This window comes from Azonexus sp. R2A61 (genome assembly GCF_021401135.1).
In the GTDB taxonomy this organism is placed as follows: domain Bacteria; phylum Pseudomonadota; class Gammaproteobacteria; order Burkholderiales; family Rhodocyclaceae; genus Azonexus.
The window spans coordinates 841,072-1,012,716 of sequence record NZ_JACBFO010000001.1; the positions used below are offsets into that span (position 1 = coordinate 841,072).

175 protein-coding genes, 3 tRNA genes and 1 pseudogene (1 of these 179 only partly in view) are annotated in these 171,645 nt (G+C 61.0%); 105 read left to right on the plus strand and 74 right to left on the minus strand.

Annotated features, from left to right (window positions below; genetic code table 11):
* The 3 genes in view from L0962_RS04150 to L0962_RS04160 are tightly spaced (at most 43 nt apart) and all read right to left on the minus strand, a layout consistent with a single transcriptional unit that may run on beyond the window.
* Window positions 1-130, minus strand: partial view of a DUF1887 family protein gene (locus L0962_RS04150; protein WP_234084521.1) — the 5' portion only. The gene continues 845 nt to the left of window position 1, outside the view; 130 of the gene's 975 nt are visible here — the first part of the coding sequence; it begins with the start codon at window positions 128-130; the stop codon falls past the left edge of the window.
* A gap of 43 nt (window positions 131-173) precedes the next feature.
* Complete coding sequence (locus tag L0962_RS04155; RefSeq protein ID WP_234084522.1) at window positions 174-614, minus strand: ankyrin repeat domain-containing protein; 441 nt, start codon at window positions 612-614, stop codon at window positions 174-176.
* Window positions 611-2,356, minus strand: coding sequence for a nitroreductase family protein (locus tag L0962_RS04160; protein WP_234084524.1), 1,746 nt, complete (start codon window positions 2,354-2,356; stop codon window positions 611-613). Before L0962_RS04160 ends, L0962_RS04155 begins: the two co-directional genes overlap by 4 nt.
* A gap of 130 nt (window positions 2,357-2,486) precedes the next feature.
* Here L0962_RS04160 and L0962_RS04165 point away from each other — a divergent pair, with 130 nt between their 5' ends.
* Window positions 2,487-3,233: a dinitrogenase iron-molybdenum cofactor biosynthesis protein gene (locus L0962_RS04165; protein ID WP_234084526.1), complete on the plus strand. Its 747-nt coding sequence runs from the start codon at window positions 2,487-2,489 to the stop codon at window positions 3,231-3,233.
* An 82-nt stretch (window positions 3,234-3,315) separates the two neighbouring features.
* Here L0962_RS04165 and L0962_RS04170 read toward each other — a convergent pair whose 3' ends face one another.
* Window positions 3,316-3,585: a hypothetical protein gene (locus L0962_RS04170; RefSeq protein ID WP_234084528.1), complete on the minus strand. Its 270-nt coding sequence runs from the start codon at window positions 3,583-3,585 to the stop codon at window positions 3,316-3,318.
* Window positions 3,586-3,703: 118 nt separating this feature from the next.
* Here L0962_RS04170 and L0962_RS04175 point away from each other — a divergent pair, with 118 nt between their 5' ends.
* Window positions 3,704-4,255, plus strand: a complete 552-nt coding sequence (locus L0962_RS04175) for a flavodoxin (protein WP_234084530.1) — start codon at window positions 3,704-3,706, stop codon at window positions 4,253-4,255.
* Here L0962_RS04175 and L0962_RS04180 read toward each other — a convergent pair.
* Both L0962_RS04180 and L0962_RS04185 read right to left on the minus strand, forming a co-directional pair.
* Window positions 4,236-4,721: a DUF2127 domain-containing protein gene (locus L0962_RS04180; RefSeq protein ID WP_234084532.1), complete on the minus strand. Its 486-nt coding sequence runs from the start codon at window positions 4,719-4,721 to the stop codon at window positions 4,236-4,238. The two genes, L0962_RS04175 and L0962_RS04180, sit on opposite strands and share 20 nt — an antisense overlap.
* 38 nt (window positions 4,722-4,759) lie before the next feature.
* Window positions 4,760-5,356 carry a hypothetical protein gene (locus L0962_RS04185; protein WP_234084534.1) on the minus strand — a complete coding sequence of 199 codons (597 nt, stop codon included), beginning with the start codon at window positions 5,354-5,356 and terminating at the stop codon, window positions 4,760-4,762.
* 264 nt (window positions 5,357-5,620) lie between these two features.
* On the opposite strand from L0962_RS04185, the gene hrpA reads away from it, so the two are divergent.
* The gene (gene hrpA, locus L0962_RS04190; protein WP_234084536.1) at window positions 5,621-9,700 is read left to right on the plus strand and encodes an ATP-dependent RNA helicase HrpA; all 4,080 of its coding nucleotides are present in this window, start codon (window positions 5,621-5,623) and stop codon (window positions 9,698-9,700) included.
* Window positions 9,701-9,707: 7 nt separating this feature from the next.
* On the opposite strand, the gene L0962_RS04195 is transcribed toward hrpA, so the two are convergent.
* A complete protein-coding gene (locus L0962_RS04195) occupies window positions 9,708-10,556 on the minus strand; it encodes a hypothetical protein (protein WP_234084538.1) in 849 nt (282 codons plus the stop codon).
* Window positions 10,557-10,658: 102 nt separating this feature from the next.
* Between L0962_RS04195 and L0962_RS04200 the strand changes: the two genes are divergently transcribed.
* Both L0962_RS04200 and L0962_RS04205 read left to right on the plus strand, forming a co-directional pair.
* Entirely contained in the window at window positions 10,659-11,393 is a 735-nt protein-coding gene (locus L0962_RS04200) for an EI24 domain-containing protein (RefSeq protein ID WP_234084539.1), read from the plus strand.
* A complete protein-coding gene (locus L0962_RS04205; protein ID WP_234084541.1) occupies window positions 11,390-12,154 on the plus strand; it encodes a molybdopterin-binding protein in 765 nt (254 codons plus the stop codon). Before L0962_RS04200 ends, L0962_RS04205 begins: the two co-directional genes overlap by 4 nt.
* Before the next feature lie 70 nt (window positions 12,155-12,224).
* Here L0962_RS04205 and L0962_RS04210 read toward each other — a convergent pair whose 3' ends face one another.
* The 5 genes from L0962_RS04210 to L0962_RS04230 all read right to left on the minus strand — a co-directional run bounded on the left by L0962_RS04210 (window position 12,225) and on the right by L0962_RS04230 (window position 15,883).
* A complete protein-coding gene (locus L0962_RS04210; protein ID WP_234084543.1) occupies window positions 12,225-12,800 on the minus strand; it encodes a phasin family protein in 576 nt (191 codons plus the stop codon).
* 78 nt (window positions 12,801-12,878) lie between these two features.
* Window positions 12,879-13,442, minus strand: coding sequence for a phasin family protein (locus tag L0962_RS04215; protein ID WP_234084545.1), 564 nt, complete (start codon window positions 13,440-13,442; stop codon window positions 12,879-12,881).
* A 221-nt stretch (window positions 13,443-13,663) separates the two neighbouring features.
* Entirely contained in the window at window positions 13,664-14,266 is a 603-nt protein-coding gene (gene lptA / locus L0962_RS04220) for a lipopolysaccharide transport periplasmic protein LptA (RefSeq protein WP_234084547.1), read from the minus strand.
* Window positions 14,263-14,847 (minus strand): LPS export ABC transporter periplasmic protein LptC, encoded by a 585-nt coding sequence (gene lptC, locus L0962_RS04225; protein ID WP_234084550.1) that lies wholly within the window; start codon window positions 14,845-14,847, stop codon window positions 14,263-14,265. The genes lptA and lptC overlap by 4 nt, the downstream gene beginning before the upstream one ends.
* 37 nt (window positions 14,848-14,884) lie before the next feature.
* The gene (locus tag L0962_RS04230) at window positions 14,885-15,883 is read right to left on the minus strand and encodes an SIS domain-containing protein (RefSeq protein WP_234084552.1); all 999 of its coding nucleotides are present in this window, start codon (window positions 15,881-15,883) and stop codon (window positions 14,885-14,887) included.
* Window positions 15,884-15,935: 52 nt separating this feature from the next.
* On the opposite strand from L0962_RS04230, the gene L0962_RS04235 reads away from it, so the two are divergent.
* A complete protein-coding gene (locus tag L0962_RS04235) occupies window positions 15,936-17,885 on the plus strand; it encodes a monovalent cation:proton antiporter family protein (protein WP_234084553.1) in 1,950 nt (649 codons plus the stop codon).
* Here L0962_RS04235 and L0962_RS04240 read toward each other — a convergent pair whose 3' ends face one another.
* From L0962_RS04240 to L0962_RS04265, 6 genes are all read right to left on the minus strand, one after another.
* Window positions 17,886-18,518, minus strand: coding sequence for a prepilin-type N-terminal cleavage/methylation domain-containing protein (locus tag L0962_RS04240; protein WP_234084556.1), 633 nt, complete (start codon window positions 18,516-18,518; stop codon window positions 17,886-17,888). It lies immediately after the preceding gene.
* A gap of 29 nt (window positions 18,519-18,547) precedes the next feature.
* Window positions 18,548-19,216 (minus strand): type II secretion system protein, encoded by a 669-nt coding sequence (locus L0962_RS04245; RefSeq protein ID WP_234084558.1) that lies wholly within the window; start codon window positions 19,214-19,216, stop codon window positions 18,548-18,550.
* 1 nt (window position 19,217) lies between these two features.
* The gene (locus L0962_RS04250) at window positions 19,218-21,137 is read right to left on the minus strand and encodes a hypothetical protein (protein ID WP_234084560.1); all 1,920 of its coding nucleotides are present in this window, start codon (window positions 21,135-21,137) and stop codon (window positions 19,218-19,220) included.
* Window positions 21,134-22,201, minus strand: a complete 1,068-nt coding sequence (locus L0962_RS04255; protein ID WP_234084562.1) for a hypothetical protein — start codon at window positions 22,199-22,201, stop codon at window positions 21,134-21,136. The genes L0962_RS04250 and L0962_RS04255 overlap by 4 nt, the downstream gene beginning before the upstream one ends.
* Window positions 22,202-22,272: 71 nt before the next feature.
* On the minus strand, window positions 22,273-23,463 hold the full coding sequence (locus tag L0962_RS04260) for a type II secretion system F family protein (RefSeq protein WP_234084564.1): 1,191 nt from the start codon (window positions 23,461-23,463) through the stop codon (window positions 22,273-22,275).
* Between the two features lie 7 nt (window positions 23,464-23,470).
* Window positions 23,471-24,955, minus strand: coding sequence for a GspE/PulE family protein (locus L0962_RS04265; protein ID WP_367398010.1), 1,485 nt, complete (start codon window positions 24,953-24,955; stop codon window positions 23,471-23,473).
* A gap of 3 nt (window positions 24,956-24,958) precedes the next feature.
* Between L0962_RS04265 and L0962_RS18275 the strand changes: the two genes are divergently transcribed.
* The gene (locus L0962_RS18275; RefSeq protein ID WP_367398011.1) at window positions 24,959-25,099 is read left to right on the plus strand and encodes a hypothetical protein; all 141 of its coding nucleotides are present in this window, start codon (window positions 24,959-24,961) and stop codon (window positions 25,097-25,099) included.
* Window positions 25,100-25,107: 8 nt separating this feature from the next.
* Here L0962_RS18275 and L0962_RS04270 read toward each other — a convergent pair whose 3' ends face one another.
* Window positions 25,108-26,595 (minus strand): hypothetical protein, encoded by a 1,488-nt coding sequence (locus tag L0962_RS04270; RefSeq protein WP_234084568.1) that lies wholly within the window; start codon window positions 26,593-26,595, stop codon window positions 25,108-25,110.
* Between the two features lie 213 nt (window positions 26,596-26,808).
* Between L0962_RS04270 and L0962_RS04275 the strand changes: the two genes are divergently transcribed.
* The 14 genes and pseudogenes from L0962_RS04275 to L0962_RS04340 all read left to right on the plus strand — a co-directional run bounded on the left by L0962_RS04275 (window position 26,809) and on the right by L0962_RS04340 (window position 36,630).
* Window positions 26,809-27,618: an ABC transporter ATP-binding protein gene (locus L0962_RS04275; RefSeq protein ID WP_234084570.1), complete on the plus strand. Its 810-nt coding sequence runs from the start codon at window positions 26,809-26,811 to the stop codon at window positions 27,616-27,618.
* Window positions 27,611-28,405 carry a lipid asymmetry maintenance ABC transporter permease subunit MlaE gene (gene mlaE, locus L0962_RS04280; protein WP_234085085.1) on the plus strand — a complete coding sequence of 265 codons (795 nt, stop codon included), beginning with the start codon at window positions 27,611-27,613 and terminating at the stop codon, window positions 28,403-28,405. The genes L0962_RS04275 and mlaE overlap by 8 nt, the downstream gene beginning before the upstream one ends.
* On the plus strand, window positions 28,402-28,872 hold the full coding sequence (gene mlaD / locus L0962_RS04285) for an outer membrane lipid asymmetry maintenance protein MlaD (protein ID WP_234084572.1): 471 nt from the start codon (window positions 28,402-28,404) through the stop codon (window positions 28,870-28,872). Before mlaE ends, mlaD begins: the two co-directional genes overlap by 4 nt.
* Window positions 28,869-29,585 (plus strand): VacJ family lipoprotein, encoded by a 717-nt coding sequence (locus L0962_RS04290; RefSeq protein WP_234084574.1) that lies wholly within the window; start codon window positions 28,869-28,871, stop codon window positions 29,583-29,585. The genes mlaD and L0962_RS04290 overlap by 4 nt, the downstream gene beginning before the upstream one ends.
* Before the next feature lie 6 nt (window positions 29,586-29,591).
* A complete protein-coding gene (locus L0962_RS04295) occupies window positions 29,592-30,215 on the plus strand; it encodes a phospholipid-binding protein MlaC (RefSeq protein WP_234084576.1) in 624 nt (207 codons plus the stop codon).
* Window positions 30,212-30,493: a lipid asymmetry maintenance protein MlaB gene (locus L0962_RS04300; RefSeq protein ID WP_234084578.1), complete on the plus strand. Its 282-nt coding sequence runs from the start codon at window positions 30,212-30,214 to the stop codon at window positions 30,491-30,493. The genes L0962_RS04295 and L0962_RS04300 overlap by 4 nt, the downstream gene beginning before the upstream one ends.
* 23 nt (window positions 30,494-30,516) lie before the next feature.
* A pseudogene (locus L0962_RS04305) lies at window positions 30,517-31,179 on the plus strand (ABC transporter ATP-binding protein); the annotation flags it as partial.
* A gap of 56 nt (window positions 31,180-31,235) precedes the next feature.
* Entirely contained in the window at window positions 31,236-31,988 is a 753-nt protein-coding gene (locus tag L0962_RS04310) for an ABC transporter permease (protein WP_234084580.1), read from the plus strand.
* Between the two features lie 4 nt (window positions 31,989-31,992).
* Window positions 31,993-32,235 carry a BolA family protein gene (locus L0962_RS04315; RefSeq protein WP_234084582.1) on the plus strand — a complete coding sequence of 81 codons (243 nt, stop codon included), beginning with the start codon at window positions 31,993-31,995 and terminating at the stop codon, window positions 32,233-32,235.
* Window positions 32,228-33,481: a UDP-N-acetylglucosamine 1-carboxyvinyltransferase gene (murA, locus tag L0962_RS04320; protein WP_234084584.1), complete on the plus strand. Its 1,254-nt coding sequence runs from the start codon at window positions 32,228-32,230 to the stop codon at window positions 33,479-33,481. The genes L0962_RS04315 and murA overlap by 8 nt, the downstream gene beginning before the upstream one ends.
* A gap of 100 nt (window positions 33,482-33,581) precedes the next feature.
* Complete coding sequence (gene hisG, locus L0962_RS04325) at window positions 33,582-34,226, plus strand: ATP phosphoribosyltransferase (RefSeq protein WP_234084586.1); 645 nt, start codon at window positions 33,582-33,584, stop codon at window positions 34,224-34,226.
* On the plus strand, window positions 34,227-35,531 hold the full coding sequence (gene hisD / locus L0962_RS04330) for a histidinol dehydrogenase (RefSeq protein WP_234084588.1): 1,305 nt from the start codon (window positions 34,227-34,229) through the stop codon (window positions 35,529-35,531).
* 26 nt (window positions 35,532-35,557) lie between these two features.
* Window positions 35,558-36,115 (plus strand): chromate transporter, encoded by a 558-nt coding sequence (locus L0962_RS04335; protein WP_367398012.1) that lies wholly within the window; start codon window positions 35,558-35,560, stop codon window positions 36,113-36,115.
* Window positions 36,112-36,630, plus strand: a complete 519-nt coding sequence (locus L0962_RS04340; protein WP_234084592.1) for a chromate transporter — start codon at window positions 36,112-36,114, stop codon at window positions 36,628-36,630. The genes L0962_RS04335 and L0962_RS04340 overlap by 4 nt, the downstream gene beginning before the upstream one ends.
* Before the next feature lie 6 nt (window positions 36,631-36,636).
* Here L0962_RS04340 and L0962_RS04345 read toward each other — a convergent pair whose 3' ends face one another.
* From L0962_RS04345 to hisC, 3 genes are read right to left on the minus strand one after another with little or no spacing between them, the layout of a single operon-like run.
* Window positions 36,637-37,185, minus strand: a complete 549-nt coding sequence (locus L0962_RS04345; RefSeq protein WP_234084594.1) for a hypothetical protein — start codon at window positions 37,183-37,185, stop codon at window positions 36,637-36,639.
* Window positions 37,182-37,397, minus strand: coding sequence for a hypothetical protein (locus L0962_RS04350; RefSeq protein ID WP_234084596.1), 216 nt, complete (start codon window positions 37,395-37,397; stop codon window positions 37,182-37,184). The genes L0962_RS04345 and L0962_RS04350 overlap by 4 nt, the downstream gene beginning before the upstream one ends.
* A complete protein-coding gene (hisC, locus tag L0962_RS04355; RefSeq protein WP_234084598.1) occupies window positions 37,394-38,479 on the minus strand; it encodes a histidinol-phosphate transaminase in 1,086 nt (361 codons plus the stop codon). The genes L0962_RS04350 and hisC overlap by 4 nt, the downstream gene beginning before the upstream one ends.
* 89 nt (window positions 38,480-38,568) lie before the next feature.
* On the opposite strand from hisC, the gene hisB reads away from it, so the two are divergent.
* Genes hisB through tatC form a run of 10 tightly spaced genes read left to right on the plus strand, consistent with a single transcriptional unit; the run spans window position 38,569 to window position 43,940 of the window.
* Entirely contained in the window at window positions 38,569-39,156 is a 588-nt protein-coding gene (gene hisB / locus L0962_RS04360) for an imidazoleglycerol-phosphate dehydratase HisB (protein ID WP_234084600.1), read from the plus strand.
* Window positions 39,156-39,797, plus strand: a complete 642-nt coding sequence (gene hisH, locus L0962_RS04365; RefSeq protein WP_234084602.1) for an imidazole glycerol phosphate synthase subunit HisH — start codon at window positions 39,156-39,158, stop codon at window positions 39,795-39,797. The genes hisB and hisH overlap by 1 nt, the downstream gene beginning before the upstream one ends.
* Window positions 39,798-39,825: 28 nt before the next feature.
* Entirely contained in the window at window positions 39,826-40,566 is a 741-nt protein-coding gene (hisA, locus tag L0962_RS04370) for a 1-(5-phosphoribosyl)-5-[(5-phosphoribosylamino)methylideneamino]imidazole-4-carboxamide isomerase (RefSeq protein WP_234084604.1), read from the plus strand.
* Window positions 40,563-41,324 carry an imidazole glycerol phosphate synthase subunit HisF gene (gene hisF, locus L0962_RS04375; protein WP_367398016.1) on the plus strand — a complete coding sequence of 254 codons (762 nt, stop codon included), beginning with the start codon at window positions 40,563-40,565 and terminating at the stop codon, window positions 41,322-41,324. The genes hisA and hisF overlap by 4 nt, the downstream gene beginning before the upstream one ends.
* Before the next feature lie 26 nt (window positions 41,325-41,350).
* Window positions 41,351-41,749, plus strand: coding sequence for a phosphoribosyl-AMP cyclohydrolase (hisI, locus tag L0962_RS04380; protein WP_234084616.1), 399 nt, complete (start codon window positions 41,351-41,353; stop codon window positions 41,747-41,749).
* Window positions 41,746-42,075, plus strand: a complete 330-nt coding sequence (locus tag L0962_RS04385; RefSeq protein WP_234084618.1) for a phosphoribosyl-ATP diphosphatase — start codon at window positions 41,746-41,748, stop codon at window positions 42,073-42,075. The genes hisI and L0962_RS04385 overlap by 4 nt, the downstream gene beginning before the upstream one ends.
* A complete protein-coding gene (locus tag L0962_RS04390; RefSeq protein ID WP_234084620.1) occupies window positions 42,072-42,422 on the plus strand; it encodes a histidine triad nucleotide-binding protein in 351 nt (116 codons plus the stop codon). The genes L0962_RS04385 and L0962_RS04390 overlap by 4 nt, the downstream gene beginning before the upstream one ends.
* Window positions 42,423-42,432: 10 nt before the next feature.
* On the plus strand, window positions 42,433-42,663 hold the full coding sequence (tatA, locus tag L0962_RS04395) for a Sec-independent protein translocase subunit TatA (RefSeq protein WP_234084622.1): 231 nt from the start codon (window positions 42,433-42,435) through the stop codon (window positions 42,661-42,663).
* Window positions 42,664-42,702: 39 nt separating this feature from the next.
* Entirely contained in the window at window positions 42,703-43,122 is a 420-nt protein-coding gene (gene tatB, locus L0962_RS04400; RefSeq protein WP_234084623.1) for a Sec-independent protein translocase protein TatB, read from the plus strand.
* A complete protein-coding gene (tatC, locus tag L0962_RS04405) occupies window positions 43,119-43,940 on the plus strand; it encodes a twin-arginine translocase subunit TatC (RefSeq protein ID WP_234084626.1) in 822 nt (273 codons plus the stop codon). Before tatB ends, tatC begins: the two co-directional genes overlap by 4 nt.
* Here the strand turns inward: tatC and L0962_RS04410 are convergent.
* Together L0962_RS04410 and L0962_RS04415 are read right to left on the minus strand one after the other, a co-directional pair.
* A complete protein-coding gene (locus L0962_RS04410) occupies window positions 43,930-44,751 on the minus strand; it encodes a class II glutamine amidotransferase (RefSeq protein ID WP_234084628.1) in 822 nt (273 codons plus the stop codon). The genes tatC and L0962_RS04410 overlap by 11 nt on opposite strands.
* 10 nt (window positions 44,752-44,761) lie before the next feature.
* Window positions 44,762-45,919 carry a Do family serine endopeptidase gene (locus L0962_RS04415; RefSeq protein ID WP_234084630.1) on the minus strand — a complete coding sequence of 386 codons (1,158 nt, stop codon included), beginning with the start codon at window positions 45,917-45,919 and terminating at the stop codon, window positions 44,762-44,764.
* Window positions 45,920-45,937: 18 nt separating this feature from the next.
* Here L0962_RS04415 and L0962_RS04420 point away from each other — a divergent pair, with 18 nt between their 5' ends.
* Complete coding sequence (locus tag L0962_RS04420; RefSeq protein ID WP_234084640.1) at window positions 45,938-46,684, plus strand: Nif3-like dinuclear metal center hexameric protein; 747 nt, start codon at window positions 45,938-45,940, stop codon at window positions 46,682-46,684.
* 4 nt (window positions 46,685-46,688) lie between these two features.
* Here the strand turns inward: L0962_RS04420 and L0962_RS04425 are convergent, their stop codons facing one another.
* Complete coding sequence (locus L0962_RS04425) at window positions 46,689-47,630, minus strand: hypothetical protein (RefSeq protein ID WP_234084642.1); 942 nt, start codon at window positions 47,628-47,630, stop codon at window positions 46,689-46,691.
* A 78-nt stretch (window positions 47,631-47,708) separates the two neighbouring features.
* On the opposite strand from L0962_RS04425, the gene L0962_RS04430 reads away from it, so the two are divergent.
* The 16 genes from L0962_RS04430 to L0962_RS04505 all read left to right on the plus strand — a co-directional run bounded on the left by L0962_RS04430 (window position 47,709) and on the right by L0962_RS04505 (window position 66,900).
* Window positions 47,709-48,410 carry a fumarylacetoacetate hydrolase family protein gene (locus L0962_RS04430; protein WP_234085087.1) on the plus strand — a complete coding sequence of 234 codons (702 nt, stop codon included), beginning with the start codon at window positions 47,709-47,711 and terminating at the stop codon, window positions 48,408-48,410.
* Between the two features lie 10 nt (window positions 48,411-48,420).
* A complete protein-coding gene (locus tag L0962_RS04435) occupies window positions 48,421-49,758 on the plus strand; it encodes an MATE family efflux transporter (RefSeq protein ID WP_234084644.1) in 1,338 nt (445 codons plus the stop codon).
* 136 nt (window positions 49,759-49,894) lie between these two features.
* Window positions 49,895-51,055, plus strand: coding sequence for an ADP-forming succinate--CoA ligase subunit beta (gene sucC, locus L0962_RS04440; RefSeq protein WP_234084646.1), 1,161 nt, complete (start codon window positions 49,895-49,897; stop codon window positions 51,053-51,055).
* A gap of 11 nt (window positions 51,056-51,066) precedes the next feature.
* Complete coding sequence (sucD, locus tag L0962_RS04445) at window positions 51,067-51,960, plus strand: succinate--CoA ligase subunit alpha (RefSeq protein WP_028994454.1); 894 nt, start codon at window positions 51,067-51,069, stop codon at window positions 51,958-51,960.
* 75 nt (window positions 51,961-52,035) lie between these two features.
* Window positions 52,036-52,992, plus strand: a complete 957-nt coding sequence (locus L0962_RS04450) for an ornithine cyclodeaminase family protein (RefSeq protein ID WP_234084648.1) — start codon at window positions 52,036-52,038, stop codon at window positions 52,990-52,992.
* 132 nt (window positions 52,993-53,124) lie between these two features.
* Complete coding sequence (locus L0962_RS04455) at window positions 53,125-53,940, plus strand: Stp1/IreP family PP2C-type Ser/Thr phosphatase (RefSeq protein ID WP_234084650.1); 816 nt, start codon at window positions 53,125-53,127, stop codon at window positions 53,938-53,940.
* Between the two features lie 16 nt (window positions 53,941-53,956).
* A complete protein-coding gene (locus L0962_RS04460; RefSeq protein WP_234084652.1) occupies window positions 53,957-54,646 on the plus strand; it encodes an FHA domain-containing protein in 690 nt (229 codons plus the stop codon).
* A gap of 16 nt (window positions 54,647-54,662) precedes the next feature.
* Entirely contained in the window at window positions 54,663-56,867 is a 2,205-nt protein-coding gene (locus L0962_RS04465; RefSeq protein WP_234084654.1) for a CHASE2 domain-containing protein, read from the plus strand.
* Window positions 56,864-57,631: a 3',5'-cyclic-nucleotide phosphodiesterase gene (locus L0962_RS04470; RefSeq protein ID WP_234084656.1), complete on the plus strand. Its 768-nt coding sequence runs from the start codon at window positions 56,864-56,866 to the stop codon at window positions 57,629-57,631. The genes L0962_RS04465 and L0962_RS04470 overlap by 4 nt, the downstream gene beginning before the upstream one ends.
* Window position 57,632: 1 nt before the next feature.
* Window positions 57,633-58,676 (plus strand): cyclic nucleotide-binding domain-containing protein, encoded by a 1,044-nt coding sequence (locus tag L0962_RS04475; protein ID WP_234084658.1) that lies wholly within the window; start codon window positions 57,633-57,635, stop codon window positions 58,674-58,676.
* Entirely contained in the window at window positions 58,673-60,997 is a 2,325-nt protein-coding gene (locus L0962_RS04480) for a GspE/PulE family protein (RefSeq protein ID WP_234084660.1), read from the plus strand. Before L0962_RS04475 ends, L0962_RS04480 begins: the two co-directional genes overlap by 4 nt.
* A 13-nt stretch (window positions 60,998-61,010) precedes the next feature.
* On the plus strand, window positions 61,011-62,597 hold the full coding sequence (locus L0962_RS04485; RefSeq protein WP_234084663.1) for an HD family phosphohydrolase: 1,587 nt from the start codon (window positions 61,011-61,013) through the stop codon (window positions 62,595-62,597).
* 161 nt (window positions 62,598-62,758) lie between these two features.
* On the plus strand, window positions 62,759-63,103 hold the full coding sequence (locus L0962_RS18215; RefSeq protein WP_301332241.1) for a prepilin-type N-terminal cleavage/methylation domain-containing protein: 345 nt from the start codon (window positions 62,759-62,761) through the stop codon (window positions 63,101-63,103).
* A gap of 73 nt (window positions 63,104-63,176) precedes the next feature.
* Window positions 63,177-64,352, plus strand: a complete 1,176-nt coding sequence (locus tag L0962_RS04495) for a glycosyltransferase family 2 protein (protein ID WP_234084665.1) — start codon at window positions 63,177-63,179, stop codon at window positions 64,350-64,352.
* A gap of 4 nt (window positions 64,353-64,356) precedes the next feature.
* Window positions 64,357-66,264 carry a hypothetical protein gene (locus tag L0962_RS04500; RefSeq protein ID WP_234084667.1) on the plus strand — a complete coding sequence of 636 codons (1,908 nt, stop codon included), beginning with the start codon at window positions 64,357-64,359 and terminating at the stop codon, window positions 66,262-66,264.
* Between the two features lie 24 nt (window positions 66,265-66,288).
* Window positions 66,289-66,900, plus strand: coding sequence for a bifunctional 2-polyprenyl-6-hydroxyphenol methylase/3-demethylubiquinol 3-O-methyltransferase UbiG (locus tag L0962_RS04505; protein WP_234084669.1), 612 nt, complete (start codon window positions 66,289-66,291; stop codon window positions 66,898-66,900).
* On the opposite strand, the gene L0962_RS04510 is transcribed toward L0962_RS04505, so the two are convergent.
* A complete protein-coding gene (locus L0962_RS04510; RefSeq protein WP_234084671.1) occupies window positions 66,849-67,256 on the minus strand; it encodes a GtrA family protein in 408 nt (135 codons plus the stop codon). The genes L0962_RS04505 and L0962_RS04510 overlap by 52 nt on opposite strands.
* 21 nt (window positions 67,257-67,277) lie before the next feature.
* Here L0962_RS04510 and L0962_RS04515 point away from each other — a divergent pair, with 21 nt between their 5' ends.
* Window positions 67,278-67,982 carry a bifunctional 2-polyprenyl-6-hydroxyphenol methylase/3-demethylubiquinol 3-O-methyltransferase UbiG gene (locus tag L0962_RS04515; protein ID WP_255680047.1) on the plus strand — a complete coding sequence of 235 codons (705 nt, stop codon included), beginning with the start codon at window positions 67,278-67,280 and terminating at the stop codon, window positions 67,980-67,982.
* Window positions 67,983-67,991: 9 nt separating this feature from the next.
* Complete coding sequence (locus tag L0962_RS04520) at window positions 67,992-69,152, plus strand: glycosyltransferase family 4 protein (protein WP_234084675.1); 1,161 nt, start codon at window positions 67,992-67,994, stop codon at window positions 69,150-69,152.
* On the opposite strand, the gene L0962_RS04525 is transcribed toward L0962_RS04520, so the two are convergent.
* From L0962_RS04525 to murJ, 5 genes are read right to left on the minus strand one after another with little or no spacing between them, the layout of a single operon-like run.
* Window positions 69,126-70,607: a CYTH and CHAD domain-containing protein gene (locus L0962_RS04525; protein ID WP_234084677.1), complete on the minus strand. Its 1,482-nt coding sequence runs from the start codon at window positions 70,605-70,607 to the stop codon at window positions 69,126-69,128. The genes L0962_RS04520 and L0962_RS04525 overlap by 27 nt on opposite strands.
* Before the next feature lies 1 nt (window position 70,608).
* Window positions 70,609-72,522 (minus strand): EAL domain-containing protein, encoded by a 1,914-nt coding sequence (locus L0962_RS04530; RefSeq protein WP_234084679.1) that lies wholly within the window; start codon window positions 72,520-72,522, stop codon window positions 70,609-70,611.
* Window positions 72,523-72,533: 11 nt separating this feature from the next.
* Complete coding sequence (locus L0962_RS04535) at window positions 72,534-73,184, minus strand: transglutaminase-like cysteine peptidase (protein WP_234084681.1); 651 nt, start codon at window positions 73,182-73,184, stop codon at window positions 72,534-72,536.
* 23 nt (window positions 73,185-73,207) lie between these two features.
* Entirely contained in the window at window positions 73,208-73,837 is a 630-nt protein-coding gene (locus L0962_RS04540) for a YbhB/YbcL family Raf kinase inhibitor-like protein (RefSeq protein WP_234084683.1), read from the minus strand.
* A gap of 13 nt (window positions 73,838-73,850) precedes the next feature.
* Window positions 73,851-75,401, minus strand: a complete 1,551-nt coding sequence (gene murJ / locus L0962_RS04545) for a murein biosynthesis integral membrane protein MurJ (RefSeq protein ID WP_234084684.1) — start codon at window positions 75,399-75,401, stop codon at window positions 73,851-73,853.
* Between the two features lie 74 nt (window positions 75,402-75,475).
* On the opposite strand from murJ, the gene L0962_RS04550 reads away from it, so the two are divergent.
* Window positions 75,476-75,551: transfer RNA gene (locus L0962_RS04550), tRNA-Thr, on the plus strand.
* Between the two features lie 54 nt (window positions 75,552-75,605).
* Here the strand turns inward: L0962_RS04550 and L0962_RS04555 are convergent.
* Window positions 75,606-76,565 (minus strand): diguanylate cyclase, encoded by a 960-nt coding sequence (locus L0962_RS04555; protein ID WP_234084686.1) that lies wholly within the window; start codon window positions 76,563-76,565, stop codon window positions 75,606-75,608.
* Window positions 76,566-76,713: 148 nt separating this feature from the next.
* On the opposite strand from L0962_RS04555, the gene L0962_RS04560 reads away from it, so the two are divergent.
* The 11 genes from L0962_RS04560 (at window position 76,714) to L0962_RS04610 (ending at window position 86,475) form a co-directional block, all read left to right on the plus strand.
* Window positions 76,714-77,481, plus strand: a complete 768-nt coding sequence (locus tag L0962_RS04560) for a 3-hydroxyacyl-CoA dehydrogenase (RefSeq protein ID WP_234084688.1) — start codon at window positions 76,714-76,716, stop codon at window positions 77,479-77,481.
* Between the two features lie 56 nt (window positions 77,482-77,537).
* Window positions 77,538-79,976, plus strand: a complete 2,439-nt coding sequence (locus L0962_RS04565; protein WP_234084690.1) for a heavy metal translocating P-type ATPase — start codon at window positions 77,538-77,540, stop codon at window positions 79,974-79,976.
* Window positions 79,976-80,170: a cbb3-type cytochrome oxidase assembly protein CcoS gene (gene ccoS, locus L0962_RS04570; protein ID WP_234084693.1), complete on the plus strand. Its 195-nt coding sequence runs from the start codon at window positions 79,976-79,978 to the stop codon at window positions 80,168-80,170. Before L0962_RS04565 ends, ccoS begins: the two co-directional genes overlap by 1 nt.
* 294 nt (window positions 80,171-80,464) lie before the next feature.
* Window positions 80,465-81,892: a cytochrome-c oxidase, cbb3-type subunit I gene (gene ccoN / locus L0962_RS04575; RefSeq protein WP_234084695.1), complete on the plus strand. Its 1,428-nt coding sequence runs from the start codon at window positions 80,465-80,467 to the stop codon at window positions 81,890-81,892.
* Between the two features lie 22 nt (window positions 81,893-81,914).
* Entirely contained in the window at window positions 81,915-82,547 is a 633-nt protein-coding gene (gene ccoO, locus L0962_RS04580) for a cytochrome-c oxidase, cbb3-type subunit II (RefSeq protein WP_367398017.1), read from the plus strand.
* A gap of 5 nt (window positions 82,548-82,552) precedes the next feature.
* Entirely contained in the window at window positions 82,553-82,729 is a 177-nt protein-coding gene (locus L0962_RS04585) for a cbb3-type cytochrome c oxidase subunit 3 (protein WP_234084698.1), read from the plus strand.
* A gap of 15 nt (window positions 82,730-82,744) precedes the next feature.
* Window positions 82,745-83,641, plus strand: a complete 897-nt coding sequence (gene ccoP, locus L0962_RS04590; protein WP_234084700.1) for a cytochrome-c oxidase, cbb3-type subunit III — start codon at window positions 82,745-82,747, stop codon at window positions 83,639-83,641.
* Between the two features lie 134 nt (window positions 83,642-83,775).
* Window positions 83,776-85,200 carry a cytochrome c oxidase accessory protein CcoG gene (gene ccoG / locus L0962_RS04595; RefSeq protein WP_234084702.1) on the plus strand — a complete coding sequence of 475 codons (1,425 nt, stop codon included), beginning with the start codon at window positions 83,776-83,778 and terminating at the stop codon, window positions 85,198-85,200.
* Between the two features lie 17 nt (window positions 85,201-85,217).
* Entirely contained in the window at window positions 85,218-85,724 is a 507-nt protein-coding gene (locus L0962_RS04600; protein ID WP_234084704.1) for a FixH family protein, read from the plus strand.
* A 23-nt stretch (window positions 85,725-85,747) separates the two neighbouring features.
* A complete protein-coding gene (locus tag L0962_RS04605) occupies window positions 85,748-85,888 on the plus strand; it encodes a DUF3149 domain-containing protein (RefSeq protein ID WP_234084706.1) in 141 nt (46 codons plus the stop codon).
* 65 nt (window positions 85,889-85,953) lie between these two features.
* Window positions 85,954-86,475, plus strand: a complete 522-nt coding sequence (locus L0962_RS04610) for a hypothetical protein (protein ID WP_234084708.1) — start codon at window positions 85,954-85,956, stop codon at window positions 86,473-86,475.
* On the opposite strand, the gene L0962_RS04615 is transcribed toward L0962_RS04610, so the two are convergent.
* On the minus strand, window positions 86,469-87,011 hold the full coding sequence (locus tag L0962_RS04615; protein ID WP_234085089.1) for a zinc ribbon domain-containing protein: 543 nt from the start codon (window positions 87,009-87,011) through the stop codon (window positions 86,469-86,471). The genes L0962_RS04610 and L0962_RS04615 overlap by 7 nt on opposite strands.
* Window positions 87,012-87,182: 171 nt before the next feature.
* Between L0962_RS04615 and motA the strand changes: the two genes are divergently transcribed.
* From motA to motD, 24 genes are all read left to right on the plus strand, one after another.
* Complete coding sequence (motA, locus tag L0962_RS04620) at window positions 87,183-88,040, plus strand: flagellar motor stator protein MotA (RefSeq protein ID WP_234084710.1); 858 nt, start codon at window positions 87,183-87,185, stop codon at window positions 88,038-88,040.
* Window positions 88,041-88,071: 31 nt separating this feature from the next.
* Entirely contained in the window at window positions 88,072-89,001 is a 930-nt protein-coding gene (motB, locus tag L0962_RS04625) for a flagellar motor protein MotB (protein ID WP_234084712.1), read from the plus strand.
* A gap of 181 nt (window positions 89,002-89,182) precedes the next feature.
* On the plus strand, window positions 89,183-89,548 hold the full coding sequence (locus L0962_RS04630) for a response regulator (protein WP_234084713.1): 366 nt from the start codon (window positions 89,183-89,185) through the stop codon (window positions 89,546-89,548).
* A 79-nt stretch (window positions 89,549-89,627) separates the two neighbouring features.
* Entirely contained in the window at window positions 89,628-92,003 is a 2,376-nt protein-coding gene (locus L0962_RS04635; protein WP_234084715.1) for a chemotaxis protein CheW, read from the plus strand.
* A gap of 21 nt (window positions 92,004-92,024) precedes the next feature.
* Window positions 92,025-92,522, plus strand: a complete 498-nt coding sequence (locus tag L0962_RS04640; RefSeq protein ID WP_234084717.1) for a chemotaxis protein CheW — start codon at window positions 92,025-92,027, stop codon at window positions 92,520-92,522.
* 15 nt (window positions 92,523-92,537) lie between these two features.
* Window positions 92,538-95,231 carry a methyl-accepting chemotaxis protein gene (locus L0962_RS18220; RefSeq protein ID WP_301332243.1) on the plus strand — a complete coding sequence of 898 codons (2,694 nt, stop codon included), beginning with the start codon at window positions 92,538-92,540 and terminating at the stop codon, window positions 95,229-95,231.
* An 18-nt stretch (window positions 95,232-95,249) separates the two neighbouring features.
* On the plus strand, window positions 95,250-98,429 hold the full coding sequence (locus tag L0962_RS18225; RefSeq protein ID WP_301332244.1) for a Cache 3/Cache 2 fusion domain-containing protein: 3,180 nt from the start codon (window positions 95,250-95,252) through the stop codon (window positions 98,427-98,429).
* Window positions 98,430-98,458: 29 nt separating this feature from the next.
* Window positions 98,459-101,233 carry a methyl-accepting chemotaxis protein gene (locus L0962_RS18230; protein ID WP_301332245.1) on the plus strand — a complete coding sequence of 925 codons (2,775 nt, stop codon included), beginning with the start codon at window positions 98,459-98,461 and terminating at the stop codon, window positions 101,231-101,233.
* Entirely contained in the window at window positions 101,233-102,144 is a 912-nt protein-coding gene (locus tag L0962_RS04680; protein WP_234084719.1) for a CheR family methyltransferase, read from the plus strand. Before L0962_RS18230 ends, L0962_RS04680 begins: the two co-directional genes overlap by 1 nt.
* Window positions 102,145-102,155: 11 nt before the next feature.
* Window positions 102,156-102,758 carry a chemoreceptor glutamine deamidase CheD gene (gene cheD, locus L0962_RS04685; RefSeq protein WP_234084721.1) on the plus strand — a complete coding sequence of 201 codons (603 nt, stop codon included), beginning with the start codon at window positions 102,156-102,158 and terminating at the stop codon, window positions 102,756-102,758.
* Window positions 102,759-102,797: 39 nt separating this feature from the next.
* A complete protein-coding gene (locus tag L0962_RS04690) occupies window positions 102,798-103,868 on the plus strand; it encodes a chemotaxis response regulator protein-glutamate methylesterase (protein WP_234084723.1) in 1,071 nt (356 codons plus the stop codon).
* A gap of 67 nt (window positions 103,869-103,935) precedes the next feature.
* On the plus strand, window positions 103,936-104,241 hold the full coding sequence (locus tag L0962_RS04695) for an STAS domain-containing protein (protein WP_234084725.1): 306 nt from the start codon (window positions 103,936-103,938) through the stop codon (window positions 104,239-104,241).
* A gap of 112 nt (window positions 104,242-104,353) precedes the next feature.
* Window positions 104,354-105,325 carry a chemotaxis protein gene (locus tag L0962_RS04700; protein WP_234084729.1) on the plus strand — a complete coding sequence of 324 codons (972 nt, stop codon included), beginning with the start codon at window positions 104,354-104,356 and terminating at the stop codon, window positions 105,323-105,325.
* 16 nt (window positions 105,326-105,341) lie between these two features.
* The gene (locus tag L0962_RS04705; protein WP_234084730.1) at window positions 105,342-106,280 is read left to right on the plus strand and encodes a chemotaxis protein; all 939 of its coding nucleotides are present in this window, start codon (window positions 105,342-105,344) and stop codon (window positions 106,278-106,280) included.
* A gap of 21 nt (window positions 106,281-106,301) precedes the next feature.
* Window positions 106,302-106,697 carry a chemotaxis response regulator CheY gene (cheY, locus tag L0962_RS04710; RefSeq protein WP_234084734.1) on the plus strand — a complete coding sequence of 132 codons (396 nt, stop codon included), beginning with the start codon at window positions 106,302-106,304 and terminating at the stop codon, window positions 106,695-106,697.
* Between the two features lie 10 nt (window positions 106,698-106,707).
* A complete protein-coding gene (cheZ, locus tag L0962_RS04715; protein WP_234084736.1) occupies window positions 106,708-107,544 on the plus strand; it encodes a protein phosphatase CheZ in 837 nt (278 codons plus the stop codon).
* Between the two features lie 11 nt (window positions 107,545-107,555).
* Window positions 107,556-109,451: a chemotaxis protein CheA gene (locus L0962_RS04720; RefSeq protein WP_234084738.1), complete on the plus strand. Its 1,896-nt coding sequence runs from the start codon at window positions 107,556-107,558 to the stop codon at window positions 109,449-109,451.
* A gap of 187 nt (window positions 109,452-109,638) precedes the next feature.
* Window positions 109,639-110,772, plus strand: a complete 1,134-nt coding sequence (gene flhB / locus L0962_RS04725) for a flagellar biosynthesis protein FlhB (protein WP_234084740.1) — start codon at window positions 109,639-109,641, stop codon at window positions 110,770-110,772.
* The gene (gene flhA, locus L0962_RS04730; protein ID WP_234084743.1) at window positions 110,772-112,856 is read left to right on the plus strand and encodes a flagellar biosynthesis protein FlhA; all 2,085 of its coding nucleotides are present in this window, start codon (window positions 110,772-110,774) and stop codon (window positions 112,854-112,856) included. Before flhB ends, flhA begins: the two co-directional genes overlap by 1 nt.
* Window positions 112,853-114,331, plus strand: a complete 1,479-nt coding sequence (gene flhF, locus L0962_RS04735; protein WP_234084745.1) for a flagellar biosynthesis protein FlhF — start codon at window positions 112,853-112,855, stop codon at window positions 114,329-114,331. Before flhA ends, flhF begins: the two co-directional genes overlap by 4 nt.
* Window positions 114,324-115,211, plus strand: coding sequence for a MinD/ParA family protein (locus tag L0962_RS04740; RefSeq protein ID WP_234084747.1), 888 nt, complete (start codon window positions 114,324-114,326; stop codon window positions 115,209-115,211). The genes flhF and L0962_RS04740 overlap by 8 nt, the downstream gene beginning before the upstream one ends.
* On the plus strand, window positions 115,211-115,963 hold the full coding sequence (locus L0962_RS04745; RefSeq protein ID WP_234084749.1) for an RNA polymerase sigma factor FliA: 753 nt from the start codon (window positions 115,211-115,213) through the stop codon (window positions 115,961-115,963). The genes L0962_RS04740 and L0962_RS04745 overlap by 1 nt, the downstream gene beginning before the upstream one ends.
* Window positions 115,956-116,696 (plus strand): flagellar motor protein, encoded by a 741-nt coding sequence (locus tag L0962_RS04750; protein WP_234084751.1) that lies wholly within the window; start codon window positions 115,956-115,958, stop codon window positions 116,694-116,696. The genes L0962_RS04745 and L0962_RS04750 overlap by 8 nt, the downstream gene beginning before the upstream one ends.
* Window positions 116,696-117,502, plus strand: coding sequence for a flagellar motor protein MotD (motD, locus tag L0962_RS04755; RefSeq protein ID WP_255680138.1), 807 nt, complete (start codon window positions 116,696-116,698; stop codon window positions 117,500-117,502). The genes L0962_RS04750 and motD overlap by 1 nt, the downstream gene beginning before the upstream one ends.
* A 15-nt stretch (window positions 117,503-117,517) precedes the next feature.
* Here motD and L0962_RS04760 read toward each other — a convergent pair whose 3' ends face one another.
* The 3 genes from L0962_RS04760 to flgA form a co-directional block, all read right to left on the minus strand.
* Window positions 117,518-117,982: a flagella synthesis protein FlgN gene (locus L0962_RS04760; RefSeq protein ID WP_234084755.1), complete on the minus strand. Its 465-nt coding sequence runs from the start codon at window positions 117,980-117,982 to the stop codon at window positions 117,518-117,520.
* Window positions 117,982-118,266, minus strand: a complete 285-nt coding sequence (gene flgM / locus L0962_RS04765; RefSeq protein ID WP_234084759.1) for a flagellar biosynthesis anti-sigma factor FlgM — start codon at window positions 118,264-118,266, stop codon at window positions 117,982-117,984. The genes L0962_RS04760 and flgM overlap by 1 nt, the downstream gene beginning before the upstream one ends.
* Before the next feature lie 63 nt (window positions 118,267-118,329).
* Window positions 118,330-119,052 (minus strand): flagellar basal body P-ring formation chaperone FlgA, encoded by a 723-nt coding sequence (gene flgA / locus L0962_RS04770; RefSeq protein ID WP_234084761.1) that lies wholly within the window; start codon window positions 119,050-119,052, stop codon window positions 118,330-118,332.
* 35 nt (window positions 119,053-119,087) lie between these two features.
* Here flgA and flgB point away from each other — a divergent pair, with 35 nt between their 5' ends.
* The 12 genes from flgB (at window position 119,088) to L0962_RS04830 (ending at window position 129,866) form a co-directional block, all read left to right on the plus strand.
* Window positions 119,088-119,498 carry a flagellar basal body rod protein FlgB gene (gene flgB / locus L0962_RS04775; RefSeq protein WP_234084763.1) on the plus strand — a complete coding sequence of 137 codons (411 nt, stop codon included), beginning with the start codon at window positions 119,088-119,090 and terminating at the stop codon, window positions 119,496-119,498.
* Between the two features lie 12 nt (window positions 119,499-119,510).
* Window positions 119,511-119,924 (plus strand): flagellar basal body rod protein FlgC, encoded by a 414-nt coding sequence (gene flgC / locus L0962_RS04780; RefSeq protein ID WP_234084765.1) that lies wholly within the window; start codon window positions 119,511-119,513, stop codon window positions 119,922-119,924.
* A 25-nt stretch (window positions 119,925-119,949) separates the two neighbouring features.
* The gene (locus L0962_RS04785) at window positions 119,950-120,633 is read left to right on the plus strand and encodes a flagellar hook assembly protein FlgD (RefSeq protein WP_234084767.1); all 684 of its coding nucleotides are present in this window, start codon (window positions 119,950-119,952) and stop codon (window positions 120,631-120,633) included.
* A gap of 12 nt (window positions 120,634-120,645) precedes the next feature.
* Complete coding sequence (flgE, locus tag L0962_RS04790; protein WP_234084769.1) at window positions 120,646-121,992, plus strand: flagellar hook protein FlgE; 1,347 nt, start codon at window positions 120,646-120,648, stop codon at window positions 121,990-121,992.
* 19 nt (window positions 121,993-122,011) lie between these two features.
* Window positions 122,012-122,755: a flagellar basal-body rod protein FlgF gene (gene flgF, locus L0962_RS04795; RefSeq protein ID WP_234084771.1), complete on the plus strand. Its 744-nt coding sequence runs from the start codon at window positions 122,012-122,014 to the stop codon at window positions 122,753-122,755.
* Window positions 122,756-122,770: 15 nt separating this feature from the next.
* Entirely contained in the window at window positions 122,771-123,553 is a 783-nt protein-coding gene (flgG, locus tag L0962_RS04800; RefSeq protein WP_234084773.1) for a flagellar basal-body rod protein FlgG, read from the plus strand.
* Between the two features lie 9 nt (window positions 123,554-123,562).
* Complete coding sequence (locus L0962_RS04805; RefSeq protein ID WP_234084775.1) at window positions 123,563-124,219, plus strand: flagellar basal body L-ring protein FlgH; 657 nt, start codon at window positions 123,563-123,565, stop codon at window positions 124,217-124,219.
* 62 nt (window positions 124,220-124,281) lie between these two features.
* Window positions 124,282-125,337: a flagellar basal body P-ring protein FlgI gene (locus L0962_RS04810; protein ID WP_234085093.1), complete on the plus strand. Its 1,056-nt coding sequence runs from the start codon at window positions 124,282-124,284 to the stop codon at window positions 125,335-125,337.
* Between the two features lie 9 nt (window positions 125,338-125,346).
* Window positions 125,347-126,336, plus strand: coding sequence for a flagellar assembly peptidoglycan hydrolase FlgJ (flgJ, locus tag L0962_RS04815; RefSeq protein ID WP_234084779.1), 990 nt, complete (start codon window positions 125,347-125,349; stop codon window positions 126,334-126,336).
* A 49-nt stretch (window positions 126,337-126,385) separates the two neighbouring features.
* Window positions 126,386-128,386: a flagellar hook-associated protein FlgK gene (flgK, locus tag L0962_RS04820; RefSeq protein WP_234084781.1), complete on the plus strand. Its 2,001-nt coding sequence runs from the start codon at window positions 126,386-126,388 to the stop codon at window positions 128,384-128,386.
* Between the two features lie 11 nt (window positions 128,387-128,397).
* Window positions 128,398-129,354, plus strand: coding sequence for a flagellar hook-associated protein FlgL (gene flgL / locus L0962_RS04825; protein ID WP_234084783.1), 957 nt, complete (start codon window positions 128,398-128,400; stop codon window positions 129,352-129,354).
* Complete coding sequence (locus L0962_RS04830; RefSeq protein WP_234084787.1) at window positions 129,351-129,866, plus strand: hypothetical protein; 516 nt, start codon at window positions 129,351-129,353, stop codon at window positions 129,864-129,866. The genes flgL and L0962_RS04830 overlap by 4 nt, the downstream gene beginning before the upstream one ends.
* Window positions 129,867-129,890: 24 nt before the next feature.
* Here the strand turns inward: L0962_RS04830 and fliR are convergent, their stop codons facing one another.
* The 13 genes from fliR to fliF form a co-directional block, all read right to left on the minus strand.
* Window positions 129,891-130,673: a flagellar biosynthetic protein FliR gene (gene fliR, locus L0962_RS04835; protein WP_234084789.1), complete on the minus strand. Its 783-nt coding sequence runs from the start codon at window positions 130,671-130,673 to the stop codon at window positions 129,891-129,893.
* 1 nt (window position 130,674) lies between these two features.
* Window positions 130,675-130,944 (minus strand): flagellar biosynthesis protein FliQ, encoded by a 270-nt coding sequence (fliQ, locus tag L0962_RS04840; RefSeq protein ID WP_234084791.1) that lies wholly within the window; start codon window positions 130,942-130,944, stop codon window positions 130,675-130,677.
* The gene (gene fliP, locus L0962_RS04845) at window positions 130,941-131,690 is read right to left on the minus strand and encodes a flagellar type III secretion system pore protein FliP (protein WP_234084796.1); all 750 of its coding nucleotides are present in this window, start codon (window positions 131,688-131,690) and stop codon (window positions 130,941-130,943) included. The genes fliQ and fliP overlap by 4 nt, the downstream gene beginning before the upstream one ends.
* A complete protein-coding gene (fliO, locus tag L0962_RS04850; RefSeq protein WP_234084798.1) occupies window positions 131,680-132,111 on the minus strand; it encodes a flagellar biosynthetic protein FliO in 432 nt (143 codons plus the stop codon). The genes fliP and fliO overlap by 11 nt, the downstream gene beginning before the upstream one ends.
* A 65-nt stretch (window positions 132,112-132,176) precedes the next feature.
* A complete protein-coding gene (gene fliN, locus L0962_RS04855) occupies window positions 132,177-132,620 on the minus strand; it encodes a flagellar motor switch protein FliN (RefSeq protein ID WP_367398013.1) in 444 nt (147 codons plus the stop codon).
* Window positions 132,613-133,629, minus strand: coding sequence for a flagellar motor switch protein FliM (gene fliM, locus L0962_RS04860; protein WP_234084803.1), 1,017 nt, complete (start codon window positions 133,627-133,629; stop codon window positions 132,613-132,615). Before fliM ends, fliN begins: the two co-directional genes overlap by 8 nt.
* 10 nt (window positions 133,630-133,639) lie before the next feature.
* Window positions 133,640-134,215, minus strand: coding sequence for a flagellar basal body-associated FliL family protein (locus L0962_RS04865; RefSeq protein ID WP_234084804.1), 576 nt, complete (start codon window positions 134,213-134,215; stop codon window positions 133,640-133,642).
* Window positions 134,216-134,237: 22 nt separating this feature from the next.
* The gene (locus L0962_RS04870) at window positions 134,238-135,236 is read right to left on the minus strand and encodes a flagellar hook-length control protein FliK (RefSeq protein ID WP_234084808.1); all 999 of its coding nucleotides are present in this window, start codon (window positions 135,234-135,236) and stop codon (window positions 134,238-134,240) included.
* 54 nt (window positions 135,237-135,290) lie between these two features.
* Window positions 135,291-135,743, minus strand: a complete 453-nt coding sequence (fliJ, locus tag L0962_RS04875) for a flagellar export protein FliJ (protein WP_234084815.1) — start codon at window positions 135,741-135,743, stop codon at window positions 135,291-135,293.
* An 8-nt stretch (window positions 135,744-135,751) separates the two neighbouring features.
* A complete protein-coding gene (gene fliI, locus L0962_RS04880) occupies window positions 135,752-137,170 on the minus strand; it encodes a flagellar protein export ATPase FliI (protein WP_234084820.1) in 1,419 nt (472 codons plus the stop codon).
* On the minus strand, window positions 137,155-137,877 hold the full coding sequence (locus tag L0962_RS04885) for a flagellar assembly protein FliH (protein WP_234084821.1): 723 nt from the start codon (window positions 137,875-137,877) through the stop codon (window positions 137,155-137,157). Before L0962_RS04885 ends, fliI begins: the two co-directional genes overlap by 16 nt.
* Before the next feature lie 3 nt (window positions 137,878-137,880).
* On the minus strand, window positions 137,881-138,879 hold the full coding sequence (fliG, locus tag L0962_RS04890) for a flagellar motor switch protein FliG (RefSeq protein ID WP_234084824.1): 999 nt from the start codon (window positions 138,877-138,879) through the stop codon (window positions 137,881-137,883).
* Window positions 138,869-140,629 (minus strand): flagellar basal-body MS-ring/collar protein FliF, encoded by a 1,761-nt coding sequence (fliF, locus tag L0962_RS04895; protein WP_234084826.1) that lies wholly within the window; start codon window positions 140,627-140,629, stop codon window positions 138,869-138,871. Before fliF ends, fliG begins: the two co-directional genes overlap by 11 nt.
* Window positions 140,630-140,738: 109 nt before the next feature.
* On the opposite strand from fliF, the gene L0962_RS04900 reads away from it, so the two are divergent.
* Genes L0962_RS04900 through fliE form a run of 3 tightly spaced genes read left to right on the plus strand, consistent with a single transcriptional unit; the run spans window position 140,739 to window position 143,628 of the window.
* Window positions 140,739-141,929 (plus strand): PAS domain-containing sensor histidine kinase, encoded by a 1,191-nt coding sequence (locus L0962_RS04900; RefSeq protein WP_234084835.1) that lies wholly within the window; start codon window positions 140,739-140,741, stop codon window positions 141,927-141,929.
* Window positions 141,922-143,256 carry a sigma-54 dependent transcriptional regulator gene (locus L0962_RS04905; RefSeq protein WP_234084838.1) on the plus strand — a complete coding sequence of 445 codons (1,335 nt, stop codon included), beginning with the start codon at window positions 141,922-141,924 and terminating at the stop codon, window positions 143,254-143,256. The genes L0962_RS04900 and L0962_RS04905 overlap by 8 nt, the downstream gene beginning before the upstream one ends.
* A 48-nt stretch (window positions 143,257-143,304) precedes the next feature.
* A complete protein-coding gene (gene fliE, locus L0962_RS04910; RefSeq protein ID WP_234084847.1) occupies window positions 143,305-143,628 on the plus strand; it encodes a flagellar hook-basal body complex protein FliE in 324 nt (107 codons plus the stop codon).
* 12 nt (window positions 143,629-143,640) lie between these two features.
* Here the strand turns inward: fliE and L0962_RS04915 are convergent, their stop codons facing one another.
* The 9 genes from L0962_RS04915 to L0962_RS04955 form a co-directional block, all read right to left on the minus strand.
* Complete coding sequence (locus L0962_RS04915) at window positions 143,641-144,435, minus strand: flagellar brake protein (protein WP_234084849.1); 795 nt, start codon at window positions 144,433-144,435, stop codon at window positions 143,641-143,643.
* Between the two features lie 13 nt (window positions 144,436-144,448).
* Window positions 144,449-144,745 carry an EscU/YscU/HrcU family type III secretion system export apparatus switch protein gene (locus L0962_RS04920; RefSeq protein ID WP_234084856.1) on the minus strand — a complete coding sequence of 99 codons (297 nt, stop codon included), beginning with the start codon at window positions 144,743-144,745 and terminating at the stop codon, window positions 144,449-144,451.
* Window positions 144,723-145,826, minus strand: coding sequence for a flagellar hook-length control protein FliK (locus tag L0962_RS04925; RefSeq protein WP_234084858.1), 1,104 nt, complete (start codon window positions 145,824-145,826; stop codon window positions 144,723-144,725). The genes L0962_RS04920 and L0962_RS04925 overlap by 23 nt, the downstream gene beginning before the upstream one ends.
* Window positions 145,823-146,122 carry a hypothetical protein gene (locus L0962_RS04930; protein ID WP_234084860.1) on the minus strand — a complete coding sequence of 100 codons (300 nt, stop codon included), beginning with the start codon at window positions 146,120-146,122 and terminating at the stop codon, window positions 145,823-145,825. The genes L0962_RS04925 and L0962_RS04930 overlap by 4 nt, the downstream gene beginning before the upstream one ends.
* Window positions 146,123-146,530, minus strand: coding sequence for a flagellar export chaperone FliS (fliS, locus tag L0962_RS04935; protein ID WP_234084862.1), 408 nt, complete (start codon window positions 146,528-146,530; stop codon window positions 146,123-146,125).
* 32 nt (window positions 146,531-146,562) lie between these two features.
* A complete protein-coding gene (gene fliD / locus L0962_RS04940) occupies window positions 146,563-147,894 on the minus strand; it encodes a flagellar filament capping protein FliD (RefSeq protein WP_234084882.1) in 1,332 nt (443 codons plus the stop codon).
* Window positions 147,895-147,917: 23 nt separating this feature from the next.
* Window positions 147,918-148,304: a flagellar protein FlaG gene (locus tag L0962_RS04945; RefSeq protein WP_234084884.1), complete on the minus strand. Its 387-nt coding sequence runs from the start codon at window positions 148,302-148,304 to the stop codon at window positions 147,918-147,920.
* Window positions 148,305-148,396: 92 nt separating this feature from the next.
* Complete coding sequence (locus L0962_RS04950) at window positions 148,397-149,191, minus strand: flagellin (protein ID WP_234084886.1); 795 nt, start codon at window positions 149,189-149,191, stop codon at window positions 148,397-148,399.
* Between the two features lie 113 nt (window positions 149,192-149,304).
* A complete protein-coding gene (locus L0962_RS04955; RefSeq protein WP_234084888.1) occupies window positions 149,305-152,001 on the minus strand; it encodes a glycosyltransferase in 2,697 nt (898 codons plus the stop codon).
* A 474-nt stretch (window positions 152,002-152,475) separates the two neighbouring features.
* Here L0962_RS04955 and L0962_RS04960 point away from each other — a divergent pair, with 474 nt between their 5' ends.
* Window positions 152,476-152,748, plus strand: coding sequence for a hypothetical protein (locus tag L0962_RS04960; protein ID WP_234084891.1), 273 nt, complete (start codon window positions 152,476-152,478; stop codon window positions 152,746-152,748).
* A 224-nt stretch (window positions 152,749-152,972) separates the two neighbouring features.
* Here L0962_RS04960 and L0962_RS04965 read toward each other — a convergent pair whose 3' ends face one another.
* From L0962_RS04965 to L0962_RS05030, 14 genes are all read right to left on the minus strand, one after another.
* Complete coding sequence (locus tag L0962_RS04965; protein WP_234084893.1) at window positions 152,973-154,394, minus strand: glycosyltransferase; 1,422 nt, start codon at window positions 154,392-154,394, stop codon at window positions 152,973-152,975.
* Window positions 154,395-154,517: 123 nt separating this feature from the next.
* Window positions 154,518-155,627, minus strand: coding sequence for an N-acetylneuraminate synthase family protein (locus L0962_RS04970; RefSeq protein ID WP_234084902.1), 1,110 nt, complete (start codon window positions 155,625-155,627; stop codon window positions 154,518-154,520).
* Window positions 155,628-155,704: 77 nt separating this feature from the next.
* Window positions 155,705-157,501, minus strand: a complete 1,797-nt coding sequence (locus L0962_RS04975; protein WP_234084904.1) for a thiamine pyrophosphate-binding protein — start codon at window positions 157,499-157,501, stop codon at window positions 155,705-155,707.
* A gap of 133 nt (window positions 157,502-157,634) precedes the next feature.
* On the minus strand, window positions 157,635-158,507 hold the full coding sequence (locus tag L0962_RS04980; protein WP_234084906.1) for a class I SAM-dependent methyltransferase: 873 nt from the start codon (window positions 158,505-158,507) through the stop codon (window positions 157,635-157,637).
* A 39-nt stretch (window positions 158,508-158,546) separates the two neighbouring features.
* A complete protein-coding gene (cysC, locus tag L0962_RS04985) occupies window positions 158,547-159,149 on the minus strand; it encodes an adenylyl-sulfate kinase (RefSeq protein ID WP_234084908.1) in 603 nt (200 codons plus the stop codon).
* On the minus strand, window positions 159,146-160,132 hold the full coding sequence (locus tag L0962_RS04990; RefSeq protein ID WP_234084910.1) for a hypothetical protein: 987 nt from the start codon (window positions 160,130-160,132) through the stop codon (window positions 159,146-159,148). The genes cysC and L0962_RS04990 overlap by 4 nt, the downstream gene beginning before the upstream one ends.
* Window positions 160,133-160,224: 92 nt before the next feature.
* On the minus strand, window positions 160,225-161,274 hold the full coding sequence (locus L0962_RS04995; RefSeq protein WP_234084912.1) for an FkbM family methyltransferase: 1,050 nt from the start codon (window positions 161,272-161,274) through the stop codon (window positions 160,225-160,227).
* Window positions 161,255-162,028 carry a TylF/MycF/NovP-related O-methyltransferase gene (locus L0962_RS05000; RefSeq protein ID WP_234084921.1) on the minus strand — a complete coding sequence of 258 codons (774 nt, stop codon included), beginning with the start codon at window positions 162,026-162,028 and terminating at the stop codon, window positions 161,255-161,257. Before L0962_RS05000 ends, L0962_RS04995 begins: the two co-directional genes overlap by 20 nt.
* Window positions 162,025-163,092: an NAD(P)-dependent oxidoreductase gene (locus L0962_RS05005; RefSeq protein WP_234084927.1), complete on the minus strand. Its 1,068-nt coding sequence runs from the start codon at window positions 163,090-163,092 to the stop codon at window positions 162,025-162,027. The genes L0962_RS05000 and L0962_RS05005 overlap by 4 nt, the downstream gene beginning before the upstream one ends.
* A gap of 16 nt (window positions 163,093-163,108) precedes the next feature.
* Window positions 163,109-164,692 (minus strand): lipopolysaccharide biosynthesis protein RfbH, encoded by a 1,584-nt coding sequence (gene rfbH, locus L0962_RS05010; protein WP_234084929.1) that lies wholly within the window; start codon window positions 164,690-164,692, stop codon window positions 163,109-163,111.
* A gap of 60 nt (window positions 164,693-164,752) precedes the next feature.
* Entirely contained in the window at window positions 164,753-166,093 is a 1,341-nt protein-coding gene (locus L0962_RS05015) for a UDP-glucose/GDP-mannose dehydrogenase family protein (protein WP_234084931.1), read from the minus strand.
* Window positions 166,090-167,178, minus strand: coding sequence for an NAD-dependent epimerase/dehydratase family protein (locus L0962_RS05020; protein ID WP_234084940.1), 1,089 nt, complete (start codon window positions 167,176-167,178; stop codon window positions 166,090-166,092). Before L0962_RS05020 ends, L0962_RS05015 begins: the two co-directional genes overlap by 4 nt.
* Before the next feature lie 4 nt (window positions 167,179-167,182).
* The gene (gene rfbF / locus L0962_RS05025) at window positions 167,183-167,956 is read right to left on the minus strand and encodes a glucose-1-phosphate cytidylyltransferase (RefSeq protein WP_234084950.1); all 774 of its coding nucleotides are present in this window, start codon (window positions 167,954-167,956) and stop codon (window positions 167,183-167,185) included.
* Window positions 167,953-169,695, minus strand: a complete 1,743-nt coding sequence (locus L0962_RS05030; protein ID WP_234084962.1) for a diguanylate cyclase — start codon at window positions 169,693-169,695, stop codon at window positions 167,953-167,955. The genes rfbF and L0962_RS05030 overlap by 4 nt, the downstream gene beginning before the upstream one ends.
* Window positions 169,696-169,737: 42 nt before the next feature.
* Between L0962_RS05030 and L0962_RS05035 the strand changes: the two genes are divergently transcribed.
* Window positions 169,738-169,811, plus strand: a tRNA-Thr gene (locus L0962_RS05035).
* On the opposite strand, the gene L0962_RS05040 is transcribed toward L0962_RS05035, so the two are convergent.
* Window positions 169,778-170,611, minus strand: a complete 834-nt coding sequence (locus L0962_RS05040; protein ID WP_234084965.1) for an IclR family transcriptional regulator — start codon at window positions 170,609-170,611, stop codon at window positions 169,778-169,780. The two genes, L0962_RS05035 and L0962_RS05040, sit on opposite strands and share 34 nt — an antisense overlap.
* Before the next feature lie 94 nt (window positions 170,612-170,705).
* On the opposite strand from L0962_RS05040, the gene L0962_RS05045 reads away from it, so the two are divergent.
* Together L0962_RS05045 and L0962_RS05050 are read left to right on the plus strand one after the other, a co-directional pair.
* Window positions 170,706-171,326, plus strand: coding sequence for a ParA family protein (locus L0962_RS05045; RefSeq protein ID WP_234084967.1), 621 nt, complete (start codon window positions 170,706-170,708; stop codon window positions 171,324-171,326).
* Between the two features lie 64 nt (window positions 171,327-171,390).
* Window positions 171,391-171,467: transfer RNA gene (locus L0962_RS05050), tRNA-Met, on the plus strand.
* Here L0962_RS05050 and L0962_RS05055 read toward each other — a convergent pair.
* A partial coding sequence (locus L0962_RS05055) for a hypothetical protein (RefSeq protein WP_234084969.1) occupies window positions 171,446-171,645 on the minus strand: 200 nt, incomplete at its 5' end. The genes L0962_RS05050 and L0962_RS05055 overlap by 22 nt on opposite strands.

A 171,645-nucleotide genomic window follows, 5' to 3' on the forward strand; every position in this document is an offset into this window, starting at 1 on the left:
TTTCGACGAAAAACAGCGTCGGGTAGGCGACGGCGGCGGTTTCACACTTGGGGCAGGGCTGCGATTTGCCGGCCTGGGTGTCGGCGATTTCGGCAAGGTACCCGCATTTGTTGCAGCGAAGGATGGCCATGAGGGATTTCCGGCTGGAATATCCCGTCAGTATACCTGCGCTTTCAGGCGGCTTTCTTCAGCAGCTTCAGACATTCGATCGAGGCCGCCAGGTCGAGGGCGCTGAAATCGTCGAAGTTCCTCAGCGCCGGATTGGCGCCATTTTCCAGCAGCAGTTTGACCAGATCCGGCTTGCTGTTCGACGACACGTACATCAGGCAGCTGGCGCCATTGCCGTTCTGCAGGTCGAGGTCGATGCCGGCGTCGATCAGGCGCTGGATGATCGCGTGGTCGCCGTGGTAGCAGGCCAGCCACAGGGCGTTGCAGCCGTCGGCATTGGTCACCGCGATGTCGACGCCGAGGGCCAGCAGTTCGTCGACGATGTCCTTGCGGCCTTCCTTGCAGGCACGCATCAGCGGCGTGAAGCGGCGGTCGGCCTGCGGTTCGGAAATTTTGTCCTGCGGGAAGCCGTGTTCGGCGAGAAAGGCGGCGAGCGTCGGGGTCATGGTTTTTCCTGTGGGCGTTGCGGATAGGGGGGCGAGGTTTCGAGGCGGGCGTCGATCACGGGCGTGCCGACAGTGAAGTGATAGACGCTTTGCCAGCGGGTGCCGGCGAGGCCGAAGGCGGTGTGTACCGGATCGTCGAAGAAGCAGCCGATGCCGGTGCCACGTACGCCGGCGGCCTCGGCTTCGAGGTAGAGCGCCTGGCCGACGCGGCCGGCTTCGCGCAGCAATTCGCGGTAGCCGGGGCCGTCGACCGTGGCGGTGTCGAATTCGCCGAGCATGCCGAGCGAGAAGGCGCTGGTCGAGGCGATGTCCTGATGGCAGGACAGCGAGCGGGCCAGCCGCTGTAGTTCCTGCAGGCCAAGTTCCTGCAGCAGCGTCAGGCCGAGATGGGCAGGGCTGCGGTCGACCGGCGCGGCGGCCGGAAAACGGGCCAGCAGCGTGGCCCGCAGTTCGTCCGCGGCGGCCGGCGTGCGCGGCAGCAGATAGAGGCCGGGCGGCAGGCCGTCGACGCGCAGCACGAAGAGCAGCAGGTGGATGTGCGGCACAGTGCTCTGCCCGGTGAAGGGCGCGATGTCGCGCGGCAGGGTGGCGTCGAGCAGGCGCACAAAGTCGGCGAAGGGCAGCGTGCATTTGGGGTCGAAGCGCTGGCCGCTGCGCCGCTGGCGGATCAGTTGCGCGGTGCCGGTGGCGACGGAAGTTGCGGTCAACGGCGGGAAAGCGGGGAAAAATCCGGTCGGCGCGGCGGGCGGCATGTCCGGCCGGGCGGCAATGCGGTCCGCCGCGGCCTTGTTCGTGCCCGGTGCCGGGTGGGGAATTTCGTCCGTTGCTGCGGTCGACCGCGCCAAGGCGGCTTTTTCGTGGTCGTCCAGGCTCGTCCGGCTGGCTGCCGCCGCCTGGTCGATGATGGGCCAGCGGTAGCCGGGCGACGGGTCGATGCGGTTCGGGCTGCCTTGCCAGCCGGCGGCGTCGAAGCGGGCGCGCAGGGCGGCGGGACCGGGCATTTCGCCCAGGCCGGGGGCGTCGACCGCCAGCAGGATTTCCGGCTCCTCGACTTCAGTGAAGGCGTAGCGGCCGCTCGGGAATTCCGGGCGGTCGAGGCCGAGCAGGCCGCTCAGCGTGACGCTGTCGACGGCCAGCGGGCGGATGCGCCAGCCGAGCAGCGCGGCGGCGTAGGCCAGCGTGCCGAGCGCGTGGCCGACGTCGAGCTGGCAGTAACGGAAGGCGCGTTCGCCGTACTTCCAGGCTTCGCGCCACATCACGGAACTCAGCGCGATGGCCAGCCACGGGGCTTCGCCGTTCGGGCCGCTCAGTGCGCGGCCTTCCAGCGCGTGGTTTTCCGCTTCGTAGTGATGCACGCCGTCCGGCACGCCGGGCAGGCCGCCGCACAGCGCCCAGGCTTCGACCGGATGCAGGTTGCCGGACGACGGATTGCAGCGCAGCGCCCAGCGGCTCGGCCCCCAGCTTTTCCAGGCCGAGATGGCGAAGGACAGTTCGAACAGCGCGCCCAGGCTGGCGAGCGACGGGGCGACCGGGTTTTTCGCCGCGTCGGCCAGTTGACCGTAAGGCCGCTCGTAGCGGTCGGCGGCCAGCGGCAGTTCGAGCCGGGGCGCGCCGGCGTAGTGGCGGAAGGCGGCCGGCTGGGCGTCCCAGTCGAGCTGGCCGGGGCCTTCGGCGAAGGCTTCGAAGCGGTGCTTGGTGCGCGCGTGATACAGGCGCAGGGGATTTTGTGGGGTATCCGACACGATGCGGTCTTTTCGAGGGTTTGGCCAAGGTTGAGCAAGGGATATGCCCGTTTGAAATCAGGGGCTTGCCAGCGTTGGCATTCTCTCTGCAAGGAAGTTCCACCCCAATCCTGAACAGAGGAGCCAGACGATGGAAAAATCCACGCCTCCGATCACCCGCGAAGCGGCGCTGCGCATTGCGCTGGCCGCCCGCGCGATGCCCAATGCGACGCTGCCGCGCCTGCTCGAACTGATCCAGCGCCGGCTCGGCGACGAGCTCGACGAGGAAAAGCTGCGTCAGGTCACCGTGACCATGCTGAAAACCGGTTTTGCCAGCGCCGACGGCGAGGAGGACGGCGAAGACATCGGGATCGGCCTGGAATCGATGAAACTGGCCGTGCGCATCCTGTGGGGCGAGACCCAGGGCGACGACGACCTGCCGCGCATCGAACCCTACAGCGACGGCGACATGCCCGGTTCGGTGCGCATCGCCGTGGCGTCCGACAAGGGCGACTCGCTGTCCGGCCATTTCGGCTCCTGCCTGCGTTTTCTGGTGTATCAGGTGTCGCCGGGCGAGATCCGGCTGATCGATATCCGCGACACGATGGATGCCGAATTCGCCGACGACAAGAACCTCTGGCGCGCCCAGCTGATCGGCGATTGTCACGTCTGCTACGTGGTGTCGATCGGCGGGCCGGCGGCGGCCAAGGTGATCCGGGCCGATGTCTATCCGATCAAGATTCCCGAGGGCGGGCCGGCCATCGAGATCATCCGGCCTTTCCAGAAGGCGATGGTCGAGTCGCCGCCGCCCTGGCTGCTGAAGATCCTCGGCGTCGCCGCCGAAAAGCGCCTGAAGAACTACAGCGCGAGCGGCGAAGCGGCGCTCGCCGACGAATGAGGCACAGCCGCAAGCGCAGGCTCCGCGCGGCCGCCGCTGCAGGGATTGCGCCGTTTTTGGCGCAATCCTGCGGTCGACCGCATCAACCGGCGGTTTTTTCCATCTGCCGCGGCGTCAGGCCGACCAGCGTCACCTGCGTGCCTTCGTCGCCGTTCCACCAGACGGCGACCCAGGCGGTGCCGTCCTCGTCGATCCGTTCGACCTCGCAGCGCGAGCCGACCATGTCCATGAACATGTCGAGCAGGTCTTCGTCGATGTCGCGGTCGGGCGTGATTTCCAGGACGCGGACCAGGTCGCCGATGGCGACGGTGTCGCCCAGGCGGTCGGTCGTGGTGGTGACGGTGGCTGGCATGCGGGACTCCGTGGATTGGCTTGAACGTGCCGGTCGTGTCGCAAAGTCGACGTCGGCCGGCGTTTTTTCCGGTGGTGTGCAACCCGCGTGCCACCTTGTCTGACTCCTGGGAGCGACGATGAACAAGATTGGATTCTTTTTCGGCACCGAAACCGGCACGACGCGGCTGGTCGCCAAGAAGATGCAGAAAAAACTGGGCGACGAGATCTGCGACAAGCCGATCAACGTCAACCGCATCACGCCGGCCGACATGCTGGCCTACGACGCGCTGATCCTCGGTACGCCGAGCTACGGCATCGGCGAGATTCCCGGCAACGGCATTTCCGGCTGCTTCGAGCCGAACTGGGGCGAATTCCTGGCACAGATGCCGGAAAACCCGGATTTCTCCGGCAAGCGCATCGCCTTCTTCGGGCTCGGCGCGCAGGAGCGCTACGCCGACCGCTTCTGCAGTTCGCTTTATCCGCTGGTGATGTTGTTCAAATCGTGGGGTGCCGAGGTCGTCGGCGATTGGCCGACCGACGGCTATACCTACGCGCAGTCGGCGGCGGTCGTCGACGGGCGTTTCCTCGGGCTGATCATCGACCAGCGTACGCAGGGCATGTTCACCGACGAACGCATCGACACCTGGCTGGCGCAGGTGGTGCCGCTGCTCAAGGAGAAGCTCGGCTGATCCGGCGGCGCTGGCGCAAGGCCAGCAACATCAGGACGACGATCGCCAGGTTGACCAGCAGGGCGCCCAGGCTGAGCCAGGAAAAGCCGCGCATCAGATTGGCCAGCTCGAAAGGCAGATAGATCGCACCGCTGGCCGCGGCGAGGATTTCCGCCCAGCGCCGGTCGTGCCACAGCCCCCAGGCTTCGACGAAGCGCAGCGTCGAATAGGCGGCGGCGCCGGCGGCCAGCCAGCGCAGGCGCAGGTCCTGGAAATGGTCGACGGCATCGAGGAAGATGCCCGGGTATTTCGCCGCCGGGTTCAGGTGCGCATGTTCGATCAGCGCCGCGGCCAGCGCGTGCAGGTCGCGATGCACCAGCAGGAGCAGGCCGGAGGCGGCAAGCAGCACGAGGATGCCCTTTGCCGCTTCGAAGGTGGCGACGCTGCGGATGCTGCGTCGGGTGGCATTGGCGGTGGCAAGGGGCATGGCGGCGGGCGGGATTCTGCGGTTGCGCCCGCCCGGGATCAGGGGGCGACGCTCATCAACTGCACGGAAGCGGGAGGACCGGATATTGCCACGACCTTGCCGTCGGGGCCGAACTGGATGTCGACCGTCTTTTTGGCCTTGGGGGTCCAGTAGCGCCAGACCGGGCCGGCAAGGTTCGGCGTTTCGTCGAGGCCGGGGTAGCCGACCGCCCACAACACCTGCTGGCGCGTCATGCCGCGGACGACCTTGGCGGCGTGGATCGCGTCGCGGATTTCCGGCGGCAGCGCGGCGATCTTCGGACGCGGGTCCTCGGGGACGACGACGCGATGCACCCAGGCGAATACCTGGCCGCTGTTGTCCGACTGGGTATCCCAGAGGCCGATGCTGCGTTGGGCGAATTCGCCGTAGACGTAGTAAGTCCGCTTGGTCGATGTCAGGGTGATCGGTTCGCCGGCCGGGATCAGCTTGCCGTCCTGAACGTTGTCGCTGAAGATCCAGCCGCCGTTATCGCGCAGGTTGCAGCAGGTGTAACCGGTGATCGGCTGGGGCAGGCGGGTGGCGCCGCAAGCGGCAAGCAGCAGTGCTGCGGCGGCGCCGGCGGCGATATGGCCGAGGCGGCCGGACAATGTCGTCATGTCGATTTTCTCCCTGATCCGGTGGATGTTTTCGTCGGGCTTCCCTTCGGGCAAGGGTTGCCGCGGACGTGAGTCCGCCAGCATATTGGCGGCGGTCGGTCGATGTCAATTGAATGGCGGCGGCCGGCGATGTGTTTTGCACTTGGTGAAGCCCGGCGCGCCGCGTAAACTGCACGGCCCGGCCGCGCTTGCGCGACAGCCGATTGATCCACGCTTCGACCCCCTGCCACGCCGGCGCTTTGCGCGCCGCCGTCTGCCGACCGGATGAATTCCAACGACCGCACCCCGTCTTCCCGCCGTTCGCCCGAGCGGCCAACGCTGACCGCCGATGCCCGCCGCCTGCGCGCGCTGCAGCGCGACCTGCCACGGTCGACCGGCGAAAAACGGCAAAAACTGCAAGCCGACCTGGAAAAGCTGCTCGCCGCGTCGCAAGCCGCCGTCGCCGAACGGCGCGGCAAGCTGCCGAAACCGGAATTTCAGCCCGACCTGCCGGTCAACGAGCGGCGCGAGGAAATTGCCGAGTTGATCGCCAGGCATCAGGTGGTCATCGTCTGCGGCGAGACCGGTTCGGGCAAGACGACGCAGTTGCCGAAGATCTGCCTCGATCTCGGCATCGGTGCCCGCGGCCTGATCGGCCACACGCAGCCACGGCGGCTGGCCGCGCGTTCGGTGGCGACGCGCCTGGCGCAGGAGCTGAAGACCCAGGTCGGTGCCGGTGTCGGCGTAAAAATCCGCTTCCACGACAAGTCGACCGCAGACAGTTGGGTCAAGCTGATGACCGACGGCATCCTGCTCGCCGAGTCGCAGTCCGACCCCTACCTGAACGCCTACGAGGCGATCATCATCGACGAGGCGCACGAGCGCAGCCTGAACATCGACTTCCTGCTCGGCTACCTGAAGCAGTTGCTGCCGCGCCGGTCGGACCTGAAGCTGATCATCACCTCGGCGACCATCGACGCCGAGCGCTTCTCGCAGCATTTCAACGGTGCGCCGGTGATCGAGGTGTCCGGCCGCCTCTATCCGGTCGAAGTGCGCCATCGCCCGGTCGAGGACATCGACAAGAAGGACGACGAGCGCGATCTCTACGACGCCATCGTCGATGCCGCCGACGAGCTGTCGCGCCTCGGTTCCGGCGACATCCTCGTCTTCCTGCCCGGCGAGCGCGAAATCCGCGAGGCGGCGGAAGCTTTGCGCAAGCATGCGCTGGCTAGGCCTGGCTTATCCACCGCGCACGCGCCGGAAATCCTGCCGCTGTTCTCGCGTCTGTCGGCCGGCGAGCAGGACCGCATCTTCAAGCCTTCGGGCGGTCAGCGGCGCATCGTGCTGGCGACCAACGTCGCCGAAACCTCGCTCACCGTGCCAGGCATCCGCTACGTCATCGACACCGGTCTGGCGCGGGTCAAGCGCTACTCCTACCGCAACAAGGTCGAGCAGTTGCAGGTCGAGAAGATTTCGCAGGCGGCGGCCCGCCAGCGCGCCGGCCGTTGCGGCCGGGTGGCGGCTGGCGTGTGCATCCGCCTCTACGACGAGGCCGATTTCAACGCGCGGCCGCCGTTCACCGACCCGGAAATCCTGCGTTCCTCGCTGGCCGGCGTCATCCTGCGCATGAAGTCGCTGCGCCTGACCGACGTCGAGAGCTTCCCCTTCATCGAACCGCCGCCGGCCAAGGCGATCAGCGATGGCTACGCGCTGTTGCAGGAACTCGGCGCGCTCGACGACGACAACAAACTGACCAAGGTCGGCGAGGCGCTGGCCAAGCTGCCGCTCGATCCGCGCATCGGCCGCATGCTGGTCGCCGCGCGCGATCTGGGTTGCCTGAGCGAAGTCTTGATCATCGCTGCTGGCCTGTCGTCGCAAGACCCGCGCGAACGGCCGCAGGAACGCCAGCAGGCGGCGGACGAGAAGCACAAGCTGTTTGCCGACGAGAAATCGGAATTCCTCAGCTGGGTCAAGTTGTGGGCCTGGTTCCAGAACGCCGTCGAACACAAGAAATCGAACAAGTCGCTGGTCGATACCTGCCACAGCCACTTCCTGTCGTATCTGCGCCTGCGCGAATGGCGCGAGGTGCATGGCCAGTTGCACGCGATGGTGGCTGAGCTGGGCTGGATTCGCGGCGACGAGACCCATCCCCACCCCAACCCTCCCCTTGAAGGGGAGGGGGTAAAGGCGAAAGGTCGCCAAGCCGGTCGGCTGGGCGAGGGTGGAAACTCCTCCCCCTTCAAGGGGGAGGCCGGGAGGGGGATGGGGGAACTTCCCCCGGCGACCTACGACGCCATCCACATGGCCCTGCTCTCGGGCCTGCTCGGCAACATCGGCTGCAAGTCGGACGAGTCCGGTTATTACCTCGGCGCACGCGGCATCCGCTTCCTGATCCACCCGTCGTCGCCGCTGCAGAAGAAGGCCGGCAAGTGGATCATGGCCGCCGAGATCACCGAGACGACGCGCCTCTTTGGCCGCTGCGTGGCGCGCATCGAATCGGACTGGATCGAGAAAGTGGGCGCTCACCTGATCAAGCGCCAGTACTTCGATCCGCACTGGGAAAAGAAGGCGATGCAGGTCGCCGGCTGGGAGCGCACGACGCTCTACGGGATCGTCATCAATCCCAAGCGGCGCATCCATTACGGCCCGCTGGCGCCGGCCGAGGCGCGCGACATCTTCATCCGCCAGGGGCTGGTCGCCGAGGAGATCGACGAGAGCTTCGCCAAGCGCTGGCCCTTCTTCCAGCACAACCAGAAGCAGATCCGCGAGATCGAGAAGATCGAGCACAAGCAGCGCCGGCAGGATGTGCTGGTCGATGACGAACTGATCTTCGCCTTCTACGATCACCTGATCCCGGAAGACATCCACAACGGCGCCACTTTCGACCACTGGCGCAAGAGCGCGGAGCAGGACAACCCCAAGCTGCTGTTCCTGGCCAAGGACGACCTGATGCGCCACTCGGCGGCCGGTGTCACCACCGAGGCCTTCCCGCACAAGCTCAAGGCCGGTGGCGTGGAGTACGCGCTCACTTATCACTTCGAGCCGGGCTCTCCACGCGACGGCGTCACGCTGACGCTGCCGCTGGCGCAGCTCAACCAGATTCCGGCGTCGCGCATGGAATGGCTGGTGCCGGGCCTGGTCAAGGAAAAGCTGGTGCAGTTGATCAAGACGCTGCCGCAGAAGATCCGCGCCAAGCTGGTGCCGGTGCCGGAATTTGTCGAAGAATTCCTGTCGACCGTGGAAGGCAACGACCGCAAGCTCAACCAGGGTATCATCAACCCGCTGATCGAATTCATCCTCGAAGCGCGCGGGCTGAACGCGCGCGGCTGGGCGGTGACGCCCGATGCCTTCCGCCCGGACGCGTTGCCGCCGCATTTCTCGATGAACTACAAGCTGATCGACGAGCACGGCCGGCAACTCGACATGAACCGCAGCCTGGTCGCGCTGCGCGGCGAGTGGGGCAAGGAAGCCAAGGAGGAATTCGCCGAGCTGCATGAAACGCCGTCTGAATACACCCAACTCACCGACTGGACCTTCGGCGAACTGCCGGAACTGATGGAAGTCCCGGTCGGGAAACAAACCGTGATCGGCTATCCGGCGCTGATCGACGACGGCGAGACGGTCAGCCTGAAGGTCTTCGATTCCGCCGAGGAAGCCGCCGACGCGCACCGCAAGGGCCTGTCACGCCTGTTCATGCTGCAGTTCAAGGAGCAGGTGAAGTACTTCGACAAGAACGTCCCCGGCCTGACCCAGATGGCGATGCAGTTCATGGCGCTGGGCAGCAGCGACGACCTGAAACGGCAACTCGTCGAGCTGACTTTCGAACGCGCCTGCCTGACCGAACCGCTGCCGACCACGCCGGACGCTTTCAAGGCGCGTTGCGGTGAGGCGAAAGCGCGGCTCGGGCTGATCATGCAGGAAGTTTGCCGGCTGGTCGGTACGGTGCTGACCGAGTGGCAGGCGGTGACCAAGAAGCTGCCGGCGTTCAAGGCACATACGGCGGCGGTGAGCGATATCGAAGCGCAGTTGAAGCGACTGATCGGCAAGACCTTCGTCGTCGATACGCCGTTCGAGCGTTTGCAGCATTACCCGCGTTATCTGAAGGCGATCGGCGTCCGGCTCGACAAGCTGAAAGCCAGTCCGGCGCGCGACGCCCAATCGATGGCCGAGTATGCGCCGCTGTGGACCAACTACGAGCGGCGGGCGATCCAGCTGGCGAAGATGGGTACGGTCGACCCGCAAATCGAGCAATTTCGCTGGCTGCTCGAAGAACTGCGCGTCGGGCTGTACGCGCAGGAGTTGCGCACGCCGGTGCCGGTATCGGTCAAGCGCTTGCAGAAACAGTGGGAAGGGATCGGCCGCTGAGCTGAACTCAGGCCTGAACGTCGATCCCGGTCGATACGGCGATGCTGCCGGTCGTGCCGGTGAGCGATGAGGATAGCGCGGAAGCGCCGAGCGACGAGCCCAGCGAGGAGTAGAGCTGGCTGCCGTTCAACGCATCGTCCAGTTCGTGCATGGATTTTTCTGCCCGCCGTAGTTCGCCCTGTTCCTGACGGTCGCCATCGCGCAGTTTGGCCTTGAGGAGTTCGATCAGGGCCTTCAATCGCTTTGCGGCTTCCTGCAGCGACGCCCGCAGGCGCTTGTCGGTATCGCTGGATGTCGTCTGGCGCTTGTCGCTTTCGCTCTCGCCGGCGGTTGCGGTCTGTTCCAGGCTCTCTTCCCCTGACCCGACCGGGGCTTCGGCCGTCTCTGCGTCGGCATGCTCGGCGGCGTCCCCGGTATTTGCCACGGCAGCAGCGTTCGCGTCGTTGCCCGCCGATTGTCCGGCGCCGCTCGGCTGGGTGGCATTTGTCTGTCCGGCACTCACCGATGGGGACGGCGTTGCGCCGCCGGAGGCGCCGTCGAGCAGCTTGGCCATGCTGGCCAGTTCCTTGGCGATGCCGGCGATCTGGCGCAGGAGCGCCTTGGCTTGTTCCGGTGTCGCGGCGATCAGCATGGCACGCAGTTGCTCCATGCGTCGCTTGAGCAGTTCGACTTTGGCCAGTGCCTGTTGCTTGGCGGATTCCTTGGCGCTGGGCAGGGATCGCAGTTGGCGAAGGCCTTCCTGCATGTCGTGCAGGCGTTTCGCGAGCGGACTTTCCTCTTCGCTGTCCTGGCGCTTGGCGCTGGTTTGCTGCAACTTGCTCAACGGCAGGGACCAGAGACGGGATTCGAGTTTCATGGGGAAAGAAATGAGGCGGGAATACATGGATATCGACCGCCAGGGCGAAAACTTGAAGCGCTTGTCCGATAATCGGGACTTTGCATCGCAATGGAGTGCGCCATGAACCTGTTGGTCCTGTCCCTGTGGCGAACGTTGGCGAACCTGCGTGACGGGAAAATCTGGCTTTACGTACTGACGCCGGCCCTGTGTTCGCTGGCACTGTCGCTCGGTCTGGCGGTGTGGTTGCTGGGCTGGCTGGTCGAGCGGCTGATGGAATATCCGCCGATGACGCTGCTGGTCGGCTGGGGACTGATCTGGCTGGCCAATTTCCTGGCTTATCTGGGTGGCTGGATGGCGATCTTCGCGCTGGCCTATCTGGCGGCATCCCTGGTGGCGGCGATTGCCATCATGCCGTTGATGCTCAATCGGCTGGCCGCCACCGAGTATCGCGATGTCGCAGCGATGGGGCGGGACAGCTTCGTGGCTGCTACGGTCAACAGCCTGCTGGCGGCATTTTTGTTTGCCCAGGCATGGTTGCTGACCATCCCGCTGTGGTTGATTCCCGGGATGTCGTTATTGCTTCCGTTGTTGTTGATGGCCTGGCTCAATCGCCGCACTTTTGCCTATGACGCACTGTCCATGCACGCCAGCGACGGTGAATGGCGGGCTTTCCGGCAAAGCCAGGGAACGCCCTTGTTCATGCTCGGCCTGTGCATGGCCCTGCTTGCCCACCTGCCTTTCATCGGCCTGCTGGTGCCGGCCCTGGCGGCGCTATCATTCGTCCATTACGGACTGGAGAGCCTGCGCCGCTCCCGCGGCGGGGCGATCGTCAGTATCGAGGGAGAGCACGTATGAGTCGAAACTTCGGCGCCGTCATCATCGGCGATGAGATTCTGTCGGGGAAACGCCAGGACAAGCATTTTTCCCGCATCGCCGAATTGCTCGGTGCGCGCGGCTTGCGCCTGTCCTGGGTCGAGTATCTGGGCGACGACCGCGAGCGTCTGGCGGCGACGTTCCGGCGGACGATGGCTGCCGGCGATGTGGTGTTTTCCTGTGGCGGTATCGGCAATACGCCGGATGACCATACCCGGCAGGCCGTGGCGGCTGCGCTCGGTGTCGCGCTTGAACTTCATCCTGAAGGCCTTGTGGCGCTGCAGCAGCGTTTCACTGCCGAGGAAATCACCGACAAGCGCAAGCTGCTGGTGACCTTTCCGCGTGGCGTGCAGATCGTGCCGAATCCGTTCAACCGGATTCCCGGTTTCATGGCCAACGACCACTATTTCGTTCCGGGGTTTCCGCAGATGGCCCATCCGATGATCGAATGGGCGCTCGATACCTTTTACCGGGACGAATTCCAGCCGCTCGACGAGACGGTCGAGAAAGCCTTTTTACTGACTGGCCCGAACGCGTACGAAAGTGCCTTGCTCGATCTGATGGAGCGGATCGTTGCCGATTATCCGGCGCTACGCCTGTTTTCGCTGCCGTCGCTGAACGGTCAGGAACGCAGGCATCTGGAACTTGGCGTCGAGGGCTTACCGTTGCTGGTCGACCGGGCAATGGACGAAATCCGGCAGGAAATCGAACGGCGCGACATCACCTGGCGCTGGCGCGAGTGAACGAGGTGCTGCGGTCGACGTAAAAAAGCCCGCGATTCCGTCGCGGGCTTTTCATTGCCGGAAGGCTGGCTTACTTGGCAGCGGCCTTCTTGGCGGCAGCGGCCGTCGCGCTCTTGGCCGGAGCCTTGGTCGCGGTCGACTTGGTGGCAACCTGCAGATTGGCTTCGGCGATGTCGGTCAGTTGCTTGGAGACCGAGTTCAGTTGCTCGAAAGCCTGGTTGGAGGCGTTGAGCACCGACTTCAGTGCGGCAGCGAAAACGTCGCCGCCCACGGGAGCCCCGGCGGTCGCCTTTTCAACGATGCCGGCAGTGTTCTTGGCGAAGGTGCCGTATTGCGCTTCGATGACGCTGCTGACTTCCTTCTGGAGTTCGCTGGTCAGTTCGAAAACGTTGCGCGAGTACTCCATCAGCTTTTCCAGGTTCGGCTGGGCCAGATCGCCGTTCAGCTTGGCGACGGAGCCGGCGTCCTTGGCCGACAGGATCTGCTGGGTGTTGCTCAGCGAATTGCTCAGGAAATCGCGGGTTGCGGCGATGTTCAGCGCAGTCAGGCGCTCGATGCCGTTGAAGGCGGCGCGCACGATGGCCAGTGCAACATCGGCGTTGGCTTGCTGGGCGGCGGAAATCTGTTCGAGATTCGGATTGCTCATCGGTTTCTCCTCTGCTTTGGCGTGTCGGGACGGATGAAACAAAACACCCGCCGTGCAGGCGGGTGTCTGGGAGAAGAATTACTTCTTCTTGGCAGCGGCGGCGGTTGCGCCGACAGCCTTGACCGTGGCGTTGGTCGCGGCAGCGACGTTGGCTTCGGTGATTTCGGCAACTTGCTTGGCAGCCTTGTTCAGGTTGTCGAAAGCGGAGTTGGCGGCGGCGATGGCGCTCTTGACGGCGGCAACGGCAACATCGGAACCGGCCGGGGCGGACTTGGCAGCCTTGTCGAGGAGTTCGGAAACCTGCTTCTGGAAGCCGCTGAACTGGGCTTCGATGGTCTTCGACAGCTCTTCCTGAGCCTGGGCGGAGATTTCGTAAACGCTGCGCGAATAGGCGACAGCCTTTTCAACATTCGGTTGGGCCAGCGAAGCCTGGATCGACAGGGCTTCCTGAACGTCCTTGGCACCGAGCAGGGCCTTGGCGCCGGAGACCGAGTCTTCCAGCACGGAGCGGGCGGTGTTCAGGTTCAGGGCAGCGATGCGCTCGGCGGAGGCCAGGGCAGCATTGGCAACGGACAGCAGCGAATCGACGGTCGCCTTGTTGGCGGAGGCGAGTTGTTCGGGGGTGGTGAAATTGACAGCCATGAATATCTCCTCGGTTTGGACAGTGTTACGGATCGGTCGATGCCTACACCCTGCGCGTTAGCCCATCGGCATTGTTGCGCTGCACCATGTTGCTCATTATAGGAAGTGTTGTTGCATTGTCAACAATTATTTTGTGCGGTGCACAAAATAATTTCTTCCAGTAAATCAGCTGCTTGGTTCGGCTGTTTTTTCTGCTGTCCAGTCAGGCCGCGCTTTTTGCACTATTCCTGTGCAGCTGGAGCATTCAGGCTGCCGGCGCCTTTCAGGTCGAGCCGTTCGCCCTTGCCGGCCGGTCTTGTCGGTTCGCTGCCCTTGGTGCGGGGTTGGATGACTGCGCGGACGCGTGGTGTCGGATCGTTCGGCGTGCGTGCCTCGCCGGCTGACACCAGATATTTTTCGCTGATCGCGTCGTACCAGATGTAGTCGCCCTTGACCTCGTCCTCACCGGATTTGACCCAGGCCTTGTGGAACAGTTCGGCAATTTCGCTGTTGCTGTCGTATTCGATCCGTTCGGCACGTCCTTCGACGTAGTCTTCACGCCCTTCGCGTTTCTGGCGCATGTAGGCCAGGCCGTTCTTGCCGGCAAATGCGACGCCCCGCTGGAAGCCGTATTTGTCTTCGGTGATCACGATGCGATCGGCCTTGATCAGGATGGTGCCCTTGGTGATCACGACGTCGCCTTCGAGTATTTGCTGTTTGCGGACATCGTCGATGGAAATCTTGTTTGCTTCGAGCAGCATCGGCTTGTCGCGGTCGGCGCGTTCAGCGTGGGCTGCCGGGACGAGGACGGCGGTAAGAGCGAGAAGGAGGGCGCTTTTTTTCATGGCGTGGCTCGGCTTGGACGGGCGTAAAAGGCACGTACTTTCGACTGCAGTTCGAACGTGGAGGCTTTCTGGTCGAGGCGGGCGCCCACCCCGGTAGCCCAGGATGCCCCCATCGTCATTTCGACCGGGCTGTCGGTGAAAGCGTAGCCCAGTTCAGGCTGGACGGTGAGGTAGGGCATGCGGGCGACCATTTCCGGTCGGTCGGTAGTGGCAGCTCGTGTGATGACCACGTTGTCCCAGAGGAATGCGGTTTCGCCCTGGCTGCTGACCCGGCTGTGGTCGGCTTGGAGGGTCACCTGGGGGGCGTCGGGACGGTAGGCGATCAGATGCGGCGATTCGAGTTCGCTGCTGTCGTCATCCGGGAAATGCACCATGCTGGGGGCGGAAAGGCGGTATTTGAGAAAGCCGGTTTCATCGAAACGCAGGATTTCGATATTCCTGCCGCGTGCATCGGGCTCGTGCCTGACCACCCGTTCAACTGTCGAACTCGCACCTTCGACGGTGGCTTGCAGCCAGAAGGTCAGCGCGGCCAACGCACCGAGCAGAGCAAGCGGATAGATCTGGCCGGCACTGATTTTCATCGGCCGCTCCGGGCGGTGGCGTGGAGATGCCGATGCATCAGATCACCTTGGCGGAGAACAGGTCGTGCATGTTCAGCGCACCGGCCAGACGGCCTTCCGCATCGGTGACCAGCAGGGCATTGATGCGCAGCCGTTCCATCATTTCCACGGCTTCGACGGCGAGGCGCTCGGGTTCGATGGTGCGTGGGGCGGGGTGCATCACTGCCGCAATGCGCTGTCGGAGCAGGTCGGTGCCTTGTTCCAGGCAGCGCCGCAGATCGCCGTCCGTGAAAATGCCGGTTGGCCGTTGTTCGGCATCGATGATGGCGACCAGGCCGAGCCCCCCTTGCGACATGGCGACCAGGGCGTCGCCGACCAGGGTATCGGAACTGACCGCCGGCACACGTTCTCCGTCGCGCATGACGTCACGGACGTGGGTGAGCAGGCGACGGCCGAGCGAACCACCGGGATGCGAACGGGCAAAATCTTCGGCGCCGAAGCCGCGGGCATCCAGCAGCGCAACCGCCAGGGCATCGCCGAGCGCCAGGGCTGCGGTCGTGCTGGCGGTCGGGGCGAGATTGAGCGGGCACGCTTCCTGGGCAACTCCCGCATCCAGATGCACGTTGGCTTCGCGGGCCAGGCTTGAGCCGGGAACGCCGGTCATGGCAATGATGCGCGCGCCCTGACGCTTCAGTGGCGGCAGGATGCGCAGGATTTCCTCGGATTCTCCCGAATTGGAGAGTGCCAGCAGCACATCGTCGCGGGTGATCATGCCGAGATCGCCGTGACTGGCTTCGGCCGGGTGAACAAAATAGGCCGGTGTGCCCGTGCTGGCCATGGTGGCAGCGATCTTCCGTGCGACGTGTCCCGATTTGCCCATGCCGCTGACGATCAGCCGGCCATTGCTGCTCAGGATGAGTTCAACGGCTGCACAGAAGTCGCCATTGAGCCTGTCCTTCAGCGCAGCCACCGCCGACGCTTCGATGGCGAGCGTCTGTCTGCCCAGCGCCAGTGCGCGTTCCGACGAAAAAGAGTGGGGCTTCGAGCTTGGGGTCATGGCGAGGCTACGGTTATGATGGGAAGAGTATACCCGACAATCAAAACCTGCCTTGAGCGCGCTCCCCCTCGTCCTTTTGCTCCTCGGTGCCTCCGTGCTTGCCGTGGTTGTCTTTCGTCGCTTCAATCTGCCGCCGGTGCTCGGTTATCTGGCGGTTGGCAGCATCATCGGGCCGCATGCGCTGAACCTGATGTCCGATCTCCACAATGTGGAGTATCTGGCGGAGTTCGGTGTCGTGTTCCTGATGTTCTCGATCGGACTCGAGTTTTCCCTGCCCAAGCTTTATGCGATGAAGCGCATCGTTTTCGGTCTGGGATTGCTGCAAGTGGTGGTGACGCTGTTGGTCACGCTTGGCTTGAGCCTGTCGCTCGGGATCACCTGGCAGATCGGGATCGCGCTGGGTGCCGTTTTCGCGATGTCGTCGACCGCGGTGCTGAGCAAATTGCTGGCCGAGCGCATGGCACTGGATACGGTGCATGGCCGCGAAGTGATCGGCGTGCTGTTGTTCCAGGATCTGGCGGTGGTACCGCTGCTGGTCCTGCTGCCTTCGCTAACGCAACCGCCGGAAAAGCTGGCGGCCCTGATGGGGGTCGCTTTGCTCAAGGCGGTGGTTGTGCTGGCGGTCATCCTGGTTTTTGGTCAGCGCCTGATGCGCAAGTGGTTCTATCTGGTCGCCCGCGCCAAGTCTTCCGAAGTGTTCGTGCTCAACGTACTGCTGATCACGCTGGGGCTGGCAACGGTCACCGAACTGGCCGGTCTTTCGCTGGCCCTGGGGGCTTTCGTCGCCGGCATGCTGATATCGGAGACCGAATACCGTCTGCAAGTGGAGGAGGACATCAAGCCATTCCGCGACGTGTTGATGGGGCTTTTCTTCGTGACCATCGGCATCAAGCTCGACATGCATATCCTGATCGGCCTGTGGTGGCAGGTACTCCTGTTGCTCGCCGCGCTGCTGCTGATCAAGGCCTTGATCGTCGGTTTTCTGTCGTGGCGGCTGGGGGGCACGGCCGGCAATGCCATCCGCTCGGCCCTGTGGTTGTGTGCCGGCGGGGAATTCGGCTTCGTGTTGCTCGACGTGATCAACATGCCGCGTTCGGTGACCCAGGTGGCGCTGACGGCACTGGTGTTGTCGATGCTGCTGGCGCCTTTCATCGTGCAGTACAGCGAGCGTCTGGTGATGCGTTTTGTGGCCAGCGAGTGGTTGATGCGGTCGATGCAGCTGACCCAGATTGCGGCCCAGTCGATGGCTTCCGAGAAGCATGCGATCCTGTGCGGTTTCGGTCGCAACGGTCAATATCTCGCCCGCTTCCTGGCGCAGGAAGGGGTGCAGAGCATTGCACTGGACCTCGATCCGGATCGGGTACGCGAAGCGGCGGCCGGGGGCGAGAGCGTGGTTTTTGGCGATGCCGGGCGCAAGGAGGCGTTGATGGCGGCGGGGCTGATGCGCGCCAGTGTGGTGATTGTGACGATGAGCGATACGCCGCTGGCCGAGAAAGTCCTGCACCACGTCCAGTCGATCCGTCCCGACTTGCCCGTGGTCGTTCGTACGGTCGACGAGAAGGACATGGCAAAACTGGCCAAGGCCGGGGCGGCCGAGGTTGTGCCGGAAATGCTCGAAGCCAGCCTGATGCTGGCTTCGCATGCGCTGGCGCTGGTTGGCATACCGATGAACCGCGTGTTGAAGCGGATCCGTCAGGTACGTACCCAGCGCTATCGATTGCTGCGCGGTTTTTATCGCGGCCTGTCGGATCGCGACGAGGATGAGGATCGGCAGCCACGGTTGCATTCGATCTGGCTGACGCCGGGGGCGGCGGGGATCGGTCGCAAGCTTTCCGAGCTGAATCTCGATCAGCTCGGCTGCGAAGTCAGCGCAATCCGGCGGCGCGGCATCCGGGCCCTGGAGCCGGCACCGGAAACGGCGCTGGCCGAGGGTGATGTCGTCGTCCTGCTCGGCGAGCCGGCCGCGGTGGCGGCTGCCGAGGATCGCTTGCTCAAACGTTGATCAGACCGGTTTGCACAGGGTGAACAAGGCCTTGCCGTCGTCGGTGTAGGCGGTGATGGCCGTGTCCAGATCCGGCGTGTTGGCGGCACTTTGAGAGAAACCGCGAATCGTGCCGGCATCCGGCTTGCCGTCGTCCAGCTGGGCGTCGATGGCGTTGGCGACGGCCGCCGGCAACTCCGTGGCGCAGACAGACATCCCCGGAATCAGGGTGCCGGCGGCATTCTTCAGGTCGCTCTGCACGCCGAGAATGCCGCCGGCGGCATTCAACGGAAGGGTGGTGGCATTGGCGTCGCCGCTGACGAAGCCGGCGCGTCGCAAGTGGCGCCACAGGATGTTCGATTCGTCCGTGGTCGTTGTCGAATTGAAGTCGCCGCCGACTGCGCCGTTACCGTTACCTTTTGCGATGCCGGCCCAGCGGCCGTCTGCCTTGTCATCGTCGCCCGGTAGCGCCTTGTAACGGTCGCGGTAACCGAGCACGGCAACGGAAATGCTGTCCAGTTCCTTGGCGATACTGCGAATTTTTCCCTGATTGATCATCTCCTGGCCTTTCAGGACGCCGCCGAGCAGCAGGCCGATGATGATCAGGACGATGGCGATTTCGATCAGGGTGAAGCCGCGATGCTTGCGTTGCATGATGCACTCCTTGTCGCTGGTGGGTGAAATCAGGGCAGGCGTCCGGCTTCGATCAGCCGGAGCTTGAGAACGCTGGGGATCGGCCAGCTTAGGCGGTCGTCGTAGCTGTCGTCGGGCAGGCGGTCGACGAAGTTCAGGTCGGCGTCGGCATTCTCGGCTTCGTCGGGGTCGCCGGCCGGACTGCGTTGTCCGGAGGCGCGGTAACCGCCGAGACCGTTCGGGCCGTGGCTAACGATCACACAAGGCAGACTGTCGGCCAGCTTGTTGCCGGCGCTGGCGCTCGGGCGGACCACGGCATTGCCGGTGCTGTCCAGGGTGAAGCCGGCGAGCGCGCCGGCTGCCGGCAAGGCCGTGAAAGCAGCCCGGGCGTAGTAGGTGAAACGTTGTCCCCAGGGATCCAGTTCGCGCAGGTTCAGCGTGCGCCAGGGCATGACGCCGTGCTCCAGGCGGCAGTCCTCGAAACCGGCTTCGGCGATGTCGGTCGCCAGTTGCGGTGGCGCCGGGCAGGGCAGGCGGCCCTGGGTGGCGGCGAAGCCGTAGAGGCTGTCGACGATTTCCTGTAGGCGTTCGGCGATCCGCTGGTCGTCGCTGATTCGTTGTCTGGCCTGCAGCGAGCCGAGCAGGCTGCTGGTCAGAAAGCCGACGATGACCAGCACGATGGCCATTTCGATCAGCGAAAATCCGTTGTCCGGGCGCACGTCAGTAAGCCAGCCGGTCGTTGATGCCGGTGCCGCTGCCGGCAAGTGTGAAGCGCGGGAGCGGCCGTTGGGCATCGCCGTTGCGCGAAGCGTCGGCGTTGATTTCTTCCAGATAATCGGCAACTGCGGTCGACGGGCGCTGCTGTCCGTTTTTTGGCGGTCCGGCGACGATGACCAGCCGCTCGAGACGGTCGCGTCCGCCGGCTTCGATCGGTGGGCCGCCGCCGGCGATCTGGTAAAAGACCTGCGCGTGCCAGGCATTACTTTGCCACCAGCCGGAAAGCGCCGGATCGAGGAAATCGCAGCGTGCCGATGCCCAGGCCAGCGGCCAGGCGGCGGCTGGCTGAGCGATCGCCGTTTCGCTCAGGGCAAGCAGGCCGGCGGAGAACTGGGCACTTTGCTCGCGGACGGCCTGCAGCGCGGCCGAGAGTTCCGAGCTGCTCGTCGGTGTCGGTTTCGATTGCCAGGCGGCGAGTTTGTCGAGTGCCTGGTTTTTGCCCAGAATCAGCGTGCTCAGGGTGTTCGCCAGCTGACTGTTCAGCGCGGCTTCGCTGGCTGCGGTCGACGCCTGGCTGACGACGATTTTTGCCAGTTCAAGGGTGTCGACCGCAACGGCGCCGATGGCGTTGGCGTAGGGAACGATGGCTTGCTGCAGAGGCCGTGGTTCGGCCAGATCCTGCGCTGCGAAGCGTTGGCTGGCGGCATTCAGCGAGCTGGCGAGCGTCCTGGTCCGGTTCCGCGTGCTGCCTGGCGTTTCGTGTCTGCCCTGACGGACGGCTTGCCAGACCAGGGCGTCGAAACCGAGCCGGTCGATGGCATCGTCGAGCGCCTCGAGGCGCTCCTGCAATACGGCGGAATCCTGGCTGATTGCACTCCCTTCGCTACGGGCGATCCGGTCGTTGGCCACCGCCTTGGCGACGGTGTCCACCAGGCGCTGGCCGGCATTGTCCAGATCGCCCCCGATACGGGACATTTCCCGGGCTGCGCGTTGCAGTCCGTCGGCGAAGTTTCGGCCATAGGCAGCGATTTCGGCCTGCTGCTCAAGCGCTGTCCGCATTGACGGTGCATCTGTCCGTAACTGCAGGTCGGTGGCGAGCAACTTGCCGGCGATCTGCTGCATTTCCTGACGGATGTTGTCCCGGGGCTGGGTCTGCGGCAGGTGTCCAAAGCGTCGTTCGTGTTGCCCCTGCCGAGCCGGATTGCCCGGAGCCGCCGGCCATGGCACTTGGCCGGCGATCACCTGGTGACTGTCGAGACAACGCAGGACTTCGTTGGCGGTACGCTGCCCGGCTGCAGCCATCACCTCGTCGAGACGGATCGGCAGGACGAGGTCGTTACCGGCGCCTTGCAGGAAGCTCAGGCCGCCGTTGTCGATCAACCGGTGTTCGACATAGTCGCCAGGGTTTAGCGATGGCCTTTGTTGCCCCGACAGCGGGCTGCCCGGGGCGACCAGCAGGGCAGCGACGTCGCCGAATCCCTCCAGGTGCAGGCCGCTGCGGGTTTCGCCGTTGATCGGTGCCGCGCTGTCGTCATCGCGCAATCCCGGTGCGATGACATACCAGAGCATTTCTCCGGCCGTGTCGCGGGGCGGTGGCATGTTGAGCGTCACCCAGGGGAGCCAGCCAATGACGCTCGGACACTGGTTGCGGGTCAGCATGTCGGCCTTGCCGTCGCCGGGGCGATTGGCCAGGCCGCTGCTGTCGGTGGCGAGATCGGGGCAGGGCAGGCTGCCTGGCCGGTTGTCGTCGGTGGCGGCTCGGGCAATAAGGGCCGCCTTGGCAGCCTTCAGGATGTGCATTTGCCGGTTGTCGTTGCGGATTTTCGCTGGCTCGTGCAGGACGAGCCCCAGGCCGCCGGAAAACAACGCTGCGCTGACCAGCAATAGGGCCGCGCCTTGCTGACGGTGGCGGTTCGGGATCATTGCGAAAGCTCCCGAGGGGCGATCTGCAAGCTGCCGGGCGGGAGCAGGGGGGCGTGCAAGGAATCGCCTACGCGCAACTCGTCGGAAACCTGCCGGCTTTCGACATCGTCGATCCACAGCACGCGACGCTTGTCCGGGAAACGGATTTCACCTTGGAAGCGCGGAGAGGCTTGAGGGCCCGGTTCTTTGTCTTCAACGACCGCAGGCGGCACAGGGAGGCGCGCTAGCTTGGCTTCTCCGGCAGGCGGAGGGGAAAGGGGCTGAGGAGCGACGTGGGGAGTTTCGGGGGGCGCGAAGCGATGAACGAGTAGGCCGCCCGATAGGAGCGCGCCGAGCGAAAGCAGGGTTATCCAGTGCTGCCGGGGAGGCCTGGCGGACTCTTCCGGCGAGGCAAAGTGCGGTACGGGCCATTTGCGATCGGATAAGGACAGCAGCGGGCCGGTGCAGTCCGCAAGCGCAAGCACTTTTTCGATCTCCGGGGCCCCGTCGCAGTGGTTCGTCTGATCGCCATCGATCAGCCAGTATCCTTTGCCCGGCAGTCTCAGCATGTCTGCGTATTGTCCCGCGAGGTACAGCGCTTCGCTGAGCCCCGCGGGCTCCGGTTGATTGACGATTTGGCGATGCAGAACCAGTCCGTGATCGACCAGCGTCAGTTGCAAGCTTTGCCGGTGGCGGCTGAAAATCAGGCCGGTGGCTTTTTTCGGGAGCAGGAGAGGAAGTAGCTGACAGTCGATGTGCAGGCTATGCAACTTGCCCGACGCGTCGAGGATGGTGCTTAGCCATGCGGAAGACTCGGCGTCCATGCTTAATGCGGCAAGAAGTGCCCTGTGCCTGTATTCGGCTGGAAGAAATATCAAATGGCGGCAGTCCGGAAAACGCTTGCGGCAATGCGCCTGTGCCAGCTGTCGTTTCAGTCGTGGCGACAGTTCCGGGGGAAGTTGTTCCAGGGCCAGTGCAAGCGTAGCGTCGTGAGTGACCAGACGAGGATGGCGAAGCCCGTTTTGTCTGGCGAACTCGCGAAAACCGGTATGTCCTTCGGGGGTGGCGGGGAATTCGACCAGCATCCGTGCCTTGCCGGCATTCCATGCCCAGGCCTGGAGTGTCGAGCTTTCCAGCAGGAGCCGTATCGAGTGCTTCACCGGACGGCCCCTCCCACGATTTCGTACACCGGTTGCAGTGTCGCTGTCATGATCCAGCCCAGTAGAAGGCCGATGCACAGGGTCAGGGCAGGTTCGATGGCGGCTTGCAGACGGGCCGTTGTCCGTTCGCTTTCCTCGCTGCAGCGGCGAGCATATAGAATCAATGTGTTATCGAGTTCGCCGGTGCTTTCGCCGATGCTGACGGCGCGGATCAGCGAAGCTGGATAGAGCCGGTCGGCAGCCATGGCGTTGCTTAAATTCAGACCCGACAAGACGGCGTTTTCCAGCGACTGGATGTTCGCGCGCAATGCGGCGTTTGGGATGGAGTTGCCAATCTGCCGCAAGGCATCGTTGAGCGGGATGCCGGCTGCGTACATCAGCGACAGCAGCTCGGCGAACAATGTGGTCTGCTGTTTGAACAGCAGCTTTCCGATGCCGGGCAGATTCAGGGCGGCGCGCGAAACGGTCAGTCTCAGCACAGGAGAGTGTTTCAGGGCGATACCTGCCATCATCGGTATGACGACCAGGCCGGCCAGTACTCCCGGCCAGCTGGCCTCCAGAAAGTCGGCGATCGAGAAGAGTGCACGACTGTGCCAGGGTAATCGAATGCCGAGACTATTCAGGAACAGGCGGATCTGCGGGACTACGGCAAACATCAGGAAACCGCTGGCGGCGAGGACCATGCCGGCCGCCAATGTGGGTTTGAGCAGCAGGGTTCGCAACTTGGCCATTTCCCGATCTGTTCGCCTTAGCGTGTCGGCCAGTCGAAGCAGTATTTCGTCGAGTCGTCCGCTGTATTCCCCGGCGGCGATGATGCCGATGGCGTCTCCGGAAAAGGCGCGAGGAAATTCACCGAGCGCGCCTGAAAGCGATTGGCCTCCGGCAATCCTGTGCCCCAGCTCGGCGGCGAATCTGCCCAGGCTAGGGATGTCGGCTTCTTGGGACAGATCGTGGAGCGCTTGTTGAAGCGGAATGCCGCTTTTCAGCAGATGTCCGGTCTGTTGGCAGAAATCGGCTCGTTCCGCCCGCGACAGTCGGATCGGACGGGGTGGCAGTGCCGGTCTGGCAGACAATATTTCCGCCCCCTGGTCGCGCAACTCCTGAGCCAGCAGAGAACGGCTTGCTGCCGACCTGATGCCGCGAATCAGTTGCTGTTCGTTGTCCAGGGCGATGAAGCGGTAGTGCATCTCCGGTTTACTCCGCCAGGCCAATCACTCGCCCGATCTCTGCGAAAGTGCTCAAACCCTGGCGGATCATCGCGAGGGCTGCCAGATGCATTGGCAGATAGGCTTCGCCCAGGGCTTGCACACGCACCTGCGGCAGCGTTGCACCGGTTCCGATCAGGTCGTCGAGTGCCGGGGTGATCCGTAGCACTTCCGACAGAGCCAGGCGACCACGATAGCCCTTGCCTCCGCATTCGTGACAGCCTTTTGCCTCATAGGTCTGTTCCTGATGCAGCAGGGCTCGCTCCCTGGCGTTGCATTCGCGAAGCTGACGACAGTTCGGGCAAAGTCGTCGTATCAGGCGTTGGGCGACGATCCCGGACAGGCAGCCTTGCAGCCGAAGTCCGTCGAGACCCAGTTCGTTGAGCCGATTCAGCGCGCTCAAGGCATCTCCTGCGTGCAGGGTGGCCAGTACCCGGTGGCCGGTGAGTGCTGCCCGGATTCCCATTTGGGCGGTCTCCGGATCGCGGATTTCGCCGATCAGCATGATGTCTGGATCCTGGCGAAGCATTGAACGGATGCCACCTGCGAAATCCATTTTCAGGCTGTCCGACAGCGATGTCTGGCGAATGCCTGGCAAAGGATATTCGACCGGATCTTCGAGCGTCATGATGTTCACGGCGTCGCTGTCGAGACGTTTGATCACTGAATACAACGTTGTGGTCTTGCCGCTGCCGGTCGGGCCACAAACAAGCAGCAATCCGTCCGGACGTTCGAGAATCTGCAGCAGTGAGGCCAGCGCGGGGCTCGGCATGCCAAGTTTTTCGAGCGGGACGATCCCTTTGTGCCGGTCCAGGATGCGCAGCACGATGTTTTCGCCGTTGACAGTGGGTTGGCTGGCGACGCGCAGGTCGATCTCCCGGCCGTTGACACGTATGCCGATCCGCCCATCCTGAGGTGCTCTCGACTCGGCGATGTTCATCCCGGCGAGCACCTTGATCCTCCCGCACAGTTGTGGCCAGCAGGATTTCGGCAGAACGCGAATGGTCTGCATCAGTCCGTCGATACGATAACGAAGGCGCAGGCTGTTCGCTTCCGGTTCGAGGTGCAGGTCGGACGCCTGACGGCGGACGGCATCATTGAGCAGGGCATCGGCGAGGCGAATTGCCGGACCTTCGCGCAGACGCCCGGATGAATTCGTCGGCAGGTCGAGTTCGGCGACGATTTCATCGATCGACAGTTGGTGCCCGTAGATTTTTTCCTGACCACGGGCGACTTCGCCCGGGCTGGCCAGTAGCAGGTCGATCTGATAGCCGCCGAGCAATTGCCTGATTTCGTCGATGTGCGGCAGGGCCTGGGTTTCCGAAATCGCCAGTTCCAGTCTTTTGGCGACCGGGTCATGGCGGACCGGCAGGCAGGCCAGGCGGCGGGCAAGTGCTTCGGGAATCGCCGGATTCGCGGTGTCAACCGGGATCTCCCGGGGTAAACGGCGCATGCCGTGCTGTTCGGCCAGCACGTCGTGAATCGTCTCGTCGGAGAGAAAGGAAAAATCGTGAAGTATCCGGCCGAGCGGGCGGTGTTTCTTGTTCTGCTCATGCAGGGCAATGCGCAATTGATCCTCATTGATCAGCTTGCGCTCAATCAGTTGCTTGCCGAGTAGTCCGGGTCTCATGGCGCCCCCTCGCTTTGCCGGTTGCCTTGCTGGTGACCCGGGATGCGCCGGGCATGGGCTGGCGGATGAAGAAAGCTCTCGCCCGGCAAGGTGTCGGCGAGGTGCGCGTAATCGCTGCGGATATCCGGGTCGATAACGGCAACGGGCCGCAGGAAAATGACGAGTTCGGTCTTGCGGCTCTGGTTGTTCCGGTTGGTGAACAATTCGCCTGCCACGGGGATGTCGCCCAGCGCGGGCAAACGGTTTGTCCGGAAATCGACGCGCTCTTCCATCAGTCCGCCAAGCACGGCGATCTGCCCGTTGGCGACGCGCATGACCGATTCGATTTCCCGGGTGCGGATCACGGGAACCAGGTTTTCTATGCCGTTCTTGCGCAAGTCGGGGTTCGGGTCGGCGATTTCCCTGCCGATGCTGGTGATCGTCGGTCGCACGTTGAGTACCACACTGTAATCGGCAGCGATCTGGGGGGTGACGCCCATGACCAGGCCGACCGCCACCGTCTGCGGCGTCGTCGAATAGGTGACGGTGGTGCCAACATTGGCCGTCGTCGTCGTGTCTGCCTTGACCGAGAAATAGACGTAGTTCTCGACGACTTTCAGTAGCGCTGTCTGGTTGTTCAGCACGGAAAGCCGCGGGCTGGAAAGCACGCGGGCGGTTCCGTAGCTGTCGAGCAGGCTGATCAGGGCGCTGGGATTGGCATTCCGGTTGTAGCGCAGGTTGACCGCACCTTTCAGGGAGTTTCCCGAATACTCGATCAGCCCGCTACGCATCAACCCGCTCCAGTCGATGCCTTGTTCGTGGCCTTCGCTGAGCGAAACTTCGACGATTGTCGCTTCGATCAGCACTTGTCTTCTGACGGCGCTTTCCGCCTGCCCGATCAGTTGTTGCAGTTGGTGGTGCTGGGCCTGCGTGGCAAATGCGGAGACCAGGCCGGCTTCCGGATTGACGATCAGATACGGGGCTTGTCCGTCGCCATCGGTTTTTGGGGTTTGCTCCTTGCCGAGCGCCTTGCTAAGTGCCTTTTCGATGTTTTCCCAGAAATGGTGCTGGCTGTTGTTTTCGATACGGGTGGTGGACTGGTTGGGAATGCTGCCTTGCATGGCGGCGGCGCCGATCTGCATGCTGTTCGAGATGGAGCCTTGCACCTTGCGCGACTGGTTCAGATAGTTGATCGGGTAGTGCTTGAGGTAAGGGGTGTCGGGGGTGACACGAAGGCTGTCCTCGTGCAATTCGATGCGCATGGGAATCTGCCTGCTCAGTCTGGCAAGAATGGCGTCAAGTGGCTGGTCGACCGCATTGAGCGTCACCCTGCCGTCGAGTTCGGGCGCAATGTCGAGATTCAGGCGTGCGTCCCGTGCCAGTGCAAACAGCAGATCGCGCACGTTGACCTGGTTGACCGTGACGCTGAGACGAAGCGTCGGTAGGGCCGGTGTCTTGACCAGCGGTGCGGTTTCCTCGGCGATGGGCGTTGCGGTTTCGTTCATTTGCGTTTGCGCTGTCAAATGATGTGCAGGGATGGGTGGCGGCGGATGGCCGGCACAGGCGGTCAGGAGAAGGAGGGAAAACGACAGGTGTTGTTTCATGACAATGGGTTAACAATAACCCCAATTAATCTATTTGTCATTAATTGAGGTTCTTCGCCCCAGCGGTGCTTCTGGTAAACTGCGCCGACTCTTTCATCCGTGGGGAACAGGCTTTTGGCCGAGGACATCCTGGTCGACATCGAAGACCTCTGCTTCGACTATGACGGGCGACCCGTGCTGCAAGGAATCAACATGAGGATTCCGCGTGGCAAGGTGGTGGCCATCATGGGGGGGTCGGGGTGCGGCAAGACCACCTTGTTGCGCTGCATCGGTGGCCAGTTGCGTCCCACCGGCGGGAGCGTTCGCCTGGAGAATCACCAGGTCTGCCGGATGTCCGAGCGCGAGTTGTACGGTTTGCGCCGGCGGATGGGGATGCTTTTCCAGTTCGGCGCGCTGTTTACCGACATGTCGGTTTTCGACAACGTGGCTTTCCCCCTGCGCGAGCACACCGACCTCGGCGAGGCCATGATCCGCGATCTGGTGTTGATGAAGCTGGAGGCCGTCGGTCTGCGCGGTGCCAGCGGATTGATGCCGGGTGAGCTGTCGGGGGGTATGGCCCGGCGGGTTGCCCTGGCTCGCGCGGTGGCACTCGATCCGATGCTGATCATGTACGACGAGCCGTTCACCGGGCTGGACCCGATTGCGCTGGGGGTCATCGGGCGTTTGATCCGGACCCTGAACGACGCACTGGGGGGGACTTCGATCATGGTCACGCACGATGTTCAGGAATCGCTACAGATCGTCGATTACATTTATTTCCTGAACGGCGGCAAAGTGGTTGCCGAAGGTTCTCCGGATGAAATTCGCCGTTCCACCGATCCTTTCGTTCACCAGTTCGTCCATGCGGAAGCGGACGGTCCAGTTCATTTCGATTATCCGGCAGTTTCCGTCATGGACGATTTTCTTGGGGAACGCCGTGCGTAATCCGCTTGATGTCATCCGTCTGCTTGGGCATGCCGTCGTCGAGCGTATCTGGCGTCTGGGGTTTGCCGCGCGTTTCTTCTTTGCCATCCTGCGCCATTCCGGTACCGCGTTCCGGCGCCTGCCGTTGACCATCCGCGAAATCTACTTCAGCGGCGTGCTGTCGCTGCTCATCATTCTGGTTTCGGGGACCTTCGTTGGTCTGGTTCTCGGCTTGCAGGGATATGAAACGCTGCAACGCTATGGTTCGACCGAGGCGCTGGGCATTCTCGTCGCGTTGTCGCTGGTTCGCGAACTGGGGCCGGTCGTGGCCGGTCTGCTGTTCGCCTCCCGGGCCGGCTCTTCGATTACTGCCGAAATCGGTTTGATGAAGGCGACCGAACAGTTGAAGGCGATGGACATGATGGCGGTCAACCCGTTGGCACGCGTCGTGGCGCCGCGTTTCTGGGGGGGGGTCATCTCAATGCCGTTGCTGGCCGCGATGTTCTCGGCGATGGGGGTGTTTGGCGGTTGGCTGATTGGCGTTGTCTTCATCGGGGTCGACGATGGTGCATTCTGGTCGCAGATGCAGTCCAGCGTCGATTTTCGCTATGACATTGTGAATGGCATCATCAAAAGTGTCGTCTTCGGTTTCGCGGTCTCCTTGATTGCGGTGTTCGAAGGCTATGATTCGGTGCCGACGGCCGAGGGCGTCTCCCGGGCGATTACCCGAACCGTGGTCTCATCGGCAATGACCATCCTTGCGCTCGATTTTCTCCTGACTTCGTTCATGTTCCGGGGTACTTCATGAATCGTACCGTTCTCGACCTGTGGGTCGGCTTCTTCGTCGCTCTTGGCATTGCCGCCGTGTTGTTTTTGGCACTCAAGGTCGGCAATCTGTCTTCGGCGCAGTTGTCCGAAACTTACGTGCTGCAAGCCAAGTTTGATAACATCGGCGGACTGAAAGTGCGTGGCCCGGTGAAAAGTGCGGGAGTTCTGGTCGGACGTATTGCTGACATCCGTTTTGATCCGCAGAGTTACGAGGCTGTCGTGACGATGAACATCGACGGTCGCTACCGCTTTCCGAGGGATACTTTCGCGTCGATCTATACCGCTGGCTTGCTCGGGGAGCAGTACGTCGGACTCGATGTGGGTGGGGATGAAAAAATGCTGCAGCCGGGCGAGACGATCAACAAAACGCAATCGGCGGTGGTGCTGGAAAAACTGATCAGCCAGTTCCTTTTCAACAAGGCGGCTGAAGGACAGGACAGTAAATGACAGGCATGTTCGGAAAATTGGCTTGCCGGCTGCTGGGCGGGGCCGCTCTGATGGCGATGGCGGGGGGCGTGATGGCCGAGGGCAATCCGCGCGACCCTTACGAAGGTTTCAATCGCTCGATGTTCGCGGTCAACGAAGCGCTGGACAAATATGCCACTCGACCCGTCGCGCAGGCCTACGATGCCACGGTGCCTTTGCCGATGAAGGCCGGTGTCGGCAATTTTTTCGGTAATGTTGGTGATCTTTGGGTCGGCGCCAACAGCTTGATGCAAGGCAAGGTTGGTGATGCCGGCAGCGATTTCGGTCGGTTGCTGATCAATTCGACGGTCGGCATCTTCGGTCTGTTCGATGTTGCCAGCGAACTGGGCCTTGAGCGTCATGACGAGGACTTCGGCCAGACCATGGCGGTCTGGGGGGTTGGCGATGGCCCGTTCGTATTCCTGCCGGTGATCGGTCCGCGCACGACGCGGGATACCGCGGGCTGGGCCGTTGATTTCTTTGCGGCTGATCCGGTTGCCTATTTCCGTCCGGTCGGCGTACGCAACAGTGCGGTTGTGCTGCGTTTCGTCGATATCCGGGCCAGCTTGCTGCCGGCCGATAAAATCGTCGAAGAAGCCGCGCTGGATAAATACGCCTATCTGCGTGATGCCTACCTGCAGCGTCGCCGCAACCAGATTTACGACGGCATGCCGCCGCGTCGTGACGATTTCTGATTTCCCATGAAAAAGCTTTTTGCATTGTTGTTTGCCGGTTGCCTTGCCTTGTCTGCCATTGCACAGGAGGCGCCGGATGCTATGGTCAAGCGGGTCAGCGAAGAGGTGCTGGAGACCATCCGCAAGGACAAGGAAATTCAGGGTGGCAACACCCAGAAGGTCATCGCGTTGGCCAACAGCAAGGTATTGCCGTATTTCGATTTCTCACGGATGACCGCGCTGGCGGTCGGCAAGGACTGGCGGCGGGCAGACGCCGATCAGAAGAAGCGCCTGGCCGACGAGTTTCGTAACCTGCTGGTGCGTACCTACGCCAACGCGCTGAGCAGCTACAGCAACCAGAAGATTGTCTTCAAGCCGTTCCGCATGAATCCCGGCGACAGCGAGGTGTTGGTCCGAACCGAAGTGATTCAGCCCGGGGCGAAGCCGGTTCAGATTGATTACAACCTGGAATTGCAGGATGGCGCCTGGAAGGTGTTCGATGTGGTGGTGGCGGGCATCAGCCTGGTGACCAACTACCGGGAGCAGTTCGCGCAGGAAGTCCGTGCAGGTGGGATCGATGGCCTGATTGCCAGCATCGCGGCCAAGAACAAGTCGCTGGATGCAGGGCAGGGCAAATCGTCGGCAAAATGATCGAGACCGTTGATGGTGGCCTGCGCGTGACGGTGCCGATGGTGACCGGCAACGCTCGTCGTCTGCAGGAAGCGGGAGCGGCGGTCATCGTCGGCCAGCCCCTGTTGGTCGATTTGTCGGCAGTGCCGACGGCCGATTCCTCGGCGATCGCCGTGATGCTTGCCTGGCTCCGTACGGCACGCTCCTTGCGGTCGACACTCCGTTTCACCGGAATTCCGGCTGCGGTACTCTCGCTGGCAAAGCTTTACGGTGTGTACGATCTGTTGCCGCAAGCCTGATTGGTCGCCCCGACTCCTCGCTCATGCTGCCAGCCGTTTCCTTTTTTCGTGTTGCCAAGAACTTTGGTGCCCTGAGGGCGCTTGACGAGGTCTCGCTGGATATCGCGCAAGGTGAGTTTTTCGGCCTGCTCGGTCCGAACGGTGCCGGCAAGACGACGCTGATTTCTTCGCTGGCCGGTCTGTGCCGGCCGGATAGTGGACATATCCGGGTACTCGATCACGATGTTGTAAGCGATTTCCGCGCCGCCCGTCGGGCGCTCGGGGTGGTGCCGCAGGAACTGGTGTTCGATCCTTTTTTCAGCGTTCGCGAAACGCTGCGCATTCAGTCCGGTTACTTCGGCATTCGCCGCAATGATGACTGGATTGATGAAATTCTCGCCAACCTCGATCTGACGGGCAAGGCCGATGACAACATGCGGCGGCTTTCGGGGGGGATGAAGCGGCGGGTGCTGGTTGCCCAGGCATTGGTACACAAGCCGCCGGTGATTGTGCTCGATGAGCCGACGGCCGGCGTGGATGTCGAGCTGCGACAGGGCTTGTGGCAATTCATCCGGCGCCTGAATCGTGAGGGGCATACGATCATTCTGACCACGCATTATCTCGAAGAGGCGGAAGCGATGTGCCAGCGCATCGCGCTGATGAAGCAGGGGCGTGTCGTGGCGCTCGATACCACCGCCAATCTGATGGCCGCCCATCCGGGGGCGAGCATCGAAGAAGTGTTCATCCGGACGGTTAACGCGGGATGATCGGTTTCTGGACGCTGTTCTACAAGGAGGTGCTGCGTTTCTGGAAGGTTGCCTTCCAGACGGTTGCCGCGCCGGTGTTGACCGCCTTGCTCTACCTCCTGATTTTCGGTCATGTGCTGGACGATCGCGTGCTGGTGCATGGCGTGCGCTACACCAGCTTCCTGATTCCAGGATTGATCATGATGCAGGTGATGCAGAACGCCTTCGCCAATTCGTCATCCAGCCTGATCCAGGCCAAGATCACCGGTTCCATCGTCTTCGTGCTGCTGCCGCCGATACCCTATGGTGCTTTTTTTGCAGCCTACGTACTGGCTGCCGTGCTTCGCGGGTTGATGGTTGGCGTCGGCGTGTTGCTGGCGACGGTCTGGTTTGTCGAACTGCAGGCCGAAGCACCGGGCTGGATTTTGCTGTTTGCGGCGTTGAGCGGCGCCCTGTTTGCTGCACTTGGCATGATCGCCGGCATCTGGGTCGAGAAGTTCGACCAACTGGCGGCCTTCCAGAATTTTCTGATCATGCCGCTGACCATGTTGTCGGGCGTCTTCTATTCGATTCACACGTTGCCCGCATTCTGGCAAGGGCTGTCGCATTACAATCCCGTCTTTTACATGATAGACGGCTTCCGCTATGGCTTTTTCGGCGTCTCCGACGTGCCGCCGCAAATCAGCCTGCTGGTCGTCGTCGTTTGCCTTTTGGCCATCTCCCTGCTGACCTTGCATCTGCTCAAGCGCGGCTGGAAACTGAGAACCTGAGAACATGCATCCCGATCAGATCAAGCAACTCATCCTCGCCGGCATGGCCTGCGACTACCTGGAACTCGATGGCGATGGCCAGCACTTCCAGGCCATCGTGGTCAGTACCGAATTTGCCGGCAAAAATCGTGTCCAGCGTCAGCAACATGTTTACCGGGTGCTGCAGGAGAAACTGGCGACCGGCGAGTTGCATGCGATTTCCTTCAAGACGCTGACCCCCGAAGAATGGAGTGTGCAACGTGGATAAGCTGTTGATTCAGGGCGGGGCTCGCCTGAACGGCGAAGTTGCCATTTCCGGCGCCAAGAATGCTGCGTTGCCGATTCTCTGTGCGTCCCTGTTGTCGGCCGATCCGCTCGAACTGACGAATGTGCCGCATCTCAACGACATTTCGACGATGCTGCGCCTGCTCGGCGACATGGGCATCGGTGTCACGCTGGACGGCGTCGACGGCTTGTCGCTCGACGGTCGCGGCTTGAACAATCCGGTGGCGTCGTACGAGATGGTCAAGACCATGCGCGCGTCCATCCTGGTGCTCGGGCCGTTGGTTGCCCGTTGCGGCGAAGCCCGGGTGTCCTTGCCCGGCGGTTGTGCAATCGGTGCCCGGCCAGTCGATCAGCACATCAAGGGCCTGCAGGCAATGGGGGCGGAGGTGACCGTCGAGGCCGGCTATGTGCATGCCCGAGCCAAGCGCCTGAAAGGCGCGCGCATCTGCACCGACATGGTGACCGTGACCGGCACCGAGAACCTGATGATGGCGGCCTGCCTGGCCGATGGCGAAACGATCATCGAAAATGCCGCCCGCGAGCCGGAAGTGGTCGATCTGGCCAATTGCCTGGTATCCATGGGGGCCCGCATCTCCGGAGCCGGCACCGACGTCATCCGCATTCAGGGTGTCGAGCGCCTGCACGGCGCACGGCATGCGATCATGCCCGACCGCATCGAAACCGGTACCTATCTGTGTGCGGCGGCGGTCACTGGCGGTGACATCCGGCTGACCCGGACGTCGGCCGCTTATCTCGATAGTGTCGTGGATAAACTGCTGGATGCCGGTTGCGAGGTTGGCGTCGAGCGCGATGCAATCCGCCTGCAGGCACCGACCCGCGTCAAGGCCGTCAGTTTGCGCACGGCACCTTACCCGGCCTTTCCCACCGACATGCAGGCCCAGTTCATGGCGATGAACTGTGTTGCCGATGGCGTGGCAACGATTCGTGAGACGATTTTCGAAAATCGCTTCATGCACGTCAATGAACTGATGCGCCTGGGGGCCAACATCCAGATCGAAGGCAACAATGCCGTCGTACGCGGTGTCGACCGCCTGCAGGGCGCCACGGTGATGGCGACCGATCTGCGCGCCTCGGCCTCGTTGATCATCGCCGGCCTGGTCGCCCAGGGCGAGACCTTGATCGATCGCATTTACCACCTCGATCGCGGCTATGAACGCATCGAGGAAAAGCTGGCGGCGCTCGGTGCCAACGTGCGCCGCGTCCGCTGATCCGATTCCGCCGGCCGGGGCCGATCAGCGCTTCCCCGGCCGGCGCAAGGCGCGGGGCGCTTTGCGGTAAAATCCTGCTTTTAATCGCGAGACGAATGCCGTGACCGGTATCACCATTGCCCTGTCCAAGGGCCGCATCTTCGACGAAACCCTGCCGCTGCTTGCCGCCGCCGGCATCGTGCCGAAGGAAAACCCGGAAACTTCCCGCAAGCTGATCATCGACACCAATCAGCCGGACGTCCGCGTCGTCATCGTCCGCGCCACCGACGTGCCGACCTACGTCCAGTACGGCGCGGCCGACATCGGCGTCGCCGGCAAGGACGTGCTGATTGAGCACGGCGGCGACGGCCTCTACGCGCCGCTCGACCTGAACATTGCCAAGTGCCGGATGATGGTCGCCGTGCCGGAAGGTTTCGACTACGCCAATGCGGTGCGTCAGGGCGCCCGGCTCAAGGTGGCCTCGAAGTACATCAAGACGGCGCGCGAGCACTTTGCCGCCAAGGGCGTGCACGTCGACCTGATCAAGCTCTACGGTTCGATGGAACTGGCGCCGCTGGCCGGGCTGGCCGACGCCATCGTCGACCTGGTGTCGACCGGCGGCACGCTGAAGGCCAACAAGCTGGTCGCCGTCGAGCACATCGTCGACATTTCCTCGCGCCTGGTGGTCAACCAGGCGGCGCTCAAGGTCAAGCGCGAAATCCTGCAGCCGATCATCGACGCCTTCGCGCAGGCGGTGGAGAAGTAAATGACGATAGCCATCCAGCGTTTGTCCACGGTCGACGCCGATTTTGCGGCGAAATTGAAGACGCTGCTCGCCTTCGAGGCGGCTGCCGACGACAACATCGAACGCACCGTCGCCGGCATCCTGGCTGATGTGAAAGCGCGCGGCGACGCTGCCGTGGTCGACTACAGCAACCGCTTCGACCGCCTTTCCGCTGCCTCGATGGCCGACCTCGAACTGTCGCGCGACGAACTGGAAAAGGCGCTCGCCGGCCTGCCCGCCGACCGCCGCACCGCGCTCGAAGCCGCTGCCCGGCGCGTGCGTGCCTACCACGAGAAGCAGAAGCTCGACGGCTGGTCCTACACCGAGGCCGACGGTACCCTGCTCGGTCAGATGATTACGCCGCTCGACCGCGTCGGCCTCTACGTGCCGGGCGGCAAGGCGGCTTATCCGTCGTCGGTGCTGATGAACGCGATTCCGGCCAAGGTCGCCGGCGTCAAGGAACTGATCATGGTCGTGCCGACGCCGGGCGGCGAGCACAACCAACTGGTGCTGGCGGCAGCCTGCCTGGCCGGTGTCGACCGCGTGTTCACCATCGGCGGTGCGCAGGCGGTCGGCGCGCTGGCCTACGGCACCGAAAGCGTGCCGCAGGTGGACAAGATCGTCGGCCCGGGCAATGCCTACGTGGCGACGGCCAAGCGCCGCGTGTTCGGCATCGTCGGCATCGACATGGTCGCCGGCCCGTCGGAAATCCTGGTCGTCTCGGACGGTACCGGCAATCCGGACTGGGTGGCGATGGACCTGTTCTCGCAGGCCGAGCACGACGAACTGGCGCAATCGATCCTGATCTGCACCGACGCCGCCTTCATCGAGCGCGTCCAGGCGAGCATCGAAAAGCTGCTGCCGACGATGCCGCGCCAGGAAGTGATCCGCACCTCGCTGAGCAACCGCGGCGCCTTCATCCTGGTGCGCGATATGGAAGAAGCGGTGGCGATCGCCAACCGCGTCGCGCCGGAACACCTCGAACTGGCGCTCGACAACCCGGACCCGTGGGTCGAGAAGATCCACCACGCCGGGGCGATTTTCATCGGCCACTACACCTCGGAATCGCTCGGCGACTACTGCGCCGGGCCGAACCACGTGCTGCCGACCTCCGGCTCGGCGCGCTTTTCGTCGCCGTTGGGCGTCTACGATTTCCAGAAGCGGACCAGCCTGATCAAGGTATCGCCGGCCGGCGCGCAGACGCTGGGCCGCATCGCGTCCACGCTGGCGCAGGGCGAAGGGCTGCCGGCACACGCCAAGTCGGCCGAGTTCCGGTTGGCCGACTGATTTTTCGGCAAATTCTGCGGTCGACCGTGGAAAATTCACAAAATCCCCCGCGCCCGGATCTCCGGGCGCTTTTTTTCGGTTTTGCGGCAGTCGGCATTTCGGGCTTCGGCGGCGTGTTGCCTTTTGCCCGGCGCATGCTGGTCGAGCAGCGTGGCTGGCTATCCGCCGAGGAATTCAACGCCCAACTCGGCCTCTGCCAGTTCCTGCCCGGGCCGAACGTGGTGAACCTGTCGATCGTCGTCGGCAAGCGCTTCCACGGCTGGCGTGGCGCCATCGTCGCACCGCTCGGCATGCTGCTGGCACCGATGCTGGTCGTTCTGCTGCTCGGCATGGCTTACGACCGCTGGGGGCAGTTGCCGCTGGCCCAGGACATGTTGCGCGGTGTCGCCGCTGCCGGTTGTGGCTTGCTGTTCGCGATGGCCTGGCGGATGGGCGCGGCGCTGCGCGACAAGCTGTTTTTCCTGCCGTTTACCGGGTTGACCGTGCTCGCCATCGCCTGGCTGCGCTGGCCGATGCCGGCAGTGATGCTGGGCGGGCTGGCGGCCGCCGGCGCCGTGGCCTGGTGGCGTCTGGGGCGGGCATGATCGTCGTCCAGCTCTTCCTCGAATTCACGCTGCTTTCCTTCATCGCCTTCGGCGGTGCTACGGCCTTGCTGCCGGAAATGCACCGGGTCGTCGTCGATCAGCATCACTGGCTGGACGCCACCACGTTCACGCATCTCTATGCCATTGCCCAGGCGGCGCCCGGACCGAACGTGCTGGTCGTGACGCTGATCGGCTGGGAAATCGCCGGCTTGGCCGGTGCGCTGGCGACGACGCTGGCGATGTGCCTGCCGATGAGCGTGCTGATCTACCTGCTGATTGATCGCTGGGACAGTTTCGCCGGCCGCCGCTGGCAGCAGGCGGTCAGCCTCGGCGTGGCGCCGCTGGCGGTCGGTCTGGTCTTTTCGGGCGCGACGCTGATTGCCCGGTCGGCCGGTCTCGGCTGGGCCGGAGTGGTCCTGATCGCGGTCGTCGTGCTGGGTAATCTGAAGACTGCCTGGCATCCGCTGTGGTTCATCGCCGGCGGCGCCTTGCTCGGCGGGCTCGGCCTGATCTGAGTCGGGTCAGCGACGGCCGGTCGGCCTGGTCGATAGTTCGACGAGGAAAGGGAATTCGCGGTCGGCGCGTTCGCGGATCGACAGGTCCGGACCGACGGCTTCGGCAAGCCGGCGGCGCAGGGCGTCCAGGTCGACGGCCTCGCAGCGCAGGTCAGCGATCACCGCACCGGCGTCTTCATACACGGGAAAGTCGGTGCATCCCGTCGGTTTCAGCGGTTGGTCATAGATGCTGCAGCCGCGCGGACCGAGGTAGGCCGGACAGGGCTTGCTGTGGACGTAGTAGCGGCCGTTGGCGGCACGAATCTCGACCGGCTCGCCGCTGCTTGCCAACTGGCGGTCGAAACTCTGGCGCGGTTGGTCGATCCGCCACAGCGTGCGGACCTGCGGCCAGTCCAGATCGAGTACCAGCTTGTCGAGCCGGCAGCACGGGCTGGCGCAAGCCGGGCAGTGCGGGATGACGCTGTCCGCCTGGTAGGCCGCGGCCGCGGCGGCCAGCCTGGCGGCGGTTGTCGGCGGCCGGCGGCCGGCCTTGGTCGGGGGCGGCGGGCGACTCACGGCGACGGGTAGGGGTTTTCCAGTTGCTCGATGAGCTCCAGGAAGACTGCCCGGATCTGGCTTTCCTCGCATTCCATCAGCAGCGCATCCTCGAAGGCATCCTGGGCGATCTGGCGCAGTTCGGCGAGGTTCTCGCGCAACACCTTGATCTTCTCGGTGCAGGCGACGATGCTCCCGTCGGGGCGGCGCCAGACGATCTCTTCATCGCTCATGCGAGGATTTCCCGCAAGGCGTTGCCGAGCGCCCGGCATTCGTCGTCGCTGCCGATGGTGATGCGCAGGAACTGGTCGACGCGCGGCAGCTTGAAGTGGCGGACGATGATGCCGCGCTGGCGCAGCAAGCCAGCCAGTTCGCCGGCATCGCGTTGCGGATGGCGGGCGAAGATGAAGTTGGCCGCCGATGGCAGCACTTCGAAGCCGAGCCCGGCGAGGTCGGTACTCAGTGTCTCGCGGCTGGCGACGACGGCGGCGCAGCAGTGCCGGAAGTAAGCTTCGTCCTCGATCGCGGCTACCGCGCCGACGATGGCCAGGCGGTCGAGCGGATAGGAATTGAAGCTGTTCTTGACCCGCTCCAGCGCTTCGATCAGATCGGCGTGGCCAACTGCAAAGCCGACACGCAGGCCGGCCAGCGAGCGCGATTTGGAGAGCGTGTGGATGACCAGCAGATTGTCGTGGCACCGGGTCAGCGGAATGGCCGTTTCGCCACCGAAATCGATGTAGGCCTCGTCGACCACGACGATGCAGTCCGAGTTGGCGGCAGCGATGCGCTCGATGGCGTCGAGCGCGAGCAGGCAGCCGGTCGGGGCATTCGGATTGGGGAAAATGATGCCGCCGATTTTTCCGTTCGGGCCGCGTTGACCGCAATAATCGGCCGGATCGATCGAGAAGTCGGCCGCCAGCGGTACGGCGACGTGGTCGACGCCGTAGAGCCCGCAATACACCGGGTAGAAACTGTAGGTGATGTCCGGGAAGAGGATCGGCGCGTCGTGCTTGAGCAGGGCCTGGAAAGCGTGCGCCAGAACCTCGTCCGAACCGTTGCCGACGAAGACTTCGCGCGTCGTCACGCCGTGGCGGGCGGCGATTGCCTGTTTGAGCCGGTCGGCGTTGGGGTCCGGGTAAAGGCGCAGGCGGGCGCCATCGTCGCCGAGCTCGGCGCGGATCGCCTCGACCACCCGCGGCGACGGCGGGAAGGGATGCTCGTTGGTGTTGAGCTTGATCAGGTTGGCGATCTTGGGCTGCTCGCCCGGGACGTAGGGGGTGAGGTCGCGGGCGACCTGGCTCCAGAAGCGGCTCATCGGGAATTCACGGAGGGCGTAAAAACAGGACGAAATGGTATCATGCCCCTCCGTTTCAACGTTCTGGCGGCGCCTTGCGCCGATCTCCCATGCGGCAAGCCGAAGTCACTCGCAATACCCTGGAAACCCGGATCACCGTCAAGGTGAACCTCGACGGCAGCGGTCAGGGCAAGTTCGCCACCGGCGTTCCCTTCCTCGATCACATGCTCGACCAGATCGCCCGTCACGGCCTGGTCGACCTCGATATCGCCGCCGACGGTGATCTGCACATCGATGCGCACCATACCGTCGAGGATATCGGCATCACGCTCGGCCAGGCGCTGGCGCAAGCCTGGGGCGACAAGAAGGGACTGACCCGTTACGGGCACAGCTACGTGCCGCTCGACGAGGCGTTGTCGCGCGTCGTCATCGACCTGTCCGGTCGTCCCGGGCTCGAATTCAATGTTGAGTTCACGCGGGCGGTGATCGGTCAGTTCGACGTCGACCTCATTTCCGAATTCTTCCACGGCCTGGTCAACCACGCCGGCATGACGCTGCACATCGACAACCTGCGCGGCAAGAATGCCCACCACCAGGCCGAGACCGTGTTCAAGGCCTTCGGCCGGGCGCTGCGCATGGCGGTGACGCCGGACGCGCGGATGGCCGGCTGCATGCCGTCGACCAAGGGCACGCTGTGATGGCTGGCCGGACGATCGCCGTCATCGATTACGGCATGGGCAACCTGCGCTCGGCCGCCAAGGCGGTTGAGCATGTGGCCGATGGCGCCACCGTCGTCGTCACCGCCGATCCGGCGGTGGTTGCGGCTGCCGAACGCGTCGTTTTTCCCGGTCAGGGGGCGATGCCCGACTGCATGCGCGAACTGGAAGCGCGCGGCCTGCGCCAGGCCGTCCTCGATGCCGCCCGCGACAAGCCCTTCCTCGGCATTTGCGTTGGCGAGCAGATGTTGTTCGAAAAAAGCGAGGAAGGCGACGTTGCCGGCCTCGGCATTTTCCCCGGCGTGATCCGGCGTTTTCCGGACGAACGGATGGTTGACCGCAAGGGCGACCGGCTGAAGGTTCCGCACATGGGCTGGAACGAGGTCTGGCAGAAGCCGCATGCCTTGTGGCAGGGCATTGCCGATGGCGCCCGTTTCTATTTCGTGCATAGCTACTGTCTGCAGGCCATCGATCCGGCATTGACCATCGGCACCACCGACTACGGTGTGCCCTTTACCTGTGCGGTGGGCCGGGATAATATCTTCGCGGTCCAGTTTCATCCCGAGAAAAGCGCTCGCGACGGACTGCAACTCCTGAAAAACTTTGTCGAATGGCGCCCCTGATCGGCGTCTGTCATTTTTTGGTTTCCCCATGCTGATCATTCCCGCTATCGACCTGAAGGACGGCCATTGCGTCCGTCTCAAGCAAGGCCTGATGGAGCAGGCCACGGTTTTTTCCGAGAGCCCGGCCGAACAGGCTCGCCATTGGCTGAACCAGGGCGCCCGCCGCCTGCATCTGGTTGACCTCAACGGCGCCTTCGCCGGCAAGCCGAAGAACGCCGCGGCGATCAAGGCGATCCTGGCTGAAGTCGGCGACGAGATTCCGGTGCAGCTTGGCGGCGGCATCCGCGACCTCGATACCATCGAGGCCTGCCTCGACGGCGGCCTCTCCTACGTCATCATCGGCACCGCTGCGGTGAAAAACCCCGGCTTCCTGCACGACGCCTGTACTGCCTTCCCTGGCCACATCATCGTCGGCCTCGATGCCAAGGACGGCAAGGTGGCGACCGACGGCTGGTCGAAGCTGACCGGCCACGATGTCGTCGGCCTCGGCAAGAAATACGAGGACTACGGCGTCGAGTCGATCATCTACACCGACATCGGCCGCGACGGCATGCTCTCCGGCATCAACATCGAAGCCACCGTGCGCCTGGCGCAGGCGTTGACGATTCCGGTGATCGCTTCCGGCGGTCTGTCCAACCTCGACGACATCCGCAATCTGTGCGCGGTCGAAGGCGAGGGCGTCGTCGGCACCATCGCCGGTCGCGCCGTCTACGACGGTTCGCTCGACTTCAAGGCGGCGCAGGAACTCGCCGACGAGCTGGGCGCCTGATGCTCGCCAAGCGCATCATTCCCTGCCTCGACGTCACCGCCGGCCGCGTCGTCAAGGGCACCAACTTCGTTGGCCTGCGCGACGCCGGCGACCCGATCGAGATCGCCCGCCGCTACAACGAGCAGGGCGCCGACGAAGTGACCTTCCTCGACATCACGGCGTCGTCCGACCAGCGCGACATCATCCTGCACATCGTCGAAGCCTGTGCCGAGCAGGTCTTCATTCCGCTGACCGTCGGCGGCGGCGTGCGCAAGGTCGAGGATGTGCGCCGGCTGCTCAACGCCGGGGCCGACAAGGTGTCGATGAACACGGCCGCGGTACAGAATCCGGACCTGGTCTTCGATGCCTCGAGCAAGGTCGGTTCGCAATGCATCGTCGTCGCCATCGACGCCAAGCAGACCGCGCCGGGCGAGTGGCATGTCTTTACTCACGGCGGTCGCAACGACACGGGGATTTCCGCGGTCGACTGGGCGAAAAAGGTGGAAATGCTCGGCGCCGGCGAGATCCTGCTGACCAGCATGGACCGCGACGGCACCAAGAACGGTTTCGACCTGGCGCTGACCCGCGCCGTCTCCGATGCCGTGAAGATTCCGGTGATTGCCTCGGGCGGTGTCGGCAATCTGCAGCATCTCGCCGACGGGGTCACGGAAGGTCGTGCCGATGCAGTGCTCGCTGCCTCCATCTTCCACTTCGGTGAATACACCGTGCGCGAGGCCAAGGAATACATGGCGGCACGCGATATCGAAGTCCGCCTCTGACGGTCGACGACCCGGAAAAGCGAAAAATGGCCGATCTCGACAACGCGCTGCCCTGGCTCGACGCCCTCAAATGGGACGCCGACGGCATGATCCCGGCGATCGCCCAGGATGCGGCCGGGCGCATCGTGATGTTCGCGTTCATGAACCGTGAGTCGCTGATTGAGACGGTCCGTTGCGGCAACGCGGTATACTGGTCGCGTTCGCGGCAGCGCTTGTGGCGAAAGGGCGAGGAATCCGGTCACAGCCAGAAAATCCGCTCGATCCGTACCGACTGCGATGGCGACGTGCTGTTGCTCGAGGTCGAACAGGTCGGCGGCATCGCTTGCCATACCGGTCGCGAAAGTTGTTTCTTCAACGAGTTGCAAGGGGAGCGCTGGGTTCCCGTCGATCCGGTTCTGAAAGACCCGAAGGACATTTACCAATGAGCACGCACGACATCCTGCATCGCCTGTCCGAGACCCTGGCTTCCCGTCGCCATGCCGATCCGGAAAAATCCTATACGGCCAAGCTGTTCTCGGAAGGTCCCGATTCGATCCTGAAGAAGATCGGCGAGGAATGCGCCGAACTGATCATGGCCGCCAAGGACGGCAAGCGCCTGAACATCGTCCGCGAATCGACCGACGTCGTCTATCACATCCTCGTCCTGCTCGCCTTCTACGGTCTGTCGATCGAGGACGTGTCGCAGGAAATGCGCCGCCGCGAAGGCATTTCCGGTATCGACGAGAAGGCCTCGCGGAGCGCCGGCAAGTGAGCGACTGCCTGTTCTGCAAGATCGTTGACGGCCGGATTCCGACCAGCAAGGTCTATGAAGACGAGCTGATCCTGGCGTTCAAGGACATTCAGCCACAGCGGCCGGTTCATATTCTCGTCATCCCGAAGAAGCACATTACGTCGCTGGCCACGGTCGACGCCGGGGATGCGGAAATTCTCGGCCGGATGCTGGTCAAGGCCAACGAGATTGCGGTGGCCGAGGGCAGTCCGAACGGTTTTCGGGCAATCATCAATACCGGTGAGGTCGGGCAGCAGGAAGTGCCTCACCTCCATTTGCACATCGTCGGCGGGCCGGATCCGGTCGGTCCGATGCTGAAACGACTTTAGGAGACATGACATGGGTTCTTTTTCCATCTGGCACTGGCTGATCGTTCTCGTCATCGTGATGCTGGTCTTCGGGACCAAGAAACTGCGCAACGTCGGCCAGGATCTGGGCGGCGCCGTGAAGGGTTTCAAGGACGGCATGAAGGAAGCCAACGCGACCGCCGAGCCGGAAGCCGCCAAGCCGCAGCAACAGGTTGGCGGTCAGACGATCGACGTTGAAGTTTCCGAGAAAACCAAGTCCTGATTGCGTACTGCGGTCGACGTGGCCGCAGGGTGAAAATTCATGTTCGATATCGGTTTTTCCGAACTGCTGGTGATCGGCATCGTCGCGCTGGTCGTGATCGGCCCCGAGCGGCTGCCGCGCGTGGCGCGCACGCTCGGCCATCTGCTGGGCCGGGCGCAGCGCTATGTCAACGACGTCAAGTCGGACATCAACCGCGAGATGCAGCTCGACGAGCTGAAACGCTTGCAGGCTCAGGTCGCCGAATCCGCCCGCTCGCTGGAAACGTCGGTCCGCAAGGAATTCGACGGCGTGCGCAGCAGTGTCGAAGCGCCGGCTCAGGCGCTGGCCAGCGAGGTGGACGAGGCCGTCAAGTCGGTGTCCAGCGAGGTTCAGTCTGCCGCCGAGCCTCAGGCACCCGTTGATCAACCGCCGGCGGCCGACGCTCTGCCGCGAGATCCGGCCGACAAGTCCCCCGCATGACCGAACACAACCAGGAAGAATCCTTCGTCTCGCATCTCGTCGAGTTGCGCGATCGCCTGTTGCGCAGCCTGATCGCCATTGCTGTGGTGATGGGCGGGCTGGCCCTGTATCCGGGGCCGGGTGCGATCTACGATTTCCTCGCCGCACCGCTTACCCAGGCTTTGCCGGAAGGCACCAAGATGGTGGCGATCGGCGTCGTGACGCCGTTCATGATTCCGTTGAAGGTGACGGCGATGGTCGCCTTCGTGGTGGCATTGCCTTACATCCTTCTCCAGGCCTGGGGCTTCATCGCACCGGGGTTGTATGCTCACGAGCGGCGGCTCGGCCTGCCGCTGATCGTGTCGAGCACGCTGTTGTTCCTGCTCGGCATGTCCTTCTGTTATTTCTTCGTCTTCGGACAGGTCTTCCACTTCATCGCCAACTTTGCGCCCAAGAGCATCACGCCGGCGCCGGATATCGAAGCCTATCTGTCCTTCGTGATGACCATGTTCCTGGCTTTCGGTCTGGCTTTCGAAGTGCCGGTGGCGCTGGTCGTGCTGGTCAAGCTGGGGGTTCTGAACGTCGAGAAGCTCAAGGAAGGACGGGCTTACTTCATCGTTGGCGCCTTTGTCGTGGCCGCGGTGGTGACGCCGCCTGACGTTGTTTCTCAACTGGCTCTGGCCATTCCGATGTGCCTGCTCTACGAACTCGGCGTGCTGGCCTCGCGCTTCGTCTCGCGGCCGCGACCGGCCGAGGCCCCCGCCGAAAGCGCCAGCGATGTCGATCTCGACGCCGAACTCGATAGCGCCGAGGAAGCTTTCCGCAAACTCAAGGATTGACCGCTGCGGCGGTTTTCTGCGGCCCCGGCCGGGTTTGTCGCATGCCGATCGGCGAGCCGTCCGAGAATCGCCACAAGGTGCCGGCCGGCATCGTGGTCCAGACTTCGTTATCGGTCAGCGGTGCGGTCGCGATGACGGCGACGCGATCGGTGGTGCCGGTAACCCGGCTGAAATCCACACTGACGTCCTGATCGTTCAGATGCGCTTCGGCAAAAGGGGCCTGCCGGACGATATAGCTCAGTCGGGTCGAGGCGTGGGCGAACAGACAGTCGCCGTTCGACAGCAGGAAATTGAATTCGCCGTAGGCGGCGATTTCCAGGGTCAACGCGTGCAGCAGATCGAAAATGGCTTCGTCGCAGGGATGGTCGTGGGTCGGGAAGCGCTGGCGGAACGATTGCAGCAACCAGCAGAACGCCCGCTCGCTGTCGGTCGTGCCCACCGGGGTGAAACTGCCGTCGAGCGACGGCTGGAAGTCGATCAGATTGCCGTTGTGCGCGAATATCCAGTAGCGACCCCAGAGTTCACGCATGAACGGATGGGTGTTCTCGAGCTTGACTGAGCCCTGGGTTGCCTTGCGAATGTGGGCGATCACGTTGCGCGAGCGGATCGGATAGCGCCTGACCAACTCGGCCACCGGCGATGTGCTCGACGGCAGCGGATCGAGAAAGAGGCGGGTTCCAGCGCCTTCGAAGAAGGCAATGCCCCAGCCGTCCGAATGCACATCGGTCGCCCCGCCCCGCGCCTGGAAGCCTGTGAAGGAAAAACAGATGTCGGTCGGCACGTTGCAGTTCATGCCGAGCAGCTGGCACATCGTTTTCTCCTCAGTCGCGGGCGTCGCGCAAGGCCGGTCGCTTGCCGATGCGGACATCCAGTTCGATGATGTTGCGCTCGCGACGGACCCGGAAACGGGCGTTCTCGTTCGGCGTCAGCGCAGCGATCAGGTCGAGCATCACCTGCGGGTCGCTGACCGCCTTGCCGCCGACGGCGAGCAGCACGTCACCCGGCCGGATGCCGGCGCTGTCGGCCGGGCTGCCGCGCACGACCCCGGCGATCAGCGCACCGTCGGTGTCGGGCAGACCGAAGGATTCCGCCAGCTCGGCAGTGATTTCCTGGGCTTCGACACCGATCCAGCCGCGCGTCACGGCGCCGTTCTGGATGATCTGTTCCATGATCGAGCGGGCGCTGGAGACCGGGATGGCGAAGCCGATACCGTGGTTGCCGCCGGTACGCGAGTAGATCGCGGTATTGATCCCGACCAGATTGCCGTGGGCGTCGACCAGTGCGCCACCCGAGTTGCCCGGATTGATCGCGGCGTCGGTCTGGATGAAATTCTCGAAGGTGTTGATGCCCAGGTGCGACCGGCCCAGTGCGGAGACGATGCCCATGGTTACCGTCTGGCCGACGCCGAACGGGTTGCCGATGGCCAGCACGACGTCGCCGACGCGCAGGTTGTCCATCTGGCCGAAGGTAATTGCCGGCAGCTTGCCAGCCTTGATCTGCAGGACGGCCAGGTCGGACTCGGGGTCGCTGCCGACTACCTTGGCCTTGTAGGTCTTGCCGTCGTTGAGTGCGACCTGGATGTCGTCGGCCGCCTCGACGACGTGATAGTTGGTCAGGATGTACCCGTTTTCGGAAACGATCACCCCGGAGCCGAGACCGGCATTGCGCTGGCTCGGTCCTTCCGGGCGCTCGCCGAAGAAATGGCGGAAGATCGGGTCGTCGAACAGCGGATGGCGCTGCTGCCGGATTTCCTGCGTGGTGTAAATGTGCACGACCGAGGGCAGGGCGGCGCGGGCGGCTTCTCGATAGGAGGAGACCGGGCCGGAATTGTCGCCATCCTCACCGCTCCGGCTGGCTTCGTGCAGGGCGACCACGCGTGGCCCCTGGGGCAGCCATTCCGGCTTCAGCGTCGATACCGTGAAGATGATGGCCAGCGCAACGGTGACCGTTTGTGCAAAAATCAGCCACAACCTGTACATGAATGACCGTGCCTAGCGATGAAACTTGAAGAATTGACCCGTTATCTCGACGAATTGCTGCAACCGTCGAAGTTCCGCGATTATTGCCCAAATGGCCTGCAAGTGGAAGGCTGCGACCATGTCGAGCGCATCGTGGCTGGCGTCACGGCCAGCCAGGCATTGCTCGATTACGCCGTGGCCGAAGGCGCCCAGGCGGTGCTGGTGCATCACGGATACTTCTGGAAAGGCGAGGACGGGCGCATCACCGGCATTCGCCGCAAGCGTCTGCGTGCCCTGCTGCGCAACGACATCAGTCTGCTGGCCTACCACCTGCCGCTGGATGCGCATCCGGAACTGGGCAACAACGCGCAATTGGCCGCCCTTTTCGGGTGGACCGCAGAAGGGCGTTTCGGCGATCAGGACATCGCCTGGCTTGGCCGCGTCGACGCGCCGTGTTCGCTGGCCGAATTGCGTGCCGGCATGGCGGCGACGCTCGGCCGCCAGCCGCTGTCGATCGGTGACGACGGGCGGCGCGTCGAGCGCATCGCCTGGTGCACCGGTGGTGCCCAGGGTTATTTCGAGCAGGCGATCGCACTGGGCGTCGATGCGTTCGTGTCCGGGGAAATTTCCGAACAGACGGTTCATCTGGCGCGGGAAAGCGGTGTGGCCTACCTGGCCGCCGGGCACCATGCTACCGAGCGTTACGGGGCGAAAGCACTGACCGCGCATCTGGCGGAGAGGTTCGGACTCGATTGCCGTTTCGTCGATCTCGACAACCCGGTCTGAACGTTCAGCTGATCAGCCGGTCTTCGCGCAGCGCCAGTCGCCGGTTTACGAACTGGATGGCAAATGCGCTCAGCACGCCGCCGAGCAGTGCGCCGAATACCAATTCCAGCCACTGTCGCCATTGTCGTGAGGTTTTTGCCACGCTGACGGCGTCGACCGCAGGAGGCGGAAGCGGCGGCGTCATCTGCGCCGGTGCAGCCATGGTCAGCCGGGTTTCCTGGCGCAAGGCCAGCGCGTCGGCCGCCGCGGTCGGCAAGCGGCTTTCCAGTCGGGCCAGTGATTCATTCAACTGATTGAGGCTGGTTTCCAGGCTCAGCAGTCGGCCTTCCGTTTCGCTGCGGATGCTGGGCGGCAGCCCGCTGTCGATGAGGTTCGAGGCGCCGAGCTCCAGTCGGTCCCGGCTGGGCCGGGCGACCGTGCGAGGTACGGCGGCGGCTTCTGCGTTGCGCGGACGGGCTTGAACCCGTTCGGCGCGCGGGCGCGGTGCTTCGGCACCTGGCGCCCGTCGGCGTTCGCCGGCCACGGCCTGTTGGCGTGCGTTGCCGGCGGCAGGCGGTGCGCTTTCCACGCTGTGCACAATGTCTTCCGGGGCTTGCGGCAGCGCCACGTAATCGCGCCGGATGCCACCGCCGCAGGCAATCTCGACGCGGATGGCCAGCAGCGGGTCACGGACCGGTGCATGGCCGCGGATTTGCAGGCGGGCCTCGCCTTTGTCCGAAATCGTCAGGCGTGCCGAGGTGATCGATGGAAAATCGCTGTCGGGGACCGGCAACAGGCGAAAGCAGTCGCTGCCGATTCTTTCTTCCGGCGCCAGACGGATCGGAATGTCGGCGCGAAAGGGCTCACCGATCCGTGACAGCGTGCGCAGTTCGCCCAGACCAACAGCGCCCGCGAGCGCCGGGATCAGGAGTGTCAGACAGAAAAAAGCGGGTTTGGCGATCGGCACGGCGGGTAAAATTTCAACTGGGCGCTTCGGTTGCGAAGCCGAAGTATTGCATAAACGCCGGATTATGACTTGATCATCATGGATTTCCTGTTTTCTCCGCCGCTCCAGCCGGTCTTGCCGATCGTCGGCGATGCCCGGCTGTTCCCGGTTCGACGCATTTTCTGCGTCGGCCGGAACTACGCCGAACATGCCAGGGAGATGGGCGCTACAGCCCAGGCCGACGGCCTCGAGCCACCGTTTTTCTTCATGAAGCCGGGCGATGCGCTGGTCGGCGGTGGCGGCGATCTGGCGGTGGCCTATCCGCCGCAGACGGGCAACCTGCACCACGAGGTGGAACTGGTTGCCGCCTTGTCCGGCGGCGGGGCCGATATTGCGGTCGACCGCGCGCTGGATCTGGTTTTCGGCTATGGCGTCGGCCTCGACCTGACGCGCCGCGATCTGCAGGCCCGGGCCAAGGAGAAGGGCCATCCCTGGGACATGGGCAAGGGGTTCGACCAGTCGGCGGTTTGCGGGGCGCTGCAGCCGGCGGCCCGGATCGGCCATCCGTCGGTCGGGCGGATCCGGTTGACGGTGAACGGTCAGGTTCGGCAGGACGGCGATCTGGCCCAGATGGGCTGGAAGGTTGCGCAGATTGTCGCCGAGCTGTCGAAAAGCGTGCGTCTGGCGGCGGGCGATCTGATCTATACCGGGACGCCGGCCGGCGTCGGGCCGCTGCACCGCGGCGATCGTCTGCATGGCGAGATTGCCGGCGTCGGCGAATTGTCGGCACGGATCGTTTGAGTCGTCGCCGTTGAGTCTTTTCGCCGCGGCCCGCAGCCTGCTCGGTCATGCCTGGCCGGTGCTGGTCGCCCAACTGGCGTCGGTCGGCATGATGGTTATCGACACCGCCGTGCTGGGGCATGTCAGTGCCGCCGATCTCGCAGCCGTGGCGATTGGCGGGGGGATTCACGTTTCCATCGTGTTTGCGCTGGTCGGCATCCTGCAGGCGGTGGCGCCGGTCGTGGCCCAGTTGCACGGCGCCGGCCGCGATGGCGAGGTTGCGGGTGTCCTGCAGCAGGGATTCTGGCTGGCCTGCCTGCTCGCGCTGCCGGGTATGGCTTGCCTGCTGGCACCGGGCGCGTTGCTGACGCCTTTCGATGTCGATCCTGCGGTCGACCGCAAGGTTCGCGAATATCTGGCGTTGCTCGCCTGGGGGCTGTTGCCGGCCTTGTGCTACCGGACTTTCTACGCCTTCTGCAATGCGCTGGGCCGGCCCCGGGTGCTGATGGCAATCGGTGTTGTTGCGCTGCTGCTGCATGGCGGGCTGGCCTGGGGTTTTGCGGCGCGTGGCTGGGCCGGCGAACCGCTGGGGGTGGCGGGGTGCGCGCTGTCCAACGTAATCATTGCCTGGCTCGCTTTTGCCGCCGGCAGCGCCTATCTGGCCCTGGGGCCGTTGCGCCGTCTGCGCCCCTTCGCCGACTGGCGGCCGCCACATTGGCCGACCTGGCGCGAATTGCTGCGTATCGGCCTGCCGATGGGCTTTTCCAATTTCGTCGAGATTTCGGCCTTCACGCTGGTGGCGCTGTTCATTGCGGCACTGGGGCCTGATGTCGTGGCCGGGCATCGTATCGTCGCCAATCTGTCGGCGCTGAGCTACATGTTGCCGTTGTCGCTCGGTATCGCGGTATTGTCGGCCGTTGGTCTGTCGATCGGCCGGCGCGACTGGCCGGCCGTTCGCCGGAGCGTCCATGCGGCGCTGGGCCTGGCTGCCGGTCTGTCGCTGCTTCTCGGCCTGCTGCTCTGGGCCTTCGCTGAAACGCTCGGCACGTTGTATACCGATGATCCCGCCGTGGCGGCAATTGCCATCTCACTGATCGTCTATATCGCGATCTACCAGTTCGTCGATGCCTTGCAGACGGTTGCCGGCCACGTGTTGCGCGCCTGCCGTGTGACCTTCGTGCCGATGCTGGTGCAGACGGTCTGTTTCTGGGGGATCGGATTGGGCTTGGGAAGCTGGCTTTGCTACCGCGGCCCGATGCTTGGCGTGGCGGGATTCTGGCTGGCGGCGGTGCTCAGTCTGGTGGCTGCGGCCGGACTGCTTTTGCCCTTGATGTTCAAGGCTTTACGCAGCCTTGAACAAGCTCCGTAATTATGAATTCTGGGCCGCGATAAATTGCCGCGGCTGTGGTAAGATTTTTGGCTCGAAGAAGTAGAAAACCGGGCGGGGTCGGGGGACTCTAGGCGCCGCTCATTGCTCGCAACTCAACTCAACGCAAGGAAAGCGCATGAAAATTCACGAATATCAGGGCAAGCAAATCCTGAAGAAATTCGGCGTTACGGTTCCGCGCGGGATTCACTGCACGACCGTCGATGATGCGGTCAAGGCAGCCGAAACCCTGGGCGGCAAGGTCTGGGTCGTCAAGGCGCAGATTCACGCTGGTGGCCGTGGCAAGGGCGGCGGCGTCAAGGTCGCAACCTCTCTGGAAAAAGTGCGCGAATACGCCAGCCAGATTCTCGGCATGCAACTGGTCACGCACCAGACCGGCCCGGAAGGCCAGAAGGTTCGTCACCTGCTGATCGAAGAAGGTGCCGACATCCAGCACGAATACTACGTTGCTGCGCTGACCGATCGTGCGACCCAGTCGGTCGCCATCATGGCCTCCTACGAAGGCGGCATGGACATCGAAGAAGTCGCCCACAAGACCCCGGAAAAGATCGTCAAGGTCTTCGTCAACCCGCTGGTCGGCCTGACCGACGAGCAGGCGCTGACCCTGGCCAAGGGCATGGGCATGAACGAAGCCTCGATCCCGCAGTGCGTCGATACGCTGAAGAAGCTGTACACCTGCTACATGGAAACCGACGCTTCGCTGGCCGAAATCAACCCGCTGATCCACGAAGCCGACGGTACCGTCAAGGCGCTCGACGCCAAGTTCAACTTCGACTCCAACGCCCTGTACCGTCAGGAAGAGATCGTCGCCATGCGCGACCTGGACGAAGAAGACGCTGACGAAATCGAAGCGTCCAAGTTCGACCTGGCTTACATCTCCCTCGACGGCAACATCGGCTGCCTGGTGAACGGTGCCGGTCTGGCCATGGCCACCATGGACACGATCAAGCTGTTCGGCGCCGAGCCGGCCAACTTCCTCGACGTCGGCGGTGGCGCGACGACCGAGAAGGTCACCGAAGCCTTCAAGATCATGCTCAAGAACACCAAGGTCAAGGGCATCCTGGTCAACATCTTCGGCGGCATCATGAAGTGCGACACCATCGCCACCGGCGTCGTCGCTGCGGCCAAGGAAGTCAATCTGTCGGTGCCGCTGGTCGTCCGCATGAAGGGCACCAACGAAGACCTGGGCAAGAAGATCCTCAAGGATTCCGGCCTGCCCATCATCTCTGCCGATTCCATGGCTGAGGCCGCCACCCAGATCGTTGCCGCGGTCAAGTAAGGAGCCACCGAATGTCTATCCTGATCAACAAGAACACCAAGATCATCACCCAGGGCATCACCGGCAAGACCGGTCAGTTCCACACGGAAAAGTGCCAGGAGTACGCGAACGGCAAGGAGTGCTTCGTTGCCGGCGTGAACCCGAAGAAGGCCGGCGAGTCGATCTTCAACATCCCCATCTACGCTTCGGTCAAGGAAGCCGCCGCTGAAACCGGTGCCACCGTGTCCGTCATCTACGTGCCGCCCGCCGGTGCTGCTGCCGCGATCTGGGAAGCTGTCGAAGCCGACCTCGATCTGGCCATCTGCATCACCGAAGGCATCCCCGTCCGCGACATGCTGATGGTGCGCAACAAGATGAAGGAAAAGGAAGCCAAGGGCGGCAAGAAGACCCTGCTGCTCGGCCCGAACTGCCCCGGCCTGATCACCCCGGACGAAGTGAAGATCGGCATCATGCCGGGTCATATCCACCGCAAGGGCCGCATCGGCGTGGTTTCCCGTTCCGGCACGCTGACCTACGAAGCCGTCGGTCAGCTGACCGAACTGGGCCTCGGCCAGTCGTCCGCCGTCGGTATCGGTGGTGACCCGATCAACGGTCTGAAGCACATCGACGTCATGAAGATGTTCAACGACGATCCGGATACGGATGCCGTCATCATGATCGGTGAAATCGGCGGTCCGGACGAAGCCGAAGCCGCCCAGTGGTGCAAGGCCAACATGAAGAAGCCGATCGTCGGCTTCATCGCTGGCGTGACCGCCCCGGCCGGCAAGCGCATGGGCCATGCTGGCGCCCTGATTTCCGGTGGTGCTGACACCGCTGATGCCAAGCTCGCCATCATGGAAGAGTGCGGTTTCAAGGTCACCAAGAACCCGTCGGAAATGGCCAAGCTGCTCAAGGCCATGCTGTAAACTTCGAGCCTTGCTCGACGAAGAAGGCGGGCCGCGTGCCCGCCTTTTTTTCGTCCATCTTCCGGAGAACGAATCATGGCGGTATTCCTGACCGAAAACGACGTCAAACAGGTGTTGACCGTGGACATGGCGCTGGCCGGCGTCGAATCGGCGCATCGCGACCTGGCGCTCGGCCAGGCGGTCGATGCGCCACGCCAGCGCAGCCGCCTGCCGCAGACGGTGCTGCACATCCTCCAGGGCGCCTTGCCGGCGCAGGGCGTGCTCGGCTACAAGGCCTACACCAGCAACCGTTCCGGCAACCGCTTCCTGATCCATCTGTTCGATGCGGCGACCGGTCTGCACAAGGCCGTGATCGAGGCCGACTACCTCGGGATGATGCGCACCGGTGCCGCCAGCGGCGTCGCCGCGCGCTGGCTGGCGCGGCCGGATGCGACGGTGGCCGGCGTCTTCGGCAGCGGCTGGCAGGCCGAGGGGCATGTGCGGGCGATCTGCGCCGCGCTGCCGCTGGAAACGGTCAAGGTGGTCGGACGCAAGGTGGACAAGCTGCAGTCCTTTTGTGCCCGGATGAGCGAGTTGACCGGACGACGCATCGTGCCGGCGGCCGATGCCGAAGATGCGGTGCGCGATGCCGATCTGGTCGGTACCGTGACGACCGCCGCGCAGCCGCTGTTCGATGCCGACTGGCTCAAGCCGGGCGCGCACATCAACGGGGCCGGCTCGAACGCGTTGATCCGTCAGGAGCTCTCCGAGGCAACAGTGCGTCGCTGCAGCCTGATTGCCGTCGATACCGTCGCCACGGCGCTGGCCGAAGCCGGCGACCTGTTGCCGTTGCTCGAAAAGGGGCGGTTGCATGCCCGGCAACTGGTCGAACTGGGCGAGATCATCGTCGGCCGGCATGCTGGCCGCAGCGATGGCGGACAGCTGACGCTGTTCGAGTCGCAGGGTCTGGCCATTCAGGACCTCGCGCTCGCGTTGCGGGTCCTTGAAGCCGCTCAGGCGCAGGGCTTGGGGCGAGAGATTCCATTGCAATAAAGATTTGACCGGCCAGGGCTGCCGGGGCAACATTACGGGCTCGGACCGGGGCGGGCCCCGACAACAAGAGGAAACAATGGTGCGAACGGCATTCCGGACCACCGCGCGGCATGTCCGCCGGGAGGCGTCCGCATGAAACTGGGGCAGGTCTTGGAGATGGTGGCGCGCACCGACCCCGGTCTCGTTCGTTCGCACAACGAGGACGCAGTTTTCGCCGATCCGGAGCTCGGTGTTGCGATTCTCGCCGACGGCATGGGCGGCTACAGCGCCGGGGAAGTGGCCAGTGGCATGGCCACCATGCTGCTGTCGAGCAGTTTCGCCCGTCTGGTGCCGACCCTGGTGCCGGAGGCCCTGAATGACGGTGGCGGCCCGGTCCAGTTGCTCAACGACGAAATCTGTTCGGCCAATGCGGCGATCTTCAATGCCTCGCAAAGCGAAACAAGCTATGCCGGCATGGGCACGACGCTGGCAATGGCCTGGTTCCTCGACAATCGGGTCTATGTCGCGCATGTCGGCGACTCGCGCGTCTATCGGCTGCGCGGCGATCGTCTGGAGCAACTGACACGGGATCATTCGCTGTTACAGGAGCAACTGGATAATGGCATGATCAGCGAGGAAGAGGCCCGCTATTCGGCGACGCGCAATCTGGTGACGCGGGCGCTGGGCGTCGAGCCCGAAGTCGAGGTCGAAATCCATGTGCACGACGCGTTGGCCGGCGATCTTCTGTTGCTCTGCTCGGATGGCCTGAACGACATGCTCGACGACGACGAGATTGCCACCACCTTGCGCGTCATGGGCGGACATCTGGCGCAGGCGGCGGATCGTCTGGTCGAACAGGCCAACCTGCTGGGCGGGCGGGACAATGTCTCGGTGGTGCTGGCGCGTGTCGATGGCGAGTTTTCGGTGGCTGGCGGTTGGTGGGAACGTTTGTTGGGCAAACTGAAGTGATATCGGGGAAACGATAATGGCAAAGCTGATCCTCTCCATGGACGGACTGGTTCTCAAGGAAATCCAGCTCGACCGCGAACGCCTGACCATCGGCCGCAAACCGCACAACGACGTGCAGATCGACAATCTGGCAATCTCCGGCGAGCATGCCGTGGTCGTCACCATCCTGGAGGATTCCTTCCTCGAGGACCTGAACAGCACCAACGGCACGCTGGTCAACGGCCAGCCGATCAAGAAGCATTTCCTGCGCAACAACGACATTGTCGAGCTCGGCAAGTACAAGCTGAAGTACATGACCGACGGCCAGGCCGTGGCGGCGGATGCCGATCCGGTGGCGGCTGCGCGTGCAGTCGCCCAGAAACTGCCGGGTGAGCTCAAGCTGGAGCCGACCGATACCGGCATCCGTTCCAACTTCGGTACGGTGTCGCGACCGACGGCCGTGCCGCCGGCGGCCATCCAGTTGCTCAGCGGGCCGAATGCCGGCAAGGAACTGCTGCTGACCAAGACGCTGACAACCCTGGGCAAACCGGGGATGCAGGTGGCGGTGATTGCCAAGCGCCCGCACGGCTATTTCATCACCCACGTTGAAGGCGAACAGTTTCCGGTGGTGAACGGTCAGGCGCTCGATGCCCAGGCACACCCGCTGGGCGACCACGACGTGATCGAGATTGCCGGCATCAAGATGGAGTTTTTCCTCAAGGTCTGAGCACGAGGGCGGACACATGAAGCGACATCGGGTCCGCCTGCTGCTGGGCTTGGGCATGCTGCTGCTGGTCCTCGGCCACGCCTTCGAGGAATGGCGGGTGCCGCTGATCAATGTCCTTGATGCCTATCTCTACGATGCACGCATGCGCGTGTTGATGCCGGACACGGTCAACGAACGCGTCGCTGTGGTCGATATCGACGAGAAAAGCCTGGCCGCGCTGGGCCGCTGGCCGTGGCGCCGCGACATCGTCGATCAACTGATACGGCGCCTGAGTGACGAGTACAAGGTGGCGCTGGTCGGTTTCGACGTCGTCTTCGCCGAGCCGGACGACAGTTCCGGTCTGGCTGCGCTGGAAAATCTGGCGCGCGGCCGGTTGCGCGACGATGCCGGGTTTTCCGCCGCACTGCCCGAACTGCGTCGCACGCTGGATTACGACGCTCGCCTGGCCGAGACGATGCGCACTCGTCCGGTGGTGCTCGGCTATTACTTCTCGAGCAACGAATCTTCAGGCCGGCTGCCGCCGCCGTTGGCTTTCTCGCCGGCCGACAAGGAACTGCTGTGGGCGACCATGGCGTGGCCCGCCTACGGCGCCAACCTGCCGACGTTGCAGGCGGCAGCGGGAAGCGCCGGGCATTTCAACCCGGTCATCGATTTCGACGGCGTCGTGCGCCGCGTGCCGCTGGTGGTCGAACATGGCGGCGAGTACTACGATGCCTTGGCGGTTGCCATGCTGCGGCGACTGGTTGGCGACGGTACGCTGAACCTCGACGTGCCGGAGGCCGGCGGGGGCGTCGAATCGCTGAAGATCAGCGGTCGCGCCGGCACACTGAGCATTCCCGTGGGCCGCGATCTCAGCGCGCTGGTGCCCTATCGCGGCGGGGAGCGCAGTTTCCCCTACTTTTCTGCGGTCGACGTGGTGCGGGGCCTGGTTTCCCGGGAAGCGCTGGCCGGTCGGATCGTACTCGTCGGGACCAGTGCGCCGGGGTTGAACGATCTGCGGTCGACGCCGGTCGGCGGCGCTTATCCCGGGGTCGAAGTTCACGCCAATCTGCTTGCCGCCGTGTTGGCCGGCGAGGTACCCAGCAAGCCGGCCTACTTCACGACGCTCGATCTCGGTCAGTTGCTGCTGGCCGGCGGCTTGCTGATTTTCCTGCTGCCGCGCCTGTCGCCGGTGCGTGCCACCTTGCTCACCGCTGGCGTGCTGGCGGTGCTGGTTTTGTTCAATTTCTGGCTGTGGACCGCAGGATACGCGCTGCCGCTGGCCGCGGCGTTGCTGCTCGTGCTGGCTTTGTTCGTGCTCAACATGTCCTGGGGATTCTTCGTCGAATCGCGTTCCAAACGCCAGTTCGCCGAACTGTTCGGCCAGTACGTGCCGCCCGAACTGGTCGACGAGATGGCACGCGACCCCGAGAGTTACAGCATGGACGGACGCAACGAGACGCTGAGCATCCTGTTCGCCGATGTGCGCGATTTCACCAGTCTGTCGGAAGGCATGGAGCCGCGCGAACTGACCCGGCTGATGAACGAATACCTTGGTGCAATGACCGATGTGATCCGCGCCCGGCGCGGCACGCTGGACAAGTACATCGGCGACGCGATCATGGCTTTCTGGGGCGCGCCGGTAGCCGACCCGGAACATGCCGCCAACGCGGTGTCGACCGCGCTGGCCATGCAGGAGGCCGTCCGCCGGCTGGAAGCGCCTTTCGTCGCCCGTGGCTGGCCGGTGCTGCGCATTGGCATCGGCATCAATACCGGCCTGGTGACCGTCGGCGACATGGGCTCGCCGGTGCGCAAGGCCTATACGGTGATGGGCGACGCGGTCAATCTGGCCTCCCGTCTCGAAGGGGTCACCAAACTCTATGGAGTCGGCGTGGTCGTCGGTGAACAGACCCGGGCGCTGTTGGCGGCGCAGTTTGCCTTCCGCGAACTGGATCGGGTGCGGGTCAAGGGCAAGGCGCAGGCCGTCGCCATTTTCGAGCCGCTTGGCCCGTTGACCGCAGACGATGCGGCAGAGCGGCAGCGGCTCGCGCAGTGGGCGGATTTCCTCGTCGCCTATCGGGCCCGTGACTGGGCGGCGGCCGATGCCTTGCTGCAGCCCTTGCTGCAATCCGAGCCGGCTTGCCGTCTGTATGCGCTGTATGCTGAACGACTTGCGCGGTTCCGCGTCGAACCGCCGGCGGCCGACTGGGACGCCGTGACCCTACTTGGAGCGACAACATGAAATTGCGGGTTCTCGGCTGCAGCGGTGGTATCGGCGGACGCAGCCAGCGCACCACCGCGCTGCTGGTCGACCACGACATCCTGATCGATGCCGGCACCGGTCTGGGGGAACTGTCGATTGCCGAACTGGCGGTGATCGACCATGTTTTCCTGACCCATACCCATCTCGATCACATCGCCGCGCTGCCCCTGCTGATCGATACCGTGGCCGACCGACGCAACCAGCCGCTGACCGTCTACGGCACGGATTCGGTGCTGACCATCCTGCGCAATCACATCTTCAACTGGGCGATCTGGCCGGACTTTTCGGAACTGCCGACGCCCGAGGCCCCCTTCCTGCGCTTCGAAACCTTGCCGCTGGGCGGTCATGTGCAACTGGGCGCGCGCCGGATCACGCCACTGCCGGTCGATCATACGGTTCCGGCCGTCGGTTACTGGCTGGATTCCGGACAGGGCAGCCTGGTGTTCTCCGGCGATACCGGGCAATGCGATGCCCTGTGGCGGGCGGTCAATCGCATCGTCAACCTGCGCTATCTGCTGGTCGAATGCGCCTTCTCGAATCGCGAGCGCGAACTGGCGCGGATTTCCCGTCACCTTTGCCCGGACCTGCTGGCCAGCGAGTTGCAGAAGCTGGAACGGGAATGCGAGATTTACATCACCCACCTGAAGCCGGGGCAGATCGAACTGACCATGGAGGAAATTGCCAACTGCCTGAGCAATTTCCAGCCCCGCATGTTGCAGAACAACCAGGTCTTCGAGTTCTGACATGACGCCGACCATCGAACAACTCGGGCGCCTGGATCCGGTGCGCGGCCTGTCCCCGGCCCGCCTGGCCGAACTGGTCCGGCTGTGTCGCTGCGAACGCTGGGCCCCGGGTAGCGATCCGCTGACCAAGCAGCGTCCCGGCCCGTTATTCCTCTATCTGCTCGACGGCGAACTGCGCATCGTGCTGCCGGATGGAGCCGGGCAGGTGCTGGTCGGCGGTTGCGACGCGGCAAACTGGCCGATCGGCTACAAGACCGCACCGCCGGTACGCAGCCGGACAATCACCGAAGTGCAGTTGCTGCCGCTCGATTTCGAAATGCTCGACGTGATGATGACCTGGGACGAAATGTCCGCCGCCGTCGATTTCGGCGGCCAGGTGGCGCAATCGTCGAGTATCGCCTCGACCGCCTTCAGTGCCGAGGTGCTGACCGGCAGCGTGCTGTCCCGCCTGCCGCCGGCCCATATCCACGAACTGCTGCAGCGCTTCCAGCGCGTGCCGGTACGACGGGGACAGACGATCGTCCGCGAGGGCGATGCCGGCGACTATTACTACCTGATCGAATCCGGCCGCTGCCGGGTAACCCGTCTGGTCGGCGGTGCCCAGATGGAGCTGGCCGAACTGAAGACCGGACAAGCCTTCGGCGAGGAAGCCCTGGTTTCGGACTCGCCACGCAGCGCCAGCGTCACGATGACCGGCGACGGTGTCTTGCTGCGCCTGGCCAAGCCGGATTTCCTGGAGCTGCTCAAGGCGCCGCTGCTGCGGCCCCTGGCGCGGGCCGAGGCCGAGCGGCGCGTCGCCGAAGGCCGGGCGCGCTGGCTGGACGTCCGGTATCCTGCCGAATTCGCCGAGGACGGCATGCCGGATGCGGTCAACGTGCCCTTGAACGAAATTCGTACCGCCTTCGGTCTGCTCGACCGCAACCGCGAGTACATCGTCTATTGTCAGAGCGGCCGGCGCAGTTCGGCGGCCGCCTTCCTGCTCGCCCAGGGCGGCTTCCAGGCATCCTGGCTGGCCGGCGGGCTGGCTGCCACGGAGTCGCCATGAGCAATGTCGCCAGCCGCCTGCTGTTCCTGAAAAACCTGCAGCGCCTGACCAACCGCATCCACGCGACGGCGAACATCGACGAGATCATGCTGTCGCTGTCGCAGGAAATCTGCAATCTGTTCGACGCCGACCGGCTGACCCTGTATGCCAGTTCGGAAGACGGCCAGTTCATCGTTTCCAAGGTGAAGACCGGGCTGCATTCGTTCAGCGACATCAAGCTGCCGATCGCCAGCCAGAGCATTGCCGGCCATGTCGCGGTGACCCGTCGCCCGCTGAACGTGGCCGATGCCTACGACGAAGCGGAATTGCGGCGTCACGCACCGGAAATGCAGTTCCTCAGCGAAGTCGACCGCAGGACCGGTTACCGTTCGCGGCAGATGCTGGTGATGCCGATCTGCAGCGAAGGCGGCGAACTGCTCGGCGTGCTCCAGCTGATCAACCACAAGGCCGACATCCCGTTCTCCGAAACCGCCGAGGAAGGTGCCGCCGAGTTGGCGCAGACCCTGGCGGTGGCTTTCCAGCAACGCCGCAACGCCCCCTTCGTGGCGCGCACCCGTTACGACCATCTGGTCGGCGACGGCGTGCTGGCTGCCGGCGAGATGGAGCTGGCCCGGCAGTCCGCCAGGCGCAAGGGCTGTGAGCTGGAGGAGGTGCTGGTCCGCGACTTCAGGATCCCGCTGGCGACGGTCGGCGCGGCGTTGGCCAAATTCTTCGGCGTACCCTACGAGCCGGCGCGCGAGGATCGCATCAAGCCGCTCGAGTTGCTCAAGCACATCAAGCGCGAATTCGTCGATGAAAGCCAGTGGCTGCCGCTGGAGGAAACGCCGGAGGGCATCGTCGTCATCACGCCCGATCCGGAGCGGCTGCGCATCTCGCGACTGGCCGAGAATGTCTTTCCCCGGCGCAAGCTGGCCTACCGGGTGAGCACGCTGCGCGAATTCGCACAGACCGTCGATCATTTCTTCGGTGCCTTGGCCGACAGCGGTACGGTCGACGAGTTGCTGTCCGGCCTGGACGAGGGCGAGGACGGCACCGAGGCGGCCGACGATGTGTCCGCCGCCGCCGACAACGAACTGGTCCGGCTGGTGAACAAGATCATCGTCGATGCCCATCGCCAGGGCGCGTCCGACATCCATGTCGAGCCGCGGCCGGGCAAGGAAAAAACCATCATCCGTTTCCGCAAGGACGGGTCGCTGATCAGCTATATCGAGATTCCCGCCGCCTACCGGGCTGCGCTGGTGACCCGCCTGAAGATCATGTGCGATCTCGATATCTCGGAGAAGCGCCGGCCGCAGGACGGCAAGATCAAGTTCAAGCGCTTCGGGCCGCTCGACATCGAACTGCGCGTGGCGACCATTCCCACTGCCGGCGGCGTCGAGGACGTGGTGATGCGCATCCTGGCCGCCGGCGAACCGATCAAACTCGATCAACTGGGGCTTGCTGCGGTCAACCGGGAAAATCTGGTGAAATGCGTCGAAAAGCCCTACGGCCTGTTCTTTGTCTGCGGGCCGACCGGTTCGGGCAAGACGACGACGCTGCACTCGGTGCTCGGCCATCTGAACAAGCCGGATACCAAGATCTGGACCGCGGAAGACCCGGTCGAAATCACCCAGAAGGGCCTGCGCCAGGTACAGGTGAACCGTAAGGCCGGGCTGGATTTCGCAACGGTGATGAAGGCTTTCCTGCGGGCCGATCCGGACATCATCATGGTCGGCGAAATGCGCGATGCGGAAACCGCCGGCATCGGCATCGAAGCCTCGCTCACCGGCCATCTGGTATTTGCCACGCTGCACACCAATTCGGCGCCGGAATCGGTGATCCGTCTGCTCGACATGGGCATGGACCCGTTCAACTTCGCCGACGCGCTGCTCGGCATCCTCGCCCAACGGCTGGGCAAGCGCCTGTGCCCGTCCTGCCGCGAGGCCTATGTGCCGGACGCGACGGAGATCGGCCTGTTGCTCGACGAATACGCTAGCGAACTGCAACGCACCGATGCCTGGCTGCACGACCCGGCCGCCGCGCGCGAAGCTGTCCTGGCCGGATGGCGGCAGAATTTTGCGGTCGACGGCCGGTTTACACTGTATCGTGCCAAGGGTTGCCCGGCCTGTAACGACACCGGCTACAAGGGGCGCGTCGGTCTCCACGAACTGATGGTCGGCAGCGATCCGGTCAAGAAGCTGATCCAGGAAAAGGCACGGGTGGCGGAAATTCTTGCCTGTGCATTGAACGAAGGCATGCGTACCCTCAAAATGGACGGTGTGGAAAAAGTGTTGCAGGGGCTGACCGATCTGAAACAGGTTCGTGCGGTGTGCATCAAATGACGAGGGGTGGGGAATGGAAGGCTTGAACGACCTGTTTCGCCGGCTGGAGCAACTGAACGACATCGGTGCTTCGCTGTCCAGCGAGCGCAACATCGACCTGCTGCTGGAAAAGATCCTGCTTGCCGCCAAGGACATCACCCGCGCCGACGGCGGCACCTTGTACCGCTTGTCCGAAGACGGCAAACGCCTGTGTTTCGAGATCGTCCGCACCGACTCGCTGAACATCGCCTTCGGCGGTTCGAAGGGCGAAGCGATGTCCGGCAAGTTTCCCGATCTGCCGCTGCATCGCGACGACGGCGCCGCCAACGACAACCTGATTGCGGTCTATGCCGCACTGAACGGAAAAACGGTCAATATCGCCGATGCCTACACCGCGGAAGGTTTCGACTTCTCCGGCACGCGGCGTTTCGACGAGCGCACCGGCTACCGCTCGCAATCCTTCCTCACCGTGCCGATGAAGAACCACGAAGGGGAAATCATCGGCGTGCTGCAACTGTTGAACGCCATCGATCCGGCGAGCGGCAAGGTCACGGTGTTTTCCGATGCCGACCAGCGTCTGGCCGAATCGCTGGCCTCGCAGGCCGCCATCGCGCTGACCAACCGGCAACTGGTCGAACAACTGGAAAGCCTGTTCGAATCCTTCATCAAGCTGATCAACCTGGCAATCGACGAAAAATCCGCGCACACCGGCGGCCACTGCCAGCGCGTGCCGGAGCTGACGATGATGCTGGCCGATGCGGCCGAAGCCGTCGACGAAGGTCCGCTGGCCGATTTCAGGTTGAGCGACAAGGAGCGCTACGAACTGCGCATCGCCGCGCTGATGCACGATTGCGGCAAGGTCACCACGCCGGTGCACGTGGTCGACAAGGCGACCAAGTTGCAAACCATCTTCGACCGCATCGAACTGGTCGATACCCGTTTCGAAGTGCTCCGCCAGCAAGCCGAAGCCCGCAAGTGGCGAAGCATTGCCGAAGGCGAGCCGGCTTCCCGCGCCGAGCAGGCTTTCGCCAATTTTTGCGGTCAACTCGACGTCGACCGCGAATTTCTGCGGCGGGTCAATGTCGGCGGCGAACGCATGCGCGACGAGGACATCGAGCGCGTCCGGCAGATTGCCGCGCAATACCGCTGGACCACGCCGTCCGGCGAGGAAGCATCCTTCCTCAGCGGCAACGAGATCGAGAACCTGACCATCCGCGCCGGCACACTGACCCAGGCCGAACGGGAAATCATCAACTACCACATCGTTGCCACCATCAAGATGCTGGAACAGCTCCCCTGGCCCAAGCACCTGAAGAACGTGCCCGAATACGCCGGCGGCCACCACGAGCGCATGGACGGCAAGGGCTACCCCAAGGGCCTGACCCGCGACCAGATGAGCTGGCAGGCCCGCATGATGGGAATCGCCGACATCTTCGAAGCGCTGACCGCCAAGGATCGCCCCTACAAGGAAGCGATGAAGCTCTCGCAGGCGCTGAGCATCATGGAAAACTTCCGCAACAACGGCCACATCGATCCCGATCTGCACGAGGTCTTCGTCAAGGCCGGGGTGTTCCGGCGCTATGGCGAATCCTTCCTGGATGCGGCACAACGTGACGTGTGAGATGCCGTGAATTGTAGTTGAGTGACGAAAAATGTCAGTTGACGGATGCGAGGTGTTTTAAGTTTTTGTTTTTTATGATTTTATGATTTCTTGTTTTCTGGCACGGAAAGTGTTTTGTATCACCCAAGCGGTTAATGCCGCCAATTCTTGAGGAGAATCACATGAAGCGTACGCAACAAGGTTTTACCCTGATCGAACTGATGATCGTCGTGGCGATCATCGGCATTCTGGCTGCCATCGCGCTGCCGCAATACCGTTCCTACACGCAAAAGTCTGCAGACAATGCCTGTCTGGCAGAAGCCAAGTCGCTGATGAGCGGCGTGGTCGCTGCGATGTCCAATAGCGACACCAATCTGCTGCCTTCCATGACGCTGCGCGCTTGCGATGCCGCTGGTACTGTTCCCACCGCGCTGCCGTCAGCCGGGGCTTCCTTGACCTACAGATCCTCGAAGGGCACGAAAACGATTACCTGCTTGGTTGATTCCGGTAATTGCTCTGCTTCTTGATCTCAACAAGCCTTTAAAAACTAAAAGCGCCTTAGGGCGCTTTTAGTTTTTATAAACTAAAGTTTTTTATCTCATGTCCGAATTACTCAGTAGCGATATGTGCGAATTGACAATTCTGATGCCCTGTCTGAATGAGGCCGCCACCCTGGCTACATGCATTGAAAAAGCTAAGGAAAGCATTTCCCTGCTAGGGGTCGATGGGGAAATACTGGTTGCAGATAACGGATCAACTGACGGTTCGCAGGCAATTGCGCATGAGATGGGTGCTAGGGTTGTCAATATCGATGAGCGAGGTTACGGAGCTGCATTGCAGGGAGGAATCGCTGCGGCACGTGGAACTTATGTAATCATGGCTGATGCAGACGACAGTTATGCATTCGATCAATTGAGCGAGTTTTATCATCAATTGAAAAATGGTAACGAACTGGTTATGGGTAACCGGTTTCTCGGTGGAATTGAAGAGGGGGCAATGCCCTTGCTACACCGATATTTGGGAAACCCTGTATTAAGCTTTATAGGGAGGCTTTTTTTCAAAATTCCTATCGGTGATTTTCATTGCGGTTTACGAGGATTCTCGAGGGAAAAAATACTGGCCCTAAATTTGCAAACGAGCGGTATGGAATTCGCCAGTGAAATGGTCATTAAATCGGCGCTGGCTGGTGCGAAGATTTGTGAAGTTCCTACCACGTTAAAGCCCGATGGTCGGGGACGTCCTCCGCATTTGCGCACTTGGAGAGATGGATGGCGTCACCTTCGTTTTATGTTGCTGCTTTCGCCTCGTTGGCTATTTTTCTATCCGGGTCTTTTCATGGCTTTTCTCGGAGGCATTGGAAGTATTTGGCTGTTGCCGGGACTGCGCGTTATTGGTGGGTTCGGATTTGATATTCACTCACTGCTTTATTTTTCTGCAATCTGGATCGTCGGTATGCAGATGCTTTTTTTGGGGGTTCTGGCTCGCTGTGCCGGTGTTTGTTTCAGAATTTTGCCTAGTTCAGGTGTTACCGATTGGCTACTAAAAAAGTTTCGACTTGAGTTTGGGTTGTTTGTAGCGATAGTGCTGTTGCTCGTTGCTTTACTTATGGCGGTTAAATCAATTTTGGGCTGGGAGGTTGCTGGGTTCTCCTCTCTTGATCCACGACAAACCATGAGAGAAGTTATCCCCGCTGCGGCGCTTGGTATATTTTCTATGGATTTGGTAGCAATGAGCTTTTGGCTGACTTTTTTGCAGTTTTCGTCAACGCGGAAATAATTGAATGACCAAAGTTTTTCGTTTTGATTTTATATGTTGTTCGATTTATTCTTTGTTGTGCGTTGTATGGGTCGCATGGGTAGGTTCTTTTTTTTCTTTCGATTTTTTACACTATCATCTATATGTTGTTCATGCTTGGCTTGAAGGGCGGTTGCCGCAAGAGCTATTCGCTGCAAGCGGTCAGAGTTACTTAAACCCTTATCCTCATCTGCCTTTTTATATTGCTTATCGGGGTATTGCTAATAGCATGATGGCGATGTTGGTTGTAGCAGCTTTTCATAGTATTAATCTGTGGTTGCTGCACTTTGTGGCTTGTGAATTAATTCCTCCTGCGGAGCGCTTGGGGCGATTTTTAATTTTCTTCGGTGTTCTTGTTGGAATGTTGAGCCCGGGGTTTTTGCTGGAACTCGGTACAGGGTATGCTGATATTGTTGTTAGTATTCCTGCTATGGGAGCGCTTCTGTTGTTGTTGCGGTGGGTTAAATCTCGCTACAGTGAGAATTGGTTGGTTTTTTGTTTTTCTTGGCTATTGCTTGGTATTTCGGTTGGCTTAAAGCCATCTATGGCTATCTATGGATTTGCCTTGCTGGTTTCGTTGGTTTTGCTTTTCTCTCCTAAATGGGGGATGCTCTGGAGAGCGCTTGTTTTCGGCGCTCTTGGGGGAGGGGTAGGTGGAGGGGAGCATGCTTTGATGCTGTGGAGATATTTTGACAGTCCCGTTTTTCCTCTCTTTAATGCAGATATAAAATCGTCTTGGTTTCCTTTGGTTAATATGGTCTCTGAGCGTTTTCGTCCGGATGATTTTTTGGCTGTATTGACTTTTCCATTGAGTATGGCCGATAGCGGAAAACGCGTAGCGTTAGAGTGGATGTCGGTAGATATCCGGCCAGTTTGGCTGTTGGGAATTGTTTTTCTCGCCGGTGTAATGTACTTGTTGCAGAAAGTGTATATGCGGAGCGTAGGAACGGTTTCCTCTGCGGAGGCGAATTTTTTCTGGTTGAGCTCTTTGTTGTTTTTCGTTCTATGGGTTTATAGCAGCGCAAATATTCGTTATGCCATTCATGGGTTTTTATTGATCGGGCCAATGATTGCATTTTTGTCAAGTAAAATATGTGGCAAAAAAAATTATGTGGCGATGTTCCTGATATTGTTGCCATTTACTGCGCAAAGTGCATTGGCTACAAGCTTGAATCAGCCGCTAAATATTTTTTCTCGTGACCCTCGGTCGTGGGGTGACGTTTGGTTTGATATTTCAGTGCCAGAGGAACTGAAGGTAAGTCCCGCCTATTATTTCTCATTGCAGATGCAGGGTTATGCAAGCCTGGCGCCTATTTTTCCCAGTGGTTCGAGGTTTTTCAATCTTATCGGGCAAACCACATGGCGGCCTGATAGTTTGATTTTTAAAAAGGTACTTGAGGATGCGAAATCGCAAGCATTGCCCTTGCGTACTCTATATCAAAGGCACAACAAACCGAACGGTGATTTCGAATCTTTGGATGATATGCTGAATACACAGAATTCTCTTCTTTCGGATTATGGTTATCAGGTTATTCCTGGTAGCTGTTATGAGATGAGTAATTCAAGTCCGTTTTTTTATTTGGTTAGTTGTGCAATGGTGTCCGGCGATTTTATCGGCGAGGATGAAATGAAACGGAGAAAACTAATAGATTCTCGGTTTGCTGTTTGGGAGGAAGCGTGCCCGGGAGAGTTTTCTCCCGGCGGATTTGCTAGCGTGCAAACAAACAATGTCAGGCGACGCCATTATACAAATACCGATTATCGAATTATTTGTCGTGATGACGGGGTGTTGTTTTCAATTGGTCGAATGCGTGACAATCAACCCGTGGTTTTTCTGGAAAATGCCAAGGGGGAGCGATTGATTGATGGCTGCCCTACAAAAGCACAGCAATGAATTTTCATTCAGTAGATAATGGTTATGAATGCTTATCGTAGGAGAATATGGCAAGAGTTTTGTGTTTTGATAAAGAAAATCGACACGCCAGCCAAAATTCTTGACTTTGGATGCGGTGATGGTTGGTTTGCTTCCAAGCTACAGGGTTGTTTTACGCGCGCTTTTCTTGTGCCTCTTGATGTCAAGCGGCGTGAGCGTTTGGTAATTGAGCCAGTTATTTTTTCAGCTGGAGAAAAGCTTCCGTTCAATGATGGTGATTTTGATTTGGTATATGCAGTTGATGTTCTACACCACTGCCATTCTCCCGAATTCTATCTGGACGAGCTGAGCAGGGTGTCCCGCCGTTATATTCTCATCAAGGATCACACTTGGCGGCGCAGGTGGGAGTTTTGGGCCTTGGCGATTCTTGATGAACTGGGTAACCGGCGTTTTGGTATTCCTTCGCCGCAGCACTATCAATATTCCAACGACTGGTCTGAGTTCCTCGCGGCACGTGGTTGGCGCTTGTCACGGATGATCCACCCGTGTCGTTGTCACGTAGGAATTTTGGGGGCTCTGACGAATCGGTTGCAGTACATTGCGCTTTATGAACGCGTGGAGTTGCCGTTGGAGGAAACAAAGCTCCAGTCGCGATGAGCGATGAAGTTGACGATTGTCATGCCGGCCGCAATCGTTGCGCTTGCCAGCAGGTAGTGAAAGCCGAGCAGGTCGACCAGCAGGATCATCAGGGCGAGGCTGATCAGGGTGCTCGACAAGGTGACGCTCATATAGCGCGCGTATTCCGCCCAGCAGTGAAAGTTCTGGCTCGTGAATGTCCATTGTCGGTTGAGTATCCAGCCAAGCGAATTGGCGATCAGGATGGATAAGGCCATGGATAGCAAATAGTGCAATCCCATTACCTCGGTGCCGGCATATAGGACGAGCAGATTGGTGGTAAAACAGATACCACCGACCACAATGAATCGAAGTAATCTTTTATCCAGCATTTCCATCTTTACCGTTTAATCGCCACGATGTCAGCCAGAAGTGATGCGCCGTTTTGGCGCCATGATGCCTATACGCTCAGGCATCTCAAACATGCCATAGAGCGATGTGCCAGAAAGGCTTGGCAATTGGGCGCGCTTGCCCCGAATACTACCGTAGTGGACCTGGGCTGCGGTGATGCGCCCTATAAAGCAGTGCTGACTGAGTCCGGTGCCCGTTACCTTGCCTGCGATCTTGATCGTGCGCCGACTGTGGATATCGTCCTGAACGCGGATGGCTCTGTGCCGTTGCCCGATTCCTCCGCCTCCTGCGTTGCTTCCTTCCAGGTACTTGAGCATGTCTGGGATATTGACCTCTATCTTGCTGAATGTCGGCGCTTGCTGACTGATGACGGATTGTTGATTTTATCGACGCACGGTAACTGGCTTTATCACCCCCATCCGGCTGATTTCCGTCGTTGGACCCGGGAAGGGCTGACACGGGAGCTCTCTTCCCGTGGCTTTGAGCTCGTCGAATTCTGGCCGGTGGTCGGTCCGCTGGCCTGGACGACGCAGTTTCGCACGCTCGCCTATCATCACGTGCTGGCAAAGCTCGGCTTCCCGGGGCGTTTGCTCTCGGCTCTGATCTGCAGCTTCATGTATCTGCGCATGAGCCTGGAGGACAAAGTGACGCCTGCGGAACTGACAGGCAACAATGCGGCGGTGTATGTCATGCTTGCAAGACCCATATCCTGAGGCCACAGGATGTCACCAGAGCCGCAGCACAAGCCCAGGATTCTTTTACTAACGCATTACTACCCAGCACATCGCGGCGGGATTGAGATTGTTGCCGGGCAGTTGGCCAGGCGTCTGGGTAAGCATTTTTCCATCCGCTGGCTGGCCGCCGATTGTGACCCGCTACCTGAAATTCCGAATGTGCGTTGTGAGCCCCAGCCAACGTGGAATCAACTCGAGGCGCGAGGATTTCCCTGGCCATTCTGGTATTGGCGGGGTTGGAAACAGTTGAAGATGGCGATTGATGAATGTGATCTTCTGCATATTCACGATTTCATCTATCCGGCGCATCTGTTTTCGCTCTGCTGGGCAAAGCATCGGGGAAAACCGGTGGTGCTGACACAGCATATTGGCGATATTGATTATCCGAATCCAATGCTGAGATTGCTCTTGCGTGTCATCAACCGGACTATTGGACGATGGATGATGCGCAAGGCTGATCAAGTCGTTTTCATCAGTCCCCGGGTAAAGGCATCGTTTGAAAGTTTTTGCCGGTTTGCTGCGTTTCCGCGCTATTGGCCAAATGGTGTCGATTCATCGGTGTTTTTTCCTGTACAAGAAAATGCCCGAAATGCTTTGCGAGAAAAGCATGGGCTGGATAAGCGTCCCGCCGTGCTTTTCGTCGGTCGTTTCACTCAGCGTAAGGGCTTGGATGTTCTTGAACGCGCGGTGAAGGAGAGGCCTGATTGGCAATGGTGCTTTGCCGGTTGGGGCAGCATCGATCCGGAGAGATGGGGGAGTGCTTCCGTTCGAGTCTGGCGGAATTGTTCCGGGGAGGATCTGGCTGCGCTTTATCAGCTTGCTGATTGTCTGGTTTTGCCAAGCTACGGGGAAGGATTCCCTCTGGTTGTTCAGGAGGCCATGGCGTGCGGCACGCCTGTCGTTGTCTCCCGTGAAACGCTGGAAGGGATCGAGGGCGTTTCCAGTTTTGCGAGCCCCGTTGAACGGGATCCCAAAAATCTCGATCCAGATGCGTGGCTGGTCGCTATTGAAAAGTGCATTTCCAGTTCATCGGCTGAGCGTAGGGCCGATTGTGCTTTGTTGGCCAAGCAACTTTGGGATTGGGAGGCGCGGGCCACGATGTACAGGAATTTGTTCGAACAGTTATTGCATTCCTTGCCGACCTGTTGATCCGTCCTTAAGCCAGCTTTCCAAGGATCGTGCCTGACTTGAAACAAGAATTTCCAGTTGCCCGTTGAGCCAGCCGTGAGCAATGCCTGCCGGTTGTTTGCCCTGTAGTTCATTCAGCAGCAGAAGTGCTTCCGAGGCATCGTTGATTCGCCCTAGGGTTTCCTGAAGGCGGTGCAAAGCGCTTAGTGCCTGTCGAGTTTGCCTGGCGGGTAAGGTGTTTTCCAGGAATTCGATCGCATAGCGCAATCGTTTGAACTTCAAGCGCATCTCATGCCGTTGCGCGGCATCCAGTTCCGCATAACGTTCCGCCAGTTTTCTGGCGCTCTGCGTGTAGCTGGCAACGCGTTCGCGGGCGAACTGTTTGATCGGGGTGTTGCCTGTTTCCTGCAAAGCGTAGATCGCTGCTGCGAACTCAAGGATCAGCCGCGGATATTCCCTGACCGCCAGTAATTTGACGATGCTGCGCCGAGCGTATCTCGCGCGCTGTTCGGCGCGTGCCTGCAGGCGCCGAAGGTCTGGCGATTCGGGGAAGGTGGCAAGCATCGGCGGCAGGGTTTCTTCCTGGAAGACATCCCAGTTCCGGGCTTCGCCCAGCGCGCTGGCCAGCGCCCGCCAGGTCTGGCCGTAGGTGGCGACGAAATCCTTGGGAAGTACCGGCGCGAAGAGCTTGATCGCCGAGCGCAGGCGACGCAGTGCGACGCGGGCCTGGTGGATGAATTCCGCTTCGCCGCCGGCGAGCAGGCCAGCTTCGTTGCGCTGGAAATGTTCCAGGCAAGCCAGTGCGATGGCACGAAAGGCTTCGACCGGCGTTTGCCCAGCGTGCAGGGCGATCGGCTTGGCGCGGAAGGGTTGTTCCGGTGTGCGCAGGAACAGGCGGTAGCCGCGTTCGGCCTTGCTGGCGATGCTCGGCCGCAGGTGGAAGTGGGCCTGCAGTTTGCGGGTCAGGCCGAAGATGTCTTCGATTCGCCCGGAGAGCAGTTCCAGTTCGACTTCACAGATGCGCTCCTTCGTCTTGCCGCTGGCGATTTCGCCGCGATCCAGCGCCAGTTCGATCCGTGATTCGCCGAATGGCACTTGCCAGACCTGGCGCTTGAAGTCGGTGGTGAATACCGCTTTGAGTTCCGGGCGGGCGCCATCCAGAAGGTTGCGCAGTTCGGTGCGGTCGACGTGCGAAAAATCGAAATTTCCTGGTGCGGCCGGGCATTCCCATTCGTTGCGCACGGCCAGGCCGCCGCTGGCGGGTTCGGCGGACTTTACGGTCAACAGCCATTCCCAGCCTTTTTTCCGGAAGCGCAGTGCGATGCGTTGGGCGTGCAGGCGCAGGTCCGGTGTGTCGTAGTAGGTGTTGAGCAGTTTCAGTCGCTGGGTCGGGAGATTCCTGAGCAGCGGATGTTCGAGCAGTTTGCGGGCATCGCCGGGTTTCAGGCTGAGCTTGAGTTCGATCTCGGTAGCCATGTCAGCTGCGCGGCACTGCCGGGCCGGTGGCACCGTCGAAGCCGAGCGAGCCGAGCAGGGCCAGGTCGTCCTTGTCCTGGACGCCGAGCGCGATCACTTCGATGCCCATGCCGTGGGCGACGCGGCAAAGGCCGGAGAGGAATTCCTGGTTGCCCGCACTGTGCTGGATGTCGCGCACATAGCTTGGGTGTACCTTGATGTAGTCGAGGCCGAGGCTGGCCAGTTTGCCGATTTCGCCGAAGCGCTGGCCAAAGTACTCGATGCCGACGCGGCAGCCGAGTTCCTTCAGGATGCGCGCCAGATCGCAGAAGGCTTCGAACTGGCGGAAGGCGCCATATTCCGGGACCTCGAACAGCAGTCGGGAGCACATGTCGGGATAGGTCTTGAGCAGTTCGATCAGGCGATTGCGGAAAGTGAAGTCGCCGACGGTTTCCGCCGACAGGTTGACCGCCACGTCGCCCTGGCCCTGGCGGAGATGTTCGATGGCCATCTTGACGACGCCGAGATCGATCGGGGCGATCAGGTTGAGCTTGGCGGCCATCGGCATGAAGTCGCCGGCCGACAGCACCACGTCGCCACCCGGCGGCTTCAGGCGGATGACGCCTTCCTGGTGCAGCGGCGTGCTGTCGCCACGGATGACCGGATAGAAGGCCAGGTTGAGCTGGCCGCCATCGACGGCTTCGGTCAGCAACGTGCGCCACTGTTCGGCCGGCAGCGAGAAGCGGTTTTCGCTCTGGTCGGCGAAATAGTTGTTCGGGCCGAGACTGGTGGCGCGGGCCAGCGCTTCGTCGGCACGGGTGAGCAGGGCGCCGATGTTCTGGTGGCGCTGGTACTGCACGGCGGCGAGGTGGAACAGATCCGGGATTTCGTTGCTCCAGGCCGGCAGCCAGTCGGAGACCATGCGTTCGTGGATGTCCCGGGCGGCATCGGCGGGGTTTTCGAAGCTCGGGCAGACAACGGCGAATTCGCCGCCCTTGATACGTCCGGCGCGCTGGCCGTGGCGGTCGTTGCCGCTGGCGTAAAGTACGTCGCCGAGCGACTTGAGCAGCGCATCGGTGCGCAGGTGGCCGAGTTGTTCGTTGATCCGGCCGATGTCGGTCAGGCGCACGATGACTAGGCTGCCGACCGAACCGAAATTCTCGCCGCCGACGATTTCGCGCAGATGCGACATGAAGTACTCGCGCGTGGACAGGCCGGTAACCGCGTCCCGGTTGACCTTCTTGCGCAGCGTGTCTAAGCGGGCGCCTTCTTCGGCAAAGATGCTCTTCAGCCGGCCGACCATTTCGTTCATCGCCCGCGTCACGGCTTTCAATTCCAGCGGTTTCGGCTCGTCGACCGTAATGAAACGCCGTTCGGCCAGCGCCGTGGCCTGACGGACGACGTTGCCAAGCGACTGGCCGATGGTTCGCAGCAACAGCATGCCGAGCGCGCCCAGCACGACGCCGCCGAGCGCAAACCAGGTAACCAGTCGTTTGACCTGCTCCCACAGCGCCTGGTAGGCAAAATCGCTATGGCTGACCACGCGGACGGTTGCGAACTGCTTCCAGCCATCGCTGACCTGGGCCAGTCCCGGCGGCGAGGGTAGCGAGAAGAGCTCGGTGAACCAGCGCGGCACGCTGGCGTCGGTATGCTCCTGAACCCGCTGGACGATGATCTGGTCGACCGGGTCGATGACGCTGATTTCGCGGTAGAAGCCGGTGTCGAACAACGCGGCAACCTGCAGTTCGACATTGACCGGGTCCTTGTCCTGCTGCGTCATCGACAGGGCCAGCGAAGTGGCGTTGTCGTTGTTCTTGCGCTCGAGTTGCTGGATCAGGTAATCCCGGGCCGACCAGATGCTGATCGACAGGCTGCCGACGAAGGCGATGATCGTGCTGATGATCACGGCGAGCCAGAGTTGGCGGAACAGGGACATGGTGTTTTACCTCATTCGAATCCGTCGGCCCGGGCGCGGGCGAGCAGGTCCTGCCAGCGCGACAGGTTGCTGTTGCTGGACTGGTTGCTGGTGCCGCGCCAGATGCCGGCGCTGTTGAAACTGAAGACGGGAGACAGGTCGGGGCGGCGCGAGGCCGGCAGAATCTGGGCGTTCAGGTTGTCGAGAATGTAGGGGTCGGCATTCGGCGACGGGTAGTAGGCCAGCACCATGTGCGCCTGCGGTGTATTGCCGCCCGGTGTGCCGACTTGCGCCTTGACGTAGACCAGACGCAACTTGGCGACCGGCACCCCGAGGTCGATCAGCGAGAAGTACTTGGCGATCGAAAAATCCTCGCAATCGGCCTTGCCGCGACCGATCGTCTCGAGCGGGGTGGCCCAGTAATCGCTCTGCCCCCAGATCGTGATGTCGTCGTCGTATACGATGCGCCGGTTGAAGAAGTCGTTGACCGCGCGCAGCTTGTCCTGCTCGGAGCCTCTCGTCGAGGCCAGCATGTTCTGCCATTCATTGAACAGCACGATCGGCGCCGGGCCGAAGCGCATCATCAGCGACTGCTTCATGCGTTCGAAATCGAGCCCGAAGACGCTGCCCAGCCAGAGGCTGCCAAGCAGCAGGCAGGCGGCGAAACGAAGGGCCGGGCGCATGGCGACGGAGTCAGCCCGTGAACTCAGGCGCCGAGCGCCGGGTTCAGCGTGTAGGTGCCGGTCAGACTGGCTTCGGCGAGGACGTGGCCGGCCATTGCGGCGCGTACCTCGGGCCCGCCGAAGCGACCGGTCAGCGGCAGTTTTTCGATATCCAGCGCGTAGACCGTAAAGATGTAACGATGGACGATCTCGTCGTTCCACGGCGGGCAGGGGCCATCGTAACCGTGATAGTCGCCGCGCATGTCGTTGTCGCCGGCAAACCAGTCGGTGTAATTGTTGATGCCCTGCCGGCTGCCGTGCAGCGATTGCGGCCCCGGTTTGCCGCGCGGAACGACCGTGTTGCTGAATTCTCCCTCGCCGATGGCGTTGACCGTGGCCGGCAGATCGATCAGCACCCAATGGAAGAAGTCGACGCGCGGCAGCGAGGCGGGTACGGTCCGGCCTTCCTGATTGACGTCGTCGCCGCGACTCGGAACGTCGGGGTCGTGGCAGAGGACGACGAAGGAGCGTGTGCCGGCCGGTGCCTCGTGCCAGGCAAGCTGGGGATTGAGGTTCCGACCGAGACAGACGTGATGTGCCGCATCCGGCAGGCAGAAGGCGTGGGCGCCGGGAATCGGCTGATCGTGGGAAAGGCTTTCGCTGCTCAGTCGCATGTTGGGTCTCCTGTCATTCTGCCGCCCGCCGCGTGAAATCGCGCAAGCGGAAGCCGAGAAGCCATAGTGTAGCGAAATATGACGATGCGCCGGCAACGATGAGTCCGCCCAACTGAGTCAATCTTGCGGTCAACGTCGCATTGAGCCAGTTTTCCGTCGGCCCGGCGGCAAACCACAGGACTGTGCCCATGACGCTCATGGCGGCGACGAGTTTGATAAAGAACGCTGGCCAACCTGCCTGCGGCGTGTAGATTCCTGCCTGACGCAGGCCGCGATAGAGCAGGCCCGCGTTCAGGCAGGCGGCCAGCCCGATCGACAACGCCAGCCCGGCGTGGGCGATCCAGCCGATGAACGCGAGGTTCATCGCTTGCGTGGCGGCGAGCGAAATCAATGCGATCTTCACCGGGGTGCGGACGTTCTGGCGGGCGTAGAAACCGGGTGCGAGCACCTTGACCAGGATCAGTCCGGTCAGCCCGACGGTGTACGCGACCAGCGCCGACTGCGTCTGCTGGACATCATGCGCGGTGAATGCTCCGTGATGGAACAGGGTTGCGATCAGCGGCACGGCCAGTAGCGCCAGGGCCAGTGAGGCCGGTGCGGCCAGCAGGAAAGTCAGGCGCAGCCCCCAGTCGAGCAGTCGCGAGTATTCGGCAAGATCCTGCTTGGCATGGCAACGCGATAGCGATGGCAGGAGGATTGTGCCGAGCGCCGCGCCGAGGAGGCCCGACGGAAATTCCATCAGACGGTCGGCGTAATACAGCCAGGAAACGCTACCAGTGCTCAGAAAGGAGGCGAACATGGTGTTGATCAGCAAACTGATCTGCGACACCGACACCCCAACCAGTGCCGGCAGCATGAGTCGGGTGATGCGCCGGACGCCGGGGTCGGCCCAGGCCGCCTTCCAGTCCAGGCGTGGTCGCGGCAGCATGGCGATCCGGCGCAGCGCGGGGAACTGAATGGCCAGTTGCAGCGCGCCGCCAATGAAAACCGACCAGGCCAGCGCCAGTACCGGCGGGTCGAAATAGGGCGCCGCAAACAAGGCCATGGCGATGAAGCTCAGATTGAGCAGGACCGGCGTGAAGGCCGGCAGCGCAAAACGGCTCCAGGTATTGAGGATGCCGCCGGCTAGTGCGACCAGCGACATGAAGAAGATGTACGGGAAGGTGATGCGCGTCAGCGTCACGGTCAGCGCGAACTTGTCCGGCTCGGCGCTGAAGCCGGGGGCCGATATCCACACCAGCAGCGGTGCCGCGGCAACGCCAAGCGCGGTGATCGTGAACAGCGCCACGGCCAGCAGGCTGGCAACATGGTCGATCAGCGTGCGGGTGTCTTCCGGGCTGCGCTGATTCTTGTATTCGCCCAGGATGGGAACGAAGGCCTGGGAAAAGGCCCCTTCGGCGAACATCCGGCGCAACAGATTGGGCAGCTTGAAGGCGACGAAGAAGGCGTCAGTCGCAATGCCGGCGCCGAATGTGCGAGCGATGACGAAGTCACGGACGAAGCCAAGAATACGGGAAAGCAGTGTCATGCCGCTGACCGCTGCCAGCGCGCGTAGCAAATTCATGAGAGCCTTGTTGCCTGAAGGCAGACGTAAAAGCTATAATTCTACGCTCTGCTGCTCGCAAGGGTGGCTGGTGTGCCGTTGTAGCTCAGTTGGTAGAGCAACTGATTCGTAATCAGTAGGTCGAGTGTTCGATTCACTTCAACGGCACCAGAAATTCAAGGGCTTGCGCTTAGGCGCAGGCCCTTTTCGTTTTCGGCTTCGGTTTCAGCCGTGTTGTGTCAGCACGACCCGGTTGCGCCCGCTGCGTTTGGCGCTGTACAGCCCTTGATCGGCGTGATGCAGCAGTTTCTGGGGCGTGGCTTCGGCGCTGGGATGGATGCAGGAGACGCCAAAGCTGCACGACACCAGTCCATCGATGCCTTTTTCGTGGGGGATGCACAGTTCCCGGGTCGAGCGCCGCATGCGCTCGGCGACAGCGATGGCGCCCCTGGCATCCGTGCCGGGCAGGATGGTGACGAATTCCTCTCCCCCATAACGAGCCACGGTGTCCTCGACCCGGAACAGCGATTCGTTGAGCGATCCGGCAACTGCCTTGAGGCAGGCGTCGCCGGCCTGGTGTCCGTAGATGTCGTTGAATTGCTTGAAGAAGTCGATATCGGTGAGTACGACGCTGAGTGGCGCTCCCGCGCGCAGGCAACGTTTCCATTCGGTGGCGAAGGTGTCGTCGAAATGCCGTCGGTTGGGAATGCTGGTCAAACCGTCGAGCGTCGAGATTTCCTTGAGCTTGCGGTGGGCTGCATGGATGTCGCGTTGCATGCCGACGATGCGCAGCAGGGCGCGTACCTTGGCCAGCAGAATGACTTCGGAAACCGGTTTGTGCAGAAAGTCGTCGCCACCCGCAATGATGCCTTTGGCCAGTAGTTCTTCATCCATCACGCTGGACAGGAAGACGATCGGTGTCCAGTTGGTCAGGGTTTCTTCCTCGCCCAGGCGTTCGCGACCACGAATCCGGCGGGCCAGCGTAATGCCGTCCATGTCCTGCAGGTTCATGTCCATGACGATCAGCGAGGGCTGGGTCGCGGCAAACAGGTCAAGTGCCTGGTTGCCCTCGCCGGCAGAAATGACCTTGACGTCGCTCAGCTGGGAAAGGCATTCGCTCAGCAATTGGCGATTGCCGGGAGAGGAGTCGACGACGAGAACCTGGAATTTTCCTGGGGCGGACATGGGCGGACTGGCGGAGCGACCTCGCGATCATAACACTGCTATCCGGCAGTGCTTCGAGGCTTTACAGAGAATTCACGGCGGGTAATATTGGGGGTTCTTCCATACGCTACCGTCTGGTGGCGAGCCCGGAACGTACAGGAGATGTGCAATGAATCTGCTCGACAAAGTGTTTGTGGTGACCGGTGCCGGATCGGGGTTGGGTGCGGCGACGGCGGAGGCGCTGGCGAGCGCCGGGGCTCATGTCGTGCTGGCCGATGTCAACCGGGAGGCCGGCGAGGCCATGGCTGCCCGCCTGGGTGATCGGGGCATCTTTGTCGAAACCGATGTGACCAGCGAGACTTCTGCGGTCAACGCCATCGAGACGGCAATTTCCCGCTTCGGGGCGTTGCACGGTCTGGTGAATTGCGCCGGCATCGCACCCGCGGAAAAAGTTGTCGGCAAGGAGGGGCCGCATCGTCTGGAAAGTTTTGCCCGGGTCATCAACATCAACCTTGTCGGGACTTTCAACATGATCCGTCTGGCCGCGCAAGCGATGATGCGCAATGCGCCGGAGGCGGATGACGAGCGGGGGGTCATCGTCAATACGGCCTCGGTGGCGGCTTACGAGGGGCAACTCGGTCAGGCCGCGTATGCCGCTTCGAAGGGCGGAATCGTTGCCCTGACGCTACCTGTGGCGCGCGAACTGGCCCGCAGTGGCATCCGCTGCGTGACCATTGCGCCGGGCATCATGGAAACGCCGATGTTGATGGGGATGCCGGCCGAAGTTCAGGATTCGTTGAACAAGATGGTTCCCTTTCCTGTCCGCATGGGCAAACCTGCCGAGTATGCGGCGCTGGTGCGCCATATTGCCGAGAACGCTTATCTGAACGGTGAAGTGATTCGCCTGGATGGCGCCATACGGATGGGAAGCAAATAAACTATACTTCGGCTCCGTCCTCGCTCTGAAAGGCACTTCGGTGCCTTTTTCGTTTCATGTCCCACGCTCCCTGTTATCACTGCGGCCAGCCCGTTCCGGACGACGTCGATCTGCCGGTGGACATCGGCGGCGAACGACGCGAGATGTGTTGCTTCGGCTGCCAGGCCGTGGCCAGGTCGATCGTGGATAACGGTCTTGAAGACTACTATCGCAGCCGTGACGCCCTGCCCGAGTCGCCGCGAGAGGCGATGCCGGCCGTGCTCGAGCAGCTGGCGTTGTTTGACCACGCCGATTTCCAGAAGAGCTTCGTCAAGGCCTTGGGAGACAGCGAGCGTGAGGCATCGCTGCTGCTCGAAGGGATCACGTGCGCGGCGTGCATCTGGCTCAATGAGCAGCACATCGGCAAATTGCCCGGCGTCGTAGCGGTCGATATTAATTATGCGACGCGCCGGGCGCGTGTGCGCTGGGATGATTCGCGCATCCGTCTGTCGGAAATTCTGAAGGCAGTGGCAGCGATCGGCTATCGCGCCTATCCCTACGATGCCGCGAAGAACGAGGAAATCTCGCGCAAGGAACGGCGCGATGCGCTGTGGCGCCTGTGGGTCGCCGGTTTCGGCATGATGCAGGTGATGATGTATGCCTTCCCTGTGTACGTGGCCAACGGCGACATGACGGCCGATATCGAGACGCTGATGCGCTGGGCCAGCCTGGTCCTGACGCTGCCGGTGGTCTTTTACTCGTCGGCGCCTTTCTTCCGTCATGCCTGGCGCGATATCAAACTGCGCCGTGTCGGCATGGATCTGCCGGTTGCCCTCGGCGTCGGTGTTGCCTTTGCGGCCAGTTGCTGGGCGACGCTGACGGAAAGCGGTGAAGTCTATTTCGATTCGGTGACGATGTTCGTCTTTTTCCTGCTCGGCGGCCGTTATCTGGAAATGAGCGCGCGGCAGAAGGCGCTCAGCGTGACCGAGGCGTTGGCCAAGCTGTTGCCTGCTTTTGCGCAAAAAATCCCGAATTTCCCGGTCGACCGCGAAACCGAGCAAAAAGTGGTCGCCGATCTGAGCGTGGGCGATTACGTCCTGGTCCGTCCAGGCGATATTGTGCCGGCGGATGGGCGTGTCGTCGAAGGCATGAGTTGCGCCAACGAAGCCTTGCTGACCGGGGAAAGTCTGCCGGTTGCCAAAGTGCCGGGTGATCGTGTGACCGGAGGCTCAGTCAATGCCGAGAGCCCGTTGGTCGTGCAGATCGAACAGATTGGCGAGGGGACCCGTCTCTCCGCGATTATCGAGTTGATGGAGCGGGCCTCGGCGGAGAAACCGAAAATCGTCGAAATGGCGGACCGTATCGCCAGCTATTTCGTTGCGGCCCTGTTGGTCGTGGCGGTATTGACGGCGCTTGGCTGGTACTGCTTCGATCCTGCGAAGGCCTTGTGGATCACGGTTTCCGTGCTGGTCGTCACTTGTCCCTGTGCGCTGTCCCTGGCAACGCCGATTGCGTTGACCGTGGCCGCTGGTGCCCTGGCCAGGGATGGCTTGCTGGTGACCCGCGGTCATGCGATTGAAACCCTGGCCAGGGCAACGCATTTCGTATTCGACAAGACCGGCACGCTGACTACCGGCATCATGGAGTTGAAGGGGGTGCTGCCCTTGGCCGGATTGTCGGAGAGCGAGTGTCTGCGCATTGCCGCTGCGCTTGAGCATGCTTCCGAGCATCCGTTGGCGCTGGCCTTGAGGCGCGCGGCCGGTGATGCCGCGACGACGGCTGCCGAAGCCCTGAGCGAGCCGGGGCAGGGGATCGGCGGTGTCGTGGACGGACGGCATTACCGGATCGGTCGTCCTGAGTACGCCTTGGGCAATGGCGGAAAAACGCTTCCGGAGAATTGTGCCGCCTGGTTGTCGAGCGGCGATACCGTAGTTCTGCTGGCGGGAGATGAAGGGCCGTTGGCCTTGTTCCGCCTGGGCGATGTCTTGCGCCCGGAGGCGCGTTCGCTGATTGCCGATTTGCAACTCGGAGGACGCAAGCTGGTGTTGCTGACCGGCGATGCGCCGGCGGTTGCTCGACGTATCGCTGACGAATTGGGGATTGAGGATGTGCGGGCTGGCGTAACGCCTGCCGGAAAGTACGCTTGCGTGACGGAGTTGCAGGCGGCGGGTGCCGTGGTTGCGATGATCGGTGATGGTGTTAATGATGCGCCGGTGCTGGCGCAGGCTCAGGTATCCGTGGCCATGGGCGGTGGGGCGCAATTGGCGCGAACGCAGTCGGATTTCGTGCTGTTGTCGGAGAATCTTGATCACTTGCGGCATGGTCTGCGGCGGGTGATGTTCAGTCTGGAGGTCATTCGCCAGAATCTTTGGTGGTCCTTCGCCTACAATTTCATTGCGCTGCCGGCGGCCATCGCCGGCTATGTAACGCCGTGGCTGGCAGGTATCGGCATGTCGCTCAGCTCGTTGCTGGTCGTCCTGAATTCGTTGCGTATCCAGCGTCAGGAGTATCGTTGATGGAAAGCGTCTATTTGCTGGTCCCGGTATCCGTCGTGCTGGTATTCGGCATTGCAGTTGCTTTTTGGTGGTCCGTCAGGAGTGGGCAGTTCGACGATCTGGAAGGTCCTGGGTTCAAGGTGCTGATGGACGACGATGAGCGTCCTGTATCTTCGGTAGCTGAAGAGGGTGACGATAAAGAATCGAAATCTTGATCTGGGTCAACACGAAACCGGCTGCATATTTTCATAATCCGCCCCATGTGAGACGAGCCGTCTCACGGTGATTCTCTGTTGGGGTTGGGGTGCGTTGCGACGCACCCTTTTTTTGTTCACCGTTTTGCGTTTTGTGGCGAAACCCGCCATGCGTCTGGGTTCTGACGGGTAACGACCGGTAAAGTTGACCTAGGTCAAAACGGCTTGGTGCAACTAGAATACCATCCGCTTTTATGTGCCCCCTTGGGTTCAGGGAGGTGGGCATTCCGTTTTTTATTAACGAGAGGTGGGTTCATGTCTGGAACGCAAACCACATATAACGATAAGGTCGTACGGCAATTTGCCGTCATGACCGTCATCTGGGGCATCGTCGGCATGCTGGTCGGTGTCATCATTGCTGCTCAACTGGTCTGGCCTGAGTTGAATATCGGGCCCTGGCTGCACTTCGGCCGTTTGCGGCCGCTGCACACCAACGCGGTGATCTTCGCGTTCGGTGGCTGCGCTCTGTTCGCGACCTCCTACTGGGTCGTGCAGCGCACCTGTCACACCCGGTTGTGGGGTGGTCCGCTGATTCCCTTTACTTTCTGGGGTTGGCAACTGATCATTGTTCTGGCGGCCGTGACGCTGCCGTTGGGTATTACCAGCGGCAAGGAGTACGCCGAGCTGGAATGGCCGATCGATATCCTGATCACGTTGGTTTGGGTTTCGTACGCAGTGGTCTTCTTCGGCACCATTGCCGTGCGCAAGGTCTCCCATATCTATGTCGCAAACTGGTTCTTCGGTGCTTTCATCATCGCCGTGGCCCTGCTGCATCTGGGGAATAGCGCCGCGCTGCCGGTTTCCTTCACCAAGTCCTACTCCGCTTACGCTGGTGTGCAGGATGCGATGATCCAGTGGTGGTACGGCCACAATGCGGTCGGTTTCTTCCTGACGGCAGGCTTCCTTGGCATGATGTACTACTTTGTGCCGAAGCAGGCCGGTCGTCCGGTGTACTCCTACCGTCTGTCGGTGGTGCACTTCTGGGCGCTGATCTTTACCTACATGTGGGCAGGTCCGCACCACCTTCACTATACCGCGCTGCCTGACTGGACCCAGTCCGTTGGTATGCTGTTCTCGCTGATTCTGCTGGCGCCGTCCTGGGGTGGCATGATCAACGGCATCATGACTTTGTCGGGTGCCTGGCACAAACTGCGTGACGACCCGATCCTGAAGTTCCTGATCACCTCGCTTTCCTTCTACGGTATGTCGACCTTCGAAGGTCCGATGATGTCGATCAAGACGGTCAATGCGCTGTCGCACTACACCGATTGGACTGTCGGTCACGTGCACTCCGGTGCCTTGGGCTGGGTTGCCATGGTTTCGATCGGTTCGATCTACTATCTGCTGCCGCGCCTGTTCGGCAAGAAGGAAATGTACAGCACCGCCTTGGTGACGACGCACTTCTGGATTGCCACCATCGGCACCGTGCTTTACATCGCCTCGATGTGGATTGCTGGTGTGATGCAGGGTCTGATGTGGCGTGCAGTGAATGCTGACGGTACGCTGGCCTACAGCTTCGTCGAGTCGGTCAAGGGTTCCTACCCGTTCTGGGCGATCCGCTGGTTGGGTGGCGTGTTGTTCCTGCTCGGCATGCTGATCATGGCGTACAACATGTTCAAGACCATCGCTGGCGGTAAAACGGAAGATGTTCCGGTGATTGAACCTGCCGGCCATCACGCCTGATTAGAGGGAGAAACAAATAATGATCAAGCACGAGCAAATCGAGAAGAGCGTTGCCCTGCTCATCGTCCTGACCTTGTTGGTCGTGATCTGGGGCGGCCTGCTGGAAATCGTTCCGCTGTTCTTCCAGAAGTCCACGACGACTCCGGTTGAAGGCACCAAGCCGTACGACGCTGTTCGGCTCGTCGGGCGTGACGTTTATATCCGCGAAGGCTGCTATGTCTGTCACTCGCAGATGATCCGTCCGTTCCGTGCCGAAACCGAACGCTACGGTCACTATTCGGTCGCCGGCGAGTATGTCTATGATCACCCGTTCCAGTGGGGTTCCAAGCGTACCGGTCCGGACCTGCATCGCGTCGGTGGTCGTTATTCCGATGAATGGCAGCGCGCTCACCTGATGAATCCGCGTGACGTTGTGCCGGAGTCGAACATGCCCGCCTTTGCTTTCCTGGCCGCAACCAAGGCTAAGGATTCGGTTGGCGCCGATGTCGAGAAGAAGATGGAAGTGATGCGTACCTATGCTCAGGTGCGTGGCTTGCCGACCTATTCCGATGCGGATATCAAGGGTGCCAAGGCCGCGATTGGTGACATGACCGAAATGGACGTTCTGATTGCCTACCTGCAGGGTATGGGTACGGCGCTGAGCGCGATGAAGTAATGGCCATGGACATCAACGATCTGCGTTCCATTCTCACGGTTGCCGGTTTGCTTTGCTTTCTGGCTATCGTTTGGTGGGCTTACGGTAGCAAGAGTAGCCAGAAGGGGTTCGAGGAGGCTGCCAATCTGCCGTTCGCAGAGGGTAATGATGACGGTGCGGCTGCTACGTCGCACCGGCGCTGAAATAAAGGAAAGCAAATGAGCGATTTCGTTAGCGATTTTTGGAACCTGTACGTCATTGTGATTGTGCTGGTCAGTATTCTGGCTTGCGCAGTTCTCCTCGTCGTTCAGGGCAAGGCAACCTTCACCCCTGGCAAGACCATGGGTCATGTCTGGGATGAAACCCTTGAGGAATACAACAACCCGATGCCGAAGTGGTGGAGTTGGCTATTTGTCATCACTGTCGTCTTTGCGCTGGTCTATCTTGCGCTATATCCGGGGTTGGGTAACTTCAAGGGTATGCTGGGCTGGACCTCTGCCGGGCAGCACAAGGCTGAAGTCGAGAAGATGGATGCCGCCGTCAAGCCGCTGTTCGACAAGTATCTGGCAATGGATGTCCAGGCTGTGGCAGCGGACAAGCAAGCCATGGAAATGGGCAAGCGTCTGTACCTGACCTACTGCATGCAGTGTCACGGTGCCGATGCACGTGGTGCCAAGGGCTTCCCGAACCTGACCGATAGCGACTGGCTTTATGGCGGAGCGCCGGAACAGATCAAGGAAACGATCACCAATGGTCGTATGGGTGTCATGCCTCCGCACGCCCAGCTTGGTGCCGATACGGTCAAGGATCTGGCCAATCATGTGCGTTCCTTGTCTGGTTTGCCGCATGATTCCGTCCGGGCCGCCCGTGGTGCGACGGCATTTACCGAAGCCGGGTGTGTTGGCTGTCACGGCATGGATGCCAAGGGTAATCAGGCTGTTGGCGCTCCCAACCTGACCGACAAGATCTGGTTGTATGGTTCGTCGGAAGCTACCATTACGGAAACCATCAACAATGGTCGTCAGAACAAGATGCCCGCTTGGAAGGATTTCCTGGGTGAGGCCAAGGTTCATCTGCTGACTGCATACGTTTTCAGCCTTAGCCAAGGCAAGTAAGTATTCTGTCGTGAAGAAGGGCGGCCCCAAGCCGCCCTTCTTTTTTATCAGCGTAAGCTGATCTGTATCAAAATTGCGTCGGCGGTGTACGAAAGAATGTTAGCCGGTGCCATTTTGATAGAGCAGAGAGATCAATGAATAACGATATTCCCCCTTCCTCGGATGCGAAGGCGGCAGTGAACTCTTCCGCCCCTGTTTCCTTTTACGAGAAGCATCGCAAGGTCTACATCCGCGATGTCAAGGGGTGGTGGAATACCTGGCGCTGGGTTTTCGTCTGGCTGACCCAGATTCTGTTCTATGGTGCGCCGTGGCTGGTGTGGAACGACCGTCAGGCAATACTGTTCCATCTGGTCGAGCGGAAGTTCTACCTTTTCGGACTCGTCCTCTGGCCTCAGGATGTCTTTTATCTGGCGGTTTTGCTGATCATATCGGCCTATGCGCTATTTCTGTTCACCGCGGTGGCTGGCAGGTTGTTCTGCGGGTATGCCTGCCCGCAGACGGTCTATACCGAAATCTTCATGTGGGTTGAGAATCGAGTCGAGGGCGATCGTTCGGCCCGGATGAAACTCGACAAGGCCTCCATGAGCTTGCGCAAGTTCGGGCTCAAGGCAATCAAGCATGCCATCTGGCTGTTGATTTCGCTCTGGACCGGCTTCACCCTGGTTGCTTACTTCACACCGGTCAGGGAATTGCTCTCCGCTTTGCCGTTTCAGCTTTCCGGCTGGGAGTTGTTCTGGACTTTTTTCTACGGTGGCTTTTGTTACATGCAGGCCGGCTTTCTTCGCGAGCAGGTTTGCAAGTACATGTGCCCCTACGCGCGTTTTCAGGGGGTCATGTTCGACCCCGATACACTGGTGATCACCTATGATCCGGAACGGGGAGAGCCACGCGGTGCGCGTAAGAAAGGTGTCGATGCCAAAGAGGCTGGCCAGGGAGATTGCGTGGACTGCGGCTTATGCGTTGCTGTCTGTCCGACAGGAATTGATATCCGCAAAGGTATTCAGTATGAGTGTATCGGGTGCGGCGCCTGCATCGATGCATGTGACCCGGTGATGGACAAGGTCGGTTTGCCGCGAGGACTGATTCGCTATACCACCGAAAACGCGCTGGCAAAGCACTTCACGCCCAGGGAGGTCGTGGGGCATGTGCTGCGCCCGCGCATCATTCTCTATTCTGTCATTCTGGTGTTGATCATCATCGCGACGGCCTGGTCCCTGGCGGTGCGCGTTCCGCTCAAGGTGGATGTGATACGTGACCGTTCCGTGCTGGCGCGCGAGGCCGACGATGGCGGTATCGAAAACGTGTATAACCTGAAAATCATGAATACCACCGAACAGGATCAGCGATACAGGATCGCCGTGAGCGGTTTGGTTGGGGCCCAGTTGATCGGCGATACTGAAGTCGATGTGCAAAGTGCGGAAAATCATGAAATCACCGTTGTTGTGCGGGTTCCGCCGGATTCCGGAAAAAAGGGGGCCAATACGGTGTATTTCGAAGTGACGGCCGGAAGCGATGCCCGTATCGCCGTCAATGAAAAAGCTTCCTTCTTGATGCCTTGAATATTATGGATACGACAATGACTTTGAAAACGGGTGCTCGTCGCTGGTACAAGGAACCCTGGCCGTGGATTCTGATGGCGGGGCCGGGCTTGGTAATCGTTGCCGGCATCATTACGGTATGGTTGGCAGTCGTCAGTAACGACGGCTTGGTGACGGATGATTATTACAAGCAGGGGCTGGCAGTGAATCAGCGGCTGCAGCGTGATCATCAGGCCGCCGCGTTGAGCCTTCAGGCGGATTTAATGCGTTCTGAAGATGCTATCCGACTATTGGTTAGCGCAACGGATAGTGCAGCAATTCCGCAGGAAATCGTTCTGAAGCTGGCCCACCCGACGCAAGCGGGCCATGATCAGTCTATTGTCATGAAATCCCTTGGGCAGGGATTCTACGAAGGCAGGCTGACGACTTCGGTCGTTGGCCGCTGGCACGTTACCTTGGAGGATCCCGCCGGGCAATGGCGTCTCCAGGGCGATTGGCGTGCCGATTCTGGGGAGCCGCTTCGCTTGCAGGCGAAAGCGGGTTGATTTTTTTCACAGGGAGGTGAGCTATGGCTTGGGAACTGTTGCTTACGAGTGACATTGGTTTGATGAGTCTTGGTGTGATCGTCGGCGTACTGGTAATTGGTGCCGCGATGGGCAAGATGTATTCAAGCAAGATGGACGAATCCGCCAAGAACGCAGGTCAGTAATCAGAACCTGTCGGCCGATTTCCGGTGAGCCCCCACGCTCTTGCGAGTGATGGGGGCTTGTTGTTATGAGATTCGCTTTCGTTGCTTCGTTTCTAATTCATTTTCTGCTGCTGGCGGTGATTTTCTGGCCGGATTCTCCGGCGGGAAAGGCGCAGTCAGCGGGGGCGATTCAGGTCAGGTTGGTTAATGCCGAGGCGCCCGAGAGTCTGTCGGGCGACAGCAGGCATCCAGTTCGGCGAGGCACCTCTGCCGGGAAAAGTGAAGCAAGAGGACCGCGTGTGCAACGTGAGCCCGATGAACGGGGCGCGGGCATCGATCCTGAAGCGATGGCTGTGGTGGATGCCATCGAGTTTCGGCTAAGGCTCGCCGAAGCCTTGCGTGGGCAGGTGAATATGTCGCCAACTGATCTCCTTGTCATGAAATTCCGTGCGGTCGGCGGAGAAGTCCGTGTCGAGGTCGCGCAGAGCGCGGCGGTAGAGCCTACCGTCGATGTCCTGTCGAGCGCGCTAAGAGAGCGCGCGTCTCGTCTCATCGATGCCCATGCCAACTTCTCGGTCAGTCTCGAGTTTCGCGGCGAAATTCAGTAGCAGCCATCCGGACCGAAAACCTGCTCGTGGAATTGATAATGTCCCTTGCGACGATCGTCCAAGAACCGCTCCAGACAGAAATGCACGCTGCGGAAGGAAAGCTCCTGCCACGGAATTTCCTCTTCCCGGTACAGGCCGACAGCCAAGCTCTCTTCGCCTGCCGCGTATTCTCCGTTGGCGAGTTGTCCTAGGTAGAAAAGATGAATCTGGCTGATGTGCGGGATGCTGATCATTGCGAAGGGAGGGCCGATGAGCGGGTCGGCGCCTGCTTCTTCAAGTGTCTCCCGACGAGCCGCTGCTGCGGTCGACTCCCCGTTTTCCATGAAACCTGCCGGCAAGGTCCAGTAGCCGAGACGAGGTTCGATCGCGCGTTTGCATAGCAGGATGCGGTCTTCCCAGGTTGCGATGCAGCCGACGATGAGGCGAGGGTTTTCATAGTGAATATGACCGCAAGCCGGGCAGACGTGGCGAGGCAGGTTGTCGCCGGGTGGCGTTTCAAAAACGACCGTGTGGCCGCAATGTGAGCAGAACTGGATCACCGTGCTGTCCCGGGCAAGAAAAATTTCAGTTTAGCATCGCGTTTTGCCCTTCCTGTGCCCATTCTCGTCACAAGTGCTTTGCGCAGGCGGGAAGCCTGTGGCTACAATAGCGCAAACCAATAATGCAGAACATCCGTGCCGGCGATACCGGCATCCAAGGGGCTTCACATGTTTCTGATCGTCGGCTACATCATCATCCTGGGCGCTTCGCTGGGGACCTACGCCGTGCACGGCAGCCTGCTCGCGCTCTGGGTTCCCATGGAGTACATCGCCATTGTCGGCCTGACGATCGGCGGTTTTGTTGCCGGCAACAATATTTCGGTGATCAAGGCGACCGTCGGGGCGGTGCCGGGGGTTCTGAAAGGCTCGCCGTACAACAAGGCCTACTATGTCGACGCATTGGCCCTGTTGTTCGAAATTCTGGGCAAGGTGCGCAAGGAAGGGCTGATGTCGATCGAAAGCGATGTCGAGAATCCTGAGGCCAGTCCCATTTTTTCGAAATACCCCAACATTGTCGCCGATCACCATGTACTTGAATTCATGACCGATTACCTGCGCATGATGGTGGGCGGCAACCTCAATACGGTCGAAATCGAGAGCTTGATGGATGTTGAACTCGAAACGCACCACCACGAGGCCATAGAGCCCGCCCACGTCGTGCAGAAGGTGGGGGACGCAACGCCGGCGTTCGGTATCGTCGTTGCGGTGATGGGGGTGGTTAACGTGATGGGTTCGGTCGGCGAGCCGCCAGCCGTGCTTGGTAAAATGATCGGCGGTGCGCTGGTCGGTACTTTCCTCGGGATTCTGGTTTCCTACGGTTTTGTGGCACCGGTTGCCAGCCTGCTTGAACAGCGTGCGAATCAGTCGGCCACGATTTTCAAGACCATCAAGATGGTCCTATTGGCGTCGATGTCTGGTTATGCACCGCAAGTCGCCATCGAATTCGGTCGCAAGACCCTGGGGGCGCACGACCGCCCGACCTTCCGCGAGCTTGAGGAAGAGCTCAAGGCGCGCAAGGGCAAGTAAAGGTACTTCGTCCAAATGATCGGGATGCCGCATGAGTGACGATTCCACACGTCCAATAGTCATCAAGCGCAAGAAGGTGGTCGCCGGCGGCGCTCACGGTGGCGCCTGGAAGATTGCTTACGCCGACTTCGTGACGGCGATGATGGCTTTCTTCCTGCTGATGTGGCTCCTCGGCTCGACCGCCAAGGGTGATCTGCAGGGGATCGCCGATTATTTCCAGAATCCCCTGAAACTGTCGATGCAGGGCGGTTCCGGCAGCGGTGATGCGACAAGTATTCTCAAGGGCGGCGGTCAGGATTTGACACGCCAGGCTGGCCAGGTCAAGAAAGGCGATATCGAGGCCCAGCGTACGACCTCGTTCTCCAAGGAAGCCCAACTGGAGTTTCAGCGCAAGGAGCGGGAGCGACTCGAAAACCTGAAGGCGGACATCGAAAAGATGATTACCCAGAGTCCCCAACTCGCCCAGTTCAAGAAACAGCTGCTGCTCGACATCACGTCGGAAGGCTTGCGCATCCAGATTGTCGATGAGCAGAACCGCCCGATGTTCGACTCGAGCAGTGCCGATCTCAAACCCTATACCAAGGATCTTCTGCACCAGATCGGCAAAATGCTGAACGATGTACCGAATCGCATCAGTTTGGCCGGCCACACCGATGCCGCGGCGTTTTCTGGCGGTAGCCAGGGCTTTTCCAACTGGGAACTGTCGGCCAATCGGGCCAATGCTTCGCGTCGGGAACTGGTGGTCGGTGGGATGGATGACTTCAAGGTGTTGCGCGTGGTCGGCCTGGGGTCGACACTGTTATTTGACAAAAATGATCCCTTGAATCCGGTAAATCGGCGTATCAGCATCGTGGTCCTGAATCAGAAAACTGAACGAGCGATCCTTCAGGAAGAGGGCCCGGAGTCAGAGGTGGATAGCCCTGAAGATGTTGCCACCAGGCTGGATTCCCGGAAAAACTGAGAGATTGGCCGCCGACTCGCTCGGTGGCTGATGAGTGTTTTTCTGAATGTTGCTGCAGTCTTTCGTGGGGCGGCTGGCTGTAGGTATAATTGCCAGAATTGTGATTTTAACGATGGCGGGTGTTGCTCGCCGGCAACGCGATGCCGGCGACGGGCCGGTCGAGAACAGCTAAGAGGTCAACATGGCAAAAACCATTCTCGCAATCGATGATTCCGCCTCCATCCGGCAAATGGTGTCATTCACGCTGAAGAGCGCCGGCTACGAGGTCGTCGAAGCTGTCGACGGCATGGATGGGCTGGATAAGGCCAAGGCACGCAGTGTGAATCTGGTGTTGACCGATCAGAACATGCCGCGCATGGATGACCTGACCCTGATCAAGTCCTTGCGTGCGATGCCGCAGTACCAGACGACGCCGATCCTGATGCTGACCACCGAGTCTTCCGATGCGATGAAATCCCAGGGGCGGGCTGCCGGCGCGACCGGCTGGCTGGTCAAACCCTTCGATCCCCAGAAACTGATCGAGGTGGTACGCAAGGTCATCGGCTGATTCCGGTCATGCCGGTTCGCCGTTTCTCGACGCGGCTCAGGCCGCGCGTCGTTTCCGGCGGCTGTTCGAGGGAGGTCGCATGGCCATCGACATGAGCCAGTTCTACCAGGTGTTCTTCGAGGAATCCGCAGAACATCTGGCCACGATGGAAAGCCTGTTGCTCGAACTGGATGTGGTGAATCCGGACAGCGAGCAGTTGAATGCGATTTTTCGCGCGGCGCATTCGATCAAGGGCAGTGCAGGAACGTTCGGTTTCACCGATCTGGCTGAAACCACCCATATCCTGGAAAACCTGCTCGACCGAATCCGCAAGTCCGAATTGCCGTTGCGGCCGGACATGGTCGATGCCTTCCTCGAAGCCGGCGATGTGCTGCGCGGCATGCTCGCCGTGCACCAGGGGCAGGGGGAGCGGGATGCTCAAGCCGAGGAAGCGATCAAGGCGCGGCTGCGCCAATTGTCTTCCGGTGAAGCGATCACCGCGGCGCCCGCGGTTTCCCTGGCTCCGCCGGCGGAGCCCGTGCCTGACGCGTCTCCGTCCGCGCCAGCCGGGGATGACGAGGTCGCTGTCCGCATCCCGGTCGATACCGGCATGCGTCTGTACGATATCCGCTTCGTGCCGACCCGGATTGCCGCCGAGGGGGTCGGGCTGGGCAACCTGCTCGATGAGTTGAAAGCGCTCGGAAGGCTCGAAATCGTCAGCCGGCCACCGGACGGTGTGGGTTTCTGGGAACTGCGGCTGATGACCGATGCGCGCCCCGAACTGCTGGCCGATCAGATCGATTTCGTCGCCGAGAACGGTGCCTGGCGAGTGGTCGAGGACAAGGCGGTCGCTGCCGACGGCAGTACGGCGTTCGGCTTTTTCCGAGAAGCGCCGGGCGTGCCGGACGACGAGCGGGGCTATGCGATCTACGGCGAGTCGTCCGTGGGCGTTGCCGAGGAGGGCGACGGTTTCGGCTTTTTTGAACCGTTGCCGGTCGTACCGGTTGCCGTTGCCGAAGAAGGCGACGGCTTCGGTTTCTTCGAGCCCTTGCCGGTTGCGGCTCCGTCGTTGCCGGAAGACGGCGAGGGTTACGGCTTTTTTGCGCCACTTCCCGCGTCGACCGCAGCAGTGCCGGCCGTGGCCGAAGAAGGGGATGGTTACGGATTTTTTACCGCTTTGCCGGCGCCGGTCGTCGAAGCGCCTGCCGTCGAAGCATCGCCACCCGAGCCGGTGCCGGCAAAGAAGCCGGCGGCGGTTCGCGGCGTGGCATCGTCAGGCAAGAGTTCGGCCCCGGCCGATGCCTCGATCCGGGTCAGTGTCGACAAGGTCGACCAGCTGATCAATCTGGTCGGCGAGCTGGTCATTACTCAGGCCATGTTGCTGCAGACTGCGAACCGGATGCAGGAAAACGCGCCGGAGAGCCTGCTCAGCGGACTGACCCAGCTTGAGCGCAATACCCGTGATCTGCAGGAATCGGTGATGTCGATCCGGATGATGCCGATTTCCTTCGTCTTCTCGCGTTTTCCGCGCGTCGTGCGCGACCTGTCGTCCAAGCTGGGCAAGCAGGTCGAGTTGAAGACGATCGGCGAGACGACGGAGCTGGACAAGGGCTTGATCGAGCGCATTGCCGACCCGTTGACCCATTTGATCCGCAACAGCCTGGATCACGGCATCGAGTCGCCGGAGCAGCGTGCTGCGACGGGCAAGCGCCCGGCCGGTACGATTACCCTTAAGGCCTACCATCAGGGCGGCAACATCGTCATCGAGGTGGGCGACGACGGCGCCGGTCTCAACCGCGGAAAGATTCTCGCCAAGGCGCGTGAACGGGGTTTGCCGGTTTCCGATCAGATGAGCGATCAGGAAGTGTTCAACCTGATCTTCGAGGCCGGTTTCTCGACGGCGGATCAGATCACCGATGTTTCCGGTCGCGGCGTTGGCATGGACGTGGTGCGCAAGAACATCCAGTCGCTGGGCGGGCGCGTGGAAATCGACTCGATGGCCGGGGTCGGCACCCGGATGACCGTCCGTCTGCCGCTGACGCTGGCGATCCTGGATGGCATGTCGGTGGCCGTCGGCAGCCAGACCTACATCCTGCCGCTGTCCTACGTCGTCGAATCGTTGCAGCCGCAGCCGGGCGACGTCAAGACGCTGACCAATCAGGCCCGCGTCATCCAGGTGCGCGGGGAGTATCTGCCGGTGCTGGTGCTGCACGAACTGTTCAACCTGACGTCGGCCTGGGAGGACTGTACCCAGGGCATCATGGTGGTGCTTGATGCCGACGGTGCCAAGGCTGCGCTGTTCGTCGATGCGCTGCTTGGCCAGCACCAGGTGGTGATCAAGAGCCTGGAGGCGAATTATCGCAAGGTGCCCGGGGTCTCCGGTGCGACCATCATGGGCGACGGCAGCGTGGCGCTGATTCTCGACGTGTCGGCGATTGCCGGCATGGCGCGATCGAATGTGAACAAGGCCGCCTGACGGCCGAAAGGGAGCGAAAGCATGGAAGCGACGCAAGGAACCAACGCGCTCAACGACGAAGATCTGGTGGCCAGCGAATACCTGACCTTCACGCTGGGGGCCGAGGAGTATGCGATCGATATCCTCAAGGTCCAGGAAATCCGTGGCTACGAATCGCCGACGCTGATCGCCAATGCCCCGGCTTTCATCAAGGGGGTGATCAACCTGCGCGGTATCATCGTGCCCATCGTCGACCTGCGCATCAAGTTCAATCTTGGCAATGTCGAATACACGCCGTTTACGGTCGTCGTCATTCTCAATGTGGCCGGTCGCGTCATCGGTGCCGTGGTCGACAGCGTTTCCGATGTGATTTCGCTGACGCCGGCACAGATCCGCCCGGCGCCGGATTTTTCCGGAACCTTCGATACCAAGTACATCCGCGGACTCGCCGCATTTGACGAACGCATGCTGATCGTCACCGACATCGAGCGCCTGATGGCCAGTGCCGACATGGAACTGGTCGAGGCATCGAGCGAATAAGCCAGGGAGAAAAACATGCCGGATCTGCGCAACTTCCCCATCGGAACCCGTTTGATCGCAACGACGATCGGCGCCCTGTCGCTGATGATCGTGTTCGTCGTCATCGCCTTGTTCAGCCTTGGCCGCGTCGGCGAGCATGCCGAGCGTATTGCGGTCGACAACGTGCGCAACACCGAAATGGCGATCGAGATGCAGTCGCATATCGCACTGCTCGGCCAGCATGCCCGCGATGCCCTGATCTACGAGGAAATTGCCCGCCAGTCGGCGGAAGAAAAGGCGGCCGGCCTGGCCATCGAAAAATATCTGGCCGGCGAACGCGAGTTGACCGCAGCGATGACCGGCACGGCGGCCCAAACGACGCTGGCGCGGCTGATGCCGGCGCGTGAGCGTGGTCTGGAAGCCGTGCGCCGCCTGTTCGAGTTGATCAAGATCGGCAATCGGCCGGATATCGAGCAGTATTTTGCGGCGGACTTCGATCCCCGTATTCAGGCCTGGCAGGCGGTCATCGCCGATTTTGTCCAGTACCAGAAGGCGGACAATGCCGATGCCCTCGCCGAGATCGCCCATGTGCGCGAAACGGTGCGCAATGTCCTGCTCGGACTGATCGTGCTGGCGGTGGCGGTGATGGTACCGGCCGGGCTCTGGGTGACGCGCCAGATCACCGGCCCGCTGGCGCAGGCCATGGCGCTGGCCGATTCGGTCGCCGCGGGGAATTTCGACAATGCGATCGACGCTTCCGGCAATGACGAAGCCGCGCATTTGCTGCGGGCCCTGGGGCGCATGCAGGGCGATCTGAAAGCGCGCCGCGAGGCCGATCGCCAGCACGCCGACGAGGTCATGCGCATCAAGGTGGCGCTGGATGTCGGTTCGAACGCCGTCATGGTGGCCGATCGCAACGGCCGGATCATCTATTGCAACGCGGCAGTCATGGCGATGATGCGGGAAGCGGCAGCGGATCTTCGGCGCGATCTGCCCGGTTTCGATCCGGAAAACATCGTCGGCAGCAATTTCGACCTCTACCATCGCGATCCGGCGCGACAGCAGAATCTGCTGTCCGGACTGAGCAGCCCGTGGCGCAACGAGATGGTGATCGGTGGTCGGACCTTCCGGTTGATCGCCAGCCCGATCCGCAACGACGCCGGCGAGCACCTCGGTTCGGTTGTCGAATGGGACGACCGGACGACCGAGGTGGGGATCGAAAAGGAGGTCGCAGGCATCATCGAAGCGGCCGCCGGCGGCGATTTCTCCCGGCGCATTGCGCTTGACGGCAAGGCCGGCTTCTTCCGGCTGCTCGGTGAAAACGTCAACGAACTGCTCGATGCCAACAGCCGTGCGCTGGAAGATGTCGGCGCCATGCTGTCGCGTCTGGCCGAGGGCGACCTGACGCGCAAGATCACTGCGGAATACCGTGGCCTGCTCGGGCGTCTGCGTGACGACGCGAATGGTACGGTCGACCACCTTCAGGAGATCGTTTTCTCGATCAAGCAGGCGACCGACGCGATCAACGTCGCCGCCCAGGAAATCGCCTCCGGCAACGCGGACCTTTCCGGACGCACCGAGCAGCAGGCATCCAGCCTCGAAGAAACGGCGTCGAGCATGGAGCAACTGACCACCACCGTGCGACAGAACGCCGACAACGCCCGCCAGGCCAACGAACTGGCCGGCGAAGCACAGCGCGTTGCCGAACACGGCGGTTCGGTGGTTGGCAAGGTGGTCGAGACGATGAGCTCGATACAGCAGGCCAGCAACCGGATTGCCGACATCATCGGCGTGATCGATGGCATTGCCTTCCAGACCAACATCCTGGCGCTCAATGCGGCGGTCGAGGCGGCTCGGGCCGGCGAGCAGGGACGCGGCTTCGCTGTCGTCGCCACCGAAGTGCGCAATCTGGCGCAGCGCAGTGCGGCGGCGGCCAAGGAAATCAAGGGGCTGATCGCCGATTCGGTCGACAAGGTCACGACCGGCAATCGTCTGGTCAACCAGGCTGGCGAAACGATGAGCGAGGTGGTCGGCAGCATCCAGCGCGTGGCGCGGATCATGGGCGACATCTCCGCAGCGAGCCGCGAGCAGAGTTCCGGCATCGAGCAGGTCGGCCTGGCGATCAGCCAGATGGACGAGGTGACCCAGCAGAATGCGGCGCTCGTCGAGCAGGCCGCGGCAGCGGCGGAGAGCCTCGAGGAGCAGGCGCGCAACCTGGCCGATTCGGTATCGGCTTTCCGTTTGTCGGGCGCCGTGGTGGTCGAGGGCCAGTCGGCGATCGGCAGCCTCGATTTCGAGGCGGCGGTTCACGCACACGAGCGCTGGCGTCAGCGCCTGCTCGATTATGTCGCCGGCGGTGACGAGCCGCTCGATCCCGCCGTCGTCGGACGCGACGATCAATGCGCGCTTGGCTCGTGGATTCACGGTGCCGGGCGAAGTTTGAGAGGCGATCCGTGCTTTGCCGAACTGAAGGTCGAGCATGCGGCTTTCCATCGTTGTGCGGCGGACATCATCCGTGCCTATCAGGGGGGAGACGGCGAAGGTGCGCGTCAGCGCATCCTCGGCGAATTTTCGGAGCGCTCGCGCAAAGTCGTCGGTTTGTTGGGACAACTGCGTCAGAGCAGGAAAAAAGTGCCGCCACCCGTGTTGACCGCAGCAATCCCGCCGCGCATCGGCAGTGGTTCGGTGTCGCTGCTGGCAGCGCCGGATGATGAATGGGCCGAGTTTTGACCGGGGAATGAGAAAAAGATGAGAAACAACCAGCCCGTCACGCAGCACGAGGTATTGCTCGGCGACAGCAACCTGATCGTTTCGAAGACCGATCTGAAGGGGCGGATTACCGAGGTCAATCAGGACTTCGTCGACATCAGCGGCTTTTCCGAAGCCGAGCTGATCGGGCAGCCGCATAACATCGTCCGCCACCCGGACATGCCGGAAGCCGCCTTTGAGGATCTTTGGCGCGATCTTCAGGAGGGGCGTCCGTGGAATGGTCTGGTCAAGAATCGCTGCAAGAATGGCGACTATTACTGGGTTGACGCCAGCGTCGCGCCGCTGATCGAGAACGGCGAGCGGGTGGGGTATATCTCGGTGCGCCGGCGGGCGTCGCGCGAGGCCGTGGCGGCGGCCGAGGCTGCCTATGCTGCACTGCGCGACGGCCGGGCCGCGGGATTGCGGGTGGTTCACGGCCGGGTGATGTCCGGCGCGCGCCGTTTGTCGTGGCTTGTCGATGCTTCTTCTTCACGCAAGATCGTGCTTGGCATGTTCGTCGGCCTGCTGCTGATCCTGGGCGGTGCGTCGCTGTTCCTGTCCCAGTACATGCGCGATCTGCTCGATACCCGGGCGCGCGAGGAACTGCGGAGCAAGGTGGGCCTGGTCCGGATGATGATCGAGACCAATCTGCAGGGCGTGGCGCGCGAAGTCGGCTATCTGAACCGGGCGCTGGCCGGCCAGTTCCCCGGCGGCATCGTCCGGCGAGACAATGGCGACGAGGCGCAACTGGTACATGGCAGCGAGGTGCTCAACGGCAACTATGCCGTGCTCGATCGTTTCAGTCGCGAGATGGATGCCGTGGCGACCTTGTTCGTTCGCCAGGGAGAGGACTTCGTTCGGGTCAGTACGTCGCTGAAGAAGGAAGACGGATCGCGTGCGGTGGGAACGATGCTCGACCGCGCCCATCCGGCGTATGCGCGCCTGTTGTCGGGCAAGGCCTATGTCGGACCGGCCATCCTGTTCGGCAAGGATTTCTATACCAGCTACGTTCCCCTGCTCGACAGTGCCGGCACGGTGGTCGGCGCCAGTTTTGTCGGGGCCGATATTTCCTCGGTGCTGGATAACGTCAAGCGCGGCGTGCGGGCCCAGAAAATCGGCGAAACGGGCTATTTTTACGTGCTCAACGCGTCGCCGGGCAAGGATTACGGCAAGTTGCTGGTACACCCCGAGAAGGAAGGGGAGAACCTGTTGGATGCGAAAGACGCCGACGGGCGTGCTTTCGTTCGCGACATGCTGGAGCGGCAGCGCGGCGAGATCGTCTATCGCTGGCGCAATGAAGGGCGCGGCGAAACCAGCGAACGGGAAAAGCTGGTGGCTTTCGAGACGCTCGACGGAACGCCCTGGGTCGTGGCGGGCGGCACCTACCTCGATGAATTCCAGGGGCGCTCTGCGCTGGTCGGCCGGCTCGTCCTGATCGGCGGTTTGCTGCTCTCCGTGCTGCTGCTGGCCTTCCTGTTCTGGTTGATCCGCCGCCTGTTCGTGCTGCCGTTGCAGCAACGGGTGCTGCCGGTGTTCGAGCGCATCGCACAGGGGCATTTCGATCAGCAGATCGATGTTTCCGGTAACGATGAGGTTGGCAAGGTGCTGCAGGGATTGCTGTCGATGCAGATTCTGCAGGGCGCAAAGGTGGCCGAGGCGGCCCGGCTGGCCAATGACAACCTGCGCATCCGCATCGCCCTCGACTGTGTATCGGCCAACCTGCGTATCGCCGACGACGACGGCACGGTGATCTATGCCAACCGGGGCCTGAAAAATACCTTGCGGCAGATCGAACCTGAATTACGGGTGCAGCAGCCGGGTTTTGCGGTCGACCGCTTCATCGGCAGCAATATCGGCGCCTTTTATGCCGATCCCGCGGCAGCGATACGTTCCCTGCGCGAACTGCAGGGAACGCGCGAGACCGAGCTCGAGATCGGGGGGCGCATCTACAAGGTGGTGACCAATCCGATCATCAACGAGCGCGGTCAGCGTCTCGGCACGGTCGGCGAGTGGGTGGACCGGACGGCCGAAATCAATGCCCAGCGCTCGGTTGCCGAGCTGATTGGCCGGGCGTCAGCCGGCGATCTCGAGGCTCGCCTCGACACCGAACGCCTGGAAGGTTTTTATCGCGAGTTGGGCCATGGCATCAATCGTCTGCTGGAAACCAGCGGCGGCGCGATCGGCGGCATTGCAACGCTGCTTTCCCGGGTCGCCGACGGCGATCTGACGCAAGTCGTGCAGGCTGACTATCAGGGAACTTTCGGCCGTCTGCGCGACGATGCGAACCAGACGGTGCACAAGCTGCGCGAGTTGGTCGGCGACATTCAGACCTCGGCCGAGACGATCAACACGGCGGCCAAGGAAATCGCCATCGGCAACCAGGACCTGTCGGCGCGTACCGAGGAGCAGGCCAGCAGCCTTGAGGAGACCGCTTCCAGCATGGAGCAACTGACGGCAACGGTCCGCCAGAATGCGGAGAATGCGCGGCAGGCCAATGAACTGGCCAATGGTGCCCAGCGCGTTGCCGAAAAAGGCGGCGTCGTGGTGGGCGACGTGGTTGAAACGATGGGGGCGATCCGCCAGGCGAGCAACCGGATCGCCGACATCATCGGCGTGATCGACGGCATCGCCTTCCAGACCAACATTCTGGCGCTGAATGCGGCGGTCGAGGCGGCACGGGCCGGTGAGCAGGGGCGTGGCTTCGCGGTGGTGGCCAGCGAGGTGCGCAGTCTGGCCCAGCGCAGTGCGGCGGCCGCCAAGGAAATCAAGGGGTTGATCAACGATTCGGTCGAACGCGTCGAGGTCGGTAACCGCCTGGTCGATCAGGCGGGCAGCACAATGGAAGAAGTGGTGGCTAGCATCAAGCGGGTGGCCCGGATCGTTACCGATATCGCCGAGGCCAGCCGCGAGCAGAGCGCCGGGATCGAGCAGGTCGGCCGGGCCGTGACGCAGATGGACGAGGTCACCCAGCAGAATGCGGCACTGGTCGAACAGGCTGCCGCTGCGGCCGAGAGTCTGGAGGAGCAGGCCCGGCAACTGGCGAGCTCGGTTCAGGTGTTCCGCGTCAGCGAGCAGGGCCGCGCCCGTCTGGCCGAGCCGGCCGGGGCGAAGGATGAAGGGTGGCGCGCGGGCCGCAAGGCCTTGCCGGCATCGCTCGACGATGAATGGAGCGAATTTTGATCAACCGTAGCAGGGACTGAGAGGCGGTCATGCGTAACAACCAGCCGGTCACGCAGAATGAAATCATGCTGGCCTCGGGGCAGATGATTGTCTCGAAAACCGATCTCAAGGGTCTGATCACCGATGTCAATCGGGATTTCATCGAGACCAGCGGCTTCCGCGAGGAGGAATTGATCGGGCAGCCGCATAACATCGTTCGCCATCCCGACATGCCGGCCGAGGCCTTTGCCGATCTCTGGCGCACCCTGAAAGCCGGTCGGCCGTGGTCGGGCCTGGTCAAGAACCGCTGCAAGAACGGCGATCATTACTGGGTGCTGGCGAACGTCACGCCGCTGTATCAGGATGGACGGGTATCAGGCTACATGTCGGTCCGGACGGCGCCGACGCGGCAGCAGATCGATGCGGCGGAACGGGCCTATCGCGAGTTTCGCGAGGGAAGATCCGCTGGCCGGACGATACGCGACGGTGCGGTCGTGTCTGCCCGTCGCGGGCTGTCCGGCTGGTTGAAGGAACGTTCGATACGGCAGCGCATTCTTGCCATTTGCGGGCTGTTGACCGCAGGCATGCTGCTGATCGGGGCGCTGGGCATCCTGGCGGTCGGAAATGGCAAGCAACACCTGCAGTCGGTGTACGCCGGCCAGGTCGTGCCGCTCAAGGCGCTGAAAGAGGTTGCCGATGCCTACGCCGTTTCCATCGTCGATCTGTCGCACAAGACGCGCGACGGTAGCGAGACATGGGCGTCTGCACTGGACAAGGTCGGCAAGGCCGAGGCCCTGATCGGCGAACGCTGGGGCAGCTATGCGGCGGGCGATCTGAGCGAGGACGAGCGACGTCTGGTCGGCCAGGCATCGGCACTGATGAAGAACGGTGATGCCGCGATCGGCCGTCTGAAGGAAATCCTGCGGGCCGAGGATCAGGCTGCGCTGACGGCGTTTGCCGCCCGCGAGCTGTATCCGGCCATTGACCCGATCTCCGACAAGGTGGGCGAACTGGTCGCGCTGCAATTGAACAATGCTGCGTCCGATATCGATGTCGCCCATCAGGAGATCGCGGCCTTCCAGTGGCGCCTGGCGATGTTGCTGCTTGTCTTTGCCGTGCTGGGTATCCTGCTTGCACTTGGCCTGGCGGCCGGCATCCGTCGACCGATCGAGGCGGCAACCCGTTTCTTCCGGGGCATCGCCGAAGGACGCAGCGACATCCGCATCGATGTTGAACGTCGCGATGAACTGCTGGCCATCGCCGACGCCGCGCGCAGCATGCAGATCAAGGCTGGCGTCGACCTCAACGAGATGCAGGTGCTGGCGGCCGAGGGCTTGCGCATCAAGATGGCACTCGACGGCGCCGGAACGCCGATGACGATTGCCGACGAGAGCAACCAGTTGATCTACATGAATGCCGCGGCAGAAGCCTTGTGGCGAGCGATGGAACCGCAGATGCGCGAGCGCGTGCCGGGGTTTTCGGTGAGCCAGATGCGGCAATACCGGCTGCCGGATTTCTTCGACGATCTTGCCGTCAAGGCAGCCTACAGCGCTGAACTGTCCGAGCCGCGGACTCTGGACGTGGCGATGTGCGGTCGATCCCTCCGGGTCACCGCGACACCGGTGCGTAACAAGGATGGCCGTTATCTCGGTCGGGCCAGCCAGTGGCTGGATCGCACCCAGGAGGTCGCCATCGAGAACGAAGTCGGGACGATTGTCGGTGCGGCTGCCCGTGGCGATTTTTCGCACCGTGTTGCGGTCGACGGCAAACATGGCTTCTTTTTGCGCCTGGCCAGCGATCTGAATACCCTGTTGCAGACGTCGCAGCAAAGCCTGGACGAAATCGTCGGGGTACTTTCCGCAATCGCCGAAGGCGACCTGACGTGCAGCGTGACGGCGGAGTATCAGGGGACTTTCGGACAGCTGAAGGATGGCGCCAACCGGACGGCCTCGCGCTTGCGCGAGATCATCGAGCGGCTGCGCCTGTCGGCCGATGCCATCAATGTTGCCGCCCGCGAGATCGCCAGCGGTAACCAGGACCTGTCGAGCCGCACCGAGGAACAGGCATCGAGTCTCGAGGAAACCGCGTCGAGCATGGAACAGCTGACCAGCACGGTGAAGCAGAATGCGGACAACGCCCGGCAGGCCAATCAGCTTGCCGAGAACGCCCAGCAGGTGGCAACGCGCGGCGGCGAGGTGGTGGCCGAGGTGGTGCACACCATGAACGACATCCAGCAGGCCAGTCGCCGCATTGCCGACATCATCGGGGTGATCGACGGCATCGCCTTCCAGACCAACATCCTCGCCTTGAATGCGGCGGTCGAGGCGGCGCGTGCCGGCGAGCAGGGCCGCGGCTTTGCCGTCGTCGCCAGCGAAGTGCGCAACCTGGCTCAGCGTAGCGCGGCCGCCGCCAAGGAAATCAAGCTGCTGATTTCGGATTCGGTGGCGCGTGTCGAGAGCGGCAACAAGCTGGTCGAACAGGCCGGCACGACGATGGACGATGTCGTGGCGGGCATCCGCGGTGTGGCCGGGATCATGGCGGATATCGCCGAGGCCAGCCGCGAGCAGAGTTCAGGGATCGAGCAGGTCAGTCTGGCAGTCAGCCAGATGGATGAAGTCACGCAGCAGAACGCGGCGTTGGTCGAGCAGGCCGCTGCTGCTGCCGAGAGTCTGGAAGAGCAGGCGGAAACGCTGGTCCGGGCGGTTTCGGTGTTCCGGGTCGGCACCGCTTCCCCGAGCAAGCCCGGGGCTGACCGAAGCCAAAATGCCAGGCGCGGAAAACCGGCGTTGCCGGCACGGCTCGACGATGAATGGGAGGAGTTCTGATGGCCATCGAACGTAATGGCAGTTCGCCTTTCGGCGCGACCGAAGCGTTGCGCAACGGCTTGAGCAAGGTGCTGGATCGACGCGACGGGGGCATTCGCGAGTTCCAGTTTTCCGAGGCGGATTTCGAGCGTGTCCGCAAGCTGATCTACCAGCATGCCGGCATATCGCTGTCGCCGGTCAAGAAGGACATGGTGTATTCCCGCCTGGCCCGCCGTCTGCGTGCGCTCAACCTGCAGGGATTCACCGAGTATCTCGACCTGCTTGAACGCAAGGGTGGCGACGAGTGGGAGCGCTTCGTCAATTCGCTGACCACCAACCTCACCTCGTTCTTCCGCGAACCCCATCATTTCCCAATCTTTGCCGAGCATTTGCGCAAACTCGGTACGCGCCGGCCGATCCGTGTCTGGTGTTCTGCGGCGTCGACCGGGGAAGAGCCCTATTCGATTGCGATGACGGTTGCCGAAACCTTCGGTCTGGAAGCCACTCATGTGTCGATCATTGCTTCCGATCTCGATACCAATGTGCTGGCGACCGCGCAAAAAGGCGTTTATCCGCTGGATCGGGTCGAAAAGATGTCGCCGGAGCGTTTGCGCAAGTTTTTCCTGAAGGGCACCGGCGCGCAGGAAGGGCAGGCGGCGATACGCCCGGAACTGAAGCGGATGATCGAGTTCCGGCGGATCAACCTGCTCGATCAGAGCTATACCGTGAAAGGGCCGCTGGATGTGATCTTCTGCCGCAACGTCATGATCTATTTCGATAAACCGACGCAGTACAAGATTCTTTCCCGCTTTGCGCCGATGATGCAGCCGGATGGACTGTTGTTTGCCGGGCATTCGGAGAGCTTCCTGCACGCGGCGGATCTGTTCCGCTCCCTCGGCAAGACGGTTTACGTGCTGGCCGGAGCCCGTTGACGGGGAATGCCGTGCAACACGCCTTCGACGAGCATCTTGCGGTCAACCGCTACTACGACAGGAATTTCAAGTCCGAGGCGGCAAAGATACTGCCCGGCGAGTATTTCGTCGCCGGTGCCGGCATGTTGCTGGTGACCGTGCTCGGTTCCTGCGTGGCAGCCTGCATTCGCGATGTCGAAGCCGGTATCGGCGGCATGAACCATTTCATGCTGCCGGACGATGGCGGGCGCGATTCGGTGAGCAGTTCGGCGCGTTACGGGACCTATGCGATGGAAGTGCTGATCAACCATCTGCTCAAGCTCGGCGCCCGGCGCAATCGTCTGGAAGCCAAGGTTTTTGGCGGTGGAGCTGTGCTCTCCAGTCTGTCGAGCAGCAATGTCGGCGTGCGCAACGCCGAGTTCGTGCTGAATTATCTGAAAACGGAGAAGATTCCTGTCGTGGCAAAGGATTTGCTGGATTCGTACCCGCGCAAAGTCTACTATTTTCCGAACAGTGGGCGGGTGCTGGTGAAGAAGCTGCACCGCGTTCACAACGAAACGCTGTTCAGCCGCGAACGCGATTACAAGGCGCGCCTGTCCGGGCCGGTGGCGGGCGATGTCGAACTGTTCATCTGAGTGTCGAACGATGTTTTTCTCTGATTCCTGGGGCCGTTCATGAAAACGCGGGTGCTGGTTGTCGACGACTCCGCATTGATGCGCAGTCTGCTCACCGAAATGATCAACAACACCCCTGACCTGACGGTGGTGGCGTCGGCGCCGGATGCGCCGACGGCGCGCGAAATGATCAAGCTGCACAATCCGGACGTCCTGACGCTGGACGTGCAAATGCCGAAAATGGATGGCCTGGCCTTCCTGGAGCGGCTGATGCGCCTGCGGCCGATGCCGGTGGTCATGGTTTCGGCGTTTACCGGTGCCGCTTCGGAAACGACGCTCAAGGCGCTGGAGCTCGGCGCCATCGATTTCATCGGCAAGCCTCGTCTCGATCCCGCCCACAGCATGGAGCAGTATGCCGAGGAGCTGGCCGAGAAAATCCGTGCTGCCCGCGGTGCTCGTCTGCGCGCAACCCCTACCCGTCCGGCAGCGGTTTCCTCTCCTGTGCCCTCTGCCGTGTCGCAACCTCATTCTTCCCGTATCGGCACGTCTGGCATGACAACTTCCGGAAAAATCATCTTTCTCGGTGCGTCGACCGGGGGAACCGAGGCCATCAAGGAGTTCCTGCAAGGCATTCCAGCCGACTGCCCGCCAATATTGATCGTCCAGCACATGCCTGAATCGTTTACGGCATCCTTTGCCCGCCGTCTTGATACGCTGTGTCAGCCGCGGGTGCTGGAAGCGCAAGGCAACGAGAAGGTCGAGTCGGGGACCGTGTATATCGCGCCGGGCCATTCTCATCTGGCGATTCGCCGGGCGGCTAGCGGATATGTCACGGAGTTGTCCGCCGCGCCACCGGTGAACCGGCATCGGCCATCGGTGGACGTGCTGTTCGACTCGGCCGCTCAACTGGTCGGACGTCAGGCCATCGGCGTGCTGTTGACCGGCATGGGCAAGGACGGTGCCCAGGGCCTGCTGCGCATGCGCCAGGCCGGTGCCCGTACTTTCGGCCAGGATGAGGCGAGTTGCGTGGTATATGGGATGCCGCGCGAGGCGTTCCTGATCGGTGCGGTCGAAGAACAATATCCGCTGGATGAAATGGCGCGTCGCGTGTTGTCCGCAGTTGCCCGGTAAGCAAGGCTTGTCGGGATCGGGCAAAGGTTTAAACTAATCCTGATTTTGCTATTTTCTGGGGAAGTGCATGCAAGCGGTGGTTTCGAAAAGTGCAGGCAAAGCCGACATCGTTTTGAACGGGCGATTCGATTTCAACACGCACAGGGATTTTCGGTCGGCCTATGAGCCCTTGATCGGCGACGACGAAGTGCGGGCCGTCAGCGTCGATTTTGCTGCCGTGGATTACCTCGACAGTTCGGCGCTCGGCATGCTGTTGATGTTGCGCGACAAGTTGGGCGGGGTGGGAAAGGAGATCACGTTGACCGGGGTACAGGGCAACGTGAAACAGGTGCTTGATATTGCCAATTTTGGTAAACTATTCCAAATTTATTAAATTTCGGTTGCCTGGTCCATGTGCTGATGCACCGAGGTTTGGTTGCTGCTCAGGCATGTGCTAGCGTTGCTAAGGGTCAATGACCGGTGTTGGTGTCGCGCGGGAGTGAGAAATGTCGGAATTACTGAAGAATATTGATGCCAGGACCAAGTTGGCGGGAACCAATAAACTGGAAATCCTGCTGTTCTTTCTCGGTGTGGATCAGCGAACCGGGCGCCGTGAGACGTACGGGATCAACGTGTTCAAGGTCCGCGAAGTGATGCGGACTCCGCCGATCACCGCGGCACCGGACATGCCGCCGTCGGTCGAGGGCATGGTCAGCTTGCGCGGCGCCTTGGTGCCGGTCATCGATCTTGCCAAGTATTCCGGCATCAGTGCCGATACGCCTCGTGAAATCATGATCGTCACCGAGTACAACGGCCACACGCAGGGGTTCCTGGTGGAAGGCGTGGATACCATCTTGCGCCTCGACTGGAGCAAGATGCGCGTGCCGCCCGAGATGCTGACGGCGCAAACCGGTGGTCTGGTCACGGCGGTCACCGAACTGGAGGACAACCGTCTGGTCATGATGATGGACGTGGAAAAGGTTCTGGCCGAAACGACAGAAATCGACAACGACATCATGTTCCGCAGCGTGGTTGCGGTCGACCGGCCGGACATGACAGTTTTCTACTGTGACGATTCGAGCGTAGCTCGCAAGCAGATCGAGCGCACCCTGCAGACGATGGGGGTGAAAGGCGTCAGCGCGGTTAACGGGCGGCAGATGTGGGACGAGATGGAAAAAGTCGCGCAGTATGCCCAATCCGTCGGGAAACCGCCGTCGGCTGTTATCAACCTGATACTGACTGACATCGAAATGCCGGAAATGGATGGCTACATCCTGACCAAGAAGGTCAAGTCCGATCCGCGGTTTTCGGGCATTCCCGTGGTCATGCATTCGTCGTTGTCGGGAATGTCGAACCAGAAGCTTGGCTTGTCGGTCGGTGTCGACGAATATGTGCCGAAATTCGAACCACAGCGCCTCTCCGAAACCCTGGCGCGCCGCCTCGGCCTGATTGCCGAGGGCGAATTGGTCAAGGCCTGATCACGAGGGGGCAGACATGAATCTGATCGAAAACAAGAACCTGCTGGACAGTGTCGATGCCAGAACCCGTCTGGCGGGCTCCAATAAAATGGAGATTCTGCTGTTCACGCTCGGAACGCGGGAGATTTTCGGTATCAACGTGTTCAAGGTTCGCGAAGTCGGGCGGACGCCGCACATTACCAAGGCGCCGAATATGCCGCGTGGCGTCGAAGGGCTGATTTCGCTGCGCGGTAATGTGATTCCCGTGTTGTCGCTGGCGCCTTTCCTGCAGTTGGAGGGCGCGCCGAAGGAGCGTGGCGCGACCATGATGGTTGCCGAGTATTCGAAGCGCACGCTGGGCTTCCTGGTGCATGACGTCGATCGGATCATCCGGGTCGACTGGGAGCGGGTCAAGGCGCCGGAAAGTGTTCTGACCACCAATCATGGGTTGATTACCGCCGTGATCGAATTGGAAAGCGGCGGGCTGGTGTCGATTCTGGATGTGGAGCAGATTCTGGCCAATGCGTTCGGCGAGGCGATGATCATCGACATTCCGCCGGCCAGGGTCGACCCTGAGACCAGTGTGTTTTTCGTGGACGACTCGATTGTCGCGCGCCGCAAGATTTCCGAGGTGCTCGATAAACTCGGGGTCCGTCACAAGCATGCGACCAATGGTCTGGAAGCGTGGACGCGTCTGCAGGGCATCGCCGCGCATGCCATACAGAGCGGCAAGAACATTCGCGAAGAAATCCGCCTGATTCTGGTGGATGCCGAAATGCCCGAGATGGATGGCTATGTGCTGACCAAGAACATCAAGTCCGATCCCCGTTTCGAAGGGGTGCCGGTGGTCATGCATTCCTCGCTGTCGTCGGAGGCCAATCGAGCGATGGGCAAATCCGTCGGGGTGGATGCCTATGTAGCGAAATTTGATGCGGAAGCATTGGCCGATACCTTGCGGCCGTTGATCGAACGATAAAAATACATTCTGGAGTGCTTCATGGCTGGTGATCCGAAAACACGCTTTCTGGTTGTCGACGACTTTTCGACGATGCGCCGCATCGTTCGCAATTTGCTCAAGGAGCTCGGGTTTACAAACGTGGACGAAGCCGAGGATGGCGCCATTGCCTTGCAGAAACTGCAGGGTGGCGGCTTCGAGTTCGTCGTGACCGACTGGAACATGCCGAATATGGATGGTTTGACGCTGTTGCAGACGATCCGTGCGACGCCGACGCTGAAGCACTTGCCAGTCCTGATGATCACTGCTGAAGCGAAGAAGGAAAATATCATCGCAGCCGCTCAGGCCGGGGCCAGCGGCTACATCGTCAAGCCTTTCACCGCCGGCACGCTCTCCGAAAAACTGAACAAGATTTTCGAGAAGCTCGGGCAGGCTTGAGGAGGCGGGGATGTCAGCGACTAACGATTCTTCTGAACTGGAAGCCCTCTTCGATTCGATTGCTTCCGATTACCAGGTTGTCCCCGCTCCGGCGCCGGTTGTTCCACCAGTTGTGGTGGATACCGATGGGGACAGCGATGGGCTGCAGGCATTGTTCGATAGCGTGGCTGCCGAAACCGCGGCTCAGACCGTAGCAGCAGGCGGTGCAGAAATTGCTGCTGCTGGCGATGAGTGGCCAAAGCAGGAAGCCGTTTTCAACAAGATCGGTCACATGGCCCGGGTATTGCACGATACGCTGGGCCAGTTGGGCTACGACAAGCTCATCGAAAAAGCGGTGAGCAGCCTGCCCGATGCCAAGGACCGGTTGGCCTATGTCGCCAATCTGACCGAACAGGCGGCTTGTCGGGTACTCAATGCGACGGATATTGCCAATCCGCTGGTTGAAGATATGTCCAGCCGGTCGAAAGCGCTGGGCAGCGATTGGGACAAGGCCTTCGCCAATCAGTTGAGCACCGAGCAGTTTCGTCAGTTGGCCGTCGATACCCGGGTTTTCCTCAATCAGCAATTGCCGGAAAAGACACAGGCAACCCACGCGCAGTTGACCGAGATCATGATGGCCCAGGACTTTCAGGATCTGACCGGACAGGTGATTAAGAAGATCGTGGTGTTGGCTCAGGAACTGGAAAGCAGTTTGATGAGTCTGCTGCTCGAAGTGGTGCCGGAAACGAAGCGTACGGAAGAGTTGAACAGTTTGATGAACGGTCCCGTCGTCAACGCTGAAGGGCGTGCCGATGTCGTGGTCAATCAGGAGCAGGTGGATGACCTGCTCGATAGCCTCGGTTTCTGAGGGAGGTCGAAATGAGCGATTTCGCCGGAATGGAAGATCTCCTGCAGGATTTTCTGCAGGAAGCACATGATCTATTGTCCGATGTGGACAACAAGTTGGTCGATCTGGAAAAGACACCGGATGATCGAGGCCTGCTGAACGATATCTTCCGCGGTTTTCATACCGTCAAGGGAGGGGCGGGGTTTCTCAATGCGACCGAGTTGGTGACGCTCTGTCACCTGACCGAAAATCTGTTCGATCGCCTGCGCAACGGCGAAATGGAACTGACCCCCGAATTGATGGACGTCATCATGGCGGCGACCAAGGGGGTGCGCGACATGTTTGGCGAGCTGGGCCAGATGGTCCAGCCGCAGGCAGCCGATCCGCATGTGATTGGTGCGCTCCAGGGGGCTTTGCGCGGCGAATTGCCAGGTGCCGTTGCCGGTGTGGCAAATGAATCGCCTGCAGCGGCTCCTGCTGCAGCGAATGCGGTGCCTGGCGAGCCCGATTGGGCGGCCATGCATGCCGCCGTTTCCGGGCAGGCTGCCGAGGGTGAGTTGATGCCAAAGGCGGCACCTGTTGCCAAGGCTGAAAGTGCAGCGCATGCGGTGGTCGCGCCGGTGCCAGCCAAGGAGGCTCCGTCGCCCTTCGGACGGCGGGCAACCGACCGGCCGGCCGGTCAGCCGACGGCAACGCGTCGGGCCGATGAAAGGGCCAGGGAAAACACCATCCGCGTGGATACCTCCCGCCTTGACCAGGTGCTCAACCTTTCCGGCGAAATCGGGCTGACCAAGAATCGTCTGACCAGCTTGCGTGCCGATATCCTGGCCGGCAAGAACGATGCGGAAACCCTGCATGCGCTTGACCAGGCGGTCAGTCAGCTGGATTTGCTGGTGTCGGATCTGCAGAACTCGGTGATGAAAACGCGGATGCAGCCGATTGGCCGGCTGTTCCAGAAGTATCCCCGGATTGCCCGGGATCTGGCGCGTCAGCTTGGCAAGGATGTCGAGTTGGTGCTCGCCGGTGAGGAAACCGAAGTCGATAAGACGATGATCGAGGATCTGGCGGATCCGTTGATCCACCTGATCCGCAATGCCGTCGACCACGGGGTGGAAATGCCCGAGGAGCGGGCTGCCTCGGGCAAGTCGGCGAAGAGTCTGGTGCGCCTCGAGGCTCGCCAGGAAGGTGATCACATCGTGCTGATCATCGCCGACGACGGGCGCGGCATGAGTGCCGAGCGGATTCGCGCGAAAGCCGTGGACAAGGGATTGATCAGTGAAGAAGAGGCAAACACGCTCGATGAGCGGCAGAGCCTCAACCTGATCTTCCTGCCGGGCTTTTCGACCAAGACGCAGATTTCCGACGTATCCGGTCGTGGTGTCGGGATGGACGTGGTCAAGACCAACATCCAGAAACTCAACGGTTCGGTAGAGATTCGCTCCGAGCCGGGCAAGGGGTCGGTTTTCATCATTTCGCTGCCGTTGACCCTGGCCATCCTGCCAGTCCTGCTGGTGCTGCTTGGCGATCAGCCCTTTGCATTGCCGTTGTCGCTGGTGCGGGAGATCCTGCCGATCGATCAGCAACGCATCCAGGAAGTGGGCGGCAAGGAAACGCTGGTGGTGCGTGGCGAGGTCCTGCCGGTGGTCTCGCTGGCACGCTTGCTCGGCTGGCCGCTGGAGCGTCCGCCCGAGTACGGTGTCTTCATGCAGACTGCCGAGCGCAGTTTCATTCTTGGGGTTGATAGTTTTGCCGGGCGCGACGATGCGGTGATCAAATCCCTTGAGGATTTCCGCCCGAAGGGGGTTGCCGGGGTAACCACGCTGTCGAACGGTCAGATCGTGCTGATTCTGGACATGAAGGAACTGCTGGCCGACCTCGGTCAGCATGCCGAGGCTGGAAACGCCTTGCGCGCGCTCGATTTCGTCTGACGCCAGAATATTTCCTTGCCGGTCAACGGCTTAAGAGGGGGCTTTGCCCCCTCTTTGCTTTTATGCGGTTTACCTGTGTGTCATCGTCTTATGCGGTCTACCTAGAAACGATGTAAAAAAAGCACGCTACCTATTTAATTTTCTTGGTTTTTTTCTATAATAGCCACAACCAACACCGACAATGGCCATGGCGGAAGAAAGCGACCTCGAGAAAACAGAAGAGCCTACAGGCAGGCGAATCGAGCAAGCCCGCGAAAAGGGTCAGGTCCCCCATTCCCGTGAATTGGGGACTTTTCTCATTCTGGTGGTGGCGGCGATGACGCTCTGGTTGATGGGTGGCTGGTTCATGGCCCGTACGCTGGATTTGACGCGCCGGGCCTTTACCGTCGAGCCGCGCTATTTTCTTGAGCCCGGCATGATGCTGCCGCGTCTGGCGGAAATTTCCGGCGATGCATTGCTGCTGTTCTCGCCTTTGCTGGGGCTGCTCATCTTGGCGGCCTTGATGCCCCCGTTCTTCCTCAATGCCTGGGTGTTCGCGCCCAATGCGCTGGTTCCCGATCTGAAGCGCCTCAATCCGATGACCGGTCTGGGGCGGATGGTTTCCTGGTCGAGTCTGATGGAGCTTGGCAAGGCGGTGCTCAAAGCCACCCTGGTCGGTGGCGTTGCCGTCTTGCTGATCTGGAAGGAGCGGGATGAGATTTTCGGCTTGCTGGCCGAGCCGCTGGAGAGCGGTTTGGCGCACGCCGGCGAAATGATCGTCTTTTCCTTCCTGATGCTGGTATTGACTCTGCTGTTGGTCGTTGCCGCCGACGTGCCTTTCCAGATTTGGCAGTACTACGACAAGCTGAAGATGACCAAGGAAGAGGTCAAGCAGGAAATGAAGGAAATGATGGGCGACCCGCACGTCAAGGGGCGGATTCGCAGCCTGCAGATGCAGGCTGCCCGGCGCCGGATGATGCAGGCAGTGCCGCAGGCGGATGTAATCGTCACCAATCCGACGCACTATTCCGTTGCCCTGATTTACAAGGCGGGCATGGTTGCGCCGAAAGTCGTGGCCAAGGGCGTCGGCGAAGTGGCGATGAAAATTCGGGAAATTGCTGCCGAGCATGCAGTGCCGACGCTCGAAGCACCGCCGCTGGCTCGGGCTTTGTACAAACACGCAGACCTGGATGCCGAGATTCCGGGCGGGCTGTATAACGCCGTTGCCGAGGTGCTGGCGTATATCTATCAGTTGGCACGCTGGCGCGAAACCGGCGGTAACTATCCGATGCCGCCGCGTAGCTTGCCGGTGCCGCCCGAACTTGTGCCGGAGCCTGCCTGATGGCGACCCGGGCCCTTCGCCTGCAAGCCTTGTTCGGCCGCCTGGCGCCCTCGCAACTGGCAGCGCCGGTGCTGATCATGCTCATCCTCTCGATGATGGTCCTGCCGCTGCCGGCCTTCGTGCTCGATGTGCTGTTCACGTTCAACATCGCGATTTCCGTTCTGGTTCTGCTGGTTGCGGTCAACACCCAAAAAACACTGGATTTCTCGGTTTTCCCGACGGTCCTGCTGGTGACCACGCTGCTCCGTCTGTCGCTCAACGTGGCGTCGACGCGAGTCGTGATGATCGACGGTCATACCGGACCGGATGCGGCCGGCAAGGTGATCGAGGCTTTCGGCCATTTCCTGGTCGGCGGCAATTTTGCGGTCGGCATCATCGTCTTCATGATTCTGGTGGTCATCAACTTCGTCGTGATCACCAAGGGTGCCGGACGAGTGGCCGAGGTTTCCGCACGTTTCACCCTCGATGCGATGCCGGGCAAGCAGATGGCTATCGATGCCGACCTGAATGCAGGGTTGATCGGCGAAGAAGAGGCGCGCAAACGGCGTACCGACATCGCACGCGAATCCGAGTTTTACGGGTCGATGGACGGTGCTTCGAAATTTGTTCGAGGCGATGCGGTGGCCGGCATCGTGATCATGCTGCTGAACGTCGTCGGCGGCCTGATCATCGGCATGGCGCAGCATGACATGCCGCTGGCTCAGGCCGCCAAGGTCTATACCCTGCTGACCATCGGCGATGGCCTGGTAGCACAGATTCCCGGGCTGATCATTTCAATTGCCGCCGGTCTGGTGGTTACGCGCGTTTCCGACGAGCGCAATATCGGCCAGCAGTTCATGGTCCAGATTTTCAACAACCCGCGGGCGATTGCGATTACCGCGGCGATCATCGGCATCCTTGGCATGATTCCGGGGATGCCGAATCTGGTTTTCCTGCTGCTCGCGGGTTCCCTATCCTGGTTTGCCTGGAGGATGTCCAAGCGGCAGCGGCAGATCGTCGATACCCCGGTCAAGGTTGCGCCGCCGCCGGTTCAGGAAGCGGTCGAGGCGAGTTGGAACGATGTTGCGCCGCTCGATGTACTGGGGCTGGAGGTAGGCTATCGCCTGATTCCGCTGGTCGACAAGTCCCAGGATGGCGAATTGCTGCGCCGTATTCGCGGGATACGGAAAAAATTTGCCCAGGAGGTCGGATTCCTGGTTTCCCCGGTGCATATCCGCGACAACCTCGAACTGAAACCCAATGCTTATCGGATTCTGCTCAAGGGGGTCGAGGTCGGTGCCGGGGATGCCTTTGCCGGGCAGTATCTGGCGATCAACCCAGGGCGGGTGGCCGGTACGCTGAGTGGAACGGCGACCACTGATCCGGCGTTCGGATTGCCGGCGATCTGGATCGATGCCTCGCTGCGTGACCAGGCACAGGCCTATGGTTATACGGTGGTCGACTCCTCCACTGTTATTGCGACACACCTGAATCACCTGATCCTGACGCATGCCGGCGAATTGCTGGGACGTCAGGAGGTTCAGCAACTGCTGGATCATTTGGCCAAGGAAATGCCGAAGCTGGTCGAGGATCTGGTCCCCAAGGTACTGCCGCTGGGTATCCTGCAAAAAGTGTTGCAAGGCCTGTTGGACGAAGGGGTGCATATCCGCGACATGCGCACCATCATCGAATGCGTCGCCGATCACGCGACCCGGACGCAAAATGCCGACGAATTGGTAACCCAGGTGCGGGTCGCGCTCGGTCGGGCCATCGTTCAGCAGTTGTTCCCGGGTAATGGGGAGATGCAGGTTGCATCGCTTGATCCCACACTGGAGCGCCTGTTGGCCCAGGCGTTGGCTGGCGGAAGCGAGAATACGAGCTTCGAGCCCGGCCTCGCCGATACCCTGGTGCGCGAGACTGCCGCCGCAGCTCAGCGCCAGGAATCGCTGGGGTTGCCGGCGGTGCTGCTGGTTCCGGCGAATCTCCGCCTGTTGTTGTCCCGTTTCCTGCGCCGAACTGTTCCTCAGTTGAAGGTGTTGTCACATAACGAAGTGCCCGAAAGTCGAATCATCAAGGTGACCTCGATCATCGGAGGTAGAACATGAACGTCAGAAAATTCATTGCCGCCAGCGCCCGAGATGCCTTGAAAAAAGTCAAGGAGACGCTTGGTAACGACGCCATCATCCTGTCCAACCGGGGCGTACCGGGAGGGGTGGAAATCATGGCCGTCGCCGCTCGCGACATGGCGATGATCGTACCGACGCCAGCTGTGGATGTGTCTCCTCAAGTGGTTGCGCCGCGACCGGCGGCCGCGGCACCGGATGACGATGATTACCGGGTGCTGCTCAGTTCCGCCCGGGCCAGAGTCAGCGGGGCTGGAACGCCGGTTCAGCGCGTGCCGGAGTACACCAAACCGGTATTCCCGAAAGTCGGGGGGGGCTCTCCGGCCGGCTCCGCTGTTTCCCCGCAACGTTCCAGCGGTGCGACGGTGAATGCCGGGATTCCACGAACCGGCGCGTTGCGCAATCCCGAAATGCAACGCCCGCAACCGTCGACCGCAGCGCCGGCTGGAAACCCCCAGGCTGCGGCTCGCAGTCAGGCGACCGCACCGAAGCGCTCGGAAGCCGAAGTCGTGCCGCAAGCGGTGATGGATGAAATCCGCTCCTTGCGCCGTATTGTCGAGCAGCATCTGGCAGGCTTTGCCTGGGGCGAAGCTGCGCGCAGCGAGCCGGCCAAGACCGAAGTGCTGCGTCAGATGCTGGATTCCGGATTTTCCCCTCAGCTGACCCGCGATCTGCTGGCCGATCTTCCGTCCGAAATGGATGCCTCGCAGGGACTGGCCTGGGTCAAGGGGGCGGCGGATCGTTGTCTGCTGACGGTGGGTTCGGAAGAGGATATCGTCGATCGCGGTGGGGTTTATGCACTGGTCGGGCCGACCGGCGTTGGCAAGACCACGACTACCGCCAAGTTGGCCGCCCGTTGCGTGTTGCGCCACGGGCCCAGCAAGGTCGCGCTGGTCACCACCGATGGTTATCGTATCGGTGCGCACGAGCAGTTGCGCATCTATGGTCGGATCCTCGGCGTTGCCGTTTATCTGGTCAAGGATGCGCTGGAACTCAGGCAAACGCTGGCCGAGTTGCAGCACAAGCACATGGTGTTGGTCGACACGATGGGGATGAGTCAGAAGGACAAGCTTGTGCCGGAGTTGAACGATATGCTGGCTGGCTGTGACATCCGACGCCTGTTGCTGCTCTCGTCGACCTCGCGGGGCGATACGCTGGATGACGTGGTTCGCGCTTATGCAGGCGACAACCTTTCCGGTTGCATCCTGACCAAGATCGATGAAGCGGCCAGCCTGGCAACGGCGCTCGACGTCATCATGCGGCATGGCCTGCGATTGCATTACGTGTCGAACGGCCAGCGGGTGCCGGAAGACTTGCATCTGCCGAATCGCGGCTACCTGCTGCATCGCGCCTTCAAGGATGTGCCGGAAAGCTCGCCGCACAAATACGATGGCGTCGAGCCGGCACTGATGATGGCCAATGCCGGCATGCATGGGTTGGGGGGGCGTCGTGGCTGATTTCCGGGTTGACCAGGCGGCCGGCCTGCGTCGCCTGCTGGGAGGTGGTGGCTTGCAGGTGGTGACCTTCGTTGCCGGCTGCGAAGGCGTGGGCCGTAGCGTATCCGTCGCCAATCTGGGCGTCGCATTGGCACGCCTGGGGCGTGAAGTCCTGATCATCGACGAACATGTGCCGGGTGACGACATTGCTTCGGCTTTCGGCTTGCTGACACCAGGGGATCTGCTGAACGTCGTGCAGCGGGAAAGGACGCTGGCCGATGTGCTGCTTCGGCCGATGCATGGCCTGTCGATCATGCCGGCGGCAAAGGCGGCGAGGAAACTGGGGCGCCTGTCGCTGGGGCAGCAACAGACCTTGCTCGATGCGATGAGCGGTCTGCCGCGGCCCTTCGATGTGATCCTGGTCGATGCCAGCATGACCCATCCCGGCGGGTTTTCACCTTTCGGTCTGGTGTCACAGGAGACAGTGGTCGTGTTGTCAGGTAACAGCGCATCAATTACCGAGGCCTACGCGCTGATCAAAAAGGTCAGCCACGCCTTTTCGCGTCGCCATTTCCGGATTCTGGTCAACAAGGTCAGAACCCAGGTGGACGCCCGATCGATATTCGAGAACATTGCGCAGGTGGCGACGCAACGCGGTGTGGCGACACTGGATTACGCGGGGGCGATCCCTTTTGACGAGGCTCTCCGGGTCTCCAGCCAGCTTTGCCGCCCTGTCTTGATGCAGGCTCCAGATTCGGCGTCGGCCATCGCCTTCCGCGATCTTGCTGCCGACATGCAGTATTGGCAGCAGTCTCATGGGGATCGTGGAGGCGTCGAACAATTCCTGCAGCAACTGCTACACTTGAGCCAACGCATAACACCCAATCTGATCAGGGCTTGATGTATACCGCTGCAGGGCAGCCGAACCGGGAGGAGTTGGTCCAGCGCTACGTGCCGCTGGTGAAGCGCATCGCCTATCACCTGATGGCGAGGCTGCCTGCCAATGTCCAATTCGAGGATCTTGTCCAGAACGGCATGTTGGGTTTGCTGGATGCGATAGATCGTTTCGAGGAGGGTTTTGGTGCCCAGTTCGAAACCTATGCGACACAACGGGTACGGGGAGCCATGCTGGATGGCCTGCGCGAGAACGATTGGCTGCCTCGCAGCATGCGGCGGGAACTGCGGCGCATCGAACAGGCGATCAATCAACTTGAGCATGCCCACGGCCGGGCTCCGTCGGAGCAGGAACTTGCCGACACCCTCGGTATGTCTCTCGGGGATTACCAGAAAATTCTGCAGGAAGCGCGCGGTCACCAACTGGTGTACTACGAGGATTTCAATGGTGAAGGGGATGAGGATTTTCTTGAGCGCCATTTCACCGATACGACGGCCGATCCGGCGGGCATTCTCGAAGACAAGGATATTCGTCAGCATCTAGTCGACGCCATCGGACGTCTGCCGGAGCGCGAAAAACTGATGATGGCCCTGTATTACGAACAGGATCTGAATCTCCGGGAGATCGGTGAGGTGATGGGCGTGACCGAGTCGCGCGTTTGTCAGCTGCACTCACAGGCAATCGTCCGGTTGCGCAGCCAGATTCTGGGTGACGTGAAGTCCGTCAGCAAGCGCCGCAAGGAGACCGTCCGTGGATAAGATCAGCATTGCCGGTCTGGCCATCGGGCTCATTGCTATCCTCGGTGGTCAGATGCTGGAGGGCGGTCATATCAGCTCCCTGGCGCAACCGACAGCGTTCCTGATCGTGGTCGGGGGGACGCTGGGCGCCGTCTTGCTACAGAGCCCCTTACATCTCTTCAAGCGTGGCATCGCGATGGCCAAGTGGGTCTGGAAGCCCCCGGTCATCGATCAGAAACGGAGTATTGACCAGATTCTCAACTGGAGTCAGTTGTCGCGCCGCGAAGGGCTGCTGGCGCTCGAGAACTTCATTCCGGGTCTGAAGGATGAATTCACCCGCAAGGGCTTGCAACTGCTGGTCGACGGTGCCGATCCCGAGCGAATCCGGGAACTGCTGGAAGTCGATATCGATACCTTCGAGGAAGAGGCGAAGCAGTCAGCTCGTGTCTGGGAGGCTGCCGGAGGGTATTCGCCGACGATCGGTATCCTGGGGGCGGTGATGGGCCTGATCCATGTCATGGAAAATCTGTCGGATCCAACCAAGCTGGGTGCCGGGATCGCCGTTGCTTTCGTGGCGACGATCTATGGCGTCGGACTGGCCAATCTCGTCTACCTGCCGATTGCCGGAAAGCTCAAATACTATATTTCTCGAATGGTGTCGGCGCGCGAGATGTTGATCGATGGCCTGGTCGGGATTGCCGTCGGAGATAATCCGAGGATCATCGAAAGTCGCCTGAAGGGGTATCTGCGCTAATGGCTCGGCGACGGCGGGCCAAGGTGGAAGAGCACGAGAACCACGAGCGCTGGCTGGTCTCGTACGCCGATTTCATTACCCTGCTGTTCGCCTTCTTTGTCGTGATGTATGCGATTTCTTCGGTCAACGAAGGAAAATACAAGGTTTTGTCGAACTCGCTGGTCAATGCGTTCAAAAACGTGACCGGAGAGGTGGGCGGCCAACCCATCGCGATCCTGCAGGGGGCGCCCCTCCTGCCGCCGAAACCGGTAGCCAAGCCCGACCGGCTGCCTGAACAGCAAAAACCGGATACCTTGCGTGCGGAGCAACGTCAGAAAATGCGCAATGTCGCCGACGAGATCATGCAGGCACTGCAGCCGCTGGTCGCGCAGGGCAAGGTTCGGCTGCTGGAAACGAGCCGGGGGGTCACGATCGAGATCAACGACAGCATTCTGTTTGCCCTTGGTCAGGCAAATCTTCAACCGCAATCGGCGAGTGCCCTGCAGGCCGTGGCTTCGGTACTGGCAGGGTCCGATTTTCCGATCACCATTGAAGGTCATACCGACAATGTGCCGATTTCAACCCCGCAATTTCCCTCCAATTGGGAGCTGTCGGCGTTGCGTGCGACTACCGTGCTGCGTCTATTCAATGATGCCGGCGTGGATGCAGCCAGGCTGACAGCGATCGGCTATGGCGATACGCGACCGGTGGAAACGAATACGACGACGGAGGGACGGGCACGAAATCGCCGGGTCAGCATCCTGATCGATTCGAACCGGCCCGAAGAGCCGACCGAGCTGAAACCACAGACCGCCACCGGCAACTGAGCGCACCTCCTGCGGTCAGGCAGAGTCCGAAATGCGCTTGCCGCTGCCGCTGGCCGATTGGCCATCGCTACCGTACAGCGAATCGTCGTTTTGCCGATGGGTCAGTATGTCGAGTGCCTCACGGGTCTTGCCGAGTTGCAGGACGATCAGTTGTCCATTGACCTCGTGCAGGTGGCGTGCGGCCAGGGATTTCTCGATGACAGACTGCCAGAGCGTTTCGGCATTCTTGTCAGGTTGACCGCGAAACCACGCAGCCATCGTTTCGCGTGCGTTCTTGTCCGATGCGCTGGCACCAACGACTTGCCGCCGTTGCTCCTCCAGCGCTTCCAGTGCTTTCATGCAGGCTATTTTCTGTTCGCTGATTGGCGGCAGGAGTTCCGTACTGCCAGCGGCCAGGGCCTGGTTTTCCTTTTCGAGAACGTGCTGAAGCTGATCGAGTCCGGCAAGCTCGTGCTGAAGCAGTTGTCGTAGCCGACTCATCAGGCTTGGCGCTGTTGCTTGTCGGCCAGTGAGCGTGCGGTTTCGATCAGTCCGTCGGCGATGGCTTCGGGGTTGATCTTGAAGCGCCCTTGGGCAATGGCATCCTTGATTTCCTGAATGCGGGCCGCGTTGACCGGCGGCTTGTCGTTGCCTTGAATGGCGTTGGCCAGGCTACTCAGGCTGACGGCTTCGGCAGATTTTGCCGGCGTCTCAGCGGATTTTGCCGCCGATTGTCCGGTCGACCGCAGCAGTGGCGCGGAAAAGGTCGAACTGTCGATTTTCATGATGACTCTCGCAAAGCTTTATGTGTTAGACGGTATTACGGCCGCTCAAGGTCAAACTTTAGCCTAATTTGGCAACTCGATGGTGCCATCAGCACGCACCGTGCCACGAATGCTTTGCCCGTTTGTCAGGCGTACCTGAACCAGGTCCCCGATTGCGCCATTGCCGATGGCGATTCCTTCGGCGCTGACCGAAAACCCCGTGCCCTGAGATATCACCTTGACGGTTTGTCCCTGGCGAACCGCGTAAGGCGCCTTGAGCTGATCCTTGCGCAAGGCCTGGCCGGCGCCCAACGAGTTTTTCAGCAATTTCCCGATGGCTTCGGCGGGTTGCTGGATCGTGCCGGCGGGGAGCGTAGCCAGGTCGCCGCTGGCCAGCGATAGATCGGCGCCTTGCAAGGTCTCTCCTGCAACCAGCGCGCGGGCGGTGATCACGTAATCTCCCTGAACCGAGATACGAACCGGGACCAAAATTTTCCAGGGATGAGGACCAAGGCAGCGTATGCCGATGTGGCTGCGTCCCAACAGCCGGGCGCCGGGCGGCGTGTAGCCTTCCAAGGCCTGGCAGGGGGGGAGGCGGCTGGCATCCAGCGGTCCTGCCTTCACGCTGACCTGGCCGGTACTTCCGTGGCTGGCCTGTGTCTGTGCGTAGTGTTCGGCCAGCGCAAGAATCGCCTGGCCGTCATCGGCAGAGGCTGAAAAAACGAGAAAAAACAGGCAGGAAGCAAGGCGGCGCATCGTTGGCATTTTGCCCGAATCGTCCGTAACGAAGAAATGGCTTTCTGGCATGAAGTCTGCTTTTGTTTGGGCACAAGGAGCAAACGATGAGTGATATTGCCAGCCACGTATCCGTTTACAGCAAGGCGCTCGATCTGCGGTCGCAGCGCCAGCAGATTCTGGCATCGAATATCGCGAATGCCGACACGCCGCACTACAAGGCACGCGATTTCGATTTCCGGAACGCCATGGAAAACGCCATGCAGGGCCGCGCCGAATCCGGCGGGCTGACGCTTGCCAGAACATCGGGTCGCCATCTCGAAGGAAATGGCGGGAATGGCTTTGCCGAGTTGAAGTATCGCACGGAGACGCAGTCGGCAGTCGACGGGAATACCGTGGATATGGATGTCGAACGCGCGCAGATTGCCGAAAACTCCTTGCAGTACCAAGTGCTTACCCAGTTGATCGGCGACAAGTTCAAGGGGCTGCGCACGGCGATGAGCGGCACGCAAGGTTAAGGAGACGCAACGATGAGTCTGTTCAACGTTTTCAAGGTGTCGTCCAGTGCGATGACCGCTCAATCGATGCGGCTTAATACCGTGGCCTCCAATCTGGCCAACGCCGACAGTATTGTCTCTTCGGACGGCAAGCCCTACCGAGCCAAACAGGTGGTGTTCGAGGCAACGCCGATGGGCAGCGGTGGCGAGATGTCGAAGGGGGTTCGTGTACGTCAGATCGTCGAATCCGCGGCGCCGCCCCGAATGGTTTATGACCCCAGAAATCCGGCGGCCGACGACAAGGGGTATGTTTCCTATCCCAACGTCGATGTGGTCGAGGAAATGACCAACATGATCTCGGCTTCCCGGTCTTACCAGACCAACGTGGAAGTGATGAATACCGCCAAATCCCTGATGCTGCGCACCTTGCAGATTGCTCAGGGGTAATGGGAACGATTGACAGGAGAATCAAATGACGACGACGAGTTCGGCGACTTCGGGAACGAATGGCACTATTTTCGACAAGGTCGGTGGGCGTACCGATACTTCTTCGGGCAAGAGTACGGCCAGCGAACTGGAGGATCGCTTCCTGACGCTGCTGATGGCACAGGTCAGAAGCCAGGACCCCTTGAATCCGATGGACAACGCGCAGTTCACATCGCAGTTGGCGCAATTGAATACGGTCAACGGCATCGAAAAGCTGAATACCACGCTGAGCAGTTTGCTGGCCGGATACAACGAAGCTCAGGGCATGCAGGCGGCAGGCATCATCGGCAAGAATGTTATGGTTGCCGGCAATAAATTGCCGCTCGCCAATGCGCAGTCGGTTGGCGGTATCGAATTGGCGAGTGCGGCGGACACGGTAACACTGACCATCAAGGATGCTTCCGGCAAGGTCGTGCAGACCGAAAGCCTGGGTGAACGCGCAGCCGGCAGCTTCTATTTTGCCTGGGACGGCAAGGACGCCGACGGCAAGCAGCTGGCCGACGGTAACTACACCTTCTCGGTTGAGGCGCAGGCCAACGGCAAGAAGGTGGACGCGAAAGCGATGCAGATTGGCACGGTAAATGCTGTTGTTCGTAACGGAACGGGCTTCATGCTCGATCTGGGCAGCATGGGAGAAGTATCGTTCTCCAATGTGGCACGGATTATCTGAACGGAGTAGATCATGGCATTTCAACAGGCATTGAGCGGTCTGAACACCGCCGGCAAGGCGATCGACATTACCAGCAACAACATCGCCAACTCAAGCACCGTTGGCTACAAGGCTTCGGTTGCACATTTCTCGGATGTCTATGCGCGTTCCCTGAACGGCGCCGGGGCGAATCAGGTTGGCATCGGTGTCAATCTGTCCGGCGTTGCCCAGCAATACACGCAAGGCAACATCACGACGACCAACAATCCGCTCGATATCTCGATCAACGGCAACGGTTTTTTCAGGATGGACTACAACGGGGAAGTGACCTTCACCCGCAGTGGTCAGTTCCATCTCGACAAGAACGGTTTCATCGTCAACGATCAGGGCATGAAGCTGACGGGGTATCCCGCACAAGCAGGGATAATCGTCGCTTCGTCGCCTGCGCCGCTGCAAATCTCGGCTTCCGATCTGGCGCCGGTGGCAACCGGCACCAATACGGCAAGCGCTTTCCGCGGGGTGCGGGCAAACCTCAATATGGATTCCCGTGAATCGGCACCGACCATGGCCTGGAGCGGTGGTGCGGCAAGCGGCGCCTGGTCGCCGGACCCGGAGAGTTACAACTACTCGACCGCGCTGGATGTCTATGACACGCTCGGCAACGCCCATAACCTGACCTTTTACTTCAGAAAGGCCGAGGGTTCCGGCGAATGGGCTGTTTTTGCCAATGTCGACGGGACGACCAATGCGCGCGTTACCCTGACCGGGGGAACGACGGTGGATATCGAGGCCGGTGCGGGAACGACGAATGTGCCCGGGATTTCCTTCAACGAAAACGGGGCATTGGTGACAGGAAGCGGTACCTCGATCATGCATGTCAGCATCGATCTCGATGGTGTCGTGCAGGACTTGGGCAGCACCAATAATGCAGCCTCGCCGCTGGCCTTCGATCTCGATTTCGCCGGGTCCACGCAGTTTGGCAAGAATTTTGGCAACAACCGTCTTGAACAGGATGGTTACGAAGCCGGCAATCTGGTCAGCCTGTCGGTCGGTACCGATGGAACGGTGCTTGGCAACTATAGCAATGGGCAAACCTTTGCTCAGGGGCAGGTGGTGCTGGCCAATTTCACGAACCCGAACGGCTTGCGTTCGCAAGGGAACAACCAGTGGGTAGCCACTTCCGATTCCGGTCCACCACTGGTTGGCGCACCGAACAGTTCCAATCTCGGGGTGCTCGCTTCGTCCTCCATCGAAGAATCGAACGTGGATCTGACGGCCGAACTGGTCAACCTGATCACCAACCAACGTAATTATCAGGCCAATGCGCAGTCGGTGAAGACCCAGGATCAGATCATGCAGACCCTGGTCAACCTGCGCTGATCGAGACTGAGTCCCCGTCATGGATCGCCTGATCTACACCGCAATGACCGGCGCCAAGCATGTTTTCATGCAGCAGGCCGGAACGGCGAACAATCTGGCCAACGCCAGCACCATTGGTTTCAAGGCCCAGGAGCATCGCTTCCGGGCCGTGCCGGTGCAGAGCGAGGCGATGCCGACGCGCGCCTTTGTGGTCGATGCGTCGGTCAGCGACGTCTTCGACGAGGGACCGTCGATGTTCACCGGGCGGAATCTTGATGTCGCCGTTCAGGGGCGGGGCTGGATCGCGGTGCAGTTGCCGGATGGCAGCGAAGCTTACACCCGGGCCGGGAGTCTGGATGTCGACGAAACCGGACAGCTGAAGACCAAGGACGGTTACACCGTTCTGGGCGATGGCGGGCCGCTGAACATCCCGCCCGACAATCGGGTCGAGATTGCGCCGGATGGCACGGTATCGATTGTTCCGACCTTCGGGACGCCGAACAACGCCAATGCGATCGGACGGATCAAGCTGGTCAATCCGCCGGAAAATACCTTGGTGCGCGGTGGCGATGGTTTGTTCCGCCAGGCCGACGGTCAACCGGCTCCGGCAGACGAGCAAGTCCGTCTGGCCTCCGGCGTGCTCGAGGGCAGCAATGTGAACGTGACCGAATCGATGGTAAATCTGATAAGTCTGGCCCGCCAATTCGAAATGCAGATCAAGATGCTGCAGACGGCGGATCAGAATGCACAGCGCGCGGATCAGCTGCTGTCGCTGAATGCCTGATAGGAGTTTGCCGCAATGATACGTTCCCTGTGGGTCGCCCGAACCGGACTGGATGCGCAGCAGACGCAGCTCGATGTCATCTCCAACAATCTGGCGAACGTCAGCACCAACGGTTTCAAGCGTTCCCGTGCCGTATTCGCCGACCTGCTTTATCAGACGATGCGTCAGCCGGGGGCCCAGTCCTCCCAGCAAACGCAGATTCCTGCCGGCTTGCAACTGGGTACCGGGGTTCGCCCCGTATCGACCGCCCGGGTCTTTACCCAGGGTAATCTGCAGAAGACCGACAACGCGCTGGATCTGGGCATCAACGGTAACGGTTTTTTTCAGATTCTGCTGCCGGACGGGACCACCGGCTATACCCGCGACGGTTCTTTCCTGAAGGATAACCAGGGGCAGATCGTCACTTCCGATGGCTATCCCCTGCAGCCCAACATCACGATTCCGGCCGACGCGCTCACCGTGACGGTCGGTACCGATGGAACGGTCAGCATCACCCAGCCAGGGTCGGCTGCAACGACGCAGATCGGCAACATTCAGCTGGCGACCTTCATCAACCCGACGGGCTTGCAGAGCATCGGCCAGAACCTCTTCCTGGAAACCGCCGCCAGTGGCACGCCGACGCCGAATACCCCGGGCAGCAACGGTGCGGGCGTGGTTAATCAGGGGTATGTCGAAACTTCCAACGTCAATGTGGCGGAAGAACTGGTCACGATGATCCAGACCCAGCGTGCCTACGAACTGAATTCCAAGGTGATCTCGACGTCCGATGCGATGCTCGGCCGTCTGACGCAGTTGTGAGGTGAGATCATGAAGCGCCTGACAGTGATTGCAGCTTTGCTGAGTGCGGCCTGTACGACCGTGCCGCCAACCAATGTGCATCAACCGATGAGCGCCAGGCCGATGCCGCGCTACGAAGCGGCTGCCAACAACGGCTCGATCTATCAGGTTGCCAGCGCCCGTCCCTTGTTCGAGGATCGCCGGGCGCGCTTCGTCGGCGATACGTTGACGATCCGGATCACCGAGAACACTTCCGCTTCCAAGAAGGGGAACAACCAGATCAATCGCACCGGGTCGAATACGGCGTCCGTTACCGGCCTGAGCGGTCTGCCCGGCAAGGGGTTGCTCGGACTCGATCTGGGGGCGTCGAATACCTCGACCTTCAATGGCAAGGGCGAAGCTGCGAACTCGGCGGTCTTCAGCGGCAGCATGACGGTGACCGTGATCGACGTGATGCCGAACGGCAATCTTCTGGTTTCCGGCGAGAAGCAGATATCGGTGGGCAATGAGCAGGAGTTCGTCCGTGTCTCCGGTGTGGTCAACCCGGCTTTTGTCGACTTTTCCAATTCGATCGATTCGTCCAAGGTTGCCGACGCCCGTATCGAGTACAAATCCTCCGGTCAGATCGCCGACGGTCAATCAATGGGCTGGCTGGCACGTTTCTTCCTTAATGTCATGCCGTTCTAGTTAGATACGGCAGGGGAAGCAACATGAAGCACGTGACCGGCAAATGCTACCGTTGGGCGGCAATGCTTGCCGTCTGTTTGCCTGCGCTGGTGGTTCAGCCGGCGATGGCCGAGCGGATCAAGGATCTGGCTAACCTGCAGGGGGTCCGTACCAACCAGCTGATTGGTTACGGCATCGTTGTTGGTCTCGACAACACCGGCGACCAGACGACTCAGACGCCTTTCACCACCCAGGCGATGGGCAACATGCTGTCGCAGATGGGTATCAACCTGACCAGCGATCAGGCCACCAAACTGCAGTTGAAGAATGTCGCGGCGGTGATGGTCACCACCAGCCTGCCGGCGTTCGCCCAGCCGGGCCAGCCGATTGACGTGACGGTCTCCTCGATCGGCAATGCCAAGAGCCTGCGCGGCGGGACCTTGCTGCTGACGCAGTTGAAAGGTGCCGACGGCCAGGTTTATGCGATGGCACAGGGAACGGTGATGGTCGGCGGCGCCGGGGCTTCGTCCGGCAATGCCAAAGTTACGGTCAACCATCTTTCGGCAGGAAGAATTCCGGGCGGGGCGACGGTTGAGCGGGGTGTGCCGACTGCCATCGGACAGGATGGCTACGTGTATTACGAACTGGCTGTCACCGATTTTGCAACGGCCAGGAATGTCGTTGATGCAATCAATCAGGCAACTTCACCGGGTACGGCCCAGGCTCTCGATGGGCGGCGAATCGCGGTGCGCGTGCCGGACAGCCCGGACCGTCGGGTCGCCTTTCTCGGGCGCGTCGAGAATCTGGATGTCCGGCCGGCGGTCGGCCTGGCCAAGGTTGTGGTCAATCCGCGTACCGGTTCGGTGGTCATGAATCAGCGCGTGGCACTTGAGCCGTGCGCTGTGGCGCACGGTAACCTGTCGGTGGTGGTCGACGGCGGGCAGCCGCAGTTCGGCCAGGGCGCCGACATCCAGGTCAAGCAGGACAACGGCAGCATGATGAACGTCAAGGCCGGCGCCAATCTGGCGGATGTGGTCAAGGCGCTCAACGCTTTGGGCGCCAACCCGATGGACCTGCTGGCCATCCTGCAGGCCATGAAGGCGGCAGGCGCTCTGCGGGCCGAACTCGAAGTCATCTGACCAGCGCCGATGAAAATCCAGAATCAGCCCAACCGCGCAGCCTTCGATACCCAGGGCGCGCAGGATGTGCGCAGCCAGTTCCAGAAAGACCCGCAGTCCGGTCTCAAGGCCGCCGCCCAGCAATTCGAGACCATGTTCCTGCAGATGGTCCTCAAGAGCATGCGCGATACGGTGCCGTCGGATGGCCTGCTGTCCAACGATCAGACACGCTTCTACAACTCGCTGCTCGATCAGCAGATGGCCCAGAACCTGTCGACCTCCGGCCGTGGTGTCGGTTTCGCGCAGTTGATCGAACGTCAGCTTGGCGGGCAGTTTTCCGCTCAGGCAGCCAGTGGGCTTGAGCAAGTTTCTGATGCTGCTGGCAATGCGCTAGCCGATATGGCGGCAAGCCTTGCCGGCAAATCCTTGCCGGTGCCGGCCGAGAGCTTGCGTTACCGCCAGGTCGGTAGCGCCTTGCCGACATCGGCCGATTACGCTTCGGTGTCCCGGATCAGCAGCGGTGAAACTGTGCAACCGGCCGATATTCCGGCCAATGCCAAGGCGTTCGTCGATCGTGTCTGGCCCGATGCCGTGGCGGCGTCGCGGTCGACCGGCATTCCGCCGCAATTTCTGGTGGCGCATGCAGCGCTCGAAAGCGGCTGGGGCAAGAGCGAGATCCGTCGCCCGGATGGTAGCAGCAGCCACAACCTGTTCGGGGTCAAAGCCGGTCAGCGCTGGAGTGGCGACAGCGTCAACAGCAGAACGACTGAATACGTCGATGGTGCACCTCTGCAGACCACCGAGCGCTTTCGGGCTTACGGCTCCTATTCCGAAGCTTTCCAGGATTACGCCAATCTGCTGCGCAGCAGCCCCCGCTACAGCGGCGTCATCGGTTCGCAGAATGGCACGGAGTTTGCACAGAGATTGCAGCAAGCAGGCTATGCGACCGATCCGAAATACGCCGAAAAACTGGCGCGGATCATCGATGGCCCGACCTTGCGTCAGGCCCTGATCGGTTAGGGCGCTAAATATTCCGGCCGTCAGGCCGTAGACCTCATAGAGGTGAGAAATGAGCACAGGGATTATCAGTATCAGCGTTTCCGGCATCCGGGCTGCCCAGCAGGCCCTGCTGGTGACGTCGCACAACGTCACCAATGCCAGCACCGATGGGTACTCGAGGCAACGTACGATTCAGGCGACCAACATCGCCATCAACACCGGTACCGGCTCCATCGGCCAGGGTACTCATGTGGTGACGGTCGAGCGGATGTACGACAAGTATCTGTCCGGCCAGGTCAACAGCGCGCAGACGCAAGTCAGCTATCTGGACTCCCTGTACACCCAACTGAGCCAGATCGATTCCATGCTGGCCGATGCGGATGCCGGCCTGTCGCCGGCATTGCAGGGTTTCTTTTCCGGCGTGCAGCAAGTTGCCTCGAATCCTTCCCTGCTGGAAGGCCGGCAGGTGATGATTACCTCGGCACAGACCCTGGTGAGTCGCTTCCAGAATCTCGATACCCGTCTGAGCGAACTGGCATCGGAGGTTGATGGGCGGATTGTCGATACGGTAGATCAGATCAATACCTATGCGACCCAGATTGCCGACATCAACAAGCGTATCGTCACCGCGCAAGCCGGTACCGGACAGCCTGCCAATGATCTGCTTGACCAGCGCGACCAGATGATTGCGGAACTGAACAAGTACATCAAGGTAACCACCACCGCGAATTCCGATGGCGGTTATAACGTATTCATCGGTAATGGTCAGCAACTGGTCATTGGCGGGCGAGCCATGGAGATGACGGCGACCCCCTCGCGTTCGGACCCGGGCAAGGTCGCGGTCGGCCTGACGACTCAGGGCGGTGCCATCGAGTTGCCCGAGAAGCTGATTGTTGGCGGTGAACTGGGCGGACTGCTCGAATTCCGTGCCAAGTCGCTGGACACCGTGACCAATGAACTGGGCCGGATTGCGACCTCTCTGGCCTTGACCTTTAACGCGCAGTACAGCCTTGGGCAGGATTTGCTCGGCAACATCGAGGGCGATACCGGATTTGTCGGCGACTTTTTTTCGATACCCAATCCCAGGATTCTCAGCAACACGAGCAATACCGGCAGCGGCAGCCTCTCGGCAAATTTTGCAACGCCGACCGGGCCGTCGGCGCCGGATTACAGCGGAAGCCATTACACCAATCTGACCAACAGCGACTATCAGGTGGCATTTGGTGCGGGCGGTACTTATACGGTGACCCGACTGACTGACAAGACAGTGGTCGCCAGCGGTACCGGGACGGGGAGCGTGACCTTCGATGGGGTGAATCTGAATATCGCCGCGGTTGGTGCCGATGGTGACAAATTCACGCTCAAACCGGTGGCCGAGGCGGCCAGAAACATCGACATCGACAACCGGATCGCTAACGATCCCCGATTGATCAATGCGGCAGCGCCGATTCGCGCGACTCAGGCTGCGACCAACACCGGTTCGATGAAGATCTCTCAAGGGATCGTTGGCAGCGGCTATTCGGTGGCCGGCCTGCCTGCCACGCTGACAGCCAGCGCCACGAATCTCAGTGGCGTTCCCGGGACGTGGACGGCGGTCTATTCCGATGGCAGCACCGCCAGTGGGACCGGCAACGTCGCATTGACCAGCGGTAGCGCGACGCTGTCCACCATTGCCTTTGCCGGGATGTCATTTTCTGTCAGCGGCACGCCAAGTGCCGGGGATTCGTTCACCATCGAGCGTAATGGCAGCGGCGTTCAGGATGGTCGGAACGCTGTTCTGCTCGGTAAATTGCAGACAAACAATACGATGGCTGGCGGAACTGCGACTTTTCAGTCCGTCTACGCGCGGCTGGTTTCCGAAAACGGTATCCGGACGCGCTCGGCCCAGGTGCAGCTCGATGCCCAGGAAGCAATGCTCGCGCAGGCTCAGTCGACCCGGGATGCCTATTCTGCGGTTAACCTCGACGAGGAGGCCGCGAATCTCCTGAAGTTCCAGCAAGCCTATCAGGCCTCGGCCAAGGCGCTGGAAATCGGTAACAAGTTGTTCGATGCCATTCTGGGCATCTTCTAAGGAGCCGGATCATGCGTGTCAGCACTTCGATGATCTTCAATACCGGAACCAACGGTATCCGGAATCTGCAGGGCGAGCTCTACAAGACACAGAATCAGTTGTCGACCGGCAGGCGCATCCTGACGCCGGCCGATGATCCGGTAGGGGCCTCCGAAGCACTGCGGGTGACGCAGTCCAAGAACGTCAACGAGCGTTTCATCGAGAACCAGGCACAAGCCCAAACCAAGCTGAATTTTCTCGACACCACGCTGGATAGTCTCAACAACGAACTGCAAGCGATTTACGAGAATACGGTGGCCGCAGGCAATGCCTCGTACAGCCCCGAGCAGCGCGGAATGATTGCCGAGGAGTTGAAGCGTCGGCTGGAAAACCTGGTCGGCCTGGCCAATACCCGCGACGGTACCGGGCAATACATCTTTGCCGGCTACAAGACGACGACCGAGCCGTTCACGCAGAATACGGCGGCAACCCAGCCTTACTCGCTGGGGAGTTCCCTGATGACGTACAACGGCGATTCGGGAAACCCGACGCTTTCGGTAACGGCTTCCAAGGATATGGCGGTCGCCGACAACGGTATGTCCGTTTTCATGCAGGTCAAGGATGCTCAGGGCAATGTGGTCGGGCGAAGCATGTTTGACAGCGTTCAGAATCTGATCGACATCCTCGATCCGAGCAGTGGCGTGCCCTACAACGCAACCGATTACGCCCAGGCACTTGGCGACATGAAGTCGGCGATCGACCACGTGGCAATGAGTCGGGCTTCGGTCGGGGCGCGCATGCAGGCGCTGGAAGGCATGACGTCGGCGGGCAAGGATATCTCGGTGAATTACGACTTGCGCCTCTCCGCGTTGCAGGATCTGGACTGGACGGATGCCATTTCCAAGTTTTCGCAGTACAAGACCCAGCTCGAAGCGGCACAATTGACCTTCCAGCAGACCAGTCAGTTGAGCCTGTTCAATCTCCTATGAGGCAACTGGCTGCGCTAGTGCTGGCGGGTAGCGTCCTGGCCGGCTGTTCGGCGGCGGGTTCGGCCAAGCCGCTGATTCCGGACAAAGTCATCCAGCTGACGGCGAATAGCGCGCTTTCGCTGTCCAATATTGCGACCGGGCTGGCGGTGATCGGGGCGATCTACCTAGTATACGACCCGCTGGCGCCGAACTGGGAAATCAACGAGTCCCGACTCAACGAGGACACCTACCGCTTCGACATGAAGTTGAAGCGTTATCACACCGGCGGTGGCGGGGAGTCGTTCCAGATCATGAAGCGACGGGCCAGTCAGTTGCAGTATGAACGGGGTTACAGCGGTTACCAGATTCTTGAATATACCGAGGGAATCGATTCGGAAACCTTGGGTGCCCGGCGGGTTGCCGGCGGTGTGATCCGCATGCTGGGGCAGCCGCAAACCGTCGTTCAGGCGCAGCGCATGCCTTCTCCACAGTTGCCCGTGCCGGAAAACGCCGATTCCTTCGGCCTGAATTGAAGCCCTTGCTGGCGTTTTTTGCAGTCAGGGGCGGTTGACCGCAAAAGCCAGCATCGCTTCGATCGCGTATTCGTACAGTCCCTGAAGCGGCACAGCCAGATAGTTCAGGCTGAGGGCGACGGCGACGAAACCGCCGATCAGGGTCAGCGGAAAACCCAGGGCGAAGATGTTCAGCTGTGGCGCGGCCCGGGTCAGCACGGCCAGCGCCAGATTGGTGATCATCAGCGCGACGACGGCAGGTAATGCGATCAGCAAGCCTGCCGAAAAAATCTTGCCGCCCAGTTCCCCGAGGTTCTTCCAGCTTTCCGGTGCAAGTGCATCCGGCGAGACCGGGATGGCGTGGAAACTTTTGGCCAGCGTCGAAATGAACAACAGATGGCCGTCCATGGACATGAACAGCAGCAGCGCCAGCAAGCCGATGAATTCCGACAGTACTGGCGTCTGACCACCGTCCAGCGGGTCGTAGAAGGTGGCGAAGCCAAGACCCATCTGCAGGCCGATGAAGGTGCCGCCCAGGTCGATCGCGGTGAACACGATGCGGGCAGCAAATCCCATGGCGATACCGATGAGCATCTGTTGCGCAAGAATCCACAGTCCGGCCAGCGAGCCCGGGGCGACAGCGGGCATCGGCGGGGCGCTCGGGGCAATCGCGATGGCGATGGCGATGCCGAGTACGACGCGGGTGCGTCGCGGAATGCCGGCGGTACTCCAGAGCGGCGCCGTGGCGATCAGCCCGAGTACGCGAGCGAGCGGGAAGGCATAGAAGGTCACCCAGGCGTCGATCTGTGCCGTCGTGATGCTGAACATGTCAGCCGATCAGTTGCGGGATGCTGCCGAACAGGCGCTGGATGTAATCGATCAGGTATTGCAGCATCCAGGGACCGAAAACCAGGATCACGACGAAGATCGCGACCAGTTTCGGAATGAATTGCAGCGTCGCTTCGTTGATCTGTGTTGCCGCCTGGAAAATGCTGACGATCAGGCCGACGACCAGCGCCGCGAGCAGCATCGGGGCGGCCATCAGGATGGTGACCTCGATGGCCTGACGGCCGATTTCCATGACGGTACCCGGCGTCATGGGTTGAAACTCTGCACCAGGGAGCCGATGACCAGGTGCCAGCCATCGACCAGAACGAACAGCATCAGCTTGAATGGCAGAGCCACCATGATCGGCGACATCATCATCATGCCCATCGACATCAGCAGGCTCGCCACCACCATGTCGATGACCAGGAACGGAATGAACAGGATGAAACCGATCTGGAACGCCGTCTTCAGTTCACTGATCACGAACGAGGGGATCAGGATGCGCAAGGGCACGTCTTCGGGTTTTTCCAGCTTGTCGATGCGGGCGATGCCGGCAAACAGCGCGATGTCGGCTTCCCGCGTCTGCTTCAGCATGAAAGCGCGCATCGGCTCGGCAGCTTTTTCGCCGGCCTGCATGATGTTCAGGCGGTTCTCCGAGAGCGGGACATAGGCTTCGTTGTACACGCGATCCAAGGTCGGCGCCATCACGAACAAGGTCAGGAACAAGGACAGGCCGATGACGATCTGGTTGGGGGGAGCCGTCTGCAGGCCCATCGCGTGGCGTAGCAGCGACAGGACGATGACGATGCGGGTGAAGCTGGTCATCATCAGGATCGCGGCCGGCAGGAAGGTCAGCGCCGTCAGCAACAGCAGTGTCTGGATGGTCAGCGAGTAGGTTGTGCCGCCGCCGGCTGCCGGTGTGCTGGTCATTGCAGGCAATCCGGCCGACTGGGCCAGCGCTTCGCCGGCCAATCCTGCGGTCAACAGCGAAATCAGCGCAAAATGCCTAGCGTTCATCTTCTCGTTGCCTGCGTATCTGGCTCAACCAGTCGACAAAGGGGCGTTGGGCCTCCGTCGCCGTGCTGGCCGATTCTCCCTTGGGCATGCGGTGCAGGGTGCGAATCTGGCCGGGGACGATACCAACCACCAGCCAGGTATCTTCCACTTCAACCAGGACGATCCGTTCCCGCGGACCCAGTGCAACGCCCCCAATCACGCGCATGCCGCCCTGGCCGAACAGCTTGCCCCCCGAAACCTTGCGTGCCAGCCAGGCGGCACCGAACAGCAGGCCGACGATCAGCAGCAAGGCCAATGTGGCTTGAAGGTAAGTGCCATTGCCGACCGCCGGGACGGCCGTATCGGCAGCGCCGGCAATACCGGGCAGGAGGGCAAGGAAAAAGGGCTGGCGGCGCAAGGCTGGCGGGCGGGAGTCGGTCAAGGGCGCTATCTTAAACCGAAAGGCCGGGCCGGTTGCGGTCGACCCGTCGAGCCGGGCGGAAAGTGTCAGCGATTGATTTTCCGCATCCGCTCTGATGGCGTGATGATGTCGGTCAGGCGGATGCCGAATTTGTCATTGACGACCACGACCTCGCCTTGGGCGATCAGTGTGCCGTTAACCAGAACATCCATGGGTTCGCCGGCCATCGCATCGAGTTCGACGACCGAGCCGTGGGCGAGTTGAAGCAGGTTCTTGATGGTGATCTTGGTACGTCCCAGCTCAACCGTGATCTGGACGGGAATGTCCAGAATCATGTCGAGTTCGTTCATCACGCCGCCTGCCGCCGACGGGCCGCCGAATGACGGGAAAATGTCGGCCGGCTGGGCGGCCGGCTGAGCAACTTCGGCATCCGTGGTCGCCTGTTCGGCCATTGCGGCCGCCCAGTCGTCCTCGCTGATTTGCTCTTCCGCGCCGGCGGCGTTTTCGATGTTTTCCATTTCGTCAGCCATGCTTGTCCCCCATCACCGGTTCGGTCGAGCCGAGTTCGTTCGGCGATGCAATGAATTTTTCCACACGTAGTGCATACTGACCATTCTGCTGGCCGTAGGTGCATTCCATCAGCGGTACGTTATCCACCTGTGCCTCGATACGCGGCGGGATGTTGATTGGAATCACATCGCCGGCCTTCAATTGCAGGATTTCGCGCAAGGACACCTTGCCCGAGCCCAGTTGGGCGACGATTTCCACCTCGGCGCCCTGCAGCTGTCGCCGAAGCGTACCGATCCAGCGCTTGTCCGTGGAGAGCTGGTCGCTCTGCATGGTGCTGTAGAGCAGGTCGCGAATCGGTTCGAGCATCGAATAAGGGAAGCAGATGTGCATGTCCGCCGTTGCGCCCCCGAATTCCAGGGTGAACGACGTTGAAACGACAATTTCCGATGGCGTGGCGATGTTGGCGAACTGGGAGTTCATTTCCGAGCGGATGTACTCGAAACTGATGTCGTACACCGGCTTCCAGGATTTCGAATACTCGGTGAAAACCACACCGAGCAAGCCCTGAATGATGCGCTGCTCGGTTGCCGTGAAATCGCGACCTTCGACTCGCGTATGGAAACGGCCGTCGCCGCCGAACATGTTGTCTACGACCAGGAAGACCAGGTTCGGGTCGAAGACGAACAGCGAAGTCCCGCGCAGCGGCTTGGCCGCAACCAGATTCAGATTGGTCGGGACGACCAGGTTGCGGATGAATTCGCTGTACTTCTGTACGCGGATCGGGCCGACCGAAATCTCGGCATTCCGGTGCATGTAGTTGAACAGGCCGATGCGCAGATAGCGGGCGAAGCGCTCATTGACCAGTTCGAGCGTAGGCATCCGGCCCCGGACGATACGCTCCTGGGTGCCCAGATTGTAAGAACGGATGCCGGCGTCTTCAGCGCCGCCTTCGTCGGGTTCGTCACTTTCCCCGGTGACGCCCTTGAGCAGGGCGTCAACTTCTTCCTGTGAGAGAAAGTCCCCGGCCATGACCCGGTGCTTACTGGATGATGAAGGAGGTGAACAATACCGACGTGACCGGGCCGTCGGGCGCGATCTGTTCGCCCTTCTTGTTCTTGACGGGCGGATTGATGGCCGAGTTGATCTCGTCCATGATTTCGGCCGCCAGCTTTTCCTTGCCCTCCTTGGGCAACAATTCCGAGGCTTTCTGGCTGGACAGGAGCAGTGTCACGTTGTTGCGGATCTTGGGCATCATCGCCGTGAGCTCGGCCTGCGATTCCGGGCCTTCCAGCTCGAGCGACAGGGCTACCTGAAGGTATTGATCACCGGTTTCCGGGACCAGATTGACCGTGAACGGGTCAAGGTTCACGAAAACCGGGGGGGCTCCGTGTTCCTTCTTCTTGTCCTTTTTCTTGGCCGGCTTCGCCGGCTCTTCGGCGACTTCGTCGTCGTCGGCGTGCTCTTCGTCATGGCTGCCCTTCATCAGAAGGAAGGCTGCCGCCCCACCACCGACCACCAGCAACAGCACGACGGCCAGAATGATGATCAGAAGCTTCTTGCTTTTCTTCGGTGCTGCTTCGTCCCCGTTCTCGGCAGGCTTGTTGTCCTTGGCCATATTCCTCCCTCGCTAGCTTTTGTCAGGCAAACAGGTCGACCATGCCTCTGCCACGCTGAATCGGCTGATTCGGCAGGGGTGTTGCGGCGACGCCGTCGGTGGGGAGTATAGCAGTGTCTTCTCCCCCGGAACGGGCGCTGCTGCTGAATCCCGCATCGTTATTGCGCTGCTGCTGCGGTGTCTGGGCACCAACGTTGGCCTGGCCCAGTTGAATGCCCGCACCGGAGAGCATTTCACGCAGGCGCGGCAAGGCTTCTTCAAGTGCCTGGCGGACTTCGGCCTGAGATGCAACGAAATTTGCCGTCATCTGGTCGCCGTTCATCGAGATGTTGACCTGAATGGGGCCCAGTTGCGCCGGCGAGATGTTGATCTGGGCATTCTGGATGTCGCCTCTAGCCATCCAGACGACCTTGTCACCCAGCTGCTGCCCCCATTGCGCATCATGCAGCGGTGCCTGGACGGTGACCTGCCTGCTTGCTTCATGCCTGAGTTGCGAGGGATGGGTCTGGGACAGGATGCTGGAGAACGCGTTTTCGCTTTTCTGTTCGCCGGCAAGATTTGCCGCCCCTGCTTCGCTGTTTGCCGCGTCGGCACTGAGCAGCGGATTCTGCGTGGCGCGTTTGCCGGCTTGTCCGGCGAGCAGCATCTCTTCCGTATCGCCGGCCGAATTGCCCGCGCCTTTACCGAGCGCGTCGCCGATGGGGGCCGAATCGGCGTCGATCGAAGCTTCGGCGAGTGATGCGCGCTGTTCCACAGGCACTTGTGATGCGGCAATCTGGCCGATTTCCGGTAGCCAGATGGCAAGATCGTCCTTGTCCCCCTTTTGCTTGCCGTCGCTTTTCTCTTTGCCGAGTCCCAGGGCAGCGGATAGTTGTTCGGCGACATCGGTCACGGGTAACTGACCGAAAAGCAGGCTGGCGAAGTCGAGGCCGGGGGCGGATTCACCCGCTGCACCGGCGTTTGCTGCCTCGCCGCCAGAGGGGCTCGTTCGGGGAAGTGTCGGGGTGACCGAAATGCTCATGAAGAAATCCTTGCCTGCTGAGTACGGGCGGATTCAAGCAATGAGCGTGCCTGTCTATTCGAGCTCCCGGTTCCCTCTACCGAATTTCCGGGTCGAGAACTCGTCCTGGAGTTTTTGCGCCTGCTTTTCTTCAGCCCGGCGCTCACGCGCGTCATGGCGCAGTGACAGCGTGTCGATGGCTTTGAGTCGAGTGTTCTGATCCCGCCAGTGTTGCTGCCCGGCCGCGGTGTTCGCTTCGGACTGGCGGACGGCCTGGGCCTGCTGCTGCAGGGCTTCGTCGATCCGGCCAAGGAAATCCTGATAGTTGGCCAATGCTTGACGGGTAATTCCTTGAGCCGTGGCTTCGCGCAACTTGTCGGCGTATTCCTGGCGGTACTGTTCGAGCATTTCCAGCCGACTGCGGGCATTTTGTTCGGCTGCAATCAGTTGGCCGAGGCGGCGCGTTGCCTCGTCGGTCCTGCTTTGCATCAGTTCGAGCAGTGGTTGGAGTGTGAAGGGCTTGGCCATGCCTCAGTCTAGTTGAATAGCGCGGCGAGTTTTTCGATGCTTGCCGGGAAATCGGATTTTTCGATCAACTGCTGTTGAAGGAAGGCTTCGATCCTGGGATAGAGTGCGACCGCCTGGTCAAGCACCGGATCCGAGCCCTGGACATAGGCACCGACCGCGATCAGGTCGCGGGAGCGCTGGTAGCGAGAGAACAGCACCTTGAAACGCCGAATCTGCTCCAGTTGCTTCTGGTCGATCAGGTTGACCATGGCCCGGCTGATCGACTGCTCGATATCGATTGCCGGGTAATGGCCGGCGTCGGCCAGGGCGCGGGTCAGTACGATATGGCCGTCGAGGATGGCGCGCGCCGAATCGGCGATCGGATCCTGCTGATCGTCGCCTTCGGCCAGCACGGTGTAGAAGGCGGTGATCGAACCGCCGCCTTCCGGCCCGTTCCCCGCGCGCTCCACCAGTTGCGGCAGTTTCGCGAATACCGATGGCGGATAGCCGCGGGTCGCCGGAGGTTCTCCGATCGCCAGCGCAATCTCGCGTTGGGCCATGGCATAACGGGTCAGCGAATCCATGATCAGCAGGACTTGCCGGCCCTGGTCGCGGAAATATTCGGCGATCGTCGTGGCATAGGCAGCCCCCTGCAGACGCATCAGCGGGCCGGTGTCGGCCGGTGCCGCGACGACGACCGCGCGCCGCATGCCTTCCTCGCCGAGAATCTGCTCGATGAATTCCTTGACCTCGCGGCCGCGTTCGCCGATCAGCCCGACGACGATCACCTCGGCTTCGGTGTAGCGCGCCATCATGCCCAGCAGTACGGACTTGCCGACGCCGGAGCCGGCGAACAGGCCCATCCGCTGTCCACGTCCGACCGTGAGCAGGGCATTGATTGCGCGGATGCCGACATCCAGCGGCTGCTCGATCGCGGCGCGGCTCATCGGATTGATCGGACGGCTTTGCAACGGTCTGGCGTGACCGGCCAGCAGTGGTCCCTTGCCGTCCAGCGGCCGGCCGACGCCATCGAGCACCCGGCCGAGCAATTCGTCGCCGACCGGAACCTGCTTTGCTCGGTCGATCGCTCGCCGCTTGCGATGGGCCGGCTGGCCGACCGTCGGCGGCGGGTTGGGGGCGTCGAATGGCAGGACGCGGGCGCCAGGTGCGAGGCCGAAGACTTCGTCGGAAGGCATCAGATATAGCTTCTCGCCGGCAAAGCCGACGACTTCCGCTTCGACCGGAGCGCCGGTGCCGGGGTAGATGTGGCAGGTGCTGCCCAGGGGAAGTTTCAGTCCCGAGGCTTCCATGACCAGCCCGTTGATTCGGGTCAGGCGTCCGCTGGGGGTCAGCGGCAGGGCATTGCCGGCGGCATGCTGGCAGCCGGCCAGGAATTCGCGCCAGCGTTCCCGGTGGCCGTCGCCGCCCGGTGTCAGCGTGTCATCCATTTGTCGGATTCGATGCCGATTGCCTCGAGCACGCGTTGCCAGCGCGTTTCCAGGCGAGCATCCACTTCGCTGTGGCCGGCCTTGATGCTGCAGCCGCCCGGCTCGATACTGTGGTCGGGAACGAGGTGCAGGTTTTGCTGGCTGGCCATCTCGCTCAGCGGCGCCTGCAATTGCTCCAGATCCGTCGGATTCAGATGCAGGGCGACGCCGCCATGATGCAGTGGCAGGCTGTCGATCGCTTCGCGGACGATCGGCAGCAGGATTTCGCGGCGAATTTCCAGCGCGCTGCGCAGAACCTGGTGGGCGACTTCCAGCGAGAGGTCGAGTAACTGATCGGCGATTTCCTGGTCGAGATGGTCGAGTGCCTGATGCAGGTTTGCGGTCAACTGCCGGATTTGCGCAATTTCCGTTTCTTGCTGCTGACGGGCTTCGTCGGCCGCTGCCGCCCGTCCTTCCTCAAGGCCTGCCTGGTAGCCTTCCGCCCGGGCTTGTTCATGCAGGCGCTCGATGTCCTCGGCTGTCGGCAGCGGAAAGCTGTCGACGCTGTCCGCGATCTGCGCTTCCGGGGCGACGTCGGGCGGTGCCGGCGGCACCGTGATCTCTTCCGGAGGGGGGCTACTTGCCGCTTCTGTGGGTGGCGCGTCGAAGGCATCGAACTGCCACCGCTTGAAACCGGCGGACTGTTCCTTGGGAATGATCGATGACATGCGTCAGACCATCTGCTCGCCGCCGGCGCCGCCCAGGACGATTTGTCCTTCGTCGGCCAGGCGGCGGACGATCTTGAGGATTTCCTTCTGCTCGGCCTCGACTTCGGAAAGCCGGACCGGGCCTTTCGATTCGAGATCCTCGCGCAGCATTTCGGCGGCGCGCTGCGACATGTTCTTGAAGATTTTCTCGCGCAGTTCCGGCGAAGCCCCCTTGAGGGCGAGTACCAGCGAGTCCGACTGGACTTCGCGCATGATGAGCTGGATCGAACGGTCGTCGATGTCGAGCAGGTTCTCGAAAACGAACATTTCGTCGAGGATCTTTTGTGCCAGGTCCGGATCGTATTCGCGGATCGCGTCGATGACCGACGTCTCGTTGGCGGTGCCGATGAAGTTGAGGATTTCGGCAACCGTCCGCACGCCGCCTAGCGCGGTCCGCTTGACGCTGGCCGAGCCGGACAGGATGCGCAGCATCGCCTCGTTCAGTTCGCGCAGCGCCGCCGGCTGGATGCCTTCCAGCGTGGCGATCCGCAGTACGACGTCGTTGCGCAGGCGCTCGGTGAAGTGGGCCAGGATTTCGCTGGCATGGTCGTGTTCCAGATGGACAAGGATGGTGGCGATGATCTGCGGGTGCTCGTTCTTGATCAGGTCGGCGACCGTCTGTGCATCCATCCACTTCAGGCCTTCGATACCCGAGGTTTCGCCACCCTGGAGAATGCGCGAGATCAGGTTGGATGCCTTGTCGTCGCCGAGCGCCTTGGTCAGTACGGAACGGATATAGGCATCGGTATCGACGTGGACCGCAGCATGCTCGTCGGCATCCTTCTGGAACTGGTCAAGGACGGCTTCGACGGTAGCCCGCGGCACGGTCTTCAGCGCGGCCATCGCGTGCCCGAGCTTCTGCACTTCGCGCGGGCCAAGGTGCTTGAGCACTTCGGCAGCGTGATCCTCGCCGAGCGCGATGAGCAGCGTTGCGCTTCTTTCCAGGCCGTCATCACCCGCCATTGGCACCCATCCATTCTTTCATGATGTTGGCGACCGCCTTTGGATCGGCCTGCGCGAAGTCGCGGGCTTTCTGCAGCTTGATCGCGAAATGGTCGATGGTGGCGACATCCTCGATGAGTTCTCCATCCGGTCCGACCATCGCCACGTGGCCGGCTGCGCCGGCCACCCCTTCGGGCGTCGTTTCCCCGTCTGCCTCGGGTGGCGGCGGGAACATCGTCTTCAGCGCCGGCTGGATGACCTTCAGATACAGGAAGAACACGACCCCGGCGATCAGCAGGTATTTCAGGAGGTCCTTGGCGAAGTCGATGTTGTCCGGATCCTTCCACAAGGGAAGACCGGTTTCCAGCGGTTCGGCAGCGGTAAACGGCGCGTTGGCGACCGAAATCGAGTCGCCTCGGTCTTGGCTGAAGCCCATCGCCTCGCGGACGAGGTCGTTGATCTGCTTCATCTCGGGGTCGCTCAGCGGCTTGGTGATGTCCTTGCCCGATTTCGGATCGACATCCTTGCGATGGTTGACGACGACGGCGGCGGTCAGTCGGCGGATCGCGCCCATGCCCTGTTTGGTATGGCGAATGGTGCGGTCGACCTCGTAATTGATGGTCGAATTCTTCGATGTGCTGATCGGCTGGCCGGCGGCGTTCAACGGGGCCGTGATGCCGGCCGCGTCGATCTTGCCGGGCGGTTGTTCTCCGGGCTTTGCTGCCGCCTGCGCAGCGCCGGTATTGCCGGTGGGTGGTGTGGTCAGCGGTGCCGTGGCGGGAACTGGCGGCTGATTGGTCAGCGCCCCGGGAACGCCGCCGGCCGCCTGGTTGACGCTGGCGGTTTCATTGTTCTGCTGACTGCGGATGCTGGTCGACTCCGGTGTGCCGTTCGGGCGATAGGTTTCCGCAGTCTGCTCGCTTTGCGAGAAATCGACGTCGGCGGCAACCTGCACCTTGTAGTTGTCCTTGCCGAGCACCGGTTTCAGGATGTCCTCAATGCGCGCAACGATGCCGTTTTCGACTTCGCGCACGTATTTCAGCTGTGTCGCATCCAGGCCGGCTTCGGTCAGTTTGTTCTTGAGCGTCGACAGCAGGTTGCCGTTCTGGTCGATGATGCTGACGTTGCCGGACTGAAGTTGCGGGACGCTCGACGAGATCAGGTTGGTGATGCCGGCCAGTTGCGTGGGGTCGAGCGAGCGGCCCGGGTAGAGATCGAGCATGACCGACGCCGTCGGCTTCTGTTCTTCGCGGACGAACACCGAGGGCTTGGGAATCGCCAGATGGACGCGGGCCGACTGAACCGCATTGATCGACATGATGGTCTTGGCCAGTTCGCCTTCCAGGCCGCGCTGGTAATTCACTTGTTCGGCGAACTGGCTGATGCCGAACTTCTGATTCTCCATCAGCTCGAAACCGACCATGCCGCCTCGCGGTAAACCTTGCGATGCGAGTTTCAGGCGGATTTCATGGACCCGGTCGGAAGGGACCATGATGGCGCCGGTGCCGGACATCTTGTGCGGAATGTTCTGCTGTTCGAGCGTGGCGATGATGTTGCCGCCATCGCGTTCGTTCAGGTTCGAGAACAGCACTTTCCAGTCTGGCTGCCGGCTCCACAGAAAGGTGCCGACGATGATCGCAAAAATGGCGGCAAGCGTGACGGCGAGCGCGATCTTTTGCTGATTACTCAGGCGGTTGAAAGCCTCGCGCAAACGTTCCGCCGGGTTGGCCGGCGGTGCGCTATCCGCGATGTTTTCAGTTGTTGCAGCCATCCGTGCTCGGTTCGTTCAAGGCGAAACAGAAGAAGAATCAATCATGAAGCCAAATTTTCCTAGAAATATTCTACTATTACCCGCGCTCGTTTCACACTGAACCTTTTCAATGACCTCTGTTCCGCCTTCTGCGGTCGACCCAGCTTCCTCCGACAAAACCGCCGAGTTGCAGCGCGCCTTTGCGATGTTCAACCAGGTTTCGGCCGAGTTGACCCAGGCTTATGAGGCGCTGCAGGCTCGGGTCGCTTCCCTGACCGACGAGCTTGCCGTGGCCAACGGCGAGCTGCGCCGTCAGTACCGCGAGAAGGAAGCCTTGTCGGAGCGGTTGTCTTCCTTGCTGGATGCACTGCCGGCCGGTGTCGTGCTGCTCGATGCAACGGCTAGGGTTACTGCGCTGAATCCGGCGGCGATCGCCATGTTTGGCGAGCGGGTGATCGACGAGCACTGGGGCGATGTCGTCGCCCGTCATCTCGAGCCGACCCTGACGGTTGGCGAATGGCGGCTCGGCGAAGCGCGGCTGGCGATTGCCGAGAGTATCCTGCCTTCCGGTGACGGCAGGATACTGCTGTTGCACGATGTCAGCGCAGCACTGCGCATGAAGGAAGAGCTGGAGCGTAGCCAGCGTCTGGCGGCGATGGGCGAAATGGCGGCGTCGCTGGCGCATCAGTTGCGTACGCCGCTGGCAGCGGCGCTGCTTTATACCGCCAATCTCGGACAGCCCGGGGTGGGTGACGAGGCGCGCGTCAAATTTTCGGAGAAGGCCAGCGGCCAGTTGCGTCGTCTCGAAAGACTGATCCAGGATGTCCTGCTGTTCGCCCGCGGTGAAAGCCTGGGGCGCGACGTGATGGTGGCAGGCGATTTGCTCCAGGAAGTGGCCCAGACGATGGAGCCGCTGATGCGTCAGCACGAAGTGGCGTTTTCTGCGGTCGACGGTTGCGGCCGATCGATTCTGGTCGGCGGTCGCAAGGCCTTGTTCGGCGCCTTGGTCAATCTGCTCGAGAATGCACTGCAGGCGACGCCGGCAGGCGGCAAAATTTGCCTGTCCGGCAAAATTTGCGGGGACTGGCTGCATTTCTCGGTGGCCGATAGCGGGCCGGGGGTTCCGCCGGACAAGCGGGATCGCATTTTCGAGCCCTTCTATACGACGAAGGGCCAGGGAACCGGGCTTGGGCTGGCCATTGCGCTGGGCGTTGCCCGGGCTCATGGCGGCACGATAGAACTTGGCTCGCCTGCGACTGGCGCGGAGTTCGTGATGATTCTGCCGGCAGGCCCGGCACAACAGGATATGCGAGATGAGTGAACACAATCTGCCGGTTCTTGTGGTCGAGGACGATCCCAGCCTGCGCGAGGCCATTGGCGATACGCTGGAACTGGCCGGCCGCGCCTATGTTGCCGTCGATGGCGGAGAGGCGGCCTTGCAGGCGCTGGACGAGCAGGCATTCTCGATCGTCGTCAGCGATGTCCGCATGATCCCGATCGACGGAATTACCTTGCTCAAGGAAATTCGTGCGCGCTTGCCGCATTTGCCGGTAGTGCTCATGACGGCCTATGCAGAAGTGGAGAAGGCGGTCGACGCGATGCGTTCCGGCGCCTGTGATTTTCTGCTCAAGCCTTTCGAGCCGCAGGCGCTGCTCGGACACATTCGGAAATACGAACTGGCGGCCGAGCGCGACGATGGCGGTGTGATTGCTCACGATCCCGCCAGTCGCGAGATGTTCGCCGTTGCGCAGCGCGTGGCGCAGACCGATGCGACGGTGTTGCTTACCGGTGAATCGGGGGTCGGAAAGGAAGTGGTCGCTCGCTTCATTCATCGGCATTCGTCTCGTGCCCAGGGCCCTTTTGTCGCCATCAACTGTGCGGCGATCCCGGAAAGCCTGCTCGAAGCGACCTTGTTCGGTTACGAAAAAGGCGCCTTCACTGGGGCCCAGCAAGCGCAAGCCGGCAAATTCGAGCAGGCGCAGGACGGTACCCTGTTGCTCGACGAAGTCACCGAAATGCCAATGGCGCTGCAGGCAAAGCTGTTGCGGGTGTTGCAGGAGCGCGAAGTGGAGCGGGTGGGCGGCAAGAAGCCGGTCGAGTTGAATATCCGGGTGGTGGCGACCTCGAACCGCGATATGGCCGAAGCAGTGGCCAGCGGGGTTTTTCGTGAGGATCTGTTCTATCGCCTGAATGTGTTTCCGGTGGCGATTCCGGCCTTGCGCCAGCGACCGCAGGACATTGCGCCGATTGCCCGGTATTTTGTACTCGAGCATGGGCAGCGTTTTGGTCGAAACGGGATGAAACTGAGCGAGGCAGCCGAGCAGGCGCTAACTTCGCATCCGTGGCCGGGCAATGTCCGCGAGCTGGAAAACGTGATCCAGCGCGCCCTGATCATGGCGTCCGGCAGAACCATCGAAGCGGCGGACCTGAATCTGCCGCAAGTACCGCTCGATGTGTCGCCGGCTGCGGTCGACGGCAAAAAAACAGATAATCTGAACATCAGGGATCTTGAGCGCGAACACATCCTGCAGACCTTGGCGGAAGTGGGCGGATCGCGCAAACTGGCGATCGAGCGTTTGGGGATTTCCGAACGGACGCTGCGCTACAAGCTGCAGCAGTATCGCGAGGAAGGGTTTTACCGGGATTGAATCTGGCCCGATAATTGCTGGATAACGGCTGTCGTTGGGAGCTGACTTATGGACACCAAAGGTATTGAACAGATGTTGAGCCTGTTGCGCACGACTGCGGCGCAGGCGTCGGGCAAGACGGCCGAGAGTTCGGCCGCGGAAAGTGGCGCGCCCGACTTTGCCGAAGTGCTTCGTGGTTCCATCGACAAGGTCAACGAAACCCAGCAGTCGGCCAACCAGATGGCGGAAAAACTTGCCGCCGGCGACACCAGCCAGAATCTGCATGAAGTGATGATCGCCCTGCAGACGGCCAGCGTTTCGTTTCAGGAAATGGTGCAGGTCCGCAACAAGCTGGTGACCGCGTATCAGGACATGATGAACATGCAGGTCTGACCGGGCCTGGCCTTAGCCCAGACCGCTTTCCCTGGCCTTGCGTTCGCGCTCGAGCCGGGCAATGTAACGCTCGATGAGCGTCAGCCGGGTGCCCGGCAGATTGTAGAACTCGCAACCGAGTCGTAGCTGGTAATCGCCGTGAAAGGTTTCCAGTTCGGAAATTTCACGAATCCTGAGGTTGACCGAAAGCACGTGCTCGCCCGGAATTTCCAGGCGGCAGTCGGCAAAGATTTCACCCAGCGAAAAGTGTCCGACGTGTCCTTTTTCGCCGACCAGGCAAATCCCGCCGCCGCTGATGTCGTGCAACGGGTAATCGAATGCTTCGGTTCGGCCATCCTGCTGCCGTTTGGCCAGTTTGCAGCGCAGCGGCGAGAGCCTGGGCGTTTCGATACGGAAGAATTCGCGTCGCTGCAGGCGCAGCATCTGCTCCGGCAGTGGGACGGAAAGTACCTCCCTGCCTTGATGACGAACCGCCTCCTGGTGGCGTAGCCGGGCCTGAATCTTGACCCGGTCGACGGCCCCGCTCAGCGTGATTTGCGGGCTGGCGACAGCCCGTTGCAGCAGTTTCGGGTCGTTGGGCGGATCCAGCAGAATTCGCTGTTCGTCGTCGTCGACCGCAAGCACGGAGCTCAGGAAGAAATCGCGATTGTCATCGAGGTAGACGGTGATCAATGCCTTCTGCCGTTCCAGGGTGTGCAGGTGGGCAAGTCGCTCGCGCTGGCCGGACAGGAAAAACTGTCCGAATTGCTCGGGCTGGTCGATTTCAAAAACGGGAACGGAAATGTCTTCCGGCGTGGTGTTGGTCATGTGATTGCCGCGGTCAGGTGGCCGGCGGCGGGAGTGTCTCTCCTCGTTCCAGGCGATACAGCCAAGCCAGGAGTTCCGCGACAGCCATATAGAGCTGGGGCGGAATATGCTCGTCGATATCCACCTGTGTCAATAGCGCGACCAGCTCGGGCGACTCGTGCACATAAACGCCGTGTTCCTTGGCCTTGGCGATGATCTGGTCGGCAATCAGGCCCTTGCCCTTGGCCACGACGCGCGGCGCAGCATCGCTCTGGCGGTAGGCGAGCGCGATGGCTTCGCGGGCGGGGTCAGGCGGTGCTTCCGTCGTCATGGCTGATCAGCAGTTGGCGTATTTTTAGTCCGGCCGCTTCGAATTGGTCCAGCAACAGCCTGCCGCCCTCCTGTAGCCGGTTCTCCCCGGCTTCGGAGGCGCTGACGATCTGCAGCGCGACTTCGCCGCCAGGAAACAGGTGCAAGGTCGCGTCGACCGCGCCAAGACTAGGCAGTTCCAGCTTCAGTCGGGTTTGCCAGCGCGGTCGCTCGGCGTCGTCGGCGTTGCGGCGCTCGTCCTGGTTTTCGCTGATTTCCCACCACATTTTCTGACCTGGCCAGACTTGTCCCTGCCAGGCGAAATTCTGGTTGGCCAGACCGTCCAGCTGCTGCTGCACCAGTGGCATCAGCTCCCTGGGAACCACGTTGCCGTCGGCGCGCTGGCCGGTGGGGAGCGGCTGGTCGGATTTTGCCTGATTTCCCTGGTCGACCGCAGCAGCCCGGTTCTGTGCCAACGCATTCGCCTCGGCGGCCTGTTTCCCCTGGGGTTCCTGGCGCAGATGTTCGATCGGCAATTCGCCGGCGACCCAACGCGCCTGATGCGATTCGTAGAACATGCCGCTTTGGCTCAGCGCCTGCTTGAGAAGTGGCGCGATGTCCGCTCCGGTTTTCGAGCCGGTCTCCAGCAAAGGCTGGTTGCCATTCAGGGCGGCGGGCGGCGCCCGTTTCCCTTCGCCTTCCAGCCCCTTCATCAGGTCGCCGATCAGTCGTCCGGTGCTGCTGAGCGTCGTTGCCACCGAGTCGCCGGTGGTCTTTTGCGCGGCGGCGTCGCTGCGATTGGCGACGAAGGCGAGCGTCAGTTTGCCGTCCGATTCGGCGACTTCAAGTTCGAGGCTGTCCCCGGGCTTGGCCGAGAAGGGCAGGGCCAGTGTGACATCGCGTTGAGCGACGGTGGCGCGGTAAGCGCCATTCGGCAGCAGGGCCTGAATCTCGGCAAAGATGCGCTGGCCGGGGACGAGGTTGCTGAGGACATCGGTGATCCGCTGACTCGGCGCGACCGGCTGGGTTTGCTGGGCCTGGGTCGCCGACTGATGATCCGGTAGGACGACCTTCAGGCTGCTGGCGACGTCTGGCGGGATCATCCTTCAGCGCTGTCGGGCGGGGTGGCGAGTGCCCGGTTGTCGGCAAACGCACCAAGCAAGGGGGCAATCGTCGATTTTCGTTCGTTCAGGATTTCCGTCAATCGCTGGATGCGTTCGTTGAGGCGGGCGTAAAGCTGCCGCTGAGGCAAGGCCGGTCGCATCTGTGGCAGGCTGTACGCCAGTTGCTGCAGGGCGGGCAGGTGGGCATCCAGTTCGTCCCAGGCCTGATTTCCGGCGCAAGTCTCCAACTGGCAGAGTAGCGCTTCAAATTGCTCGAGCAGGTTGTTCGCCGTCACTTAGCGGCCCGTTTGCTGTTTTCCCGGCGCGATCGATTTCCAGGCATCGAAAATTTCTCCGATCAGCATTTTGACTTCATCGATGGCCGGGATGTCGTTCTTGAAATTGGCGTGAATCAGACGCGACACCATGTAGTTGTAGAGCGCCTTCAGGTTGGCCGCAAGTTCGCCGCCTTCCTGCAGGTTCAGGCTGGCGGAAAGTCCATCGTTGATGATCTCCACCGCCTTGGTCAGCGCTTCCGACTTGTCGCCGAAGCGCTTGTCGATAATCGCCGCTTTCCCCTTGTCCAGTGCTGCAATGGCGCCGTCGAACAGCAATACGATGAGATGGTGCGGATCGGATCCACGAACCTCCGATTCAATACCGAGGTTCTGATAAGTCTTGATCGGGTTGGCCGTGAATCCCATCGCAAATTTCCGTCAACGTACAGATGACAAGTTTAGCCGCTTAATTGCGCCAGTTGTTGGGTCAGGTAGCTGCCGATCGTCTGCAAACCGCTGACCGTGGTATCCAGCGAGGTGAACTGGGCGCGATAGCGCTTCTCGATCATCGTCAGGCGGTTTTCCAGTGCGGTGCGGTTCTTTTCCAGCAGTTTCTGTGCTGCATCAATGCCGTCCAGACGATTCTGGATGACCCCCTTGCTGCTGGTCATCTGCGTGATGGTATCGGAGAAGGCCTTACCGTAAGCGCCAAGCGTCGTGGAGACATCGCTTACGGAACTATTCAACGCCTTGGTCAGCTTGGTGTTGTCGAGTAACAGCGTGCCATCGGATTGAATCGAAACCCCGATATCGTTGAGTGTCTTGAACGTCGCCGACGAGAGTGAGGAAGGCACCGTCGTACGTGAGTTCTGCAGCATGTTCTGGATCGTCCGGATCGATCCCTCGGCATTCAACGGCTGTCCCGTTTTGGTTTTGGAGTCGTAGGCGCTCTGTGTCTTGATCAGGGAAACGACGGAATTGTAGGCGTTGACGAAGGAATTGATCGCCTCGGTGATCTTGCTGCTGTCCTGGCTGACCGTCACTTTCGTGCTGCCGATACTGCCCAGCGTCAGGGTCAGGCCATTGACCGCCGTGCTGACGGTATTGCTGCTGGAGGTGACGCTGATACCTTCAACCGAGAAAATGGCGTCCTGAGCATTGACTGCCGCTTGCGTCCCGTCGAAGGTGGCCAGTGACTGCAGGTTGCTGTCCGACGACGAAACGGCAACAGAAAAAGCACCGCTGGCCCCTGTCTGACTACTGGTCAGGATCAGTCGGTCGCCATCCGTTCCCGAAACCACCGCGGCAGTGACGCCTGCGTTGGCGTTATTGATCGCTGCCCGGATGTCCTGGAGCGAATTCGAGGTGCCGTTCAGGGAAATCGATTTGGTTGTACCGTTGACCGTGAGATCAATCGTCCCCGCGCCAAATTTCGTATTGCTGGCGTAGGCGTTGGTGAAGCGTTTTTGCGCCGTGGCCAGTTGCGTGACGGAAACGTTGTAGGTGCCCGGAGATGCGTTGAATGCGCTCGTTGCCGAGACGATGTCTTTATCGGCGGAACTGGCTGTGTAAGCGGCAAGCTTGCTCTGGTCGCCGAGTGTCGTCGCTGCCGTTTTCAGCGTTGCCAGTGCCGAGTTCAACTGACCGTAGGATGAAATCTTCGAGGTGTAGGAGGCTGCCTTCGTATTGAGTGTAGTCAGCGGGGCCCGTTCGATCGCCATCAGCTTCGATACGAGACCTTCCGTATCTGACAGGCCGGATCCTACTCCCAGCGATGTAATGGTAGCCATGGTGAGCCTCCTGCAACCTAAAGCTAGATTTTATCCTGAACGAACAATCCCTGCAGTTTGTCGAGCGCCTTGGAAATCGCAAGAACCTCTTCCGACGGAATCTGCCGGATGACATCCTTGGAGTTGCGGTCAATGACCTTGACCAGCGTGCCGCTTTCCTGATCGATCGAGAAAGTGATGTCCCGGGCCGACTGGGCGATGAACTTCTGGATGTTATCGACAGCGCTTTCCAGTTGCTTGTCCTTGTCGTGCCGGTTTTGTTCGACGTTTTCCGCCGCTTTCTGACCTTGTTGAACGGGTTGGGCGCGCGCGTCCTCGGCGGGAAGCGGCTTGCTTGGTGCCTGGGCTTGGCCACCGGCCGCGTTGACCTGAGCGTAACCCTGCGTATTGGTGACAGACGAGATTGCCATTTTGACCTCCTGATGTGACTGTGTGCGGAGACCCATGAGTCACCGCACACGTTCTGCACCGGCGGGCTCCGGAGGAGCCCGTCCTGCGTCGATTAGCCGCGCAGCAGGGTCAGCACGTTCTGCGGGATCTGATTGGCCTGGGCGACCATCGCGGTACCGGACTGCTGCAGAATCTGCGTACGGGTCAGGTTCGAGGTTTCGACCGCGAAGTCGGTATCCATGATGCGGCTACGAGCGGAGTACTGGTTTTCGCGGGCAGCTTCGATCTGTTGCATGCGGTACTGCAGGGCACCCATCGTGGCACCGATCGTCGAACGGTTGGACGAAACGCTGCTGATCGCCGTGTCGAGGGCGGTTAGTGCAGACGATGCGCCGCTCGAAGTACCGATGCTGCCGGCCGTCACGGAAACCGACGAGAAGGTGGCAGACAGCGTATCCGATGCCGATGCGCCGACCTGGAACGTGAAGCTGGAGAACACCGACATGTTGTTCAGCTTGGCAGCACCTTGCAGATCGGTGATCTGGGTGGAAAGCTGCGAATATTCGTTGTTCAGGTAGCCGCGCTCGGTGTCGCTGATCGTGCCGTTCAAAGACTGGGTGGCCAGTTCGCGCATCCGTTGCAGGATTTCACCGACGGTGCCCAGCGCGGAGTCGGCGGTCTGGGCGAACGACATGCCGTCCGAAGCGTTGCGCAGGGCCACGGTCAGGCCGCGGGCATCGGCTTCCATCCGGGAGGCAACGGCCAGACCGGCGGCGTCGTCCTTCGACGAGTTGACGCGCAGACCGGAGGACAGACGCTCGATCGACGTGGACAGGCTGGACGAATTCTTGTTCAGATGCCGTTGTGCATTGATCGAGAAGGTATTGGTGTTGATGACTTGTGCCATTTTAGTGCTCCTTCAACAAAATTGATCGTATCTGCCGGCTGGGCGTCTTGCTGATTTCGTCCGCCGTTGAGTCTATTAACGACGGCTGCCGCGGAAACTTTAGAAAAAAATTCCTAATCTGGCAGATGTGCGGTCAACCACTGATCCAGATGGTTTTCCAGGATGAACTGTTGCATCACCCAGGCCTTCATGGCGGCACCTTCCCGCTCTCTCGCCTCGGCATCATGGATGCGTTCGCGCAGCGCTTCGATCCAGCGCGCGGTATCGTTGGGCAAGATACAGGCCGGTGAGTTGCGGTAGGGGTCGATGTCGGTCGCCACAACGGGAATGCCGAGCACGCCATATTCGAGCAGGCGAAGATTGCTCTTGCCCTGATTGAATCGGTTGATTTCTAGCGGCGCAATGGCGATGTCCAGATCCAGTGCGGCCAGCTTTGCCGGGTATTCGGAAAAAGCTACGCCAGGGTGGAATTCGGTGAGCAGGGGACGAATCTCGTCGGTGTGCATGCCCATGAAAACCCAGTCGGCCTCATCGCGGGTCGCTTCGATGACCGGTTTGATCAGTTCCAGGTCGCCGCGGTGGGCCGTGCCGCCAGCCCAGCCAATTCGGGGCTTCCGGCCGCGGCGCTTGGCGCTTTGCAGGTTGAGCCACAGGTCGCTTTCAAGGCGGTTGGGAACCACCCGGATATCGGCGATCAGGTGGCGATAGCTCTCGGCCAGGAATTCTGTGCTGACCACCAGCCGGTCGCAATATTGCAGGGCGTGCTTGAAGCGGCTGCGGGCATTGGCCGGAACGCCGGAGCGCAGCGAACTCTTGAGCGGCATTTCTGTAAACAGGTCGTCCAGGGCGTAGACGATGAACGTGTCGAGCCCGCTTTCCCGCCAGGCTTGAAGACCGGCCAGGCGTGGATCGAGCAGATAGTTCTGGGCGATCAAGACATCGGGGGCCAGCCGGGCCAGTTCGTAAGGGGTGAATTCCCGCTCGTCGTCCTGCTGCCAGATGCAGTCCAGGGCCAGGCCGGCCCGCCTGAGGGCCTTGAGCGGTCCGCTCACCCGATAGTCGCCCTGCGCGTTGCCGACCGGACGTGCCGCGATACGTGGCAGGCCGGTCGGCAGGTACTGCCAGGCTGCGTGAAATGCGGTTTCCGCTTGCGGCGACTTTTGCGCCAGGCTCAGGTTGGGGTTCCAGAAAGGATCGGCGACCCCGTTGGCGAGCCAGCGCTGCGCCAGTTTCCGGTCGGATTCGATGCGCGTCTCCGGTTGGCGGATGTTGGCGATATCGAAATGCTTGCGCAGGCTTTCGCCGTAATGGACCAGCGTGCTTTGCGGTTGATAGATCAGTCGCTTGCCCGCCGCCAGCAGTTTCAATGAAAAATCGCGATGCGCCGAGTCCTGCGGGAAAATTTCGTTTTCCATGCCGTTGACCGCAATGTAGTCGCTGCGTCTGAGCAGCATGCATCCTTCGGCAAGCAGGGTGACGTCGCGGCTGACCTGAAGACAATCGAGGTAACCGCTTTCGGCGAAGTGGGCATCGTCACGGTGGGGTGACGCATGTTCTCCGGCCAGTCCGAGAATATCGCCCGAATAGGCGATCTGGCCGTTACCCGGACGAACGAGGCGTGGCGACACACCGGCGACTTCCGGTTGGACGAGCGTGCCGACCAGGCTTTCAAGCCAGTTCGGATCGAGTATTACCGTGTCTTCCTGCAGCAGGACGACATGCTCGTGGCTGGCCGATATGATCGCTGCGTTGCAGGCTTCGGCCCAGTTCGCGTCATTGTTCAGGAAAACCTGACGGACTGCGGTCGACCGGAAGCGATAGGCCGAAACCCATTCCTCCAGATCGGGATCGGTGCTTTCCGCCCTGACCAGCAATAACTCGATGTCGTCCCATGCGGTCTTGTCCGCCAGGCTTTCCAGGCATTGCTGCAGGAATTCGAGCTGTCCGCCGGAGATGATCGCGATGCTGACCGGCGGGTATTCGTCGAGCTGGCGACGGATCCGCCAGCTGTCCTGGCTGACCGGGATGATTTCACTGCCGGCTGTTGCTGCCTGAGGGTTCAGCAGGGCATGCATGCAGGCCTCGGCTGAGCTCGGGAAGGCCTCCGGATAGCTGATCAGGACGTCTGGAATATGGCTCAGGCAATGCCAGCCGGCGGCAGCTGAAATGCGCAGCAATTGGGCGAACCAGGCGCTCCGCCGGTCGGCTGCCGCGCTACCGCTGATCCGCCAGATGTCCCGGCGAACAAACAAAGGACCGGCCAGGTCGGCCGATTGCAGCCAGGTCGGGTTGACGCCGGGTTTGAAACGCGGTGCATTGCGGATGCCGTGCGCGTCGTAAATGTCGTCATCCGTGAAGATCGCTCCGATTGCCGTGCCGCCACTGTTGGCGTGCTCGGCGACCCGCCACAGGCAGAGCGGATCGAGAATCGCGCCGGCGGGCAATTCGACGATCCAGTCGCGTTGCCCCGCGGCGACCAGGAAATCGATGGTCGGCTTCTCGGTATCGCTTTCGGTTTGCTGCCACCCGACGCTGGGCAGGGCATCGAGGCCGTCGGGGCAAGGCAGGTTGGTGATGATGTCGATATGCCAGCGGTTGTAGAGCTGGTAATTGAGGCTGTCGAGGGTTTCGGCGAGCGCCGCCCGGTCGTTTTCACCTGCCCGTACGACGATGTGGAATTCCGGGGGATTGCGCCAGGCAGCAATGGCATCGGCCAGGATGTTTCCGTCGGATGCTTCGATACGACGCGAAGCCAGCCAGCGCTGGTAGATGCGGGAGGTTTCGATTGCCGCCGGGGTTCCCGTTGGCAAGCTTAAGGCGCGGGATGCGCTTTGCTTTGCATTTTGCCTGGCGGCCTTTTGTGTAATACGGATGAAGTCGGAAAGCCCTTTCCTGGCTTCGCGGAGACGCTGTTCGGCCCCGAGGTTGTAGATCGTGGAAACCCGATAGTGCGGTATCGGCGTATCCGGTAACCGATTTTCGGCAACCATCATCGTCCGTTCGAGCGCCGTCCACTGGAATTGCTCCAGGTAGGGGGTCGCTACGTAAAGTACTGGGCAACCGCAGGCTCGGGCTTCGAGCACAATCGCTGAGGGTTCGTAGCAATAGAGTACGGTGCTGCGTCTAAGGATATCTGCCAGGTCTTCGGGGGAGCGCGGGATATCGTGACAGAGGCTGGTTCCATTCTGATCGAGCCAAGGATCGATCTTGCCTCCAAACCCTAGATACTTGTGCGCGTAAAAGCAAAAACCGCTTCGTTTGAGATCTTGCGGGTTGTCGTGATTATGGAAGATGCGTTCGTCGATCACCGGGAGGTGAAGGCGACGGGAGTCGACGATATCGGGTGTCAGAACCCATGCATCCCAATGAAAGACGATGTCGGTCGATGCCGGTTTTTCTTCTCCGCCCAAGTGGCCGGGCTTGTTGAGGAGCCAGCGGACGACGACTTCCTGGCCGAGCGGATTGCCGCTGACAACCTCAGGGTACACTGCAATGCCAGGGCGGTTCGCTTGCCGATGGCGTTCTCGAACCATGTCATCGAGCACGGGGGTGCGTAGGAATGGACTGGTTTTTGCGGCAGTGACATAAGCTTCGTAGCCCAGTTCATTCAGGATGTGGCAAAGGTAATGTGTTGCTCTAACACCGGCCGAGGTCTGGCGATAATCGGGGGCGACGATGTAGTAAGGGTAGTCTCGGCTGAGAAAAAAACTCGGATACTTTTTTGGCATGATCGATTGAGGTCCCGGAACGTAGGACTGTTTTATCCCATTGGGTCGTTGGCTCAGGTCCGGTACGCTTCGCTTGGGGAAGCGTCGAAATCTTCAAACGCGAGTTCTTTCCATGAGCGTATCTGCACTGTCTTGTTTAACCCGTGTATGAATTCCCGCAGATAGGCGTCTTGATCACGTTCCGAACTCAAAATCACGTAGTCGATAGGCTTGTCTTCCGTGGCAATCCATTCCGGGCAGCGAATGAGGGTGCCGAGCATCGTCTGGTTCTGGCGGGTTACATTGGAGTCGATGCAGCACAGAAGATTTAATCCTCGTTCTCTGGCTTCATTGATGAGCAGGGCCGAGATGAGGGCGCTGCCCAAAATCACCGCATTGGCTTTGGGGGGGATGGAGGAGAAGAGATTGCCGCCGGACTGGCGCAATTTGGCCCAATGGAATAATGCATGTGTCGCAGTTGGGTTTTCAGGTGCTGGTTCTGTAAGCCCCTGGAAAAAATCCCCCCTGTTTGCCAAGGTTTGCGAGAGGAAAATTCGCAGCGGTAGCAATGGAGGTGCAGCTTCCATATTGTGGGAGAGATCGCTGCAAGCCTTGTCGAACAGCCGCTTCAGTTGGGCTCGTACTTTGGTATCGGGTTGCGGGGTAACGGTGTGTATGATTTCGTGTTGAGCGGTGAAGCGCGCGATATGGCTGTCCAGCAATGGCACTATCCGTTCTCTATCCGCTAACTTTCCAGCCAGACGACGCAATATCTTGTAGGTATTTACGATCCCCCGGGATAGATGGGTGCGATTCGAGTCTTGGGCGCCATGCTTGCGGTACTTGAGCAAGGGGGCATTCAGGAAGGCCACACTCCCGAATGTATTCATCAGGGCTGGGATGAGCACGTCATCGCCGCCATGGTTTTTAGGCAGGCGTTTTCCAAGCTCCTGATCGTAATATATCGGGTCGATATAACGTCGGGAATATCGTGCTCGCTCAAACATCATGCAACTCGGCAGCGGCCAAAGGTTTTCGGACGGAAAGCGGGCAATGAATTCTCCCTTTCCGTATATTCGATCGTTTCCTGGCGGCGTGAAATATTCCTGAATGGTGTTGCCATCCTGGTCGATGGTGCTGGTGTTGGTCCATACCGCGGTCATGTCAGGGTTGGCGTCCATTATGGCCATCTGCTTTTCGAGCATTTGCGGCTGCATTATGTCATCGTCGTGCGTGATGATGAGGCGTCTGCCGCGAGCAATCTTGAATGCCGAGACACCATTGAACATGATTTCGAGGCCTGGTGGATTTCGCACGTAACGGATGCGTTCATCCTGGATGCCGAGCACGACGGAAGGGGTGTCATCGGTGCTGCCATTGTCCAGAATGAGGAATTCGAAGGCGCGGTATGTCTGGGCGCGGATGCCTTCGATGGCTTCCCGCAGATAGTGCGAGCGGTTGTAGGTCAGTAGCGCGACGGTTAGTGGAATGTGCACATCGTGCCTTTCGAGTCATGTTCAACATCCCGTGCTATTTCTGTCGGCATCAGAGTGTCCAGAAGGCAGAGGGCGATTTTTATGCCAAAGGAGATTTTCGGGCGTCTGGTCTTGTTGGAAAAGCTATACGCCCCGGTCTTCGATGAGTTTGCGCAGATTCGGATTTTCAGCGTAGGGACCGTCAATGTGGTGAATGGTCAGCGCCTGATCGGGCCCGAGATTGCTTGTCAGGCATTCGCCATTCATGACTTCACGGCAGGAAAGCTGTCCTTTTTGCAAGGGGATGGCGAGATAGAAGTCGTGCTCGAATGTCTCACTGGAGAGAATGTAACCGGCAGGTAACTCTCGTCTTGCATAGACGCCGCGGACAAGGGCGTCCAGATAGGTGATTTCCTTTGCCGAGCAGATGCGGCGTCCGGATTCGCTGCCGCCGCACATCTCTCGCGCCTTGCGATTGGCTTTGAACCAGGCATCGACCTGCTCTGGCAAGGAACAATAGGGCGATACTGGAACGCCTTGGTAGTCGATGTCGATATGTCTTTCCCACGTCCGTGCGCCCTTGGCGTAGCTGAGATACATCGAGGCGTCCCAGGAGTGATACTCGTGGGTGGAGAAGCCGATTACGTGATCAGCGTAGCGCTGACGGAGGTAGTCGATCTGGTTCAGCTCCAGATCGTCGTCCTCCGACGGATAGAGCGACACGCAGTGATTGAGGGCCAACGGGATGTCTCGCCGCTCGAAGAAAGCCACGATGTCGTCCAGGTTTTTCTCCGAGGCGCCACCAGATGAAACAATGACCGGAAGCTTCTTCGAAGCAATTTTCTCGATCAATGGCCAATCCGCGATGTCGGAACTGGCGATTTTGATGATTGGCATGCCGAATTCGACACACAGATCGACCGAGTGTTCGTCGAAGGGGGTAGCCATCGGGATGATCGACAGCCGCCGGATTTCCTCGACCATGCGGGCAAAATCTGTCTTGGAGAGCTTTGTCTCCTCGGTTTTCTTGATGTATCGGATGTCTTGATTGCCCTTGAAGTCCCGATGCACGAATTCATTGACGTCGCGGAACTGGAGTTTGATCGCCGCTTTGACGTTGTTGTAGCGGATGACCGTGCCGTGATCGTGGATGATTTTCAAGCCGCGTTCGAGACTACCCCAATGGTTGTTGGCCAGTTCGAGCACGAACAGGTTTTCAAATATCTCGTTGCGGTTTTTCAGTGAAGAAATCATAAAAGAATGTTCAAGCAAGCCTAGCGGGGCGGTGAAGTTAACGTTCTGGACAGGCTGGATGGTACACCGGGAGAAAATTATCTCGGCGCAGCTCTGACTTGGGCGGCCTCATGGCGTAGTGATTCAAGTTCGGTTTGCGGGAGAAAAGGATACATGTCGTCAAGTTCCGGGGTGGCGAACCTGCCATCCGGGAGTACCCGTGATTTGATGCGTGGCTCGAAACCAATCCCGGGTTCGACGCGGACAGCGATCAGGGCTGGGCCGTCTTTGGCAAGCGTCTCGTCGAGGATGGGCAGATCGGCGTGGGTGGCGATCGTGACCGCAGGAATTCCATAAGCGGTGGCGATCTTGGCAAAATCCGGGAATTCAATGCCTGAAGCAGGTGTGGCACCGATGACGCGGTCGAAAAAATTCTCGTGCGTCTGGCGGATGGAGAGGTATCCCTCGTTGTTTATCAGCACGATGACCAGATTGAGTCCCAGCGTCTTGAGGGTCTGCAATTCCTGAATGTTCATTTGCAGACTGCCGTCACCAGCGAAGCACACTACCCGGCGGCTACCGGCAGCCAGTGCGGCACCAATGGATGCCGGCAGATCGTGGCCCATCGAGGCTGATCCTGAATTGCTGAACATGCGTTGCCGCGGACGCAGCTTGCCGATTTGGAAGGGCAGGATGCAGGCCGACGCGTTCCCGCAGACGATCAGATCGTCGTCGCGCAGTTGCTCGAAAACGCGATCGACCAAAGCATAGGGATGAATTCTTTCGGTCGGAAGAGGGGCAGAAAAGGCTGGATAGCGTGCACGTATGGAGCGACACCAGTCGGCCCAGGCCGTGTAGTCGGGTAGAGGATTGTTGATGCAATTCTCGTTCAGTGTGCTGAGGAAATCCGCGACATCGGCTGTAATGCGCAATTCTGCCCGGACCAAGGGTTTGGACAGTTCGGCGGGGTCGATATCGACCTGAACGATCTTGGCATTTCTGGCGAAACTGCCCCAGTTGTAACTTACTTGCCGGATATTGAGGCGTGAGCCAAGTACCAATACCAAGTCGGCATTCTGGATGCAGAAATTGCCGGCGCGAGTGCCGATGGTGCCGGGGCGGCCAGCGAAGAGCGGATGGTCACTGGCGATCAGATCGTGGGTCCATGCCGTCGCCAGCGGAATGCCGTGTCGTTCGACGAAATCGAGCAGCGCGCCTTCCGCTCCGGCCAGTCGTACGCCCGTGCCGGCAAGGATGAGGGGGCGGTGGGATTGGTTGAGCAGATTCCACAGTTGTTCGCAATCAGCCGGTAGCGTCGACGTTACCGGCGGTCGGCAGGCAGGCTGTGTCGCTGGCGGGAGCGGCGGACATTCCGCTGCCTGGATGTCGATGGGAATATCCAGCCATACAGGGCCGGGACGTCCGCAGGTGGCTTGAAGCAGGGCTTCCGGAAGCAGTTGGGCCAGCGCTGCGGGGCTGCCTACGCTGGCTGCGAACTTGGTAATCGGCTTGGCCATCGCGATGATCGGGCCTTCCTGGTCTCCCAGTTGGCGCAGGCCGGGTACGGGCGTGTAGTCCAGGCAGGTTTCGCGCTTTACTTGGCCACTGATGACGAGCATCGGAATAGAGTCAGTGAAGGCGCCGAATACGCCATTCAGGGCGTTGATGCCGCCAGGTCCTGTGGTGACCATGACGACAGCCGGTTTGCCGGTGATGCGGGCGTAACCTTCTGCCGCCATGGCGCAGGCCTGCTCATGGTGCATGAAGGTGCAGCGCAGTCCGGGATGGCTGCCCAGTGCCTGGTTCAGATACATGGCACCGCCGCCGGTAACGGCGAAGACTTGTTCAATGCCATGTTCGGCTAACCAGTCGGCGATGCGTTCGGAAAGTTTCATGTGCTTATCGGGTTCTTGTCTGTGGATTGTGGGCTTTATTGGTTTTCGGCTGAAAACCGCGCAGGTTTAGTCGTTGACCGCAGATTCCGTTGACTGACTTGGTTTCCTGCCAGTGCTACTTCAGTCGTGCGGCTCAATGGCGTCGCGCGAGGAATCCCATGATTTCTTTGGCGCCAAGGCTCAACACGTGATGATCAACGCAATTCAGTCCGGCACGTTGCAGCAGGCAGCGCAGGGCGTCCGGGCTGAAAAAATTGATGTGTTCGTGCCAGTGGCGTTTACTCGTTGCGAGTTCTCGGCTGTCCGGCGATTTCCTTACCAGGGATTCGTAAGGGACTTCTATATACAGCAGGGTTTCGGTGTCCAGCGCTGGCAGCATGCTCTGGAGGAAGTCGAAAGGATAGGGCACATGTTCGAGCACCTGGCAGCAGGTCACCAGATCGTAATGCTGCTTTCCAAAAGTCTCGGGGTCAGCGGGGACGGCTCCGGCAACGCAAGGAACGGCGGAAATGTCGTGTATGTGGACCGTGGGACTCGTTCCAAGAAACGGGGTATTGATCCCGCTGCCGCCACCCCAGTCGAGCACGGCAGGGTGTTGCGGCAGATGGGGGGATAGCCAGCGTTCGATGTCGGCGATGTAGGGGGCCCGATGTTCAAAGTCTCGGGCTGTCGTCGCAGCATAGCCCGGTTCGAAGCGATCCCGTTCCCGGGTGTAGCGCTCATCCCGGTAACCACTGTACAGCGAGGCCATCTGTGCATCGGTGAATCGATAGTCGAGAAACAGTACGCCACATTCCCGGCATTGCAACGAATTGCACAGGGTGTAGGCCATCCCCGGACGAAGATCCCTGAACCCCCACTCCGGCAAGATATCGAGCGGCTCGTGGCCGAATGCCCGGTAGGCCACGAAGGGCATGAGCACCGCTGGGGATCTGGCCAGATTCTGGCTATTGCAGCAGATGCAGCGGCGGGCGATGGGGTCACGAGATTCTGGTGTGGCGGTCATGGCGAGTTCCGGCGGATAAATTCCCTGCATGCGAGGCGTTCAGGTTCTCGACAATAGCGGAACGTTCTGTAGAACATGCTCGAACAGTTTCTCAAGGCTCTGGGAGACGGAGTCCCGGCTGGTGTCTAGGATCAGCTCACAAGTTTCCGGTGGTTCGTAAGGGGCGGAAAGTCCCGTCATGTTATCGAGTGCCCCTGCGTTTGCCTTCCGATATAGCCCCTTGGGGTCGCGGGCGGCGCAGGTGGCCAAGTCTGCATTCACGTATACCTCATGAAATGCATGCCGACAGGCCTGCCTGGCCTTCTTGCGATCGGCCCGGTAAGGGGAGATGAAGGCGCAGATGCAGAGCAGCCCTGCATCGGCGAACAGCGCAGCGACTTCGCCGATTCTCCGGATGTTTTCGCTGCGCTCCTCGGGCGAAAAACCCAGGTCCGAGTTCAATCCATGTCGGACATTGTCTCCGTCAAGCACATAACAGGAATAGCCTCGTTCGCTGAGCTTTTGCTCCAATGCCATGGCAAGGGTGGACTTGCCGGCTGCCGAGAGTCCGGTCAGCCAGACGACCGCGCCTTCATGGCCGTAGTGGCGTTGCCGATCAGCCCGGTTCAATCGATGGGAAACAGCGTGAATCAGCGGTTTCATGAGTCTTGTCGTTGCGCGCCAGGTTGGCCGTCATGGGGTGCGCTGTTGCCGGCAGCGGGCGCAAAATACCTGTCGAGCTTCTCTTCGCTCACATACTTCAGGGAAACGCCTGCGCTCTGGGCGATGGATCGGAAATCGCTCAGGTCGCGCTTGAAATAATCCCGCAGGGTATCCCAGTCGCTGCTGTGGAAGTCGGGTTTCGTCTGGTGAGCGGCTAACTCCGTTGTAGCGTTCAGGCTGGGGAGTGGCGGCAAGTTGCTGCCCCGGTCTTTTGTGCCCAGCAGATCCCTGACAAATTCGTTGCGAACGTCTTCCGTAGAGAGTCGATCCAGCGTGAGCAAATAGACGTCGCTGGCCTTGAACTTGTTCAAGAGATTTCTCAGTGGGTAGGCAAAGAACCCACTACCAAGAATGCTGAAGAAGGGAAACGAGCGACGGCTGAGGAAAAATCCCGTTTCGTAGTCGATTCGCTCGCGAAAGCTCTGGACGGAAATGTTCTCGGCCTGTTCCATGAAGTATCGACGCAGGACCCCCTCGGATTTTGCAGGGTAGTGCAGCTTATAAATCTGGAAGAGAATCTCGAAAAGCTGTTCCGGGTCGCCTTCCCCGTGCTCGTTGAAATCGGTCGGTGTGGTTTTCAGTAGAGCCACCGATGTACCGTCGCGTCGAGCAATCGTTTGATAGAAACTGTAGGCACTGAAACAGCGATCGAAATGATTTCTCAGACACAGGATCACTTTCGTGTTGTGTTCCGGCAGATGTCCGATGGCTTTCGGGTTGAAGGAATAGCCAACGGAGGCATCAAGCAGTACGCCGGGTGGGGTCAGGCCGCGGTTTGCTGAAACCTCGCCGACAGCGTAGGAATAAGGTTCCTTGATACCGGGAACCCGGTATTCGGCGAGGCCGTTACTGACCAGCCAATTGGCCAGCGAAGTGGTGCCACATTTTTCAATGCCGGCGATGAACAGGTTTAATCCGAACATGGTTCATTCCTTCGGTGACAACGAGGAAGCTGATTCGTCATCCGGTGTTGATGATCGCCCGTCGGGCGGTGCGGTCAGTGTTGAGGTGGCAATCATTCAGGGATGGCGTAAAGAATCGTATCGAATGAGTTTTTTGCGTGACAGCGAAGATGGAAGCGGTACGCCAGGGACATGGCTTGGATCTGCTCGTATATCTCCCACAGGTGCCCGGGGGCGTGGTAAACGCTGATGGCCAGATTGGGGCGGTAGTTGTCGATGAGGGTTCGGGCCCCGCACAGCGCGGAAGGTTCCTCTCCTTCAATGTCCATCTTGATCAGATTCGGTGCGAAGCCAGGTAGCGCATCGTCCAGCCGAAGACAAACCACCGGTTCTCCTCCTGCGTCAAGCAGATGTCCGCCGGCCCCCAGGCTAGTGTCGAAGCCTGCCAGACGGTTTGTATCGGAAACACCGCAGGGAAAATGCGTGGCGCCGGCGATGTGTTTGAGGTTGCCGGTCAGTGTCGCGTACTGGCTGAGGTTGGGTTCGAAGGTGGCCAAGGCTTCGAAGTGATAGCCGGCATCTTGCAGCGCCTGCACGGTATCTCCCGTATAGCCACCGCAGTCGATAAAGCGCAGCCGGTCAGGCCATCTCGGTAGGTCATCCGGGAAATACTGTTTGGCAGAGGGCGGGGGGAGCTGACTGGCGTCACCATGTGTCCGAAATTCGACGATGCGGTCGAGCAGTGCTTTGCTCTGGTCGTCGGCCAGTCCAGCGCGCATGGCGGCGATCCGGTCGGCATGGCGCGGGTAGAAGCGAGGGTCCGTCAGCCAATAGTGGAAGGTTTCGCCGGTCAAATAGTCGCGCATCAACTCGACCATGTTGATGATCCTACGGTAACCCTGCATTCGCAGTTGGCTGATCACCTCTGTCGTGTCGGCATGGGGATTGAACAAGCCAACGATCACGCTGGCACTGCTTGCGTCATTGTTTCGAGCCCATTCCTCAGCACGCGTTACCGGGATGCCATCTCTTTCGGATAGTGAGACGTCGCGGTCGAGGAAACCGGTGACCGAATATTGCCGAGCGGCGAGGGCCCGGTGTATGCGTTGTCCGGCGAGTCCAGCGCCATAGATCAACAGGGGGTTAGATTGCGGCGCGTTCATCGCTGTCTTTCAACTTGATCAGGATGGCGTGCCCATTCAGATTGTGTACGAACCGGAAGTCGCTGTTATGGGCGATAAACTCGTTGACCAGGCGGGTCACGCCTTCGCAACCGAAGAAGCCGTAATCGTCAAAGACAACGACGCCACCGCGTTGCAGGCGATGCAATGTCCAATTCAGCACGTCTTTGGCCGATTCGTATGCGTCAACATCGATGTGGACCAGCGCCAGTTTTCTCCGCTCGATCTTTTCGGCATTTGTCTCGGGGAAAATACCTTTCAGTATCTCGGCATGATCCTGTACGTCGCAGCGCTTCATGAGGTCGTGAACGACATCTTCTCCGGTATCGGCATGCTCTCCGCCCACATACGAGGTATCGCGCGCCCCGGTCTTGACTACGCCGGAAAATGTGTCGGCCAGGAATGTTCGCCGGTTTTGCGTTTTTCCGATCAAGGCCAGCAGGCATCCTGAGCCTCCCCGCCAGACGCCAACTTCAAGAAAATCGCCCCTAACGTCTTCAAGTTGCCGGGCGAGTGTCCAGAGCTCATACAAACGAAAAGCATCGACCAGAGTATGTGTTTTCACCTGTTCGTAAGCTGCCTGAAACGCCGGATCGTTGCTCCATGGTGAGTAGCTGGCGTAGGGCAGAACATGGGTATGGACGATCTCGGGGGCTTGCCGGTGATGCCAAGGGGCTTGTGACCGCAGAAAGTCATAGCTGAATTTGGTCAGGCGTTTTTTGAGCCATTTATTCATGATGTAGATGAACTGCTTTTCCCCTGGAGATGCCAGTCAAGGGTACGTTGAATGGCGTTGCCCAGTGGAATACGGACGGCAAGTCCGAGTTCTTGTCTGGCACGTGAAATGTCCGGTACGTAACGTATCGGCCGTTTATCCGGTTCCGGCGTGCGGGCAATGCAAATGTGCGGCTTCCTGCCTGGCAGCGTGTCGGAGACCACATGCGCCAGTTCCGCAATACTCAGCGCCTGATCCGAGCCGACATTGTAGGGGCGCAGCGCTTCGCCGCGGAGCAGGATGGTCAGCAGCCAGATCATCAGATCGGCGGCGTGCAGGTAGGAGCGCAGCGGGGTGCCGTCGCCCTGGATGGCGATGTCGCGGCCATGCAGTGCGTCGGCGATGAAGTTGCCGACGGCGAAATGCTTGTCCAGCGCCAGGTACGGGCCGACGAAGGCGAAGCAGCGGGCGATCTTGACTGGCAGGCCGTGCTGCTCGTGGTAAAGCGCAGCCAGCAGTTCGGCGGTGCGCTTAGCTTCACCGTACAGTGCAGCGCTGCTGGTGCAGTCAGGGGCGCCACGATGGTCTTCGGGAACGTGGTCGAGCGTTGTCGGTTGCGGGCCGTAAATGGCGCCGGAACTGGTCAGTAGAACTTCGCTGGCGCCGCAGCGCAGTGCAAAGTCGAAAACCCTGCGGGTGCCTTCGACAATGCTGTCGAAGCCCGCCAGTGGCGGCGTGGGCGGGGTTCGGGCATAGGTTTCGGTTGCGGCGTGAATGACACAGTCGAAGTGCCCGGCGGGAAAGGCAAAGTGCCGCACGTCGCCGGACAGCCATTGGATCGCAGGTTCTGCCCCGAATTCAGGGAAGCGTTGCAGAAAGCTTTCCGGCGAACGGGAGAGGACGGTCGCCTGCAGATCGATGCCCAGTGAGCGGCGGGCGTGGCGCAGCGATTCCAGCAGCCAGATGCCGAAAAAACCGGTGCCGCCGGTGATGAACAGGCGTTTTCCGTCCAGGGCCGACCAGAGGTCGGCGGTATGCGCCAGAATGTGATCGAGATCGGCGGCCGGCAGGCGAGAGGCGGTCATTGCTGCGGTCAACCACTCAAAATGCAAAAAAAGCTTCGAGTTTGCCGGCGACGAATTCCAGGGCTTCCCGGCTCAGGGCTGGCTGAACGCCGATGCAGAAGGTGTCGCGCATGATCTTGTCGGTGTTCGGCAACTCACCGATGCAACGGAACTGGCGACCCTTCATGTAGGGCTGCCGGGTGATGTTGCCGGCAAACAGCAGTCGGGTGCCGATCTTGTACTGATCGAGATAGCGCAGTAGGTCGACGCGGTTGACGTTGGCCTCGTCGCGCAAGGTCAGCGGAAATCCGAACCAGGCCGGCACGCTGTTTGCGGTTGCTTCCGGCAGCATCAGGAATTCGGCGGTGCTGGCCAGACGTTCCTTGAGAAAGGCGAAATTGGCTTTGCGCTGTTCGACGAAGTGCGGCAGCTTGGCCAACTGGGCGAGACCGCAGGCGGCCTGCATGTCGGTGATCTTCAGGTTGTAGCCGAGGTGGCTGTAGATGTACTTGTGATCGTAGCCATAGGGCAGGTCGCCCAACTGCTGGCAAAAGCGCTTGCCGCAGGTGTTGTCCCGTCCCGGCTGGCAAAAGCAGTCGCGTCCCCAGTCGCGGAAGCTTTCGGCGATCAGTTTGAGTTCGGGGTTGTTGGTGAACAGTGCGCCGCCTTCGCCCATCGTGATGTGATGGGCCGGGTAGAACGAAATGCTCGCCAGATCGCCGAAAGTGCCAACCGAGCGGCCGGCGTAGGTCGAACCGAGCGCGTCGCAGCAATCTTCGATCAGCCACAGCCCATGCTTTTTGCAAAGCCGGGAGATGGCTTCCAGATCGAAGGGGTTGCCCAGCGTATGGGCGAGCATGACCGCCTTGGTTTTGCTGCTGATCGCGGCTTCGATCTGTGCCGGATCGATGTTGTAGGTCTGCGGATCGACATCGACGAAGACCGGTACGGCACCGAATTGCAGGATCGGATTGACGGTCGTCGGGAAAGCCGCCGCCACGCCGATGACTTCGTCGCCCGGCCTGATCGCACGTTCGCCCAGGCGCGGCGAGGTCAGCGTCATGAAGGCGAGGAGATTGGCAGACGAGCCGGAATTGACGGTGAGAACGTGGTTGACCCCAAGAAAGCTGGCCAGACGGCGTTCGAATTCGGCATTGAAGCGACCGGTCGTCAGCCAGCCGTCCAGGGCTGCGTCCACCATGTGGGTGATTTCGGCGGCGTCGATCAGCTTGCCGGTGGCCGGTGCCGGCGTCTCGCCGGGGATGAAGGCCGTCGGGGCAAACTTGTGGCCGGCGTAGTCGGCGACCGCGGCGCGAATGCAGGCGCGGGCGATTTCATCGCAGGCCGCCGGGGTCAGCCGGGCGACGCGTTGTCCGATAGCCGCGCCGGGCAGGCGGCAGGCGCTGTCCGGCAGGACGCAGGCGCCGGCCTCGATGGCCCCGTCGAGCAGTTGGTCGGGGCTCAGCGGCAATCCGCCGTCTTCTGCACCAGCGGCGGGGGCGATGAAGACGAAGCGGCCGCTGCCGCCGGTCCGGGTGTCGGTCAGTGCGACGGCGAGCGCGTGTATTGCCAGCGGGCCTTGTACGACATGGATGCCGCCGATTTCAACGGGAAGTTGCATGCGATTGATGTCCGGAAAACTGAGTGAATCTACGGCCGCTGTGCGGAACTCTTGAGCCTGTCAGGTCGACCCGACGGTCAGATAGCGTGCCAGCGCAAAGTCCCCGGGCCTGAGCAAACGCCGGGGATCGGCGATCACCAGGCCGCTCCGGTCGCAGTCAGCGAGCGATCGGTAGGTTTCCCAGCGTGTAGCGACGATGACGGCATCTGCTGCGGCAACCGCGCAACGCCAGTCTTCGGGATAGCTCAGCCGTTCGGCCAGATCGGGATTGGCCCGGGTGAATTGGGGCGCGGCGACCGGATCGTGTGCGGAGACGCGGGCGCCGGCGGCCAGCAAGACGCGGATCATTTTCTCGGAAGCCGATTCCCGCACATCGTCGGTGTCCGGTTTGAAGGCCAGGCCGAGGACGACGACGTGCCGTCCGTCGAGCGTGCCGAGCGCATCCTGCAGTAAGCGGACGATTTCTGCCGGTTGCTGTTCGTTGACCGCAAGCACGGCTTCCAGGACATGCATCGGCAATCCTTGACTGCGGCCTTGCGAACGCAAGGCCTGAACGTCCTTGGGGAAGCATGAGCCGCCGAAGCCGCAACCGGGCACGAGATAGTCCAGAATGCCCGGATGCACGCGCCCGCCGGGCGTCAGCGGACTCCAGCGCTTGTCCAGCGCAACGCCCTGGACGACTTCCGAAAAATCGATGCCGCCCAGCCGTGAGGCAAGGTTGGCGATTTCATTGATCAGCGAGATCTGGGTTGCCAGGATGGCGTTGTTTGCGTACTTGATCAGTTCCGCCGTGCGGGTGTTGGTTTCGATCCGCGGAATGTCCGCCCAGGGGGCGTACAGGGCGCGCAAACGTTGCCGCGTGGCCTCGTCTTCCGCGCCGAGGACGATGCGGTCCGGCTGGTTGAAATCGTCGATCGCTTCGCCTTCCCGGAGAAACTCGGGGTTCATGCCGAGGCCCCATTGCCCGGGCGGCTTGCCGGCCGCGGTTTCGACTGCCTGACGCACGAGCTCACCGGTCGTCCCGGGAATGACAGTGCTCTTGACGACAATCGATAGTGAGTGATCGCTATCTGCCAGGAACTTGCCGATGGCGGTGGCGGCAGCAAGGACCTGGGATGGGTCGATGATGCCGTCGACCGACGGTGTGCCGACGGCGATCATTGCAATGTCGCTGTCGCCGAGATGGGCATGGAGATCGGTTGCGGCGCTGAAACTGCCGTCCTGTCGTACTTTTTTCAGCAGCGCATCGAGACCGCGTTCGAAAATCGTCGGCTGACCTGCATTGAGGGCGTCGACAATCGCCTGCTTGAGGTCGATGCAGACCACCTGATGGCCACGACTGGCAAGACAGACGCCGGAGACCAGCCCGACGTAGCCCGAGCCGACGATGGTGATTTTCATGCGCGAGCCTCGGCCGCCAGAAAGCGCAGGTAGCGGGAGATGCCTTCGGCGACCTCCACCGCCGGCGCGTAGCCGAGTAGCCGGCGAGCTTTCGCGATGTCCGGGCAGCGCCGGTTCGGATTGTCGGTCAGGTAGGCCGGGTCGTCGCTGGTCCGGAACTCGATTTTTCCGCGGTAGCCGAACAGTTGCCGGGCCGCGTCGACATAAAGCTCGGCGACGCGGCGTACGCTGACTTCAGGACGGTCCATGCCGATGTTGAAGTAGTCGTAACGGCCGTGCAGCAGGCAGCGCAGGTAGCCGGCAATGGCGTCGGTGATGTAGCAGAAGGTCCGGGTCGGCGAACCGTCCGAGAGCAGCACGATATCCTCGCCGGCCAGCACGCAGCGGGCCAGGTCGGCCGGCAGGCGGCGGTCGTCGGTACGCATGCCCGGGCCGTAGTTGTTGAACGGCCGGGCAACGGTGATCGGCATGCCGAACTGGGTGCCGTAAATCCAGCACAGCGTTTCGCCGAAACGTTTGGATTCGTCGTAACAGGCACGTGGACCGTGGCAGGAGACGTTGCCGCGGTATTCCTCGGGCGTTGGAATCGCGGCAGGGTCAGGGTCGCCGTAAATCTCGCTGGAGGAAAAGAAAAGCAGTCCCTTGAGCGCCGGGTTGTCGCGGTAATGGTCGAGAATGCGCCGCAGGCCCCAGATGTTGCCGTCAACCGTTTCCAGCGGATACTTCCGGTAGAACACCGGGGAGGCGATCGACGCCGCGTGGATCACGTAATTGACCGTTTCCGCCGTCGCCAGTTGTCCGAGGTCGTCGCGCGAAATATCGAAGGTGCGGACCTCGAGGCGATCGCCATGCGTTTGCGCCAGTGCGGTCAACCAGTCCGGGCTGCCGACAATGAATGTGTCCAGGGCAATGACGCGGCGGATGCCCAGGGTTTCGGCGTAGCGCGTCAGGTAGTTGACGAAGTAATAGCCGAGAAATCCCCCGGCGCCGGTAATCAGTACCGTCTGGTCAGCGAGTTTCTGGCGGACATCGGTGAGGGTTTCGTGGATGCGGCCGAGATCTTCATGCAAAACCGGGTTTTCCATCGTCTTATTCCCAAACCTTCCACGGGGCTTTTCCCGATTGCCAGAGTTCTTCGAGGTGGTTCTTGTCGCGCAGCGTATCCATCGGGTGCCAGAAACCGGTATGGCGCCAGGCGGCCAGTTGTCCGCTGCGGGCCAGCGTTTCCAGCGGACCTTTTTCCCAGACCGTGTGGTCATTGTCGATGAGGTCGATGACGCTCGGCGACAGGACGAAGAAGCCGCCGTTGATCATGCCGCCGTCGCCGTCGGGCTTTTCCTCGAAAGCGTCGACCTGATCGCCGGTCAGGCGCAGGGCGCCGAAACGACCGGGTGGGGTGACGGCCGCGATGGTGGCGGCGACGTTGCGCGAGCGATGAAATGCGATCGTGGCGCCGATGTCGATGTCGGTGACGCCGTCTCCATAAGTGAAGCAGAAGGGTTCGCCATCATCGATGAAATGCCGTACGCGGCGCAGGCGTCCGCCGGTCTGGGTCCGTTCGCCGGTATCCACCAGTGTCACCCGCCAGGGTTCCGCATGACGCTCGTGAACTTCCATGCGGTTGTTCCGCATGTCGAAGGTCACGTCCGAGTTGTGCAGGAAGTAGTTGGCGAAGTATTCCTTGATGACGTAGCCCTTGTAACCCAGGCAGATCACGAAATCGCTGATGCCGTGGGCTGCGTAGATTTTCATGATGTGCCAGATGATCGGCTTGCCGCCAACCTCGATCATGGGTTTGGGCTTGAGATGCGATTCCTCGCTGATCCTGGTGCCCAGGCCACCGGCCAGAATGACTGCCTTCATCGACTGATTACCCGGTTCTTGCCGGTTTGTTTTGCTTCGTACATGGCTTCGTCAGCGCGTTTGACCACGCTGCCCTGATCGTCCCCATCCGCCATCTGAGTGACGCCGGCACTGAAGGTTATCAGCACTTTCTCGTTCCCGTGAAGGAAAAAACGCTTGGTCAATTCCCGCTGCAGCCGGGTCAGGACGTGCGCCGCATCGTCGAGCAGGGTTTCCGGGAGCAGAATGATGAACTCCTCGCCGCCGTAACGCGCCACGGTGTCCTGCGGGCGCAGTGTGTCGCGGCAGACCTTGGCGAGATGGATCAGCGCCTGATCGCCGGCATCATGTCCCATCGAATCGTTCAGTTTCTTGAAGTTGTCGATGTCGAGCAGGGCAATGCACAGCGCAGTGTCGTGGCGCGTGGCGCGGGCGACTTCCTTGTTGAACATGTCTTCCAGGCCACGGCGGTTCAGCACGCCGGTCAACTGGTCGTGGCGGACGAGGTCGCTGGTTTCTTCCAGTTCCTTTTCCAGTTCGCGGATGCGCGCTTCGGCTTTTTGCGCCTTTTCCTGGGTCGACCGCAACTCGTCGTGGGAGCGCTGGGCGTTGAATTGGATATTGCGGGTTTCGCGCATGACCTCGGCGAGCACTTCTTCCAGTTCACCGATGTCGTTGGCCGCGCTGACCTTGACCGCGCAGGCATCGATCTTGTCGTGGTATTCCGATGTCGCATCGGCGAAATCGGCCAACTGGTCGACGAAGCCGGCGAGCATTTGCTTGATGGCGTTACGCGCCTCGAACAAGCTGGTCTTGAGCTGGCTCTGCTTGAACAGGACTTCCTTGAGATGCCTTTCGGCGTCGTCAAGGCTGCGTTGTGACAGCGGTTTGTCGATGATGTCGCGGACAATCTCGATCTGGCCGTGTAGCCAGCGATCGTCCACCACCAGTTCGTGGATGTTGGAAACCAGCAGTTGCAGCAGGCCGAGCAGGCTGTGGCGCAATTCGGCCTGATCTTCGGCGAGCAGTTCCAGTTTGAAGGCAAAGCGCTTCAAATGGTTGTGGAATTCCCGGAGGTCGCTTTCGGTCGTCACGCGCCGGATATCGCTGGCCAGGTGCTGTGCATCGCTGGCCAGTGGCGGGTGTTCGGCCAGTTGCGATGCGATGGCGGTGTCGAGTGTGAAAGCCAGTAGTTCGCGAAGCTGCGCTTGCTGGCCTGCTGCGGTCGACGGCGTGTCCGACTGGATTTCCGTCTGCAAGGTTTCCGTACGATCCTGTCCCTGGCCTTGCCCCCAGGATTTCAACAAATTCTGCAGTCGACCGTAGAGCAGCTCGGGATTGGCACTGCTGCCGGCAAGCACATGTTCCAGCGCCTCCCGCTTGCGGGCTGCCGTCAGGCCGGGGTGCTTGGCTTCCCACTGGCGAAGGAGGTCGGTGATGAGATCGGCCCAACCCAGCTTCTGTTGTTCGATCAGCGTGCCGATGAACTCGGCGAGGTGCTTGCGATAGTCTTCCCAGTTTGACTGCTTGATCGCATCGTCCAGTTGGCGAGCCAGGCGCAGTTGGTCCGGGCTGTTGCGCGGCAATGCGGCGGCAAGGGAGCGCAGGTGGCGCTCGGGGAAGTCCGCGTCAGCGGGTTTGGTGCCGGCAATTTCATGATAGAGCGTCTGATAGTTGTCGGGCGTCGGTGCAATACGCCGCGCCGCCAGCTGCTTTAGCGTATCGCGGGCAATCTCGAACGGATTGGCTGTGGCGTTCATGGAGAAGGCTTTTGTTTCGGATATACTTCGGGCCCTAATCCGGCCCCCGTAGCATGAAGGTCGTGCAGTTGATTTGTAATCATCAGGACTTGGTTCGATTCCGAGCGGGGGCACCAGCGGAATCCCCGGCTGGCAAATGGCCCAGTCGGCGGGACAATGAATCAGCTGCCGTGCGCATTGCGTTTGCGACCGGCCCATCCCAGTCGGCATTGAATTCCCCGGTTGCGCCCAGCGAAGTGATGGCCGCGACCATCTGACCGGTGCTATCGAATACCGGCGCGGAAAAACCATTGATGCCGGGGGTCAGACTGCCCGTTGCCCTGGCGATCCCTCGATTTCGTATTTCCTCAAGCGTGTTCTCAAGCTGTCGCCGTTGCGTTGTGATGCCGGCTTTCCCCTGGGCAAGTTCCTTCAATTCCTCATCAAGTTTTTGCTTCAGGAAGGGCGATCGATAGAAAGCCGAGAAGGCCCGTCCGGTTGCCGAGCGTGCCAGCGACAGGACGGTGCCGGGGCGTAGGGTGATCGTGATCGGGCCGCCTGCGTCGACAATGCGGACGATGGTCGCTCCATGCGTACCCCAGACGGCCAGCGCCACGGTCTCGTGGATTTCTTCGCACAGATTGTCCAGTATCTGGCCTGCCAGTCGAACGGGGTCGAGTCGGCCAAGTCCGGCCAGACCGAGTTCCAGTGCGTAGGCACCCAGATCGTAACGGCCTGTGGCTGGGTCCTGCTCGACGATGCCGATGCGCATGAAACTCACCATGTAGCGGTGGGCTTTCGCCGAGGCCATGCCTGCACCGGCTGCAATATCGCGCAGCATCATTGGCCGATTGTGGGCGGCCAGAATGCGCAACAGCCGAAAGCCGATCTCGACTGACTGAATGCCCTGGCGGTCGCTGGAAACCTTGGTGATCATATTTTTCCGGGTGCGATGCAAACGACTATTTTATGCATCTATCAGCCGATTGCGGGGGCGAATATAATTTCCCGATCACAAAGGAGGAAAACACATGCGGTCCGTACTGGTGGCAAACCCCAAGGGTGGGGCGGGAAAAACGACGCTGGCGACCAACCTGTCCGGTTATTTCGCCAATCAGGGTCTGAAGACCACGCTGTGTGATCTGGATCGGCAGCAATCGGCTCTGCGCTGGATGGCTTTTCGCGATGCATCGCTGGCGCCGGTGACCGGATATTTTGCCGGGAACCAGATCGGACTGAATTTCCCGAAGGAAGCGGACTGGGTTGTTGTCGATGCGCCAGCAGGGCTGCAGGGCTACAAACTGAGCGACTCCATGCGCTCGGTTGATAAAATCATCGTGCCACTGGTGCCGTCTGTGTTCGATATGGCGGCAACCGAAGATTTCCTTAATGTAATACGCAGCGAGATTCGCGGGGCCAAGGCCAAGGTCGGTATCGTTGCGATGCGGGTTGATCCCCGGACTCGTGCGGCGGGTATGCTTGAGGAGTTCCTCACGCATTTCGATTTGCCGATCGTGGCTTATCTCCGCAACACGCAGAACTATGTAAATGTTGCCGCAGCCGGCGCAACGATCTTTGATCCCCCGAAGGCTCGGCACAAGAAAGATCTGGAACAATGGGCTTCTCTGGTGGCCTGGGTGGAAAAGAAGTAAGAATTTTCGAGTAGGGGGTTGACGAGTTGCTGGTGTCTCTGCATAATTCGGCCTCTCTGACGGACGCGGGGTGGAGCAGTCTGGCAGCTCGTCGGGCTCATAACCCGAAGGTCGCAGGTTCAAATCCTGCCCCCGCAACCAGCAAGTGCGCAAAACTGTTTTAAGGTGCATCTGGTACGTAAGAAAAAGTTCTGAAGCAAATTTTGCTGAGGTGCTTGACGAAGTTGAGGTTGTGTTTCATAATCTCGCTTCTCTGCTGCTGACGGAGTGAAAGCGACGGCGCGGTGGAATTGATCTTTAAAAGTTAGGACAACCGATA

What these genes read in the sequence shown, in the direction of transcription:
- L0962_RS04680 (WP_234084719.1), top strand. Translation starts at nt 101,233, where the DNA reads ATGGCCATCGAACGTAATGGCAGTTCGCCTTTCGGCGCGACCGAAGCG.
- L0962_RS04310 (WP_234084580.1), top strand. Translation starts at nt 31,236, where the DNA reads ATGATCGGTTTCTGGACGCTGTTCTACAAGGAGGTGCTGCGTTTCTGG.
- mlaD (WP_234084572.1), top strand. Translation starts at nt 28,402, where the DNA reads ATGAATCGTACCGTTCTCGACCTGTGGGTCGGCTTCTTCGTCGCTCTT.
- L0962_RS04485 (WP_234084663.1), top strand. Translation starts at nt 61,011, where the DNA reads ATGGAAGGCTTGAACGACCTGTTTCGCCGGCTGGAGCAACTGAACGAC.
- L0962_RS04340 (WP_234084592.1), top strand. Translation starts at nt 36,112, where the DNA reads ATGATCGTCGTCCAGCTCTTCCTCGAATTCACGCTGCTTTCCTTCATC.
- L0962_RS04945 (WP_234084884.1), bottom strand. Translation starts at nt 148,304, where the DNA reads ATGGCAATCTCGTCTGTCACCAATACGCAGGGTTACGCTCAGGTCAAC.
- hisD (WP_234084588.1), top strand. Translation starts at nt 34,227, where the DNA reads ATGACGATAGCCATCCAGCGTTTGTCCACGGTCGACGCCGATTTTGCG.
- tatA (WP_234084622.1), top strand. Translation starts at nt 42,433, where the DNA reads ATGGGTTCTTTTTCCATCTGGCACTGGCTGATCGTTCTCGTCATCGTG.
- L0962_RS04195 (WP_234084538.1), bottom strand. Translation starts at nt 10,556, where the DNA reads ATGAAACTCGAATCCCGTCTCTGGTCCCTGCCGTTGAGCAAGTTGCAG.
- cheZ (WP_234084736.1), top strand. Translation starts at nt 106,708, where the DNA reads ATGTCAGCGACTAACGATTCTTCTGAACTGGAAGCCCTCTTCGATTCG.
- L0962_RS04230 (WP_234084552.1), bottom strand. Translation starts at nt 15,883, where the DNA reads ATGACCCCAAGCTCGAAGCCCCACTCTTTTTCGTCGGAACGCGCACTG.
- hisH (WP_234084602.1), top strand. Translation starts at nt 39,156, where the DNA reads ATGGCTGGCCGGACGATCGCCGTCATCGATTACGGCATGGGCAACCTG.
- L0962_RS04455 (WP_234084650.1), top strand. Translation starts at nt 53,125, where the DNA reads ATGAAACTGGGGCAGGTCTTGGAGATGGTGGCGCGCACCGACCCCGGT.
- L0962_RS04510 (WP_234084671.1), bottom strand. Translation starts at nt 67,256, where the DNA reads ATGGAAATGCTGGATAAAAGATTACTTCGATTCATTGTGGTCGGTGGT.
- fliJ (WP_234084815.1), bottom strand. Translation starts at nt 135,743, where the DNA reads ATGGCCAAGCCCTTCACACTCCAACCACTGCTCGAACTGATGCAAAGC.
- L0962_RS04205 (WP_234084541.1), top strand. Translation starts at nt 11,390, where the DNA reads ATGAGTCGAAACTTCGGCGCCGTCATCATCGGCGATGAGATTCTGTCG.
- L0962_RS04505 (WP_234084669.1), top strand. Translation starts at nt 66,289, where the DNA reads ATGAATGCTTATCGTAGGAGAATATGGCAAGAGTTTTGTGTTTTGATA.
- L0962_RS04830 (WP_234084787.1), top strand. Translation starts at nt 129,351, where the DNA reads ATGAGGCAACTGGCTGCGCTAGTGCTGGCGGGTAGCGTCCTGGCCGGC.
- L0962_RS04975 (WP_234084904.1), bottom strand. Translation starts at nt 157,501, where the DNA reads ATGAAACTTTCCGAACGCATCGCCGACTGGTTAGCCGAACATGGCATT.
- L0962_RS04905 (WP_234084838.1), top strand. Translation starts at nt 141,922, where the DNA reads ATGAGTGAACACAATCTGCCGGTTCTTGTGGTCGAGGACGATCCCAGC.
- L0962_RS04155 (WP_234084522.1), bottom strand. Translation starts at nt 614, where the DNA reads ATGACCCCGACGCTCGCCGCCTTTCTCGCCGAACACGGCTTCCCGCAG.
- L0962_RS04720 (WP_234084738.1), top strand. Translation starts at nt 107,556, where the DNA reads ATGAGCGATTTCGCCGGAATGGAAGATCTCCTGCAGGATTTTCTGCAG.
- L0962_RS18225 (WP_301332244.1), top strand. Translation starts at nt 95,250, where the DNA reads ATGAGAAACAACCAGCCCGTCACGCAGCACGAGGTATTGCTCGGCGAC.
- fliF (WP_234084826.1), bottom strand. Translation starts at nt 140,629, where the DNA reads ATGGCTGCAACAACTGAAAACATCGCGGATAGCGCACCGCCGGCCAAC.
- flgM (WP_234084759.1), bottom strand. Translation starts at nt 118,266, where the DNA reads ATGAAAATCGACAGTTCGACCTTTTCCGCGCCACTGCTGCGGTCGACC.
- flgL (WP_234084783.1), top strand. Translation starts at nt 128,398, where the DNA reads ATGCGTGTCAGCACTTCGATGATCTTCAATACCGGAACCAACGGTATC.
- fliP (WP_234084796.1), bottom strand. Translation starts at nt 131,690, where the DNA reads ATGAACGCTAGGCATTTTGCGCTGATTTCGCTGTTGACCGCAGGATTG.
- L0962_RS04525 (WP_234084677.1), bottom strand. Translation starts at nt 70,607, where the DNA reads ATGGCTACCGAGATCGAACTCAAGCTCAGCCTGAAACCCGGCGATGCC.
- L0962_RS04900 (WP_234084835.1), top strand. Translation starts at nt 140,739, where the DNA reads ATGACCTCTGTTCCGCCTTCTGCGGTCGACCCAGCTTCCTCCGACAAA.
- murJ (WP_234084684.1), bottom strand. Translation starts at nt 75,401, where the DNA reads ATGAATTTGCTACGCGCGCTGGCAGCGGTCAGCGGCATGACACTGCTT.
- L0962_RS04610 (WP_234084708.1), top strand. Translation starts at nt 85,954, where the DNA reads ATGAGATTCGCTTTCGTTGCTTCGTTTCTAATTCATTTTCTGCTGCTG.
- sucC (WP_234084646.1), top strand. Translation starts at nt 49,895, where the DNA reads ATGAAAATTCACGAATATCAGGGCAAGCAAATCCTGAAGAAATTCGGC.
- motB (WP_234084712.1), top strand. Translation starts at nt 88,072, where the DNA reads ATGAGTGACGATTCCACACGTCCAATAGTCATCAAGCGCAAGAAGGTG.
- L0962_RS04585 (WP_234084698.1), top strand. Translation starts at nt 82,553, where the DNA reads ATGGACATCAACGATCTGCGTTCCATTCTCACGGTTGCCGGTTTGCTT.
- L0962_RS04995 (WP_234084912.1), bottom strand. Translation starts at nt 161,274, where the DNA reads ATGAACGCGCCGCAATCTAACCCCCTGTTGATCTATGGCGCTGGACTC.
- L0962_RS04495 (WP_234084665.1), top strand. Translation starts at nt 63,177, where the DNA reads ATGTCCGAATTACTCAGTAGCGATATGTGCGAATTGACAATTCTGATG.
- flgA (WP_234084761.1), bottom strand. Translation starts at nt 119,052, where the DNA reads ATGCCAGAAAGCCATTTCTTCGTTACGGACGATTCGGGCAAAATGCCA.
- L0962_RS18230 (WP_301332245.1), top strand. Translation starts at nt 98,459, where the DNA reads ATGCGTAACAACCAGCCGGTCACGCAGAATGAAATCATGCTGGCCTCG.
- flgE (WP_234084769.1), top strand. Translation starts at nt 120,646, where the DNA reads ATGGCATTTCAACAGGCATTGAGCGGTCTGAACACCGCCGGCAAGGCG.
- L0962_RS04805 (WP_234084775.1), top strand. Translation starts at nt 123,563, where the DNA reads ATGAAGCGCCTGACAGTGATTGCAGCTTTGCTGAGTGCGGCCTGTACG.
- L0962_RS04530 (WP_234084679.1), bottom strand. Translation starts at nt 72,522, where the DNA reads ATGTCCCTGTTCCGCCAACTCTGGCTCGCCGTGATCATCAGCACGATC.
- L0962_RS04240 (WP_234084556.1), bottom strand. Translation starts at nt 18,518, where the DNA reads ATGCAACGCAAGCATCGCGGCTTCACCCTGATCGAAATCGCCATCGTC.
- sucD (WP_028994454.1), top strand. Translation starts at nt 51,067, where the DNA reads ATGTCTATCCTGATCAACAAGAACACCAAGATCATCACCCAGGGCATC.
- L0962_RS04810 (WP_234085093.1), top strand. Translation starts at nt 124,282, where the DNA reads ATGCTTGCCGTCTGTTTGCCTGCGCTGGTGGTTCAGCCGGCGATGGCC.
- L0962_RS04465 (WP_234084654.1), top strand. Translation starts at nt 54,663, where the DNA reads ATGAAGCGACATCGGGTCCGCCTGCTGCTGGGCTTGGGCATGCTGCTG.
- L0962_RS04165 (WP_234084526.1), top strand. Translation starts at nt 2,487, where the DNA reads ATGGAAAAATCCACGCCTCCGATCACCCGCGAAGCGGCGCTGCGCATT.
- L0962_RS04175 (WP_234084530.1), top strand. Translation starts at nt 3,704, where the DNA reads ATGAACAAGATTGGATTCTTTTTCGGCACCGAAACCGGCACGACGCGG.
- L0962_RS04920 (WP_234084856.1), bottom strand. Translation starts at nt 144,745, where the DNA reads ATGACGACGGAAGCACCGCCTGACCCCGCCCGCGAAGCCATCGCGCTC.
- tatB (WP_234084623.1), top strand. Translation starts at nt 42,703, where the DNA reads ATGTTCGATATCGGTTTTTCCGAACTGCTGGTGATCGGCATCGTCGCG.
- hisB (WP_234084600.1), top strand. Translation starts at nt 38,569, where the DNA reads ATGCGGCAAGCCGAAGTCACTCGCAATACCCTGGAAACCCGGATCACC.
- cheY (WP_234084734.1), top strand. Translation starts at nt 106,302, where the DNA reads ATGGCTGGTGATCCGAAAACACGCTTTCTGGTTGTCGACGACTTTTCG.
- fliN (WP_367398013.1), bottom strand. Translation starts at nt 132,620, where the DNA reads ATGGCTGACGAAATGGAAAACATCGAAAACGCCGCCGGCGCGGAAGAG.
- L0962_RS04565 (WP_234084690.1), top strand. Translation starts at nt 77,538, where the DNA reads ATGTCCCACGCTCCCTGTTATCACTGCGGCCAGCCCGTTCCGGACGAC.
- L0962_RS04640 (WP_234084717.1), top strand. Translation starts at nt 92,025, where the DNA reads ATGGAAGCGACGCAAGGAACCAACGCGCTCAACGACGAAGATCTGGTG.
- L0962_RS04535 (WP_234084681.1), bottom strand. Translation starts at nt 73,184, where the DNA reads ATGCGCCCGGCCCTTCGTTTCGCCGCCTGCCTGCTGCTTGGCAGCCTC.
- L0962_RS04865 (WP_234084804.1), bottom strand. Translation starts at nt 134,215, where the DNA reads ATGGCCAAGGACAACAAGCCTGCCGAGAACGGGGACGAAGCAGCACCG.
- flgB (WP_234084763.1), top strand. Translation starts at nt 119,088, where the DNA reads ATGAGTGATATTGCCAGCCACGTATCCGTTTACAGCAAGGCGCTCGAT.
- L0962_RS05005 (WP_234084927.1), bottom strand. Translation starts at nt 163,092, where the DNA reads ATGACCGCCTCTCGCCTGCCGGCCGCCGATCTCGATCACATTCTGGCG.
- L0962_RS04635 (WP_234084715.1), top strand. Translation starts at nt 89,628, where the DNA reads ATGGCCATCGACATGAGCCAGTTCTACCAGGTGTTCTTCGAGGAATCC.
- L0962_RS04600 (WP_234084704.1), top strand. Translation starts at nt 85,218, where the DNA reads ATGACTTTGAAAACGGGTGCTCGTCGCTGGTACAAGGAACCCTGGCCG.
- L0962_RS04605 (WP_234084706.1), top strand. Translation starts at nt 85,748, where the DNA reads ATGGCTTGGGAACTGTTGCTTACGAGTGACATTGGTTTGATGAGTCTT.
- L0962_RS04540 (WP_234084683.1), bottom strand. Translation starts at nt 73,837, where the DNA reads ATGCGACTGAGCAGCGAAAGCCTTTCCCACGATCAGCCGATTCCCGGC.
- motD (WP_255680138.1), top strand. Translation starts at nt 116,696, where the DNA reads ATGGCTCGGCGACGGCGGGCCAAGGTGGAAGAGCACGAGAACCACGAG.
- hisC (WP_234084598.1), bottom strand. Translation starts at nt 38,479, where the DNA reads ATGAGCCGCTTCTGGAGCCAGGTCGCCCGCGACCTCACCCCCTACGTC.
- L0962_RS04700 (WP_234084729.1), top strand. Translation starts at nt 104,354, where the DNA reads ATGTCGGAATTACTGAAGAATATTGATGCCAGGACCAAGTTGGCGGGA.
- L0962_RS04990 (WP_234084910.1), bottom strand. Translation starts at nt 160,132, where the DNA reads ATGTTCGGATTAAACCTGTTCATCGCCGGCATTGAAAAATGTGGCACC.
- L0962_RS04555 (WP_234084686.1), bottom strand. Translation starts at nt 76,565, where the DNA reads ATGTCCGCCCCAGGAAAATTCCAGGTTCTCGTCGTCGACTCCTCTCCC.
- L0962_RS04980 (WP_234084906.1), bottom strand. Translation starts at nt 158,507, where the DNA reads ATGACCGCCACACCAGAATCTCGTGACCCCATCGCCCGCCGCTGCATC.
- flhB (WP_234084740.1), top strand. Translation starts at nt 109,639, where the DNA reads ATGGCGGAAGAAAGCGACCTCGAGAAAACAGAAGAGCCTACAGGCAGG.
- fliI (WP_234084820.1), bottom strand. Translation starts at nt 137,170, where the DNA reads ATGGATGACACGCTGACACCGGGCGGCGACGGCCACCGGGAACGCTGG.
- L0962_RS18215 (WP_301332241.1), top strand. Translation starts at nt 62,759, where the DNA reads ATGAAGCGTACGCAACAAGGTTTTACCCTGATCGAACTGATGATCGTC.
- L0962_RS04695 (WP_234084725.1), top strand. Translation starts at nt 103,936, where the DNA reads ATGCAAGCGGTGGTTTCGAAAAGTGCAGGCAAAGCCGACATCGTTTTG.
- L0962_RS04180 (WP_234084532.1), bottom strand. Translation starts at nt 4,721, where the DNA reads ATGCCCCTTGCCACCGCCAATGCCACCCGACGCAGCATCCGCAGCGTC.
- L0962_RS04960 (WP_234084891.1), top strand. Translation starts at nt 152,476, where the DNA reads ATGGAAGATGCGTTCGTCGATCACCGGGAGGTGAAGGCGACGGGAGTC.
- tatC (WP_234084626.1), top strand. Translation starts at nt 43,119, where the DNA reads ATGACCGAACACAACCAGGAAGAATCCTTCGTCTCGCATCTCGTCGAG.
- L0962_RS04300 (WP_234084578.1), top strand. Translation starts at nt 30,212, where the DNA reads ATGATCGAGACCGTTGATGGTGGCCTGCGCGTGACGGTGCCGATGGTG.
- fliR (WP_234084789.1), bottom strand. Translation starts at nt 130,673, where the DNA reads ATGTTCAGCATCACGACGGCACAGATCGACGCCTGGGTGACCTTCTAT.
- L0962_RS04785 (WP_234084767.1), top strand. Translation starts at nt 119,950, where the DNA reads ATGACGACGACGAGTTCGGCGACTTCGGGAACGAATGGCACTATTTTC.
- L0962_RS04450 (WP_234084648.1), top strand. Translation starts at nt 52,036, where the DNA reads ATGGCGGTATTCCTGACCGAAAACGACGTCAAACAGGTGTTGACCGTG.
- L0962_RS04170 (WP_234084528.1), bottom strand. Translation starts at nt 3,585, where the DNA reads ATGCCAGCCACCGTCACCACCACGACCGACCGCCTGGGCGACACCGTC.
- L0962_RS04925 (WP_234084858.1), bottom strand. Translation starts at nt 145,826, where the DNA reads ATGATCCCGCCAGACGTCGCCAGCAGCCTGAAGGTCGTCCTACCGGAT.
- L0962_RS04415 (WP_234084630.1), bottom strand. Translation starts at nt 45,919, where the DNA reads ATGTACAGGTTGTGGCTGATTTTTGCACAAACGGTCACCGTTGCGCTG.
- flgG (WP_234084773.1), top strand. Translation starts at nt 122,771, where the DNA reads ATGATACGTTCCCTGTGGGTCGCCCGAACCGGACTGGATGCGCAGCAG.
- fliM (WP_234084803.1), bottom strand. Translation starts at nt 133,629, where the DNA reads ATGGCCGGGGACTTTCTCTCACAGGAAGAAGTTGACGCCCTGCTCAAG.
- L0962_RS05000 (WP_234084921.1), bottom strand. Translation starts at nt 162,028, where the DNA reads ATGAATAAATGGCTCAAAAAACGCCTGACCAAATTCAGCTATGACTTT.
- rfbF (WP_234084950.1), bottom strand. Translation starts at nt 167,956, where the DNA reads ATGAAGGCAGTCATTCTGGCCGGTGGCCTGGGCACCAGGATCAGCGAG.
- L0962_RS04420 (WP_234084640.1), top strand. Translation starts at nt 45,938, where the DNA reads ATGAAACTTGAAGAATTGACCCGTTATCTCGACGAATTGCTGCAACCG.
- L0962_RS05040 (WP_234084965.1), bottom strand. Translation starts at nt 170,611, where the DNA reads ATGATCACCAAGGTTTCCAGCGACCGCCAGGGCATTCAGTCAGTCGAG.
- L0962_RS04385 (WP_234084618.1), top strand. Translation starts at nt 41,746, where the DNA reads ATGAGCACGCACGACATCCTGCATCGCCTGTCCGAGACCCTGGCTTCC.
- flgC (WP_234084765.1), top strand. Translation starts at nt 119,511, where the DNA reads ATGAGTCTGTTCAACGTTTTCAAGGTGTCGTCCAGTGCGATGACCGCT.
- L0962_RS04185 (WP_234084534.1), bottom strand. Translation starts at nt 5,356, where the DNA reads ATGACGACATTGTCCGGCCGCCTCGGCCATATCGCCGCCGGCGCCGCC.
- ccoS (WP_234084693.1), top strand. Translation starts at nt 79,976, where the DNA reads ATGGAAAGCGTCTATTTGCTGGTCCCGGTATCCGTCGTGCTGGTATTC.
- L0962_RS04460 (WP_234084652.1), top strand. Translation starts at nt 53,957, where the DNA reads ATGGCAAAGCTGATCCTCTCCATGGACGGACTGGTTCTCAAGGAAATC.
- L0962_RS04315 (WP_234084582.1), top strand. Translation starts at nt 31,993, where the DNA reads ATGCATCCCGATCAGATCAAGCAACTCATCCTCGCCGGCATGGCCTGC.
- L0962_RS04480 (WP_234084660.1), top strand. Translation starts at nt 58,673, where the DNA reads ATGAGCAATGTCGCCAGCCGCCTGCTGTTCCTGAAAAACCTGCAGCGC.
- L0962_RS04870 (WP_234084808.1), bottom strand. Translation starts at nt 135,236, where the DNA reads ATGAGCATTTCGGTCACCCCGACACTTCCCCGAACGAGCCCCTCTGGC.
- L0962_RS04705 (WP_234084730.1), top strand. Translation starts at nt 105,342, where the DNA reads ATGAATCTGATCGAAAACAAGAACCTGCTGGACAGTGTCGATGCCAGA.
- L0962_RS04690 (WP_234084723.1), top strand. Translation starts at nt 102,798, where the DNA reads ATGAAAACGCGGGTGCTGGTTGTCGACGACTCCGCATTGATGCGCAGT.
- flgF (WP_234084771.1), top strand. Translation starts at nt 122,012, where the DNA reads ATGGATCGCCTGATCTACACCGCAATGACCGGCGCCAAGCATGTTTTC.
- L0962_RS05030 (WP_234084962.1), bottom strand. Translation starts at nt 169,695, where the DNA reads ATGAACGCCACAGCCAATCCGTTCGAGATTGCCCGCGATACGCTAAAG.
- lptA (WP_234084547.1), bottom strand. Translation starts at nt 14,266, where the DNA reads ATGAAAAAAAGCGCCCTCCTTCTCGCTCTTACCGCCGTCCTCGTCCCG.
- L0962_RS04350 (WP_234084596.1), bottom strand. Translation starts at nt 37,397, where the DNA reads ATGAGCGATGAAGAGATCGTCTGGCGCCGCCCCGACGGGAGCATCGTC.
- L0962_RS05045 (WP_234084967.1), top strand. Translation starts at nt 170,706, where the DNA reads ATGCGGTCCGTACTGGTGGCAAACCCCAAGGGTGGGGCGGGAAAAACG.
- motA (WP_234084710.1), top strand. Translation starts at nt 87,183, where the DNA reads ATGTTTCTGATCGTCGGCTACATCATCATCCTGGGCGCTTCGCTGGGG.
- L0962_RS04430 (WP_234085087.1), top strand. Translation starts at nt 47,709, where the DNA reads ATGGATTTCCTGTTTTCTCCGCCGCTCCAGCCGGTCTTGCCGATCGTC.
- lptC (WP_234084550.1), bottom strand. Translation starts at nt 14,847, where the DNA reads ATGAAAATCAGTGCCGGCCAGATCTATCCGCTTGCTCTGCTCGGTGCG.
- L0962_RS04470 (WP_234084656.1), top strand. Translation starts at nt 56,864, where the DNA reads ATGAAATTGCGGGTTCTCGGCTGCAGCGGTGGTATCGGCGGACGCAGC.
- hisI (WP_234084616.1), top strand. Translation starts at nt 41,351, where the DNA reads ATGGCCGATCTCGACAACGCGCTGCCCTGGCTCGACGCCCTCAAATGG.
- L0962_RS04970 (WP_234084902.1), bottom strand. Translation starts at nt 155,627, where the DNA reads ATGATTTCTTCACTGAAAAACCGCAACGAGATATTTGAAAACCTGTTC.
- flgK (WP_234084781.1), top strand. Translation starts at nt 126,386, where the DNA reads ATGAGCACAGGGATTATCAGTATCAGCGTTTCCGGCATCCGGGCTGCC.
- ccoN (WP_234084695.1), top strand. Translation starts at nt 80,465, where the DNA reads ATGTCTGGAACGCAAACCACATATAACGATAAGGTCGTACGGCAATTT.
- L0962_RS04760 (WP_234084755.1), bottom strand. Translation starts at nt 117,982, where the DNA reads ATGAGTCGGCTACGACAACTGCTTCAGCACGAGCTTGCCGGACTCGAT.
- L0962_RS04215 (WP_234084545.1), bottom strand. Translation starts at nt 13,442, where the DNA reads ATGGCTGTCAATTTCACCACCCCCGAACAACTCGCCTCCGCCAACAAG.
- L0962_RS04630 (WP_234084713.1), top strand. Translation starts at nt 89,183, where the DNA reads ATGGCAAAAACCATTCTCGCAATCGATGATTCCGCCTCCATCCGGCAA.
- L0962_RS04200 (WP_234084539.1), top strand. Translation starts at nt 10,659, where the DNA reads ATGAACCTGTTGGTCCTGTCCCTGTGGCGAACGTTGGCGAACCTGCGT.
- hisA (WP_234084604.1), top strand. Translation starts at nt 39,826, where the DNA reads ATGCTGATCATTCCCGCTATCGACCTGAAGGACGGCCATTGCGTCCGT.
- L0962_RS04500 (WP_234084667.1), top strand. Translation starts at nt 64,357, where the DNA reads ATGACCAAAGTTTTTCGTTTTGATTTTATATGTTGTTCGATTTATTCT.
- fliD (WP_234084882.1), bottom strand. Translation starts at nt 147,894, where the DNA reads ATGGCTACCATTACATCGCTGGGAGTAGGATCCGGCCTGTCAGATACG.
- L0962_RS04475 (WP_234084658.1), top strand. Translation starts at nt 57,633, where the DNA reads ATGACGCCGACCATCGAACAACTCGGGCGCCTGGATCCGGTGCGCGGC.
- ccoP (WP_234084700.1), top strand. Translation starts at nt 82,745, where the DNA reads ATGAGCGATTTCGTTAGCGATTTTTGGAACCTGTACGTCATTGTGATT.
- fliQ (WP_234084791.1), bottom strand. Translation starts at nt 130,944, where the DNA reads ATGACGCCGGGTACCGTCATGGAAATCGGCCGTCAGGCCATCGAGGTC.
- fliS (WP_234084862.1), bottom strand. Translation starts at nt 146,530, where the DNA reads ATGGGATTCACGGCCAACCCGATCAAGACTTATCAGAACCTCGGTATT.
- flgJ (WP_234084779.1), top strand. Translation starts at nt 125,347, where the DNA reads ATGAAAATCCAGAATCAGCCCAACCGCGCAGCCTTCGATACCCAGGGC.
- fliE (WP_234084847.1), top strand. Translation starts at nt 143,305, where the DNA reads ATGGACACCAAAGGTATTGAACAGATGTTGAGCCTGTTGCGCACGACT.
- L0962_RS04295 (WP_234084576.1), top strand. Translation starts at nt 29,592, where the DNA reads ATGAAAAAGCTTTTTGCATTGTTGTTTGCCGGTTGCCTTGCCTTGTCT.
- ccoG (WP_234084702.1), top strand. Translation starts at nt 83,776, where the DNA reads ATGAATAACGATATTCCCCCTTCCTCGGATGCGAAGGCGGCAGTGAAC.
- L0962_RS04290 (WP_234084574.1), top strand. Translation starts at nt 28,869, where the DNA reads ATGACAGGCATGTTCGGAAAATTGGCTTGCCGGCTGCTGGGCGGGGCC.
- hrpA (WP_234084536.1), top strand. Translation starts at nt 5,621, where the DNA reads ATGAATTCCAACGACCGCACCCCGTCTTCCCGCCGTTCGCCCGAGCGG.
- flhA (WP_234084743.1), top strand. Translation starts at nt 110,772, where the DNA reads ATGGCGACCCGGGCCCTTCGCCTGCAAGCCTTGTTCGGCCGCCTGGCG.
- rfbH (WP_234084929.1), bottom strand. Translation starts at nt 164,692, where the DNA reads ATGCAACTTCCCGTTGAAATCGGCGGCATCCATGTCGTACAAGGCCCG.
- L0962_RS04250 (WP_234084560.1), bottom strand. Translation starts at nt 21,137, where the DNA reads ATGATCCCGAACCGCCACCGTCAGCAAGGCGCGGCCCTATTGCTGGTC.
- L0962_RS05015 (WP_234084931.1), bottom strand. Translation starts at nt 166,093, where the DNA reads ATGAAAATCACCATCGTCGGCTCGGGCTACGTCGGGCTGGTCTCCGGC.
- L0962_RS04410 (WP_234084628.1), bottom strand. Translation starts at nt 44,751, where the DNA reads ATGTGCCAGCTGCTCGGCATGAACTGCAACGTGCCGACCGACATCTGT.
- L0962_RS04885 (WP_234084821.1), bottom strand. Translation starts at nt 137,877, where the DNA reads ATGTCATCGATCATTCCCAAGGAACAGTCCGCCGGTTTCAAGCGGTGG.
- L0962_RS18220 (WP_301332243.1), top strand. Translation starts at nt 92,538, where the DNA reads ATGCCGGATCTGCGCAACTTCCCCATCGGAACCCGTTTGATCGCAACG.
- L0962_RS04560 (WP_234084688.1), top strand. Translation starts at nt 76,714, where the DNA reads ATGAATCTGCTCGACAAAGTGTTTGTGGTGACCGGTGCCGGATCGGGG.
- L0962_RS04950 (WP_234084886.1), bottom strand. Translation starts at nt 149,191, where the DNA reads ATGGCACAAGTCATCAACACCAATACCTTCTCGATCAATGCACAACGG.
- L0962_RS04260 (WP_234084564.1), bottom strand. Translation starts at nt 23,463, where the DNA reads ATGCACTACCGCTTCATCGCCCTGGACAACGAACAGCAACTGATTCGC.
- flhF (WP_234084745.1), top strand. Translation starts at nt 112,853, where the DNA reads ATGAACGTCAGAAAATTCATTGCCGCCAGCGCCCGAGATGCCTTGAAA.
- L0962_RS04210 (WP_234084543.1), bottom strand. Translation starts at nt 12,800, where the DNA reads ATGAGCAATCCGAATCTCGAACAGATTTCCGCCGCCCAGCAAGCCAAC.
- L0962_RS04515 (WP_255680047.1), top strand. Translation starts at nt 67,278, where the DNA reads ATGTCAGCCAGAAGTGATGCGCCGTTTTGGCGCCATGATGCCTATACG.
- L0962_RS04745 (WP_234084749.1), top strand. Translation starts at nt 115,211, where the DNA reads ATGTATACCGCTGCAGGGCAGCCGAACCGGGAGGAGTTGGTCCAGCGC.
- fliG (WP_234084824.1), bottom strand. Translation starts at nt 138,879, where the DNA reads ATGGCGGGTGATGACGGCCTGGAAAGAAGCGCAACGCTGCTCATCGCG.
- cysC (WP_234084908.1), bottom strand. Translation starts at nt 159,149, where the DNA reads ATGAAACCGCTGATTCACGCTGTTTCCCATCGATTGAACCGGGCTGAT.
- L0962_RS04255 (WP_234084562.1), bottom strand. Translation starts at nt 22,201, where the DNA reads ATGCTGGTCGAATTCCCCGCCACCCCCGAAGGACATACCGGTTTTCGC.
- L0962_RS04520 (WP_234084675.1), top strand. Translation starts at nt 67,992, where the DNA reads ATGTCACCAGAGCCGCAGCACAAGCCCAGGATTCTTTTACTAACGCAT.
- L0962_RS04915 (WP_234084849.1), bottom strand. Translation starts at nt 144,435, where the DNA reads ATGACCAACACCACGCCGGAAGACATTTCCGTTCCCGTTTTTGAAATC.
- L0962_RS05020 (WP_234084940.1), bottom strand. Translation starts at nt 167,178, where the DNA reads ATGGAAAACCCGGTTTTGCATGAAGATCTCGGCCGCATCCACGAAACC.
- L0962_RS04270 (WP_234084568.1), bottom strand. Translation starts at nt 26,595, where the DNA reads ATGAACGAAACCGCAACGCCCATCGCCGAGGAAACCGCACCGCTGGTC.